Consider the following 230686-nt stretch of genomic DNA (forward strand, 5'->3'; position numbering starts at 1 on the left):
ACCTGATACGTGCAGGCTTTGGGACAAAGATACAAACGAAAAGCTTGATAAAGACGTGTTCAGACGAAACCTGGGCGGCTTAACGAATGCATACGAAGAAATTTTCAAAAGACTTGGAGGCCATAAACATGTATAAAGTGAAAATTTTTGTCAGCTTAAAAGAGAGCGTTCTTGATCCACAAGGAAGTGCCGTGCAGCACGCTTTGCACAGCATGTCTTATCAGGAAGTAAAGGATGTCCGTATCGGAAAATACATGGAGCTTGTCATTGAAAAATCAGATCGTGATTTAGACACAGTCGTCAAAGAAATGTGCGAAAAATTACTTGCCAACACGGTGATTGAAGATTACCGCTATGAGGTGGAGGAGGTTGTCGCACAGTGAAGTTTGCAGTGATCGTCTTGCCTGGCTCTAACTGTGATATCGACATGTACCATGCGATTCAAGATGAGTTAGGTGAACAAGTTGAATATGTATGGCACGACGAAACGAGTCTTGACGGATTTGACGGTGTACTCGTACCAGGCGGTTTCTCTTATGGGGATTACTTAAGATGTGGTGCGATCGCCCGCTTCTCAAACATCATGCCGGCGGTGAAAAAAGCAGCTGAGGAAGGAAAACCTGTTCTTGGTGTTTGTAACGGGTTCCAAATTCTTCAGGAGCTTGGCATTCTTCCGGGTGCGATGAGACGAAATAAAGATTTGAAGTTTATCTGTCGTCCAGTTGAACTCATTGTAGAAAACAACGAAACGCAATTTACAAGCGGTTATCAAAAAGGCGAATCCATTACGATTCCTGTAGCGCACGGTGAAGGCAACTTCTACTGTGATGAAGACACTTTAGCGAAGCTCATTGAACGCGGCCAAATCGCTTTCACTTACGGAGACGATATTAACGGCAGTGTGAATCGTATTGCAGGTGTAACGAATGAAGAGGGCAATGTACTCGGCATGATGCCGCACCCTGAGCGCGCGGTTGATTCATTACTAGGCAGCGCAGACGGACTTAAATTGTTTCAATCTATCGTGAAAAATTGGAGGGACACTCATGTCACTACTGCTTGAACCAAGTCACAAGCAAATTAAAGAAGAGAAATTGTATCAGCAAATGGGATTGAGTGATGAAGAATTCGCTTTAATCGAATCCATTATTGGCAGGCTGCCAAACTACACAGAAACGGGCATTTTTTCTGTCATGTGGTCAGAGCATTGCAGTTATAAAAACTCAAAGCCTGTTTTAAGCAAATTCCCGACAAAAGGAGAGCACGTCCTTCAAGGTCCTGGGGAAGGCGCTGGAATCGTTGATATTGGAGACAACCAAGCGGTTGTATTTAAAATCGAATCACATAACCATCCATCTGCGATTGAACCGTATCAAGGAGCGGCGACAGGTGTCGGCGGAATTATCCGTGATGTATTCTCCATGGGTGCGCGTCCAATTGCTGTATTAAACTCTCTTCGTTTTGGTGAACTGACTTCACCGCGCGTGAAGTACTTGTTTGAAGAAGTAGTGGCAGGGATCGCAGGCTATGGAAACTGTATCGGAATTCCAACAGTCGGCGGAGAGGTTCATTTCGATCAAAGCTATGAAGGCAACCCGCTCGTAAATGCAATGTGTGTTGGATTAATCAACCATGAAGACATCAAAAAAGGGCAGGCCAAAGGTGTCGGCAACACGGTCATGTACGTTGGTGCTAAAACGGGACGTGACGGAATTCACGGTGCAACATTTGCATCTGAGGAATTTTCTGATGAATCAGAAGAAAAACGCTCAGCAGTTCAAGTCGGTGATCCGTTCATGGAAAAACTGCTGCTTGAAGCGTGCCTTGAAGTCATCAAAAACGATGCACTCGTTGGAATTCAGGATATGGGAGCGGCTGGCTTGACAAGCTCAAGTGCGGAAATGGCGAGTAAAGCAGGTTCTGGTATCGAGATGAATCTAGATCTTATCCCTCAGCGTGAAACAGGCATGTCAGCATACGAAATGATGCTGTCTGAATCTCAAGAGAGAATGCTTCTGGTCATTGAAAAAGGCCGTGAACAAGAAATCATTGATATTTTTGAAAAATACGATCTTGAAGCGGTATCAGTCGGTCATGTGACAGACGATAAAATGCTTCGTTTACTTCATCAAGATGAAGTGGTATGTGAGCTTCCTGTTGACGCGCTTGCAGAAGAAGCGCCGGTTTATCACAAACCGTCAAGTGAGCCTGCATACTATCGTGAGTTTTTAGAAACAAAAGTTGAAGCACCTGCTATCACAGATGCAGCCGACACGTTAAAGCAGCTCCTTCAGCAGCCGACAATTGCAAGTAAAGAATGGGTTTATGACCAATATGACTACATGGTTCGGACAAATACAGTCGTTGCACCAGGCTCTGATGCGGGCGTTTTAAGAATCCGTGGAACGAAAAAAGCCCTTGCGATGACAACTGATTGTAACGCACGTTATCTCTACCTTGATCCAGAGGTCGGCGGGAAAATCGCAGTCGCAGAAGCAGCACGTAACATTGTGTGCTCAGGCGCTCGTCCGCTTGCAGTAACAGATAACTTGAACTTCGGTAACCCAGAAAAACCAGAAATTTTCTGGCAAATTGAAAAATCTGCTGACGGTATTAGCGAAGCATGCCGCAAGCTAAGCACACCGGTTATCGGTGGTAACGTCTCTTTATATAACGAATCAAATGGAACAGCGATTTATCCAACACCAGTTATTGGGATGGTTGGTTTGGTGGAAGATACAGCTCATATTACGACGCAGTCGTTCCAGCAGGCTGGCGATGTGATTTTCGTCATTGGTGAGACGAAGGAAGAATTCGCAGGCAGTGAGCTTCAAAAGATGACAGAAGGCCGTATTTACGGAAAAGCACCAGAAATTGATTTGGATGTAGAGCTCACGCGTCAGGAAGCCCTTCTTGCTGCGATTCAAAACGGACTTGTTCAATCAGCTCACGATGTGTCTGAAGGCGGTCTTGGTGTAGCACTTGCTGAAAGTACATTTGGAACAGACGGTCTTGGCGCTCATATCCAAATTGATTTAAACAGTGAAGCTTCATTATTCAGTGAAACACAGTCACGTTTTGTCGTCACAGTGAAACCAGAGGACCGCGAAGCATTTGCTGCGGCTGTCAAAGATGCGAAAGAAGTTGGAACGGTCACAAATGATGGGGTATTCACTGTCAAAAATCAAGAAGGACAACAATGGATTCATGCAGCGGTCAACGAGCTTGAACGCGCATGGAAAGGAGCGATCCCATGCTTGCTGAAATCAGAGGCTTAAACGAAGAGTGTGGCGTCTTTGGGGTTTGGGGACACGAAGAAGCCCCGCAAATCACATATTACGGATTGCATAGTCTTCAGCACCGAGGACAAGAGGGTGCGGGAATCATTGCAACAGATGGTGAAAACCTGACGGCACATAAAGGCCTTGGACTGATTACGGAAGTCTTTCAAAACGGTGAGCTAAAGGATTTGAAAGGAAAAGGTGCGATCGGACACGTTCGGTATGCGACAGCAGGCGGAGGCGGCTTTGAAAATGTGCAGCCCCTCTTCTTCCGCTCGCAAAACAACGGCAGTCTTGCCCTTGCTCATAATGGGAACTTAGTGAATGCAACGCAATTAAAGCAGCAGCTAGAGAACCAGGGGAGTATATTCCAAACATCTTCTGACACTGAAGTGCTTGCTCATTTAATTAAGCGCAGCGGCTATGTTGAATTGAAAGAGCAGATCAAAAATGCCCTGTCCATGCTTAAAGGCGCATATGCTTTCTTAATTATGACGGAAACAGAAATGATTGTGGCTCTTGATCCGAACGGCTTACGTCCGCTTTCACTTGGTATGCTTGGGGACGCGTATGTTGTTGCTTCTGAAACATGTGCATTTGATGTTGTCGGTGCCACGTATTTACGAGATGTTGAGCCTGGAGAAATGCTGATCATTAATGATGAAGGCCTCAAATCTGAACGCTTCTCCATGAACATTAACCGCAGCATGTGCAGCATGGAATACATTTATTTCTCAAGACCTGACAGCAATATCAATGGCATCAACGTGCATAGTGCGAGAAAGAACCTTGGCAAAAAGCTTGCCGAGGAAGCGCATGTCGAAGCAGATGTTGTGACAGGTGTACCAGATTCGAGTATTTCTGCAGCAATTGGATATGCCGAAGCAACAGGTATTCCATATGAGCTCGGTTTAATTAAAAACCGTTATGTCGGACGGACCTTTATTCAGCCGTCTCAAGCATTGCGTGAGCAGGGCGTGCGCATGAAGCTGTCTGCTGTGCGCGGGGTCGTCGAAGGAAAACGTGTCGTGATGGTGGATGATTCCATCGTCCGCGGAACTACGAGCCGCCGCATTGTGACGATGCTAAGAGAAGCGGGTGCGACGGAAGTCCACGTCCGCATTAGTTCACCGCCCATCGCACATCCATGTTTTTATGGAATTGATACGTCCACACATGAAGAGCTGATTGCTTCTTCTCATTCAGTGGAAGAAATTAGACAGGAAATCGGTGCAGACTCCATTGCATTTTTATCCGTAGACGGTTTAATGGACGGGATTGGCAGGAAGTATGATGATCCGCAGCGCGGTCAATGTTTAGCATGCTTTACTGGGAAATATCCGACTGAAATTTATGAAGATACTGTTCTTCCGCATGTGAAGGAAACAGCACTGACGAAATAATCGAATAAAGGAGCAGCAGTCAAGATGATTTGATATGCTGCTCTTTCATTCTGCTGAAAATAAATGGAAGAGAAGCAGCTAAAAGGAGTGAATGGGATGTCAGAAGCATATAAAAACGCCGGTGTCGACATCGAAGCAGGATACGAAGCCGTCAAACGAATGAAAACACACGTGGAACGTACAAAAAGAGCAGGTGTCATGGGTGCTCTAGGCGGATTTGGCGGTATGTTTGATTTATCTGAGCTGCCATACAAAAAGCCCGTTCTTGTCTCAGGAACAGATGGTGTCGGAACAAAATTAAAGCTTGCCTTTTTAATGGATCAACACGATACGATCGGTGTTGATGCCGTGGCAATGTGTGTGAACGATGTGCTGGCACAAGGGGCAGAGCCGCTCTTTTTCTTAGATTACTTAGCAGTTGGTAAAGCAGATCCGATAAAAATTGAATCAATCGTCAAAGGTGTGGCTGACGGCTGTGAGCAGTCTGGTTCAGCGCTTGTCGGCGGAGAAACTGCAGAAATGCCAGGTCTTTACACAGAAGATGAATATGATATTGCTGGTTTTTCAGTAGGCGTCGTTGAAAAGGATGAAATCGTGACAGGAGAGAGCATCAAAGAGGGGCACTTGCTTATTGGACTCAGCTCAAGCGGAATTCATAGCAATGGGTACTCTCTCGTTCGTAAAGTATTGCTGGAAGACGCTGGTCTGGATCTGCATCAAACGTATGAACCTTTTACAAGACCGCTTGGAGAAGAGCTTCTTGAACCGACCAAAATTTATGTGAAGCCTGTTCTCAAACAAGTGAAAGCCGGCAAGATTGACGGCATGGCACATGTGACAGGCGGCGGCTTTATTGAAAATTTACCGCGTATGCTGCCTGAAGGGCTTGGCGTTGAGATTGATAACGGCTCATGGCCAGTACCGCCAATTTTCTCCTTTATTCAAGAAAAAGGACAGTTAAAGGCAGAAGAAATGTTCAACGTGTTTAATATGGGCATTGGTTTTGTCTTAGCGGTAAAAGAAGATGACCTTGTCGAAGTGATCAGAGGACTTGAAGAAGACGGAGAGAAAGCATTTCTCATCGGCCGTGTTCAAAAAGGAGAAGGTGTCACATTCGGCGGTGGAAGCCTCTCATGAAGAAGTTTGCGATCTTCGCCTCTGGAAGCGGGACGAATTTTCAAGCCATTATAGATACATTAAAAAAAGAACAGTGGCAGGCAAAGGCCGCCATTGTGATTTGTGATAAACCGGGTGCAAAGGTGCTGGAGCGTGCCGAGAAAGAGGGCATTCCCTCCTTTGCCTTTACCCCTAAGGCTTTTCCGAATAAAGCCGCTTTTGAACAAACGATCATTGAACAGCTTAGGCTGCATGAAGTGGAATGGATTTTCCTTGCTGGGTATATGAGACTGATTGGTCCGACATTACTTGAAGCATTCAGAGGGAAAATTGTCAATATTCACCCGTCCTTGCTGCCAGCCTTCCCAGGGCTGGATGCCATTGGACAAGCCTATCAAGCAGGCGTCAAAGTGGCAGGCATCACCGTCCATTTCGTCGACGAAGGTATGGATACCGGCCCGATTATTGACCAAGCCGCGATTTATATCGAACAAGGGGAAGAGCTTGAATCGATTGAAAAAAGAATGCATGAACTAGAACACACACTATATCCAAAAGTGATCAAATCACTTTTAGAATTATCTTAATGAGGTGACGAAGGCATGACGATCAAACGCGCATTAATCAGTGTTTCCGATAAAACGAATCTTGTACCTTTTGTGAAAGAATTAACAGAACTTGGCGTTGAAGTGATTTCAACTGGAGGTACACATAAGCTTCTTCAAGAGAACGGCATTGATGTCATTGGAATTTCAGAAGTCACTGGATTCCCTGAAATCATGGACGGACGACTCAAAACACTTCACCCGAACATTCATGGCGGACTTTTAGCAGTGAGAGAAAACGATGAGCATATGGCACAGATTGAGAAGCATGGCATTCAGCCGATTGATCTTGTTGTCGTGAATCTCTATCCTTTCAAAGAGACGATCTCAAAAGACGATGTGACGTATGAAGAAGCGATTGAAAACATTGATATTGGCGGACCGGGAATGCTTCGTGCGGCATCAAAAAACCACCAAGACGTCACAGTGATTGTCGATCCTCGTGACTATGATACAGTCATCCAGCAAATCAAAGAAGGCGGCGTGTCACTCGAGAAAAAACGTGAGCTCGCTGCAAAGGTATTCCGTCATACGGCTGCATACGATGCTCTGATTGCGGATTACTTAACAAACTTTGTGGGCGAAACAGAGCCAGAACAGTTCACTGTCACGTTTGAGAAAAAACAATCCCTTCGTTATGGAGAAAACCCGCACCAAGCGGCGACTTTCTATGAAAATGCTCTTCCAGCCAAAGGTTCTTTGGCTACTGCAAAGCAATTACATGGAAAAGAACTTTCCTACAACAATATCAAAGATGCAGATGCCGCTCTTCAAATTGTACGTGAATTCACGGAGCCAGCAGCTGTCGCTGTGAAGCATATGAACCCATGCGGCGTTGGTACAGGAGAAACGATTGCAGAAGCATTTGACCGAGCATTTAAAGCAGATGAGACGTCTATTTTTGGCGGCATTGTGGCACTTAACCGTGAAGTAGACAAACAAACGGCTGAGGTGCTGCATACGATTTTCTTAGAAATTGTCATCGCCCCATCGTTCAGCCAAGAAGCACTTGACGTGTTAACAGCGAAAAAGAATCTTCGTCTATTAACATTAGATGTAGAAGCGGATCTTGGGAAAAAAGAAAAACAGCTGACAAGTGTCCATGGCGGACTGCTTGTTCAGGATATTGACACGTACGGCTTAGAGGAAGCAACGATTTCTATTCCAACGAAAAGAGAACCAACAGAAGACGAATGGAAAGACTTAAAGCTTGCTTGGAAAGTAGTCAAGCATGTGAAATCAAATGCCATTGTCCTTGCGAAAGATCAAATGACAGCAGGAATCGGTGCTGGTCAAATGAACCGCGTGGGCTCAGCTAACATTGCAATTGAGCAAGCTGGTGAAAAGGCAAAAGGAAGCGCACTAGGCTCTGATGCGTTCTTCCCAATGGGCGATACAGTGGAAGCTGCTGCAAAGGCAGGCGTCACAGCGATCATTCAGCCAGGCGGATCTATTCGTGATGAAGAATCGATTCAAAAAGCAGATGAATACGGCATCGCCATGGTCTTCACTGGCGTTAGACATTTCAAACATTAAGGGGATGACAGTGTGAACGTATTAATTATCGGCAGAGGCGGAAGAGAGCATACCATCGCATGGAAAGTGAATCAAAGTGAACTTGTCAGCCAAGTATTTGTCGCACCCGGCAATGATGGAATGACAGATGCTACGAAGCTTGTACCAATCGACGAAGGCGATCATGAGTCATTAATTCGTTTTGCAAAAGAAAACGAAATCGGCTTAACCATTGTCGGTCCAGAGGTCCCTTTAATCGCAGGTGTCGTTGATGCATTTGAAGAAGCAGGTCTAAAAGTATTTGGACCGAATGCAAAAGCTGCGGTCATTGAAGGCTCAAAGGAATTTGCAAAAGACTTAATGAAGAACTACGATATCCCAACAGCCGCTTACGCTGCCTTTACATCGTTTGAAGAAGCAAAAGCATATGTGGAAGAAAAGGGTGCGCCGATTGTCATTAAAGCAGACGGGCTTGCCGCAGGAAAAGGCGTGACAGTGGCCATGACGCTTGAAGAGGCGGTCGATTGTCTGCATGATTTCTTAGAGGATGAAAAGTTTGGCGATGCAAGTGCATCTGTTGTCATCGAAGAATTTTTAACAGGCGAGGAATTTTCACTCATGGCCTTTGTCAACGGAGAAAAGGTGTATCCGATGGTGATTGCGCAGGATCACAAACGGGCCTTTGAAGATGACAAAGGGCCGAACACCGGCGGGATGGGCGCTTATTCACCAGTTCCGCAAATTTCAGATGAAGTCGTTCAGAAAGCTGTGGAAGATGTCGTCAAACCGGCAGCTCACGCGATGGTGCAGGAAGGGCGTCCATTTACAGGCATTTTATATGCAGGCTTAATGCTGACACCAGAAGGCTCAAAGGTGATTGAATTCAATGCACGCTTTGGCGACCCTGAGACGCAGGTGGTTCTCCCTCGTCTTGAATCAGATCTAGTCCAAGTATTCCTCGATATTCTTGATGGAAAAGATGTGGACTTACAGTGGAAAGACACTGCGGCTGTCAGTGTGGTTCTTGCATCAGAAGGATACCCAGAAGACTATGCAAAAGGCACACCGATCGGTGCCTTGCAAACGACTGTGTCTGATGTTGTGACCTTCCACGCAGGAACAAAAAAAGAAAACGATCAATTCGTCACAAATGGCGGCCGTGTAGCAAATGTAACCGCATTTGACGACACATTTGAAGCGGCAAGATCAAGAGTGTATGAAGCGGTTGAAGAAATCATACAGCCAGGTCTATTTTATCGCCGTGACATCGGTGCCCGTGCGCTGAAAGCTGCGGGGAAAAACGTTTAATCAAAACACCTTTCTATCTGACGAGATGGAAAGGTGTTTTTTGTTCATGAGAAGGGATGCCGGCGGAATATGAAGAAGTAGTATGGGATGACGAGTTTATGAGGAGGCAGCATGGTCATTCAAGGAATCATTCTATTTGCAATCGTGTTACTTATTTTATTTGTACTGTTCTCAAATCTCATCATGTATGAAGCGAGAAAGCAAAACAAAGCCAAAAAAGGCTCAGCCATTCGGTATATGATCATGTCGATTTTTTCTGGTATCGTCATTGTTTCATTTTCCATTTGGATTTTTTTATTAGCTGATTATAAGAGAGGATGAGTATATGGTGCAATTGAAGGAACTTGCGAACGAGCGTTTTTCTGCCTCGATCTGTATTGATTCATTTAATGAGCGAATCCGTTTGGATGACTACAGCGGCAGGGTGCGGGATGTGATTCAGTCGGTTCTTCAGGAAGCTGCAGACTCCAAGGCTTCTAAGGTCATTGTGAAAGTCAGGCGTGAGCATATGCCTCTTTTTTTAGAAAAAGGCTTTCGGCTTGAAGGCGTGTTTTCTCATTATTTTCTTGGAAGTGATGCGTACGGCATGTCGCTCTTTCTGACGGAGGATCGGATGAACAGCCCGTATTGGCTGAAGGAAGATGAAATTGTTGCGTCTATTCAGGAAAAGCCTCTCAAAAAAGACCAAGGCACGTGGCAGGATGAGTATGTGATGAGGAAAGCGGATACGCAGGATATTCACAAGCTGGCAAAGCTCTATGATACCGTTTTTGAAACGTATCCTACGCCAATGAATGAGCCAGATTACATCCAAAAGGTGATGAAGGAAGGGACCGTCTTTTATGCCGTTGAACATGACGGTCACATTGTGAGTGCAGCATCCGCTGAAATCAATGAGCCGTATGGTCATGCGGAATTAACAGATTGTGCGACCCTTCCATCATACAGAAAACTAGGATTCATGCATCATTTGATTCTAGCACTCGAAAAAGAACTTCAATCCATGCACATCTATGTCTTTTATTCTCTCGCACGTGCACTGTCCTATGGAATGAACCAAGTGTTTTATCAGCTCGGCTATACGTATACCGGGCGTTTCCAAAACAACTGCTATATTTTTGACAAAATTGAAGATATGAATCTATGGGTGAAAACGCCAAATGAATCATGAAATGGTTCTCATCTGATCAAGCAGACCAGATAGGCGGTACGCCATGATACTGAGCTGCAGCTTCATCCGATCATCTGTGGATTTGAGGCTGCAGCCTGTTCTCGTTTCAATTTGTTTCAGCCGGTAGCTTAATGTATGCCTGTGAATAAACAATTCTCCCGCAGATTTTTGAATATTTTCATTGTGTGCCAAATACACTTCGAGTGTATGGATCAGGTCAGCCCCCTGTTTTTTCGTATAAAGCAAGGGACTCAACAGCTCCACGTAAAAGTCATGCAAATTCATACCCGCTTCATTCATTTCAAGCAGCATCCCGTATAAGCCGAGCTTTTGATAATGAATGATGCATTCTTCTGTCTTTAAAAGCGGAAGAAGCCTTGCTGCATACTGCGCTTCCTTCGCGCTTTTTGAAAAGAGACCGATCTGGTCATAGGCTCTCCCAATGCCAATCACAATCGGATGGACGGGAAAAAAATAAGACCAAGTGCTCCGGCACTCTTCTGCTGCACGATACCACTCTGCTTCTTGAAACGCTTTTTTTTCTGCTGGTGTAAGAACAAAAATAGAATCGAGCCTTGTCTTTAGTAAAAAAGGAATATGTCTGCGTTCAAATATCGACGTGAGTAATTGAGATAGACGCTGCATCATTTGGTGATCGAGCTGTGTGTGCTGATGCTGAAATTGAAAGTAGATGACCACCTGCTCATCGCTCATATCGTATTGCAGCTTTGTTGCCTGTTCGACCACATAGCTTTCTTCTGTGTATTGCTGCTGCAAAATATCATCTAACAAATGACCTTGCATTTGGTTTTCTGTATCTTGAATGGCTTTTTGCTTCAGCCATTCAATCGCATACACCGCCCCGGCATGCTCGATGGCAATCGCATCGAGATGATGCCATGCTTCCTTTTTCTTCAAAGACACAATAAACCCGAAAATATCACCCATCGCAATCACCGGACATGCAGCAAGGACAAACGCACCGAACGTGTCATAAACGAGCCTTCCTTTCTCCTCAGCCTGCTTGAGAAGAGGTGTCGTTTCGATTGGTTCATGATCTGTCAAAAAGCCAACAGCAGGAGAGTACGTCACTTCATCTTTTATGAGATGAGCTGCGGTTTGATGTAAAAAAACATCTAGCACAACGATGTTCGCCGAAGTGAGGTGTGCCAGCTCATCTGTAATTTGTGTGACATTTTTATTGCTGACATTTAAATGGGTTAGTCTTTGGTGAATGGCTGAAGAATATTTAAGCTGATGGAGCTGGCTGCTGACGATTTGCTCTAGGACGGCTTTTGTGATGTCTGAGAAGTTGACATGTGAAGGAATCTCGATGAGTGGAATGCCGCTGTTTTTGGCAGCTTCGATCAGTGATGCCGGAATTTCCGTTAAGTATACGCCTTTATAAATCGCAATGGCCGATAGACGTTGAGATTGAATCAGCTCCTCAAGCCGGGTGCGCCTTTCCTGGTTGTCTGCAAGCCCAAAGCCGGTTGTGACGAGCAGTTCCCCTTCTGAAAGCCTTGAAGTATCTTCGATAATTTCCACGATGGTCACCCACTGAATGAGGCGGTCCAGTCCATTTTCCCCAGCAAGCAGCTTTGTTTCCTTCATGATATCGAGCGAGAGTGCATCTTTGACGAGAATCGCCATAGACTCATGACCTCCTTTTGAACACTCTTATACACGATGTATAAAAAATGCGTGTGAAATTCGGGCATGTGGCGAATGGAGGATGACTGCCCTCTTGATTAAGCTAATCTTATAACAAGTATACAAAATTTTCTTGCGATTCATGAAAAAAGAAAGATGCAGCTGCTGACGAGAGAGGGAGGAATGACAAAGTGGAGACCCGGGATTACTTAATCAAACCGATGTTGAATCAGCATTATCCTGTGGCTGTGAAAGGAGAGGGGATTTATTTATATGATCGGGACGGGAAAAAATATTTAGACGGCTCATCGGGTGCTGTCACGGCAAGTATTGGACATGGCATACGAGACATCATTGATGCCATGACAGAGCAAGCGGAAAAGGTGAGCTTTACGTACAGATCACAATTCACAAATGAACCAGCAGAAGAACTTGCCTATGAATTGAGTACGCTCTGCCCAGGGAACCTGAACTGGTCTTTTTTTGTCGGAAGCGGATCAGAGGCAACAGAGACCGCCATGAAAATTGCCATTCAGCATTGGCAGGAGCAGGGGAAGGCTGAGAAGAATCACATCATCTCAAGATGGATGAGTTATCACGGCATCACACTCGGTGCGCTGTCGATGTCAGGACATATTGCAAGGAGAGAGCGCTTTGAACCACTGCTCGAAAAACACCCGGTGCTGTCTCCGCCATACAGCTACCGTTCGTGGCTGCCAAAGGAAGAAAGCAAGCAGGTCGAATGGTATGTACAGGAATTTAAAACTGTCATTCAGCGTATAGGAAAAGAGAGGATTGCGGCTTTTATTGCAGAGCCGATTGTTGGAGCAGCGGGTGCGGCGCTTGTTCCGCCAGACGGATATTTTGCGGCGATGAAGCGAGTTTGTGAGGAAAACGATATTTTAATGATTGCAGATGAAGTCATGACAGGCTTTGGACGAACTGGGAAAATGTTTGCCATGGAACATTGGGGCGTCGTACCAGATATTATGGTACTCGGAAAAGGCATGAGCGCCGGCTATTCACCGATTGCTGCAGCTGTCTCAGCGGATCATGTGATTGCACCGATTCTCAGTGGTTCGGGCTCTGTGATGGCAGGCCACACTTATAGCGGCAATCCGCTTTCAGCAGCCGTCTCACTGGCTGTCATTCGATATATGAAAAAACATCAGCTTTCAGAACGGGCTGATCTGTCTGGCCGATATTTAATGAATGCTTTAAAGGATTTGCAAACAAAACATTCCATCATAGGAGATGTGAGAGGAAAGGGGATGCTCATTGGCATTGAATTTGTCGCAGACCGATTATCGAAAACACCATTTCCTGCCCATGCTCAAATGACACATTTAGTTGTGGAGGCGGCAAAGCAAAATGGTTTGCTTGTTTACCCAGCAAGCGCTGGAGAGGATGGTGTGGGAGGTGCAGCGGTTATGATCGCACCGCCACTTTCCATTACGCAGCAGGAGATGGATGAACTGATTCATTTATTCGGGCAGACAATGACGCAGGTCGAACAAGAAGTCATCAATCGAGGGTTTTTCCCATCTGCCATGTAGGGAGGAAAGATGATGAACAAAACAGCGAACTTTGATCAAGTCATCACGCATTTTAGAGACGGAATGACCATTATGTTTGGCGGGTTTGGCGGTGTAGGCTCCCCGCCATCATTGATCGATGCCATTCTAGAAGCCAATATTAAAGACCTGACATTGATCGGGAACGATGCAGGCTTCCCGCAAATCGGTGTTGGCAGGCTGATCACAGAAGGAAGAGTGAAGAAAATCATTGCCTCTCATATTGGCTCAAATCCAATTGCCGGGCAGAAAATGCAGGCAGGGACACTAGACGTTCTTTTTTACCCGCAAGGCATCCTAGCGGAAAAGATCAGGGCAGGCGGGATGGGTTTAGCGGGCATTGTGACAGATGTCGGCATGGATAGTCTCAATCTTGATGAGAAACAATTGGTTCAGCTGGATGGAAAGAAGTATATCCTTGAGCCTGCACTGACTGCGGATATCGCGATTGTGAATGCCCTCAAAGCAGATGAAGCAGGCAACCTGATTTTTGATAAAAGTGCACGGAATACAAACCCGATTGTGGCGATGGCAGGAGACTGGACCATTGCGGAAGTAGAAGAGGTTGTGCCTGTGGGCGGGCTTCATCCAGAGGAAATCGTCACACCAGGCGTATTTGTGAACCAGATCGTGCAATCAAAAGGAGTGAACTGGACATGGGCATGGGAGACATCGATTTAAGACACCGCATAGCCAAACGCGCGGCACAGGAAATTGAAGATGGCATGATTGTGAATCTTGGGATCGGCATCCCGACCCTTGCAGCTGAGTACATCCCAGCACATTACGAGGTGTGGCTGCATGCAGAAAACGGCATTATGGGAGCAGGCGCTTCACCAGCACGAGGGGAAGAAGACCCGAATTTGTGCAATGCCGGGGGTTTTCCCATTACGTTAACAAAAGGCGGATCATATATGGACAGCACAACCGCTTTTGGCATCATTCGCAAAGGGATGCTGGATATGACCATTTTAGGTGCACTTGAAGTCAGCAGTCATGGGGATCTTGCCAATTGGATTGTGCCAGGGAAACGTGTGCCGGGTATGGGTGGAGCCATTGAACTTGCGCAAAAAGCGAAAAAGGTGGTGGTCGTGATGAGCCACCTTGATAAACATGGACAATCTAAGATAAAAGCGGCCTGCACGCTGCCTTTAACTGCTAAGTCTTGTGTGGATCTGATTATTACGGATATGGCAGTCATTGAGGTCAAATCACAGCTGCTCATTTTGCGTGAAGTCATGCCGCCGTATCAGCCGGAAGATGTCATGAGGGCGACAGAGGCGCCGCTCATTTTAGCGCCTGATGTCAAATCTGTTGTGTAGAAAGGATGACTGACTTGCAGCCAACCACACGTATCAGAAACTGGATGAAAGAGCATAAGGAGGAAGCCGTGACGCTTCTTCAGCAAATGGTGCAATGTGACAGCACACAAGGAAATGAGCAAGAAGTACAGCAAATCGTAGCAAATAAACTTTCTGCCATCGGCTTTAATGTTGATGTATGGGACATTGACGGAGATGACTTGCTGAACCATCCGTATTTTTATTCCCCGAGGCGTTCCTTTAAAGGAAGCCCTAATGTCGTCGGACGATTGAAAGGTAAAGGCGGAGGTAAATCTATTTTATTAAATGGGCATGTGGATGTTGTCCCGGCAGGTGATCACAAACAATGGACATATCCGCCCTACAGCGGGCATATCATAAACGGGAGACTTTATGGACGCGGGGCAACAGATATGAAAGGTGGAAACGTTTCTTTACTCTTTGCACTTGAAGCACTGCATGCGCTTCAGATTCCGCTGAAGGGAGATGTCGTGTTTCATAGTGTTGTCGAAGAAGAGAGCGGCGGCGCAGGCACCCTTGCAGCCATACTGAGAGGATATACAGCAGATGCAGCCATCATTCCAGAGCCAAGTCATATGAAAATCTTTCCGATTCAGCAAGGATCTAAATGGTTCAGACTGCATATTAAAGGAAGGGCTGCTCATGGCGGAACAAGATATCACGGCGTTTCGGCTATTGAAAAGAGCACGATAGTCCTTTCACATATAGCGGAACTTGAAGAAGAAAGAAATCAGCGAATCACTGAGCCGCTGTTTCAGCATATCCCAATCCCGATCCCAATCAATATCGGGAAAATTCAAGGCGGTGATTGGCCATCCTCCGTAGCAGACCTTGTCACAATGGAAGGCAGGCTCGGGGTGATGCCGGGTGAAACGGTAGAACAGGCAGAGAAGGAATTAGAAAATTGGATGGCAGGACTCGGAGAAAAAGATGAATGGTTTCAAGAGCATCCTGTTGAGGTCGAATGGTTTGGTGCAAGATGGCTTCCGGGTTCAATCGATACGGATCATCCGCTTTTAGATTTATTGAAGGAACAATATGAAGCGGTCATGAAGCAGCCGCCGAAGATCGAAGCCGCCCCTTGGGGAACGGATGGCGGATTACTGTCACAGGCGGCTGGTATTCCGATCATCGTGTTTGGACCTGGAACAACGGAGCTTGCCCATTTTCCGAATGAATCTATCGACATTGAGCATGTGATAGAAGCAGCAGAAATTATTGCAGGGACAATAGTAGAATGGTGTGAAGCAGCGGAATGAGATGAAAATGATCACAAAAAAAGAAGGCTGCCTTACTCAGCCTTCTCTTTATGTGTGTCCTGCTGCTCACACATGTATGTCACTGGACAAAAACGAAGAATGCCAGATCCCAGTTTCATACCGCCAAACATGATGCCCAAAAGCAGCATTTTACTCCATGGTTTTCTAGCATATAAGGATCCAGCCGCAGTACATATTGTCATTCCGCAGGCAATTCTAATGAGCGCTTCCATTAAGCCGAGATTAGGTTTCATTGAAGGTGAATCTCCTTTTTTAAATTATTTTAAGTGTGATTTCAAGAAATTGTAACGTTTCATTAATGCGTAACGTAGTTCGTTATGTTACGATAGGGCTAATACAAATGAAGGAGAGTATGTGAATGTCCGAACGTACTTTTAATTGGAGAAACAATGACATCCGCACACAAATCGATGTAGTCGACTCAAAAATAGTTCCAACACTCCTTTTAACGAATGGACTCGTGCTTAACCCGTTTTTGAAGCAATGGGTGAAGGCAAATATTTGGATACATGATGATCGAATTGTTTATGTCGGAGCAGAGCTTCCTCAAAATAAATCAGCTAAACGTGTGATTGATTGTGAAGGGAAATACATTGTGCCTGGGTATATAGAGCCTCACGCGCACCCGTTCCATATTTATAATCCCCAATCACTTGCAGAATATGTGTCTCAATTTGGCACAACAACGATGGTCAGCGATAACTTATTTCTTCTTTTGCAAAGCAATGAAAAGAAAGCGCTTTCCACTCTATGTGAATTAAAAAAGCAGCCATTTCAGTATTTCTGGTGGTCCAGATACGATCTTCAAACGGAAGTCAGATATGAAGATGAGATGCTGCCAGTCAACTACCGGAAGGAATGGATTGATCATCCTGACGTCCTCCAAGGCGGCGAATTAACAAGCTGGCCAAGATTGATGGACGGTGATGATCTCATTTTATATTGCATGCAAGAAACGAAGAAGCAGAGAAAACGAATTGAAGGGCATTTCCCAGGAGCTTCTGAGAAAACGCTAACAAAAATGAAGCTGTTTGGCGCGGACAGTGATCATGAAGCGATGAATGCGGACGATGTGTTAAAACGCTTGTCCCTTGGCTATCATGTTTCATTGCGGCATTCTTCCATCCGCCCAGATTTAGTGAACATTTTAAGAGAACTGCATGAGCGTGATTTTAGACACTATGACCACTTTTTCTATACAACAGATGGTGCTGCTCCTCACTTTTATGAGGAAGGCATGATTAACCGTTTGATTTCGATTGCCCTTGAAGAAGGCGTGCCGATCATTGATGCGTATAATATGGCGACATTTAACATTGCAAAATACCATCAAATCGATGATTTATTAGGCGTTGTTGGCCCAGGCCGGCTGGCTTCTATAAATATTTTAGATGATCCAATGAACCCAAATCCTGAAACGGTGATATCTAAAGGGGTTATTCTCAAATTAGATGGCGAGAACCAGCATCAATTCCAAGAAACAAAATGGGAAAATGGCGGGCTTCTTCCATTAGATTTAAGCTATGACCTCACGATGAGTGATTTGCAATTCTCTATGCCGCTAGGTGTCAAGATGAGAAATGCCGTTATTATGGAGCCTTATACAGTGGAAATTGATAACTCAATCAACCAGCTGTCATGTGACCATGATCAAAGCTTCTTTAGCCTGATTGACCGAAAAGGCGAGTGGCGTGTGAATACGATGCTAAAAGGGTTCGCAAATAAAGTGCAGGGCTTTGTCAGCTCATTTTCGCTCACGGGTGACATTTTAGTGATCGGGAAAAATAAAGAAGATATGATGCTGGCACATAAGCGGATGAAAGAAATTGGCGGGGGAATCGTCCTCACAGAGAACGGGAAAATTTTGCACGAAATCCCGCTGCAATTATCAGGCTGTGCATCGGCTGAACCATTTGAGACTGTTCTTCAGCAGGAACAAACATTACGCGAGCTGCTCATTGAGCGCGGCTATCCATTTGACTGCCCAATTGATACACTTGTCTTTTTCCAAAGTACACATTTGCCGTATATTCGAGTGACACCAAGAGGAATATTTGATGTCATGAAAAAAACTGTACTCTTTCCGTCTATAATGCGTTAAAATATAACAGAGTGGAGCTGTATCATCTTTGCTGCATTTCTGACTGCTGTTATAGGGCAGAAGTGAGCCATGGTTCTCTTCACTGCCATGTAAGTGATCATGATCTTATGTGGAGCTGTTGACAAAGCAGAGGGCTTTGACATGACGAATGAAGTACTCTAATTGTAAAATGAATTTGCCGGTTACGCTGACCGGCCAACATATTTTGAATAACCCGAGCAAGGCGGGGCGCATATTTGTGGTCTCGCCGAGCTTTCTGCAAAGCCTGTATATGAGGGCAGAAGACCTAACCAAGCAGAAGTCATCTTTATACTGGAGCAAACAAGTTTGTCAGATTGTCATACAAGGAAAATGACAGAACTTGTCGAATTTGTTTACGATAAAGAAGCTTCGGCTTACGAAAGAACCTGACGGCATTTTCAGCGTAGAACCAAACCTGTCATGATCTGTTCAAAGCTCATTGCTGAGGTTTTAAAAAAATTAGTCAGGAAAGATACCGCTTTCTTAGAAGAAGATCGTGCGAAGCGGTGTGGCAATAGTAAAGGAGAAGATGTATTAAGATGCAAATTGATAAATTAAGGGGCAAAAGCTTAGATCAGTTATTCAACTCCATCTTATCCCTTAAAGACCTGGAAGAATGTTATCGATTCTTTGATGATTTATGTACCATCAATGAAATCCAATCTTTATCACAGCGTCTTGAAGTAGCGCGTATGCTTCGCGAGGGAAACACGTATCATAAAATTGAGACGGAAACAGGTGCAAGCACTGCAACTATCTCACGTGTTAAACGCTGCTTGAACTACGGAAACGATGCCTATACGATGGCTCTTGACCGCGTAGCAGAACAGCAGGAAAATAACGAAACAAAATAAAGCAGCTTTCACTGTAAACAATCCTTTTTACGAAAAATGGACTTGTTTGCAGTTTTTTTATGAAAAGGCGGGCAGGGGCTGATAAAGTGCCTCTGTTTTTTACTTTAGCTCGCCCATAAACCATCTTTCTCCCTCATAGGAGATGCCATCTTCGCTTGAGATGATTTCCTTAAACTCTACTGCTTGCTAACTTTATACGAAAATGTCAATAAAAAAAGGTGCGTTTCCGCACCTTTTCGAGCTAGACAGATGGCTGTGTGCCTGAGAACATCGGCACTTCGCTTGTCTGGCCATTCTCTTGTCTAAAAATAATATGTTTTTCATTAAAATGAATAGGCGATTCTATTCCCGCAGCTGCGGATAAGTTAAACAAACCTTCTCTAAGAGACAGGATATAATTGCACACTCGGTATTTTTTTTCTTCAATTGATAAACCCTTTTGCAGCTTTGGATCAGTCGTGGCGACCCCGACTGGGCATTTATTCGTGTGGCAGACTTGGGCGCGAATGCATCCGACTGAAAACATGAGACCTCTGGCAATATTCACAAAGTCAGCTCCCATTGAAAGGGCAATCGCAATTTTATCAGGCGAGAGAAGCTTGCCAGAAGCAAAGAGCTTCACTTGATCTCTGACCCCGTATTCTTTCAATATTTGATGAACCATTGGGAGTGCCGTGAAAATCGGAAGCCCTGCGGAATCTGCCAATTCATGAAAGGACGCCCCTGTACCGCCTTCTCCGCCATCCACTGTAATGAAATCAGGGTGTTTTCCGCTTTTTTTCATATAGCTGGCAAGCTCTTCAATATTTTCTTTATGTCCGACAACAAGTTTGATTCCAACTGGCTTTCCGCCTATGCTCCGAAGTTGTTCAATGAAATCAAACATGTCAGGAATGGAGTGGAACATCTCAAAGCGGTTTGGGCTGTCAATGGATTGGTGAGGCGGTAATTTACGGATATTCGCTATTTCTTCCGTTACCTTTTCGCCGTCAATATGACCGCCGCGTGTTTTTGCTCCTTGTGCCAGCTTGAGTTCAAAGGCTTTGACTTCCTCGTGTTCGCTTTTTTTCTTGAATTCTTCAAAGGAAAATGCGCCATCCTCTGTTCTGACGCCAAATAAACCGGGCCCAATCTGGCAAATGATATCTGCGCCGCCTTTGAGGTGATAAGGAGAAAGCCCGCCTTCACCTGTGTTCATCCACGTCCCGCCGGCCATTTTTAATCCTGAGGATAGAGCTGTAATCGCCCTGTCGCCTAAGGAGCCGTAGCTCATGGCAGATTGACCGATCAGTCCTTTCACATGGAAAGGCTTTTGACATGTGTGTTCGCCAATGACTTGTACATCCTCTTGATGGAGAAAGAAAGGATTTGCTTCGACTTCTTTGAAATGTTCACTTCTTCGCAGTAAATTGTCTTGATCAATCTGATACACTTTTGTTTTGATTTTTTCAGATTGATCGATTCGTAGTTCATCTCGCTGCTTTGGAAACAGAACGTTTCGAATGTAATAGCCTGGCTTGTCAAAATCACGTTTTGATCCAAAGCCCATCGTCCGGCTTTTGTACTTCCCTGACATGACTGCCTGCTCGTATTCTCTTCTTGAGAAGGGCAGCTCCTCTCGGTCATTCAGAAACAGATATTGGCGAAGCTCAGGTCCTATTTTTTCAAAAATAAACCGCAGCTTTCCAATGACCGGATAATTTCGCAGAACTGAATGTTCCTCTTGTTTTTCATCCCTCATCCAAATCCAGATCAATAGAATGATTGGGATGATCAAACAAATGACTAGCAATGCGCCGATGACAATTAAAGTTGTTGTCATGAAGATCCCCTCTTTTCTCTTTCATTGCTGTTGTTATTCCACTTTTTAATGAAAGAGAAACCACACCAGCATATTGTGACGTTTAGAAATGAAAAGGCGGGGTAACTTACAAATAAGATCATAAGGGGAGGGAACATACATGAATAAGCGTCCAAATGCGTATGTACTTGCAGGATTAGGGGTTGGAGGAGCTGTGTTATTAGCGGTAAAAAATAAACAGCATCTGAAAAAATGGGCAAGCATGTTCCGGTCAGATGAAAAGATTCCTGAAAAAGCCGGCCACCCAGATCCATTAGATATCCAAGACAACAAGATGGTCGACGAAGGGGCCATGACATCCGTTCATTATTTTAATGAAGTGAGACAATAGTTTGAAAAAACCGTTTTGAAAGATCAAAACGGTTTTTTTCTTGTGATGTTATAGCGAAGAGGATCGACAATAGTAAAACCGATCAGCCCATTGTGATCAGGTGTTGAGAATTGGAATTCAACGCCTGACAGTTGATAGGTTGAGAGAATTTCCTGATCCGTCAAACGTAAAGAAAGCTCATCCTCATATACCGGTACGTTCCGCAGGACCTTGGATTCTTCTGCAAATAACTCCAAGCCAGCCACTCGGCCCTCTTTGTCGATATCTACATTGACACATTCATTGACATCTAATTCAATGGTTTCTTTGATTTTCATATGCTCCGCTTGCGGGGTGATATAGATGTATCCGATGTCTATATTTTGTTCATATGTGATCGTTCTTTTCAATGGGGTCACCTCTGTTCAATAGATGGTTTTTAAATCTATGGTAAAATATCCCTTTATTGTATAATGGCATGTGACAAAGTGCCAAAATATCAACCTCTTTCAGCTCCTCTTCTAGTGGATTTTTTATCTATTCTCCAGCAATTTTATGTAAAGTCACGATCACCCATTTTCAAAAGAATGAAACTTTTAGCTAAAGGAGGTTACCCATTTTTTGCAGACACTGATTTTGTTATAATATTTAAATGGAATGAAACGAATGGAGGAACGTTTTTCATGTATGATGTTACCGAGTGGAAGCATGTCTTTAAACTCGATCCAAATAAAGAAATTTCTGATGAACAGCTAGAAGCGATTTGCGAATCTGGGACGGATGCCATATTGATTGGCGGAAGTGATCATGTGACAGAGGACAACGTGCTTCAATTGATGTCAAAAGTCCGCCGGTTTCTAGTGCCATGTGTGCTCGAAATCTCCACACATGAGATGATTGTGCCTGGCTTTGATCTGTATTTCATCCCGACCGTTTTAAACAGCTCTCACCCTGACTGGATTGTTGGGCTCCATAAGGACGCGATGAAGGAATTCGGTGATTTGATGTCAATGGAAGAGATTGTGCCTGAAGGTTATGTCATCTTAAATGAAGAGTGTAAAGCGGCCAAGCTCACAGAGGCAAATACAGCGCTGGATATCGATGACGTCAGGGCATATGCGAGAGTGGCAGAGCATTTGATGAAGCTGCCCATTTTTTATCTGGAATACAGCGGAACGCTTGGAGACATAGAGCTTGTCAAAGAAACAAAAGCAGTGCTTGATGAAACAGTTCTTTTTTATGGCGGCGGCATCGAGAACGCTAAGCAGGCAAAAGACTTCTCCCAGCATGCAGACGTCGTGGTTGTAGGAAATGTCATTTATGACAATTTCAAAGAAGCATTAAAAACAGTGGATGCAGTCAAAAAGTCATCATAGTCAAATAAGACGAAACGGGTTAAAATAGAACATAAGTTCGAATTGGCGGTGAATGGAATGAATGAAATATCGAATCATCTATTAGAAGGGCTGAATGACGCACAGAAAGAAGCAGTCAAAGCAACAGACGGTCCTTTATTGTTGATGGCAGGAGCAGGAAGCGGGAAGACACGGGTGCTCACACATCGAATTGCCTACTTGATGGCAGAAAAGCATGTGGCTCCGTGGAACATTTTAGCGATTACATTTACAAATAAAGCAGCACGTGAAATGCGTGAACGTGTCCAAGCTATTTTAGGGCCTGGCGCTGATGACATCTGGATCTCTACGTTCCACAGCATGTGTGTCCGCATTTTAAGACGTGATATTGACCGCATTGGTGTAAATCGCAACTTCTCTATTTTAGACACATCTGACCAGCTTTCAGTCATCAAAAACATTTTAAAAGAACGGAATATCGATCCTAAAAAGTTCGACCCGCGCAGTATTTTAGGATCAATCAGCAGTGCAAAAAACGAACTCATTGACGCAGAGGAATACGCCAAAACAGCTGGTGATTTCTATGATCAAGTGGTCAGCGATGTCTATACAGATTATCAAAAGCGTTTACTCAAAAACCAATCACTCGACTTTGATGATTTAATTATGATGACAATTCGTCTGTTTGAGCGCATTCCTGAAGTGTTAGAGCACTATCAGCGGAAATTCCAATACATTCATGTCGATGAGTATCAGGATACGAACAGAGCACAGTACATGCTTGTGAAACTGCTCGCGCAGCGCTTTCAAAATATATGTGTTGTCGGTGACTCGGATCAGTCTATTTATCGCTGGCGCGGAGCGGATATTACAAACATTCTCTCCTTTGAAAAAGATTATCCATCCAGTGAAGTGATTCTGCTTGAGCAAAATTACAGATCGACGAAACGCATTTTGCATGCCGCAAATACGGTCATTCAAAACAATGCAAACCGGAAGCCGAAAAATCTTTGGACAGAAAATGATGAAGGAGCGAAGATTGCCTATTATCGTGCAGATAATGAATTTGGTGAGGGTCAATTTGTCGCAGGAAAGATTCGTCAGCTTCATCAGAGCGGAAAGCGCAAATTATCCGATTTTGCGATCCTTTACCGGACAAATGCCCAGTCTCGTGTCATAGAGGAAACGTTAATGAAAGCCAACATTCAATACAACATTGTCGGCGGCACGAAGTTCTATGACAGAAAAGAGATCAAGGACATTTTGGCATACTTACGCCTAGTGGCAAACCCAGATGACGATATTAGTTTTGCGCGAATTGTCAACGTACCAAAGCGCGGAATCGGTGCGACATCTGTTGATAAAATTGCAGCATATGCGGAGATGAATGACCTGTCTATGTTTGAAGCACTTGGTCAGGTGGATTTCATTGGACTGAGTGCAAGGGCAGCCAATGCGCTTGATGAGTTCAAACAGCTCATTGATCAAATGACGAACATGCAGGACTATTTATCTGTCACTGAATTAACAGAAGAAATTCTAGAGAAAACAGGCTATCGTGAAGCGCTGAAGCTCGAAAAAACGATTGAAGCACAAAGCCGCTTAGAAAATATTGACGAGTTTCTATCCGTCACTAAGAATTTTGAAGAACAAAATGAGGACAAGTCACTTGTGACCTTCCTAACAGATCTCGCCCTCGTCGCAGACATTGATAAACTGGATGAGAATGAAGAAGAAGATCAGGATGCCGTCATCTTAATGACACTTCACGCCGCAAAAGGTCTAGAATTCCCTGTTGTTTTCTTAATGGGAATGGAGGAAGGTGTCTTCCCGCACAGCCGTTCATTAATGGAAGATGCAGAGATGGAAGAAGAGCGCCGCCTCGCTTATGTTGGCATCACACGGGCTGAAGAAGAGCTTTATTTATCAAGTGCGAAAATGAGAACACTTTTCGGCCGGACAAACATGAACCTTGAATCTAGATTCATTCGAGAAATACCAGCCGATTTATTGGACAACCTAAATGAGAAAAAAGAAACAAAAACACCGTTTGGCCAAACAAGAGAAAGACCGCAAAGACGGGGACCTGTCTCACGTCCGCAAACACAAACGATTCAAAACACAGGCGGCGGCAGTATTGGCTGGGCTGTGGGCGATAAAGCGGCCCATAAAAAATGGGGCGTTGGTACGGTTGTCAGTGTGAAAGGCAGAGGAGACAGCACAGAGCTTGACATTGCGTTCCCAAGCCCTACAGGCATTAAGCGTCTTCTCGCAGCATTTGCACCAATCGAGAAGCAATAAACTGATAGGACAAAACGGATGAATTGAAAGGAAGAAGCAGATGGATAAAGAAGCAGCGAAACGCCGGATCGAGGAACTGCACCAGATTTTGAATCAATACAACTACGAATATCATACACTTGATCGTCCAAGTGTTCCTGACGCTGAATATGATGCGCGGATGCGTGAGCTGATCTCTCTGGAGGAAGAACACCCTGACTTAAAAGCAGCGGATTCTCCTTCACAAAGAGTAGGCGGCGCTGTTTTAGACGCCTTCCAAAAAGTGCGTCACGGCACACCAATGCTCAGCCTTGGGAATGCGTTTAATGAACAGGACCTTCTTGATTTTGACCGCCGGGTTCGTCAAGCAGTCGGTGACGATATCGCATACAATGTCGAGCTGAAAATTGATGGACTCGCTGTTTCTCTCCGTTATGAAAATGGCGTGTTTGTCCGAGGAGCGACACGCGGAGATGGAACAACGGGGGAGGATATTACTGAAAACCTCAAAACGATTCGTTCCATCCCGCTTAAAATCAAACGCCCTCTGTCGATTGAAGTGAGAGGCGAGGCATTTATGCCAAAACCTTCTTTTGAAGCATTAAATGAAAAAAGAATACAAAACGAAGAAGAGCCGTTTGCAAACCCGCGTAATGCGGCTGCAGGTTCACTTCGTCAGCTTGATACGAAAATTGCAGCGAAACGAAACCTTGATATATTCGTCTACAGTATAGCGGAGCTTGATGAAATTGGTGTTGAAACGCAAAGCGCAGGACTTGATCTTCTCGACGAACTTGGCTTTAAAACAAACAAAGAAAGACGGATGTGCCAAACGATCGAAGAAGTCATCGACCTTATTGAAACATTAAAAGTAAAGCGTGCCGATTTTTCATATGAAATCGATGGAATTGTCATTAAAGTCAATTCACTGGCTCAGCAGGAAGAACTCGGCTTTACAGCAAAAAGCCCGCGCTGGGCGGTTGCGTACAAGTTTCCGGCTGAAGAGGTCGTAACGAAGCTGCTTGATATTGAACTAAGCGTCGGGCGAACAGGCGTGATTACACCAACAGCGATTCTTGAGCCTGTCAAAGTAGCAGGGACGACAGTGCAGCGTGCATCTCTTCATAATGAAGATTTGATCAAAGAAAAGGATATTCGCTTGTTTGATCAAGTGATTGTGAAAAAAGCCGGCGATATTATTCCTGAAGTCGCAGGTGTCCTTGTCGATCAGCGTACAGGCGAAGAAAAACCGTTTCACATGCCAACTGAATGTCCAGAGTGTCATAGTGAGCTGGTGCGAATCGAAGGCGAAGTGGCCTTGCGATGCATCAATCCAGAATGTCCTGCCCAAATACGTGAGGGACTCATTCACTTCGTTTCCCGTAATGCAATGAATATTGATGGGCTTGGCGAGCGGGTCATTACACAGCTCTTCAAGGAACAGCTAGTCTCTCGTGTGTCCGACCTTTACCGATTAACGAAAGAAGAGCTGATTCAGCTTGAACGAATGGGCGAAAAATCCGTCGACAATTTACTGCGTTCAATTGAGCAGTCGAAAGAAAACTCTCTTGAGCGTTTACTATTTGGACTCGGCATTCGATTTATTGGTTCAAAGGCGGCAAAGACCTTGGCGATGCATTTCGAAAACATCGATCAATTAAAGCAAGCAACGAAAGAACAATTACTTGAAGTCGACGAAATTGGTGAAAAAATGGCTGATGCCGTCGTCACGTACTTTGAGAAAGAAGAAATACTCGATCTGCTGAACGAACTAAAAGAACTTGGAGTCAATATGACCTATACAGGGCCAAAGCCGGTAAAAGCAGAAGAAAGTGATTCCTACTTTGCAGGAAAAACCATTGTGCTGACAGGAAAGTTAGAAGAAATGGCGCGAAACGATGCAAAAGCAGCGATCGAAGCGTTAGGCGGCAAGCTGGCAGGTAGTGTGAGTAAAAAAACAGATCTAGTCATTGCCGGAGAAGCAGCGGGGAGTAAGCTGACAAAGGCAGAAGAACTCAATATTGAAATTTGGGACGAAGCTAAAATGCTCGAGGAGCTAAAGAAATAAGAGGAGTGTTTTCTATTGAAAAAGTTGTTATTGCTGCTGACAATGCTCACACTGGTATTGTCAGCGTGTGCACCTTTTGGGGGAAAGGAAGAGGAAGAGGTCACACAAAAAACGGATGAAACGAAGGAAACAAAGGAAACAGCCATCATCCCGATGTACAATATCTCAGACTCCTATTACAAAATGGTGCTGCCGTTTAAACAAGGAGCTGCGAGAGGTTTAACAGCTGAGCGTCTCAACACACGCTTGGACATTGATGAATTTGAAACAGGGCTCATGCGCCTCGCAACAGAGTCATTTAATACAAACGACTATCTTTTCCAAGAAGGACAGCATTTAGATGAGGACACCGTTCTCAGCTGGCTGGCACGCAAAAAAACAGGCAGTGATCTAAAAAAGGCAGAAAAAGAAGATAAAGACTTTAAGAATCTAGGCTTAAATCCTGCTCTTCCAAACTCAGGTTCAACAAAGTCTAAAAATGAAAATAGTCCCATCTACTTAGCTTCGATGCTAGAGCATAATTACTTAATTAGAAAAGACAAAAACAGCTTACAGCTTGGCGGAGTTGTCATTGGTCTTGCACTGAACTCTGTTTATTATTACCGTGAAAAGATCGGTGACCCGCAGCAAGAGGTGACCATCGATTCATCGAAAAATTCAAAGAAACTTTTGGCAGAGGGTGAAAAAATCGCTGAACAAGTGATCAAGCGCATTCGTCAAATGGACGGACTGCAAAAAGTGCCTGTCATGATTGCCCTTTATAAGCAAGCGCCAAAATCATCTATCGTTCCAGGTAACTTTATCGCCAAAACGGATGTAAAAGCAGGCTCCGCTGATATCGGAAAATGGGATACGATCGAAGAGGAGAATGTATTCTTCCCTTCAGATAATGCGAAAAGCAGCTACAAAGATGATTCAGAGCGATTTGACCGCTTCAAGACAAAGGTCGAAGACTACTTCCCGAATTACACTGGTGTTGTAGGAAAAGGCTTTTACAAAAACGGCAACCTGCAAAAAATGAAAATCGAAATTCCAATGCAGTTCTATGGAAAAACGGAAGTTGTAGCCTTCACACAATATTTAACCGGTGAAGTCATGGATTACTACAAGAGTACCAATATCGAAATCAACATTACATCTTCTGATCAACAAGAAGCCTTGATTACGAAAAATGCTGAAGACAAAGAACCGACTGTTCATATATATGACTAAATAAAAACCGCCTTTTGGCGGTTTTTTAAATTAGTAAAATTGTATCAAATTATGAAAATATTGTTATAAAAAGTAGAAGTGTAGAAAATAATGTATTATTATGGGTGGTAATGAAGAGAAAATGGAGATAAATATGAAAAACAAATCATTTTACTTTTTATTAGGGGGACAATCCCTAGCTAATTTCGGGGATTCACTATATGTCCTCGTTCTGACCATCCTGACATACCAATTAACAAATTCTACACTAATTGCTTCAATGGTGGCTGTCTCCCAGTTTGTTGGACAAGCACTTGGAGCGGTACTCATTCCTTTCTTTATGTATCAATTTAAGCTGAAAAGACTCATTATCTATTTGCAAATGTGTCAAATTGCTTTCTTCGGTTGCTTGATTTTCATTTATATTTTACAACTATCAACATTTACTATTCCTCTCTTTTTTATCATTGTATTTTTCCTTTCTTTGATAGATGGGGGAACCATTCCTGTTCGAAATTCGATGATCCCGCGTTTAGTAGAAAAGAACTTTTTACTAAAAGCCAATAGCTATATCTTAACTTCTGACCAAATTGTCCTTTTACTAGGATGGCTTTTAGGAGGGCTGTTTATTGGCATTCTTGGACCGCAGTTTCTCCTCATTACGACACTCGTTTTATATAGTTTGTCGCTCATATCTATGCTCTTTATCATTGATACTGGGGCTGCAGCTAAACAAGAGCAACAGTCTGAATCATTTGGTACACGAATCTTTTCAGGCTGGAAGATCATGTATGAAAAGCCAACCATTCGAACATTAACGATTTTAGAAATGCTGTCCATGAGCGGCAGAAGTATCTGGACTGGTGCTATTATTCTTGTGTATGTCACTGAAGTCTTACACCAGCCTGAAACATGGTGGGGCTTTATTAACGCAAGCTATTTTGGCGGAACCATTCTAGGCGGTCTGCTCGTGCTGCGGTTCGCAAAGCATGTGGAACAGCGTTTGTTTGATCACATTTTTTACAGCTCGGTGATCGTAGCTCTGCTAACCCTGTGCTTAGGATTGAATCATTCAGCATGGATGAGTTTATTGTTTGTCTTTTTATTAGGGCCGGCTTTTCAGCTTCGCAGTATTTCTATTCGTACCTATGTACAAGATACACTGAGTCAAATTGAATTGCCTAAAATACTATCAGCTCAACATACACTATCGACTTTTATATATGGAATGTCCATCCTCGTTATGAGCACCATGACCGATCTCTTTGGGGCAAGAGTCGTCTTTTTTATCAACGTTGTCCTGTTTACTGTGTCGGCTTTCCTAGCGTCTAGATTAAAAAATGAACAAATTTAGACAGTTTATCTCAATTATTTACAAAAATACCATTATGTGATTTAATAAGTTCGTAGAAATGTTAACTATATGAAAAGTAGAGGTGGCGTAATTGACTAGTAGTTTAGTATATTGGCCATTAACACATCCGCAGCGGCGCGTGATGAACATGGAAACATTTTATCCAGAAACACCAATTAATCATATTGGCGGTATTATTTTCGTCAATGGGCCGTTGCAGCTCGATAAACTGAAGCAGGCCATTGCAACATGTATTATGACGACAGAATCTCTTCGTCTCAAGCTAGTAGAGAAAGATGATGAGATGCTTCAATACGTTGATCCAAACGCCGATCATCATATTCCTGCCTATGAGTTTTCCACACATAAAGACATGCTGGAATGGGCTGAAAAAGCCTTCAAAACACCATTTCAATTACTAGAAACCTCTCTCGCCGAATTTGCTGTATTAAAAATCGGTGAACAACAATCCGGTTATTTCATCAAATGCCATCATACAGTAGCAGATGGATGGTCGATGAAAGTAATCATCGATAAAATTAGCCAGCTTTACACTGCTCTTACACAAAGCTCCTCTATCGAACAAGAAGCAGACAATTATTCTGTTTTTATTGATAAAGAATCAAAATATATGAACTCCCCAAGATTTAAAAAAGATCAGCAATTTTGGAAAGAAACATTATCTGATGTGTCTGATAGTTATTTGGTACAGGGAACTGACCAAATCAAAGGCCATCGGCAGAGCCATTACCTTGATCGACAACTCTCAGAACGAATCTATGAATTTATAGATACCCATCATTGTTCAATCAACTCTTTATTTACTTTAGGACTCTTCGTTTACTTGCATAAAAGATACCAGCAAAAAGATTTTATTATTGGGACGCCAGTTCTCAATCGTTCCGGGCAAAAGGAAAAAGCCACGTCCGGTATGACCGTTAGCACAATGCCATATCGAATGAAGATGAACCCTCATTTATCTCTATTAGAAAGTTTGTCAGACGTTCAAAAAAGCTATAAGACTTACTTCCTGCATCAACGTTATCCCTATGATGCACTTGTCAAGGATTTAGAGCTTGCAAAGGCAGGATATGATCAGCTTTTTCAAATCTATATCAACTCCTACAGCACAAATATGGTGCAGGAGATGGAAGGATACAAAGTGGAATACATGGAGCTTTACAATGGATTCCAGCCATATGGCTTGCAAGTAGCTGTGAAAGAATGGGATGAAAAAGGGCAAATCGAGCTGCAATATGACTACAAAATCTCAGATTACAGCAATGAAGACATCAACTTTCTGCATGAAAGGATGCTTCTCTTTGTCGAGAACATACTTACCCAGCCCAAGCAGCTCTTAAAAGACGTACTGCTTATGACAGAGGAAGAGGAACATCGAGAGCTATATCAATGGAATGACACAGGCGTGCTATTCCCACAAAAGCAAAAAATTCATGAATTAATCACAGACATGTCAAAGACTTCTCCTGATCGAATCGCGATTCAGGACGGCTCTCATATCATGACATACGGTGAACTTGAGAGAAAGACCAACCAAATGGCGCATTTCCTGCAAGCACATGTCTTACAGAGACATGACTTTGTTGCAATATGTATGAATCATTCACCAGAACTGATTGTACTATTGCTGGGGATTTTAAAGGCTGGAGGTGCATATGTACCGATTGATCCTGAATATCCGCAGGAACGCATTCAGTTTATTTTGGATGACAGTCAGGCAAAGCTGTTTTTTACAGATCATGCATCTGCGTACCATTTTAATGGTGATACGTACAATATCTACAACGTGTGGGATCAGTTGGATTCGTATGATGCGGAACATTCATTCATTGGAGATGATGAAGACGTCGCATACATGATTTATACGTCTGGTTCTACAGGACAGCCAAAGGGAGTGATGATTGAGCATCAAAGCTTAGTGAACTATATCATGTCTGCCAAAACAAACTATACAGATTCAGAAGATGACCATTTTGCTCTGTATTCGTCCATTGCATTTGATCTAACCATTACCTCCATTTATACGCCATTGGTTATTGGCAGTACAGTAGTCATCTATCGTCAAGAGGATCAGCCAGGCTTTTTATTAGAACATATTTTGTTTGACCAAAAAGCAAAGGTGATCAAGCTGACACCAGCTCATATGGCACTGTTAACAGATGCTGCACTGTCTCAGTCAGTGGTTAAACGGATGATTGTAGGAGGAGAACAATTATCGACTTCTTTGGCTAAAAGAATTACTGAGGCAAGTGATGGAAGGATATCCATCTTTAATGAATATGGACCAACTGAAGCAACCGTTGGCTGTATGATCCATCAGTTCCATCAAGATGATGGCGGGACATCGGTGTCAATTGGAGTGCCGATGCCGAATACAGAGATTTACCTTTTAGATGAAAATCAGCAAGTGGTGCTGCCAGGGACAATAGGAGAAATATATATTTCAGGCGCGGGTGTTGGAAGAGGATACTGGCAAAGACCTGATTTGCAGAAATCACGCTTTCTGCCCAATCCATTTGTAAGTCAACGCCGCATGTACCGAACCGGTGACATTGCGAAACGTGCAAGTGATGGAAAGATTGAATACATTGGCCGGATTGACCATCAAATCAAGCTTCGGGGCTACCGGATAGAGCTGGGTGAAATCGAACTTGCGCTTATGGCAATCGATGAAGTGGATAAAGCAGCTGTCATTGATCTAACTGATGAATCTGGAGAAAAACAACTGGCTGCTTATATTGAATTGAAAGATGAAGAGCTAACCTCCTTTTTACTAAGGAAGAAATTATCAGATCAGCTGCCAGCTTATATGGTACCTGCCTATTTTGTTGTATTAAAAGAACTCCCGCTCACCCAAAATGGAAAAATCAATCGGGCAGCACTGCCTGATCCATTGTTGTCTCAAGTGGAAACAGCCGTTGAATGGTCGAAGGAAACAGCGGACATTGAAGGGATCATAGTAGACACAGCAAAAGCCATCTTAGGGCATGAAAAGGTCGAACCGGCTGATCATTTTTATCAGCTTGGCGGCGATTCCATAAAGGCGATTCAATTTATTGCGAAGTTAAAAGACAAAGGACTCTATTTAAAAACCAAAGATCTATTTACTTATCCCATTTTTAGAGAAATGGCACAAGTCGTTCAGCAGGAACCAGTCTTACATATCTCACAAGAACAGGCTGTGGGCGATGTGAAATCGATCCCAATCATCGAATGGTTTTGGTCCCAGCGGTTAAAAGATAAACATTTCTGGCATCAATCTATCATTGTTCATTCAAAGAAAAAGATGGATGAAAGAATCGTGCAGAGTGCTTTAAAAGAGCTGGTCATTCATCACGACGGATTAAGGTTAAAAGTACATGAGGCGACAAACACACTCTATTATGATGAAAACATTCAGGATATCCCGCTGACGATACACGATTTTACGGCATTGTCAGAAGAGAAGGTGGAAGAAGCGCTGCAAGAAGTAGGATGTCAGATCAAGCAAAGGACTCATCTTTATCAAGGACCATTAATTCAGGCAGCGCTTTGTCAAACTGCTTCTCAATCACATCTCATTTTTGCCGCCCATCATCTTTTAGTTGATGGTATGTCTTGGCAAATTCTTGTGGAGGATTTGATTCAATTATTTCATGCAGAGAAGGGTTCAGCAGAAGTGCTTCCGCCAAAAACTCATTCATATCAAACATTTACAGAGCGGGTTAACGAGTATGCAGTATCAGAAGATGTAAAAGAGGCGTTCAACTATTGGAAAAATGCGGTGCAGGGTATTCAGCCTCTGTATCAAGTTTCATCTAATGAGGGATATGTCAAAGACGAAGTCAAATTAACGAAGGCTTTATCAGTGGAACTGACGGATCAATTGACCAATCAAGCGAATAAAGCGTACCAAACGCAGCCTCACGAACTGTTAATTTCAGCCTTAACGCAAGCCTGTTATCAGCAAACGAATCAAAAACGGATTTCTCTGGAATTAGAAGGTCATGGCAGAGATGCTGTGGAGGAAAATATTGATGTATCTAGAACGTGCGGCTGGTTCACCACCATGTATCCTGTGAATGTTCATGTTTCTGAATCTCTCTCAGATCACATACGGGCTGTCAAAGAAACGATACGTGAGGTGCCGAATAAAGGTGCAGAATATGGGCTGTTGTCACTCATCAATAGGCAGCTTCCTGATCATTCAGCGCCGCAATTACGGTTTAATTATTTAGGTGAAATCGATCAGGTGCTTAAACAATCATCTGATTATGAGATGTCTTACTTTACATCGGGGATAGATTCGTCATTGGATAACCCGTTAACAACCGTCATCGATATGGTCGCTACCATCAAGGGCGGTCAGCTGATTTTCCATCTTTCTTTCAGCGAAAAACAGCTGTGTGAAACAGATATGATGCAGCTATTGCAAGAGATAGAACAGCAAATTGAGCGTATGGTACAGCATTGCTTAGAACAAGAAGGGATCGAATTTACACCGTCTGATTTTGAAACAGTTGATATGTCTCTTGAAGAAATGGATTCATTATTTACATGAGGAAAAATCAGCATGTTATCTACATTTCATTTTTGTTAGCTGTCTTATGGATAAGCGGCTTTGCCGGGGGGGCACATGCAAAAGCAGTGATTTCATCTAAAGCCATTGATCAAGTGATAGAGGAACAGATGGAGCTTGGGCGCATTCCCGGCATGTCCGTTGTGGTTGTGAAAAAAGACGAAGTGGTGTACCAAAAAGGGTTTGGCTATGCGGATCGAAAGAAAATGAAGAAAGTGACAGCCAGTACTTTCTTTGAAATTGGTTCTACATCAAAGGCGTTTACCGCTCTTGCTATTGTGGAGTTAGAAAAGCAAGGGAAACTTCATTTGAAAGAACCGGTGAGCAGCTATATTCCAGGCTTTTTTCCAACATACCATGGAAAGCCTCAGCGTTTGACGGTGGAGCAATTAATGCATCACACAAGCGGCATCCCCTTTCAATCCATTGCGCTTATCCAGCCAGATCATGCAAAAGATGCGCTAAAGAAAACAGTCCATCAACTGAAATCAATTGAGCTCCATCACAAGCCTGGCAGCTCCTTTGAATATGCCACCATCAACTATGATGTTCTTGGTCTCATCATTGAAAATGTGACAGGAACGTCATATGAGGCATATATGAAAGGACTGTTTAAAACGCATCATCTTAACCAAACAGAAGCTGGGCTAAAACGCATGAAATCTGGTGTTGTTTCAGAAGGATTTAAACTGCATTTCCTTGCTCCACATGCTTATGAAGCACCAGAATATCGAGGCAACACCCCTGCAGGCTATATTGTGATGAATAATCAGGATGTGGGGACTTGGCTGCAATATCAATTGACCGATTCAACTTGGTCTCGTTTTGTAAAAAATCCTGATCAGTTAACTGTGAAAGTCCCAGAAGAAGGGGAGCATGTCTATTACAATGCCGGCTGGTATATAGAAAAAATGCATGGGCAGGTGGAATCATTATTTCATGCTGGATCTAATCCGAATTATTCGTCATTTTTTCTGATCCAGCCAAAAGAAGACGTTGCTATCGGAGTGTTAGCCAACATGAATAGCAGCTACACAGAGAAAACGGCACGTCTTATTGCCAAAACGATGACGGGTACAAATGAAGAAGCAGAGTCATCCATGGATCCATTTCAGCTCATTGATCAATTGAGTGTGGCAGCCACATGTCTTTTTATTTTGCTGCAAATAGTGTCAGTCGTTCGTTTTATCAAATGGAGGAAACGTGTAAGAAATGGCGTTCTGGTTCGCAGGCACATTTCACTTGGCGTATGGCTGAAAAGTATCGGCTGGGTACTGCTCCTAATTGGGATATTGCTTCTGCCAATGATTCTTTCACAACTAGCCTTTAAGGGACTGCCTTGGAAAATGACTTTTGTATGGGGACCTTTCTCTCTCATTGAATTAGCGATTTCTTATTATTTGTTTTTCATTTGGTTTTGTACGATTGGTTTCATCAAAGGATTTATGGTGACATCTACTGCTGGAAAGAGAGGACAAGAAGATGACCGTCAAACAGATTTCAGGCATTCATCCTTATAATGATTTGTTTTATCGCAGCTGTTTCTTCAATTGCTTTTTTCCAATTGTGATGCTGCATGGTCAAGAAGTCGCTCCATATTTATTAAATGATCAATTTGCATATCGACTTACAGAAGACGGTTTGCTGCAGATTGACTGGATGTCGGCACACGATCCAGAAAAGATTATGAATTTACAGGGCATTCAAGTTGAAAAAATGACGCATTGTACCCATCTCATTGAAAAGGTCAAACAAGATGTGAGGCGTGACCGCCCGGTGATTGTATGGGTAGACCCTTACGTTCAGCGAGGTAGAAAAGAGTATTTGACAACACATAGCCGTCATTCGATTTTAATCACGGGTTTTCATGAAAATCAGCAAACCTTTCAGGTATTAGAGAATCGTCATTTAGATAATTTGTCGTATGAGCATCAAGTGCTGTCATATGGAGATGTGCAGAAAGGGTATGATACCTTTCATGATCATTTTCAGCCGAATGATCAATTCCATTCCTATGCGGCCTTCCACTTTGATCCGGTCAAGGTCTCGACTGAATTATTTGATCAAAAAACGGCTTATTTCCTGAGAAATATGCATGGTCAGATTGACGCAATTGAAAAAGGAATTACAGCTCTTGAAACATTTTATGAACAGTTTCCTCAATGGGATGATATCGAGAAGCTCGTAGCATCTTTCAATCAGATCATCAATACGAAGAAAGTAGAGATGTATCGACTGAGACTCATAAAAGGCGATCTACCTGAGCTGTTTCAATGGATGGAAAGTATTTTAGCAGAATGGGAGAAAGCGAGGCATCAGGCAGCAAAACTCTTTTTTTCAGGGGAAATGTCTAGTCGGTACCAAGCCAACATGAAAATTTCCTTACAACAAATCATCCAAGATGAAAAAAAATGGCTGGAAATGTTGAAAATCAAATGCAAAAGGGAGTGTGGCGTGTCGTGAAGTTATTTTGCTTACCGTACGCAGGTGGAGCAAGTACCGTATTCAGTAAGTGGAAATCGTATATAGACCGGTCTATAGAAATTTATGCCCTTGAACTCCCTGGGCACGGGACAAGAATGACAGAGCCTGTGCTGACAAATTTACAGCAAGTCGCAGATGATCTTTATCTACAGGCGTCCTCTTCCTTAAAAGAAGGAGAACCCTATGCCATTTTCGGTCATAGCATGGGAGCTGTACTTGCATACGAATTACAAAAAAGAATGAAAACAAGATTAAACAAAGAGCCTGTCCATGTTTTTTATTCTGGACGCTTTCCACCACATATTCCAGAGAAGAAAGTCTATCATCAGCTGTCAGATGCCAAATTAAAAGAGGCGATCATTGCGATGGGGGGCGTTCCTGAGGAACTTGCCGATAACCATGCAGTGCTTGATTTCTTTCTGCCGATTTTAAGAGCAGATTTTCAGCTTTTGGAGACTTATCAGTGTGATGAAGTCGTTCCAGCTGCATGCCCAATTTCTATTTTTTATGGTACTCGTGATCTGCCTTCTGTGCTGTTTGATTTAGACGATTGGGATCAATATACAAGCAAAGATTGTGCGTTTTTTGAATTCGATGGAGATCACTTTTTTATTCATTCATTAACAAATGAAGTCGTAGAAAAAATCAATGTCATTTTAAAGCGAATTGGAGTGTTGGAGAAATGAACACGAAGCACGTAGGCGTGATTGGGGCAGGTGTGATGGGGGCTGATATGGCATTAGACCTTTCAGCAAATGGCTATCAAGTCACATTGGTTGATGTCACAGAAGAAAAACTAAACGAAGCACTAGAAAAGATCAAGAAAACCTATCAATTGGTGCAATTTGTGAGAAAAAAGAAAATCTCATTGTCCTTAGAAGACGTATTGTCTCAAATTCAGCTATCGACTTCATTTGAAGGCTTACATGACGCACATATCGTCATTGAAAATGTGACGGAAGATTGGGAGATAAAAAAACCCATTTATGAAGAGCTGCGAGATATTTGTTCGAAAGAAACCATCTATTTTGTAAACACGAGCTGTATTTCCATTACAAAGGTAGGATCCCTTATGCATCATCCTGAAAAAGTTATTGGTGCACATTTTATGAACCCTGTTCCTCTTAAAGCGTTAGTTGAGGTGATTAGAGGAAAAGCAACTTCTGATGAAACAGTTGAAACGGCAAAAGGTTTCTTGAAATCCTTTGATAAAACACCTGTTGTGGTGCATGATTTTCCAGGGTTTGTTTCCAACCGTGTGCTCATGCTGACAATCAATGAAGCGATTTGGGCGGTGCAAGATCAAGTCGCGACACCAGCTGATGTCGATAAAATTTTCCGCGGGGGCTTCGGCCATAAAATGGGGCCGCTTGCGACAGGAGACTTAATTGGGCTTGATACGATTTTGAATTCATTGCTTGTTTTATACGAGAGCTACAAAGATCCGAAGTTCCGCCCATGTCCTCTGCTTGTCAAAATGGTCGATGCTGGTGAGTATGGCAAAAAATCAGGTAAAGGCTTTTTCCAATATGACATGTGAGAGGAGAAAAACAAATGGCTAAACAAATCAAGTGTGTTGTCTGGGATTTAGATCATACATTATGGGATGGAATTTTACTTGAATCAGATGAAGTGACGTTAAAGCCATCGATGAAGGAAGTGCTAACAGAGCTAGATGAGCGCGGTATCCTTTTATCCATTGCAAGCCGGAATGATGAAGCTGCTGTGAGGGAAAAGCTCTCCGCCTTTGGGATCGAACATTTCTTTCTCTATCCAGAGATTCATTGGAATGCCAAATCTAGTTCATTAGAGAGAATCAGCGAGCGCTTAAATATTCATAAAGATACCATTCTCTTTATCGATGATCAGCCATTTGAACGAGAAGAAGTGAAGGCAGTTCATCCAGAGATTACTTGCTGGGATGCGGTCGATTATATGACATTGCTCACAGATGATCGACTGCGACCAGCTTTTATCACAGAGGATGCAAAACGGCGCAGAGAAATGTACATGGAAGCAGATCAAAGGCAGCAGGAAGAAGAGAAATATGAAGGGCCGCCTGAAAAATTTTTGGCCTCTTTAAATATGAAATTCGTTATATCAGAAGCAGGAGAACAAGATCTCCAGCGAGCCGAAGAACTTACCGTTCGAACCAATCAATTAAATGCAAGCGGGAAAACCTACGATTATGCAGAGCTTGATTATTTCCGTCAATCAGACAATCACTTGCTTCTCGTCTGTGAACTTGAAGATAAATTCGGTTCATATGGAAAAATAGGACTCTCTTTAATAGAAGAAACAGGTGATACATGGCATGTCAAACTACTGCTTATGTCTTGCCGTGTTATGTCACGTGGAGTCGGGACCATTTTACTGACAACGATTTTGCAAGAGGCGAAAAAGAGAGGAAAACGGCTTGTAGCTGATTTTAAACAAACCGATCGAAACCGCATGATGTATATCACTTATAAGTTTGCGAATTTCAAAGAAATCGAGAATGGGGAAGATGGCTATATTTTGTTCGAAAACGATTTAAGCATGATTCAGCCTTTCCCAGAATACGTAGATGTCAACATTGAGATAAAGCAGAAGGACCCTGCCAAATAAAAAAGCGAAAAGCGAGGAGATTGAATGATGAACCTACACGAACAAGTAAGAGCATATATCGAGCAAAACCTAGTGGTATTTGATGAGGAAATGGAGCTTGGAAATGATGATCATATTTTTGAACAAGGCTTTGTCAATTCACTATTTGCGATGAAACTAGTGAACTATATTGAACATGACTTTCACTTCCAATTAGACAATGAAGACCTCGACATTGCTAATTTTAGTACGGTCAACCGTATTGTCGCCTTAATTGAGAAAAAACAACAGGGGGCGGCTCTTCATGAAAACAGCTGAACAAACAATCGATGCTATTGAAGAAATACGACAATTTTGCAATGAACATATCCGTCCATTTGCCAATGAATTCGATGAGACAGAACATTTGCCGGAGTCGCTGATTCGAGATATGGCGAAAAGAGGCTATTTGGCGGCAGGTATCCCATCCGCCTATCAAGGATTGGGGCTTGATCCGATTGCATATGGACAGTTCACGGAACAAGTGGGGAAAGCTTGCTGTAACGTACGGACATTATTAACAGTGAATTCACTCGTAGGGGAAGCCATCCTTCGTTATGGAACAGAAGACCAAAAACAAGGCTGGCTCGTTGAATTAGCTAAAGGGGAAAAAATCGGTGCCTTTGCTTTGTCAGAGCCGAATATTGGCTCAGATGCCAATCATGTTGAAACTAGCTATCAAAAAAAAGGACAGTCCTATGTATTAAATGGGAAGAAAAAGTGGATTTCCTTCGGAGCGATTGCAGATTTCTTTATTGTGATTGCACGAGACGGCGAACAAGTCACGGCATTCCTTGTCGATCGAGATCAGACGGGTGTAGAGATTGAGAGAATTACTGGAATGATGGCAAATCGAGCGTCTTATTTAGCAGAAATCACTCTTGATCATGTGCAGGTACACGAAGACTGTGTCTTAGGGCCAGTTGGGGGCGGTTTTAACCACGTAGTGTCTCTAGCTTTAGACCATGGACGATACAGTGTTGCCTGGGCAGGGCTTGCCATTGCACAAGAAGCCGTTGATTCTCTCGTTACGTATTCACGTAAAAGAACTCAGTTTAATGAAAAACTGTACAAGCATCAAATGATCAAAGGAATGATCGGAGATGCAGTCACTCAGCTCCATGCAGCGAGAGCTTTATGCCTAAAGGCTGGAGAAATGCGAGAAGCGAATCATCCTGATGCGATCACAGAAACATCCATTGCAAAATATTTTACCTCCAAAATTGCTGTCGACATTACAAATACAAATGTCCAAATCCATGGTGGGAGTGGATTTAGCCGGGAAAACTCAGCTTCAAGATTATATCGTGAAGCGAAGGTACTTGAAATTATTGAAGGGACTTCGCAAATTCAGCAGCAGGTCATTGCTAACTATGGTTTACGCCATTATTTCGTGAAACATTCTTAGAGAGAAAGGAGATGATCCCATGGCATTACAGCCGAAAAAGCTGGATAAACAGAACATTGAAAATATGTTAGGTATCACTACGATCCAAGAAGGACTGCTTTTTCATCATTTAATGCAACCGGACGGAACGGCTTATTTTGAACAACTGCTGATCCAAATAGACGGGCCGGTTGATCGAGATCTCTTTGCACATTCATGGATGCATGTCACCAAACAGCATGAAATGCTTAGAACATTGTTTAGATGGCAGGAACTCGCAAGGCCAGTACAAATTGTGCTGAAGCAGCATCAGCCTGACATTCGATACCGTGATTTGACCCAAGCTGAGGAGCCTCTTCATTTGCTGAAAGAGGAAATAACAGCACAGGATCGAGAGGAACGATTTGATCTACAGGAAGTTCCATTTCGCTTGACATTATGTGAAGTAAATGAAGAAGTCAGCTGGGTTCTCATTAGCTTTCATCACATTTTATTGGACGGGTGGAGTCTTGGGATTGTATTAAGTGATTGGATGAGTGCATATGAGCGCTTATCAAATGAAGACCAACCTCTTCTTGAAAAAAGACCGTCCTATCAATCATTTGTTAAATGGCAGCAGCAAAATCTTCAACAGACAGAAGCGCAAGCTGTCTACTGGAAAAATGTTTTCGATGGCTGGAGTTATGCAGAACTGCTTCCAAAGTCAGGCGGCGCATATGAAGATTCAGGTGCTTTTCATCAATATGAACATCAAGTGGATGCTTCCATTGCGGAGAGGCTGAGCAAATTCACGAATCAACATGATGTGACATTGGCATCTGTCATGTATACGCTGTGGGGAGTTTTGCTATCTAAGTACGCCAACCAAGATGATATTGTCTTTGGAACAACAGTATCAGGAAGAAATGCGGATGTTCCTCAAATTGAAAAGATGACAGGTTTATTTATTAACACATTACCGCTGCGTGTCTCATTCGAACAGGATCGGCCGATTGTTGAACAGATGCAGGAAGTGAGCCGGGAAATCGCAGTGAGAAATGAATATGAACATACTCCGCTATCCGACTTAAAGAAATATGCAGGAATGACGGCAGAGCAATCATTATTTGATTCAATCGTCGTCATTGAAAACTATCCACTAGATCGAATGCTCACGAAAAGCGATCAGCCTGTGCGTATTCGCAGATTTGAGATGAAAGAACAGACGGAATTCGATCTCACGCTTAGTGTACAGGCGTTTGATGAACAGCTGCATTTTTCATTGGTGTATAACCCCGTCAGCTTTTCTGCTGAACAAATTGAAAAGTGGTGTCAGCATTTTCTTCATCTCCTGTCTGATGCTTGTGCTCACCCACAAAAATCTGCTGCTCAGTTACAGCTGCTATCAGAAGAAGAGATAGAAAAGCAGTTAACAGTTTTTCAGCAATATGGCGGGGCAACGTCTATCAATGAACCAACGGTGATTGACCTATTTGAAGAGCAAGTGGAGCGAACGCCAACGGCAGCCGCAGTTGAGTTTGGCGGTACGACGGTTACATATGAACAACTCAACAAGAGAGTGAATCAGCTCGCACGCTATTTACAAAATAAAGGGGTCAAACAGGAGCAGCGTGTCGGCATTTTAGCAGAGCATTCCATTGAAATGGTGATAGCATGCTTAGCTATTTTAAAAGCTGGCGGGGCTTACGTGCCAATTGATCCTGAATACCCGCAGGAACGAATAGAGTATTTACTAGAAGACAGCGGAGTAGAATGGCTCCTAACTCATCCGATTAAAGGACTCACCTATGCCTATAACGGAGAAAAAATTGATATCACACAGCCGGATCTATATACCGGATCATCAGATAACTTGGCAGAAGCCATCACCTCAGACCAAACAGCCTACTGCATTTATACATCAGGAACGACAGGAAGACCTAAAGGTGTACTCATTCATCATCTTGGTTTAGCCAACTATATTGATTGGGCGAAACAAGTATATGTTCGAGGAGAAACAAGGCATTTTGCTTTGTACACATCATTGTCATTTGACCTGACAGTTACTTCTATTTTCACACCGCTCATTTCAGGAAATACCATCATGATTTATCACCATGAAAACCGGCAGCTGCTTGTCGAAGATATCATAAAAGATAATCGCGTACATGTGATGAAACTGACACCATCTCATTTACAGTTTATTAAGCACCTGTCTTTCCCAGAAAGCCAAATGAAATGTTTTATTTTAGGCGGAGAACAGCTGGAAACATCTTTAGCGAAATCCATTCAGCAGTCATTCCCGCAGCCTATAGAAATTGTGAATGAATATGGACCAACTGAAACAGTGGTTGGCTGCATGATTCATCGATATGACCAGGACCTTGATCAAGACGTGTATGTACCGATTGGAAAACCTGCACAGCATACAGATATTCTTCTTTTTGACAGACATATGAATCTTATGCCGGAAGGAACCATCGGTGAATTATATATTGGGGGGAAAGGTGTTGCAAAAGGGTATTTGAATCGCCCAGAGCTGACCGAAGAGCGGTTTGTCGATCATCCTTTCCAGCCAGGTGAAAAAATTTATAAAACAGGTGATGCAGCCCGCATTCTGCCTAATGGGCTCATTCAGTTTTTAGGCCGAAATGATGATCAAGTGAAGCTGAGAGGCTATCGTATTGAAACAGGTGAGATTGAATTTTGGCTGAATGAACAGCCAGGGGTCAAAGCAGCAGCTGTTGCTGTAAAGCCAGATGTTTCTGGTACACCATGTTTAGCCGCATATGTTGTCACGACAGCCATACTCGATCAAGCTGCAATGAAACAAGCACTAGCCGATCAGCTGCCAGATTATATGATTCCAACTCACTTTGTTCAATTGGATGATATGCCGCTGACTGCCAACGGCAAATTAGATAAACGGGCTTTACCTGCTTTGAAACAGGGGCAACAAATGAAAAAGCAGGCGGGCTCTGACAATCTTTCTGATACTGAGAAAGTTATTCAAGACATCTGGAAAAAAGTCCTCGGCTTAGATGAGGTAAGTGTTCATGACAAATTCTTTGACATTGGCGGGCATTCTCTAAACCTGATTCATGTCAATCAACAGCTCGCTAAGCAATTGAATCAAAGCATTCCAATGGTCGAAATGTTCCGCCGTCCAACGATTAGAGAGCTAGCTGCATATTTAAGCGGTGCAACAGAGCAGAAGGGATCTGGCACACAGCCTGCGAACCAAAAGAAAAGAAAAGCCAACGAGCCGATTGCGATTATTGGAATGGCAGGTAAATTCCCTGGTGCAGAAAATGTTGAGACATTTTGGCGAAATTTGAAGAATGGAGAAGAATCGATTTCATTCTTTTCCGATGAAGAATTGCTAGAGGCTGGAATTGACCGCCAAACCTTTGAGCGTTCCGATTATGTAAGAGCAAAAGGTGTGATTGATGGACCTGATTTATTTGATGCATCCTTCTTCGGCTATTCACCAGGTCAGGCAGAAATGATGGATCCTCAAATACGGCTGCTGCATGAGTACGCCTATAAGGCGCTGGAAGATGCGGGGTATGTGCAGGAAGATTATCAAGGTAAGGTCGGTTTGTTTACTGGGTCCACATCCAACTTTCAATGGATTCAGCGTTTTGCATCTTCGCTTGATAGCAGCATGTCAGAGCTGTTTGAAGTGGGCTCGCTCAATGATACGTATACCGTGAGTACAAGAATTGCCCATAAATTGAATTTGAAAGGACCAGCGCTCACATTGCAAACCGCTTGTTCGACTTCTTTGGTCGCCTTGCATTTGGCCTGTCAATCCATTGCAAATGGTGATTCAGATGTAGCGCTTGCGGGAGGCGTGTCGATTTTACACCCAGTGAAATCAGGCTACATTTATCAGCAGAACATGGTGAAATCAAGCGATGGTCATTGTCGTGCCTTTGACGATCAAGCAGATGGAACTGTTGGCGGAGATGGTGTGGGTCTTGTTGCTTTAAAAGCACTTAGTGAAGCCATAGAAGATGGTGACCATATTTATGCTGTCATTAAGGGCTCTGCCATCAACAATGATGGTGATCAAAAGGTTGGCTTCAATGCTCCAAGTGTTGAAGGTCAGACAAGGGTCATCCAGGATGCCTTACATCAAGCAGATGTTTCACCAGATACGATTGAATATATAGAAACACACGGAACTGGAACGTCACTTGGAGATCCGATTGAAATAGAGGCGCTCACAAAAGCTTTCGACACAGAGAAAAAACAATTTTGCCGCATTGGGTCTGTGAAATCAAATATTGGTCATTTGGATGCAGCGGCAGGGGCAGCTGGCTTGATTAAAGCTGTGCTTTCTCTTCAGCATCACACATTTGTGCCTAGTCTTCACTTCAAAAAAGCCAATGAAAACATTGCATTTGAGCATAGTCCTTTCTTTGTAAACACTGAGCTGACCGACTGGAAGCAGCCAGTATCACATTTGCGGAGGGCTGGTGTGAGCTCATTTGGAATGGGCGGAACCAATGCGCATGTCATATTAGAAGAAGCGCCGCAAAGAGATCGTCAGCAAATGCCTCGTTCGGCTGAGCTGCTTGTCCTTTCAGCAAAGAGCAAAACGAGTTTGGAACGAATGAAAGACAACCTTGTGAATCAGTTGGAAAACACGCCTTCTCTCAATTTGGCAGACGCAGCTTATACCTTGCAAACAGGCAGGCAGTCCTTTGGATTCCGTCAAGCCTTTGTTGCGGCCAGCAGAGAAGATGCATTGCGTGTATTAACAGAAAAGCAAGGCAAGGGTATTGGGAAGCTCATGCATTCACATGTGGAGAAACAAAAGATTATTTTTATGTTTTCTGGACAAGGCAATCAATACCTCAATATGGGATTAGATTTGTACCGGGAGGAGCCTTACTTTAAGAAGCAAATGGATGCTTGTTTTCAAGCATATGAAGAAGCAACAGGGCAAAGTCTTGCCCGCATTCTTTATCCATTAGCGGCTGAAACAGAAAAGGCACGCGAAAAATTGGCAAGCACTCAATATGCACAGCCAGCCATTTTTGCCATTGAATATGCCCTTTCCATGCTCTTCATTGAATGGGGGATTCGTCCTGATGCAATGATCGGCTATAGCTTTGGCGAATTAACGGCAGCCGCTATATCAGGCCTTTTCAGCTTAAAGGAAGCGATGTCGATGGTCGCCTGCCGGGCGAATGCGATGCAGTCGTCGCCAGCTGGCATCATGATGAGTGTTCCATTACCTGAAGCAGAGTTAAAACCGATGCTTCCAAAAGATATTTCTCTCGCTGTTGTCAATGATTCCTCATGTATCGTGTCAGGTCTTGAAGCAGCGATAAGTGAATTTGAACAAGAGCTGAAGAATAACAGATTGATGTGTATGCGATTAGGTGGAACCATTGCTGCTCACTCACATGTCATGAAGGAAGCAGCGGAGCAATTTGGTGAAAAATTAAAGGATATTAAAGCCAAGCAGCTACGTATTCCATTCATTTCGAATTTGACAGGAGATTGGATGACAAGTGCGAGTGCTCAGGATATGTCCTATTGGAAAAGGCATATGACCGATACGGTTCGTTTTGCTGAAGGCATCACAAATATTTTACAGCAGGACAATATTCAATTAATTGAGATTGGACCAGGTCAAGATTTAAGCGTGATGGTCAACCGGTCACTGAACGGCATGAATCAGCATGTATGTCATGTGCTCAGACATGCAAAACAAGATGTGACGGATACTGAATTTTTACTTGGGCAGATTGGACGTCTCTGGACACACGGAATAACCATCGACTGGAACAGGTTCCATCTAAACCGTCAGCCGCAGAAAATGCCGCTGCCAACGTATGCGTTTGATCAAACCTCCTATTGGTATGATGCATCAGACCGTGTAAAACGCGATAAACCTAAGCAGTCTGGACGAAAGGAGCAAATGGATGAATGGTTCTATACCCCTTATTGGGAGGCGGACCTTTCCCCTTATGTGTCATCAGATGATTCCTCTTTTGGAGCCTTGCTTTTGTTTGCGGATTCATCTGCCTTCGGAGAGAAGGTTGCAGCCGAGCTTCTGACGAAACGGAACAAGTTCGTAGTGGTTCAGAAAGGAAATGAATTTACGAAGCATGATGAAAAAAGCTACACCATTCGGTCACATAAGCCATCTGATTATGAAAAGCTCATATCAAATCTGGCAGATGACCAAATCAACGTGTCAGAAGTTTGTCATCTATGGGGGCTTTCAGAACGACAGCCGTCTCAATCGGAAGAAGAATGGGTGAAACAAACGCAGCAAGATGCTTATTACTCCTTGCTTTATATCGGACAGGCTTTGAAAAAATCTGTTTTGGACCAAAAAGTATCCATTACAGTTCTTTCCTCATTGACGTATGCCGTTGGCGGTGAGTCTATCCTTTATCCTGAAAAAGCAATCCATCTTGGACCTGCCATGGTTATTTCACAAGAAACACCGAACTTGCGTTACCGCATTCTTGATGTCGATCGCCCGGTGGCAAATGGGGTGCAGGAAAAGAGGTTGCTGAAACAAATTAGCGATGAGTTAGATCGAACATCTGGACAGCTTCTCACGGTCTATCGAAGAAATAAGCGATATGTGAAAAAGTATGCCAAAGCTATAGTTCCCGAAACAGGACATACTCAGTTGGCTAAAAAAGATGGTGTATACATTTTAATTGGCGGTCTTGGGTTTATTGGATTGAATATTGCACAGTCTTTGACCGAGCAAACGAAGGGAACGTTGATCTTAACGAGCAGGTCTGGACTGCCTGATAGAAGCAAGTGGCAAGAGTGGCTTGCTACGCACGATGAACAGGATCCAACTAAGAAAAAAATACAAAAGGTAATGGCACTTGAAGAGGCTGGTGCAGAAGTTCTCATAAAGAAAGTAGATGTTCGCCACAGGGAAGATATCCAGCAATTGATCAACACGGTGGATGCGGCCTACGGACAGATTGACGGTGTGATCTATGCAGCTGGAGTGACGGGTGATCAATCCTTCAGAGTGATGGAGCAAACAGATGTCACATTCTCAGAATCCCACTTTGAAGCGAAGATGAATGGTGTACTTCATCTTGATGCCGCCTTAGGTGACCGATCACTTGATTTCTGTTTTGTACTGTCATCTTTGTCACCGATCTTAGGCGGACTCGGTTTCACAGCCTATACAGCTGTGAATCATTTCATCGATGCGTACGTGTATGAACGAAATCTTCGTTCAGAAATGCAGTGGTCTGTCATTAGCTTTGACGGCTGGGAATTTGAGCAGGGGAAGCAGCTTGATCTCCCTATCGGAGATGATGTCACCGAAACGTTAATTACAGAAAAAGAAGGAAGAAGGATCTTTGAACGATTGCTTTCACTGGATCAAGTGGAACAAATGGTTATTTCAACAACGTCTTTACATGATCGAATTCACCGATATGTAGACCGTTTATCCCGTGAGGAAGAGAGTGCCGGAGAGCATGCACAAGATGGAAACTTATATTCTCGGCCAGCGCTGTCAACGAATTATGTTGCACCTGAAACGGAGCTAGAGAAGGAATTAAGTCAGCATTGGCAAGCTTTCTTTAAAATTGATGAAATTGGCATAGATGATCATTTCTTTGAAATGGGTGGAGATTCTCTAAAGGCGATTACTTTCATTGGCATCATTCATCGCGCATTCAGTGTAGAGCTGACGCTTCCACAATTCTTCCAAATACCAACGATCCGATTAATGGCAGAATACATCGACCAAGCAGACACTGCTGCTTATCATGCGATTGAAAAAGCCGAAATGAAGGAGCATTATCCTCTGTCGTCTGCGCAAAAACGGTTGTATCTCATGCAGCAAATGGATGTAAGCAGCACAGGATACAACGAATTTAAAGCAGGACGAATTAAAGGAAGGCTCGATATCAACAGGTTGGAATGGGCATTTCAGCAGCTTATAAAGAGACACGAAAGTTTGCGGACAGCGTTTGTACTAGAGAATGGTGTCCCTTATCAAAAGATTGAAGAAGAGGTACCATTTGCAGTCACGTTGTTTGACCTCACAGAGGGATCGACACAAGGATCTGAGGAAGATCAAAAACAAGTGATTGAACAATTTTTGACTGCCTTTACGTTAAGTGAGGCTCCATTGATGAGAGTTGGTGTGATGAAGCTGGCAGAAGAGGAATTTGTGCTCATGCTGGACATGCATCACATTATCTCGGATGGTCTTTCTCAAGATATTTTGGTCAACGACTTTATGCAGTTATACGACGGCAGGACGCTTGAGCCTCTCGCTTTGCAATATAAAGATTTTTCAGAATGGCAAAATGACATACTTGCGTCTGAAGCATTGAAAGAATCGAGTGATTACTGGAAAAACCGGTTAGAAGGTGCCCCGCTGCTTGATCTGCCAACAGATTTCGATCGGCCAGAGGTGAGACAATTCCGCGGCGGACATTATACGTTCCGTATAGAAGAAGCGGAGCTGAACGCGTTTAAGCAGGTGATTTTAAAGGAAGACGCAACATTGTTTATGGGTCTGTTAAGTCTGTATCAGATTTTGCTTCATAAATTAAGCGGACAATCAGATATCACGGTTGGGGTTCCGGTAGCAGGTAGAAAACAAGAGGAGCTGCAGCAAGTCATTGGTATCTTTGTCAATATGCTGCCACTTCGTTTATATCCTAAAGCAGAGCTGACTTATCAGCAATTCCTTCAGGATGTAAAGGCGCATGTGATCGATGATTTCGGTCATCAAGAATATCAATATGAACAAATGGTGCAAGACCTCCAGCTGAGCCGGAGTGTCAGCCGGAATCTATTGTTTGATGCTGTGTTCGCCTTGCAAAATATGAATCAGCCAGAACTGAAAGTTGGCGGTTTAACCTTTAGTGATTATCCGTACGAGACAGGAACGTCGCGATTTGATTTACTCTGGATTGCGTATGAACAGGAAGACGGTCTTTCTTCAACGATTGAATATAATACTGAGCTTTTCACAGAGGAAACCATAGAGCGGATTGCAGGTTTGCTGAAAGACATCATGCGGGCTGTTTCAGTAGATGCGGTGAGAATAGAGGAAATTGAACTGACTTCTTCATTCAAGCAATTAGACGACGTATCTCTTTTCGAATTAGATGACTTAAAAATATAAGTAAAGAGGTGAATGGAAGAGTGATTGAACATGATGATTTTCAACTGAAAGCAGCGGCGAAGGAAAGGGTGAGGGAAAGAGCCTACTGGACATCTATTTTATCAGATGTTCAGCTGGATGGCCGCATTCCTCATACGGTTTCACAAGCCAAGCCTGCTGCTATGAACCGATCGCTTCATTCGTCCTTCCCGATGGCTGTAAACCATTCGTTAAAGCAATTATGTGGAGATTCTGATTTGCGCTTGTTTATCGTGCTGACCACAGCCGCTTTTGGCTTGCTTCAGCGTTATAGCGGAAAAACTGAGTTGATGGTGACTGTTCCTACAATGGAACAGTCCGCCAATCAATCCACCATTAATCATATGTTGCCGCTTAAGGCAGAGATTGATCCTCATATGAGCTTTAGCGCAGGGTTAGACGCAGTGAAACAATCGTTTCAGGAGGCAGTGCGTCATCAAAACTATCCTGTTCATATTTTAATGGATGAGCTTTGGCATTCAGTAGGAGATGACAAGAAGCGTGTCAATCTGGCATGTGCGTTTGAGACATTGCATGGGCATACGGACCGAGAACAGCTGCACGCGGATGTGCTCATTGTTTGGAAGAAAGAACAAGATCACCTTCATGCTGAAGTTCACTGGGATGCTTCCATTTATGACGATCAAATGATGGAGCAGTTCTCTAGACATTTCATGACACTCACGGAGCAATTTCTTATAACGCCTGAACAAGCGATGAGCACACACTCATTTTTATCTGATATCGAGAAAAGTCAGCTGTTTGATTCGTTTCAAGGTGAGTCGCTCGCTTATCCAGTGGATCGTGATATTGTGTCATTATTTCAACAGCAAGTCCAATTGCATTCAGCACGAACGGCCGTTGTGTTTGGCACCACCTCCTATACATATGAAGAGGTTGATGATTTATCGGATCGCATTGCGCTTAGACTGTCTCAAAGTCAGATGACACGTGAGACCCCAGTTGGTCTCAGAATGAATCGGTCTGCTGAACTGGTCATTGCCATTCTTGGCATTTTAAAGGCTGGCTATGCTTACTTACCGATTGATGTCCATCTGCCGATTGAAAGAATTCGGTATATGCTCAAAAACAGCGGCGCTACAGCCATAGTATCGGACGAAGACGGACACGAAGGTTTGGATGTCGAGGTTCATGTTATTCAAGACATGCTTCAAGAATCCCCCATTACAGAGAATCTCACTTGGTCTATTTCGCCTTCGGACATGGCGTATGTCTTGTATACATCGGGTACGACTGGGCATCCAAAAGGGGTCGTTATTGAACATCGTCATGTCATTAATTTGGTATACGGAATGAAAACACGCTTTTTTGATCTACTCCCTGATGATTTGCAAGTAGGGATGCTCGCTTCTCATATTTTTGATGCATCTGTTCAAACCTTGTTCCCGGCATTGCTGCTAGGGCATACGCTGCATATTGCCAAAGATGAAGTCCGTATGGATGGGCATGCGTTATGGTCATTTTATCGAGACAACCACATTCAACTGTCAGATGTGACCCCCTCTCATTTAAAGCTGATGAACAAGGCAGCAGCGCAATCGAAACAAGACTTGCCTGCTTTGAACATGCTGCTGGTGGGCGGAGAAGTGTTCACAAAAGAGCTGATGGATCAATTTTTACAGCATGTATCAGGTGAAAAACTCATGATGATTAATGCATATGGGCCTACTGAATGTACGGTTCAGTCGTCATCCTTTTTGATTCCTCATGACTGGGATGAGCAAGTCATCCCTATTGGGCAGCCGATGCCAAATGAGCATATTTTCATATGTGACAAGCAAGGTGAGCCGGTGCCGATTGGTGTTTTTGGCGAATTGTATATAGCAGGTGCTGGTGTAGGCCGTGGGTACATCAATCATCCTGATCTCAACAAGGAGAAGTTTATCAAAAACACAGAGCTGAGCAGCGGGATGTTATACGGTACGGGAGACCTTGCAAGATGGCGGTTTGATGGTTTATTAGAATTTGCTAAAAGAAACGACGGCCAAGTGAAAATCAGAGGATATCGAATTGAGCTCGAGGAAATCCGCAGAGCCCTTCTTGATGATCCAAACATACAAGGACTGGTCCAAGATGTCATTGTCATTCCTAAGGAAACGAAGGAACAGGACCAATATATTTGCGCATATATCATGGCAAAACAAGTGATAGATCAGCGCGCACTTCGACAATCTTTAAGTGAAAGATTACCAGGTTATATGGTGCCGAGGCATGTCATTCAAGTAGAGCAATTTCCTCTGAATCTATCAGGGAAATTGGATATTCAAGCACTGCCGAATCCAGAAGATCAGTTAGAAGGCAAATCAGAGCCGGTAACCATTCAGGTTCACAATGAAACAGAGCAGAAGCTTGTTCGTATTTTCGCGTCTATATTACAAGTCCCTGCTTCGCAGATTCGTATAGATGAACCGTTTTTTGATTTAGGCGGGAACTCTTTTAATATCGTTGAGCTGTCCAATAGAGTGAAAGAGGAATTTCAGCAGGAGCTGACTGTGATGGAGCTGTTCCAATATACAACGGTTTCACAAATAGCTGCTCAATTAAAACACAAAGCATCAGGGCAAGAGCAACAAACAGAGGATGATGGAGAAAATGAAGCGGATGACTTAGAAAGTGCCGCACAACTGTTAGGCGGGATGATAGATGAGTAAGTTCACAGGATTAGAGGTTGCAGTGGTTGGGATGGCATGCCGTTTTCCGGGAGCGAAAAATATTCATCACTTCTGGGACAACCTTGCAAATGGGAGAGAGTCCATTACGTTCTTTTCTAAAGAAGAGCTGCTTGAGGCAGGAGTTGAACAAGAAGCATTAGATCATAATCAATATGTTCGTGCCAAAGGAGCAGTCGATCAGCATGATCACTTTGATGCAGATTTCTTTGGTTATTCACAGCGTGAAGCAGAAGTAATGGACCCGCAAATCCGCATGTTTCATGAGGTCGCATGGGAATCCCTAGAAGATGCAGGCTATAACCCTGAAACGTATCAGGAGCCGATCGGTTTATTTGGAGCTGCTTCTGCTAATTTATACTGGCAAGCTGCTTCCATGCTGATGAGATCCAATCACTCATCAGAACAATTTGCGGCTGTTCAATTAACGGATAAAGATTTCATGAACACAAAGGTATCCTACAAATTGAATTTGAAGGGACCGAGCGTAGCTATTGATACAGCTTGTTCTTCCTCTTTGACTGCAATTCATATGGCGGCGCGTGCCCTGATTACTGGAGAATGTAAAATGGCACTCGCAGGCGGCGTCACCATTACGACCCCTCACAAAAAAGGATACATGTATCAAGAGGGCATGATCATGTCGCCGGATGGGCACTGCCGGGCTTTTGATGAACAGGCGGAAGGAACCGTTGGCGGTGAGGGCTGTGGAGTTGTTGTGCTCAAATCATTAAAGCAGGCACTAAAAGATAAGGACCATATCTATGGCGTGATTAAAGGGTCAGCCTATAACAATGACGGTGGGCGGAAGGTTGGCTACACAGCGCCAAGCATAGAAGGACAAAGCGAAGTGATTAAAAAGGCGCTCAACATCAGTCGTGTAGAAGCTGAGAGTATTTCTTATATTGAAGCACATGGCACAGGGACGACTCTTGGAGATCCGGTTGAAATTGAGTCGCTGAAGCAAGCCTTTCAAACAGATAAAAAACAGTTTTGTGCGATTGGGTCTGTGAAAACCAATATTGGTCATCTTGACTCAGCCGCAGGGATTGCAGGTTTTATCAAAACAACACTTAGTCTGTACCATCAGATGCTGCCGCCAAGCCTTCATTATAAAAAACCTAATCCGAAAATTGATTTTGAATCAAGCCCATTTTATGTGAATACAACACCTGTACCATGGAAGAAATCAGAGACCCCACTGCGTGCCGGTGTCAGCTCATTTGGAGTGGGCGGAACGAATGTACACTTGATCATGGAAGAGGCACCCGCCGCCGATAAGCCGTCAGCAGACAGAGGTCATGAACTAATGGTGATTTCGGCAAGATCGAAGCAAGCGGTACAAAAGTCTGCTGAACAAATCACATCTTATTTAACAGAACAAACGAGCGTCTCACTATCCGATGCAGCATTTACGCTGCAAGAGGGACGAAAACATTTTCCTTATCGCCAAGCTTTTCTTGCAGGTCCTGACCGCACATTCCAGTCAGCCGGCCAGCCGCAAAAGGCCTTTCAACAGCCTGCGGTCGTTTGGATGTTCTCTGGACAAGGTGCTCAGTATGTGAATATGGGCAAGGATTTATATGAGAAAGACCCTGTATTTAAACAAACGCTTCAGAAATGTTTTGCCATCATTTTATCCTTATCAGGTGTTGAGATCGAGAACGTGTTATATCCAACAACCGAAGAAGAGTTTATAGAAGCTGAACAACTCATGCAGCAAACGTCATATACACAAATCATCTTGTTTAGTTTTGAGTACGCGCTTGCGTCGAAGCTGATGGGACTAGGCATACGTCCGCATTATTTCATTGGTCATAGTATTGGAGAAATCACGGCTGCCTGTGTGGCTGGTATGATCCATCTTGAAGATGCAATCCGTATCGTTTTAAAAAGAGGCAGTTTGATGCAAAAAATGCCTCCAGGTGAAATGGCCGGTGTGTCACTCCCTGCCGAAGAGATTAAACATGATCTTCCAGAAGGTGTCGAGCTTTCTGCTGTGAATAGCTCACAATTATCCGTTGTTTCCGGTCCGTCAGATCGGTTACAGGTATATATCGAACAAGTTGAAAAAAGAGGAGCTTCTGTCCAAATATTGAAAACCTCTCACGCCTTTCATACGAGTATGATGGCCGAAGCGTCCGAACAGTTGAAGAACGTTCTCTCAGAGATCACCTATCAGCAGGGAGAGGTACCGATCCTTTCGAATGTGACAGGGAGCTGGTTAACGAATGAACAAGCCGCATCACCTGATTACTGGGCATCTCATATCAGGCAGCCTGTTTTATTTAGTCAAGGATTAGAGACATTACTTGGACTCGGAGAGATGGTTTTCATTGAAGTGGGGCCAGGTCATACGTTAACTCAATTCGTGAGACGCCATGATCACTATGATGTGAACAAAGCAGCAGCTGTTTCATTGGTGAGACATCCAAAAGAACAAGCAGCTGATGATGAATATATGGAAAAGGCCATAGGGAAACTGTGGAGTTACGGAGTGGAGCTAAACTGGAGCGCTGTCAGAAAAGTAAAGGCCCCATATCGAGTTTCACTGCCAACGTATCCATTTGAGCATCAAATATTCCCTTCACCGCAGTTTAAAGCAGATCAGTTGATGACTGCTTTAACGCCAGAAAAGATGGAGAAACGATCAGCTGATTTTCAAGACTGGTTTTACATTCCGGTATGGGAGCGCTCTTCACCTGTACTAAAGGAGCAACATCATCAAGGAAAACGCATCTTGGTATTTGAAAAAAATGGTCATATTGGCGCCTATTTGAAAGAACGGCATGCAGAAGTGATCAGCGTATGTCAAAGTGATCATACGATGAAAGAAAATGACCATTTGCTGAAGGCTGACGTTTATATGCTGTCACACTTAGAGTGGGTTATGGCTGAATTGCAGCAAGCTGGATTTATACCTGAAGAGATCATCTGGATGCATGATGAACTGACGAAAGATACCGATGATCAGCCAAACTACTTATCTGTGCTCGATCTCGTCAGACTAATCAGTCAGTATCATAACACAAGCATACGTCTTCACCTTGTGACAAGCCAAGCACATGATGTGATCGGCATGGAGAAGGTCAATCCACTTCAAGCAACATTTACAGGGCTAGCTTTGACCATTCCTCAAGAATATCAGCATATTGAGTGTCAGCATATTGATGTATGTGAGGATACAAAGGCGAATTGGCCGCTATTCCTTTCATACGAGATCGCAATGCACGATCAAGAAGCAGTCGTTGCGTATCGCGTGAACAGCAGATGGATTCGAAAAGCTTCGAGAACACCTTTAAGAAAAGAGGGATCGTCCAAGCAGCCTTTCAGGTCTAGTGGCGTTTATCTCATTACTGGCGGTATTGGCGGTATTGGCTTCACACTAGCTCAACATTTAGCAGAAACGTATCAAGTAAAACTTGTGATCATGAGCCGTTCGCAAATACGTGAACGCGCTGCCTGGCATGAGCTGCGTGATGCGAATGGGAAAGAAGCTGAGATCGTGAAAAAGCTGATGACTCTTGAAGAGTTAGGAGCTGATGTACAAGCTGTACAAGGTGATGTGTCAGATAAAGATGCTGTGCAGCAAGCGGTTCAGCTGGCTCATACGGCATTTGGTCATTTGCATGGTGTCATTCACGCGGCAGGAGAGGCAGATGGGAAAATCATTCAAGCAAGAACAGCAGACGATGAAATTCGTATGTGTCAGGCAAAAATCAATGGAACCTATGTGCTGAATGAAGCCCTCAAGGATGAAACGCTCGACTTCTTTTTACTTTGTTCCTCTCTTGTTTCCTTTCTTGGAGCGGCTGGACAAGTGGCTTATGCAGCTTCAAATGCTTTTCTGGACAGCTTTGCTCATGCCAAAAGGCAGGAAGGGAAGCCGGTTATCTCCTTAAATTGGGATCGGTGGGAGAAAGTCGGCATGGCACACGAGTCGGCATTAGCGGCCAAAGTCAATGACATGATGGCGCTCGAGGAACAGGATGGAATTTCACCAGAACAAGGAATAAGGGCCGTCCAGGAAGTGCTGTGTCTAGATTATCCGCAAATTCTTGTATCCGTTCAAGATATGGGCGAGAGAATGAAACAACGCTTAACCTCTCTGCAGCAAGAAGAAGAGCCGTCTCAAGAGATATCTCAGATCATAGATGATTGTCTAGAAGCATCCTTAAGTGATGTACTCAGCTCCTTTTTTCCTCATGAGCCGGATGTGAATGAGAATTTCTTTGAAATGGGTGCGACATCCCTTGATTTATTGCAGATGAGCGGTCAAATCAAATCAATTTATGGCATAGAGGTTCCGGTGGTCATGATGTACAGCCATCCGACCATCGCGGCATTGGCAGCAGAACTAAAGAAGATTCATGGAGTAAAGGAAGAAAAGCAAGCTGTTACTGAATCAACCAATCTTCGAAAACAGGCGATGGCAGAAGGGAAAAATCGACGTAAACAGAGATTAAAACGAAAATAGATGGGAGAAATGCAGCGTATGTCTGATCAAGAGCAATGGATCGAATCTGGATTTGAAATTGCAGTCGTAGGATTAGCAGGTACGTTTCCCGGAGCACCGAATGTCCAATCGTTTTGGGAAAATATATCGCAAGGGAAAGAATCCGTTACGTTTTTCACTGATGAAGAATTAAAGGCAGCGGGTGTAGATGAGACGCTGTTAAAACGGTCTGATTATGTGAAGGCGAAGCCATATTTAGAGAATGCATCTTCTTTTGATGCAGACTTTTTTGGCTACTCTCCGCGAGAGGCATCCATTATGGACCCGCAAATTCGATTGATGCACGAATGCACATGGCATGCGCTAGAGGACGCTGGCTATGAGCCTGAGCAATACGAAGGGTTAATTGGCCTTTATGCCGGGGCATCTAGCAATTTATCGTGGATGGGGCAGCATATGTCGTCTCTTGAAAAGAATGAAGATGTGTTTCAAATCATGCATCTCAATGACCCGTCCTTCGCTTCCCGGGTTGCCTATAAATTAAATCTAAAAGGACCAAGTGTATCAGTGCAAACGGCTTGCTCCACGTCGCTTGTTGCTATCCATATGGCCTGCCAAGGATTAATCGGCGGCGAATGTGACCTTGCACTAGCGGGGGGCGTCACACTCCATCAGCCACAGATCACAGGATATCAATACCAAGAAGGAATGATTTATTCCCCTGATGGACATTGCCGTCCGTTTGATGAAAAAGCAAAAGGGACCATTTTTGGTGAAGGTGCAGGCGTTGTTGCACTAAAACGGTTAAAAGATGCGATAGAAGACGGAGATTTTATTTATGCCGTTGTAAAAGGATCTGCAACGAACAATGATGGAAGCAACAAAGTCGGCTATACAGCCCCTAGTGTCAGTGGACAGGCAAGTGTCATTGAATCTGCTTTAGAAATGGCCGAAACAGAGCCAGAGACAATTTCATATATCGAAGCACATGGAACAGGTACGCCTGTTGGAGATCCGATTGAGATTGAGGCACTTACTCGTGCTTTTCAAACAGAGCAAAAAGGCTTTTGCCGACTTGGGTCAGTCAAAGCCAATATTGGGCATTTAGATGCCGCCAGCGGTGTAGCTGGTTTTATCAAAACAGTCATGATGCTGCATCATCGACAATTTGCTCCAATGCCGCACTTTGAGAAGCCGAATCACCGTATTCCATTTGATCAAACGCCATTTTATGTTGGAACAGATAAAGAGGAGTGGAAGACGTCTCATTTGCCAAGGAGAGCTGGAGTCAGTGCCTTTGGTATAGGGGGAGCAAATGCCCATGTCATCTTAGAAGAGGCAAAGCCGAGAGAAGCAAACAGCACGACCTTCTCCAAAGAATTAATCGTGCTGTCAGCCAGATCAACGCATGATTTGAAGAACATGACAAAAAACTTGAAGGAATATGTCTCCTCACATCATGAACTCTCACTTGGTCAAGCAGCTTATACCTTACAAAGGGGAAGAAAAGCCTTCAAATATCGAAAAACGCTTGTCTGTTCCACACGTGATGAATTATTAGAACAGCTGCATGTGCTAAACGAAGAGACGCCAGGCAGAGAAAGTCTTCTTTATAAGCGGATAAACATGAGGCTGACTGGTTTTCATGAAGCAGGATTACGTGATTACATCAAGCTGTATGAGAAAGATCTTTCATTTAAAACAGAAGTGGATCGTTTAATGAGCCTCGTCCAATCCGTGATACCTATTAAAAAAGACGATCTGTTCCATTTCAAACAAAACGGTCACGCAGAAGTGGCTATGCTGATCATGACATTGGCTTTTGCCAGCCAGCTAAGATCACTTAGAATTGAACCAGACGTATGGATTGGAGAGGGCAGCGGGGTGTGGACAGCTTTATGTGCAGCAGATGGGCTTGAGCTAACAGAGGCGGCATCTATTGTATACCGCCTTCATGACAACCAGATGATCAATCAAAAGCTGGCTGCATTGCCTCAGAAGACACTCCAACAGCCTGTTTACATTGCGCAGACAGGGGAGGAACTAACTGCTTTCGATCCATCGTCTGCAATGCGTTTCCTTGATATAGAACAGCCTGTAAAATCGCCTTTGTTCAAGCAAGAATCACCAGCCTTGATGATTGATCTTTCAAAGAAACAAGGAATTGTGGTTGAAAAGGGAGCAGAAAAAACAACCGAACCACTTGATGGAGACCTGATGCAAGTCGCAGGTGTTCTTTGGGAAATGGGGGTCGACTTAGCTTTTCCTTTAACAGAGGAGAAGAATAGGCAGCGCATTCCGCTTCCAGGCTATCCATTTCATAAAACAGATTTCTCTGTACAAACAAAAACGATGGCAGCTATTGAACCACAAAAGCCGAAGGCTGTGAAGCGTGACTTTCCTTCACTCGCCTCTTTACAAAAAGATATTCACACCATTGTTCAAACTCATTTTGGATTTGATCAAATGGATGATGACTCGCCATTTTTTGAATTTGGTGCGACATCACTTGATATATCTCAGCTTGCAGCAAAAATCTCTGAGCGATTGGATCAACAAATTGACACTGTTCAATTGTATCGATTTGCTACAGTTGCAAGTCTTTCTGAATACTTATTTAAAGAACAAACGGAACGTGAGCAAACACCAGCTTCTTTCCCAAAAAGAAATACATCACAGGAAAATTCAGATATTGCGATTGTCGGAATGGCAGGAAGATTCCCAGGGGCTTCATCGCTAGAAGACTTTTGGCAGCGTCTTGTGAATGGCGAAGAAATGATTCACTTTTTCACAGAAGAAGAACTCAAGAAAGCAGGGCTGGATGCGTCAGTCTATCAGCATCCGAATTTCATTGGAGCAAAAGGACGTTTACAAGAAATTGAAGGTTTTGATGCAGATTTCTTCAACTATTCTGCTAGAGAGGCAGAGCTAATGGATCCACAATTCAGGCTCTTGCATGAATGTGCTTGGGAAGCGCTGGAGGATGCTGGCTGTGACCCTGATAGAATGGCAGGGAAAATTGGAGTTTATACAGGAACAAGCCCAAATCATGAATGGCTGACACGCTTTGCACATCAAATGGAAGCAACCGAGCAATTCAGCGCAATGCTGTTAAATGATCGTGAGTTCTTTAGTACGCAACTTTCTTATAAATTGAATCTACACGGGCCTAGTGTGACGATGCAGACAGCTTGTTCGACCTCACTTGTCAACATTGGCATGGCCTGTCAAGCATTATTGAATCAAGAATGTGATGCAGCACTGGCTGGAGGTGTGACGGTTAGTTCTCCAGAAAATATCGGCTATATTTATCAAGATGGAATGATTCAATCAAAAGATGGCCATTGCCGTCCGTTCGACCAAGAGGCGAGCGGAACCATTTTCGGAGATGGAGCGGGGATCGTTCTGTTAAAACGTTATGAAGATGCGATAAGAGATGGCAACCCGATTCATGCGGTCATCAAAGGGGTTGGCGTAAACAATGATGGCAGCCGAAAAGCTGGTTTTACCGCTCCGAGTGTGGAAGGGCAGGCAGAGGTATTAAAAGAAACGTATGAAAAATCAGGTATAGATCCCGCGTCTATCGGTTATTTAGAAGCGCATGGTACGGGGACAAAAATGGGAGATCCAATTGAAGTATCCGCCCTTAGCCAAGTGTTCAAAGGAACAGAGCCGCTGACAATCCCAATCGGTTCAGTTAAAAGTAATGTCGGACATTTAAATAGTGCGGCAGGGATTGCAGGTCTGTTTAAAGCCATTTTGGCTATTCAGCACAAAACGATCCCGCCAACCATTCATTATGAATCACCCAATCAGGAGATTCCTTTTAAAGATACACCGTTTTATGTGAATCAAAAGGCGCTGTATTGGAAGGAATCAGATAAGCCGAGAAGAGCAGGGGTTAGTTCTTTCGGTATCGGCGGGACAAATGCCCATATGATCATAGAAGAAGGCATACGTGTGAAACAAAAGTCAGCTTCTAAGCAAAAGCAGCTGCTCGTTTTATCTGCAAAAACGGATACCGCTTTAGCGAAAATGACAGATCAATTAAAGCAGTATGTGATACAGCATCCTGAAGTTCCGCTTGAAGATATTGCTTATACATTGCGTTATGGCAGAAAGCAATTTCCATATCGAAAAGCGATCGTGCTTGCGTCTGCTGATGAATGGCTGCAGCAGAAACATCTTGAAACCAGTGTGTTCCGAAGCAAAAAATGGCGTAAAGCTACCTTTATGTTTTCAGGTCAAGGTGCTCAATATGCTGGCATGATGCGCGAATTATACGATGCAGAACCAGTGTTCAAATGGGAAGTGGATAGATGCTTCAAATATGTAATGGAGACGGAGCAAGTTGATTTAAAAGGCATTGTTTTTCCAGAGAATGAAACGAATGAAGACATCACAAAAACGTCAAATGCTCAGCCGCTTCTCTTTATATTTGAGTACGCATTAGCAAAATTACTTCAGCATAGCGGTGTTGAGCCAGAGTCAATGATTGGGCACAGTATCGGCGAATATGTTGCCGCTTGCTTGTCAGGGGTCTTTTCTCTGGAGTCAGCATTAACACTCGTCATGGCAAGAGGCAGATTGATGCAAGGAATGGAAAAAGGCGCCATGCTTAGTGTGCAACTACCCGAGGCGGAGCTGAATTCGATCATCGATGAATCGCTTTCGATTGCTGCAGTCAATGCAAAAGACCTTTGTGTCGTTTCTGGTAAAGAAGAGCATATCACCGCTTTTGAAAAGAAATTACAGGACAAAGGAATTGTGACAAGACAGCTCCATACTTCTCATGCTTTTCATTCCTATATGATGGAGCCGATGCTTGAGGCGTTTCAACAATTCGTAGAGAAAGTAGAACTGCATGAGCCGACGATCCCGTTCATATCAAATGTGACAGGCACTTGGGCGACAAATGAAGAGGTGATGACAGCATCTTATTGGACTAACCATCTGCGTGGAACCGTTCGTTTTCATGAAGGTTTATCACAGCTGTTAACCGATGAAGTACGAGCTCTCATTGAGGTCGGACCTGGAAACAGCTTGACGGCATTAGCGAAACGTCATGAAAACAAAGAGTCTCATCATGATGTCCTAAATATGGTGAGGCATGCAAGGGAACAAGCGGATGACCATGCGTATTTCTTAAAACGTATAGGAGAGCTATGGGCAGGCGGTTATGAGGTCAAAACGCAGCCGCGTCCAACTCAAGAGGAACGACAGCTTGTATCGCTTCCCACATATCCATTCGAACGAAAACGATATTGGATTGAAGCAGGAAAGCCCGCTTCTCCGCAGCTGTCCGTTCCTAAGGAAACGAAGAAAAAAGAGATGGAAGAATGGTTCTATCTGCCTTCATGGGAGCAGCAGCCGCTAAAACCAGTTTTCGAAAAAGAACCAGAAGAGCAAACGTGGCTCATTTTCAAGGAACAGGATGCCTTTCATGAACTGTTTGCACAATCATTCAAACAACAAGGAATCAAGGTCATTTTTGTCACAAAGGGTGAGGTCTATCAAGAGCTGGAGCAGGCGTTTACGATCAATCCGGCAGAAGGTAAGCACTACAGAAACATGCTAGATTCATTGTCTAATAAAGGTATCAATATCAATCGGATTCTGCATTTATGGGAATCTGCGAAAGAAGAGGACAGCTTGAATCGCCAAGCTGCCTTTCAGACGCACATTGAAAAGGGCTATTACAGCTTAATTTTCTTATCTCAAGCGATTGCTGCACAAAAAAATATTCGAGAATGCCGTTTGTTTACTGTCACTAGCGGAATTCAGCCAGTTACAGGGAATGAGATGATATGTGCAGAGAAAAGCGCAATGCTTGGGCCGGTTAAAGTCATTTCACAGGAATACCATCACATTAAATGCTGGAATATCGATGTGGAAGATGTGCCGGATGTTATGACTTGGAAGGAACAGGAGCTTGTCGATCTTATTGGGCAGGAAATTATGCAGCCTGGAAAAGACCAGCTTGTAGCGTATCGCAATCGTCAACGCTGGGTGCAGAGCTACAAACGTTTACCGCTGCAAAAAGAAGATGGACTTCCGAAACTGATCAGGTCAAATGGTGTGTATCTCATCACGGGTGGTTTAGGCGGCATTGGATTTGTTCTATCAAAGATGCTGGCGAAAGAAGGAAATGTTCATCTTTATTTAACAGGAAGAACGGCATTGCCGCCAAGAGATGAATGGGCGTCATATGTTCAACAAGAGAATGCCGATGAAGCGCAGCGTACGAGAATTAAGAAGGTACTCGAGCTTGAACGATTAGGTGCAACAGTAGAAGCGGTGCAGGCGAATGCAGGAGATCTTAAGCAGATGAAACATGTTTTTGAAATCATTCGCAAAAAGCATGGCGGCGTTGATGGTGTGTTCCATGCGGCAGGATTACCAGGAAGTACATCCTTCCGAGCTATTAAAGATATCCCATCTACACTGGCGCAGGGAGAGGATCAATTCCAATCAAAAGTGAAAGGGCTCGATGTGCTAGAGCAGCTGCTGGAGCAAGAACAAGCGGATTTTTGTCTCCTCTTTTCATCCATAAGTGCACTGCTCGGAGGCTTAGGATTCTCTGCTTACTCAGCAGCTAACTTATATATGGACGCATTTGCAGCTAGACTCAATCAAAATAGTCAAACCCCATGGATGTGTGTGAACTGGGATGCGTGGAATTTCTGGGGTGAGCTAGAATCCACAATTGGTGAATCGATTAATGAGCTTGCGATTTTACCAGAAGAGGGTGCTGAGCTGTTCCAATATGTTCTGTCTAACCGACAGAATCGTCACATGCTCGTGTCCACAGGAAATCTTGAAGAACGGATAGATCAATGGCTGTCATTAGAATCGAAGGCTGTAGCGAGTGCGGATTCATATGAAGTGTCTAAGCACGAAAGACCAGAGCTGGGCAATCCGTATGTGGCTCCTCGAAATGAAACTGAAAAAGTGATCTGTCAAGTGTGGCAGGATTTTATGGGCATGGAGCAAGTGGGCATTCACGACAACTTCTTTGATTTAGGTGCAAGCTCGCTGGATATTGTTCAAGTGACCAATCGGTTAAATCAAGCACTTCAAACAAATGAAGCAGTGGTGACCTTGTTTACGTACCCATCTGTCGCAGAGCTTGCAAAATATATTCAGCCTTCTGAGGAATCGAAGGAAGATACGATGGAAGAAGAACTAGCCGTCGTCACATCAGGTGATCGAAGAGCTCGTTTTAAACAGCAACGGAATAAAAGATTGAGAGGCGGAATCGAGAATGAATGATACAACGAATCACTATCATGGCGCAGAAATTGCTGTTATCGGTCTTGCAGGTCGTTTTCCAGGTGCCAAAAACGTAGATGAATACTGGGAGAATCTGAAAAAGGGAAAAGAAACAATCTCCTTTTTTACAGAGGAAGAATTACGAAGTGAAGGTACAGATGAAGCCTTATTGAAAAACCCTCGTTTTGTCAAAGCAAAAGGGATGCTTGACGATGTCGATTTATTTGATGCGGATTTCTTTGACTATACTCCAAAGGAAGCGGCTATGATGGATCCGCAGTTCAGACTGTTTCATGAATGTGTTTGGACGGCACTTGAAGATGCTGGGTATGATCCGTTTGAATATAAAGGGCAAATCGGTCTTTATACAGGTGCAGGAATCAATACAGAATGGGTCATGAGAGCACTTCAAGGGGCAGCTCAAGGTGAGGATTCAAAAACGCTGGAAGCTGCTGTTCTAAATATGCGTGACTATTTGGCGACGATGATTTCGTATAAATTAAATCTAAAAGGACCGAGTATGGTGGTGCAAACCGCCTGCTCGACCTCGATGGTGTCGATTCATTTAGCTGTTCAGGCTTTATTAAGCGGAGACTGTCATATGGCTGTTGCAGGCGGTGTGTCCATTCGCCTGCCGCAAAAATCGGGTTATCTATATCAAGAAGGAATGATCCATTCTTCCGACGGTCACTGCCGCGTTTTTGATAATAAAGCAGATGGAACCGTTTTTGGAGATGGTGCAGGAGCTGTTATTTTAAAAAATTTAGAGGATGCAATTGAAGACGGCGATCACATTTATGCTGTCATTAAAGGATCTTCTATTAATAATGATGGAAATAGAAAAGTAGGGTATACGGCACCGAGTACGAAAGGCCAAGTATCAGCTATTAAGACAGCACTTCGAATGGCCGAGGTTGAACCTGAATCCATTTCTTATATTGAAGCACATGGAACCGGAACAACACTAGGAGATCCGATTGAAATTGAAGCACTCAAGCAAGCGTTTGATACAGATAAAAAAGGCTTTTGCCGCATTGGTTCTGTCAAATCAAATGTTGGTCATTTGAATGATGCATCAGGTGTCGCTGGCTTTATTAAAACCGTATTAAGCTTAAAGCATCAAGTGATTCCGCCAACGATTCATTTTGAAACACCGAATGAAAAAATTGAATTTGCTGATTCTCCATTCGTTGTAAATACGGATTTGACACCATGGAGCGAGCAGGCATCTCCTCGCAGGGCAGGTGTAAGCTCATTTGGGATTGGTGGAACAAACGCTCATGTCATTTTAGAAGAAGCACCTGCTGCACGTGTCCCAGCAGATCGCACAGAAGATAGTGAACTTCTTTTATTATCTGCGAAAACACCGGCAGCCCTTGAAAAAATGACGGATCGCCTTGCTGACTATTTACTTCAGCATCAGCAGCATATTCGTTTAAGTGATGTCGCCTATACGCTGCAAACAGGGCGCCATCATTTCCCGCATAAACGTGTCATTCTTGGAAGTGATACAGCTGACATGTTACAGGCGCTGAATCAAAGGTCAAAAGAGGTGGTCAAGACGGCAAGCTCTCAAACATCGAGCCGGCCAATCGTCTTTCTTTTCCCAGGCCAAGGATCTCAGTATGTAGACATGGGGCGTCAGCTTTATGACAAGTATCCAGTTTTTAAGGAAGCGCTGGATCAATGCTTGAATCAATTCAAACAGCATGTCTCAGTTGACCCGTTCAGCATTTTATTCTCAACAGAAGCAAGTGATGATCCTCAATTGATTAACCAAACCGAATATACACAGCCGCTTCTGTTTAGTATGGAATACGCTTTGGCTAAATTGCTGATGCATTTTGGCATCAAACCGCAGGCGATGATCGGTCACAGTATTGGAGAATACACTGCTGCTGCCGTATCTGGTTTACTGTCTGTTGAAGATGCCGTAGATCTCGTCTGTTATCGCGGACAGCTGATTAGCCAGCTTCCAAAAGGCTCTATGCTGAGCGTACCTTTGAGTGAACAGAAAGTGCTGTCATATTTGACGGATGACCTTTCACTTGCGGCAGTAAATGGACCTGAGTTATGTGTGGTGTCTGGTGAGACGGCATCTATTGATGCACTCGCTGAGAAGCTGGAGGCAGCTGGACATGGGTGCAGAAAGCTTCACACCTCTCATGCCTTCCACTCAAAAATGATGGATGATATCCTGCCATCATTCAAAGAAAAGGTAGCTGAGTATCAATTGAATGCGCCATCTATCCCGTATATTTCTAACGTCACAGGTACGTGGATTGAACATGAAGCAGTGCAAGATCCAGCATACTGGGCTGATCACTTGCGGCAAGCAGTTCGTTTCCGTGATGGAGCAGAGACATTATTAACGGAGCTTGATCCCATTTTTATTGAAGTTGGACCGGGGAATACGTTAAGCGCCTTTATTCGTCAAGTCTCAAAGGATCACCATCAGCAGCCGATTCCATTGATGCGTCACCCGAAAGAAGAGGCAGCAGATGACCGCTACCTGCTGGGAAGATTGGGTGACATCTGGCTTCAAGGAGTGCCTGTGGACTGGACAAAATTACGAAAACAGAAATCGAATCAAAAAGTATCCCTGCCAACTTATCCGTTTGAACGACAAAGATATTGGATTGAAAAGGGAGATACAGCCGCGTTATCCTCGCCTTCAGGTGTGCAAATGGTTGTGCCGAAGGAAAACAAAGGGCAGGAAATAGAAGAAAGCAATCAATATCAATCCACTGAGGCGAATGGTATAGAAGCAACATTACAGCGGATGTGGAAAGATATTTTAGGTATTGAAAAGGTGGGAAGAGACGATCACTTCTTTGAGCTTGGAGGACATTCGTTAAATGCGACCGGTCTTATTTCTCAAATTCACAAAGAGTTTGGTGTAGAACTAACACTCACAGATATGTTCAACCATCCGACGATCGAGAAGCTCCAAGCATTCATTGAAAAGGCAGAGAAGCATCAATATTTCAAAATTGAACAGGTGGAACAGAAAGACACGTACCCATTATCCGCCGCTCAAAGACGAACATTCCTCATTCATCAGCGTATTGGTCAAGTGACTTCATATAACATGCCAATGGCTCTGAGATGTAAAGGTGAAATCGACGTCGAGCGCTTTGAACAGACCTTTAAGCAATTGATTGATCGTCATGAAACCTTGCGAACGACCTTTGAGTTAAAGGATGGAGAACCTGTTCAGCGGGTCCATGATGATTTTCAATTTGCTGTTGAAATGACTGAGGCTGATGAACAAGAATTAGAAGCACAAATCGATGAATTCATTCGTCCATTTGACTTAAAGGCTGCACCATTGATTCGTGTGCGTTTTGTGAAAATTGTAGAAGATGATCATCTTTTATTAGTTGATATGCATAATATTGTCGCTGATGGAGCGAGCATGAACATCTTTATTAAAGAATTTACTGAGCTCTATCGCGGGGAAACCTTGCCGGAACTTACTGTGCAATATAAAGATTATGCAGTGTGGCAAGACAAATATTTCCGCAGCGAGATGTTTCAAAAGCAGCAGGATTATTGGAAGGAGCAAATGGGCTCAAATGTTCCGACTTTGACAATGCCATATGATTTTGAACGAAAGGAACAATCCTTTTTGGGAAGAGCGATCAAATTTAATATTGAACCGCACATCGTTGAGAAAATTGAACAGCTCGCTGAACGATATCAGCTGACCAATAACGTCATCTTGTTCCAGCTTTATGGCCTGCTGCTCTCACGTTATGCCGATCAGCAAGAACTGATTGTCGGTTCTCTTGTGGCTGGAAGACGTCATGCAGATATTGAGCATACGATCGGGATGTTTACGAACTTCCTGCCAATCAAACTAGACATGGCACAAGAAGCATCCTTTATAGAACAATTGGTACAGACAAAACAAGTACTACTCGATGCGTACGACCATCAAGAATACCCGTTTGACCAAATGGTCGAGCATTTGAATCCAAAAACAAGGCCGCATCGCAATCCATTCTTTGATACGATGCTTATCTATCACAATGAATACGATCCGAATATTAAAATTGAAGCTGATGGACTGACCTTTGAAACGCATGAGTTTGCAAAGGGAATTTCCAAACTCGATATGAAAATGGATGTTGTCAGAGAGGTAACGGGTGAGTTAAAGTGCGTCCTTCAATACAACCTTGCTCTGTTTAAACATGAAACGATGCAAGCTTTCGTCAAGCACTTCCAACACTTGATCGAACAAGCTGTTCAAACACCAGATCAACTGCTCAAGGATTTCGCTGTGCTTTCACAGGAAGAAGAACAAGCAGCAAAAGAGAAAAGAGATCGTGCAGAGAAAAAAGAACCACTTGTGCTCACAATCAGCTCGACATTTACAGCAGATCCAGTTGCTCCTTACATTCAGTATTGGACCAAGCAGTTTGATGTGCAGTTCGATATTCAGTTTGCACCGTATGGGCAGATGTATCAGGAGCTGTTAAATGAGCGCAGCCTTATCTCACAGAAGAAAAACGGTGCAAATCTTCTCCTCATTCGTCTAGAGGATATCGCTGGTCCAGCCCATCTCTCACTGGATGAAAAGAAAAAACTGGCTTCAGAGCATGCAGAAGAACTTGTAAACGTTCTGAAATCAAAAACAAAACATAACCTATATTTTGTTGGTATTCTCCCGATAAGTGCGGCTCTTAGGGACACGTTGCAAGACGTGGAACAAGAGTGGATTGCTCAGTTATCTAAGATAGGCGGTGTTCAGTTGATCGACTGTCGTCACCTTGCTCAGCAATATCAGCTCGATGACATTTTTGATGAAAAAGGAGAGCAAGCCGCACATCTCCCATTCACTGAAGTCTTTTGCGGTGCCATCGGTACAAAAGTCGCGCGAGAGATTGTGGCATGGAAAGGTGCACCATTTAAGGTAGTGGCCATTGATTGTGATCATACGCTGTGGAGAGGTATTGTTTCAGAAGACGGTGTGGAAGGCATCGACATTACGCCAGAACATCAAATGCTTCAGCACTTCTTAAAGCAAAAACAACAAGAGGGAATGCTGCTTGTGCTAAGCAGCAGAAATAATGAAGAAGATGTGTGGCGTGTGTTTGAAAACCACCCAGATATGGTCTTACAAAAAGACGATATTGTCGACTGGCGGATCAATTGGGAAAGTAAACCGGGACATCTAAAAGAAATGGCAGATTCACTGAACCTTTCATTATCTCAGTTTATTTTCTTAGATGATGACCCAGCTCAGTGCTTGCGAATGAATGAAGAGCTGCCAGAAGTGATGACATTGCTCTTACCTGCCAATGAAAAAGCCATTCCATTATTTGTTGAGCATGCTTGGGCTTTTGACCGTTATGATGTTACGGATGAGGATAGAGGGCGAACCATGAGCTACAAGGCTGAAAAAGCTCGTCAAAAAGAGAAAGCAGAGTCGCCGTCAATGGAACAATTTTTACAAGATTTGAACTTGCACATGAGTATAACAGAGTGGGGAGAGCAGCACCTTGCGCGTGTGGCACAAATGAGCAGCCGTATTAACCAATTCCGCTTAAATGATCAGCACTTTGATGAACAGCAGCTGAGAGAGAGGATGGAAAATGCGCATGTTCAGGGCTGGCTCATTGAGGCAGCAGACCGCTTCAGTCATGAAGGGATTGTAGGAGCGATCTTGGCTCATCATGCAGACGACACCTTGAAAATTGATGCATGGATGCTAAGCTGCCGTGCTCTAGGGAAAGGGATTGAGCAAAAATGTCTGACATGGCTCGCCGAATACAGCCGTCAGCACCAGCTTTCTTCCATTGAATTTACGTTTGTATCGACCGGACGTAATGAACTATTCAAGTCATTTATGGAAGAGCACCAGATCCAGGAGATCGAGGGGCAGCAAACGTATCGTATACAAGTGGGGGAAATCGGTTCATTGAGTGATCACATTCAAATCGCCGGTCACCTGTCACCTCCTCAGCACTCGACTGAAGAAAAAGAGGGTCACAAGATGGAGGCAGCAAGTCATCTCGCTTCTAAAGGTTTTACATGGGAAACGGTTCAAACAGATCAAACGCTGCATAGCGGTTATGTAAAAGCCCTTGAGGTACATGATGAAGATAGTCTACGTTCATTATTAACGACAAAATTTACACAGGATCAAAGACTTTATGCACAGCCAACCAATGAACGTGAGGCATTACTTTTAGACATTTGGTGTGACATTCTTCATGTGGAAAAAGTAGGAATTGACAACGACTTTTTCGATTTAGGAGGAAATTCTTTACTTGCTGTCAAAATGGAAGTAGAGATTGAAAAGAAGGGTTGGTATGTTGATGATTTGAATTTTGCTGAAAAACACACCATTCGCGAATTAGCAAAATATATGAAGAGGGAGAATCAGCATGCATAAAGATGTAAAAGCCATATATGAAGAATCAAAAATTTTAGATGAGGCTACTCATTTATACGGGGTCAAGCGAAGTGATATCCACTTTATCGCAGATGCAGAAAACTATGTGTATGAACTAAAAAAAGATGGAGAGTCTTTCATTTTAAAAATTACTCATACCATCCGCAGATCACCTGATTATATTTTAGGTGAAATGGAATGGCTGCATCACTTAGCGAAGGGCGGACTTTCCGTTGCGAAACCAATTGCTTCATTAAATGGCCGTGATATCGAGCAAGTAGACGATGGGCAGGGCGGCGCATTTCTGCTTCGAGTCTATGAAAAAGCACCAGGTCGTAAAGTCGAAGAGGCGGACTGGAACGATGAATTATTTTATGCCCTTGGACAGTACACAGGTCGCATGCACAAACTGACAAAAAGCTATCATTTGTCAGACCCGCGTTACAAAAGACAAGAGTGGGATGAAGAGGAGCAGCTGAAACTGCGTAAATATGTACCGGCAGATCAGACCCTTGTTTTCGAACAAGCGGATCGGTTGATGGAAAAGCTGGCAAAGCTTCCGAAAAATCAAGATACGTACGGATTGGTTCATGCGGATCTTCATCACGGAAACTTCCACTGGGATCAAGGGAAAATTACGACCTTCGATTTCGATGATATTGGGTACAACTGGTTTATGAATGACATTAGTATTTTGCTATACAATGTCTTGTGGTACCCAGTAATTCCATACGAAGACAAAGCTGCTTTTGCAGGAAACTTTATGAAACAGTTCCTTAAAGGCTATCGTGAAGAGAATGAACTTGGAGATGAGTGGCTTGCCTATATTCCTGATTTCCTACGTTTACGTCACATGCTGATCTATGGCTTGCTGCATCAAGCATTTGATTTAGCTGACATCGGAGAAGAAGAAAAGGCGATGCTCGCCGGCTTCCGTTCCGACATTGAAGAAGCAGCACCTATAACGACGTTTGACTTTACAAAGCTAAGTCAATCTTAAAATAAACATCCCCGCCTATATGATGAGGCGGGGATTGTTTTTATGGACGATAGGTGGATGGTGATTCAATGATTTGGAACAGGTTCTTTCCTTGCTTTGTATTATCGATCCAGCCCTGGAAGGCTGTTTTTCCAGGTCCGTATGCATAGACAGGGACATCCTCACCTGTATGGGCAAAGGTTGTCCAGCCTGAGAAAGAACGCTGATCGAAAATATGTTGAATGCTGAGTTGGATCGTACTGGCCTTTCCTGACTGTGCTGCTTTTTCTACCTGTGAGATTTCACCTTCTGTGAGAGAAACTTCAATATAGGTCTGAAGGACATCACGTACAGATTGTCCGTCTGCGATTTTCTTAGCCATATAAACAGGTGTTTTCTTAGCAGCTAAGATGGGCACTGGGTCCCATTTGTAGCCAGTCTCACTTGTCATCCCATCTGTGCCAAACGAAAAACCGCCAGTCGCATGATCTGCCGTGATGACGACAAGTGTTTCTTGATCTTTTTTCGCGAACTGGAGAGCTGTTTGAACTGCTTTCTCAAAATCCTCCATCTCACTCATTGCGCCAACCACATCATTTTCATGTCCTGCAGAATCAATGGTACTGCCTTCAAGTAGCATGAAAAAACCATGCTGATTATCTTGATTCAATTGGGTGAGTGCTGCCTGCGTCATGTCTTTTAACTTAGGCACATGCTTCGGACGGTCGATGGCTCGATCCAGCTCGTCCTCCTGGAATAAGCCGAGCATTTTCGAAGATGATTGAGAGGTTAGATCATCTTTTGATCGCAGAATGGAATACCCGCTCTTCTTAAATTCTTGAACTAGATTACGGTCTTTTCGGTCAAAATATTGCATTCCGCCACCTAGAAGGATATCAACTTTGTGCTCTCCTCCTATTTTCTCATCAAAAAAGTGGTCTGCAATTTGTTCTTTATTTTTTCGGGAGACGTTATGTGTACCAAAAGCGGCAGGTGTTGCATCGGTGATGTCAGATGAGACAACAAAGGCTGTTTTCATTTTTGCTTCCTTTGCTGCTTCAACGACACTTCTAAGAGGTTGTTTTTCATGATTGACGGCAATGGCATCATTGTATGTTTTTTTTCCAGTCGCCATGGCTGTTGCTGCGGCAGCTGAGTCAGTAATATTATCTCGAGGATCATCTGGATGTGTGGTCTGCATCCCGACTAAATAAGGGTCCCAGACGGTTTTTCCTTTTACAGAACCATGCTTTTCCTGCTTGAATGTACGGTAGGCTTTGATCATGGGCATCCCCATTCCATCACCAACGATAAAAATAATATTTTTTGGTGTTTTCGTTTGTTTCTTGTCTGCTGCATTCGTTGATACGGGAGTGACATAATGTGAGGTGAAAAGGACAGCTAATAAGAGTACTGCTAGAATTCCGCTGAAAAAAAATATACGTTTTTTACGATCCATAGAACCCATGAAAAATCCCCTTTTATCATTTATTTCATAATTTGTATTTTATTTGAATCTTCAAAATGGTTCAACCCCTTTTCCCATAAAAAAGGTGATGAGCCTTTTGTCTCATCACCTTTTATACCGTATCACACTTCACGCCAACGACGCCTTCTAGATCTTTAATATCAAAGTACACATCGGTTGTATAGCGGTCTTTATGCACACGTACGCGTACTTCCATGATCGGATAGTCCTTTTCTTTTAAATCATCAATTCGTACAGAATGAATGCGGATATTGAGGGCTTTCATTTCTTTTAAAATATCGGTCATGCGGTTTCTGTCAGAAAGAGACATTCTGATGCGGATTTCTTTTTCCTGCAGGCGAATCGGTCCGATCCGCTGGAAGAGCCATGGCAGGAATTCGACACTAATGAGAATAAAGAAAAGACTGAGGAAGGCTTCTTTATAAAACCCTGCACCTGTTGCAACCCCAAGCCCTGCTGCTCCCCAGATCATCGCAGAAGTCGTGAGACCTGAGATGACATCATTGCTTTTTCGAAGAATCACACCTGCTCCAATAAAACCAACACCAGATATAATTTGCGCCGGTAACCTGAGTGGGTCCATTTGAAGCTTAGAGACTCGAGGGAAATTGTAGGCTGCATCAATGCTGATGATGGTTAAGACGCAGGAGCTGACAGCAATGACAATACACGTTTTTAAGCCGAGGGGCTTTTTCTTCAGCTCTCGTTCAAGCCCGATAATCAGACCGATTAAGGTGGCCACGGCTAATTTTAAGACTGTATCCCATTCAATTGTCCAAAACATGCATATCGCTCCTTTCACTTCATGTACGTTTCACAACATGTATATGATCTTCTCACAGCCCATATGGCTGCACAACTCTTATTTTATTCAGTTTCTGAAGAAAGAAAAGCTTTTTATTTTATTTAAAAAGAGAGTCATCCGCATAGGGCAGATGACTCTTCAATTCTTTATTTTGTTTCTTCTTCAAGATGATTTTCCATTTTGGTAAACAGCTTCTTAGAAGCTTTTGATGGTTTATTGGTCAAGAGGCTGACAATGATGGCAGTCAAACCACTCAAAATAAATCCTGGAACCATTTCGTACAAACCAGTTGTATTATTCAAGCCGGTTGAAATCCATGTTAATACTACAACTGCCCCTACAACCATTCCTGCAAGTGCACCGTGATGGTTCATTCGCTTCCAATATAGGCATAGAAGGATAACTGGACCAAATGAAGATCCAAACCCTGCCCAAGCATAACCAACAAGGTCAAGAATGGTATCACTTGGATTAAGTGAAAGACAAAGCGCGATAATGGCAACCACCAATACAGACATACGCCCAATCATCACTAGTTCTTTGTCTGACGCTTTTCTTCTAAAGAAGGTTCGATATAAATCCTCTGTCATTGCACTTGCAGTCACAAGCAGCTGTGAAGAGATCGAACTCATAATCGCAGCTAAAATAGCAGAGAGTAAAAATCCAGTAATATACGGATGGAATAACACCTTAGAAAACACAATAAAGATGGTTTCTGGGTCTGCTAAAGTGGTACTAGTCTCATGTACATAGGCTACACCGACTAATCCAACAGACAGTGAACCAATAACAGACACAATCATCCAGCTCATCCCGATGCGACGTGCTGGCTTTAAATCCTTTACAGTCGTAATGGCCATGAATCGAACAATGATGTGCGGCTGTCCAAAGTAACCAAGCCCCCATGCTAAGAAGGAAATAATGCCAATGACGCTCGTTCCTCTGAATATATCAAGCAATTTTGGATCAATTTGTTGGATATCTTGATACGTGGCAATTGGGCCACCTAATTGAGTAAAGGCAACGATCGGCACGAGCACTAATGCTAAAAACATAATGGCTCCTTGAACAAAATCAGTTAAGCTCACTGCCAAAAAGCCACCGAATAAAGTGTATAAGATCACGATACTAGAGGTTAAAATTAAACCAAAGATATAATTGGCACCAAACGCAGATTCGAATAAACGACCGCCAGAAACCATACCTGATGAGGTGTACAGTGTAAAGAAAATCATAATAATAACTGCTGAGACAGCTTTTAATAAAGTAGAAGAATCTTTAAATCGTTTGTCAAAAAAGTCTGGAATGGTGATCGCATCATCAGCAACCTCAGTATACGATCGTAAGCGGGGAGCTAAAAATAGATAATTCAAGTAAGCCCCACTAATCAAACCAACAGCAAGCCATCCTGACGAAAGCCCTGTTGTATACATCGCGCCTGGAAGTCCCATGAGCATCCAGCCGCTCATATCTGAAGCACCAGCAGATAGAGCTGTCACGTAAGGACCCAGCCCGCGTCCGCCCAGCATATAATCATTCAAGTCATTTGTTTTTCTAAATGCATACCAGCCAATCGCCAGCATTCCAATAAAATAAATAGCTAGAGAAATTCCAATCTCAATACTCATGTTTCCATATCACCTTTTTCGTATTAATTTGACATCACCTCATTCAAAATATACAAGAACATCCAATTCCTATGGTTGCTCACTGCTATGGTTACTTAACCTATCAGAGTATTCCCTGCTGATCAACCTTCTTAAACCTCATTCTTACGTAAAAAAATGCGTAAATGATTGATGAGAATCTATGTGTAAGCGCTACCAAAAACATTTAAAAGAAAAAATTTTCTGATAAATATTTAATCTCTGATACAAATTATTTTCATACTTTCTGGTTTGGGAAGAATGGCTACCTTCTCAAGCCTGCGTAAAGTTGCTTTAGAACAGTAAAATTTGATATGATAAAGTGTATATGACTTATGATCATGACCACGAGTACGCATCATTTTTGGAGGTGAACCTGCATGTCAAGAATTTCAATAGAAGAAGTCAAGCACGTTGCCCATTTAGCAAGGCTTGCGATTACAGAAGAAGAAGCTGAGATGTTTACAGAACAGCTTGATAGCATTATTTCATTTGCAGAGCAGTTAAACGAGGTAGATACGGAAAACGTTGAACCTACTACACACGTATTAAAAATGAAAAACGTCATGAGAGAAGATGTTCCGAATAAAGGTCTTTCCATTGAGGCAGTCGTCAAAAACGCGCCTGATCATAAAGACGGCTATATTCGTGTGCCATCAATTTTGGACTAAAGGAGGCCGAGACATGTCACTGTTTGATCACAAAATTTCTGAATTAAAAGAGCTTTTACATAAAAAGGAACTGTCTGTTTCTGATTTAGTGGACGAGTCTTATAAACGAATCAATGAAGTAGACGGAAAAGTACAAGCATTCCTTGCACTGGACGAAGAGAAAGCACGTGCGTATGCAAAGGAATTGGACGAGGCAGTAGGTGAAAAGGACGAGCTTGGCCTATTGTTCGGTATGCCGATCGGTGTGAAAGATAACATTGTTACAAAGGATTTGCGTACTACAGCTTCAAGTAAAATCCTGCAAAACTTTGATCCAATTTATGATGCAACCGTTGTGAACCGTCTAAGAGACGCTGAAGCAGTCACAATCGGTAAATTAAATATGGACGAATTCGCAATGGGATCTTCTACGGAGAACTCAGGATACAAAGCGACGAAAAACCCGTGGAATTTAAACACTGTTCCAGGCGGATCAAGCGGTGGATCAGCAGCTTCTGTTGCAGCAGGTGAAGTGCCGTTCTCACTTGGTTCAGATACAGGCGGTTCTATTCGTCAGCCGGCATCTTTCTGCGGGGTTGTCGGTCTTAAGCCGACATATGGCCGTGTATCCAGATACGGATTAATCGCATTTGCTTCATCATTAGACCAAATTGGTCCGATTACACGTAATGTAGAAGACAACGCATATGTTCTTCAAGCGATTGCAGGTGTCGATCAAATGGACGCAACAAGTGCAAATGTCGATGTCCCAGATTTTCTTTCTTCATTAACTGGCGACATCAAAGGCTTGAAAATTGCTGTGCCGAAAGAATACCTTGGCGAAGGCGTTGGCGAGGAAGCAAAAGAATCTGTTCTTCAAGCGTTAAAAGTATTAGAAGGACTTGGTGCTTCGTGGGAAGAAGTGTCTCTTCCGCATTCTAAATATGCGCTTGCGACTTACTACTTACTGTCTTCTTCAGAAGCATCTGCAAACCTTGCACGTTTTGACGGCATCCGCTATGGCTACCGTACAGATAATGCAGACAACCTGATTGATTTATACAAAAATACTCGTTCTGAAGGCTTTGGAGATGAAGTGAAGCGCCGCATCATGCTTGGTACATTCGCGCTAAGCTCAGGATATTACGATGCGTACTATAAAAAAGCACAAAAAGTCCGTACATTGATCAAAAAAGACTTTGAAGATGTTTTCGAAAAGTATGATGTCATTGTAGGACCAACAACACCAACTCCTGCATTTAACATTGGTGAAAAGACAAGCGACCCGCTAACCATGTATGCAAACGATATTTTAACGATCCCTGTTAACCTTGCAGGCGTTCCAGGAATCAGTGTGCCTTGTGGATTTGCAAATGGCCTTCCGTTAGGACTGCAAATCATCGGCAAGCACTTTGACGAAGGAACAGTGTACCGCGTGGCTCACGCTTTTGAGCAAGCAACAGATCATCATAAAGCAAAACCTGAACTGTAAGGGGTGAATCAGAATGAACTTTGAAACGGTAATTGGACTTGAAGTCCACGTAGAGCTAAAAACACAATCGAAAATTTTCTCAAGCTCGCCGACACCTTTTGGTGCAGCTGCCAACACGCAAACAAGTGTCATCGACCTTGGATATCCTGGCGTATTGCCTGTACTGAACAAAGAAGCGGTGAACTTTGCGATGAAAGCGGCCATGGCGCTGAACTGTGAAATCGCAACAGATACAAAATTTGACCGTAAAAACTACTTCTATCCTGATAACCCAAAGGCGTATCAAATTTCTCAATTTGATAAACCGATCGGTGAAAACGGCTGGATTGAAATTGAAGTAGAAGGCAAAACAAAACGAATCGGTATTACGCGTCTTCATTTGGAAGAGGATGCTGGGAAACTGACGCACACAGGCGACGGTTACTCACTCGTCGATTTCAACCGTCAAGGAACACCGCTAGTTGAAATCGTATCTGAGCCAGACATTCGCACGCCAGAAGAAGCGTATGCTTACTTAGAAAAATTAAAATCTATTATTCAATATACAGGCGTTTCTGACTGTAAGATGGAAGAAGGCTCACTTCGCTGTGATGCCAATATTTCTCTTCGCCCAATCGGCCGTGAAGAGTTTGGTACAAAGACAGAGCTCAAAAACTTGAACTCATTCGCTTTCGTACAAAAAGGCCTTGAATTCGAAGAGAAGCGTCAAGAGCAAGTATTGCTTTCTGGCGGCTTGATCGAACAGGAAACCCGCCGTTATGACGAAGCGTCTAAAAAGACGATCCTGATGCGTGTCAAAGAGGGATCTGATGATTACCGCTACTTCCCAGAACCAGATTTGGTGGAACTGTACATTGATGACGAGTGGAAAGAACGCGTAAGAGCATCGATTCCAGAGCTTCCAGACGAGCGCCGCAAACGCTATATCGATGAGCTTGGACTGCCTGCATACGATGCAATGGTACTCACGCTGACGAAAGAAATGTCTGATTTCTTTGAAGCGACCATTTCAGAAGGTGCAGAAGCGAAGCAAGCATCGAACTGGCTCATGGGTGAAGTGTCTGCTTACTTAAACTCTGCTCAAAAAGAGCTGAACGATACAAAGCTAACACCGCAAGGGCTTGCTGGCATGATCAAGCTCATTGAAAAAGGAACGATTTCCTCTAAGATTGCGAAAAAGGTATTCAAAGAGCTCATTGAAAATGGGGGAGATGCAGAAACAATCGTCAAAGAAAAAGGACTTGTTCAAATTTCTGACGAAGGTGCGCTGCTTAAACTCGTTACTGAAGCACTTGATAACAACCCGCAATCCATTGAAGACTTTAAAAATGGTAAAGACCGCGCGATTGGCTTCTTAGTCGGACAAATCATGAAAGCATCGAAGGGCCAAGCTAACCCGCCGATGGTGAACAAGATTCTCCTTGAAGAAATCAAAAAGCGCTAAATCGAAAAAAACCGCCTTATGTAATAGGCGGTTTTTTTTTGCTTGAAATGACAGGGTCTTATCATAGATTCAGACCACCGCCGTATATCAATTTAGAGAATCTTTTCTTATAATGAAGCATAAGCGAAAGTGCACATTCGAAGGGGAAAAGGTGAGCTAAATCGAAAACAGCACGTCATGTTACTGAAGAAACAGCTTCAATTGCTCAACTGCTCTAAGAACAGCAGGGTCCTCACACTTTTCTAAATTCGTCAGCATCCCTTTGATGACTGGCTTACGAGGTTCAGCTTTTGCCAGCTCTTCTTCAATCACTTCAATGGATACAACGGTATCATCTGAAAGCAGATGCTCAAGCTTTAACGAACGAAGCTCCTCTTGAAGGGAAGCAGCACTCGGCGCTTCATCATCCCAAATGGTTTGCTTCAAAATCGGCTTCGTCTGAGAACGAAGCAAGCCGTGGACCAGATCATCAAACCGTTCGAGTATAAAGGATGAGAGCTCATCAAATGATAATTGCATTTTATCCTGTAAAAGCAGAACCTGCACATATGATTGGATAATTCCTTGGATCATGACTGACAGGTCAGTTACATATGGTTCGATCTCCTGTCCATAAGTGGTCAAGATGGAAATTTGAATTTCATCGTTCATTTGCTTTTTCACAGTTTTTGAATACTTTTTAATCTGCTGGTTTTCCGGAATAATGTTCTCGCTGAGGATCAGAATGATAAAATCCTTGTTCTCAGCAAAATGCTGGAACTGTTCAGCGATTTGTTTCTGAAAGATCTCTCTTGGCGCGAGATGCTGATTCTCTTTTCGAATCATTTCGATAGTTTGCATCGAAGTGTCGATATAATATTCAAACGCTCGGTTGAAAAGCTGTTCTTTTGATTTGAAATGTAAATAAAATGCGCCTTTTGATATTCCGCATTCATCTGCAATTTCCTGAATGGTCGTAGAAGAAAAACCCTTTTTCGCAAACAATTGGATGCTTGCTTTAATGATTTTTTCTTTTTTTTCGTTCATGAAATAAGGCCCCTTCAGCTTTAGAATGTTACGTCAAACGCAAGTGAAATGGTTGACGGCATTGTATATCACCGTTTATTATGATATAGAATGACCAGTCAGTCAATACATAAAGGAAAATGGAGGATATAATGAATTCGATCATCAATTTTGTATTAAAGAATAAGTTCGCTGTATGGCTCATGACGATTATCGTAACAGTTGCTGGTCTATATGCCGGATTGAATATGAAACAAGAATCAATCCCGAATATCAACACGCCAGTCATTACGGTTTCTACAACGTACCCTGGCGCAACGCCGGACGAAGTATCAGATAAGGTGACAGATCCAATTGAAAAATCGATTCAAAACCTCAATGGGGTCAGCGTGGTCACTTCTAATTCATTTGAAAATGCATCATCCATTCAAATCGAGTACGATTACAACAAAGACATGGATGAAGCAAAAAAGGAAATTGAAGATGCGATTAGCAATATCGATTTCCCTGAAAATGCAGAAAAACCTAAAATCGCACGCTTTAGTATTAATGCGATTCCAATCCTAGCCCTAAGTGTCTCTGGTGATAAAGAATCATTACAAGACCTTACACAAAAAGTAGAAAATGATCTCGTTCCTTCACTTCAAGGATTAGACGGTGTCTCTTCTGTCGAAACTTCAGGACAGCAAATCAAAGAAGTAGAATTTTCGTTTAAACAAAAGAAATTGAAAGAATACGGTCTAGATGAAGATACTGTCCAAAACATGATCAAAGGCTCTGATGTGAATGTACCACTAGGTCTATACACATTTGGCAACAAACAAAAATCAGTTGTCGTGGACGGCAATATTTTAAGCGTCAAAGATTTGAAAAACATGCGCATTCCAGTTACACCAAGTGCAGGCGGCAGTGCGGGAAGCGCTGGAGCTGGAGCACCTTCTAACGGTTCAGAAAACCAAGGTGCGCAAGGTACGGAGCAGCAGGCTGGAAGTGCAAGTCAGCAGCAAGCAGGTGGAGGTGCAGCAAGCAGTCAATCTGTAGAGCTGCCGACGATCAAGCTATCTGAGATAGCAGATATTAAAGTCGTAAAAAATGCAGAATCGATCTCTAGAACGAATGGAAAAGACAGTATCGGTCTGCAAATTGTTAAAGGCTCTGATGCCAACACAGTGAGTGTAGCAGAAGAAGTGACAAAAGAGCTTGAGAAATTCAAAAAAGACAACAAAGGTATTAAAGTAAGCACCACATATGATCAAGCAGAGCCGATTAAAGAGTCTGTCAGCACAATGCTGAACAAGGCGATCATCGGAGCGATCTTTGCGATCATTATCATTCTATTGTTCCTGAGAGATATCAAATCAACATTAATCTCGGTCATTTCCATACCGTTGTCTCTGTTGATTGCTGTTTTACTATTAAATCAGCTGGATATCACGTTAAATATTATGACACTTGGTGCCATGACCGTTGCCATCGGGCGTGTTGTCGATGACTCGATAGTGGTCATAGAAAACATCTATCGACGAATGGCGTTAAAGGATGAACCGTTAAAAGGCAAGGCACTCGTCAGAGAAGCCACAAAAGAAATGTTTATCCCAATCATGTCTTCGACGATTGTGACAATTGCGGTATTCTTACCGTTAGCATTAGTAGGTGGAATGATTGGTGAACTATTCATCCCATTTGCCTTAACGATTGTGTTTGCGTTACTTGCTTCACTGCTTGTCGCTATTACAATTGTTCCAATGATGGCACACACTCTATTTAAAAAGAACTTGTACGGCACAGCGAAAAAGGTAAAAGAACATAAACCAAGCAAGCTTGCTGGCGGTTATAGACGTGTACTTAATTGGACACTCAACCATAAATGGATTACATCAGGGATTGCCATTCTTATGCTTGTCGGAAGCTTATTCTTAGCACCACTTGTCGGTGTCAGCTTCTTACCACAGGAAGCAGAGAAAACGGCCATGGTGACATATACACCTGAACCTGGACAAACGAGAGAGCAAGCAATTGATGAAACGAAAAAAGCTGAAGAATATTTGATGAAACGTGACCATGTCAATACAGTTCAGTATTCACTAGGCTCTTCAAATGCTATGACCGCAAGTGTTGGCGGTAACTCTAACGGTGCGTTATTCTTCGTACAATATGATGATGACACGCCAAACTTTGATAAAGAAAAAGACCGCGTGGTCAAAGCCCTTCAAGACAAAGCGTCTAAAGGGGAATGGAAATCACAAAACTTCTCATCTGCTGGTGCAAATAATACCGTGACATACTATGTGTACGGGGACAAAGCAAGTGATATTGAAGGCACAGTAAAAGATGTTGAGAACATCTTAAAAGATGAGAAAAACCTGAAAAATGTCAGCACAAGCTTATCTGAGAAATACGACGAATATACGTTTAATGCAGATCAAGGAAAACTGGCGAAACTAGGTCTAACTGCTTCACAAATCGCTCAAGCGATTGCACCTCAAAATAGTGAAACAACACTGACGAAAGTCACAGAGGACGGCAAAGAACTTGATGTGAAGCTTCAAACGGAAAAAGATGAATATAAGAGTAAAAAAGATTTAGAAAACAAAAAGATCACCACACCAACAGGGCAAGAAGTCCGAATTGGTGATGTCGTCAAAGTAAAAGATGGTACGACAGCAAATACGGTGACAAAACGTGATGGAAAGATCTACGCAGAAGTGTCTGGTGACATGACAACAGACGACGTCTCAAGTGTAACGCAGGATGTTCAGAAGAAAGTCGACAAGCTTGACCTAAAATCTGGCGTAACGATTGACACAGGCGGCGTAAGTGCGGATATCCAAGAATCCTTTACACAGCTTGGCCTTGCAATGCTAGCAGCGATTGCCATTGTGTATCTCGTTCTCGTCATCACATTTGGCGGAGGTCTTGCACCATTTGCGATTCTTTTCTCACTGCCATTTACGATTATTGGTGCGCTCGCTGGATTGTTTATAGCAAAAGAAACCATCAGCTTAAATGCCATGATTGGATTGCTCATGCTGATCGGTATCGTTGTAACTAATGCCATTGTCTTGATTGACCGAGTGATTCATAAAGAACAAGAAGGTCTCTCAACAAGAGAAGCGTTACTTGAAGCAGGTACAACAAGATTACGTCCAATCTTAATGACGGCACTTGCGACAATTGGTGCACTGCTGCCACTCGCATTAGGATTTGAAGGCGGAAGCCAAATCGTATCAAAAGGACTTGGTGTTACCGTCATTGGCGGTTTAACAAGTTCTACACTTCTCACATTGGTTATCGTTCCAATCGTGTATGAAATGTTAAGCAAGTTTAGACGTAAGAAAAAGTACGCAGAAGAAGAGTAAGAGGAAGCCCCGCTCATTGGCGGGGCCTTTTTTATTTTGAAATCTGACACACAGCTTTTCTCATAAGCTCTTCAAATGCGTGGAAAAAGGCATCACGATCGACATGGTCAATCACTTGAATTGATTTTCCATCTGGATGCTCTTCAGTGCGACCTTGTCTAGGCGTTTCGGTATAAACGATTGCGTTCACTTCTTTTGAGCGAGTAAATGAAGAGGAAGCAAGAGTGATCGTTGTCAGCACGTCCCATAAGTAGTAAGTCGAGTTCGTTTCATGATGAATGAGCGGCGGACAAAAGGCGTAGCACTGTCCGATAAAATCTATTCCAATATGCGAGCGAAGAGAAGCCCAGCGCTGACGTACATCAAGTGTAAGCGGGACTTGATTTGTACTTTCAAGCGCGACCATTTCAATAGGGAACGGTTCCTGAAAGACAGTGCTGACAGCATAAGGGTCCCAAAAGGCATTCCATTCTGCTGTCCCATCATGCTCGGGTTCTTCAACATTGCCTTTTTCAAGGAACGTGCCACCCATCCACACCAATTTCTCAATTTTATTAGAGATTGAAGGATCTTCTTCTAAAGCACGTGCAAGATCGGTGAGCGGACCAGTAAAGAGCAGGGTGACAGGTTCTTTTGCCTTCTTAACCGTTTCAATCAGGTGAAGGTGTGCTGGCAACTTGGACACTTTAGTATCAACAGTGCCTTTTTCGTTTAAAATTGGCAGAGCATCTACATAAAAAGCATGCATACGCCACTCCTTCGGAAACGGATTGACGCCTCTAGAAGTTGAAGCAGCAACTTCAATTTCATAAGGACTAAAGCGATCAATGATTTTTTGAGATGCACTGAGAGCTGGCTCTAAATAACAATCAGCAGGAATCACAGACATTCCGATGACTTTCACATGTTCCATTTGAAGGAGAAGAAATAAAGAGACGAGGTCATCAACACCGCCGTCATGATTAAAATAGACAGGCTTTTTCATCGCATATCATCCTTTACAGCGTTTTCTTTTATCTTATCAGAATGGTTTCTTGCTGAGGGAGATTGGCTAGGAGATTTCACATAATTAGGTGGTTGTTTTGTTGCCATTTTCAAATCTCATAGTATAATTAAAGGTTGTTAGTGGTGAAAATAGATTGCATAATGAATATAGGATGATGATGAATGAAACGTGCTCGAATTATATACAATCCGACATCTGGGCGTGAACTCTTCAAGAAGAATTTACCGCAGGTTTTGCAAAAATTTGAACAAGCTGGCTATGAAACTTCTTGTCATGCGACGACATGTGCAGGAGATGCCACGCAAGCAGCAGAAAAAGCCGCACAGAGAGATTTTGATTTAATTGTAGCAGCAGGTGGAGACGGCACGATCAATGAAGTCGTCAACGGACTAGCACCGCTTGAAAAAAGACCAAAACTAGGAATTATTCCAGTTGGAACAACAAATGACTTCGCAAGAGCACTTGGCATTCCACGAGAAGGTGTTTTGAAAGCGACAGATGCCATTATTGAGGGTGTAGCGAAGCCGCTTGATATCGGTAAAGTCAATGGCCATTATTTTATTAATATTGCTGGCGGCGGCCGGTTAACAGAGCTCACCTATGAGGTGCCTAGTAAACTGAAGACCATGCTTGGACAGCTTGCTTATTATTTAAAAGGCATGGAGATGCTTCCTTCTATCCGCCCGACAGAAGTCGAAATTGAATATGACGGCAAATTGTTTCATGGAGAAATCATGCTGTTCCTTGTTTCACTCACAAACTCAGTAGGCGGGTTTGAAAAACTAGCGCCAGATTCCATTTTAGATGATGGGATGTTTGACCTGATTATTCTAAAGAAGGTCAATCTAGCAGAAGCCATTCGAGTGGTCAGCCTTGCACTCAGAGGCGAGCATATTCATGATAACAATGTCATCTACGCAAAAGCGAATCGCGTGAAGGTAGATGTAAAAGATAAAATGCAATTAAATTTAGATGGTGAATACGGCGGCATGCTGCCAGGTGAATTTGAAAACCTGTATCGCCATATTGAATTTATTGTGCCAAAAGCAACAGCTGAAAAAATAGGGTGAAGATTGAACTTGGTTCCTTATGGCGGCCAAGTTTTTCTTTGCAAATGAGGTGATAAAGTTGGTGAAAATGAAACCGCCTGTTGAAAAGAATGAATACTACAATGTAACCTTCGAAGACTTAACGCATGAAGGTGCAGGTGTAGCAAAAATTGAAGGATTCCCTGTCTTTGTACCGAATGCACTTCCTGACGAACAAGGGAAAATCAAAGTCACACGAGTCAAAAAAGGATTTGCTTTTGGACGACTCATGGAGCTGACAAAGGAAAGTCAGCACAGGCAAGATGCGCCATGTCCCATTTACAAGCAGTGCGGAGGCTGTCAAATTCAGCATATGAGCTATGAAGGCCAGCTGCTATTTAAACAGAAACAAGTAAAGGACGTTTTAGAGCGGATCGGCAAGCTTGATATGAGCCGTGTAAAAGTTCATCCTGTACTCGGCATGGAAGACCCTTGGAATTACCGAAACAAAGCACAAGTGCCAGTTGGCGAACGCGAAGGCGGACTTGTTGCAGGTTTTTATCAGCAGCGTACCCATGAAATCATTGATATGGAAAAATGTTTGATTCAGCAGTCAGAAAACGACGAAGTGGTACAGGCAGTAAAAGACATATGCAATGCGTTTGGCATCAAAGCATATAACGAAGAGCGGCACAAAGGCTGGCTGCGTCATGTGATGGTTCGCTACGGTATTGCAACAGGTGAAATGATGGTTGTGTTTGTTACTAGAACGGCTGACTTTCCGCAAAAGCAGCAAGTGATTGAGCAGATTATAGCACGCTTCCCACATGTTCGGTCAATTGTGCAAAACGTGAATTCAAAGAAAACAAATGTCATTTTCGGAGACGAAACAACCGTTTTATGGGGCGAAGAATACATTTATGACACGATTGGCGACATCAAATTTGCCATTTCGGCCCGCTCGTTTTATCAAGTGAACCCAGCCCAAACAAAGGTACTTTACGACAAAGCGCTTGAATATGCAGAGCTGCAAGGCGAAGAAACCGTCATCGATGCCTATTGCGGAATCGGTACGATTTCCTTATTTCTCGCACAAAAAGCAGGCAGAGTATATGGCGTAGAAATTGTCCCAGAAGCGATTGAAGACGCAAAACGCAACGCTGCCTTAAACGGAATCAATAACGTCGAATTCGCAGTCGGTGAAGCAGAAGCGGTTATTCCGAATTGGTACAAAGAAGGCATCAAAGCAGACACCCTGGTCGTCGATCCGCCAAGAAAAGGCTGTGACGAAGCACTGCTTGACACCATCTTAAAGATGAAACCAAACCGAGTTGTTTATGTTTCCTGTAATCCCGGGACGCTAGCTCGTGATTTGCGTATTCTTGAAGATGGTGGGTTTGTGACAGAGGAAGTGCAGCCTGTAGATATGTTTCCGCATACGAATCATGTGGAGTGCTGTGCGTTGCTTGAACTAGCTGACTAATCCGTGAATTAAGCATGTTTTTCAACATATGCTTTATTCGGGTGTGTCTTTGGTAATCTAACTTAATGTTTGTTGAAACATAAAAAGCAGATGGTTTAGAGGTACACTATCGTACCTCTAAACCATCTGCTTTTACAATTATTTTACGAATAAACCTTGCTAAGATTTCTGGTGTTAGTTCTGTTAAAGGTTTTTGAGGATTCAATTTTTTTCGGATATAAACCTTTAAGTCATTTAAATCAACTGTCAAATTGTTATCAGATGAGCCAGCCGAAGAAGATTTATTTCGTCAATCAATAATCGAGATAGATATAAAAAAGTTGTATTTGACAATTGACATAGCTATGATGTTAGAAATCTTATGAAATTTTACTTACTAAGGACAAGTAACTTATTGACTTGCGGACGGGGCGGAACTATCAGTTAAATATTTTCGATGTGTAAAAATATTTCTTGCAAATTCGATCTGTTCTAGAAAAGGATTCCATTATAACGATGTAAGTAATGCACTAGGTCTTTTACAAGATGTACAAAAGGGTGTACATACCGCTCCTAATGGTGTAATAAAATAACAGTAGAGAGTCTTTAATAAAAGTGGAAATTATCCAGATATTGAACGAAGATTTTGAATTTATGAATGCAAAAGCTCTAGATATGCAGCGCAATTTAACGAATGTGTACGAATGCTTCAAGCAATTTTAGAAATTGATCAGAAAATGTTTAAGATTAATCATTTGATTACAGAGTTAGAATTAGAAGAGCGTACTGTATATAGTCAGTATCTCGATTAAAAGCATGAAATCAGTATGCTAAATAATTAATTTAGAAATGATTTAAATCAGGTGAAGTAGAATCGCTTATTAGCCGAAATGATTTCAGATAGAAAAAGTTTCTTTAAAAAGCAAAACGATAAATTTACTGCCGCTATAAGCGAGTTAATAGATAAAAATGTGGAAGAAAGATTAGCTAAATCAAAAGACAAAGCAATGGAGAAATCGTTGAATTGGTCGCACTAGAAATTTAGTTGGCAACTCTTAAAAAAGATATTGAAGAAAAGCGAAAGCGTAATGAATTAATAGAGCAAAGTGCAGTTGAAAGAACGTGTCTTGCTAGTAAGTAAAAAACCTTTTGTGCTTACGCAGTAGTTCAAAGGCATCCTTTTAGCGAAGGATGTCTTTTATTTGCTGGCATTATTGGGGAAGATTTTCGAATTAAGTTGTGTTAGAAAAAATAATTATAAGTTAAGCTGAATCAAATTGTGAACTAATTAGGAAAACAGGGTGTGATTTTTATCGATAATTTAAGATTTTGCTAATAGTTGGTTTTAATGCTGTATAATTGAATATAAGAACTTTTTTGATTATTTTACTATGATGGTGAGGTTATTTAAATGATTGAACTTGATTTTACCCATATTCGGTCTTTTGATGGTAGTAAGGACGGGGGCTTTGAAGAGTTAGTTTGTCAAATAGCCCATTTAAATAAACCAGAGCAGGGGAAGAATTTCATTCGAAAAGATGGGGCTGGTGGAGATGGCGGTGTTGAATGTTATTGGATTCTGGAAGATGGTTCAGAGCATGCTTGGCAAGCAAAATATTTTACTGAAAGGCTCGAAAGTAGCCAATGGAGTCAAATCGACGATTCAGTTAGAACGGCGATTGATAAACATCCTAGATTAACTAAATATTATGTAAGTGTGCCAAAAGATTTAAATGATAGTCGAAAAACTGGTCGTGGTGGTAAGCAAGTTGTATCTTCCTTAGACAAATGGAATCAACATGTTCAAATTTGGATGGAATTAGCTCAAAATAAGGGAATGAACGTAGAGTTTGAATATTGGGGGCGCCACGAATTAAGTATGATGCTGCAAAGGGACGAAAGTAATTATATTGGTAGAACATTATACTGGTTTAATGAGCCAGTATTGAGTATGGGGATTTTTACAGAATTAGCTAATAAATCTAAAATTTCTTTAGGTGAGCGATTTTCAGAGGAATATCATATTGATTTACCTATTCAGAAAAAAATAGAGGGATTAGGTATATCTACTGAATGGAAAGAAGCAATTAATAATCAAAAAAAGATTGTGTTCGATTTGATACATAGGATGGACCGGTTAGACCGTTTTGAAAATAATACTTTGAACAAAGGAGCAAACTGGACTGTTTTCAAAGAGAAGGTTGCTAAATTTAAAGAATTCTATTTAGAAATTTTAATTACTAAGTACGATGCTCTTAAAATTACAAATATCAGGGATGCATTTGAAGATCTAAGAGGCTTAACCGCTGATTTAAATAGTTTTATTTGGGATAATATAAATGATAATAACGAACCATGGAAAGAATTTAGATATCAGTTTAGAGAAATTATCGAAGTGCTAGATAATATTGAGACATTTATATTTAGCATTTCTGTGGAAGCGTATGAAACAAAAAGTGTAGTCATATTAGGAGAGGCTGGAATAGGGAAATCACATTTATTATGTGATATAGCACAAAAGCGTATAGCTGAGGATTTACCTACTGTCTTTCTATTAGGTCAAAGGTATTCTGGTGGCAACCCTCTCAATTTTATAGCTGAAGAGCTTGATCTGAGGGACATAAGTTTTAAACAATTATTAGGGGCTTTGGATGCGGCTGGAGAGGCAAAGAAAACTAGAACATTAATCATTATTGATGCATTAAATGAAGGCAATAGTCGTTTTGATTGGCAAGATCAGATAATGTCATTTATAGCTGAATTAAAAAATTATCCTCATATCGCATTACTTATAAGCTGTAGATCAACTTATAAGGATTTTATACTACCTGAGGAAATTAAAGGTAATATAGTGAGTGTTTATCATTCGGGTTTTAAAGGATTTGAACACCGAGCAGCTATGAAGTATTTGTCGAAACAAGGTATAGACAAGCCTTCTGCACCATTGTTATCACCGGAATTTGGTAATCCGTTGTTTTTAAAAACATGTTGTAAAGCAATAAAATCAAAGGGCTTGTCTTCTTTCCCTAAAGGTCTTGAAGGCCAAACTGAAATCTTTAATTTTTATTTAGAAAGTATTGAAAATGTTATTAAACGTAGAAAAAAATATATGGGGAATAGAAGTATTTCTAGTAGAATTTTATCTAAATTGATCGAATTAATATATCCAGATAATTTGTTTGGGATTGAAATTAATTTAGCAGCGGACGTTATTAGAGAAGTGGATCCTAAACCTAACTTTGATGAAGATTTAATCGATATACTCATTTCAGAAGGTTTACTAGCTTTAGATATGATAACTGATAGTAACGGAAATTCAATTGAAGTTGTTAGGTTTACGTATGAAAGATTTAGTGATTATTTCATTGCGGAAAACATTATTAATAATCTGAATGCAGAAAATCTTGAAGCAGAGTTTGGAATTCATGGGAAATTAGAAGAAATAATAATGAATCCGTATAAGTATTCAGGCATTATTGAAGCATTAGGCATAGTTTTTCCAGAAAAATTCAATCTAGAATTTGTTGACTTTGTTTCTGAAGATAGTACACATTATGATTCGATTTTTGATAAATCATTCACGGAAGTTCTTTTTTTACGTAGTAAAGAGTCCGTTAATGAAAGGACAATAGAATTGTTAAATAAAATTTCTAGTTACGGTTATTTTAATGATTCGCTAGATAAAATATTAGCTTTGTCTACAGAACCTAATCATCCATTAAATGCAGAATTTTTACATAAAAATTTAAAAAGAAGAAATATGGAGGTAAGAGACCATTTTTGGTCAACACATATAGCTGTAAGTGATTATGAGGAAGATGACGAACAGCCTGAATCTGTAACTCGAACTTTAATTGATTGGGCATTGTCTGCTGATTTAAGTGATGTAGAAGATGAGCGAATAAGATTATTGAGTTACACACTTTTATGGATGACAACGACTTCAAATATAAAAGTAAGGGATCAAGCTACTAAATCGTTAGTTCGAATTTTAAGTTATCATCCATATGTCATTAAAGAATTACTAACGGAATTTAATGATATAGATGATTTATATTTAAAAGAAAGATTGTATGCAGCTAGTTATGGTGTAGTTTGCAATATTAACGATCCAAATGAAATAAGAGAAATTGCAGAAAGGGTTTATGAGTTGCAATTTGCCCATAATAAGCCAGAACCACATCTTCTTTTAAGGGATTATGCTCGAGGTATAATGGAATACGCCTTGTATAAAAACTTAATAGCTGAAGAAATGAGTAATAATTTTAGACCTCCTTATATAAGCGAATGGCCAATAGAAAACCCTACAAAAACAGAAATAACAGATTTAGATGAAGATGAATATTCTTCGATTAAAAGCTCTCTTATGGGATTCACAGGGGATTTTGGTAACTATACTATGTCCTGTGTACATGACTGGTCAGCAACCGCCCTAACAGAAAGTCGTCCTAAAACAGCATATGAATTACACTTAGAATTTACTGAGAAAGTGCCAAGTGACCTGAGAGAAGAGTATATCAAAGAAATAAATCAAAGAATTGAGTTATACGGTCGACCAACAATGGCACCAATTATAGATGATATACTAGGGGATTTAGAGATTAATCTGGAAGAACATGATGTTGAGGAATTACTTGAAGAAAACGATGAAGAGCTTTGGAAAATTCCGATTTTTACTGAAAAAATAGACAGTCCCAATGATAATTGGAATTCTTTAAAGCAACGTATAAATACCTCTTTATCAGATGAGGACAAAGAATATTTTAGGTGGCTAACAGGATTAGGCGTTAATGATAGAGTAGCGATTTTTAGTAGGAAATGGGCGCAGAGATGGGTATGCAAAAAAGCATATAAACTTGGTTGGACTTCAAAAATGTTTGGTGATTTTGAAAGAATACACAGTAATACTTACGGTAGGGAAGGTTCAAAAATTGAACGAATTGGTAAGAAATATCAATGGATTGCATTTTATGAACTTTTAGCTAGAATGTCAGATAATTTATATTGGGGTAACAAATATGAAGATGAAACAAAATATGAAGGTCCATGGCAGCTTTGGAAACGCGACATTGATCCTACTATATGGTTGAGAGCTACAAATGATTCAAATTGGGAGGAGTTTGGAAAGGTTTGGTGGTCGTCATATACACCAATTTTTAGTGTCAATGAATCGGAGAATTGGGTGTTCGATGAAGATACACTTCCAGATTTCAATGATTTATTGATATTAACTGATAGTAAAGGTGAAAAGTGGCATAAATTGAGGGGCTTTAGAAAATGGACGAATAAAACGATTGATGGTAAATCTAAAGAAGAGTTGTGGTATAGAATTAATACATGCATCGTTTCAAAAACTGATGTAGATAATGTCCTTGAAACAATGAAGAACACAGCTTTATTTGACCCTTCTACTTTTGCGCCACGAGGTTCCTCACACCAAGGTTTTTTACGAGAATATCCATGGCATCCCTACTATAAGGATTTCGATATTTGGCGTAATGATGAAGATTCTCGAACTTTAAAAATTCAACATTTAGTGCCAGTTAACGAATATGAATGGGAAACAGGTGAAAGAGATAAATCCATTGACCAATATATTTCGCTCTATTTACCTAATCAACAATTAATTAAGGACTTAAATTTAAAGTGGACATTAGGGAATTTTAGTACATGGGAGAATTCCGATGGCGAAATAATCTTTATGGATCCAAGTGAATTAGAAAAGGGTCCATCGACAGCATTAATTAAGTCAGAGCAATTTGAGCAATGGTTAAGAGAAAACAATTTACAGGTGATTTGGTTTATTGGCGGAGAAAAGCAAATTTTTAATGATAAAGTATCGAAAAGATTAGAATTTAATTTCATATATTATGGTGAAAATGAGGAAATAAAAAAAGTACATTGGGGAAATAGGTTAGAATTCAATGAATAAACAATATTCATTGAAAGGAACATTTATTTACGAAATCGTAATAATAGCTCTTCAGTAGTGGATTTTAGAATATATTCATTTATTTTTAATTATTGTCTATTAATAGAAGTGGATTTGTGATTAGATAATAGCTAATTTAATATTGGAAGGATGATTGTAATGGCTAATAAGAGCAATGCAGCTAAAGAAGAAATTTTGATTGAAAGTTTCGATATTTTAAAAGAAAACCTTGATAAACATGATGGAAAGATGAAAGATATAATTGGGAAAATGGCAGCTATTAATATAGATTTAGCCGTTGAAATGTGGAAATATTTAATTGCTAATGGTAAATCAATAATCAAAGAGAATGGTTATCTCTTCACTGGTGGAGTTATTTACGAGATTAAAGAAAAAACAGGTATTGAAAAAATTGTTGGGATTTTAAAAGATAATGAAGACATTCTTGAGGCTTGCTATGGGATTTCGAGTGACATAGATCAATTTTTAATCAGTGATGCCTTAAACTTTGGTGAAGTAGAACTTGCTGATAAACTGTTCCGTTTAACTAAGGACAATAAATTTAAGGACGCTAGTTTTGCGGAGATATTAGAAGAAGTCTGTGAATATTTTGTGAATAATTTTGAAGATATCCAAACATTTGATGAAGACTGGGATGATAAAGAAGAACATGATCAAAAAGTCGCTATTGCAAGTGAAGGTAGCTCGATGTTATTAAAATGGGTAAAAACTATAACTAATAAAGAACAAAAAGCACGTTTGAATGTGACGCTGATTGATTATGTATAATAATTTGCAAAATGTTATTACTAAACTGAGTAATGAATTTTTGAATGAAGCAAAAAATTCTCCACAATTATTCACAGATATGGCTGCAATGGAAACATATATGGCTGAAAGTTATGGAGAACGATTGTTTATTGAAATGTTGCAAAATGCTGATGATGCAAAAGCAACATCTTTCTATGTAACAGAAGAGAACGGCCATGTATTTATAGCGAATAATGGAAAACCCTTTGATGAGATTGATGTTAAAAGTATTTGTAGATCTGGGGCTAGCGAAAAGAAACGAGGTGAAACAATAGGTTATAGAGGGGTTGGATTTAAAAGTACAACTCACCTGTCTAATACAATTTATATACATTCTAACGATAGTACATTTTCATTTTCTAAGTCACTTGCTACTGAAAAATTAAATGTTACAGATGAAAAAGGTGTACCAACAATCCGTATCCCTTTTCTTGTAGAAATAATTGATAGGGGTATAGAGGATACTTTAGCAAAATTGAAGAGCGATGGTTTTACAACGATATTTGTATTTTATAGAGCTAAATCTGAAATTTTACATCAAGAAATAAACTCTATTAAGGCTGATTATTTTCTATTTTTACGTAACATTAGAAACGTAAATATTAGTGTCGGAAACTCTAAAATAATAGGAGAAATCCAAAAAAATGAGGATAAAACCTTAGTTCAATTTGATGGTGAAAACTATTTATGGCGTATATTCGAAGGCGAAAAATCACAGATTGGATTTGCCTTAAATATGACAGAAGAAATAGTAGCTTGTCGCAAAGAACAAGCTGTATTTCATTGTTATTTACCTACATATGAACCTAGTCCTTATCTATTTAAAATTAATAGTGATTTTTCAACTGACCCAAGTAGAAAACATATTACACTAGACTCTCGCACGGTAAATGCTATAAAAGATAGTGCCTTCTTATTATTTAATACGTTGAAAAATGCGGTTAATCATCAAGATAAAAATATTATAGCTATCTTAGAAATTATTAAACAAAAAAATACATTTGCAAAAGTCCCACGCTACTTTGAAAAGGAGTTTACAGACTTAATAAATTCTAATTGGATTGAAACAAAGAATGGAAGATTAATCTCTCCACGTGAATATATTAAAAAGGCTACTTTTCTAGAAGAGTCTGAGTGGAACTGGATTCGTCAAAATTCCCCGCTAATAGAAACGTTACCTTTAGTTAAAGGAGAAGCTTTAAATGCCTTGGATAATTACTTGAAGGAGTTAGCTAAAGAAACATATTCAATTAGCGAATGGATAAAAATGTTAACTTATAAAACCTTTGTAAGTATTTTACCAGAAACACTTTTGGTTAAATTATATGCAAATATTTTAAAGCAGATTAGAAATAAAGTGCTTATTACAGGTGAGGGCTTTGATATAGATAACAGCTGGGTACGTAATGAAAATGATTTAGTTCAAATTGGAACGGCAAGTAAAGAAGTTTTAGCTGTATTTATCAGTAAATTAGATAAGTATTTAATATCAGGAGAACTTAAATGGCTTCAAGAAACTTTCAATATCTCCGAAGATGACTTGAAATCAATAAAATCTGAAGTGAGTTCAAATGTATTAACTACAGCTATGCATAATAGTTCCGAGAGGTTTAATTCATCACCAAATAAAGACTCTAAAAATAAAAATAAAGTTATTTCTAAATGGAGAGCAGCGGAAAAACAATGTGTAGAGTTTGAAGAAATGCTAGGGAATAAAGCTAAAGATGTTAGCAAGCAAAATTTTGGTTACGATGTCCTAAGCATTTCACCTAGTGGAATTGAAAGATACATTGAGGTGAAATCAGTAAAAAATCGTAATACAAAAATTTCTATCACTAATAATGAATATACTGCGGCACATATTCATGGTGATAATTATTATATATGTGTCGTTTATGAAGATGGTGACAAAATAGCATTTGAATATATTCAGAATCCATTGAATAACCTAGACTTAGAAAAAGTAGTAAGGCAATGGGAGTGGGTTGCTGAAGGGTATAATGGTGAAATATTTAAAGTTAGTTATGAGTAAAGATATTATTATATAAACATATGAAGAAGACGATAAATTAATTTATAATCGTCTGCTTTATTAATATTAATTATTGATGTTGGATTGAAAGGTAATTTGTTTACTAATAGCATTAGAAGAGAAATAGCAGGTTTTAGTGATACTGAATTATGGAGGCTAAAAGTTAGTAAGTATAACTTAGGTCAATATGAAAAATGTGCATTAACAATTGTGTGAAGAAATCGCTGAAGAAAATCCAAATTCAGGGTATTATTCGTTTGACACACTAAGAGACAAATTTTCAGAAGTCATTATCTAGTCGTTGTCATCGAGGATATGAAGAGATGATAGCTCGTATTATTAGATCAGCTTGAAGTTGTTTTTATACAATGTTTCTAAAACAGCGTAAATTAAAAGAGGATGAATCATTAAGAAAGAACGCGGTCGTATTAAGTTGGGGAATCTATGGGGCTTCTGTAGAATGGAGTAGCAGGAGCCATCAAGTATCGTTAGAGGCATTTATTCAATCAGTCGTCCCGTATCTACTTTCTGGTATCAATTACTAACATATCATAAGTGCATTGCATCATATCACCTTATATATGATTTGACATCCCAATGTCTTAACGCATTCTGGGGTGTTTTTTCATTATCGCTACTCAGAAAGCGCTAAAACCAATTTTCTCCGGCACGAATCTGTCTTTTCCTCTCACCAACAATCATGAAATTTGCAATTTTGCAATTTTGCCTCGTTCATATTAAAGTATATAATGATGAAAATTGACGATCACTTGATTAGCTAAACTTGCTTATCGTGTGTGAAGTCATGAGAGGAATTGGATGAAAGATGAGTAAAAATTTCTGGCGTGATTTACCGCGGCCATTTTTTATATTAGCACCAATGGAAGAAGTAACAGATGTTGTGTTTCGTCATGTTGTGAGTGAGGCGGCGAGACCTGATGTGTTTTTTACAGAGTTCACGAACAGTGAGAGTTATTGCCATCCTGATGGCATTCAAAGTGTGAAAGGGCGTTTAACGTTTACAGAGGATGAGCAGCCGATTGTTGCTCATATTTGGGGAGACAAGCCTGAGAACTTTAGACAAATGAGCATTGGAATGGCGGAAATGGGATTTCAGGGACTTGATATTAATATGGGCTGTCCTGTCCCAAATGTCACGCAAAACGGAAAGGGCAGCGGCTTGATTCTTCGTCCAGACGTTGCGGCAGAGCTGATTCAAGCGGCAAAAGCAGGGGGATTACCTGTTAGCGTGAAAACAAGACTTGGTTTTACTGAGGTCGATGAATGGCGCGGATGGCTTAGACACATTTTGGAGCAAGATATTGTGAATTTATCAATCCATCTTCGCACAAGAAAGGAAATGAGCCTGGTGGATGCGCATTGGGAGCTCATTCCTGAGATCAAAAAACTTCGTGATGAAGTAGCACCGGATACTCTTTTGACGATCAATGGTGATATTCCTGATCGTCAAACAGGCTTAAAGCTCGCTGAACAGTATGGAATAGACGGCGTGATGATTGGGCGCGGGATTTTCCATAACCCATTTGCTTTTGAAAAAGAGCCGAGGGAGCATACAAGTGATGAACTGCTTGGTCTTTTAAGGTTACATCTTGATCTCCATGATCAATACTCATCACTAGGTTTGCGTCCATTCAAGGCACTGCACCGTTTCTTTAAGATTTATGTAAAAGGATTCAGAGGAGCGAGTTTCTTAAGAAATCAATTAATGAACACATCATCAACAGATGAAGTGCGTGCCATGTTGGATGAATTTGAAGCGAGAAATCAAGAACAATCATGACCAACAAGAGGAGGAGGGGGAACCCTTCTCTTTTTTATTAAATAGGACTATTAAACTAGTTATCTTAAATGGTAAAATGAGATAGAAATAACAATTGGAGGTATTTTATTTGAAACCATTTTGGGATAAAGATAGAGAAAGCGAAGAAATATTTAAGAAAATCAATGAGAAAGGCATTGCAAAAGCGGAAAAGAAGCTAGGCGTTATCCTGCCTGATACATATAAGCAACTGATCCTCGAACAAAATGGCGGGTATACATTGCATAATGCTTTTCCAACGGATCAGCCGAATGGATGGGCAGAGGATCATGTGTCATTTGATCATTTAAGAGGAATTGCCAAAGATGAAGGCATTATGGATAGTGATTATTTAATAGAAGAATGGGAATTGCCTGAGGGACTTGTGCTCATTTGTGGGGATGGTCATACGTGGATTGCATTGGATTATAGAGAAACAAAGGAGCATCCGCCGGTTCATTACTTTGATCTAGAATATGAGACAGATTTTAAATTAGCTGATTCGTTTGATGAACTGCTTGCTGGGCATTATACCGCTGAATAGCATGAATAGGAAAAGACAGCCGCAAGTAGATATATTTCATTAAAACCGTTGTTATACAGTATTTTTTGAGAGAGACAAAAGAGTCTCTCTTTTTTTTGCGAAGCAACATTGAATCTCTCTCCAAAGCTGTATCTGTTATGTTTAAGTCTTATTATTCAATTGGTTCACTTTCCACTCACTAAATTTTCTGACGATAATATCTGCCACAATGTAAAATGGCAGAAAGCTGGAGTTGTCCACTTTGTTATATAAGAGAAACGGGGTGCTGCTTACATAGATGTTAAACATGGCATTTTGTGCAAGAAGGTTATTTCTTAATGTGGTCATGCTGATAAATTTGATATGTCTCGTTTTCACCAATTGAATGATTTCATCTAAATTCTTCGATTCACCCGATAAGGAAATGATAAATAAAAGGTCATCCTCACCAAATTCAATGATTCCATCTGTTAAGTCCCGCTTGCTTCGTAATACTTGAGATTTCTTATGCAGTGACCATAGCTGCCGCTGTACATCATTGGCTAAATCAAGCTGTGCAGTTCCTGTCCCATAAATATAAATATACGGTGCACGATCAATCAGTTGATTTAATTGATGAAAGTCCAGCTGCTCCATATATTTTCTTGTCTGGCGGATATCTTGATCAAGCAGCTGCATTAGATCCTGTGTGGTGTCTTCAGTGAAAGCATTTAATTTCACATAAGACTTTAAGTCACTGTAGCCGTCGAACCCTATTTTCTTAGCAAGCCGATGGATGGATGAGATGGAAGTATGAGCATAACGGGCAAGGTCCTGAATTTTCATTGTCTTCATTTCTTCAAGATGATCATGGATTGTTTTAATAATGTGCAGGTCATTCTTATTTAAATCTTCGAAGTATTTATTAACCAGCTTGTCCAGTATCATGCGATGTGCCCTCCAACATGAAAATATTTTCTTCCTGTGAAAATATAATCTAATGTTACAACTTGATTTCTAAATACGTCAATCCTATTGGTTTTTGTAAGCGCTGCCTTTACAGTGATGTTATGGATCAAGCAAAGGGGTTATGCTTATGAATGCAATCAAGCGGTTTGGCAGTGCTATGGTAGTTCCTGTACTTTTATTCGCGTTTTTTGGTATTGTTGTCGGCCTCGCGACTTTATGTAAGAATCCAGCGATTATGGGGGAAATGGCTGGAGAAGGTACGATGTGGTACAAGGTTTGGTCACTGATTGAAAGCGGGGGATGGACGATTTTCAATCATATGGAATTAGCCTTTGTGATTGGATTGCCCATCTCACTTGCAAAAAAAGCGCAAGCACGTGCGACGCTCGCAGCTTTTATGATTTATCTTGTATTTAACAATTATATTCATGCTATTTTGACACTTTGGCCGTCTACTTTTGGCGTTGATTTAACGCAAGGTGTCGAGAACGTAGCGGGTGTAAAAGAAATTGCGGGTATACCTACGCTGGATACAAGTATCATTGGTGCGGTGATGATATCTGGAATCGTCATTTGGATCCATAATCGTTTTTATGATCAAAAGCTGCCTGAAATGCTTGGGATTTTCCAGGGGCTTGTATTTGTTGTCATCATCGGATTCTTTGTGATGATTCCTATTGCTTTTATCGTTGCTTTTGTATGGCCCTATGTTCAGCAGGGGATTCAATCTCTCCAAGGGTTCATGGCACAGTCTGGTTATATTGGTGTCTGGCTGTTTCATTTCTTGGAAAGGGTGTTAATTCCAACAGGACTTCACCATTTTATTTATACACCTTTTGAGTTTGGTCCAGCGGCTGTAAATGGGGGGTTAAAACCATATTGGATTGCTCACTTAAATGAATTTGCGTCCTCCACTTCCGATTTGAAGGATCTTTATCCATACGGATTTTTATTGCATGGGAATATTAAGATGTTTGGCTGTTTAGGGATAGCTTTAGCCATGTATTTTTCTACACCGAAAGAAAACAGAAAAAAGGTTTTGGCATTGGTATTACCCGCCACATTAACAGCGGTATTTGCCGGAATTACAGAACCGCTTGAATTTACATTCCTATTCCTCGCACCTTATTTATTTGTGATACATGCACTTCTTGGTGCGACCATGGTGACAATCATGAATATGTTTGGTGTTGTCGGAATGATGGGTTCCGGGCTTATTGAAATAGCTGCATTGAACTGGATTCCGCTCTCTTCAAATCATGGAGGGACTTATCTGATCCAAGCGATGATTGGACTTCTTTTTACAGCAGTGTATTTTGTCATATTTAGATGGATGATTGTGAAATTCGATATTCCATTACCAGGACGAAAACATGAGGAGGAGACGAGGCTATATACAAAACAAGATTATGAGAATGCTCATAAAAAAGGTCATGACCAAAAAGAAGCGCCCGTTTATGCGTCTGAGTATGAAGAGAAAGCCGTGTATTTCTTAGAAGGCCTCGGCGGTAAAGAAAACATTAAAGATGTGACAAACTGTGCCACACGTCTACGTATTACAGTGATTGACCCTAGCTTGGTGAAAGATAGGGACTACTTTACAAAAAATAAACTGGCCCACGGCATGGCGAAGAGTGGTCAAAGCATTCAAATCATTGTTGGCTTAAGTGTACCGCAAGTAAGAGAGTCCTTTGAGACAAAACTATCATTAGATTGAAAAAAGGAGCTGGATATGATGAAAAAATTTAATATTACCATCGCTGGAGGCGGAAGTACATTTACACCGGGAATCATTTTGATGCTGTTAGACTATCTAGATGAGTTCCCAATTCATACAATTAAACTCTATGATAATGATAAAGCTAGACAAAAGACGATTGCAGATGCATGTGAGATTATGTTAAAAGAACGAGCACCAGAAGTGCGATTACTGGCAAGCACAGACCCAGAAGAAGCCTTTACTCAAGTCGACTTTGTGATGGCACATATTCGTGTCGGGAAATATGCAATGCGAGAATTAGATGAGAAAATTCCATTGAAGCATGGAGTCGTCGGACAGGAAACATGCGGACCAGGCGGAATAGCTTACGGAATGCGGTCCATTCCAGGTGTATTAGAACTTGTCGATTATATGGAAAAATACTCACCAGAAGCTTGGATGTTAAACTATTCTAACCCTGCAGCGATAGTAGCAGAGGCAACACGTAAGCTAAGACCGAATGCCAAAATTTTAAACATATGCGATATGCCAATTGGCATTGAAGAATTAATTGCAAAAAATTTAGGCTTATCTTCGCGGAAAGAACTAGAAGTCGATTACTATGGTTTGAATCATTTTGGCTGGTGGACAGATATTCGAGATAAAGCAGGAAATAGCTTAATGCCTGAGGTAATTAAGCATGTAAGCCAGCATGGTTATGCAACAGATGGAACATCTGAGTTAGAACAGCAGAAGAGCTGGAACAGCACATTAAAAAAGGCCAAAGATATTCAAGCGCTTGATCCAAAAACGGTACCGAATACGTATTTGAAATACTATCTATTTCCAGATGAAGAAGTGGCACATTCAAACATAGCGTTCACGCGTGCCAATGAAGTGATGGAGGGGCGGGAAGCTTTTGTTTTTAGTGAATGTCAGGCCATCATTGATAAAGGAACTGCAAAGGAAACAAAGCTGACGATTGATGAGCACGCTTCTTATATCGTTGATTTGGCAAGAGCCATTGCTTTTAATAAAAAGGAACGGATGCTGATGATTGTAGAGAACAATGGCGCCATTAGAAACTTTGATCCAACAGCCATGGTCGAAATTCCTTGTATCGTTGGCAGCAATGGTCCAGAAAAATTAGTAGTTGGAGAAATTCCTAGATTTCAAAAAAGTCTTATGGAGCAGCAAGTTGGCGTAGAAAAATTAGTAGTAGAAGCATTTGAGGAAGGGTCCTATCAAAAATTATGGCAGGCCATCACATTATCGAAAACGGTGCCGAGTGCTAAAGTAGCAAAAGATATTTTAGACGACTTAATTGTGGCAAATCAAGCATTTTGGCCAGAGTTAACTTAACACGAGAATAAGCAATATGGGCGTGACAGCGCTCATATTGCTTATTTGTTTTTTCAACCGATGTATTGTAAAAAGCCTCCTTACCAAAAGGGGGCCGCCATTCCTTACTCTGCGGTCTCCTCAATCTCACGGTTATCCTCTGTTTCACCAATATAAATAGGGCCGTTTGCGTGGTCGATTCGGATTGGCCATTCGTACGGAATTTGAAGACGTCTAGCAATGGCTCTCCAGAATTTTGTGGAATCCATTTCGAATTCTTGAAAGTCTTTTAATAAGTCTTTGTAAGACGAGCCATCAAATTGAATGAACATATCTTGAAGGCGCATGAACGCGACATGTCTCACTTCAAGTGCTGCTGCGGCATCCATTTCTTCTTCTGTTGCTTCTCCGATGATTGTACCTGCGGGCGGAAGCATGTCGTATACGTTAAATTCCTCTTCTTCTTCGTGTGCTGCATTGTGCGGTTGATCTGACATTTTTCTTCACTCCTTCTAGTTCTCAATCAAAACTTTCTTTCGTGCTTACTTCTATTATCGGAAGGAAATGTGAAATGTGGAATGAAAAGTGGAGCAGATTCACAACTCTTGCTTTTTTCTCTTGAATCATCTATGATCAATTACAGATATAAAAGGTCTATAATAGATAGAAAGGAGTTTCCTCATGAAATATTCTAAAGCAACCAACTATGCGTTGCATACGATGGTGTTTTTAACTCTTGCGCCAAAGGGTAAAGCGATTGGCGTTGAGCCTCTTGCTAAGATGCAAGACCTTTCACCAACCTATTTATCAAAAATTTTAACAAAGCTTGTGAAGGCGGGATTGATTGAATCAACACCTGGTGCAAAGGGAGGTTATACCCTTATCAAACGAAAGGAGGACATTTCGTTTTTAGATGTCATTCAGGCTGTAGAAGGACAAACGAATTTATTTCGCTGCTCCTTAGAGCATGACTCCTTTATGCCTCATGATGGCTGTTTGATTGAACAAGTTATGCAGGATGTTGAAACGAAAATGCAGGAGACATTAAGTCAAAAACGGTTAATTGATATTGCGAGCCAAATTGAACAGACAGAAAAAAATCCATTTTTCAACATGTGATTTTTTTGAACTAATTATAGATATTAAGAGTCTTTAAAGTCTTGAATAAAAAAGGAGAGATTGATATGTTTTTAGATTGTGCCATTATCGGAGGCGGGCCAGCCGGATTAAGTGCAGCACTTGTTGTAGGGAGAGGCAGAAAGCAAGTCATTGTATTTGATGATGAGCTGCCAAGAAATCGAGTGACGCAGGAATCACATGGATTTATTACAAACGATGGAATGACACCGATTGAGATCAGACGAGCGGGAGAGGCAGATCTTCAAAAATACCCTAATATCAAAATCAAACGAAGTCGAATTGTTGATATACAAAAGAAAGAGGAAAGATTTACGTTACTAACACACGAAGGGGATACATTCGAAGCGAAAAAAATCATTTTAGCAACAGGTCTTCAGGATATACTGCCAGAGATCGAAGGAATTCATGATGTGTACGGAAAAACGTTGTTTAGCTGTCCTTTCTGTGATGGATGGGAATTAAAGGACAAAGCACTTGCCCTCATTGCAGAGAATCAGCGAGCCTTGCATATGGCTAAGCTTCTTTCCAATTGGACAAAGGATTTGATCGTGTTTACGAATGGGCACGTGTTGGCTGAAGAGGACAAGGTACTTCTGACCGCACATTCTATTCAAATCATTGATGTGCCAATTGTGTCGATTGATCATGACAATGGGCAGCTGCGCTCTCTCCAGCTTGCAAATGGGGAGACAGTGAAAAGGGAAGGCGGTTTTGTCGCAAGTGAATTCAAGCAGTCAGCCCCATTTGCTGAAAAACTAGGCTGTAAAATGACGAAGAATGCTGGTATTGAAACAGATATTCTTGGACGTACAACCGTCAGTGGTGTCTTTGCATGTGGTGATAATCTAGGCGGTCGTGCTCAGTTAGTTCTCGCAGCAGCAGCTGGAAGCCAGACAGGAATGGGTGTCATTCATGAAATTGTGCAAGAAGAGTTTCAAGAAAAAACATCTCTATGAAAAGAGATGTTCAGCGATGAACGGTTTTCCGTTTTGCTAAGACGTGAGCTGTCCATTCAAAAAGTGCGTAGATGACAAAGAAGATCAGGATCCAGCTGCTGGCATCGACCCATACATTGGTGATCTGAATGACGTTCGCCTGATCAAGTCCAGCCTGTATCCACATGGTGATCAGTGCTGTAAGGAACACTTGTAAAAACCATTTTGATGTTTTCAATTGACCACACCTCCATCTCTTTCTATCATATAAGAAATGACAGTTTATTTCCAATTTGTTTTCCTATATGTTTCAACGGTAAAATGAAAAATAAAACGAGTGAAAGGAAAGCAAATGAGTGATCAAACCAATAGATTTTTAAAAAATCATTTTCCTCATCTTATCCTCACGCCGCCTCTTTTTTATGAGTGGCCTATTGGGCTTCGGTTTGAAGTGGCAGATTGGTCATTAGGAAAAGAATCGATTGTATTAGAAAAAGCGGGAGATCGTGTATAGAGATTGTGAAATATGTTTTTGATCCAGAAGACGACATACTGTTTGTAACGGATGTGTATACAGAACATGAACATGAATTAACGAAGCGAAAGCTCCTGATTTATCAAAAATATGTGCATCGGCAAGTAAGGAACAGATTGCGCCACGAGCTTTTGACTTATGTACGTCCAGAAGTAGAAGATTCACTGACATTAGAGAGATTTACACTCAAATGCCAGCTGCAAGACATTCGATTGCCTCCGCTTCTCCATGCGATGTGCCAGGAGGACTTCTATACGCCGAATCAAATCTTGAAGGGAAAACTAGGGTATGAAATTTACCTAATGAATCTCTCAAAAAAAATGATTTTTCACTTATATGATGATCGAGGCTGTGATCTCATTGCGGCAGATGCTGAGCGTCTACGCCCAGTCTATGAAGGCTTACAGCACTGGCTATTAGACTATGATCGTCCTAAGATGGACCGGCTGTTTGCAGCCAAATAAAAAAACCGCACTTTCGACAAGTGCGGTCAGCGTGTAGACAAACCCTCGCATTCGGTGTCAGTTCTGCGTGCCGGTGCTCACGAATGTCAAATTCGCTCCGCTCCGGTACTCGTCCTTCCTAGACTGCAAAGGTTTTCTATCACGCTGAAAAGAAGACAAAGGGCTAAAATCAAGATCTTTTTATGCTTCTACTTTATTGAAGAATTGTGGCAAATATTCTTTGTGAGCTTCTAGCATTTCATCTAGGATGCTTTTTGCAATGGCATCTGATGGGACAAGCGGGTTGATGGTCATTGCGACAAGAGCTGTGTTGTAATCGCCTGTCACGGCTGCTTCAGCAGCTACACGTTCAAAGGATTTAATTTGAGAAATAAGTCCTTTGACAGCGACCGGCATTTCACCAACAGCGATTGGTTTAGGACCGTCTTTTGTGATCACACAGTTGAGTTCAACCGCAGAATCATTTGGAATGTCACTAATAGCTCCGTTATTAATGGTGTTTACAGGCTGAATGTCATGCTTGTCGTTATAAATGGATGCAATCAAGTTACAAGCCGCATCACTGTAGTAGGCACCGCCTCGTTTTTCAAGCTGTGGCGGCTTGATGTCGAGATCAGGGTCTTTGTAAAGCTCGAACAAATCATTTTCTAATGCGCGAACGACTTCAGCACGAGTTCCCTCATTTGCTGCTGCTTTCTTTTCCTCAGCCAGCATATCACTTGTTTTGTAGTAGTAACGGTGATACGGACAAGGAATGACGCCAAGCCCTTTTAAGAAATCAGCATCCCACGGAATCGCTTGAATGTTGTTCATCGACATGCTGGAGTTTGGATCAGCCATGTCTTCAATGACTTGATCCATGATGCTTTTACCATCTAAGAATACATTGAGTCCAAAGACCATATGGTTTAATCCAGCAAAGCTGACTTCGACTCTGCTTGCGTCGACACCAAGCCCTTTGGCGATTCCCATGCGAATGCCGATCGGCACGTTACATAAACCAACGACTTTACGATGGTTTGAATAACGAAGAACGGCTTCAGTGACCATACCAGCTGGATTTGTGAAATTCACAAGCCATGCATTCGGGCAAAGCTCTTCAATATCTTTGACAATATCAAGAATGACAGGAATGGTGCGAAGTCCTTTGAATAGACCTCCTGGACCATTTGTTTCTTGGCCAATGACATCATATTTTAAAGGAATGCGTTCATCCTTCATACGTGCTTCAAGAAGTCCGACACGGAATTGTGTTGTGACAAAATCAGCATCTACAAGTGCTTTCCTGCGATCTAATGTTAAATGAACCTCGATTGGAAGCCCTGCTTTTTTGACCATGCGTTTTGCAAGATTTCCGACGATCTCAAGCTTTTCTTTTCCCGCTTCAATATCAACGAGCCACAGCTCGCTAATCGGAAATTCATCGTATCGTTTAATAAATCCTTCTACAAGCTCTGGTGTATAGCTTGATCCTCCGCCAATTGTGACAACCTTTAATCCTTTTGCCATGTTCTGCACCTCCGAATAATGTAACGCGCAATGTTATAATAGAGAAAAGTCTTTTTTCTTGTTTGTACATCTATAGCTTATCGTGAGAGCATCATGTGCGTAAATGACTTCAGCGTCTTTAGGCAAGGGTGCCCTATTTAGAGATTTGTTACATAAAAGAAACACATTGTGACATGTAGTTGGAGAAAGGGGAAGTCAGATGTTTTCAAGTGAGGTCATTTCCAGCTTTAATGAACTAGAAAGCGCTTTATACCGATATATCATGGAAAACAGTGAAAAGGTCGTGTACATGAGAATTCGAGATCTTGCAGATGCTGCACATATTTCCACCTCGTCTGTCCTTCGCTTTTGCCGAAAAGTAAATTGTGAAGGCTTTTCAGAGTTTAAAGTGAAGCTCAAAATGTATTTAGAATCAGAGCAGACACCTTCTTTAAAAAGCACACAGCACTTTCTATATGAATTTATTGAACGAACATTGAAGGGAGACTTTGAGGGGAAAATTAAGGAGGCCGCGAAGCTCATAGCTGAGGCAAAAAATGTGCTGTTTATCGGAACTGGAAGTTCTGGCATTTTGGCGCAGTATGGGGCGAGGTACTTTTCCAGTCTTGAGAAATTTTCATTTTACATCAACGATCCGTTTTTCCCGATGAATATGCAGTATTTAGACAATAGTGTCACCATTGTGCTGTCTGTATCAGGGGAGAACAGTATTACGATTGATCATATTTCGAAGTTAAAAAGAGAAGGCAGCAAGATCATTAGTATTACGAATAACCAGCACTGCACGATTTCGCGCATTTCAGATTTAAATATTGCCTACTACGTCACAGATGAGCGGGTCCACAGAGCGAATATCACCACACAGACGCCAGTTGTGTATATTTTAGAAGCAATGGCCCGTGACATGTTTGCGATGTTAAAAGAAAAGTAAAAGAGCCGCTGCATACATCAGCTGCTCTCTTTTTTCTGCTTCATAAAAGCAAGGATGGCAATGCCGGAACAGACGAGCACAAACAGACCGCCCAGCAAATACACAGACCTCGCCCCGTATGCATCTGCAATCAATCCAACAAAGAAAATAGATAAACCGACCGATACTGAAGAAAGGACGTAGTGAGCCGAATACACCTTTGATAAGTCATGTACTGGCGTTTCCGTTTGAAGAATGGTTTGCTGCGAAACATCTCGGATTTGGTAGGCAGGCCCCATCAAAATACAAAGCACCAAAGCAAGCCACGGCAGGCTGTTCAGTGAATAGACAATGGTCAGCACTGCATAAATGAATGAACCAGCTGCCATATAGAGGAGAAGCTGTTTTTGAATAAACTGACTCATCCATGCAGCTAAGAGCCCGCCTATGATGGCACCTGTATAATAAGCGGCATTGATAAATCCCCACCATTCCTCACCTTGCTTTAAATCATGGCTGACAAAGGCAAGCGTAATCGCCCCGATCCACACAGCACCCGCAATATTTTCACAAACATCCATAAAGGTCAGGGTGCGCACCGTTTTATTTCTCCAAATGATCGTCCAACCATCTTTGAAGCTGTTCATCTTATTTGTTTTTCGAACCGTCTCTTCTTGCTTGAGAAGAGGAAAGACAGGGATGAATAATAGATAAGACAACACAATCATGACACAGGTGATCCACATTAAATAAAATGGCCCGATCCATAGGACGAGCATTCCAGTGAACGAATAACCGGCGATTTGAACCATTTGATGAAAAATGGAGGCTGTACTGTTTGCTTTCACAAGCTGATTTGCTGGTACAAGCATCGGCATGATGGCCTGCATTAAAGGACTGATGAACCCGCCTGTGAGGGAAATCAAAATAAGCGCACTAAACAACCAGACCATATGCTGCTGAAAGAAGTGAAATTGGGCTGTAAACATGATGAGCATCCCAAGACGTAAAAGCGGGACCCATTTCAATAGGCGGCCAGCTTGAAAATAATCAGTTAAAACAGGAGAGAATAGCCCAGCCAATAGCTGGCATATCGTTCTGATCAGCGGAAAGACAGCCGCATAGGCAACAGATTGTGTATCTTGATAAATGACAAACGTGATCGTCATCACAAATAAAATATCACTCAGCATGAGAAGGCTTTTACTGCTTGTATAACACCAAAACTTGTTTCCCATATTAAACCGGCTCCTTTTCAAAAACAAGTTCAGTATAGCATGGTGATGGTGTGTCCAGAGGCTTTTCATTGAAAAATACATCTTAAGGATGAGAAGATTGTGATAAGCTAAATGAAGGACATTGTAAGGAAAGGGGTTCAATCGATTGAAAAAATTACCGGCACATGACTTTTTGGACAAACATGGTATCCCATATGAAATCAAAACATTTTCTGCCGAAACAGAAAAAGGAGCAGCAAATGTAGCGGCAGCTCTTGGTTTTCGTGAAAGACAAATGATTAAAACATTGATTTTTGAAACAGGAGAAGGGGAGCAGCTGCTTGTGATGGTTGGCGCTGACCAGCATATTAAGTCAGGGAAACTCAAGAAAGCGGCCGGCTCCCGTAATATTAAAATGGCTTCACCGGAGAAGGTTCTTGAAGTGACGGGCTATCGAATTGGTTCGATTCCACCGTTTTGCTGGCAGCCAGAAGGATTCCGCACCATTATTGAGGCTTCGTTATTAGAAGAGGAAATATTAGGTGTTGGGGCAGGCGAATGGGGAAATGAAATCCTCATCACCCCAGAACAATTGGTGAAAGCCTCAAAAGCTGTACCGTTTGACATCGTGCAGCCAGCTGAATAGAGAAAAAAAGTGCCTGTTTCAGAAGGGACTGACCCCCGTTTTTGAGACAGGGATCAAAACACCTTTATACAGCCAATTGCCGATAGTTGATCGGTGATTGGTTGTTTAGTTTTGTTTGAATACGAATGTTGTTATAATAATAAATGTTTTCTTTGACAGTGCGTTCTACGATGGTGGTCGTAGTTCGATCAATGCTGTTAAGATAGAACGTTTCAGACTTTAGCGAGGAATGAAACGATTCGATGGAGGCATTATCAGCGGGCGTCCCTTTACGGGACATGCTCATGGTAATGCCTTTTATATGAACAGCTTTCTGATACTCGTAAGATGTATACACAGAACCTTGGTCGCTATGTAACACACAGTTTTCAGGCAGTGCTGGGAGCTGATCAAGTGTGTTTAAAATAAAGTCTGTGTCCTGCTTATCACCAATCGTAAACGCAATCACTTCTCCATTATATAAATCCAATATACTGGAAAGGTACAATTGTTTCTGTCCATAAGGCAAATACGTGATGTCCGTTACTAGTTTTTCAAGAGGGCGATCAGACTGAAAGTTCCGATCCAGTATATTACCGGCCACGGCATAGGGCTGCCCATTCTTCTTACGCTTTTTCATTTTAACCCGGCACTGCCACTGGTTTTTCTGCATGATACGTTGAACAGTTTTATGATTAATACGCATTCTCACTTTTAGTAAGGCTGTGATTTTTCGGTATCCATATCGATACTTGTGCTCTCGGCACAACGTGCCGATTTGTTTCTCTAGTTGTCTTTTAGAATGATTCTGATTCAGATTCTTTTTCCATCTATAATACGAAGCGCGTGAGACGCCTAAATGGACACAGATGTCCTGTACTGTCATTGTTTTGCACAATTCTTCTACCAGTTTGATTGACGTTTCCTTATCAACTTCCTTTCCAATTCGTTGTACTTTTTTAAAACTTCATTCTGTTGACTCAGATAGCGATTTTCTGCCTGCAGTCTCTCTAATTCGGAAGAGTACTCGGGACCCTTTCTATGGGTATATTGTTTTCCAACAGGCTGTTCGAACCGGTGTGTATCCCCAGCCTTATGCCACCTCACCCATGTCTGAACCTGCGTTTTATTTTTGATATTCAATTCCCGCAAGATCTCTTTCATTGATACGCCTGCCAATCTCATTTCTACAGCCTTCTGTTTGACTTCAACCGGATAACTCACTCTTGTCCCCATAGAAAAAACACCTCCATGTTTTATTTCGGATCACAACGATCCGTTTTCAAACTTGAAGGTGTTTTTTATTTGTCTCATCTTATGGGGTCAGTCCCGAAGCAGGCACTTTTTTAATTGGCAGCAGGCGCAGTAAATGGACCGATACCTTTCATTTGCAGGAAGGCATCCACGGTTCTATTTTCTTCAAGATCATTCGCCCGTTTGCACACAACAACCGGTCTGACGATCTCAATGCCTTCAATGTACACGCGCCCAATTTCTTGCCGCTTGAGACTGCCATGAACCGCATCACGGGGAACAAGTGTGATGCCATATCCAGCTTTGATCATTTGAATCGCTTCATGAACACCGCTGAATTGTAAATCAACGGTCGGTTTTTTGATTCCTTTCGAGGTAAAAAGAGAAAAGAGCTTATCTCTTGTGGAACTGCCTTCTTCCCGCATCAAAAAAGGCTCCTGGCTCAGGCGCTCTAGCGGGACCGTTTTTCCGTTCAATGGATGGTCTGCCGGGACAATAAAATCATAGCTTAAATTCGTTAAATGAGAGGTGAGAATCTCTTCATGGTGCAAATCCTCGATCACAGCGATGGCCACATCTGATTCATATTGAAGCAGGCTTTCTAAAACTTGAGCGGAGTTTCCACTTTTTAATTCAATTTCCGTTTCGGATGAAGATGTTTTAAAAGCAGCGAGCCAATCTGGCAGTAAAAAGTTGAGTGGTACATAGGTAGAAGCGATGCGGAGCCGCCCCTTTTTTCCGTTTTGTAAAAGTGTAATCTGATATTCTACTTCTTTTTCGGCCTCGAACACTTGCCGGGCATAAGGGTATAGAATTTTCCCCATTTCCGTAAGTGTAATGCCTCTGCCATTTCGTTTAAAAAGACGGAAACCGATCTCACTTTCAATGCTTCTAAGCTGAGCCGTCACAGCTGGCTGTGTCAAAGATAGCACGTCTGCTGTTTGTGTAACGCTTTTTGTCTCTGCGACCTTTGCAAAAATCCGAAGGGCATGTAAATTCAACTTTGCACCACCTATCAATTATTTTGATGGTTTAATCAAAAACATTCATTAGATTTATTATAAGGCATCCCTTATTGTAAAGATAGCGAAGGGGGAAGGAAAAATGGATCATCGTCAAAAGCAAGTGGTGTCAATATCGCTTATCACAGCATTTGCACTGATTGGGGATTCAATGCTTTATATTGTTCTTCCGATCTATTGGAAAGAGGTTGGTTTATCATCTATTTGGGAGGTCGGGCTGCTGCTGTCCATTAACCGATTCATCCGCATCCCGCTAACACCTGTTGTTTGGTGGCTCTATCGGTTTGTTCCAATGAAGACTGGTGTATTGATCGCTATTTTGATTGCATCAGTGACCACAGTGCTATATGGTGTGAGCGGTTTTTGGCTCCTGCTGATTTGCCGCTGCGCTTGGGGGCTGGCATGGACGTTATTGCGTATGAGTGGAATGAGATTAATTGCTGAGATGGAGGAAAGCTCCCAAGGGCATTATACGGGCATTTATAATGGCCTTTACCGGCTTGGCAGTTTATTCGGCATGTTATGTGGCGGAATATTCGCCAGCCTGATCGGCTTCCAGTTCATGACGCTTGTTTTTGGTTTACTCTCATTACTAGGAATCATTTTTTATGTCTCTTTGGATGAGATTGAAAAGGGAGAAGAGGGGCAGGTGTATCAAGTCATCAAACAGAGGTGGCTTGCACGAGATGTTGTAAAAGTATTAATGACAGGTATGCTGATCGCACTTGTGATCCAAGGGTTATTCGCATCAACCCTCAGTCATGTCATTGAAGCAAGGATCGGTCATGGTGAATTTGCTCTGTTCGGCTTTGTTATCGGAGCTTCGGCTTTAAGTGGAATCATTCAAGCGCTCAGATGGGGGTGGGAACCATTTGTAGCACCGAAAACGGGCAGATGGTTTGATGGGCTTGTAATGAAGGAACGAACGCTTTGCTGGATGTTTCTTTCATTTGGAGGTCTCAGTTTTCTGGCGGTCATGCTGAAGGTAAGCGGCTGGTTTCTTGTGATGCTGCTTTTGATCCAGCTGCTCTCAACAATCTTAACGACATTAACGGATACGCTTGCTTTTCAAAAAGCGTCTGCTCAAACAGATAAAAACCGCTTCCTCGCAAGCTATTCCTTTGTTCAAGATATGGGAGCGGCTCTAGGACCCTTGTGCGGATATACGATGATTCAGTTTTTTGGATCAAGCAGCGTCTTTTGGCTGATGCTCATCATAAGCTTATTGCTTGTCAGCATGTGGGCAAGGGGCAGGGAGCTGAATGTTTCTTCTGATCCAGCGTAATAAATCAAGCGTTATACAAAAAAACTGCCTCATGCGCTGAATGCAAGAGGCAGTCGTGTGTTTTTATTCTAGATCTGAATCATAGGCTTTTTTCGTCAACTGGCTGACCACCTCTTTTAATCCATTTGGTTTATGGAATTCAACAGGTGTGCTTCCTTTTTCGAAGACGATTTGATCAGCTTCAACGAGCACGACATATCGATTGTTGAGCTTTGCAATATGGATTGATTGGCCAAAGTCTGCTAGAAGACCTTTGATTTCCGTTTCGCCTAGACGCATTTTCATTGTGATATCAGGAGTTTGTTCAACAATATGGGAGGCCGCTTGTGTGACCTGTTCTGTATCGAGTGTTTCTCTAATTTCTCGTTTTTCACTCGCTTCCCATATTTCAAGATCCTCTTCAAACTGCTTTAATTCTTCACTTTCATCCTGTAATGTTTCAAAAACCTGTTCCTGTACCATATTCATAACCTGTGATTTCATAATTTCAGGCATGGATTCACCGTATTCGACGAACTTCAAAAAGTCTTCAAAATAACGAGCGTGTGAAGATTGGTGAATTTTCACTTCAGCTTCCTCAGTCATTCCCTCTTCTGGCATAAACGGGTATTGAATCGATTTCATGTTTTTTGTCGTAATAGCCATTTCGACTTTTCTAATCAAGGTAGATGTATCAGCGATAGAAGCCACTTTTTGTTCGAAATCGCATTTCATAATAAAGACAAAGGAATCATCGAAATACTTTTTAGGAACAGCAGAAGCAACTAAAAAAACGCCGCCTCTGACAGCACTTGTATCTAAATATGTGCGAACAAACTGTTCACTGCATTCATTAAACAATTCTTTTGTATCTGCAAATCTCGTTTGATGAAATAGGTTGTAGTTTGGGTTTGAATCGAGCTCATGACCGGGTTCTACAATAAATCGGCCAATTTTGGTCGGTACTTGTTCAGATTTAGGGTGTCTGTCCACTTTTCGTTTGACGATTTTTTTCAGTTCACCGTCTAAAAAGTCCTTCAGCTCACTTTGTTCAAATTCTTCTTGATCTAGTGTTTGATAATGTTTAAATCGTTTATTTGCTTGTTCATCTTTGCCTTCGATTTCCACGACAAAGAATGATAGAAAACGTATCGTAAAATCCATTGATTGGTCACCACTTTTTCTTCTTCGGATATGTTGAGTATAGAAAAAGGAGTGAAAATCGTCAACGAATGGAGAAATATCGTGTCATTATTTCCCGAGAAATGTTTATTGAAAAACACTTGATAATAATTATCATTCTTGATAGAATGGTAAAAGAAAAGAAGGAACCTGCCAGTTCCTTCATCTCAGAGAAAAATAGATTATTTTGTTTCAAATGTTTCGCAATCAGTTTCAGTATTGCGAGTCACTTCAGTCATCGTGTTTTTACCAATTTTAATGGTAGAAGCGGTACAGCTGTTTTCAGCCCAAAAACGGCAAGAGTTCACTTCACAAAGAACGTTTTGTGCCAAGGGAATTCACCTCCGTGATTCATATTGAGAATGAAACAAGCTGCCACTTGAATTCATTCAATCTAGTAGTCTCTTTGTAGAAAGAGGCTGTTTGTGCTGGTTATGCACATGTTTATCATACCATCTACCCTGAAAATATACAATTTAAACTTTGGAAGAGCGAGAATATGAATCTCGCTCTTTTTTTATTTGTAAAAATAGTTAAATGCTGGGTGGCACACTCTCTCATTTCGACATATGAATAGAGTAGATTCAAAACCTGATGTCGGACAAAGTATGGGGGTACATGTACTGATTTTCCGCATAAAGATAGGGTTTTTAATCAAAAATCTTCATAGAGAGATGAGGGGAGAAGATGAAAGCAGTCATTCTCTGCGGAGGAAAGGGAACGAGAATGAGTGAGGTCACACAAGCGCTTCCTAAACCACTTGCTATGATCGGAGATCGGCCTATTCTATGGCATATTATGAAAATCTATCAGTATTATGGTGTAGACGAATTTATCCTATTGCTTGGATATAAAGGAGAGAAGATCAAAGAGTACTTTCTGAACTACGACTGGCAGCATCACAGCATTCAGCTCGATATGGCGACAGGAGAAATGAAGCTTTTAGGGAAAAAGGAGAACTGGAAAATCACCTTTTTAGATACAGGTGAAGATACGATGACAGGCGGACGTTTAAAGCAGGCACAGGATTACATTGGTGATGAGACCTTTATGATGACGTATGGTGATGGACTGGCCAATATCAATATGTTTCATTTGCTGAAACGTCATCAGGATCTTGGAGCAGCTGCGACTGTCACAGGCATTGAAAAGAAGTCCCAGTACGGGACACTGAAGGTGTATAACGGGATGGCACAATCCTTCTCTGAGAAGACAGACAGTATCGGGATGATCAATGGAGGATTTTTTGTGTTGTCTCCAAAGGTATTTGATTATTTGACAGATGATGATCAATGCGTGTTTGAAGCGGAGCCTCTTCAAAACCTGGCGGATGATGGAGAGCTTGCCGTTTATGAGCATCACGGATTTTGGACAGCAATTGATACGTATAAAAACCTGAAGGAAATCAACGACATGTGGACAGATGGAAAACAACCATGGAAGGTTTGGTGACAGCATGAGCGGATTTTGGAATGGAAAGAACGTATTTGTAACTGGATGTACAGGGCTGTTAGGGAGCTATCTCGTTAAGGAATTGATTGATCAAGGGGCAAACGTGACTGGACTTGTGCGTGATCAGGTGCCTCGATCGAATTTATATCAAGGCAGTCAATTTGAAAAAATGAATGTGGTGCAAGGTGCATTAGAGGATATGCAGACGATTGAACGTGCGTTAGGAGAATATGAAATTGACACCGTCTTCCATTTGGCCGCCCAAGCCATTGTTGGAGTCGCAAATAGACATCCTGTTTCTACATTTGAAGCGAATATTTTAGGGACATGGAATGTACTGGAGGCATGCAGAAGACAGCCGCTGATCAAACGAGTGATCGTGGCATCAAGTGACAAAGCCTACGGTGATCAAGAGCAGCTGCCATACGATGAAGACATGCCGTTAAACGGGAAACACCCGTATGATGTCTCGAAGAGCTGTGCAGATCTCATTTCTCATACGTACTACAACACATATGGTCTTCCAGTTTGTATTACACGCTGCGGTAATTTATATGGAGGCGGAGATTTGAATTTCAACAGAATCATTCCGCAAACCATTCAGCTTGTGTTAGAAGGAAAGGCGCCGGAAATTAGAAGTGACGGGACATTTATTCGTGATTATTTCTACATTGAAGATGCAGTGAAGGCTTATTTACTGCTAGCTGAGAAGATGGAGGAAAAAGGGCTGGCGGGAGAAGCCTTTAACTTTAGTAACGAGATTCAGCTGACAGTGCTAGAGCTTGTGGATAAGATTTTAAAGGCAATGGGAAGTGAACTGAAGCCTCGTATTCTCAACCAAGGAACACATGAAATTAAGCATCAATATTTGTCAGCAGAGAAAGCGAGAAAGCTGCTTGATTGGAAGCCTGATTACTCCATTGATGAAGGCTTAGAGAAGACGATTGAATGGTACCGCGAATTCTTTCAAAAATAGAGGTGTAAAAAGATGAACAGCATATATTGTACGGTTCTTTCAAGTGGAAGACTTTATCAAGCCATTGCGTTTTTCTTATCGTTGAAGCAAGTAGAAGATGATGCTGTCATCAAGACGTTATGCATGGATGATGCTGCATTTGATTTGCTTCATCAAATGAATTTTCCGCATGTGGATCTTGTTCATGTACGGGAGCTCGAAACACCAGAGCTGCTGGAGAAAAAAGAGGAACGGGATGCATCGGAATATTGCTGGACCTTAAAGCCGATTTGGATTGAGTGGTTATTTGAACAGGAGCAGGCAGAGAGCGTGACCTATCTTGATGCGGATTTGTTCTTTTATGAGAGCCCTCAGGTGATTTTTCAACATCAGCCGAATGCTTCTGTTTTAATTTCGAGAGGGGATATTGTCATTCCAAGCTTTGATGCAGAGGAAGTGAGGATGCTTCAGAAGCTTTTAGGACGCTATAACTCAGGCTTTCTGCATTTTAAAGGAGATGAAGCCGGACGAAAATGCCTCAGCTGGTGGAAAGAAGAATGCTTAAAAGAATGTAAAAATGCACCGGGAGAAGGCAAGTTTGGCGATCAAGGATATCTAGATCATATGCCGAGGCTGTTTGACAAAGTAGAAGATATTGAGACAAAAGGCGTGAATATTGGTCATTGGAACTATGGGCAGCATTCTTATCGGGAAGAGAATGGACGTATTCTTCTGGAGGATGGGCACCCGCTCATTTGCTATCATTACAGCGGCTTTCGGATTGTGAGCAAGGATGAGATGCAGCAAATTCATGAAAAAGGACGAAATGACCTGCCGTTTTTCCAAGAAGCCTATCGGCAAGTGCTTCGCCATGTGATTGAATCTGTGGAGCAGGTCGATCCGCTGTTTAACGGCTATGCCAAACGGGAGGAGGATGACGCATGAACGAAAAGCCAAAGGTAAGCGTCATTATTCCAAGCTATAATGCCAAAGAGCGTTTAGAAGGAAGCCTTTTTTCATTAACGCTTCAGGAAACAGATATTCCATTTGAGGTCATTGTTGCCGATAATGGCTCAACGGATGGCACGATGGAAATGCTCGAGAATATTGAGGTGAACTTCCCATTTAAAAAGGTGCGTATTCCTGTCAATCAAGGGATTGCAAAGGGGCGTAATCATGCCATTCGCGAGGCGGAGGGAGATCTGCTCATTTTTCATGACAGTGATATGCTGGCAGAACCGAGATTTATTCAAAAGCATGCAGAGGCTCATGCTGACAGGGAGGATCTTGTCATTTGCGGTGTGTGCTGGAAGCGGATTTATCGCTATTTTTACAAAGCTTTTGATAAGGATCATATGAAGCGGTTGAAAAAGCAAGGACTGTATAAACGGAAAATGGAGGACAAAACGCCTCTTTTATCATTGGAAGAAGTCGAAAATGGTGCATTTTTAGAGAAAAGCTTCGATTTGCAGTCTGAGTTTATTGATATTCTGAAAGACATTTTGGAAACGTACCACTATGATTTAGGTTCTTATGAGCTGCCATGGCGATTTTTTATTACAAATAACTCCTCTGTTAAACGTAAGCATGTCATGGCATTAGGGATGTTTGATGAAAATATCGTTCGGTACGGATTTGAGGATTATGATTTAGGGATTCGATTGAATCAGCTTGGTCTCTCCTTTGAATTGCGAGAGGATATCATGAGTGTGCATCAAGAGCATCCAAGTAATTTAACGTCATTTGATGACATCAAATACAACATTTTGTATATGTGTGAGAAGTATAACAATATTGATTCCATTGATGTCCACTTGGCTTTCTCTGGTCCGTTTTCTCACACTGTGACAAATGATATTGTGAAAGAAGTTCGGCAGCTGCGTGAGAATCCAGCATTTGATGACCTGTTATCCTATTTTTTAGAGCTGCTTCATTTGATCACAGAACGGAATGTAGGCATCAAGCGGGATAAAAAAGATATGTTGACAGCCAAGCATGTTCCTTTGAAAAAGCTGGCAGAAGCGGCGCAGCTTGCACGTGAGGAGTATGGCTGCATGGTGCTAGTAGAAGCCATTCAAGGGCTGACGAAAGAGCTGTTGCGCGTTGATTTGTTCCAAGTGGATGTGTTGTAAATGGCGTCTTATCACTTTACAACCATTGTGTCGAATACCCATGTTTTTAAGCTTTTGGCGCTGATTCATTCGCTTGAACAAAACGCGCATGCCTTCAAGCTGTCCGTTTTATGTGCAGACCCTTTGGCTTATAAGGTATTAAAGGAGTTCCCTCACCCGCATGTTCAATATGAACAGCTTGAGGACATTGAAGATGATACGCTGCGGAAGGCAAAAGAAGATCGAACGTTTCATGAGTATTGCTGGACATTAAAGCCTGCTTTTCTGCTCAACATTCTTGAGTCCTCAGATGCAGATTATCTGGCCCATCTGGATACGGATTTGTATTTTTATCATGATCCGGAGGCGATTTTTGCAGAAAATCCAAGCGCTCATTTATTTTTGACGGATCATATGAATTCCAAGCGGTTCTATCATTTTTATGAGCTGTCTGGCCGCTTTAATACAGGGTTTGTAGGCTGCCGTAACACAGATGTTGCCAAACAGGCAGTCACGCAATGGAAAGAAAACTGTCTGGCCCATTGTACAGTAGAAATGGATACAGAAAAAAAGACGTACGGAGATCAGCGGTATGTGGAAAGATGGGTTGATGATTTTGAAGGGGTTCATATCGTTGCATCTAAAGGAGCCAATGCGGCGATTTGGAACATTGAAAACTACAAGCTTTCAGTTGTAAAAGGAGATATGTATCTCGACGAATGTCCACTCTTGTTCTATCATTTTTCTGCCTTTACGATCATTGACGAGAATACCTTTAACCTTAATTGGTATTATTATATGAAAGAACAGAAGCTTGTGGATCATTTGTATATTCCGTATGCCGACTTGGTTCATCAAAAGATTAAGCAGGTACAAAAGGTATTTCCAGAATTTAAGCAAGGATTTATTGCGAAGAAGCATGTTCCTGACACGCATTTTTATGAGAGATGAAAAAACCGCTCATTATTGAGCGGTTTTCTTTTTATGATTCATTCCATTTGGAGATGGTTTGGTCGCTAGGAAGTAAGAAGGCTAGGATGCCTAATATCGGTAAAAAGGCAACACCGATCATGGTAGGTGTTAAGCCGAAGGCATCAATGAATGAGCCGAGGGCAACCGATCCGATTGCACCCATACCAAACGCCAGCCCAACAGTTAAACCAGACATTGTGCCAATTTTCCCGGGAAATAGTTCTTGGGCATAAACCACGGTGACAGAGAAGCTTGATGTCAAAATGAGCCCAATCAGCCCGAGTAAAACATAAGCAAAAACGGGTCCGGCAAATGGCAGCAGCAGGGCAAGTGGGAAGGATGCCAATAAGGAAACTAAAATGACGTTTTTCTTGCCAAAGCGGTCTGCAAGCGGCCCGCCTAAAAATGTCCCAATTGCACCTAGAATGAGAAATAAGAAAATATAAGTCTGTGATTCTTTAATCGTCAAACCATATTGTTCAATCGCATAAAACGCATAGAAATTCGAAATGGCATTTCCATACCAAGAGCGAGCAAAGATGAGAAAGACGATAATGCCAAGTGCAATGAGTGCTGATTTACGATGAATATCAGATCTGACAGCTTTTGCAGGAGCTTTTTTCGCTTCGGCCCGAATGGTTTGAAGCCTTCCTGCGTACCATCTTGAAATATAAAGAAGAAAACCGACCGCCATCATTCCAACAATCGTAAACCAAGCCACGCCTGTCTGACCGAGCGGGACGAGCATTAATGCAGCGATAAGCGGAGCAAAGGCTTGACCTGTATTCCCGCCTACTTGATAGATGGACTGTGCAAGTCCTCGTCTTGGACCAGCTGCCATGTTGGCAACACGGGAGCCCTCTGGATGGAAGATCGCAGAGCCAAGTCCGATAAAGACAACGCAAAGCAGAATGGTGGCAAACGACGGAGCAAACGCGAGTCCGAATATACCGACAGCACTTGAAAATAAAGCAATCGGAAGTGCATAAGGCATCGGCCGTTTATCTGTGTACCACCCAATAGCTGGCTGCATCACGGAGGAGACCATATTTAATGTAAAAGCAATCAGCCCTAATTGTGTAAAGGTCAGCCCCATTGAGCGTTCCAAAATAGGGAACATCGCAGGAATAACGGCTTGTAATGTGTCGTTCAGCATATGACAAATACCAATAATCAATAAGATGGGATAAACCGTTGAGCCGGTAACAGAATGTTGAGGTTTATCCTTTGTACGAGCAGCAATGGCCAATGAGACTTCCTCCCTTCATTTATCTGTTTTCTGATTTTTTCATTCTTCTCATTTTATTCATAAGGTGAACTATAAAACAATAGCAAATTGTCATGATTTAGAAAAAAAGAGACACAAGCATTTGATTGAGCTTGTGTCTCTAAAGAGTTATTTGTAAAAAGAAGCAATGACAGGCTTCATTTTTTGAACGACGAGTCCGCTGCCGCCGCGGTTTTTCACCCCTTCGATCATGCCGACGAGGACGTAATCTTCTTTTTTAGGATTAAACGCAAGTAAAAATCCATTTTCAGTGCCGTCTGTTGCACCTTGTTTGCTTTTTAATTCTGCCGTTCCCGTTTTAGCGGCAATATCCGCTCCTTCGATTTGTAAGGAGTGGGCTGTTCCGTTTGGACTGGTCACGACCTTAGTCAATGCGTCTTTCACTGTGTCTGCCGAGCCTTCTTTGATGATTTGTTTTGGTGATGCTGTTTTTTCATCTTGAATCACTCGAGGGTAGACAAGCTTGCCTCCTGTAGCAAATGGAGAATAGGCATGTACTTGTTCAATCGGTGACATGAGTAATTCGCCTTGGCCATACGCCGAGTCAGCCAGTAAGATATCCGATTGAATACCATCGTTCGATACTTGTGCAGGCTTCATTGTAAATGGCATGTGTAAGTCTTCGCCAAACCCAAATGCTTTCACTTTTTTCTCGTAGGTGTCTTTGCCGATTTCGAGTGCTTCCTGTCCAAAATAAATATTGTCTGAGTACACAAGGGCATCGACCATATTTACTTTTTCTTTATCGTGAACACGTGTGATGCGATAATTTCCCCAAGATTGATCCTTTTGCCATTTCAGTCCATGAATGGTACGGACTTTGTCGGGCTTTGTGACACCTGTTTCCAGCCCAATGGCGGCTGTAATGGTTTTGAATGTGGATCCTGGTGCATATCGGCTCGCATATCGAGCTTGGAATGGAAGGTCTGGATTTTCACTGTATGCCTGATATTGCTTAGGTGTAATCCCGTTTGTCATGAGATTGACATCGTAGGAAGGGGTGCTGACAAGTGCTAATAGATCACCTGTTGATGGATTCATGATTGTGACGGCCCCTTTTTCACCTTTCAACTGATCATAGGATTTTTTCTGTAAAGAAGCATCAATCGTCAGCTTCACTGTTTTTCCATCTTTTCGATCTGATTTTTGTAATGTTTCTTCAATGCCTGTTTCATCATGGACGATGAGAATGCTTCCGCCATCTTGTCCCCGTAAGTTTTTGTCAAATGTGAATTCAAGGCCGGTTTTGCCGATGATTTGATCCGCCTTTAATGCTGGATTTCTTTTGATATCATCCGCATTTGCTTTTCCGACATATCCGGTGAGATGAGCGGCGGCTTTGTTATATGGATAGTAGCGCATTTCCTTCGTTTGATAGGTAACGCCATTTACGTCCTTTGGAATTGGCTTTTGTTTTAACATCGATTTGAGCGGGACAAACGTGTCGTCTGTGACCCATGCTTGTTTCAGCTGATTGTTGATGAGTTCTTCCTCTATATCAAAAGCTTTGCTGATCTTTTTGATATTGCGTTCTTTTTCTTCTCCTGTTCCGAGCTTACCTGGGATGACGCCAAGTGCGTTTCCACCAGTTGTTTCTGCGAGCGTACGTCCTTTTCGGTCGACAATGTTTCCGCGGACAGCTGGGTCAGATTTGACCTTGATGGTATCTCCTTTTTCCATTTGCGGGAAGATGAGATTTGGTTTCCAGTCCACTTTCCACTTGTCATCTTCTTCGGTGAGAATGCCCTTGTAAGACAGCTTATGCAGCTTGCCAAGAGACGTTTTCATCGTTACATCATAGGAGAATTGATACCCATCTCCTTTGTCCTGTTTTTCAACGTTGAGCTTTGATATGTTCAGATCATAAGCACCAATGCCGTTGAAAATATTGTCGTATTTTTCGGCTAGTTGTTTCTTTGAAAAGTCATTGGCTTTCAAAGATGCACTTGTCACCTCATCTGCCAGCTTCGTAAAGTCTTTCTTCTCCATATGTTTCGTAAAGCTTTGAGCGGCTTTTAAAGCCTCTTTTTCTTTTGAGAAAAGAGTATCTTTTAAGAAAAAGAAAGCAGCAGCGACTACGATGATGCTAAGGAGAGGGATGATGACTTTTTTCTGTTTCCAAAATGATTTTTTTTGACCCGTATACAATGAAAACACCTCAATTTTTTGATTAGATCCTCTATATTTTACAGTGATTGGTCGTGATTTGTATAGTTTCTCCTATGAAAATAGACCAAGGCATCATGTCATTGTTTGGGTAATGGGAGTAAAATAACAGCTATTCATCATGAAAGATATCTTCATTTTTTCTTATGATTTAAAGGATTTCTTAAAAGATCATCGAATGTTAGAAAAAATATGACAAGCGCTTTCAATAGGGGGGGAATTGTTATCGTTTATAAAAAGGTGAATTTGATTGGACTTGTTCTTGGACCGACACTCTTTTTGCTCGTTCTTTTTCTCATACCTGAAGATGAATTGACCTATGCTGCGAGGGTAGTCTTGGGCATTACAGCTTGGACAGCTACATGGTGGGTGACTGAAGCACTGCCCATTCCTGCTACATCTTTATTGCCCATCATCTTGCTGCCGACACTTGGCGGGCTTTCTATGGAACAGGCATCAAGGTCTTATGGAGATCCGATCGTCTTTATGTACATGGGAGGATTTATGATCGCAATTGCCATTGAAAAATGGAAATTACATAGAAGAATGGCTTTACACATTTTAAGGGTGATTGGCACAAGAAGTGACCGCATTGTCTTAGGTGTCATGATTGCGACTGCATTTTTATCTATGTGGATTTCGAATGCAGCGACAGCACTCATGATGCTGCCAGTGGCCCTTGCAGTGATTAAAGAGGTCAAGACAAATGAAATCTTATCTGGTCCATCTCTTGATCGATTTAGTAAAAGCATTTTATTGTCGGTAGCGTATTCTGCGTCAATTGGAGGTTTGGCGACACTTGTCGGGTCTGTGCCGAATGCGGTGTTTGCTGCGATGTCAAAAAAACTGCTAGATCGAGAGATTATGTTTTTCGAATGGTTTTTGTTTGGTTTTCCTGTTGCGATGATTTTGCTTATTCTCTTATTTTTGTATTTGACGAGGGTACAGTTCAAGGTAGAACACAAAGGTGAAATGAGTGCAGCGTTCATTCAAAAGGGATTAGAGGATTTAGGAAAAATGAAAAGAGAGGAAAAATGGGTATTTGTTGTTTTTCTCATGACGGCGTTCTTATGGATTTTTAAGCTCTTTTTTTTTGGAGGGGTGACCGTATCTGATACGTCTATCGCCATTTTCGGTGCCATGCTGTTATTTCTCATCCCAGCAACAAATGGAGAGAGAATATTAGAATGGCAGGATATGAAAGAACTGCCGTGGGGGCTTTTGCTTTTGTTTGGAGGAGGGCTTTCGCTCGCTACGGGATTTGCAGAAACCAATCTAACAGGATGGATCGGAGAAAATTTACAGCATTTAAACGGGCTTTCGTATATCATGCTGTTGATTATTTTAACGGGAGCGATTCTGTTTATGACTGAAATTATGTCTAATACGGCTGTCGCCAATATGATTATTCCGATAACGGTAGGGCTTGGTCTTGCGATTGGAATCGAGCCATATGGGTTAATGGCCGCGGCTGCTTTGGCTTCCTCCTGTGCGTTTATGCTGCCGATTTCCACACCGCCAAACGCCGCTGTCTTTAGTGCGGACGTGCTGAAAATATCTGATATGGTCAGGGCGGGTTTTTGGTTAAATATCATCAGTATTGTGGTGATTGTTCTTGCGGTCTATTTCTGGCTGCCGGTCGTGCTGAAAAGCTGAGCGCTTTAAGAAGATGAAGGCTTTGATCGAATCGAGACAACCGGTGTTTTTGTTTCTTTTGGCTTCGGTGTTTGTGCGGATTTTTTGATGCATGTGTCCTTTGGCGTGTAATAGGTTGCCCCAATATTGAGCCTGCCTTGAAGCTGGTCAATAGAAAGCTCCCCAAATTCTAAATGATAATCAATTTTGTCCACGCGCAGGGATTCAATATGGATGTGTGTATCCTCTGAGACAGGAGCAGCTGGTGCAGACATTTTTTGCTCAAGAGCGGCGAGCCTTTTTTCTAGCTCAATGACAGATGGGGATGGATTGGATTCAGTTTTTTTTAAGAGTGATTGAATGAAATGTTTCAAGTAGACCACAACCTTTTCTTCCGCCTTACTCTAGTCTATGGAAAAGCTATCTGATATATACTTATAGAGATGACAAGAAAGGGGAGACGCACATGCTGCCTACTCAGATTCACATTGCTCATATGAAAACGAATTCGATTGGCACAGGATCATCTATGACGTTTGGCTCGACGTTTGTTCGCAATCATTGCAGTACGATCAAACGAAACAATGGCTTTGGGGAACAGAATGCTGATGGCGTGATCACGATCCTGCCAATTGAAACAATTGATGATCGTGATCAAATAGACGCAGTGAGTATCAATATTCGTCATCTATGATGATAGCCGTTGCTTTTCCTTCATCTTTTTGCAGGCGGATGTAAAGTACACCGTCTTTAAAGGCAGCATTCATTTGACCAAGAATCATTTCTGGAAGGCGGATTTTCTTTTCAAACGGCCCATACTTCCCTTGCTTTTGGCGAAAGTCCTGCTCGTTAAAAAAGGAAAAACGCTGTCCTTTCACAACCAAATATTCACCATATGATAACACCTGAACATCTTCCTTTCGGTAGCCAGGCAAGTAAATTAAGTATTGAATTTCTGCATGGGTTTCCACCATGTCGATTGGAGGAAACGACGCATCTGATCCCCGCTGATCCTGCTGTGTGAATGTAAATGGAGATGGACCGTTTGCCATAAAGGGGGATCTTTGCTCATCATCGAAGATCATTTTCCAAAAATCATCTCCATGCATTTGCTGGGCAATATCCATCCACTGCTTCATTTTTTCGAAGTCCATGTGAAGACCTCCCGTTAACATACTTGATGGGTGCTTGCATATACCTATAAAAAGGAGGTTTATCTGTGGTTCAACCAACTCCGTATATCAATATTAATATTTTCATGTTAAAAATTAATTCCTTTGAAAATGCGTCGGCGGTGAATGTCGGACAAAATTTGTTAGCAGAGTGGCAAAACTCAGATAAAAAAAATCAGGGTTACGGACAGAATTTTGGAGATGCCAGCGGTTTTGTCGGTACAAAAAGCCATGTAGATGATCGAGATCAAGTGGACTCACCTGCCTCTTTTTCGCCAGCAGCTAAACCCATTCAAAGGAAGTGATGTGTGATGTTATTTTCACCCTCAGTTGTCAATGTCGGTGCTTTTAAAATCAATACAATGGATCGGGGTGCATCACTGACGCTAGGACCTTATCAGCAGATTGATTATTTTCTCTCGATGAAATTGAATCAAGGTTTTGGTGAGGACAATGGAGATTGTTCACCGCTTGTCATTCCGATTTCAAACGTGTTAGATCCAGATATGGTGGACTCAAATTCAGTCAAAAACAGCGTGATTTAAGCAAAAAAAAAAGAGACCGGGAACCCCGTGTCTCTTTTCTAATGTGTTTCATTAAGATGGCTTTTTCGTCTTGCATAGGTGAAATAGACAACAACACCGATGACGATCCAGATGAGGAAGGCTCTCCATGTTTCCCATTTCAGTGTGAAAGCCAAGATCATACAAATGACCGCACTAATTATAGGAAGGACAGGGACAAAGGGTACTTTAAAAGCTGTATTCATATTCGGATGTTTTTTCCGGAGTACGATCACAGCGATAGAGATCACCGTAAAGGCCGCAAGTGTACCGATGCTGACTAAATTAGCAAGTGTTGATAAGTTGACGAATCCAACGATACATGACGCAACAGCGCCTGTCAGCCAAGTGTTGGCAACCGGTGTCTTAGATTTTGGATGAACGTTTGAAAAGATTTTCGGCATAAGTCCATCTCGGCTCATGGCAAAGGTTAAACGAACCTGAGCGTAGACAAGTGCAATTAACACTGTCGTAATCCCGATAATAGCACCTGCGGATATAATGCCAGCGACACTATTCAGGCCAACCACTTGAAGAGCAAAAGCGACAGGATCACTGACATTCAGCTTCGTATAGTGAACCATGCCTGTTAAGACAAATGAAACCCCGATGTATAAAATCGTACAAACACCGAGCGCACCGATGATTCCGATTGGCATCGCCTTTTGCGGGTTTTTAACTTCTTCAGATGCATTAGCGATTGCATCAAATCCAAGGTAAGCAAAAAAGACAGTTGCCGCTCCAGCAATCACGCCATGGAAGCCCATTGGCATAAACGGTGTCCAGTTTTCAGGTTTGACGTAAGCAAAGCCTGAGATGATAAAGAGAAGGACGATGGCAATTTTGATCAGCACAATAATGTTATTCAGCTTTGTACTTTCTTTGACGCCTCTTGAGACGATAAAGGTGATGAGCAAAATAATGAGTGCGCCTGGAAGGTTAAAGACGGCCCCGTCAGCGGCTCCAGGTGCAGCTGATAAAGCCTTCGGTATGTGCAGGCCAAATCCGCTGAGCAGTGATTGAAAATAGGACGACCATCCACTTGCTACAGCAGAGAGCGCAATAACATATTCCAGCATGAGATCCCAGCCCATTAAGAAGGCGAGAAATTCCCCAAGTGTTGCGTAGGAATACGTATAGACGCTTCCTGACACAGGAATGGATGAGGAGAATTCAGCGTAGCAAAAAGCAGCAAGGGCGCATGCGATCGCAGCCAAAATAAAAGATATAATAATCGCAGGTCCCGCATCATTTGCCGCAGCAACCCCCGTAATGACAAAGATTCCAGTCCCGACCACACAGCCAATGCCAAGCAAGATTAAATCAAACGTATTCAACGAACGGCTGAGCCGCTTTGTTTGACTTTCAAGCATGAGCTGGTCGAGAGATTTTTTTCGAAATAAAGAACTCATGTTGACCTCCTAATGGATAAATCTTTTCGTAAGACGAATGTTAGTATATGCGCAAATGACAATTTAGTCAATTGGTTGAAAAACGCTTTAAATCACTAAAGTATTAAACGTCAAAACCGAATAAGTATATAAAAAGAGACATCCGCCGTGAAATCGAAGGCGGATGTGGTGACAGACGATCTATGTCTGTTCAGCAAATATTTTTTCATTGTACAGGACACTTGGATGAGTTGGATGATGGGCGGAGGAGGCATGGTGATGTATTTTGGCTTTTTCCAGGTCGCCGAGCTGATAATAACAGTAGCAAAGCTGAAGGTGAGGATACCACGTTTTATATTGTGTAAGTGTGAAGGCTGTTTCGTTTTCAGGAGCCTTCAGCGCCTGCTCATACCAAAAGATGGCCGCCTGATGTTTATTTTGTATTTTTAGATGATCCCCGATCCGGCAGCAAAACTCTGGCCGGGGCTGATCATATAAGAAGGATCGTAATAATGAGGATAAGGCCGATTCCTCGAAACCTACCGCATAATAGCAGTCCGCTAAATATTGGCATGTGCGAATTTCGTCCTCAATCCAGCACTGTTTTGTGTTTAAAAATTCATGATAAAAACGAATCGCCCTGACATGCTGCCCGTTGTCTCTTAATTCATTGGCAAAATAAAAGAGATCACGGGGTGTCATATCCTCTCCTTTTGCCAGCATGTCTTCATAAATTCGCAAGTTGCGCCCAGGCTCACCAGCAGTTGTTTTCTTGCGCTTTTGATGTGTGACAGCGATATCGGCTGAGAAAATGTTTCCATACACTTGAAGAAACTCATGAACGGCCCCGTACCACTGAAAGTTCAACGAACGCTTCACAAGGCGATTTCTTCTATATTTGAAATTGACTTGACCGTTTTCATCGAATCCCACATGATAAAACATTGAGACAGCATCCACCGAAGGATCAAGTGTTTTCTTAAGCTGAAGCAATTTTTGGCGGTCTTCTTCAAGCAGAACATCGTCAGCATCGAGCCATAAAACATACTCTTTCGTTGCATGTGAGAAAGCAAAGTTGCGTGCTTTTGCAAAATGCTGCACCCATTCAAAATCCAGTACCTTTGCTGAAAAAGAATGAGCGATCTCCTTCGTTTGATCTGTTGATCCCGTATCAACGATAATCATCTCATCGACAATGTCTTGAACAGAAGAAAGACAGTCTGCCAGCACTTCCTCTTCATTTTTCACAATCATACATAAGCTAATGGTTATCATCTTTAGATCACCTCTTCATAGTGTATCGAGCATCAAAAGGAAACATTCTTTTCAGCAGCGGGTTTTTTAAAACTAGTTTTCTGCTACTGGCTGATTTAAAATAAAGGAAGAATCTATGTAAGGGCTGATAAAATGAGTTTATTGAATGTTGAAGGATTATATAAAACCTATGGCGAGAAAACGCTGTTTGATCATATTTCGTTTCATATAGAACCGAAGGAGCGCATCGGATTGATTGGACCAAATGGTACAGGGAAGTCAACGCTTCTAAAAGTCATCGCGGGACTTGAATCGTTTGAAGAAGGTGACATCACGAAAGCAGGGACACTTGATATCGAATTTCTTGAGCAAGATCCTGAAATGAGCGGAACTGAAACGATTCTTGACTACATTTTTTCTGGAACGGCACCAATGATTCAAACGATGAAGGCCTATGAACAGGCACTCGCTGATTTAGAGCATGACCCGCAAAATGAGGCAAAACAAGAGGCGCTGATGCGCATGCAAAACCGAATGGATCAGGAAGACGCTTGGGATGCGAACCTTTCAGCAAAAACGATTTTGACAAAACTTGGTGTGAAAGATGTGAGCCGCTCTGTCCATGCATTATCAGGCGGACAGAAAAAACGTGTCGCCATTGCTAAAAATTTAATTCAGCCTGCAGGTTTGCTGATTTTAGATGAGCCAACCAACCATCTTGATAATGCCACCATTGAATGGCTTGAAGGATATTTAAGCCAATATAGCGGTGCTGTCATTCTCGTGACGCACGATCGTTATTTCTTAAACCGGGTAGCCAATCGGATTTATGAGTTAAATCAAGGACAGCTTTATACGTATAAAGGAAATTATGAAGTCTTTTTAGAAAAAAGAGCGGAGAGGGAAGCAGAGGCTCAGGTGAAAGAAACGAAGCGTCAAAACTTGCTTAGACGAGAGCTTGCATGGCTGAGACGAGGAGCAAAAGCAAGAACGACAAAGCAGAAAGCACGAATCGGCAGAGTCGAAGAGCTGAAGGATCAAAAAGGACCTGATGCGAAGGGAGAGCTTGATTTTGCCATCGGCTCGCACCGCCTAGGAAAACAAGTGATAGAGGCAGAAGACTTATCGATTTCATTTGCTGGCCAGACCCTTGTGGAGCGGTTTACAGATTTAGTCGTGCCGGGTGATCGTATCGGGTTCATCGGACCGAATGGAGTCGGCAAAACCACTCTGCTGAACTGTTTAGCGGGTAAAATCGAACCGACCTCAGGACAATTGACCATTGGACAAACCGTTCGTATTGGCTATTACACGCAGGATCACAAGGAAATGAATGATGAGCTGACCATCATTGAGTATATCAAGGAAACAGCGGAGATCGTCAAGACGTCTGATGGCGCCATTGTCACAGCAGAGCAGATGCTGGAGCGCTTCCTTTTCCCAAGATCGATGCAGCGGACGTTTATCCGTAAGCTGTCAGGGGGAGAACGCCGCAGATTGTATTTATTGAAGGTCTTAATGGAAGAGCCGAATGTTCTCTTTTTAGATGAGCCGACGAACGACCTTGATACAGAGACCCTCAGTATTTTAGAGGATTATTTAGAGCAGTTCCCTGGCGTCGTCATCACCGTGTCTCATGATCGTTATTTCTTAGACCGAGTGGTTCACCGCCTGCTTGTCTTTGAAGGAAATGGCCGCATTTCACACTTCCAAGGTGCTTACAGCGATTATATGGAACAGGAAAAAGAGCAGAAGCGGACAGAGACAAAGCCTGCTGAAAAACAAGTAGAAGCTGCGCCGAAAAAGAGAAAAAAACTTTCTTATAAAGACCAGCTTGAATGGGACGGGATTGAAGACCGGATACAGGCATTAGAAGAAAAACATCAGCAGCTCGAAGCCGGCATTGCGGAAGCAGGCAGTGATTTTGGGAAAATTCAAGAGCTGATGGACGAACAAAAAGCCGTTGCGGAAGAACTAGAACAAGCAATGGACCGCTGGACAGAACTGTCGCTTATGATTGAGGAATTAAATGAATAAAGAAAAAAACCTGTAGAGCGATCTACAGGTTTTTTTCATAGGAGCATTTGGCATACGCATCATGCTGGTGAATGGATTCCTCATTACGGCACTCGATTTGAAAGCTTTTAATCCATGGCTGCTCATATAGTTCGATGGCAATTAATCTTGTGATATCTTCTACAAAGCGCGGATTTTCATAAGCCTTTTCCGTCACTTTCTTTTCATCAGGTCTTTTGAGCACGGGATAAAGCGGTGCGCTCGCATTGGACTCAATGATATGTAAAAGAGCGGCCTTGATGTCGTCAGGATGCGATGCTTGTTCAAACAACCCTACTTGAATGGAAACAGATCCGCGCTGATTATGTGCACCATATTCACTGATTTCCTTGGAACAGGGACACAATGTCGTGACCTGTGCATCACAGCCGACGTGACAGGTCCATCCGTCCTTTTCATGAAAATGGACGTCATATTTGATAGTCGCATGCATCAAGCCTGACTGACCGGTGACTGGACTCTGTTTTTCCATGTACCATGGAAAGGCAACTTGAACGGAAGCAGAGGGCTGATTCATTTCCCGGGCGAGCGCTGCTGTCAATTCTTTTAGGCTATTCACATCAAGCGGCTTGCTGCTCTCATAAAACGAGTGCAACTGTTCAGTGAGCCGGCTCATATGAATGCCTTTTTGATGAGCTGGCAGGGATGTACTCAGTGAAAATTCAGCAGTGGTTGTCTGGCGCTGTGGTGCTGTTTTAGATACGATATGCACCGGATAGGACATGCGGCAGATCCCGACTTGTTCAAGATGAAAATAAAAGTCCTGCTCTGTTTTTTGAATGTCCGTCATGTCCTCTTTTTGCCAAGGCTTTGTGCCAGGACTTGGCGGTACAGATCCGAATAGCTGGTGCCGTTCTTCTTTAGATAGAAATGAGCGCATATAGTACCTCCTTTAAATCGTAATAATTACTATTTATTTTGCGATAAAACAGGAAGGAAATCAAGGGTTAAAAATTTGACGTTTACGTTAAGGTTATAAAGGTGTATAATAAAACATGAATTGATGAGCAGGAGGCACTGGTGATGGAATGGATGAAAATTGATCAAGTGGCGAAAAGAAGCGGACTGACAAAACGGACGATTCGTTTCTATGAAGAGATTGGTTTATTATCAGCACCAAAGCGGACAGAGGGCGGAGTCAGACTTTATTCAGAGGACGACATGGAAGAGCTAGAGAAAGTCATGCAGGCAAAAGAGGTACTCGGCTTTTCTTTACAGGAGCTTCAATCGTTTATGGAAATCGGAAAGCAGCTAGAGCTGAATAAAGAAGGCTACTTGCTGTCGCTTGATCCGAAGGAACGATTAGAGAAGCTGTTAGATATTGAGGCGCAGCTGACTGTGCAGCATCAATTGATTTCAAAAAAGCTTGAAACCATTCAATCCTTTAAAAAGGATCTTGAAGCGATGAAAGAAAGAGCGGCTCATGCAATTGAGCAATTACAAAAATAAACACCTCTGCGTGTTTATTTTATTTTGTCAACATTTGAAGGAAAGGTTCTGATGGAATGAAGGAAGAAGAAGTGTTGAAACAGCGTACAAGTCTGCTTAGGCAGCCAAAAGCCGTTTGGGCTGTTGCCTTTGCGTGTGTGATTTCGTTTATGGGAATAGGACTCGTGGATCCGATTCTGCCAGCCATTGCATCGCAATTACATGCATCTCCAAGCCAGGTGTCTCTTTTATTTACAAGCTACTTACTTGTGACCGGCTTTGTGATGTTTTTCACCGGCTTTATTTCTAGCCGGATTGGTGCGAAATGGACATTATTAGTAGGACTCATTTTTATTATTGTTTTTTCTGCTTTAGGAGGTACTTCTTCAACGATTAATGAATTGATTGGCTTTAGAGGCGGATGGGGCATTGGGAATGCTTTATTTATTTCAACTGCACTCTCTGTCATTGTCGGTGTATCTGTTGGAGGAAGTGCGAAGGCCATAATTTTATACGAGGCAGCATTAGGTCTTGGGATATCGGTTGGACCGCTGCTTGGCGGTGAGCTTGGAACAATTTCTTGGCGCGGGCCTTTCTTTGGCGTTGCCGTGTTAATGCTCATTGCTCTTTTAGCGATTACCTTTATGCTTCCACCTATGCAAAAGCCGCAGAAAAAAGTGAAATTTTTCGAGGCTGTCGGGGCGTTAAAATATAAAGGACTTTTAACGATGGCATCTGCCGCTTTCTTATACAATTTCGGTTTCTTTGTGCTTTTAGCGTATTCACCATTTGTGCTCCATCTTGATGAGCATGGACTTGGTTATGTCTTTTTTGGTTGGGGGCTATTTTTAGCTGTGACCTCCGTCTTCTCAGCGCCGGTCATTCATCGCAAACTTGGGACATTGACCTCACTTGTGGTTCTGTTTGCTTCGTTTGCTGTAATCTTATTCGGCATTGGGGTATGGACGGCTCATGTTGTGGTCGTGATATGCGGAATTGTCATTGCTGGGGGAATTCTCGGTATGATCAATACAGTGCTCACAACAGCTGTGATGGGGTCAGCACCGGTTGAACGTTCAATTGCTTCATCCTCTTACAGTGCTGTACGGTTTATTGGGGGCGCGATCGCTCCTTGGATTGCCGGAGTTCTCGCTGAATCGTATACAGCAAGTACACCTTATTATGTCGGGGCTGCTGTTGTTCTTCTAGGCATGATTATTCTGCTCCTTGGACGTAAGCATTTGGTGAATATCAAAGCAGGTCATTAATTAGAAAAAGGCCTTATATCTGCAAAAGATATAAGGCTTTTTTGTCGTTATAATACTTTTGTCGTCCAAGATTCGCAATTCCAAGTTTCGGTTGCCACATCTTGATAAAATTCAGGTTCGTGAGAAATCAATAAGACGCTGCCTTTATATTCTTTTAACGCGCGTTTTAGTTCTTCTTTTGCATCGACATCTAAATGGTTTGTCGGCTCATCGAGAACAAGTAAGTTGGTTTCTTCGTTGATCAGCTTGCAAAGACGGACCTTTGCTTTTTCTCCTCCGCTTAATACAGACACACGGCTTTCAATATGTTTTGTCGTTAATCCGCATTTTGCAAGAGCGGCTCTGACTTCATATTGCGTGTAAGAAGGGAAGGTGCTCCATACTTCTTCAATACAAGTATTGCTGTTTTGCTCTTTTACTTCTTGCTCAAAGTAGCCAATATGCAAGAATTCTCCACGTTCCACCTCACCAGAAATAGGTGTGATTTCCCCAAGAAGACTTCGGAGTAGCGTCGTTTTTCCGATACCGTTAGCACCGTACAGCGCAATTTTTTGCCCGCGTTCCATTTTCAAATTCAATGGGCGAGAGAGCGGTTCATCATAACCGATGACCAAATCTTTCGTTTCAAAAATCAGTTTCCCAGACGTACGTGCCGGTTTAAAGTGGAATTCTGGTTTTGGTTTTTCTGCTGCCAGTTCAATCATATCCATCTTATCCAGTTTCTTTTGACGGGACATCGCCATATTTCTTGTGCTGACACGTGCTTTGTTTCTTGCGACAAAATCCTTTAGTTCAGCCACTTCCTGCTGCTGTCTTTTATAGGCTGCTTCAAGCTGCTGCTTCTTAACTTCGTACACTTGTTTAAATTGATCATAATCACCAACATAGCGCGTGAGCTCTTGATTTTCAACATGATAAATCAAGTTGATGACACTGTTTAAAAACGGAATATCATGTGAAATGAGGATAAACGCATTTTCATATTCCTGTAAATAACGCTTCAGCCATTCAATATGCTGCTCATCCAAATAGTTGGTCGGCTCATCGAGAAGGAGAATTTCTGGCTTCTCTAACAGCAATTTCGCTAGCAGGACCTTCGTACGCTGACCGCCGCTGAGCTCCGTCACATCACGGTCCAATCCAAGATCCGTTAACCCAAGACCTCTTGCAATCTCCTCGACCTTGGAATCAATGATATAGAAATCATTGTTTGTCAGTGCATCCTGAATGACGCCAACTTCCTCTAACAGCTTTTCCAGCTCATCAGGATCGGCTTCACCCATTTTGCCATAAATGTCATTCATCGCGGCTTCCATTGAAAATAAATAATGGAATGCATCCTGAAGGACTTCACGGATCGTTCTTCCCTTTTCTAGCACGGTATGCTGATCAAGATAGCCGACACGGACATTTTTCGCCCATTCGACTTTTCCTGCATCTGGCTCCAGCTTGCCAGTAATAATATTCATAAACGTTGACTTTCCTTCACCGTTGGCGCCGATTAAGCCGACATGCTCGCCTTTTAATAAACGGAAGGACACTTCGTGGAAAATGGCTCTGTCGCCAAAGCCATGACTTAAATCTTTAACAGATAATATCATTTTTTACACCTCAAATAGATTCAAAACGGCTAGTGCCTCTCATGATTATATCGAACTGTCCGGCTCGATAAAAGCATCAAAAGAAAAATTGCGTTTCAAAGCTGATTTTGAGATACTAAAGGATAGATTGAATGAGGATAAAGGAGATCGACATGACGGAAAATTGGGCATTTTTGAAAGAAGCAAAGCCATTTATTCAGGAAAACTTTCAAGCGGCTGGCTTCGAAAAACCAACAGCTATACAAGAAAAAACAGCAGAGTGGATTACGGAGAAGCGTGATGTGATCGCAGAATCGCCAACTGGGACGGGGAAGACACTTGCGTATGTACTGCCGCTTTTAAATAAAATTGATGTCAATATCAAGCATCCCCAAGTCTTAATCTTGGCACCTTCAAGAGAGCTTGTGATGCAAATCTTTGATGTCGTGCAAGAGTTCAAGCAAGGATCAGACATCAAAGCGGTTTCCTTGATTGGTGGAGCGAACATCAAGAAGCAGCAAGAAAAACTAAAGAAACATCCGAACATCGTTGTGGCGACACCGGGCCGAGTACAAGAATTAATCAAAATCAAGAAACTGAAAATGCATGAAGTCAAAACGATTGTATTAGACGAAGCAGATCAGCTTCTTGTGCCAGAGCATATGAAAACGATCCAAGGGATCATTAAGTCCACATTAAAAGAAAGACAAATCCTTTGTTTTTCTGCAACGTTGAAAGATGAAACCGTTCAGCTGATCAAAGAAATGACATCTGAACCAGAAGTATTGAAAATTGCTAGAAGCGAGGAAGAAGCGCAGAAAGTGGGTCACTATTATCTGTTATGTGATCAGCGTGACAAAGTGAAACTGCTGCAAAAGCTATCACGGCTTGAGGACATGCAGGCGCTCGTTTTTGTGCGTGACATTACGAACTTAAGCATTTATGCAGAGAAATTAGCGTACCATCATGTCGACCTTGGTGTCCTTCATAGTGAAGCAAAAAAAGCTGAACGTGCTGTGATTTTAAAATCATTTGAACAGCGTGAATTCCCGCTCCTCCTTGCAACAGATATTGCAGCAAGAGGAATTGATATTGATGATCTCCCATATGTGATTCATGCAGATATGCCAAATGAAGAGGGCTACATCCACCGTTCAGGCAGAACCGGACGCGCAGGAAAAGAAGGCGCAGTCATCAGTCTTGTCACACCTCAAGAGCAATCAATGCTGAAAAAAATGGCGAAAAAGCTGAATCTTTCGCTTGAAGAAATTGTGTATAAGCAAGGCCAGCTGCACCTTGCGCCCAAGCAGGCATAAGAAAAGGACCCTCCATTATTGGCAGGGTCCTTTTTTGTTATGAAATTTTGACAAGCTGTTTTCCGACATTTTCCCCTTTGAATAGTCCAAGGAATGCGTCAGGAATGTTGTCAAAGCCTTCTATGATTGTTTCTTTATATGTGAGTTTGTCTTCTTTTACCCATTGTGCGAGATCCTTCGCTGCCTCTCCAAAACGATCTGAATAGTTGGCAACGATGAAGCCTTGCATCAATGCGCTTGTTTTGATGAGTTTTGTTTGCACACGCGGCCCGATGTCCTCGCTTGTGCTAATATTATAAGAAGAAATGGCGCCGCACACTGGAATGCGTGCAAAACGGTTTAAATGATTCATCACCGCATCTGAAATCTCGCCGCCAACATTGTCAAAGTACACATCAACGCCGTTAGGGCAGGCTTTTTCAATGGCATCATTTAAATCATTTGTTGTTTTATAATTAATCGTTTCATCAAAGCCCAATTCTTTTAAATAAGCGAGTTTATCATCAGATCCGGCAATTCCAACGACGTGTGCGCCTTTGATCTTAGCGATTTGTCCTACAACAGAACCAACAGCTCCTGCGGCTCCAGAGATGACAACTGTCTCGCCTTCTTTTGGCTGGCCAATCGCAAGCAGGCCGAAGTAAGCGGTTTGCCCTGGCATGCCCAAAATGCCTAAATAATAGGACAATGGCGCAATGGACGGATCAATTTTAGTCAGAGATTCAGCTTTGGCAGTGGAATATTCTTGCCAACCAAGGAATCCAAGGACAAAATCACCCTTTTCAAATTGAGGCGATTTCGACTCAACGACTTCTCCGACGACACCGCCCTGAATCACTTCATTTAGCTTGAACGGAGGTGTATAGGATTTTGTATCCTGCATTCGTCCTCTCATATAAGGATCTACAGAAACATATTTCGTTTGAATCAAGACCTCTCCCTCTTGCGGCACAGGTATATCTACTGTTTCAAAATGAAAAACATCTTTTGTAGGTAATCCTTTTGGACGTTTGGCTAATTGAATTTGCTTTTGTTGACTCATGTCAAATCCTCCCTTTCACTTACAGCCTAGATTTACATTAACATGATGCTTCTTTTCGTTCAAAACATACGGTCTTTTCAAAACACACACAAAAAAGCAGCCGCCATCTTATCGAAGGGACTACTTTTTCTGAAAAGATACAGAGAGGAGCGGCGGGAGACAGCCAAACAGCTGATACACATCCGCATCACGTTCTTTTAACAAATATTCGTTTGCATTTTGCATGGAGGCTCTCATCATATCGCGCGTCACAAAAGGAAAAAGGATATTCAAATATGAGGACAACATATCTTGTGGATCTTGTTCAATTGACTCGATATCTCCAATGTTAATAATGATGGAAAAGAGATAATCAATGGAGATGCGAAAGTGCTGTTCGGCAAACAATGTAAGCGGCTTTGTATTTGCTTCTTCAGGATTCCACTTTTGAAAAAGCTGTTTCACCAAATCACTGACAACCCAAGCATTAAACTGCTGCTCCGCTGAAAAGTAATACATCAGCTCTCCCTCATTTCTAGCCTCCAGTATAAGAATTGTACAACAAATCAACAGGATTGAACATAATAATTCAGAAAATTTAGTCATTTTTACAGGCTTTTTGTCAAAAATAAGTCGATAGACATGGTACGTCGATCAAGTAAATTGGATGTGCTCGTGGAAGGTTTAATGTCAAAAGTGACGGGTAAAAGATTCGTAAGACGTTAAAGGAGGAATATAAAATGAAACCTGTTGTAAGAGAGTATTCAAATGATGAAACACTTCAAAAAGATGTAGAGCAATTAAAGGCACTCGGTGTTGCAAGAGAGGACATTTATGTTCTGTCCCATGACGATGATCGAACAGAGCGTATTGCAAATAATGCAGATGCCAATACGATTGGCTCAAGAGAAGTTGGACTCAAACATGCGGTTGGGAACATCTTTAGTAAAAAGGGCGATGAGCTTCGCAATAAAATTCATGAAATTGGTTTCTCAAAAGAAGAAGCTGAGACATTTGAAGAACATTTAGACGAAGGGAAAGTCCTTCTCTTTGTCACAGATCATGAAAAAGTGAAAAACTGGGCGTAATCGCCAATCGAAAAAGCCTCTTACTTTTGTAAGGGGCTTTTTTTCATGCTTCTATGTCTAAAAGAGAGACATATATCTTTTTTACGATAATAAGTAAATACATAAGTATGGAATAAATAGTAAACTCTCTAATTGAAAATGCCGTTATACCAATGAAAATCATGAAGAATCAGAAAAAATAGTCGAAATATCACAAAAAATCATTCGGGAAATAATTATTGTATCTTTCTATTTTGATTTAAAATTAAATAAAAAACTTGTGTAATTTAGTAGATAAATTTCTTAGTTCTATTGGTTTAAGTTGTATTTTTGTGTAGAAATAAGTGTTTTAAGGTCAAAAAACCACGAAAAATACCTGTATTTTCAATTAGAAAATTCATTTTAATGTTTAGGAAATAATTTGTTGACAAAATAAACTAAAAACAATATATTTGGCTTAATCCAGTCATTATGGAATTAGTTGTTAAATTTCCGGCGGGTTTATTCGAAGCATAATCTAGTGAAAGGGGGTGGCAAGAACCAAAGCGTAAGCGCCTCTTAGATATAAAAATGTCTACTAGAACTGAACAAATCGTCGTTTACTTGAAGAAAAAATGATCGCCATTCTAAACAGTAGATTGATCTTTCTACTAAAAACACAGTGTAAGAGATTGTTCAAAAGACGTTAAGTCCTTATAAAAAAGGGAAAGCGGTTTCAATAAGAAATGTGAGTTGATCGAACGGTGAAGGAGGTGAACTCATATGAAAAAAAGAGAGAACAAGCTGAGGCGATGCGGCCTTCGAACGGCTGCATATGAGGATGAATGCTGAAAAAGAAGAGTGAACATGTGGGGTGCTTCTCTCCTTTTTCAGAAAAACAGATTTTCCTAAAAAATCCATCTTTCATTTTAACATAAGGTTTTTGGCTTGAAAACCACCTTTGCCCGAAAAGAAGATTGTGAATTGAAGGAGGTTTCATGATGAAAAAGGCTTTGTACCATGAAGACAGTGGATTGTATTTAGAAAAGATGCGCATGGCATTCCAAGAGCATTATGAGCAAAGAACAGATATGTGGTCTACTGATCCATCCTTAACAGACGCAGCAGTGATGTCATTAAAGGCATGGCGTTCAAGGGAAAAGAATGCACTTGCTTCTGTGCTGGATATCGGGTGCGGCAACGGCCGTGCACTAGAACATTTAAGCGGGCTTTCCGCATATGTCGGTATCGACCTGTATGAGCATGAGGAGTGGGAAGGGTTACAGAAAAGAGAAACAGTTCCTGTCCATTTTGTTCATCAAGATTTTATGTCATGGTCCATGGATCAGGGACGCGGGATGCAGTTTGATTTAATTTTAGATCATGGCTGCTTTCATCATCAACATCCTGATGATCATGAACGTTATTTAAAACAGGTCTCTTCTTTACTTCATGAAGGCGGTGTCTTTTCACTTGTTGTCTGGGGAGAACAGTGGAAAACAGGATTAATCGGAGAAGATGGCCGTTTCCATTTTTCATTTTCAGATTCTCAGCTTGGCGAAAAAATTTGTACATCAGGTCTTGAGCTTGTATCCATATCACCGTTACAAGCGAAGGCTGGAATAAGCCAGCATCATGTCATTGCCGTCAAAATCTAGTACAAAGGTGAGTGATTCAAAGCTAGCAGAGGAGTTCATGGGAAGAAAGAGCGTCTGCCAATCAAGGGCGTTTGCTGCTCTGACAGAAAATAAAGCATATGAACCAAAATTTCTGCTCCTTTGTACTGGAAAAGGAAAGGTCTAAAACGATGAGAGACATCGCACATCCATTTCCTTCTGCGTGAGCACACAAGCTGAGGAGTGCGTACACATATTCATCACTCCATCACTGCGCTGTGGGATTCGATTTGGGTGCAGTGATGAATAGGGGGGAGACTAATGAACAAGTTTGTAGATGAATTACAATCAATGATTCATCATTTTACCTTTCAAGATAAACACTATTTGCTCGTGGGGCCTGTGAATCTGCCAATTTCCATTCAACATGAAGAAGTGCCATTTAAGTGGTATGCCTTCGCACCTGTTGAACGGGATACAAAACCAACGATCGAATCTATTGTCCAAATGAGTACCGCGCAGCAAACCTTTTCCTCTTGTCTCTTATTTGGCGACTTTGAAAATGAACGGCCGCCGCTTGTGCGAATCCATAGTGTCTGCCAAACAGGGGATGTGTTTGGGTCACTGAAATGTGATTGTGGTCCACAGCTTGCATTATCGCTGAAGAAAATCACTGATTACGGAAAAGGTATGCTTGTGTATATGGCCAATCAAGAAGGTCGGTCTATTGGGCTGATGGCAAAAGCGTTGACGTATAAATTACAGGAGATGCAACTGGATACTTTTGAAGCCAACCGCCTGATCGGCTGCGGGGATGATGATCGGCATTACGAGGAAGCAGCAGCTGTTTTGCACTATTTAAACAAAGGGAAACCATTGCATTTACTAACGAACAATCCAGATAAAGTCGATTCTATTGCAGCTTATGGTCTTCCTGTTTTGCGGTTTGATCATACGGTCGAAGCCTCTCTCTACAATGAAGCCTATTTAAAGGCAAAAGCAGCCTCAGGGCATATGGTCGATGAGAAGAAATTAATTAATCAATAGACGAGTTTATTGAAAGAAGGCGGGAGAAAAGCGTGAAACCTGATATCAATTGGATTCAAATCCCAAGCGGCTATGCAACGATTGGAAGTAATGAAGAAGATATGAAAAAGGCAGCAGAATTCTGGAAGGACAAGCTGCTCAATCCAACCTACGGCCGTGAGAAAAAATTTCAAAAGTGGCTGTACAAAGAATTTCCATCCTATCAGCCGTATATCAACGAATTTTTTATCTCAGATACGGTCGTCAGCAATGAACTGTATCAAAGCTATTGCGATGAAACAGGCCAGACATACCCGGAGAGTTTAACGAACGAAGAGCTTGGCGGGGGAAAAGATCATCCAGCTTGGGGCATGGACATTGAGGATGCCTTCTCGTTCTGTCAGTGGCTGAGCGGGAAACTTGGGATTGATGTTTCGATTCCTACTGAAGAAGAATGGGAGTATGCTGCCCGGGGAAACACGAGAAATCAATACCCGTGGGGAGATGAGTTTGATCCTTCTTACTGCAATACGCACGAATCAAATATTGAAAAAACGACGCCTGTCCGTCATTACGAAAAGGGCCGATCCTTATTTGGTCTTTATGATATGGGAGGCAACGTCGAGGAATGGGTCAACACCAAATATCACGTATATGAAGGCGGCATCGAGGTCGTCGATGATTTAACGGAAACACTCGGAAGTGATTACTATATTTTAAAAGGCGGCTCTTTCGCAAGAGGCGGAGATTTATGCAGAGTCGCAAGAAGACACGGGAAGCACCCAGATCCCGTTTTTCGATTTACTGGTTTTCGTTTAGTGACTCGTCAAAAACAACATATAAAGGTGGGAGTGTAAAACTATGCATAGAGGACCAATTACATCTGTTTTATCAACTCAGCACGACCAAATTGTTTACACTGGCGGCTATGACCGCTGTATTTATCAGTGGAACCGGGAAACAGGAGAAGGAACGTTTATTGGCAGTCACGAGCATATCATTAACTCCATATCTCTTTCTGAAAACGGAAAGTATTTAGCAAGTGCATCGTCAGACTATACGATTCAATTGTATGATACAGGCACAAATACTCGAATCCGCACGTTGTTTGGTCATGCAGATGATGTAGAAGCCGTCGCTTTTGCGAAGCAGGATACTTTACTTGTATCTGTGTCCAGAGATAGAAGATGCTTAGTCTGGGATATCGAAACGGGCGCTATTTTAAGAGAATTCCATGGCCATAGCAAAGATGTATTAGCTGTATGGATACATGGTGATAAAGCTTATACAACAGGTGATGATGGATATGTCCTTGTATGGCTGTATGAAACCGGAGAAATTGTAGGGGAAATCGGCCCGTTTGATTACGAGCTCGATACAATCAGCGGCAGCAATCAAAAAGAAGTTTTCGCACTTGGCAGAGATGATGGCACCGTTATTATTTACGATGCAGCGACTTTACAGGAGAAGAAAATCATCAAAGCCCATTTACAGGGCGTCAAGCGCGTGAATTTTTCTCCAAGCGGCAATTACTTGCTGACAGCAGGCTACGACCATTTAATTAAGCTGTGGAATTATGAAACAGGTGATTTAGTCGATACACTGCTGCCTCATAAATATCAGTGGGAGCGCTCGCTTGTCTGGACAGAGGATGAGAAGTCAATACTAGGAGCCAGCTTTGGAAAAACATATTGTGAATGGTCGATCGAAAAGGGCAAAGTCATATCAGATGAGATCGAAATGGCGACACCATCTATCAATGATATTGCGCTGACTGATGCAGGTGATATTATTACCGCATCAGATGATGGAAAATTCAGAAAAAATGGGATTGAAATTGCCAAATCGACGGGCGTTTTAACAAATGGAGTAGCTGTTGCACGGGATGGAAGCTATTATGCGTGGGGAGACCATGCAAGTCAAGTGCATATTGTTCATGAGTCATTACAGCAAATGGTTTCGTTTGACCTTAACACAGGTCCGGTCAACAGCGTGTATTTTCACGAGGAGGATCGTCAATTTTATATTGGAACTTATGGCGGTTATGTCCATGTCATTTCGACAGAACACTTAAAGGAAATCGGCCGTTCCAAAGCACACGATTGTGCAGTTAAAGCATTAAAGGTAGAAGGAGATCTTATCATCACAGCAGCAGTTGAAGGAACCATCTGTCTTTTAGATAAAAAGAGTTTGTCCTTAAAAGCGGAATACATTGGTGCGACAGAGCTGTTAAATGATGTCTTTATTGATAGTAAACGAGACCGTATCGCCATTGTCAGCCGCGACAAGAATGTGAGATTGTTTGATTTGCATACAGGAAGAATTTTAGACCAGCATAACGAACACCAGTATTCGATTAAATCGGTCACAGTCACAGACTCAGGCTATATTGTAAGCGGTGATTATTGGGGCTATATCGTTGTGTGGAATCCAGAGCTGGATGTCAACACCGGCCCAATTAGAATTGCCCAAAATGGGATTAGTGCCATCAGACAATTAGGCAATGATGTATATGCAAGCTCATATGACGGCGGGATTTATCACGTTCGAGAAGATGGGACGCATACCGAAGTATTACGCTTATTTGAACAATTTCCGAAAGAAGTAATCTCTCATTAAGAAAAAGAATGTAAGCGGGGGATTCTCATGATAAGTGTTTGCAAGGAACATATGAAAAAAGGTCTGTCTGTACTCAATTGTCCGCATGTGCTCCTCATTAATAAATATGAATGTCGCAAATGCTGTTTTTGTAAACAACGAGCATCTTATAAACTTTTTTATTCCTTGCCTTACTATGATCGATCTGAAAAGAAACGGATGGAAAAAATATAGCACATGAGAATAGAACTCCTTCATTCCCTGAAGGAGTTCTTTCCCTTGAAAGAGAGGAAAGGAGACTTACATGAAAGACGATGTTTTTTATATGAAGCTAGCGATTGCCAACGCAAAGGCCATGAAAGGACAAACCTCGCCAAATCCGCTTGTCGGGGCAGTGGTAGTCAAAAAAGGAGAGATCGTTGGAATTGGTGCTCACATGAAGGCGGGCGAGCCGCATGCTGAAATTCATGCGCTGCAAATGGCAGGAGATAAGGCGAAGGGGGCTCATATGTATGTGACGCTCGAACCTTGTTCGCATCATGGAAAAACAGGTCCTTGCTCAGAAGCCATTATAAAGAGCGGGGTGAAACGTGTGGTCATTGCCACTGGGGACCCAAATCCACTTGTAGCAGGTAAAGGGGTCACGATGTTGAAACAAGCAGGGATAGAAGTAGAAGAAGGGATATGTAAGCGGGAAGCGGACAGCTTAAATCTTCCTTTTTTTCATTCGATACAATCAGACCTCCCGTATGTCATATTAAAAACAGCCATTTCATTAGATGGGAAAATTGCAACAGCTCATCAAGAAAGCAAATGGATTACAGGGACAGAAGCGAGGAATGAAGTGCAGCAATTACGTCAAGAAGCAGATGCTGTCATAACCGGCGTCGAAACCATTATTCAAGATGATGCAGGTCTTATTGTAAAAGATTCATTCGTGACACAGCCCATTCGTGTCATTTTAGATTCCACCTTAAGGATTCCTCTTCATGCGAAATGTTTAAATGATCATATGGCAGAAACCATCATTTGTACCTCAAACAAATATGATCAAAAAAAATACCATCAACTGGTGCAAAAAGGACATCAAGTGTTTGTCACAAGCGGAGAAAATCGGACAGATCTTCATGCGGTGTTACGTATGCTGAAAAGGCGCTCTGTGATGTCGGTGCTTGTAGAGGCGGGAGGCAGTGTGAGCGCATCCTTTTTAGAAGCGTCCCTTGTGAACGAAGTCATTATTTATATGGCACCATTATTAATTGGGGGGAAAGATGCACCTACTTTCTTTGAAGGAGAAGGTACGAAAACATTAAAAGAAGCCATCCGGCCGGTAGATATGGATTATAGTATGGTAGGGAAAGATTTAAAAATGACGATGAGACTTTAATGAAAGAAGGACCTTGTGCATAAAGTGCAAGGTCTTTTGATTATTTTAAAAAAATAAAAGTGTACATACACCTTTCCCAGTCATGATGAATACGATGGATGGGGGTGATTCCATGAAAAGATGTAGGCAATGTGGTAAGACATATCCAACTCATTCGACAGACCACTACCAAAAAGGAAGCTGGTATGATGCGTATAAGGATGATGGCTGGGAATGTGATAGTTGTAAAAAAGGGATATCAGAAAAGCCAAGGAAACCAGTGAAAAATCCTTGCTGCGGAAAAGATCCTTGTGTTTGTGTGATTCAAGGTCCGCCAGGCGGGAGAGGAAGAAGAGGCCCAGCAGGTCCAGCGGGTGCAGTGGGTCCAGCGGGTCCGGCAGGCCCAGCAGGTCCAGCAGGTCCAATCGGTCCAACAGGCGTAGGTTTAACAGGCATCTTGGCATTTGATCCAGCAGTAGCACCAACCTATCCAGTAGGGCAAGTGGTAACATACGATGGCAGTACGTATGTGGTCAATTCAGCACCACCATTAGGTACGCCGGATACGTCGGCAGATTATACATTATTAGCTGCAGCGGGGGAAACAGGTACAGGGCCAACAGGTGTCACAGGAGATCCAGGTCCAACGGGAGCCACAGGAGCCACCGGTGTGGGTTTAACTGGGGTTGTACCGTATGATGCTGCAGCAGCACCAGGATATCCATTGGGGCAAGTGGTGACATATGAAGGTGGAACGTATCTTGTCAATACTGCATCACCAACAGGTACACCAGATACATCACCAGATTATACGCTCTTAGCCGCTGTAGGCGCGACTGGCGTTACAGGCGCTACCGGTACAGGTGCAACAGGAGCAACGGGAGCCACCGGCGTCACGGGTGCCACAGGAGAAATTGGTCCAACCGGAGCCACCGGCGTCACGGGAGCAACAGGAGAAATTGGCCCAACCGGAGCCACTGGTGTTACGGGAGCGACGGGAGAAATTGGCCCAACCGGAACTACTGGCACAGGAGTCACAGGAGCAACGGGTACCACCGGTGCAACAGGAGCAACCGGTGTCACAGGTGCAACTGGTGATACGGGAGCAACAGGAACAACCGGTGCCACAGGGATTACAGGAGCGACGGGAGTAGGTCTAGCCGGCGTCACAGCGTTTGATCCAGCGGCAGCGCCGACATATCCAGTAGGTCAAGTGGTGACATATGAAGGAGGAACTTACCTCGTCAATACGGCGCCGCCAACAGGTACACCTGATACGTCACCAGATTATACGTTATTGGCCGCTGCAGGAGCGACTGGCGTTACGGGTGCAACCGGTACAGGAGTCACGGGTTCCACCGGCGCAACAGGAGTGACAGGACCAACCGGGGAAGTTGGTCCAACCGGAGCCACTGGAGTTACGGGAGCGACAGGGGAAATTGGCCCAACCGGAGCTACTGGCACAGGAGCAACAGGAGAAACTGGTGCAACCGGCGTCACAGGACCAACTGGGATAACTGGTGATACAGGGGCAACAGGAGTGACCGGAGCGACAGGTGTCGGTTTATCTGGAGTTGCAGCGTTTGATCCAGCAGTAGCGCCAACGTATCCAGTAGGTCAAGTAGTGACATATGAAGGTGGAACATATCTGGTCAATACAGCGCCGCCAACAGGCACACCGGATACTTCTCCAGACTATACGTTATTAGCAGCCGCAGGCGCGACAGGTGTCACGGGAGCGACCGGAGCAACGGGCGTCACGGGAGCCACCGGGGTAACAGGAGATACGGGTGCAACTGGTGTAACGGGTGTAACCGGCGTCACAGGAGTAACCGGTGTAGGATTAACTGGTATTCTGACATTTGACCCAGCAACAGCGCCAACCTATCCAGTAGGTCAAGTGGTAACATATGAGGGTGGAACCTATGTTGTGAATACAGCACCACCAACAGGTACACCGGATACTTCTTCAGACTATACGTTATTAGCAGCCGCAGGCGCGACAGGTGTCACGGGAGCGACAGGAGTAACCGGAGCCACCGGAGCCACCGGAGCCACGGGAGTCACGGGTACAGGAGCAACCGGTGCAACTGGAGATACAGGAGCAACCGGCGTCACAGGAGCCACCGGGGTAACAGGAGATACGGGTGCAACTGGAGTAACCGGAGCAACTGGGGTAACGGGTGATACAGGTGCGACTGGAGTAACCGGAGCTACAGGTCTCACCGGAGCAACTGGAGTCACCGGAGCCACGGGAGAAACCGGAGTAACCGGAGCGACAGGAGTGACCGGAGCCACGGGAGTGACCGGAGCAACTGGATTAACAGGAGTCACCGGAGCGACAGGAGTAACAGGAGCCACGGGAGTGACCGGTGCAACTGGATTAACAGGGGTCACCGGAGCGACAGGAGTAACAGGAGCCACGGGAGTGACCGGCACAACTGGATTAACAGGAGTCACCGGAGCGACCGGTGTCACAGGAGCCACAGGTCTAACCGGAGCGACGGGGGTAACCGGTGCAACAGGCGCCACCGGTCCAACAGGAGTGACAGGATCGAGTGCGATCATTCCGTTTGCTTCAGGTACACCTGCTGTCCTGACAACAATTGCAGGCGGTCTCGTTGGAACATCCAGCTTGATCGGATTTGGTAACTCAGCGACAGGTGTCAGTATTTTAGGCGGAGTGATTGATTTAACCGGCGCTGCAGGCACTTTACTCAACATGGCGTTCTCAGTTCCTAGAGCCGGAACAATCACATCATTTGCCGGCTATTTCAGTACGACAGCTGCTCTTTCGTTGCTTGGCACAAGTATTACGGTCACAGCTAGTTTGTTTGCTTCACCAACACCAAATAACAGTTTCACTCAAGTAGCGAGTGTCACTTTAGCACCAGCTTTAACCGGTGTTTTAACGCTGGGTGCAATTGCAAATGGTATTGCGACTGGTCTAAATGTACCAGTCACACCTGAAACACGATTGCTTGTTGTATTCTCCGCATCAGCTACAGGTCTATCCTTAGTGAATACCGTAGCAGGCTATGCGAGTGCGGGTTTATCGATCACGTAATAGGCATACAGGGACGACTCGATTTTGAGTCGTCTTTTTTGTTTGAAAGAATTTTCTCTTAACTTAGTAAGAAAAAATGATATCATTTTCTTAGAGTCTATTCGGTGAATCTACTGAATTAGGGGTTGTAGCGGTGAGAATGGGCAAAAGGAAAGTCACTTTACAAACGAAAATTTTGGGGTTAATTATCGGGCTTTTGCTTGTTGTCATTGCATTATTAACCATTTGTTTTGGTTTTTTGCAGACATCAGAAAGGCAGGCACAAGCTGAACAGCTGGCGGTGCAGACCGCTAGAACGATATCATATATGCCGCCCATTAAAGCATCGGTGGCTCTATCAGCGTCCCAAAATGAAGAACAGGCAGTGCTTGAGCAAATGAAGGAGCAAGTAAGAGCTCATGCCATCTTCATTACCAATCGAAAAGGAAAGGTCCTTGTTCATACGAATCATGAGGACGTAGGAAAAACCATCAGTGTATCGGAAGGAAGAAGTACTCTCTTATTTGGAGGAACCTCCATATCAACTGATGATTCTAATGGTGAAACCGTTGTCAGAGGCAGTGCACCCATTATGAAAGAAACAGAGGGGCATGAAGAAATTATCGGCACAGTCACCGTCGAATTTTTAAAAAAGGAAATTGATCAAGCGACAGCTCATCAGCTATTGAAGCTTAGCTATATTGCGCTTCTTGTGCTTTTGCCGGGCATATTCGGTGCAATTTTTTTAACGAAGAGTATTCGCAAAGATACATTAGGGCTTGAGCCGCATGAAATTGCTTCGTTGTATCGAGAAAGAGAGGCGATGCTGCTCGCTATAAAAGAAGGGATTATTGCGTTTGACCAGAAAGGCGCGATTACGATGATGAATACATCAGCTGAGCACATGCTGCGCGTCTCATCAAAGCTGCCTCTTCATATTGATCAAGTCTTGCCAAATGCCAAACTTCTTCTCTATTTAAAGGCAGAGACGATTGAACCTAACATCGAAACCGTCGTCAATGATAAAACCTATGTCTTAAATGTGAAAAAAGTAATGCAGGATCATCGAGTATTCGGAGGGATTGTGAGCTTCAGAGAGAAAACAGAGCTGACGAAACTGCTGGATACATTAACAGAGGTCAGCCAATATTCAGAAGACCTAAGGGCCCAAACGCACGAATTCTCAAATAAGCTGTACGCCATTTTAGGCCTGCTTGAGCTGAAGCAAGTCGATGAAGCCATCGACTTAATTAAAGAAGAATATCATCTGCAAAACCGTCAGCACGATTTACTCATGAAGCAGATTCGGTCTCCTAAAATACAAGCCATCTTACTTGGCAAGTTAGGGAAAGCATCTGAGAAGAAAGTCCATTTCCACATTGATGAAAATAGCTCACTTGAGCCGCTCCCAGCTCATTTAAGTTTATCTCACTTTATCACCATCATTGGCAATCTCGTAGACAATGCTTTTGAAGCTGTATTAAATAAGGAGAAGCGTGAGGTTGACCTGTTCATCACAGATATTGGGTTTGATATTATCATAGAAGTGTCAGATTCAGGTGATGGGGTGAATGAAGAAGAACTGTCACAGATTTTCACAAGAGGCCATTCGTCAAAGGGAGAAGGACGAGGCTACGGGCTTGCGAATGTGAAAGAAGTATTGGACGAGCTTGGGGGCTGGATTGAAGTTGCGAACCAAAAAGAAGGCGGTGCCATCTTCACTGTATACATACCGAAAGGCACAAAGGGGGAATAGATGGTGATTAAGGTACTCATTGCGGAGGATGATTTTCGAATCGCTGCCATTCATGAATCTTATATACAAAAGATAGAAGGATTTAAGGTCGCTGGAAAGGCAAAGAGTGCAAAGGATATGTGGGAGGCGCTCCAGAGGGAACAAGTGGATCTCATCTTGCTTGATGTCTATATGCCTGATGAGCTCGGCACAAACTTGCTGCCGCTTTTAAGAGAACGCTATCCTGAAGTAGATGTGATCATTATCACGGCTGCAACGGAAACGACGCTTTTAAGAGATGCGCTTCATTACGGAGTGGTTCATTATTTAATCAAACCGGTGACCTCACAAAAGTTTGCACAAGTTTTAACCGAATATAAAGAGAAGAAAGACATCATCAATTCAAAGGATGAAGTCAATCAAACGATGATCGATCTGTTTTTTGGACAGATGCAGGAAGAGCCAAAACAAAGGGATGACAAAGATCTTCCCACTGGCATCAATTCACTGACCTTGGACAAAGTGAAAACATTGATGGCATCAGAGAATTGCGGAATTACAGCAGAAGAACTTGGGGAAAAGATGGGCGCATCACGTACAACTGCGAGACGATACGTAGAGTATCTTGTGACAACAGGGGAATGCCGGGCAGAGCTTGCATACGGAATCATTGGCAGACCTGAACGTAAATATTACCCTGCCAAACAAGCGGAGTCTTAAAAGATGAAAAAAGGAATACTTTTTGTGATCGTGCTCTGCCTATGTATGACACTCACCTTTAATGAAAAAAAAGCTGGAGACTCTTTCCTTCAGCAAAACTCCTTATATATTGTGGTGTCGGGTGTACCAGAGGGGGGATTTGACCAAACGGCCCAGGTGATGAAATCAGTGCTTGAACAAGAGAAGCTGGTGAACCGGCCTGTGAACATTCTTTATCAAAGAGGCGGAACGGTGGATAAAGGATGGACATACATGATGGAGCGGGAAGCCAACTATATCAGTTTAAATTCAAGCTTATTGTTAAGCCGTAATTTACTTGGCAGCAGTAACGTGACGATGAATGATGTGACACCGCTGGCAATCCTTGCAGAAGAGTGGCAGGTCGTCGCAGTCCCGATGGATTCTCCTTTTGCAAATGGGAAGGAGCTGTTACACGCCCTCAAGAAAAAACCAGATTCCTTAAAAATTGGGTTTGCGCCTGACTTTGGAAATGATGATCAAATCTCATTCGCCCGGGCAGCAGAAATGGCAGGGATTGATCCATATCGCATTCAATTTTTGAAATTTGACAGTGCAGATGATTTATTTCAGGCGCTCATCAACCATGAAGTGGATGCAGCAACGACTACCATTACAGAGGTTCGTCATGATTATGAAAAAAAGAGGCTGAAGCTCGTTGCGACGACAACCAGCCAGCGCTTAGATGGATTTGAAGATGTGCCGACATGGAAAGAGCAGGGCATTCCGCTCATCTTTTCCCATTGGCGAGGTGTGATGGGCCCTAAACAAATGAGTCAGCATGACATTCGTGAATGGGATCAGCTTCTTCAAAAAATGACGGAAACGAAGTCCTGGAAAAAGCGATTAAAGCAAAAGGGCTGGACAAGTCGTTATATGAACAGCAAAGAGGCAAAGATCTTTATGGAAAATCAATTAAGGCAATATGAGCAATTGATACAAGGAGAACAAGCGGTCGAGTGAGACCGCTTCCAGCGTGTAGACAAACCCTTGCATTCGCCCGCATTCCTGCGTGCCGGTGCTCACGAATCTCATATTCGCTTCGCTCCAGTACTCGTCTTTCCTAGACTTCAAAGGTTTTCTATCACGCTGAAAAGAAGACAAAGGGCTAAAATAAACCCTTTGTTTTTTTCATAGAATCAAAAAGCCCAATGTTTGAACAAAATGAACAAAAAGCATTTATCGACCGAAAAAGAATTAAAATTCATAATATTTACTTCAATTCTCACCTCAGATATGATGACAAAAAGGGTTGGAAATGGGATACCAACACATTAATGAAAGCGTATACAACATAAGGGGTGAACAATATGTTAGCAATCTTAGGATTTCTTATGATGATTGTATTTATGGTTTTGATTATGACGAAACGTATGTCTGTTTTAACGGCATTGGTGTTAACACCGATTGCATTTGCTCTTATTGCAGGTTTTCATTTTACTGAAATTTCAGACATGATTGTCAAAGGCGTGCAGCAAGTCGCACCAACAGCGGTCATGATCATGTTTGCGATTTTGTACTTTGGCATTATGATTGATGCGGGTTTATTTGATCCAATGGTGGCGAAAATTTTAAAAATCGTTAAAGGCGATCCATTAAAAATCGTGGTCGGAACAGCTGTCCTGACGATGCTTGTTGCACTTGATGGTGATGGAACAACAACGTATATGATTACAACAACAGCGATGCTTCCACTATTTACGCTGCTTGGCATCCGTCCAATTATTTTAGCGGGTATTGCCGGGGTTGGCATGGGAATTATGAATACAATTCCATGGGGAGGCGCTACACCTAGAGCGGCGAGTGCACTTGGCGTTGACCCTTCACTTTTATTTGGACCGATGATTCCAGTCATTGGTGCAGGGGTTCTCAGTATGATTATTGTTGCTTATTTTCTTGGAAAAGCCGAAAGAAAACGCCTTGGTGTGATTGAACTTGACCAGCCGATTCATGCAAATGAAATGGCAGCGGCACTGCAAGATGACATTAAACGGCCAAAGCTTTGGTGGTTTAACCTGGCGCTGACTTTGTTATTGGTGCTGCTGCTTGTATCAGGTAAAGTCAGCTTAACTGTTCTATTTGTTCTTGCTTTCTGTGTGGCAATTATCGTGAACTATCCGAACTTAGATCAGCAGCGTGAGCGAATTGCCGCTCACTCAACAAACGTTTTAGCCATTGCTTCGATGATTTTTGCGGCAGGTGTTTTTACAGGTATTCTAACTGGAACGAAAATGGTCGATGAAATGGCGATTTCGATTGTATCTGCAATTCCAGAGCAGCTTGGCGGCTTTATTCCAGTCATTGTCGCATTAACAAGCGGGATCTTTACTTTCTTTATGCCGAATGATGCATACTTTTATGGCGTACTGCCGATCCTATCAGAAACAGCGGCAGCATACGGTGTCGATAAAATTGAGATTGCCAGAGCCTCTATTATTGGTCAGCCGATTCATATGTTAAGTCCACTTGTTCCATCGACTCATTTACTTGTTGGACTTGTTGGCGTATCACTGGATCAGCATCAGAAATTTGGGATGAAATGGGCTGTGCTGGCAGTCGTCGCTATGACCGTCATGGCGGTTCTCATTGGGGCCATTTCCATCTGGTAAATAAAAAAGTGTCTGCTGCGGGCAGGCACTTTTTTTAGGTCATATTGCCGGGCAGGCTCCATTCATTTGCCCTAGACAAAGATATGCCTGTTCCTCCAAAAGATTTATTTTTGAAAAATACTGACACTTTTTCTGTTTTTTTCTTTATAATGCAAATCAACGAAGGGAGAGGATAGCATGTCCAAACGAAAAGGCACGATTCTTTTTGCTGCTGCATGCCTCTTGGCAGGCAGTTTGTCGATGGTGAGCCCAGCTTCAGCTCATGCAGAAACCCCTTATTATGGAAAGAGTTATGAACAGCCGGCTTCAGTGAAAAAGCTATACCCTAAGCCTGGCGAGACGTTTGAAACCCCTGCCTTTCAGAAAAAAGGAGAAGCATTTACGACACAAGAAGAGCTTCAAGCTTTCTTAAAAGACATTGTCCGCAAAAGCCCATATGCCACTCAGAAACAGATTGGAACATCCATTGAAGGCAGGTCCATTCCGGCCCTGTACTTTACAAAGGATCGCTCCATTACTCCACTTTCAAAAAAGCCAACCATCTGGCTCCAAGCACAAATACACGGAAATGAACCAGCCTCCGGTGAATCTGCTCTCGTCATTGCAAAACGATTAGCAGGTGAAGAAGGAGAGCGTATACTCAATCATGTCAATATCATCATTGTTCCAAGAATCAATCCTGATGGTTCTTATGCGTTTGACCGCAGACTGGCAAACGGATTAGACGGAAACCGTGATCATATGACATTAGAATCTCCAGAACTGGCAGCCCTGCATCAAGAATTTAATCGGTATGCGCCAGAGGTAGTTATTGATGCCCATGAATACGATGTGGGTCAAAAGCAGTTTGAAAATATCGGTTCATCAGGCGCTCTCAAATATCATGATTTGCTTATTCTTTCAGGGAAGAATTTAAACATTCCTGAAAGCATCCGGCTGACATCAAATGAGTTATACGTTAACGGAGTTCGTGAAACGCTGACGAATAAAGGATTTTCTAACGATTTGTATTATACAAACACAAGAGGAAAGGATGGAAAGATCGACATCTATGAAGGTGGAACGGATGCGCGAATTGGCCGTAATGCCCTTGCACTTTCGCCAGCCCTGTCATTTCTTGTAGAAAGCAGAGGGATTGGGATTGGAAGAGAGGATTTTGCCCGCCGCGTCGCTGCGCAAGTAGCCACCCATGAAAAAATCATTGAGACCACGGTGAAACATGCCAAACAGGTGAAGCGGCAAATGGTGACGGAGCGGCTGAAGCTGGTCAAAAAAGGACTGCAGCCAAATGATGATGATCAAGTGGTCATTCAAGATGATTTCCAAGCACCTGTCAATAACTCGCTGGAAATGGTTGATATAGAGAAGGGACAAACGACTCAAGTTCCTGTACGCTTTCACAGTGCGAGCGATGCTGTTCCTGTCTTAACAAGAGAACGGCCGACAGCTTATCTCATTCTTCCGGGGCATGAAGGAGTAGAAAAGAAACTCAGAACATTAGGATTAAAAAATGTCACATTGCCGGCTGGCATGAAAGTGCCGGTACAAGCCTATCAGGTGACAAAGCGAGAGGAAAAGAGCAAAACAGATATTCAGCTTGAAACAAAACTCGTTGACAAGAAACGTCAGCTGCCAAAAGGAACAAAGGTATATGTCACAGCACAGCCGCAAACCAATTTGCTTTCACTTGCCCTTGAACCAGAATCAAAGGACAGCTATATGTCATCAGGGTTTATTGCTTCAAAAACAGGTGATGAACTGCCAGTCTATCGTTTCGTACTTCCTCAAAAGACGTTAGGTATTCAATAAAAAAGGACTAAAATGATTTTAGTCCTTTGTCTTCTTTTCAGCGTGATAGAAAACCTTTGCAGCCCTAGGAAGGACGAGTACCGGAGCGGAGCGAATTGTACATTCGTGAGCACCGGCACGCAGGACTGACAAAGAATGCGAGGGTTTGTCTACACGCTGAAAGCGGCACTAGGCGTGCCGCTTTTTTATTTTCGTCCAGCTCTTATTTCATCTGTCATGCCTTCATATGGTGCTTCTGCGATAATGGTTTCGTCATTCACACCTGCATGATGGATATACGTAATGTCCGCAAATTCTGGGACAACATATTTCGGATAGGTTTCGTATTTTTCACGAGATTCTTTCATGAGATCGATGTAGTCATTTTGAAAGCAGACGGTGATGTCTGGACGTTCATGCACCCATTTAGGGAAGAAGATGACGCCATGCATGCGTTTTTCTTCAGGCATAAAGTTCAGAGAGACGTCTGTCCCAGTTGGTTCTGTCCAAGAGACTTTGTATACGCCTTTTGTCAGCTTCACAATATTTACTTCTTGATCACGGACCCAGCGTCCTCCAACCATTCCGCTATGAATGCGGTAATCAATGGTGTGATCGTTTTTAATGTAAATCTCATATTCCCAGCCATTTTCATACGTATAAATCATATGAAGTCCAACGAATTGATCCATGTTTATTCCTTCTTTCATTAGAATGATGTTTTTTCAAACATGTTGTGATTTACATGTTTATTTTAAAGTCTATGGTATACTATTGTCAAAGAATAAGCGTTGGAGGCCCATCATGAGAGTACTAAAATATGCCATTCTTGGCTTGCTGGATCAGCGTGAGCTGACGGGATATGATATCACGAAACATTTTAAGGATTCCCTTGGACAGTTTTGGAGTGCGAAGCACAGTCAGATTTACCCTGAACTGAAGCGTCTTACAGAGGAAGGGTTTATTGAATTTGACATTCACATACAAGGAAAAAAGCTGGAGAAGAAGGTCTATCAAATCACAGGGGCAGGAAAAGAAGAATTGCGTCAGTGGTTAAGAACAAAAGATCCGATTCCGGAAACAACAAAGGATGAATTCATGCTCAAAACATTTTTCATCTCCTCCATGGACAAAGAAGAAGCGGCTGACCTGTTTGCCTATCAACTTTTAGAGCGCACCAAGAAAGTAGATGTGCTGGAACAAAAGCTGCACGCTTTGACAGAGGAAGACCCTTCTGCTGAATCACTGCATTCAGCGCAATTTGGGCATTACTTAGTGCTGACAAGGGCAATCGAAAGGGAAAAAGGCTATGTACGCTGGCTCCAAAAGACCCTTAAACGTATTGATTCATCTATGATCTAAGGACAATGGTCGGATGATTTGATAAAAAATGGTTTGAAACGAGTGAATTTATCAATAGAAACCGATACAATGGATATATTCGTATTAAAGTGAGGCGAGTATGTTTGAGTAATCAAGAAGCGTTGTGGAATGAAGCAGAAGCTTTTATTTCTGTATGCTATGAAGAATTAAACAAGTCAAATGAAGAGAAAGCAGCACGTCTGCATGAAATAAAAAGAGAAATTGAGTCTGAAGGAATTTATACGCATACACTAGAGGAATTAGCTCACGGGGCGAAAATGGCATGGCGCAACAGTAACCGCTGCATTGGCCGTTTGTTTTGGTCGACCCTGCAAGTGCATGACTGCCGGCATGTAAAGACAGAGGATGAAGTGAAGGAGGCGCTCTTTCATCATATTGAGTATGCGACAAATGGCGGGAAAATCAAACCGTCCATTACGATCTTTCCCCCAGAGAAAAACAGACAGAAGGAAGTCGTCATTTATAATCATCAGCTCGTTCGTTATGCAGGCTATGAAACTGAATATGGCATCATCGGCGACGAGGCATCTCTTGAATTAACAAAATTATGTGAAGCACATGGCTGGAAAGGGGAGGGCACACATTTTGATATTCTGCCTCTCATGTTTCAGCTAAAGGATCAGCCGCCTGTTCTGTATGAGCTTCCGAAAGAAATCGTCCAAGAGGTAGAGATCACCCATCCTGAATATAATGGATTTCGTGATTTGGGACTAAAATGGTATGCGGTCCCGATTATCGCTGATATGAAATTAGAGATTGGTGGTATTCATTACAATGCTGCACCGTTTAATGGCTGGTATATGGGCACAGAAATTGGCGCACGCAACCTAGCGGATGAAAACCGCTACAATATGCTGAAAAAAGTCGCTTCTCTTTTAGGACTGGACACAACCAAGAATGCGTCCCTTTGGAAGGATAAAGCCATTGTCGAATTGAACGTGGCGGTTCTCCATTCTTATCGCGAAGCAGGGGTAACCATTGTCGATCACCATACAGCAGCACATCAATTCAAGCAGTTTGAAAAGCAGGAAGAAAAGGCTGACCGCAAGCTGACCGGGGACTGGACATGGCTGATTCCGCCAGTATCACCAGCTGCTACCCACATATTCCACAAGCATTACGACAATACCATTGTGAAACCAAACTATTTTTATCAGGACAAGCCCTATCACAGGACAGAAAAAGCCTAGCGAGAGTTATATGTAATTCCATAAAAAGATGTCTTTTATCATAATACATGTGTCCTCTAATATGATGTTGAACATTTAAATTGATTAAAACAAAAGGGATAGATATCTATCCCTTTTTATTTATGATGACCACAAAAGATCTCTTCCTTACTACAACAATGGGCGAAAGTTTGCGCTCTCGCATTCCACTTCTGGATGACTTTCTCACCCTGGGGCTGTTTATCCTTTTGCATTCCCTGCCAAGTTTGATCCCATGAGGACCATTCCTTGATATTAACAGTTGTTATAACATTCAACTCCAATTTTTATTTTTTGTTTGAATTGCTTGTACTCGGTTCATCCAATTGCTCAGAATATCTGAGTCGCAGACTTATAAATACTAAGACCAATGCAATGACCATTAGGAAAACCCCCAGCAATCGGAATCCTGTAAAGGTGAACGCACCTCCCATAATGATACCTGTCAACAGTGAAGATAAAATTGTTCCCAAGTATCTTGATGTATTAAATAGGCCAGATGCTACACCAGCAATTTCTTTTGGAGAGCTTTTAAACAAAGCTGCCTGCATACCAACAGCGTTTAGCCCGTTGCTAAAACCGAACGCGGCTAACGCCAGGCACACACTGATGACTGGTGAACTTTGCGTCCATGTCACGATCCACACTGCCCCTACTACCATCAGTAATGAGGATACAATCAATGCAGGTCTGGGTCCTGATTTACCGACCCATTTCCCTGCTATTGGCGAAGCTGCAATCGAGCTCAAGCCCAAGGTTAACATAAGAATCCCTGTCTGGAATTCACTGACATGACGTACCATTTGCAGGTATGATGGAATCCCAAAAAAGAGTGAATAATAAAGGAAGTTAACTAGCAAGTATTGTATATTGACCCAAGTCATCCCTGGATATTTGGCGAAGGTGCGTAAAGGAATAAATGGCGACACTGTTTTTAGCTCATGTCGTACGAATATTCCCACCGCAACGAGCCCGATTAGCACAACAACGATATTCCACATAGAGAAATGCCCAGATGATTTCGCTGCCAGCAAGCCAACTAGAAGGGCAATCAGACCCACCGCAAAGAGCAGAATTCCTGGCACATCAATCACACCCAGTAATTTTCGAAACGACATGTCACGTGAAACCGTTGCTGCTGGTCCATCATTGGGAATCATTTTCCAAGCTAATATAAAGCTCGCTACTACAAACGGGGTATTAACGATGAAGATCGCTGGCCAGTCCCACCATTGAATAAGTACTCCCCCGGCAAAAGGTCCTATAGCTGCCGCACCGGATAGGAAAATTGATAAACCTGCTAAAGCATCTGATTGCTTTTCTGTAATATGAATGCGAATTATAGCTGTTCCAACTGCAATCAGCATACTAGTTCCGATGGATTGTACGATTCTGAACACAATAAGCCATCCGAAATTTGGAGAAAATGGAGCCAGAATAGAAGAAACTAAGGATACAACAAGACCAGCCAGAAATATCTTCCTCCTGCCGAATAAATCACTAGCCTTCCCCATGACAGGTTGGGCGATAGCACTAGCGATATAAAATGAAAACACAATCCAGGAAACAGCAGTAAAATCAATGCTATACACATGTTGCAACCTAGCAATAGCAACAGAAATCATTGATGAATTTAAAGGGTTTAATAATATACCTAGTCCAACGGATATCATTAACCATCTGCTACGAGAATTCATTTTTTCTCCCCCTTTAAATTTGTTATATTGATATCTTACTTGGCATTTTACATTCATTCCAACGCATTTAAAGTTATGATATCATTGACCAAAAGGAATGATTGGAGAGAAAATGAAATGGAACTCCTTCAACTACAATATTTTCTAGAGGTAGCTCGATTAGAGCATGTAACTGAAGCTGCACGAAGCCTCCACGTTACGCAATCGTCGCTAAGCAAAACGATTCAGCGTCTGGAAGAAGATTTAGGGGTGCCTTTATTTGATCGCACAGGCAGGAAACTGCGTTTAAATGAATTTGGCAAGAAATTCATTCGTCGCGCGGAAAGGGCTTTGTTTGAGTTGGAACAGGGAAAACAGGAGATTAGCGATTTGTCTAGAGGAGAATCTGGCACACTAAAGCTTGCGGTAACCACAGCAAGCACTTTGCCTCAGATGATGCGAGAGTTTCGTAAAAAACGTCCTAATATCCAATTTCATGTGCAAATGCTGACCACACTGGAAATGGTCACGCTTTTACATCGAGGCGAAGTCGATTTTTGCTTGTCGTCCTCTCCTTTTCAAGGGGAAGACATCGAATGTCAAGTTGTCTTTGTTGATCCCATTCTTGTAGCAGTTCCTAATGGGCATCGACTGGCAGACCGAACTAGCGTATGTTTAACAGAACTTAAGGATGAATGCTTTGTCGGTATGAAAAGAGGATACGGCACTCGTGATTTAGTAGACTCTGTATGCAAATCGGCTGGAATTGACCTTAAATATGTGTATGAGGGCGATGAACCTACACGTTTGATCAGTCTTGTAGAAGCTGAAATTGGACTTGCCTTCATACCAAGCACAGCAAAAATATCATGGGGAAAGATTAAATATTTGCAAGTTGAGAATCATGAACTTGTACGTGATATCGCTTTATTATGGCATACAAGTCGATACATGACGCAAGCTTCATTGGAATTCCGTAAAGTAGTTCTAGACTATTTTGAGGCAATATCGAACCAGTCCAATTAATCTTATGCATGACTCGTACCGATTCGATGTTTTACGAGATCTAAGTCCCAACCAGCCTCAAACATATTTCTACAAGTAGATGGTGATGAACAGTTTACTTGACGGAATCAATGTCCCACGCCTCCGTACGTTCTAGCCTGGCTACTGATAGATTAAATCTAAATAAAAAAAGTTCAACCAGAAAGTTCTGGCTGAACTATATCATACGAAAGCTCCGCCTAACTATCATGAATAGAAATAATGTTTACAAAAAGCTAGGTTTTTTATGACCTTATTCGAAAATCCTGATAATGAGCAAGCTCGGTGAGCGGCTCCATTTGCATGTCGGTGACTTTTGAAAAAGGACTTCCTTTCCGGACAGTCTCTAAGAAATCAATCACTTTCTGCTGCTCACCCTCTACCTTTAACTCGACATGACCTTCATCTGTGTTGCGTACCCAGCCTTTCATTCCACGATTGACGGCTTCTCCCTGAACAAAATAACGAAAGCCGACTCCTTGCACACGTCCTTTTACAATGGCGTGATAATGAATCATGGTCATCTCTCCTTTTTTCACATCGTACCATAGCCTGCATCTGATCTTCACGCCTCGACTATGATTTGATTGTCAAACGATGTAAAATAAAGGTCAGTAGACAACCAAAGGAGATGGCCATCGTGGGACATAAGAGATACGACATAGAAGGAATCCAAGTGGGACAACCTATCATTACATATGCGAATGGAAAAGAAATCAAAACAGCCATCAACAAAAGGCGCATTCATGAGCCTGTGTATTTAAGTCAGGTCAATTTTGAAGGAGATGGTCAGGGGGATTTGGTTCATCATGGGGGTTATGATAAAGCCGTCTGCGTCTTTCCGTATGATCATTATGCTCACTTTGAACAATTTTTAGGGGTTCCATTACAGGAAGCTGCCTTTGGCGAGAATATAACAGTACGCCAGCTAGTCGAAACGAATGTGCATATTGGCGATGTGTTTCAGCTTGGAGATGCATTTGTTGAGGTGAGCCAGCCAAGACAGCCTTGTGTGAAATTGTCTCTTAAGCATGGCAACATGAAGCTTGTAAAGGAAGTACAAAAAACAGGGTATACAGGCTTTTATTTACGTGTACTGAAAGAAGGCATGGTGCCGCCTGATGCATCGCTAGTACTAGTAGAAAAAGCGACCCATCACATTACGGTCCATGAGGTCAACGAAGTCAAATATCGTCAAACAAGTCCAGAGAGACTGAAAGCCGTTCTTGAAGTAGATGCTTTAGCAGATGTGGTGAGGAAGTCTTTAGAAAAACGAATTCAGCACATTTAAAAAAAGCCGTACATTATCTTAAGATGTACGGCTTTTCAGCGTTTATGAGCTGCGTTTCTTTTGCTCAAGAAGATTTGCAAGGAAATATGTTTTTAAGCTTTGAAGCTTTCTTCCTTCATGCTTAGTCACACCAAGCTTCTTTAATTCTTCGACATACCAGCCTTTGCTACCATAATGCATGATAGAAAACTCCTTTCAATTGAAACTGCCTGCATTGTAACATCTCAAAAAAGGACGTGAAAAGCGTGCAGGTGTCAAGAAGTGAAAACTGATTCTATCTGCCTATGATCCATGTATATGCTGGAAATATTGATTTATGAATTTGGCGGGTTGAGGGTAACGAGGATCATGCCGACCGTCATAATCATGATGACAACACCAAGATAGGTCATCATGGATTGTTTTTTCTTAATCCCTACAACCGTTAAGATAATACTTTCGATGAAAAAGATAACACCTATGATGATGAACCACATATCAAATAAGACCCCTTTCGCATATCTTTGCCTATTTTACCACAGGCATTTTTGTTTAGTCGTGACAGATTCGTGAAACGGGCATGAAAAAATCCCCTCTCAGTGAAGGAGGGGATACAGCGTGTAGACAAACCCTCGCATTCGTTGTCAGGTCTGCGCTCCGGTGCTCACGAATGTCAAATTCGCTCTGCTCCGCTGCTCGTCCTTCCTAGACTGCAAAGGTTTTCTATCACGCTGAAAAGAAGACAAAGGGCTAAAATCAACATCATTTTAGCCCTTTGTCAACAATCTGAATCCCCTCCAGTGAAGGAGGGGATAGCTGGCTTACAGCTTTGTTAAAATAATCGGTTCGTCTTTAGTGATCACAATCGTATGTTCAATCTGTGCGACTAGACTTTTATCTGGTGTTTTAAATGTCCAGCCATCATCAGCCTGATAAATCGATTCAGCATTTGTTGAAATGAAAGGTTCAAAGGCAATGACTGTGCCATTTTTAAACAAAGCATTATCGAATGGATCATAGTAGTTCAAGATATGGTTGGGTGCTTCATGCAGATTCTTCCCAATGCCGTGTCCTGTTAGGTTTTTAATGACGGTAAATCCTTGTTCTTTCGCTGTATTGTAGACCGCACGGCCAATTTGGTTTTGTCTTTTACCGGCTTTTGCATGCTTTAATCCTTCAAGGAACGCATCTTCCGCACACTTACATAATGCTTCAAGACGAGCATCACCTGTACCTAAAACAAATGAAATGCCTGTATCTGAATAATAGCCGTCCAGTTCTGCTGAGATATCAATGTTCACGAGGTCGCCCTCTTGTAAAATGGTTTTTTCACTTGGGATACCGTGTGCAACTTCATCGTTCACGCTGATACAAGTGGTACCAGGGAAGTCATATTCCTTTTCAGGTGCTGAATTGGCCCCGTGTTCTTCTAATATTTTTTTCCCAATCAAATCTAATTCTTTTGTAGACATGCCTGGTTTCGCTTGGCTTTTCATTTCTTCTCTTGCCAAAGCGACAATTCGGCCGACTTTTTTTAAGGCTTCTAACTCATGATCATGTTTGACAATCACTGTTCATTCCCGCTTTCTATATCTTCATTCTATTCAATAGCTTACCACATTTTACGCAAAAAGAGTAAAGAGCGGAATTCAAATGAATGTGGACAAATTGGTATAGATAACTAGACGTGCATATGATATATTTTTTATGAACATCATGAATGCTTTGGTCATGATGATGACAAAGGGGGGAAATCAGATGGTGTTTCAGTTTTTTCAAAAGCTAGGAAAATCATTTATGCTTCCAATCGCTGTACTTCCAGCAGCAGGGATTATTTTGGCCATTGGGCGGGAGGATGTATTCAATATCCCGTTTATTCATGCGGCAGGGAATGCAATTTTTGCGAACTTGGCTTTAATTTTTGCAATGGGTGTAGCGATTGGTATTTCAAAGGATGGGAACGGGGCAGCGGCATTATCAGGAGCGATCTCTTATTTTATTTTGTCAGCCGGTACAACGTCGATTAACTCAACCAACAATATGGGTGTATTGGGCGGTATTTTATGCGGGCTTTTGGCAGGTTATGTTTACAATAAATTTAAGGATACGAAACTGCCGGAATACTTAGGTTTCTTTAGCGGAAGGCGGCTTGTGCCTATAATGACCGCACTTTTCACCATTCTATTAGCAGCCGTTTTCGGATATGTATGGCCGCCGATTCAAAGTGTAATCAATGATTTAGGAGAATGGATTTTAAGCCTTGGTGCAACAGGTGCAGGGCTGTTTGGTTTCTTTAACCGATTGCTCATTCCATTAGGACTTCACCATGTCTTGAATAACTTATTTTGGTTTCAATTCGGTGAATTCAGCGGGGCAACAGGGGATTTAGCGCGATTCTTTAAAGGAGATCCAAGTGCAGGTGTCTTTATGACTGGATTCTTCCCAGTGATGATGTTTGGTCTGCCAGCGGCATGTCTAGCCATGGTTGTAACTGCAAAACCTGAGAAACGAAAAGCAACAGCTGGTCTGATGATTGGGATGGCACTTACATCATTTATAACAGGGATCACTGAACCAATTGAATTTTCTTTTATGTTTTTATCACCACTTTTATATGGTGTCCATGCTATTTTGACGGGGCTTTCGCTTTTTATTGTGAACACTCTTGGGATTCATAGCGGCTTTGCCTTTTCAGCAGGTGCGATTGATTACGTCTTAAGCTTCGGTATTGCGCAAAAACCGATCTTGCTTCTTGTAGTAGGAATCATTTATGGCGTCGTGTACTTTGTCGTTTTCTATTTCCTCATTAAACTATTAAAGCTGAAAACACCAGGCAGGGAAGATGATGACATGGAAGATATCGCAACGGATGATGCGGTGACGGCAGGTGGGGCGAGTATGCTCGTAGAGGGGCTTGGCGGCAAAGACAATATCACCAACATTGATCATTGTGCCACACGTCTTCGCTTAACAGTAGAGGATACTAATTTATTAAATGAAGGTACATTAAAAAAAGCAGGTGCCAAAGGGGTGCTGACTTCTGGAAAAACATCCGTACAAATTATTATTGGAACGAATGTAGAATTTGTCGCAGATGATCTCCGTAAGGAAGTCGATCGAGATTAAAAAAAACGTTCAGCCAGGTCAAATGGGCTGAACGTTTTTTTGTTTACGCTGTTCGATCACTAACACAATACTGATCACAACGAGTAAGAACCATGAGCTAATTTTCCCTAGATGAACAATGGACCAAGCATGCTGCTGATTTGGATATTGCCATGCGCCTAAAAAGGTGGTGACATTTTCGGCAATCCAAATAAAAAAGCCAATCAGGAGAAATGAAACAATAAGCGGCATTCGAAAGGAAGATGGACCAACCTGAAACGAAACCGATGTTTTCCGAAACACAACAACAAGCAGACATGTCAGCCACCATCTGACATCATAAAGCCAGTGATGCGTAAAGAAATTGAGATAAATGCACAAACTGATGCCAATTGAAAGAAATGGATGAGGCCAGTCGGCCACTTTTACATGAAGTCGTGAAAATGCCTGATAAATATAACTAGCCACACTCGCATACATAAAGCCGCTATAAAGTGGAACCCCAAATATTTTTGTATAAGCTTCTTCTGGGTAGGACCAAGAGCCCATATGTACTTTATACACTTCTAAACAGATTCCTATGAGATGAAATAGACAAATGACCTTTAGCTCCGCCCAAGTCTCCAGCCGCAGCGTCAGCATCAGGATCTGAGCCGCGAGGCAAAGCAGTAGAATGAAATCATACCGGTGAAGAAAAGGAATAGACACCGTCTTTGATAGGGCAAGCGCCGCAAAGATCATGACGGGGAATAGACATGAGATGGCCTGTAAATAAGCAAAATGAAATAGTGTTTTCATACAAAATTAAACCCCTTTTTACGGTCTGAAATGACTTAGACGGTTTCAGTAAGGGAAAAGTTTACCTCTATGAAGCAGAAAGAACAAGATAAGATGAATTCTGGTGGTGACCTGTTCAGTTTTGACTCAGCTCAAAGAACACCCTCTTAATAGAGGGTGTTTTTATAAATTTTAATCAAAAATAGCTCATAAACCCTTATTTTACGATAAATTAGAAGAATCCATTTTGAAAAAAGTTTGATCAAAATGGATTCTTCCCGAGCATATTTAAGTTTTGGTTTTATAAAAAAGTTTGATCATTTTCTACCTTTGATCTTAAATAATAGCGCCCTTTAATGGAATAACTAAAATATGGGCTTAGTCCTAAAATTACTCATAGCTTGTTGAACTATCGGTACTCGTTTGTTTAATAAGGAATTTAATTAAATTTATAGTAATCAACCATCATGGCGACTTTAAAAGTATAATGAATCTCATTTTTCTTTAAAAAACCCTAAATAATTCCTAACTGTGATGCTTTTGCTTTCTGTTTTATTCGGGAACAGTCTTTCTTCTTACGAAACGTCTTTCTACCAAATATACGACGAACATAGACAACAAGCCGACACCGATCGGTATGCTGAACGCTTCGTACGAAAATGGTGCTCCTTTAAGCTTAAGCTGGCTTGTGGCGCGGTACTCGAGCCGCTTGGCGGCGAATTTCGCCGTCAAGATATCTTCTTGCTTCGCCAAATCTTCAAACGCAGGTTCCATCGCGAACCGCTCTGGCGAATCACTGTGCAGGAAAAGCTGCTCAGCCTTTCCACCGTTCACGTTCCAGTTTCGGATATCATCTGCAGCGCGCGTCTTCACGTCCGGCCCCACAAAAATCATTTTGTCGAGTTTTGGAGCATCCTCTATTTGATATCGGGCGATCAGTTTCAGACCGTGTCGAGTAACAACCGGCTCGCGTTTGTTGGATATCGTCAATGTTGTTGTCGTCCCGGAAGCCCCGTACGTGTCAAAAGCCGAGGATAACATCAGCTCGTCGGCACCGTCATACAGCAGGACCCCGTTCTTTTTCTTGCTCCATTGAAACGCATTGTTCAAAATATAGACGATATCGCTCAATCCAGCTGTGAAAGGCTCCATTTGCGGATGCTGAACAAAATCGTAGGAAGGGTAATTCATGTCCTTCGCCACTTTCTCCGCTACAGGATCCCCCATTTGCTGAGATATAACATACAGCGTGGCATCAATCCCCGAAGTCAGGCCGGCCGAGGAGACTATGTTACCGTCATGCACGTAACGCTGATCCCTTTTCCAAGTAATCTCGGTATATTTCTTTTCCAATCTGCCGATATCTCCCCAATGTGTTGCTGCAGATTTCCTGTTCAGCAGGCCGGTATCCGCCAAATTTTCCGCCCCATTGCAGATGGATAACAATGTCGTTTCCTTGCCGGAGTGCTTCCTTATCCAATCGCGGACGGGCTTGTATTTCGCTTCATCCAAAATCGGCATGAAAGGGATCACGATTATATCCGGACTTTTGCCTGTCAATTTGTCCAACTCGTCGAAAGAGTAATGCGGTACGATATCAAGCCCGCCCGTCAACGATTTTATGTTTTTGTTGGGAGCTGCCGCAAACACATTGTACGAACCCGTCATGGAGAACATTTCGTATGGTACGAGAAAATCAAATACCTCGGTTACTTCATTCGCCAAAATAACGACCACTGTTGGCTTTTTCGAATCATACGCAGGGGTTTGGATGCTTTGTAGTGAAGCAGGAACTGGCTTATCATAAACCGACATAGCCTCCTGCATCGTGCTCATGAAACCGATCGCTCCGGTTCCTCCAACAACCAGAACGAAAACGCATACATACACGATGAAACGCCATACTTTATTCAATTGCCTTCTCTCCCTTAATGTTCTCTCGTTAATTGTGAGCGTTACTTACTTCGATAATAAAGAAAGAAGGAAATTGAATAAACCCGCCCGAGGCTTATATTTTCTCTGACTAAGGTCTTAGTAAAGGACCTTTTTCTCGAACAGCAGACGAAAGCTTCTTTTAAAATATTAACTGACCCCACTTTTCTGAATATGACTCGACCGCCTATTTCCACAGCGCCGAAGAAGCATGGTCTGTACATGGTAGAACGCTTTTGCCGCTGAATCTCCTCCTTAATAAGAAAGTTGTTTGAGATTAGGAAAAATTAGATATTCATGAACAATTTGTGAATATATATGTGAAAAAGATCACAAATTAGATATAGCATAGTATAATAAGATCATAAAGAAAATGTGAAATATTTCACATAATTTAAAAGGAGGCATCATCATGTTTACAAAATTCTTACAAACGAATGTATGGGCAGCTGTTATCCTTTTGGCAGCAAGACTTTATATCGGATGGACTTGGCTGACATCTGGTATTGGAAAACTAACAGGTGGATTTGATGCATCAGGCTATTTGCAATTTGCGATATCTGAACCTGTCGTCAAAGATGGTCATCTAGTGTATCCGTTCTATGTATGGTTTTTAGAAAATGTCGCTTTGCCAAATGCCGGACTATTCAGTGCCATGGTCATGTGGGGAGAAATCTTAGTAGGCCTAGGATTAATTGTTGGATTGTTTACAACAACGGCAGCCTTTTTTGGAAGCGTGATGAATGTCTCTTTCCTACTAGCTGGAACTGTCTCTGTGAACCCGCTGCTTCTTCTGATCGCAGTCTTCATCATGGCAGCGAAAGGAAACGCCGGAAAACTTGGTCTTGATTATGTAGCAGGTCCAGTCCTCAAACGAAAATTGAAAAGAAAGCCGCAATTAGAAGTGGCATCATAATAAAAGAAAAGCATCCTGAGTAAACGCTCAGGATGCTTTTTTATTTAAGAATTGGCTTTTATCAAGTTGATATGCAGCACGGTGAGTTCATGCTGGCTGATATCAGGATCATGTCCAACGATAAATTCAAGCTCATAATCACCGGTTCGATACACATATTTTTTCTCTTTTGTCTGCGGAATGGTGCTCACTGAATCCGCTGGTCCAAGCTGTTTCTTTAGTAACGAAGGGGTCATACCGCCGATATTTGTTTCTTTTTCTACATTTGTACCGAAATAACGGATTTCATCAATTTTGCCTTTTGCATCATAGTGAAAAGCAAATCCGGGATTCCCCATTTCCGCATGATACAAATCAAAGCTGCTTTGACCTGTTTCTGGATATGGATTTCCGAGCTGATGATGAACGTCTTTTTTGGTTTGAACGCCTATTTTCAATCCTTTAGCATAGTAGGGCATTTGTCCTTTATGTGCCAGCTCATAAATGCTGGTAAGCGCGGCATTTGGACCTTGAGGAACGGATTGTTCTGCTGCCGGTTTGGTCATGGCGTGTGCTGAGACAGCAGGGCTGAAACCGAAAAGGGCAGACGAAGCAAGTGAGGCAGTCACGACAAAAGCTGCTGATTTCTTCATGATATATCCCTCCTTCTTCTCCTATACCCGGAGTAATCATGATCAAACGTAAAAAGAACCAGCTGATCAAGGATCGGCTGGTTCTTAGCATGAGAACGTTATTTTGAAGAAGAGCTGGATTCATCTTTGGCGGAAGAGGAATCCTTTTCATCCTGTACTTTCTTTGTATAGTCATAATCATTGCGGTCAATCGGTGTAAAGCCTTTAGGCTTGTAGAAACGGAGTAAATCTTCGGTGACAATCTTATCAGATGTCTCCAGCATCTTTTTCACCGTTTCATTTTCTTGGGATGCCTTGTCAGTTGGCTCGATTTTCTCGCCTGTTTTGTTGCTGTAATAGTTATTGCCTACTTTCGTGTAGTCCTTAGACACGAAGTCACCATTTCTAAATGGCACAAGCTCTTTAAAGTTCTTCGATAGGATATCAGAACCAGACATTAAATAGTTCTTCGTATCATCGCCAAGCAGGTGCAGAAGGGTTGGTGCGACATCGACTTCACCAGAGTATTTATGAATCTGTCCGCCTTTTACGCCAGGAACATGGATAAAGAGCGGCACACGCATGAGCTGCGCATTTTCATAATCTCCAATTTTTTGTCCTGTCACTTTTTCCATCGCTTCATTATGGTTTTCAGAAATACCGTAATGATCTCCGTACATAATGACGACTGTGTTGTCATAAAGACCTGACTTTTTTAGATCATTGAAGAACTGTTCAATCGCTTCATCTAAATAATGAGCCGATTGGAAGTAGTTATCGACGACAGAGTCACCGAAATCACCAGGTTCGAAATCAGTATCACCTTCGTCCATTCCAAATGGGAAATGATTCGATAAGGTAATGAACTTCGAATAAAACGGCTGCTTCAAGTTTTCAAGCATTGGCATCGATTCTTTGAAGAACGGTTTGTCTTTCAGTCCATAGTTCTTCGTATCCTGCTCGTTCATATCGTAGTACTCAGAATCGTAAAATCTGTCATACCCAAACGACTTAAACATTTCATTACGGTTCCAGAAGGTTTTCGTATTGCCATGGAATTCTGCTGACGTGTACTGATCCTTCTTCAGAATGCCAGGAAGTGCTTGATACGTGTTTTGCGCTTTGTTAATAAAAACAGAGCCCTGTGATAATGGGAATAGCCCAGTATCCATCATAAATTCAGCATCAGACGTTTTTCCCTGTCCTGTTTGATGGAAGAAGTTATCAAAGTAAAACGTTTTGTTGTCGTGTGCCAATGAATTAAGGAATGGCGTTACTTCTTTTCCATTCACCTTATAATCAATGACAAAGTTTTGCAGAGATTCAAGAGAAATTGTAATGACGTTCATGCCTTTCGCTTTCCCGTAATAAGCAGGGTTAGGATCAGCACTGTTCGCTTTTAAATAGTTCTCTACATCTGTCACGTCATTTGAATTTGCCAGAGCACGCTGGCTGTTTGATTTCACATTTTGAATGGCATCAAACACAGTAAAGTTATAAGCACCTAAATATTTAACTAAATAATTGCGGTCGAACGATCTTGATAAAAGCTCTGGACGATCGATCTCTGCAGCAACTAAGTTTAAAACAAAGATCACAACAGAGGACACAAGGACGAGTCTAAACGATTTTGACTTTTGAACAGGTACAGTGGCTGTACTTGTTTGCTGCTGCCTTTTCATGCGGACTGCAAGTACAATCAAAATGATTGTATCAATAAAGTAAAACACATCAGTCCAACGCATGAGTGAAAATGCACTATCACCTAATTGTCCGCCATTCGTTCCTGCCTGCATCACTGTAGGCAGCGTGATAAAGTCATTGAAGAATCGATAGTACACGATGTTTGCGTATAGTAAAAAAGACATGAAAAAGTGAATCACAATGATAGCGGCAGGCTGCCATTTTTTCTTGAACAATAAAGCAAAGCCAAGAAAGAACAAGCTGGAGCTAATAGGATTCACGAAAAGCAAAATATGCTGAAGCACATTTGATATACCAAGTTTAAATTCGATTAAATACGCTGAATACGTTTTGAGCCATAGTAAGATGGCTGCAATCAGAAAGAAGCCGAGACCTCTTTTTTGAATAAATGTTTTCATATAAACACTCCTTTTCTCCGTTAAACGGAAGAGGCGGAACGAAAGAAAACGAACCATTAGAATATACCACGAAATGCACAAATAGAAAAGTCATATCCAGTGAAGAGCCTTTGCAAGTCTGTCCGAGCAATAAAAGGAGAGAAAATGAAAATATTCGCCCATCGAAAAACTTTTTATGAAAATCGACCTATCATTTACAGAAAATTCAGCAATTTTCCAGTTGCTATATCAATAAAACAGGTAAAAAGATACAAGTCTAAAGAATTAATTTAATTTCTACAATGGTCATTTAGAGAGTATTTCCATTGTTTATTAATGTTTATGCAGGTTAAACAAAAAAAATGAGCCATGTAATGGAATAAGACGATGGATAAAAATTCCTCCTATACGATATATCAATATATTTTTGTGTTTCGTGAACATAATGGTTTTTATGTGTTTTTTAAGGGTTTCATTTATTTTAATAAGTGAACAAATTATCTAAATATACTTAAGTGAACATATCGAGACTATAAACTTCTGAATTGGGGTCGATATAGACAGTGACAGGAAATCTTCCATTGAAAGGATTGATAGTATATGACTGTACGAGCAGAGAACCTCGTTCAGAACTGGTTTCCGAGTGAGGACGGAAATGCAGGAGAGCGTAAAGAACTCATCAAATTGATGGAGCAGATCATTTCAGGGGTCGATGACCTGAAAGATCCCAACCGTGCACACCTTAAAGGTGAAAAGAATCGTGGGGAGGACTTTTACAAAAAGCTCACCGAAACAAGTCAAATTCCGATGAACGGCCAGCAAGCGGAACTTGTGAATGAAGAATTACTGAAGCTTTTACATAACCATCCATACCACACCAAGTATTTCTTCACGAACATTTTGCCAATGGCAAGTACACCAGGAATTTTAGGCATGCTGACAGCTATGCTGGTAAACGGAAACAACCTTTGGGATGTTTATGGACCAGCAGGTGCGGAAGCTGAGGTCAGAGTGGTTTCAATGATGTCTAAGCTCATCGGATATGATCCAAATATGAGCGGGGGATACACAACATGGGGAGGTCAAGGAGCGATTTTTTCAGGACTTCGTTTAGCGATCGCAAAAGCTGCGCCGGAGTCACTGCGAAAAGGAGTTCCACAAAATCTTTATGCGTTTTGTTCTGATGCTGCACATTACAGCTTATTTAAGTCAATGGAAGCAACAGGACTAGGCACAAACAACTTAATCAGAATTAAGACGAATAAAGATCATTCAATGGATATGGAAGATTTGCGTTGTCAAATGGAACGTGTTGCACAGGGTGGCGGAATTCCCGTTTATATTGTGGCAACAACCGGAACAACAGATGCCATTGCAATTGATGATGTCAAAGGGGTACGTGAAACAGCAGAAGCGATTGCTGAAAAGTATGATCTGAAGGTGCCGCATATTCATGCAGATTCGGCGCTGGGTGGATTCTTTGCTTTCTTTAATGAGTATGATGTATCAGAAAACCCGCTGCAATTCTCAGTCGGTGTTCTTCGTATGCTAAAAGAAATCAAAGCGAAATTCCAGCATCTTTCTCTTGCAGACTCGATGTGCTTTGATTTTCAAAAGCTCGGCCAAACACCTTACACATCCAGTTTATTCTTAGTGAAAAACGCTGCTGACTTAAAGCGTTTGGACCTGGAGGAACAAGAGACACCATATGTTGGCCATAGAGGCTACGGTGAATACCATACGGGTTATACACTTGAGTGTTCAAGAATGGGAAGCTCAATCAGCATGCTGAGTGTGCTCTTAACGTTTGGGGTTGAAGGCTATCAGCGCTTGCTCGGTCAATTCTTAGAAGTGAACCTTGCCTTCAGAGAAGCACTTAGTCGAGAAATTCTGCAAGCAGAAGTCGTGAATGATGACAACGTCGGAATGGCTACATTATTTAGAATTTACCTAGACGGCTCACCGCGTTTTCAAGAAGAGATTTCTGGCGAAGCGACTTCAATGGAAATTGAGCGAAACAATGAATTGAACAAAATGCTGTTTGAAAAACTTGGAGAGAAAAGAGATGAGATGTTCTTTGGCGATACAACGAAGTTTTTACTTGTCAACTCAAAAGAAGGTCAAGAATTCTATCTAAGTGTTAGTAAGTTTTTTGTCATCTCACCTTATACGTTACCAGAGCATATCCCTCATATCGTATCTTATTTAAAAGATGTGATTGCATCTGTTTGTGGTCAATTTGAAAATGTACATGCTTAAATCAAATCTGAGAGTGGAGATGTAGGAAAAAATGGCGAAACAAAGGAAATTTGGAGGATACACGATATCCTCTAAAATCATGTCAGTCGTTACCGTAACATTACTCGCAACCGTAGCATTATTCGTTCTAACCTTTTATCTAGTGAGCCAGGATTTATCATCCCAGTTATTAAAGCAATTTGATTATCGATTAACAACAGATATTGATACCGCCAAAAAAGAAATCGATAACATCGATGGAAACGTACTCAGCATTAGCGGGAAGGATGATCCTATTTATGCTGAGATCAAAACGAAATTCGCAGAGCTTCAAAAAGATCATACGCTTGAGAACTTATACGTGTTATCTAATAAAGGCGGCAAAGAAAGAATTATTATACTAACCGGTGAAGAAAATGACTTTGATCAAGATTATGCTTTTTCAGAAGAGATGAAACAAGCGCTCTCTGAAGATAAAATGGTCAAAAGTGATATTTACAAAGATTCATTTGGTACACATAAATCAGTCTTTTTGCCAATTAAGGATTCAGGCGGTGAGCTGACAGGGATTTTAGGCATTGATTTAGATGCGTCTGTCGTGCCTCAAACAACGCAGAAGTTGATGATCTATATCACAGTGGCATCTGCCATTGTGCTTATCGGTGGATTACTCTTCTCATACTTCATGGGAAGAAGAATTGCAAAACCAGCACGTTCCTTGATGGAATCAGCGAATCGAATTGCTGACGGTGATTTAACTGGTATGGTAGAGGTTGAAAGTAAAGATGAGATCGGCCAGCTTGCCGCATCCTTCCAAAAGATGCAGGGACGGATTAAAGAGCTCATTTCGAAAATCTCAAACTCATCTAGTGAAGTGTCGAAAATGTCTTCACAGCTTCGTACGGTGACGACCGAATCAAGTCAAAGTGCGCAGCAAGTATCAGAAGCTATGACGAATATGAGTGAAGGAATCAATGATTCTGTCGCAAATATCACGGATTGTACGACATCCGTTGCAGAGATCGATACTCAAATCGAAGGCGTCACAAAAGAAGTCGACGAAATGAAATCTGTATCATCTGACGTACAAGCGCAATCAGAATCTGGTCAAAAATTAGTGAACCATGTGCTTGATCATCTGAATATGCTACATGACAAGATGACCAACTCAAAGCAGGCAGCAGAAGAATTACAATCTCATTCAACGGAGATTGAAAGTGTCATCTCAATTATTACGGACATTTCAGCCCAAACGAATCTGCTTGCACTGAATGCTTCAATTGAAGCGGCACGTGTTGGAGAAGAAGGAAAAGGTTTTGCTGTTGTGGCAGATGAGGTGCGCAAGTTAGCTGAGCAATCAGCGGATGCGGCTAAAACCGTTTCAGACCTTGTCATCGGCACACAGGAAAACAGTCAGCGCGTTCTTGAAAGTGTAGAGGAAAGTAGTAAAGCAGTGGAAGAAGGACGTGAGCAAATGGAAGGCACGTCACAAAATTTCGCTTTGATTTACGACGGTGTATCTCAGTTTTCAAGAAGAACGAACAATTTGCTTGCTTCTATTAAGCAAGTTGAGCAAGCATATCAAACGATTTCTACATCGATTGAGCAAATTTCTGTTGTATCAGAAGAACATGCAGCCAGCTCTCAAGAAGTGGCGGCAGCAACAGAACAGCAAAGTGCTGGTATGCAGCAAATTTCAAGTGCGATTGAACAGCTCTCTGACATGTCAGAGGACTTAGCACAAATGGTCTCAACCTTCAAAGTCGACAATAAATAACGAGAAAGGGCTAAAATATTTTAGCCCTTTTTCTCTTTTCAGCGAAGAAGGGACGAGCACCTGAGCGCAGGATAGACATCGAATGCGAGGGGGTGTCTAGATGCTGAAGCTGGCTCTTGTGAGAGAGCCAGCTTTTTTGCTATGCTTAATCAAATACTTGCGGCGAAAGGAGAAACGCTATGGATTTTGCGCAGAGATTATCAGAAGAACGGATCAAAAAAGCGATGGATAACGGGGCTTTTGAAGGATTATCTGGCTTTGGGAAACCTCTGCCAAAAGATGATGCTGCTCATGTACCAGAAGAACTTAGAATGGGCTACCGCATCATGAAAAATGCCGGATTTGCTGGGGAAGAAACAGCGCTGAAAAAAGAACTCATGACTGTCAAAGAATTACTTCAATCAAGTATAGATGGAGAGGAAAGAAAGAAACTGTCTCTTATCTGTGAAGAAAAACAAAAACGTCTGGATGAACTTACATCTAAGCGCCAAACTTTTGCACGCCCAGCCTCCTCCTTTTACAAAAATAAGGTCTACGAGAAATTAACAGAGCATAAAAAAAGAGGATGACACGCTGCCTCTCCCTGAGCACATTGAGGGAGCTTTTTTTATGTAAGCGCTACATTTTGTTGTTGACTACATGTTTATACAAATATAAAATATAAAGTAACATGTATATACAAGTTTTTTGGTTCTTTTTTCTTATATAAAAAAACGATCTCGGAGGGGATAGTATGGCTGATTATCAGGCAGCAGCAGATCAGATTGTGAAAGCCATCGGCGGCAAAGAAAATATTGATCAAGCGACACATTGTGTAACAAGGCTGCGCTTTGTGCTGAAAGATGAAGACAAGGTGGATGAGAAAGCACTTGAACAAATTGATGAAGTGAAGGGATCTTTCTCAGCGAACGGTCAATACCAAGTGGTTATCGGCCAAGGGGTCGTCAATCGAGTATATGCCGAAATGGTCAAAAGGACGGGGATTGGGGAAGCCACAAAAGAAGACGTCAAGCGTGCCTCTGATCAAAAATTAAATCCATTGCAGCGTGCTGTGAAAACGCTTGCGGATATCTTTATACCAATTCTTCCTGCCATCGTCACAGCCGGTTTATTAATGGGGATTAATAATATTTTAACAGCTCCTGATATTTTCTTCGATCAAAAATCGATTGTGGATGTGTATCCGGCATGGGCTGATTTAGCGAATATGATCAACTTAATTGCAGGCACTGCCTTCACCTTCCTGCCAGCATTAATTGGCTGGTCAGCTGTGAAACGGTTTGGGGGGAATCCGCTTTTAGGGATGGTCCTTGGTCTGATGCTTGTACACCCGGACTTGTTAAACGCATGGGGCTATGGAGCGGCTGAGAAGACCGGTGACATTCCTGTTTGGAACTTGTTTGGACTTGAAGTGCAGAAGGTAGGCTATCAAGGACAGGTTCTTCCGATACTCGTCGCCTCCTATTTACTTGCAAAGCTCGAATTATTTATCACAAAACGGACACCTGAAAGTATTCAGCTGTTAGTTGTTGCACCGATTACGTTATTAGTCATTGGATTTTTATCATTTATCGTCATTGGACCTGTTACCTTTGCAATCGGTAATGTTTTAACATCTGGACTTGTAGCCGTATTCCAGCAATTCGCAGCACTTGGCGGTCTATTATACGGCGGACTGTATGCAGCATTAGTCATTACAGGAATGCACCATACGTTCCTTGCTGTGGATATTCAATTGATTAACTCAAAGCTGCACGGCACGTTCCTATGGCCAATGCTTGCACTGTCCAATATCGCACAAGGATCAGCTGCACTGGCAATGATGTTTGTCTTAAAAGATGAAAAACAAAAAGGACTTTCGCTGACATCAAGTATTTCTGCTTATTTAGGAATTACCGAACCGGCGATGTTTGGGGTCAACCTGCGTTATCGATTCCCATTTATTTTTGCACTGATCAGCTCAGGATTAGCCGGTATGTTTATCGCCTCTCAAGGGGTGCTGGCAAGCTCAGTTGGTGTTGGAGGCATTCCAGGAATCTTCTCCATTATCCCGAAATATTGGGGGGCATTTGCAATTGGAATGGTGATTGTACTCATCCTCCCATTCATCGGTACTCTTTTATATGCAAAACTAAAAAAGAAGAAGGATTTTTCAGAAGAACTTAACTAGTGGTGGTGAAGGAAATTGAATCAGCAATCAAATGAACCATGGTGGAAAAAAGCGGTGGTCTATCAAATTTATCCGAAGAGCTTTTTAGATACAACGGGCTCTGGTACAGGGGATATCAATGGCGTGACGAAAAAGCTTGATTACATTAAAGAGCTTGGGGCGGATTGTATTTGGCTCACGCCAATGTATGAGTCCCCGCAGCATGACAACGGCTATGATATCAGCGATTATACAAAAATCCATGACATGTACGGCACAATGACAGATTTTGAACGCATGCTGAAGGAAGCGCATGAGAGAGGCATACGAGTCATCATGGATCTAGCCGTTAACCATACATCCATTTTTCATGAGTGGTTTCAAGCCTCACGTGAGTCAAAGGATAATCCTTACCGAGATTATTATATTTGGAAGGAGCCAAAAGCGGATGGATCTCCGCCGAATGATTGGCAGTCGAAATTTGGCGGTCCAGCCTGGGAACTAGACGAAGTAACAGGAGATTATTATCTTCATTTATATGATGTCACTCAGGCGGATCTCAATTGGGAGAAGGATGAAGTGCGCAGGAAAGTATATGACATCATGCACTTTTGGTTTGAAAAAGGAATTGATGGGTTCAGGCTGGATGTCATCAACAACATCTCAAAGGATCAGCGTTTCTTAGATGATGCCGGACAATCTGTGCAAGGCGACGGCCGCATGTACTATACAGACGGGCCAAGAATTCATGAATTTCTGCATGAAATGAACCAGGAGGTTTTTTCGAAATACGATAGCATGACAGTTGGAGAAATGTCTTCAACGAATATCGCAGACTGCATTCGGTATACAAGACCTGATCGGCAGGAGCTGGATATGACGTTCAATTTCCATCATTTAAAGGTGGACTATCCAAACGGCGAAAAGTGGGCGATCGCACCATTTGATTTTCAAGAATTAAAGTCGATTCTGTCTGAATGGCAGACAAAAATGCATGAGGGCGGCGGCTGGAATGCGCTGTTCTGGTGCAATCATGATCAGCCGCGTATCGTCTCAAGGTATGGTGATGATGACACGTATCATCAGCAGTCAGCGAAGATGCTGGCGACCACGATTCATCTGATGCAGGGAACTCCGTATATTTATCAAGGTGAGGAAATTGGCATGAAGAATCCTCGATTTGAGGACATTTCGTCTTACCGTGATATCGAATCACTCAATATGTACGAAGTGATGCTAGAAAAGGGAAAATCAAAGGAAGAAGTACTTGCCATTTTACAGGTCAAGTCAAGAGATAATGCGAGAACACCAATGCAGTGGACCTCAGAGAAGAATGCAGGTTTCTCAACAGGAACGCCTTGGATTGAACCAGCCCATAACGACATTTCGGTCGAAGCTTCATTAAAGGACCGGACGTCTATTTTCTATCATTACCAAGCCCTTTGCAGACTGCGTAAAGAACTTGATGTGATCACATATGGTAGCTTCTCCTTACTTTTAGCAGAAGATCCAAAGATTTTTGCTTATGTTAGAGAAAGCAAGGATGAGAAGCTCCTCGTGATCAATCACTTTTATCCAGGGGAGGCGGACTTTACGCTTCCTGATGAGCTTGTGCAGGCTGTAGATGAGATGGAGGGGCAAGTCCTGTTATCCAATTATGAGGATGTGCCGGCACATATCAAGGGATTTACGTTGCGCCCATATGAGTCAATCGTTTATCATTTAACCAAACGCTAGAAAATGGGGCGGAGGGAAAATGAAAGAGAATAAGTTTCGAGTGATTTATGATCAGCTCGCAAGACGAATTGAGCAAGGTGAATGGCAGGATAAAGGCATCCTCCCATCAGAACATGAACTTTCTATCATGTACGACACGTCCCGGGAGACGGTGAGAAAGGCATTAAATATTCTTGTACAAAATGGCTATATTCAAAAAATCCGCGGAAAAGGCTCTGTATTGCTGAATCGGGAGAAAATGCAATTCCCTGTATCAGGTCTTGTCAGCTTTAAAGAGCTTTCCCAAACGCTTGGCCGAAAGACAGTCACAACGGTTCATGAATTTGGCTTAATTAAACCGGATCAGTATATTCAGTCTCAGCTGAAAATTGATGAACAGACAGACGTCTGGAAAGTCATTCGATCTCGCAATATTAGCGGGGAAGAAGTGATTTTAGACAAGGACTACTTTTTGCAAAAGCATGTTGAAGTCTTGACTAAAGACATATGCGAAGGATCAATCTACGAGTATATTGAGGGAGAACTCGGTGTATCGATCAGCTATGCTCAAAAGGAATTTGGGGTAGAGCCATGTACAGAAGAGGATGCGAAGTACCTTGATTTGAAGGGATTTGACCATGTTGTCGTGGTAAAGAATTATGTGTTCTTAGAGGATACGAGTCTATTTCAATACACAGAAAGCCGTCACCGATTAGACCGCTTCAGATTCGTCGATTTTGCTAGAAGAGAAAAAACGGACAGAGCATAGGCTCTGTCCGTTTCAATTTTTGGAGAAGCGGGGATATACAACGACAAGATCATGATTGATAGGAGGAAAAATGATTAGACTGAATCGACCACTAAAATTACGGGATTTAGAAATTTTTAGCGTGATGAAAGATCATCGAATATTATGTTACGTGATCATTGAAGATACTCGAAAACCGTTTACGGAAGAAGATCGAAAACTAGAGCCATTATGTTATATGGATGAAGAAGATATACAAGCGATTTTGAATGTGTTTCATATTTCAATTATTAATGATGAAAAGTTAAGTGAAGAGGATTTAACTCTTGTAGAGGATTATTTTGCTGATTTTGTGAATAATACGAACTTAACGAATTTTATTATAAGAGATTATGTTCAAGAGGATTTATATGCCATCGATGATGAAGATGATATCACGTTCTTCAATAGAATGCTGCGTCATATAGGATCAGATAATGTGAAAGAATTTGATAAGCGCAATTGGATTTATTTATCCCAAGATTGAGATGAAAAGAAGACAAAGGGCTAAAATCAAGATCATTTTAGCCCTTTGTCAACAATATGAGGACAGAGCATACGCTCTGTCCTTTTTTAGGATGATACATTTTTTCTTGTACGCTTGCGCTGGTAGTAATATAGGATACCGCCTAAGGCAAGCATAAGTACACCAATCAATACAGCTGTATACATCATCGTTGCTGTATTAGGCAGTGTTCCGCCTGGGAGTCCGGTTCCATCTTGGTTTGGATCTGTACCTGTACCTCCGCCTGGCGCTGATGTACCGCCGTCTCCGCCAGTTTGATCTGGCGTTGTTCCAGCTGCCCCGCTTTGGTTGAGTACGGTATATTCGCTGAAGTGTTCAGTTTGACCTGATACGACCCCATTTTCGAACGATCCGTTACTTGTTTTGGCATAATGGTTTTTCTTGCGGTCTACATAATATACACCAGGTTTCTTCGCCTTTTGAGGCTCATCTAATGTAAAGGATAGTGTGACAGGATCTTTAAAGGTAGAAACCTTTTTCTGATCTTGTTTGATTTGGAAATCGTACGTATCCGTTAGTGCATTTTTCACCTTATTCGTCTTTTTCATCCATATATCTGCGCTATTTTCGGACAAATTAGAGAGCGGTAATACGAGTCCCACTTTGTCATGATAGATAGTGACGTTTGGATCTTGCTCTCTTTTCCTCAGCTCGGCTACCTGCGCTTTTGATAGAGACAATTGAACGTTTTTCGCTTCGCTTGCTTTGTCTAAATAGAGCAATGCTTTGTTTGTATGCTGCACATACGTTTGGAATTTCTCATCATCTTGAATGTCATAGGCGCCTTTTCCTTTCGCCCGCGGAAGGAACACTTCTTTCACTCGATGATCGATGACAGGAGAAATATGCCCGCCGTCTGCCTGTTCAATTTGCTCTTTGAAGATTTCATAGTCAACATAGCCTAAGTCTTCGCCGTGAGAGGCTTCTGTAAAGACGCTGTAGCCATCTCCGCCTGTGCCGACAAATGCGTTTGTCGCCACGCGGTATGTTTTCTGATCATCAATGTCTGTTAGTTTGCCGTTTTGGTCTTTCAGTTTGACATCAATGAGTCTGCTGCCAGCTGGTTTACTCAGCGTAAACGTATATTCAATGCCGGCTACATGAGGGAATGCGCCGCCGCCTTCCTCAATCCCTGAAAGCCCTTGTTCGAGTGCTTTCTTAATTTGGTTGCCTTTTAAATCTGCGACATAGAGTGTGTTTCCGAATGGCATGACCGTTAAAATATCACCTAGAGTGATATCTCCTTTTTCAATGCTGCCTCGAATACCGCCGCCGTTTGTGATGGCAAGGTCAGCACCAGCAGATTCTTGTGCTTTTTTCAGCATACCGTCAGCAATAAAGTTCCCAAGGTTCGTTTCCTTCGCACGGACATGCTCGCGTTGTCCATCTAAGAGGACATCGGTAGACCCGACTTTTTCCGTTTTTAAATCTTGAATATCTGCCTTGTACTGATCGAGGATTGCTTTTGCATCGGCATCTTCTTTGACAGAGTCATCGATGGTGATGAGGTCAAAAGAAGATTCCTTTGGCTGCACGACTCCTTTTTGATTAAAGGCCACGTCTACTTTTCCTAAGAATTGTCCGTAGTCTTTTACCTGTGCGACAATCGTTGGTTCTTTCTTATTGACGACCTTTAATTTTTCAACAAGGGTGTGCGTGTGACCGCCAATGATTAAATCAATCCCGTCTACTTTTTGAGCAAGCTCAAGGTCACGGTTATAGCCAATGTGTGTTAAAGCAATGATTTTGTTGATTTTTTCTTTTGTTTGAATCGTGTTGACTGTTTCTTTTGCTTTCTTGTATGCATCCTTGAATTGAATGTTAGGACCGCTGCTGGATGTAATGGCCGTGTCTTCAGTCGTTAAGCCGAATACAGCCACCTTCTCACTGTTTACATCAAGCAGGATGTATGGGTAAATCCCAGCTTCTTTTTTCTCACCAGCTTTAAATGTGGCTGGCTTTTTCACTAAGCCGCTCAATTGTTTCTCCTTAGAGATATCAACGTTTGATGACACAATCGGGAATGCAGGCTTTTCAAATTGATGACGGTTTTTCGCATCTACATCTGATGCATCACCTGTCAGGAATTGACGAAGAACAGAAGGCCCTTTGTCAAATTCATGATTACCAAACGTCATGGCATCATATTTCATTAAGTTCATCAGTTTTAGGTCGGCAAGTCCTTGCCATTTTGTGAAATATAGGTCACCAGAGAAGACATCTCCAGCATCTAATAAAATGTTGTTTTTGCTTTCGGCTCGAACTTCTTTAATCTTTGTTGCACGTCTTGCCGCATCATCAAGGTGTGCGTGTGTATCGTTTGTATGCATCACCGTTAAATTCCAGTTATCTGATGCAGGCGGTTCTGTTGTGCCATCCTCTTTAAAGGCTAGCTTGTACACGCCAAGACCATCTGTGCTGGCGTTACGAACAAAGTCTACGCTGCTTGATTTTTCGGCAAACGCCTTAGCTAAAAGAGAAGATTCGAATGTGACTGTTGCGCCCTTGACTGGTGCAATGGACCAGTTTTGATCCGCACTTGGATTGATGGTTTTTTGTTCGATAATATAATCCATCAGCACTTGGCGGTTCTCATCAGCTGAGGCAAGCACCACTTTATCTTGCGTCAGATGCGGGAAGCCCCCGCCGCCAGAAGCTCGATAGTTGTTCGTTACGACTAAAAATTCTTGATTGTCAGAGACTGGTTTCCCGTTGTAGGACAGGTTTTTGATGCGGTTTGCATTCGCATTAACAAGAGTGCCTGTTGTGCTGTATTTAGCAGGCTGCGTCACATCGACTTGATAGGTGACACCATCGATCACATCAAAGTTATACGAGCGGTATTCTTCGTTTAAAATAGGCTGTTCATTTGAATCGTTTGGTTTGATTTGATTAAACTGTCCGGCAGACATCTCGAGCCAGTCTTTTACTTCACTGCCTTTCAGTTTGACAATCTGCACGGTGTTGTCGTAAAGGTAGAGATCGCCGATATTTTTAATCGCTAAATCTCCTTTTGCGATATTAGTATAATAATTCACACCGTTTCGGCCGCCGGCTTTAAACGGAGCGCCTGCAGATAAAATCGGTAAGTTTTTGTATGACGTATCCTTCATTTTTTCTTGTGCATACCATTTTTGTGCATCTGTCACAATTTGAATAGAAGGGTCATCCATCACTTGAGCAAAAAAGCTGTTAATGTCTGCTTCTGTTTTACCGACAGGTTTTCTCACATAATCAAGTGTGTTTTGATGCGTCGTTTGAATGGCATCTTTCACAGTGCTGTTTTGAGAGGTGACTCCTGCAACTGATTCAATTTTTCCTGTTCCGTCTGTGACCTTCCATTTGCTGCCGTCAGGCTCTAATGTTAAATCAATAACTCCGAGGTAGCTTCCCCAGTTTTTTGACATGACGACTGGAATGCCGTTGATGGTTCCTTTTGAGACATCGAATTTGTCGACGCCGCTATATTCAGCGCTTGGGAATGTGCCGTGCTGGTGGCCGGACACGATCGCATCGATGCCTTTCGTTTTTGTGGCAAGGTCAAAGATCATATTTTCTGATCCTTTAGGCGAAGCGGTTTTTTCAATTCCTGTATGGGCAAGAGCGACGATGATATCTGCGCCTTTTTCCTTCATTTCAGGAATGGTTTCATTGGCAGATTCGACGATATCCTGCACTTGAACTTGTCCATCTAAATGCTTCTTATCCCACGTCATAATTTGTGGTGGAACGAATCCTATGTAACCGACTTTCACAGTTTGGGAAGCTCCGTTTGCATCTTTAAATGTTTTTTCTTGGATCACATAAGGCGTAAAACGATGTTCTCCATTTAACTTTTTGACGTTCGCATTGACAATCGGGAAATTAGCCCCGGCAATAGTACCGTCAAGAAATGATAATCCGTAGTTAAATTCATGATTGCCAAGTGTGCCTGCATCGTACTTTAGTTTGTTGAGTGTATGAATAATGGGGTGAACCTTTGTTTGATTGATGATACTGTCTTTTTCATTTTTGTAAACGTATTCTCCAAGAGGGGTTCCTTGAATCAGATCTCCGTTATCAACAAGGAGTGTATTTGGATTTTGTGAACGGTGCTTTTCAATCAGCTCGGCTGTTTTTGCCAAACCAAATTCATTTGTTTCTTTGTCGCTGTAATAATCGTAATTCATCATGTTCGCATGAACATCCGTTGTGGCTAAGATGCTGACTTTTACGGCATCGCCGTTTTCTATTGCTGCATGAGTAGGTACTGCTGGGAGAATGAGACTAATCATCATAATGGAAGTGAGCAGAATAGACAGGTTTTTCCTTCGTTTAGACCTATGTGCTTGCTTCTTCACCTGATCTCCGCCTTTCTAATTTTTTTGACCACAATACCTATTGTAGAAATGTTTCGTTAACTTTTGTAGTTATTTTTTGCAGATTATTGTAAAGATAACATAAATCATACGAATTACCTTGTTGAGGAAATATAAATAAGTCTAAATGCTTATTTTTATCATAAGGGGTTATCTGATCGGGATAGGATGTTTGATTTCAATCTCCCCGGGTATAGTGTGTAGTGTAAACGATAATCAAGCAGGAGGGTTTCTACATGGGTAAGAAAATTGCAGTTGTATTAACAGATTACTTTGAGGATGTTGAATTCACCGAGCCTGCAAAAGCCTTTAAAGATGCAGGCCATGAGATCACAGTAATTGAAAACGAAAAAGGAAAAACAGTGAAAGGGAAGCAAGGAGAAGCAGAAGTGAGAGTGGATGCGTCCATTGATAACGTGAAGCCTGAAGACTTCGATGCACTGCTGATTCCTGGCGGGTTCTCACCAGACATTCTGCGTGCAGATGATCGCTATGTCCAGTTCACAAGAGCATTTATGGACGAGAAAAAACCAGTATTTGCGATCTGTCACGGGCCGCAATTGCTCATTACAGCAAAGACGCTGGAAGGCAGAGGCGCGACTGGATATACATCCATTCAAGTAGATATGGAAAACGCAGGCGCAAAATTCAAAGATGAAGAAGTTGTTGTTTGTCAGGATCAGCTTGTGACAAGCCGTACACCTGATGACATTCCAGCATTTAACCGTGAATCATTAAAACTGCTCGCAAAATAAGCAGTTTTGACAGGATAAACAAAGCCAGCACCTTGCGGGGTGCTGGCTTTTTCTGCGCATGAATGGAAGAAAGCGGCGTAAACCGCAATCTTAGTTTCCTTTGCACGATTATTTTCTTAAGTTTTTTAGCTCGCTTGCGATGGCTTGCATTTCACTTGGGCTGAATGAAGATTTTTTCATCACCATTTGGTGTAGAAATTCAATATCTTCGTACTTGTCTGGACTGAAGTCCTCGGCTTTGATGACTCCAATGTTCAGCATATTTAACTTTTGCGAAATGTCTTCAATCAGCTGATTGACTTCAGCCGCTTTTTGCTCTGACAAGGGCGGCACGTCCTTTCCTGCATATGTGTTGAATAATATGTCTATTTTAACAGAAAAGCAAAAGAATAAAAGGGCTATTAAGACGACACCGAGATGTTTTTCTCCTTTTTCTCCTGTTTAATTTTTTCAATGATTCGTTTTGATTCAAATACGACAACTCCTGACAAACCGATGAGGCCGATTAAGTTAGGAACAGCCATCAGTCCGTTTAGCATATCCGCTACGCCCCAGACGAAATCATTCTTAAACACGGCACCGAAAAAGACAGCAATAACAAACACAACTCGATAATACATCACATATGAATCTTTCGCCAAATATGTAAAGCATTTTTCGCCATAATAGGACCAGCCAATGATGGTTGAATAGGCAAACAAGAGCAGTCCGATTGCCACAATGGTTGAGCCAGCTGGACCGAGGAAGTGAGCAAAGGATAACGAAGTCAGCGCATCACTTTTCACTGTTAAATACATATCTGCCATGACAATGGTAATGCCAGTGATAGAACAAACAATGATGGTATCAATAAACACTTGTGTCATAGAGACGAGTGCCTGGCGTGCAGGCATATCCGTTTTCGCAGCTGCAGCAGCAATTGGTGCTGACCCAAGACCTGCTTCATTGGAAAAAACTCCTCGTGCGACACCCCAGCGAATGACAGTCCCAATTGCACCCCCTGCTACGGCTTGACCAGTAAAGGCATCTGAGAAAATAAGACTGACTGCGCCTGGAACAAGATCAGCATTCATAACAAGAATGATTAGACCGCAAATGACGTAAAATAAAGCCATGACAGGTACAAAGATAGATGTGACCCGGCCAATGCTTTTGATTCCGCCTAAAATCACAAGTGCTGTAAAAGCCGTAATGATGATACCTGTTACCCATGTTGGAATTTGAAAAGTAGAATTCATGACGCCTGAGATAGAATTAGACTGGACCAGGTTGCCGATCCCAAAGGCAGCACTGGCGCCGAAAACAGCAAATAGCACCCCTAGCCATTTCTGTTTTAATCCATGCTCTAAATAATACATAGGTCCGCCAGACATTTCGCCTTTTTCATTTTTGACTCTGTATTTTACAGCAAGAACAGCTTCTGCAAACTTGGTGGCCATCCCGAAAAATGCAGCAAACCACATCCAGAAAACTGCACCAGGACCACCGGCTATAACAGCGGAGGCCACACCGACGATATTCCCTGTACCGACAGTTGCAGCAAGAGCCGTCATTAACGCTTGGAAATGTGAAATATCTCCTTCTGACATTTTGTCTTGTTTTGAAAAAGCGAGCTTTAAAGAATAAGGAAGTAATCTAATTTGAATGAAGAGAATGCGAAAGGTGAGGTATATTCCAGTACCAACAATTAAAATCAACAGGGGAGGTCCCCACAAAAAATTGTTCATCGTCGTGACAAACTGCTCAATTATTCCCATCTAATATCCCCCTTTGTTTGTGTAATTCTCCTAAAGTTTCTCCTGTTTTTGTGTATTTTGTCAATGGCGATGAGAGCTTTTCTTGCAAAGTTTTCAAAAGAAAAAGGGCTTGATATGATAGAGAAAAGGTTTTCGAAAGCAGTTCTTAGGGAAAAGATAGGAGGAGAATGAAGGATGATTCATGTATTATTCGTATGTCTTGGCAATATTTGCAGGTCACCGATGGCAGAGGCCATGTTTAGAAAACGAGTAGAAGATGAGGGGCTAAGCGAGCACTTTGTCATTGATTCAGCAGGCATTGGCGGCTGGCATCAAGGCAGTCCTCCGCATGAAGGAACACGAAAGCTGCTTGATGAAAAAGGGATCAGCTATGAAGGGATGTCCGCAAGACAAATCATAGATGAGGACATCACAGCATACGACTATATCATTGCGATGGATGCTGAAAATGTAGGGGCACTTCGCAGTATAGCCGGCTATGGGAAACATCACTTTATTGGCCGTCTTCTTGACTTTGTTGAAGACGACGATCGAGATGATGTGCCAGACCCTTATTACACTGGAAACTTTGAGGAAGTACATGATTTAATTGAAACAGGAATTGATCGTTTTTTGACGTATGTAAAAAAAGAGAAACACCTTTAACTGAAAGGAGATCAGACGAGATGGAAGAAAAAAATCAAATCATGCTTCGAGGAGCTGTGATAGGAGCAGCTTGCGGCGCACTGCTGACATTATTTCATCGGCCAACGAGAATCGCGCTCAAAGACAAATGGGATGACTGTCAGGAAAAGCTGGCGGAATACCGTCAGGAGCCAGCCAGAATTTCTGCTTGTATGAAAGAAAAAATGGAAGAAACGAAGCAGCTGATGCGAACAGTCTCAGATGATTTGTCATTTTTAAATGAACAAGTCAATCAGTTAAAGGAAACAACCCCAAAAGTATTAGAGATTATTGAAGAAACAAAGGATCACTTTCGATCGAAATAGAAAGATTGATCATTGGAGATGAGGCGTATGGGTTTTATTAAAGCGTTAATTGAACGCTTTTTGCTGCATGAAGGACCGGCAAAATCTGCTGAGCTTGCTTACTTCTTTTTGCTTTCATTATTTCCGTTTCTCATCTTCGTGCTGACACTCGTTGGATATTTGCCACTGACGTCGAAGGATGTCCTAAGCGTCATCTCTGGTTATGCGCCAGAAGGAGCGCTTTCGATGATTGAATCCATTGCCGAAGAGACACTGAACAGCCGTAACGGCGGATTGCTGTCATTCGGGATTATTGCCGCCCTTTGGTCTGCATCTAACGGGATTAATGCCGTCGTCAGAGCATTTAACCATGCTTACGAAGTTGAGGAAAATCGTTCCTTCATTCTCGTACGTTTAACATCAATCATCTTAACCATAGCAATGGTTCTCACGATTATTTTTGCCTTAATGCTGCCTGTCTTTGGAAAAGAACTTGGCTTATTTCTCGCTGAATTAGTCGGGCAGTCAGACGCCTTTCTCACCATTTGGACGGCCATGAGGTGGATCATTAGCCCGCTGATTTTATTGATTGTGTTTACAGCCTTGTACTATTTCGCCCCAAACATTAGACTGAAATTGAAATTTGTTCTGCCAGGCGCCATTTTTGCCTCAATTGGATGGATTTTGGTGAGCATGCTGTTCTCATTTTACGTAGGCGAGTTTGCGAATTACAGTGCGATGTACGGAAGTATTGGAGGAATCATTATTTTAATGATCTGGTTCTATTTAACCGGCATTATGATTATCCTTGGCGGCGAGCTCAATGCGCTTTTACATAAGCGTAAAATCGTACCAGGCAAGGTGTGAAGAAATCCGGGCATCCTAAAGAAGAACGAACATGTTCAATCTTGATGGATGGGGGAATCACATATGTCCAAACAATCGAAAAAAGGCGGAAGCAACACGAAACAAAACAAAGGCCATCAGCCAAAGCACAAAACAAGCGGCAGTGCAAACGGGCAAAATGGTTATCATTAAATGAAAAAACTCCTCTGCATAGGTGCAGGGGAGTTTTTATTTCGACAATCGTATATATCGTTTAAGGATAAAAGCTGTATCTGATTTTGACTGGTAGTGAGGATCATGCTGAAACCCTGCGTTTATCGCTACACGTTCACTTCTGACATGGCCAGCAGGACAAAAAATTTCAAATCCATCGACTTTAGGAGCAAAGGTTTCTGTCATAGATTTGACGATGGTTGTCACAATGCCCTGTCCTTGCGCGTCTTCATCAATCCAATAACCGATATTGCCTAATTGTTGATTAATTGTCAGACGGAACACACCGATTATTTGCTCGTTCAGCTGAATGCCAGCTTCCAACCCTTTTTGTTCATTGTAGGTGGTTTGAGTTGATTGAATAAACGTTTTGACAGCTTCTACGCTTTGGCAGTGATGAACCCAAGGGAGCCATTCTCCTAAATGGGCCTTATTCTTTTGAATAAGGCTAAATAGTGTGTCCGCGTCATCTAATTGTAGAGATGCCAAAGTCAATTCATTTGTGATGTGATATGTAAACAACGATAGATCCTCCATTTTAGTGACTTTCCAGCACTGCCTGCGTTCTTCCAAATCGAACGCAGCAAAACACAAATAATATGACGATGCTGACAAGGTAAAGTAAATTCATTCCTTCAAACGTTTGCACAAAGAATCCTCCGAGTACCGGCCCGAGAATACTGCCTGCACTAAACGCCATTCCGCACATCAAATTCCCGGCGGGAAGCAGATGCTTTGGCAATAAGTCGGTCATATAACTGATGCCAAGTGAGAAGGTAGAGCCTACAGCCATTCCGGCAATAAAGAAACAGATGGCTACAGCCAAAACGGATTGAATGAAAATTCCTGCCAAAAGGAAAAAGAATGATCCAGCGAGTGTCACACATAAAATGATGCGGCGCCTGCCAAACCGGTCACTGAGCATCCCAAGAGGAAGCTGAAAGACAATGCTCCCAATGGCAAACGCAGGTAAAATAAATGCAACCGCATCTACTGTCACACCGCTTCTTAGCGCATATACAGGGAAGTTACTATTGAGCGTCGTTTCTAAAAAGCCATAGCAAAATGGCATCATAAAGGCGACCCAGCCAAATTGAAAGGCCTTTTTAAAGCGCTTTAAACTGTTTGTCTGCTCTGACGTTTGCACTTCGCCTGTATCTGGATATGTATTTTTTAAAACAAACACAAGCAGCCAAATACATAAACTAACGGCACCAGAAACAATAAAAGGCAAGGCTGGATTGATCTCAATGAGCGGCGTTAAAAAAGGGCCGGCGGCAAAACCGAGTCCAAATGATAATCCATACAATGAAATATTTCGTCCGCGATTTCTTGATGATGAAGCATAGGTCACCCACGTCTGTGTAGAGAAATGCAGCATATGGTCACCAATCCCGATCATGAGCCGGAGGAAGAACCAGACGACATAAGATTCAAAAAACACAAAGCTAAATAAGCTTAAAAAGACAGCAGCGCCTCCAATGACGATTAATGGCTTAAATCCAAACCGGCGAAGCGGTGCTTCCATAAAAGGAGACGCAAGCAGTACACCGAGATATAAGCCTGTGGCATGCAGGCCGTTTAACGTAGGAGAAGTACCGGCATGTTCAAAGATAATGGAAATGACAGGAAGTAATGCCCCCTGTGAAAAACCAGATACGGATACAAGTAAAATTAAAATCATAAAGTGAATTCTCGACATAAGATGCTCCTTACAAGTTCATGCTTTCATCGTACAATGGAACCATAGGGGTTTCAATAGAAAGGTGGAAAAGGAATGACGCTGACATACAAAAAGGATCATTGGATCGCACATATTGAGGACAGGCAGCTGCCTATTTCAGGAACAGAAGAACTGGGGTTCCGTCCATCTCAATTGTTCACCTCAGCCATTGCAGGCTGCTTTGGAGAAATGCTTATTCATGTATGCCGTAAAAAGCGAATATCCTATGAAGGGCTGACGATCACACCTGAAACGACAAGGGCAGGGGCTGTAAACAAAATTTCCTGCATTCATTTACATATCTTATTTGAAGCCATCAATACATCTGATGAACAAATCGATAAAGTGATCACCCTTGCATTGAAGCATTGCTCAATGGTGCAGTCTGTGAAAGGGAGTATTGATATCACTTTCTCACACGCGCGAATCTAAAATGTATACGATGCCGGTACTCACGAAAGAATAACAGTCAGACATATGTAAAGGAGAATGGCTGTATGAATCGTTTGTTTCTTGTAATTGTCGCAATCGGTGTTCCGCTATCGGTGATTGGCAGTTTTCTTCATTTCCCGCAGGTCATCATGTTTGCCGTTTATTGTATCGCCATTATTGGTCTTGCTAGTTTTATGGGAAGAGCCACAGAAAGTCTTGCCATCATTGCGGGGCCTAGAATTGGCGGACTTTTAAACGCCACATTCGGAAATGCAGTGGAATTAATCATATCGTTTTTTGCCTTAAAGCAAGGACTGACGGCCATCGTACTTGCTTCATTAACTGGATCAGTCATCGGAAATTTACTGCTTGTGGCGGGGCTGTCTTTTTTTGTTGGCGGATTAAAATATAAGCGCCAAGTGTTCAATGTCCATGATGCAAGGCACAATTCAGGCTTGCTCATGTTTGCCATCATTGTAGCGTTTGTCGTTCCAGAAGTGTTTTCGGTGGAGATGGCAGAGAATAAACAGTTTGTTTTAAGCATTGGGATCAGCATTGTGATGATTTTGCTTTATGTTGCGGCGCTTTATTTCAAACTAGTCAGCCACCGCGGTGTTTATGTTGCCAAGCAGGAGAGTGGGCAAGGTGAAGCGGAGACGGAAGAAGAAACACCTGAATGGTCTGGGAAGTTTGCCACCGTGATTTTGCTGCTTTCGACGATCGCAGTTGCGTACATTTCAGAGCGCCTTGTTCATACATTTGATACGGTAGGAGAACAGTTTGGCTGGAGTGAGCTGTTTATCGGTGTCATTATTGTGGCTATCGTCGGCAACGCCGCAGAACATGCCTCAGCTGTTATCATGGCGTATAAAAACAAAATGGATGTAGCAGTGGAAATTGCCTTTGGCTCTACGCTTCAGGTTGCCATGATGGTCGCACCAATCCTTGTCATCAGCTCGCTATTTTTTGATAAGCAGATGCCGCTCATTTTCTCCTTGCCAGAGCTCATTGCGATGGCGTCCTCTGTGCTGCTCACGGTGATTTTATCAAATGATGGGGATACAAACTGGTTTGAAGGCGCCACATTACTCGCTGCCTATTTTATTATGGCGATTGGATTTTTCCTTTTATAATCTTTTGTGGATAAGGGACGTCTTTGCGGAAAATACTATGGAAAAATGAATGAGAAAGAGTGATGATATGAAAAAGATGCTCCGCATCATGTTTGTTGTTCTCTTATCCTTAAGTTTTCTATACAGCTTTCCAGCGGAGGCGGCAAAGCCATTTAAAGTGCCATCCTCTGTCGCCAGTATCTCGAAGGAGAATACGTATCCGAACGCGTCACAGGATCAGCCGCTGCTCCAGCCGAGCGAGCTGACTGCTGAATTGTTCAAAACAACAAGTGTACCGATTGAGAATACTCATTTGATTAAAATGCTGAATGAATCCAGCATTTCAGGAACGCCATTAGCTGTTGGATACCGTGCGACCATTTTCCTTGGGAGATGGGCGCTGAGCTACGATTCAAATGAAACGGTCGCCAACTGGGAATACAAAAAAGTGAATACGAACCACATTGATAACAGAGGCGGCAACAAAACAGCCATTGGCAAATACGTTCAAAAGCAGCAAGTAAAAGTAAGCGGCGGCCTCACCGCAAAAGTGCCGAACCCAGAAGATGTGAAAACATTGATGATGCAAAAAGCGATTCAAAAAACAAAGCTGCCCCTCGCTTTTGATACTGTGATTGGTGCAGGAACAAAACGAGATCAGTCATACCACGTCTCACCGAAAAAAGCTGCAGCGCTACATGCCTATGCACCAGCGATTAACGAAAAAGGAAAGGTCACATACGGAGAAGTGTACCTTGTGCTAAAAGGAAATAAACGAAAACTCGTCGTGAAAAACGTAACCTCACAAGGAATCGGCGCTTGGATTCCTGTTCAGGATCACCTGACGTTTGGGTTTCAAGGGATGAATTAAAACAGTCATCTCCTCTTATCAATAGAGGAGATGACTGTTTTTTTCTATGAGGTTTTCTCTTTTTTTCTTTTTAGTTCATTTTTGTAAAAGTCAAAGGTGTTATATAAATACCATATGATAAAAAGAAAGAAGATAACTTTAGTCAATATCGGTAAGTTGTTGAAAATAAGACATAGGCCAAGATAAGGGACGATCATAAATCCGTAATAAGAAAACCACCATGTTTTAAAAATGAAACTCATCTCCTTGAAAATTGTAGATATTAACACCTTATACATATATTACATTTTTTAAGAAAAATAAAAAAGCCATAGTAGAAGTTGAATGAACTCAACGACTACTATGGCTTAAGTTTTTTATTCCCCTAAATCCACATTATGATAAACCTGCTGCACGTCTTCAAGCTCTTCTAATACATCGATCAGCTTTTCAAATTGTGCTTTCGATTCATCGTCTAATGTCACTTCGTTTTGCGGGAGCATTGTGATTTCAGCGACAGTGAATTCTTCTACGCCGGCTTGTTTGAATGCTTCTTGTACTTGATGGAATTGATCTGGTTCAGCGTACACAATCACCGTTTCATCTTCTTCCATGATGTCACGTACATCAACGTCTGCTTCCATTAAAAGCTCAAGCGTTTCTTCTTCACTTTTCCCTTCGACACCGATGACAGCTGTTTCGTCAAACATGTAAGCAACAGAGCCGCTTACGCCCATGTTTCCGCCGTTTTTCCCAAATGCTGCTCGAACATCTGAAGCTGTACGGTTCACGTTATTGGTGAGGGCATCAACGATTACCATTGATCCGTTTGGACCAAATCCTTCGTAGCGCAGCTCATCGAAGTTCTCTTCCGCACCGCCTTTGGCTTTTTCAATGGCACGGTCCACAATATGTTTTGGGACACTATATGTTTTTGCACGTTCTAGGACAAAACGAAGTGCTTGGTTTGATTCTGGGTTTGGCTCACCTTGTTTGGCAGCCACATAGATTTCACGCCCGAATTTTGCGTAAATACGACTTGTACTGGCATCCTTTGATGCTTTCTTTTCTTTAATGTTGTTCCACTTACGACCCATCTTATTCACTCTCTTTCACTTAGAAAATACACAGTATGAGGGTCCCCATGCTGCATGAAATCATTCTGCTATCTATTATACATGAATCAGTCAAGAGGATAGAAGTAAGAGGGCTGGAATGAAAAGAATTGTTAGCGAATGTTCTAGTTCAAGTGTTCCATGTTTCTCGCAAGCCCGAGTCAGCCCGGCTACTTGTATATAAAAAAATAACCCCATCATAAATGAGGTTATTTTGCAGGCTGGGGATAAGCGAGATCCTCAAGCAATTTGACATCATGCTGATGAAGTTGTTTGATCATTTCTTTTCGCACAGCGAGGGCGGCTTCGAAGTATTTTTCGTCTTCGACCATTCCCTTTACTGTGATTTCAATCCCGCGATTCAGCTTATTTAAGCCCATAATTCCATGAACCTGAAAGGGTTCAATGGCGTTTTGGAATTCATCTTTTTTAAGAAAATCATGATGCATTTGATTTAAATTGTCACATGCTGATTCAAGTGCTTGAAAGGCGATATCAGGGTTTTGATTCGCGCTAATTAACACAGATTCCGTAATCCGCATGTAGTGCATGTTATAGTTTTGGATTTGCCGGATATCTCCGTTAGAAATGGTTAACAGCTTGCCGCTCCATTCTCTAATTTGCAGAGAGCGGAGACCAATCTCTTCAATGGTTCCATTAAAGAGGTTATTCACCGTCACATAATCCCCTTTATGAATCTGACGTTCATAGATAAGAAAAACGCCTGCTAAAATATCACGAATCAGTGTCTGTGCGCCAAAACCGATGACGATCCCAGCAACACCAGCACCCGCAAGAATTTTCCCGAAGTCATGAAAGAAAAGAGAAATGACATAGAGCACAAAGCAAATCGACGCGGTGTACTGCGTGACCGATTTCACCAAGCTCTCGATCGTTTTCTTCTTCTTGTCCTCTATAAACTCAGTTCGTTTAAAGAAAATTTGAAGGGCTTTGTTAATCATAAAGACGGCAAGCCAAAGAACGAGTCCAACAAGGAGAATTTCAATATATTTATTTTTGACCACTGTCAGAAATGTATCGTCCATCTATCGGTTACCCCCTGGCTGTTCGAGAAGTAAAATCAACATCTTGATAATAGCTGTTTTTCACTAGAACATTCGGACCGAGGCATTGCACGCTCGGGCAATGACAATTCAGTTCTTTTGCTAATTTTGTGTCCATCCAGCGTGTATAGGCTGATTGCAATGTATCAGTTGCAATGTTTCCAAGCGGCGGAGTATCGCCAAAGTCTGTCACAATAATATTCCCATCAAAAATATTCACATTCAACCGTGAGCGCCCATCAGGGTCATTTCGTACCGTGACATTTTTCTCCTGGCGCAATCGGTTGAGGAGACGCTGGTCTTCTTCATCTGTACTGCATGAATAAAATGGCAGGGTGCCAAACAGCATCCAGGTGTTTTGATCACGAATATCAAGCAGCTGATGAATCGCATCCCGCATTTGCGGAAGTGTCAATGATTCAAGGGCGCTGGCGAAATCACTTGGGTACATCGGGTGAACTTCGTGGCGCTGGCATTTCATTTCCTCGACGATTTGCCGGTGGATGTGTTCGATATATGGAAGCGTGCGCTTATTCAGCATGGTTTCAGCGGATACGGTTACGCCCGCTTTGACAAGTGCCTGACTATTTTCAATCATGCGGTTAAATAATTTCTCGCGCTGCTCAAAGGTTGGTTTTCGATCCATCATGGCAAAGCCGACCGTTGCAAACTCTTCGACAGTGCCCCAGTTATGTGAAATGTGAAGGACATCTAAGTATGGAATAATTTCTTCATATCGCGCCAAATCAAGGGTTAAATTTGAATTGATTTGTGTACGGACGCCGCGTTCATGGGCATACTTTAATAAAGGGACGACATATTCCCGTACAGATTTAAGAGAAAGCATGGGCTCTCCGCCTGTAATACTAAGTGAGCGCAAAAGCGGAACTTCATCTAAACGGCGAAGTAACAAATCAATCGGCAGCGCATTCGGATCCTTAGGCTGTAAGGTATAGCCGACCGCACAATGCTCGCATCTCATGTTACACAGCGTTGTTGTCGTAAATTCAATATTTGTCAGCTTCATTTCTCCGTAATCCTGCACATCGAGATAGGCTTCCCAGGGGTCGTATGCAGGTGTAATCGGACGAAGTGCTGTTTTTTGGTTCATGGTATCTATCTCCTTTTCATTCGGGCAAACGTAGACCCGCCAACAGTTAATTTTAAGCCTCATCACGGTTATACGCAAGGGGGACACAATTGATTTGCAAGGGAAAAAAAGATAAGCTATAAACAAATGCTAAAGGGAGTGTATCGATGGGTAAGGCAGCAGACAGCAAAGAGCAGCAGGTTGATTATTTAAAGAACCGATTAGATATGTTTATGAATGTGATTGATTCATTAGATCCCGAATCAACAGACGTTGAGGATATAGACAGACTGATCCAGATGATTGACGATCTGGAAGCGAAATATGAACGGTTTAAAAACGATTGGAAGGAAGAATAGCTCGCGTGATGCGGGCTTTTTTCTTTAAATTGGCAGGTGAATCGGTGTATGAGTCTCGGTCTTATTCTGCACAATAGAAGAAAAACCGGGAAGTGACGTAAATGAAAAAATACATGCTGATCTGTTTATGTGCGCTTTTTGTTTCCATGCCTCTCTCAGAAGCGGAAGCCGTGTCTAATAAGCCCATCCACTGGGGATTTGCGAAAAGTAAAGAGCACAGGCCGCCGGATGCGGGCAAAGAATTGACGGCACTGTTAAAAAAGTATGATGCGTTCTATTTAGGCAACACGAAAAAGAAAGAGATTTATTTTACCTTCGACAATGGCTATGAAAATGGGTACACGCCCAAGATCTTAGACGTGCTGAAAAAACATCAAGTACCAGGCACCTTTTTTGTGACAGGTCACTTTGTAAAGGACCAGCCCGGGCTTGTCAAACGTATGGCAGAAGAAGGTCATATCATTGGCAACCATTCCTATCATCATCCAGATTTAACAACAAAGAGCACGAAAGAAATCAAAGAAGAACTGGACCGTGTCAATGAAGCTGTGTACAAAATCACAGGAAAACAAGATAACCTCTATCTTCGTCCGCCGCGCGGTGTGTTCAGTGAACGGGTATTAAAAGAAACAAAACAGCTCGGCTACCAAACCGTTTTCTGGTCAGTGGCATTTGTGGACTGGCATATCCATCATCAAAAAGGAAAACAGTATGCTTACGATCAAATGATGAAGCAGGCGCACCCAGGTGCCATTTACTTACTTCATACCGTCTCAAGAGACAATGCCGAAGCGCTGGATGATGCCATCACCGCTCTGAAAAAACAAGGATATTCCTTTAAAAGCCTAGACGATCTCATGCTTGAAAAAGTATGGCATCTGCCACAGCTATAGAAAGAAGCCTGCAGAAGACCTGCAGGCTTTTTGATTATCCCTCTCTGATTTTACGCTGAAACAAAAGAGGATACTATTTAAAAATCCTAAACCACCCTTTATGTTTAAACCACAAAAGCATCCCCGAGACGAGGAGACCCATGAATATCAGCACGCCAAAATAGCCGTATTTCCAGTGTAATTCAGGCATGTTGTCAAAGTTCATTCCGTACACCCCAACAATAAAGGTCAGTGGAATAAAAATGGTCGACACAATGGTCAATGTCATCATGATCGCATTCATCCGGTTGGAATTCAGCGTCTGATAGCTGTCTCGTAAATCGGCTGTCATATCACGGTTTGACTCAACAATTTCGGTTAGTTTTAATAGATGATCATAAATATCATTAAAATACGCTTGGCGGTTTGTATCGCTTTTCATCATATTTGTGTTCACAATACGATATAAAAGGTCCCTCATCGGGATAATCGTTCTTCGCAGTTTAAGTAAATCTGAGCGAATCCCGAATACTTCGTTCATCAACGTGCCATACGTTTTATGCCCTTCTTCATCCTCAATTTCATTCAGCCTGTCTTCAATTTGATAAATAATAGGGAAATAATCATCAACAAGCTGATCAATCAGCATGTAGGCTATATGCTCAGGTCCGCTGTTTCTCGCTTTATCAGACCCTTTGAGCTTTCGAATCACACGTTCAACGTACGGTGCTTCCTTCAAATGAAAGGTCACGATATAGTTTTCACCAACAAACAGATCGACTTCCTCAGAACGAAGCGTTTTTTGATTAAGGGCATGCAGCACGAAAAACAAATACCCTTCATAAAAATCAAGCTTGGGCCGCTGTAAATAATGAAAACAATCTTCAATCGCGAGTGGATGGAAATGAAAATATTCCTTTAAAAGCGCTGCTTCCTTTTCCGTTGGCGCATGAAAATCAATCCAATACCAGGCGATATCGGGGCTTGAAAGCTGCTGCAATGTTGCATGTTCAATCAAGTCGCCGTTTTTTGTCACTGCAAGTTTTCTCAGCATGTGCACCCCTCCAGACTTGCATTATATCATGAAGCAGCACCGGTGAACTTATACGTTTTCTTCATAAAAAAAAGCCGATCTCATTTTTGAGATCGGTTCAATGTGCGTGTATGATTGATGGATAAAACCGAGAATTAAGGACGACGGAAGTTGACGAAACCACCATTACGGTCGAACCAGCCTCTAAATGCCCAGTTGATGTAGCCGCCGTCACCTTTGTTTGTGAAAGATCCATTTTCGAATACCCAGACTCCGTACGTAATACTTCCGTATTTCACAGTAGCAAACGTTTTGACGCCGTTGAAACGAGTCTCATAACCTTGGCTTAAGTTAAATACCATGACATTGTATTTTGCGCCAGCAGCATAGAAAGCAGACTCCATTAATCCTTTGACAAAGCCTTCACGGTTTGTGTTAGCATTTGCAGCATTGATTAATGCATTTGCAATACCAAGTACATCAAAGTTAATATTAACGTTTCCTGCAGTTGTAGATGCTTTACCTTCAGCAGCTTTGTTTAAGACAGTTTGCTGAAGTGTAGTAGAAACAGGTGCTGAAGTTTTTGGCTCAGCAGCGTCAGCGAATACTGGCAGTGTCGAAGAAACAGCAGTGGCAAGGGCAACAGAAAGAATTGTTTTTTTCATTGGTCGGATCTCCTTTGTTTTTAAATTTTGGGTCTTCTTTTTTGTAAAATGTGAAACTAAGTGAAGCCGGTCATCAATGAGGTAAATATGTTCCTGCAAGATAAAACAAATGATTGCCTAATCCGCTAATTTCTTTGTTCACCTCCTTGATATGTCATAATTATACAAATTTTTTTGGAATGGAAGATATCACCCAGAGGTTCTATTTCTAATTTAAGGAAAATGAGCCTAAAATGTTGTAGGAGGCTGTCGAATTTTAGCTGAATTCGACTAAAAACTTTCGTCTATCCAAAAGGAGAATGACCACAAATAAGGAAGATATAACTGATAAATTCTTGTACTCTTTATGTTTAAAAGTATTCAATCTAGAGAATCATTCATGCAAAATGAAACAATCACATCTGCGTATGTTTGCAGAAAGGAAGAGGACATGTATGTGGGAAAAACAGCTGGTGGTAGAGCCGCCGTATCATTTCGATCAAGTGCTTAGACGCTTATCAAGTGATCCATTAAAAGCAGTCGATTCGAATCAAAGAGAAATCAAAGTGCCGATCAGATTAAAGCAAAAACCTTATGTGGTCATCGTTCAAGCTACTGGAACAAAAGATGCGCCTACGTTCCGGGTGCGGGCAAACGGTCCCGAGGAACCCCTTCTTTCTGAGGTGAAACGGATATTTGGCATGGAGCATCAATTACACATAATTCAAGACCATTTTTCTCAAACCAATCTAGCGCCCATTTTTGAGCAGCATATCGGAACGCCGCTCATGCTTGATTTCCATTTATATCATTGTTTAATGAAATGTATCATTCATCAGCAGCTTAATCTTTCGTTTGCTTACGAGCTCACGAAACGATTTGTCCATACGTACGGAGAGCAAATAGAAGGTGTATGGTTTGATCCTTTACCAGAAACCATTGCCTCTCTTGAAACAGATGATTTGAGAAAGCTTCAATTTAGTCAGCGAAAAGCAGAATATGTCATCGATGTATCGAAACGAATTGTGAGCGGCTCACTTTGTTTAGAGGAATTACACGATTTATCTGATTTGGAGGTGGAAGAGCGATTGCTTCCGATTAGAGGGATCGGACCTTGGACGGTTCAAAATGTGCTCATGAATGGGCTTGGAAGACCAAATCTTTTTCCGATGGCAGATATCGGCATTCAAAATGCAATCAAACGGCACTTCGACCTGCCTGAAAAACCGACAAAAGAAGAGATGTCAGCGCTAAGCAAGGAATGGACCCCATATTTAAGCTACGCTTCTTTATATTTATGGAGAAGCATTGAGACAGATAAATAACGGAAAGGAATTTTCTCTCTTTGTCTAAGACGTGATATACTAATGAGATGGAATAAAATGAAGACAACCTATTAAGGGTTCAAATAGAACGGAGAGAATAAAGTGAAAGAAAAACAGCAAGGTGCCCTTTTGCAAAAGGGACAGCAGTTCCCGCTTACCATTAAACGCCTTGGCATTAATGGTGAAGGGGTCGGTTATTTTAAAAAGCAAGTGGTCTTTGTCCCAGGTGCACTTCCAGGTGAGGAAGTGGTCGTTGAAGCAACGAATGTCCAAGCAAAATATGCAGAAGGTACAGTGAGGAAAGTGCGAAAGCGCTCCGAGCATCGAGTCAAACCGCCATGCCCAGTATACGAACAGTGCGGCGGCTGTCAGCTTCAGCATTTGGCGTATGAGCAGCAGCTAAATGAAAAGCGTGATATTGTCATTCAATCAATGGAGCGCCATACAAAGCTATCGGTTGAAAAGCTTGATATTCGGCCAACGATCGGTATGGAAGATCCGTGGCATTACCGAAACAAAAGTCAGTTCCAAGTAGGTCGTTCTCACAGCGGAGACATCATTGCAGGACTTTACGGATTGAATTCTCATAAGCTTGTTCCGATCAAGGAATGTATCGTGCAGCATCCAAAAACGAACAAAACAACGGGCGTTGTCCGCAAAATTTTAGAGAAATTCGGCGTATCTGTCTACAATGAACGGACAAGAAAAGGCGACGTACGCTCGATTGTCGTGCGTGTCGGCTTTGAAACAGGTGAAGTACAAGTCGTTCTTGTCACATCAAAACCTGAATTTCCAAAGAAAAAAGAAATCGCAGAAGCCATTCAAAAACGACTGCCTGAAGTGACGTCTATCATGCACAATATCAATGGTGAAAAAACATCAGTCATCTTCGGCCATAAAACATCTCACCTAGCCGGCAATATGGTCATCCAAGAATTTTTAGGAGACGTCTCCTTTGAACTAAGTGCACGTGCTTTCTTCCAATTGAATCCAAAGCAGACGCTAAAGCTTTACGATGAAGCGAAAAAAGCGGCCAAACTGACAGGAAAAGAAAAGGTTGTCGATGCGTATTGCGGTGTTGGGACCATTGGGATGTGGCTTTCAGATGGCGCCAAAGAAGTACGAGGAATGGATGTCATCAAAGAATCGATTGATGATGCCAAGAAAAATGCCAAAAAACACGGCATGAAAAACGCGACCTATGTAACAGGAACAGCTGAACATTGGCTGCCAAAATGGGTCAAAGAAGGCTTCCGTCCTGACGTCATCGTCGTCGACCCGCCAAGAACAGGCTGCGAGCGCACCTTCTTAGACACCGTCAAACAAGTCAAACCAAAACGCTTTGTCTACGTCTCTTGCAACCCATCCACACTAGCAAAAGACCTTCAATACATGTCAAAAGACTACAAGATCGAATACATGCAGCCAGTTGATATGTTTCCGCATACGGCTCATGTTGAGTGTGTGGTGTCTTTATCTCTTAAGTAAAAAGGAAATGACAGCTATGATGGACCGAAACCAGCAATAGAAAAGGCAGGATCTAAATGATAAAAACCCTTCCAACAGGAGGGGTTTTACTTTAACTAACAATCTATTTTTCCTATTCGGATTCTTATTGTACTTAGTCCTCTATAATGAGACACCCATCATGTAATCTCGATTCTCAAAACAACTCATGTCTCACTCAATTATCAGCTGGATGAATATAAAATCAAGGTCTTCGGCAAGGTGCTCATTAAATATAATTTTAAGTATTTTTAATGGGAGTGATTCAATATGAGACTGAAAGAACATGAAATATAACAACTTTATACATTCGTAAGAGGCCCGCCAAATACTTAATCATTAAACTCAAAATGATAATTGGAGGGATTATGATGAATGACAAACAGTTTTCATCATTTTTAAAACAAGCAGATGAACCTTTTGTTGGGTGGGATTTCTCATTCATATCTGAAACTGGAAGAATGAAAAGTGAGTTGCTTTCATGGTCATATGGTAGTATAGCTACTTCTCTTGTTCAAAGTGCAAAATCGATGCTGGATATGGGAACAGGTGGTGGAGAGTTCTTATCAAAATTAAGACCTTTTCCAACATCAGTTTATGCTACAGAAGGTTATTTGCCTAATGTACCTATCGCAAAAGAACGATTAACCCCTTTAGGAGTTAAGGTTGTTCAAATTTCTAATGATGAAAATCTTCCGTTTGAGACTGGAAAATTTGATCTTATCATCAATCAACATGAGTCATTTTCATCTAAAGAGGTGAGAAGAATTATCTCGAAAGAAGGTATTTTTCTAACTCAACAAGTCGGTGGACTCGATTGCATAGAGATTAATGAAAATCTAAGGGTACCAATAAATGAGGAATTTATTGATTGGAACTTAAAGCTAGCTTTAAAAGAGATACAGGAGAATCATTTTAAGGTGTTGAAAAGTGCTGAAGAGTTTCCCATTCTAAGATTTTATGATATTGGAACATTGGTGTATTATCTGAAAGCAATTCCTTGGCAAGTGCCAGGTTTTGAAATAAGTAATTTCAAGGATGAATTATACACCATTCATAAAACCATTGAACAAAAGGGTTATTTTGACGCAAAACAACACCGATTTATTATTTTAGCTAAAGCAGTTTAGTTGGAAATGGAGTCTTCGATATTTATGAAGGCTCCAGCTTAATTCTGAACTAATGCACTTCTGTATGCACGATACATGAGCTGAAAAATAATAAAACGTACGATTCATCATATGTTTCCTTATAATATTGTTAGGCTTGAAAACATTCTAAAAAAATAGAGGAGGATAACGATGAGTCAATTCGAGATTCTAACAAAATACATACCGATGCTTCAGGAGGATCGTATAGGAGAATGGGTGATCGACCAAGAAAATGATGGAACAGCTGAACGCCCAATCCAGATGCCTTTTGTGCATTATTCTGAAACGGTCCAACGCTTTATCGAAGATGTCTATATCTTTGCGGAACAACATAAAGAGCTGGAGCTTATCCGCTACAGAGAAATCCTCAAAGAAAATGGCATTGAAGGTGGATTGAACGATATCGAGAATGTGGACCTCTCAAATTTAAATGCGCAATGTATACTTGCCCTTATCATGGGAGTGGTGAGTGCTGAGCGGTTTTGCGATGGTGCCATATTGGGTTCTTTTAAAAGTGGAGCCATCTTAAAATGGCTTGAAAGATTGAAAAACCTAGATGTATGACATCTAGGTTTTTTTATTTCTGAAACGAGATTATGAGTATGTGAATTGCTCCACTTCTTGACGAAATTGATCAAGCAGCAGCTGCTTGGTGTTTTCCAGAGAGAGATGGGGTTCCTTATGAGTTAAGATTCCTATTGGGATAAAAGGGTCTTCCATTTCTATTGGAACTTTAACAAATTCGTCTGATAATGGGGTAGAAGAAAGCACCACCCCGACGGAAGGAAACGCCTTTAGAAATGATGGAATCGCTGAAATCTGGCTGATGGTGTAAGTGAACGGCTCGACATTTATTCTTGAGAGTTCCTTTTGTAATTTCATGTGATATAAACAACTTTCCCCGCCAATAATCAAAGGCTGTTCATAAAGATCCTTGATCAATGAAATCGGTCCGACTTGATCTGCCTGCTGTTTTGCGATAATAAAAGACATTTCCTCCTTGTACAACTCCTCAAACGGAAGTGTATTCATCACAGGTTCCCCTGCAACGGCAAAATCAATCTCACCCTTGAGCAGAAGCTTGTGAAGAAAGTCTGTATTACCAATGATAAAGTGGCATGTGATATTCGGTTTTTGCCTCCTGAATGTTTGAAGGACGGAAGGAAGAATAGTGGCAGCAATTGGTTCTATGACGCCTATATTCAAGGTTCCGATTTCTTCTTTTTGGAGTTTTTGTGATTGCTCTAATACAAAATGCCAATGGAGTATCAGCTGATCAATCTCTTTGGCAAACAATTGTCCTGAAGGGGTTAATTCAGCCTCCCATCCTCTTACAAACAATTGAAATCCTAACTCCTTCTCTAATCGTTTGATCTGATTCGTTATGGTTGACTGTGCATAATTCAATTTTTGAGCGGCTTTTGAGAATGTCCCTTCCTGAATGATGGCTTGAAATGCTTTTAACTCTTTTAAGTCCATTTCTAATAATCTCCATTCATTTTATGAATACAATTTTATATATTATTCAATTATATAAAACAAGTATTGGGATGTAAAATGAATGTAAACAGAAAAAAGGAGATGACATTCATGCCATTTGTAAAAGTCAGCTATATGGAAAATGCGTACGATACAGAAAGCTTAGCTTCTGTTAGCCAAACGATCATGAAGGCGCTGATGAAAGAATTTCAAGTTCCTAAAAAAGACTACTTTCAGGTATTCAGTTCACATAAGAAAGAAGAATTTTTTTATAATCCCCATTATCTTCTTCGTCATGAAAGAGATCATCGTCTTTTATATATCCAAATTACATGTGGTCCAGGAAGAACCGACGGGCAGAAGCAGTCTTTATATAAGGAAATAGCTGACCAGTTGTATTGCCAGCTTCATATCTCGAAAGAAAATGTATTCATTATGCTGTATGAGACAGGGTTGGAGAATTGGTCCTTTGGAGAAGGACTTGCGCAGATGATCAAGTAACAGAACGAATGAAAGGGGAAATAGCTATGCATCAACCAATCAAGCCAACTGTAAAATTCACTCTCGGAGATTTTGCCCCAGCATTTGTTGAGTATTCAGAAAAAGTTCTCTTTGGAGATTTGTGGAGGAGAGAGGAACTCTCTCTTAGAGATCGTAGTCTGATTACATTATCAGCCTTAGTAAGTACGGGCAGCCTGAATCAGCTGGAATACCATTTACATCTTGCCAAAGAAAATGGTGTCACGAAGAACGAATTGATTGAAGTCATCACTCATCTTAGTTTTTATATCGGATGGCCTAAAGCAGCTTCAGCACTAGAAGCGGCTAAACATATTTTGGAGGACGAATAAAGTTCATCAAACAACGTGCCCTATTTGAAATAGGGCTTTTTATATGCAATAAATTGAATTTTAAAATCTCCTGTTGACTTTCCCCTTTACTGAAAGGTTTATACTTTGATCAGATTAACAAATCGGAGGAGATGCAGGATGTTTAAAATCGGTGATTTTTCTATGTTAAGTAAAGTCCCTGTCAAAACCTTAAGGTATTATGACCAGATTGATTTATTAAAGCCTAAGCAGATCGATCAAGATTCCGGATACCGGTATTATTCAGCTGAGCAGCTGCTTGAGGTCAATCGGATTTTTCTGTACAAGGAATTAGGTTTTACGTTAAAGCAAATGGGTCAGCTTCTTCGTGAAGATATTTCTGTCGAGCAGATTCAGGGCATGTTTCTCTTGAAAGAGAGTGAAATTCAGCAATTGATCGAGAGAGAACAACAGAAATTAGCGCGTATTAAGGAGCGGATGCACCTCATCAAACGAGAGGGGTGTGTTGAAAAAGCGCAGGAGGTCATCATCAAATCGGTTGAAAGTAAACGCATCATGTCTTTTCAATCCAACGGAACTGTTGACGAAATCCCAACATTCTTTCAAACGTTTCATCATTTGTTACATAAACATCCGCAAGAATTGAACTCTGAGCCGCAAATCGTGTTGTGGAGGGAATCACCTGCTCAAGAAAGTGAGTTCGAATTTGAGGTTGGTTATTCCGCGAAAGCGTTAAGGGGCTCTCTTCCTCAGGGAATTACGATGCGCACGTTACCAGCTGAAGAAACCTTGGCGACGCTCTTATTTCATTCAGATTCTCCATTTGCACAATCTGCTTGTGTTGATCTGGCGACATGGATTGAACATAACGGATACCGCGTGAAAGAAGATCAGCCGGGCCGAGAGATTTATTACCCGTTGGCTGAAAATGAAGAAGGCAGACTCATTGAAATTCAAATTCCTATAAAAAATGAAGTCAAATCGTAAACATTGTCCAAAGGAGAAAAGCCACGATGAAAAATAAAGCCGTTGTCTATTTACTTGCTTTAGCAGCCTTTTTAATTGGAACGATCGAATATATCATTACAGGCATTATCCAGATGGTCGCAGATGATTTACAGGTCACGACATCTGCTACTGGATTATTGGTCACGTCATTAGCGCTCTCAGCAGCAATCGGCGCGCCGATTGTCATTGCACTGACCATCAATATCGACCGTAGAAAAATATTATCATGGATGCTGATCATTTTTGCTTTAAGTAATATCATCACAAGTGTCAGCCATTCGTTTGAAATGGTGCTGATGACTAGGGTTTTACAAGGAATTAGTGGGGGAACGGCCATTGTGGTGGCAATGGCAGTGGCCACTCGTCTTGTCGAACGAGAAAAAAGAGGAACAGCGATTGGCATCATTTTAATGGGATTAAGCAGTTCCTTAGTTTTAGGTGTGCCAATCGGGACATTTCTAAGCAGCATGATTGGATGGAAAGCATTATTTGCAGCCATTGGATTGATCACGCTCATTCCGATGATAGTTGTGTATAGGCGCATCCCTTCTATAAAAGAACAAGAACCGGTGACGCTAGGTATGCAATTATCGATATTAAAAGATAAGAGAATTTTGCTTGCAGTGGCAGTGACACTCTTTTATGTAGGCGGATATTCCACTTTATTTACCTATTTAACGCCCTTCCTGCAAGAATCAGCAAACCTTAGCATCACAGAAATCAGTGGTATTTTATTACTAGCGGGAATATGCAGCTTTTTGGGCTCCAGTCTTGGAGGGGTTGCAGCAGATAAAAAAGGCCCAACATTCACGATTTTCTCCGGAATTATTCTACAAATCATCATGCTGATGCTGCTGGCATTTGTGACAGGGAATCTCGTGGTCATGGTGGCGGTGATCATGATATGGATGATTGCTACATGGAGCACATCGCCAGCTCAGCAGCTGTATCTCGTCACACTTGTACCCAAATCTCCTGATATCGCATTAAGTGTCAATACATCGTTTATTCAATTCGGTTTTGCTTTAGGCTCGGGGTTAGGAGGGCTTGTATTGAGCAGGACATCTATACTGCACCTGAGCTGGATCAGCGCTGGAACGGTTCTTCTTGCTTTACTCATGACCATCTTGATGGTGGCGTTTGACCGAATCTCTCAGCAGAAGAGTTTGAAGGTGATGGAGCAAGGAAGGTAACATATTCAGTTTTGTATTGTGGGAACTACTTCTTTCGGGTAGTTCCTTGGCCCAGTTTCGTAGGGTTTTTTTATAAAAATTCTTATCTCTTTAGTTCTGCTTTATTACTTCTGTAAATACCTGATCTCCTTGTCATACTTTTGAATGAAATTGACTCAATAGAATTGACGCAAGAACCATGAATAGGTGAAGATGAAATAAACTGTAAGATAAAGGGAGACGAATAATGATACATATCATATTTGGGGCGGCAGCTGCCGGTAGTTTAAAACAAGCAGTACGTGAAATGAAGCAAGATCAAATAGATGATATCATCGCTTTTGATGATATTTATTCGATTGGACCACTTCTACATTTACACGAAGATGAAGGACAAGCGAACCGTATAGAGTGGCTGCGTAACGTGATGTCAAATGAATATGGCTATTTTGACGACATGGTCAACGATCAGCACAGAATGCTTCAGCAAATAAAAGAAATAAAAGCTGGCAGTCGTATACTTCTCTGGACAGGAAGTAATGCCCATGAGCAAATTGGCTTGCGATATGCCGTCTATTTATTAAAAGAGAAAAGCATAGAATTGTCAGTAATCAATACAACGACAGCATTTGATCAGCTGTTCAATACTAATACAAGAAGAATGGATATTCGACATTCCGGGGAAATCACATCTGAAAAATTGAAGGTTTTGTACAGAAGTAAAGAGCATATTCACCCAGTGTCAACAGAAGAAAGAGAAAGATTACAAAATGATTGGCTTTCATTTGCTAAAGAAAATCATACGCTGCGGATATGGCAAAAAGGACAAACGATCAGCGTACCAGAAGATGAATTTGATGCTTATTTAGTGAAAATGGCTAAGCGGCTTCATCAGTCCGCGCCAGAAGAGGAGTACATCGTAACTCCACGCTTAATAGGAGAAGTCATTGGTCATTTAGATCAGTATATCGGCGATGATTTTATTGAATATCGACTGAAGACATTAATTGATCAAGGGATTTTTGACATGAAAGGAAAACGAACTTCCATGCGTTATTACTCGTTTAAACTGACAGAGTTCGGTCAGCACTTCAAAAAATGGGTGTGCTGTCGAGAGTTTAAGGATCATCCCTTTGTGAAAATTGAAGGAGATTACGGTGAACCTTTTCAGTGTGGGTATTGCGAATGTCATTTAGAAAGAGATGATGTACCAATGAGTGATACTCTTTTCTCAAAGATATGGAATTGGAACATACAGTATGGCCGCTGGTTTGACGAAGAAACCGATGATTTGCTGCCAAATGGCGTAGACATGGAAAGGAAGTTCAATCAAGAAGGAGAGCGTATCACTGAAGAAGTGAAACGAGCCTTATCTCCTGCGTTTCAAATTGAATACAGCCCAAGTGAATACGCGCAATATTACATTTAAAGAATGAATTTTCTTATCACTGTACAAAATAATCCTTTACACAATCCATCATCATCATGTAAGATATGGAGAAATTAAAAGCGAAGAAAAGGACATGAGCAATTTTTTACTGGTTACCAGAGAGGGAAGTGACGCTGAAATCTTCCTAACACAGAAAAGTTGTCTTACCACCTTTGAGCTGTATTGGGGAAATCACAGTATCCAATATCGTTTACGCCACGTTACGGCACCAGAGCCATAAAGCGAATACGCATTATGGGAATTTGGGTGGAACCACGGATATCACATTCGTCCCTTTATGAGGGATGGGTGTTTTTTTTTGTACACTCATATAGGATCATTGCTTTGAAAAGGACATGAGCAGCTTTTACGGTTACCAGAGAGGGAAGTCACGCTGAAATCTTCCTAACGCAGAAAAGCGGTCTTACCACCTTTGAGCTGTATTGGGGAAAATTGCAGTATCCAATACCGTCAATGCCACGTTACGGCACCAGAGCCATAAAGCGAATACGCATTATGGGAATTTGGGTGGAACCACGGATTACACATTCGTCCCTTTACGCGGGATGGATGTGTTTTTTTATTTCAAAAAATAGGAAAGGTGTGTCGGTTATGAGAGAAAACATGGTGAAGATTCAATTTCCGGATGGAAAGATAAAGGAGTTTCCCGCAGGTACGACTGTCGCAGATGTTGCCTCCCATATTAGTCCGAGCTTAAGAAAAAAAGCAGTGGCAGGTAAGGTCAATGATCAAATGGTTGATTTAAGTGAGCAGCTATACAGCGATGTTCGGCTGTCTATTGTCACACTAGATTCAAAAGAAGGGCTTGAAGTGATGCGCCATACATCTGCCCACGTATTAGCCCAGGCTGTGAAAAGGTTATATAACAATGTCACACTGGGGATCGGACCGGTCATTGAAAACCGATTTTACTATGATATGAAGCTCAATCAATCATTAAGCGTAGAGGATTTAGCAGAAATTGAAAAAGAGATGAAAAACATCATAAATGAGAATCATCCTATCCAAAGAAAGGAAGTCTCTTACAAAGAAGCTGAAGCGCTGTTTGCACATGATCCATATAAGCTGGATATTTTAAAAGATTTACCCTCTCAAGAAGCCATCACAGTTTATCAGCAAGGAGAATTTGTAGATTTATGCCGCGGGCCGCATGTACCTTCTACAGGGTACGTAAAGTCATTTAAACTAACACGTGTTGCAGGGGCTTATTGGCGGGGAGACAGTCATCAGGATGTCTTGCAGCGAGTGTATGGTGTGGCGTTTCAACACCCAAAGCATCTCGCTGAGTATCTTCATTTCATGGAAGAAGCAAATAAACGTGATCACCGGAAATTAGGGAAACAGCTATCCCTCTTTATGTTTTCAGAAGAAGCGCCAGGTATGCCGTTTTATTTACCAAAAGGACAGATTGTCAGAAATGAATTAATGGCCTTTTCAAGAGAAGTGCGAGGCAAAGCGCAATATGAAGAAGTGAGTACACCGTTTATGATGAACCAAGAGCTTTGGGAAAAGTCAGGGCACTGGGATCATTATCATGAAAATATGTATTTCTCAGAAGTAGACCATACAAGCTTTGCTTTAAAACCGATGAACTGTCCAGGGCATATGCTTATGTTCAAAAACAGCTTATATTCATACAGAGACCTCCCGATCAGAATGGCTGAGTTTGGTCAGGTGCATCGTCATGAATTTAGCGGAGCGTTAAACGGATTGTTCAGGGTCAGAACATTTTGCCAAGATGATGCCCATATTTTTTTAAGAGAAGATCAAATCGAAGCTGAAATCAAACGAATTTTCCAATTAGTTGATCATGTGTATCGGACATTTGGATTTGAGTATTCAGTCGAGCTATCCACTCGTCCAGAAAAAGCCTTAGGGGATGACGCCATTTGGGATATATCCGAAACAGCACTAAAAAATGTGCTTGATCGTCTAAAGGTCGACTACCAGCTGAATGAAGGAGATGGCGCATTTTATGGTCCAAAGATCGATTTTCATATTAAAGATGCCTTGCAGCGGAGCCATCAGTGCGCCACAATTCAGCTGGATTTCCAAATGCCAGAGAAATTTGGTTTAACATATATCAACGAAAAAAATGAAAAGGTTCGGCCAGTTGTGATTCACAGTGCCATTTTTGGTTCTCTAGATCGTTTCCTAGGTATTCTCATCGAGCATTTTGCAGGCGCTTTCCCATTATGGCTAGCACCGGTACAAGTGCAAATCATCCCTGTCTCAACTGTTCACCTTGATCACTGCTTAGAGGTGCAGCAGCAATTAAGAAGTATAGGAATAAGAGCCACAATCGATGAGCGGAATGAAAAACTTGGCTATAAAATGAGAGAAGCACAAATGCAAAAAATCCCTTATATCGCGGTCATCGGCGATAAAGAAATGGAAGACAACACACTAAATATTAGACAGCACGGAGAAAAGACGTCAAAAAAGCTGTCTATTGAGGACTTTAAACACATGGCTGCTAAGCAAATCAAAGACAGATCGGCTGCTCAGATATGATGTGATGATTTTATGAAGAAGGATCAGACGTTCATTGAATGATGGGCGTCTTTTCATTTGCGAAAAAAGCCGAATTGACAGTAGAAAGGGAAAATATTGAAACATTTTTTCGTTAAAACCGTAATAGAGATAGAGCGCTCAACAGGAACCTTTAAAACGGAGAGGAGTATTGCATGGAACAAGCTGCCCTGAAAAAGATGAGATCGAAACAAGTAGTTACCTCTAATTTACTATTCGGCATGGTGATCTTGATTTTTTTTATTTTGATTCAAAATGTTGAAATTCAATTTACATATTTCTTTCTTTGTTTAGGAATCTTCATGCTCCTTCAAGGTATTTACGGCTTGATTAAAAAAGGATCAACAAAGTCTATCATTCCCATATTTGAGCAGGTAGCCATTTATGAAAAAGAGAAATTGGGAAAAGAGTGGGAGAAAGAACAAAGAGTGGAGAATATTTGGAAATTGATATTGAGCGGGCTAATGTTCTTCCAATCATTTAGTTTTCAAACGATGCAAGATCCATTTTTTCATATAGAACCTAATTTTCTCATTTTCTTATTTGTTATGGCTCTAGCCATTATCAATATAAGCATGCTTTTTCGCTTTAGAAAAATTGACCGGTCGACTGAAGGCGAATTAACAGGCTATACAAAAGAGTCAAATATAATGGCAATAGCTTTAGGGTTCTTAACTGTAATCATCATTTTCATCTTTATCGTCATTTTTCTTCTTCCATAAAACAGAATTTTGAGGTGAAACAAATGAATGCAAACATTCAACAACTGATCGATCAGACAAAGGCGAAATTTGGTTTAGATCTTTACTATTTAAAAAGACACAGTTTTCATCGCTACGTCAATATGTTCAATGAAACGGTTTATACATTGAATATGGAATGGTTCCCCTCTCATGAAGCTGAACCCGAGGACGATGATCTAAACCCGGACGGCACAGCTGTGATTGACGTGAACTTAAATACAGGCCAGATTGAAACGGTCATTTTTGTCATGGACAAAACCTTCGCGAAGAATGGTGTCACATTTAAGAGGCCTTATCCAGCTCATGTCATTCAATGGATCGAACAAGAAACAGGGTTGGTCTATGGTGAGCATTTTCATATGCATCAAAAGGAGAAAGGGGAACTTTTTTTCGAAGAAGCAATAGATGGTGTGAAAGTGACGCCTTCAGGCAGAATCGAAGTGAAATGGGATGAACATGGGCAGCTCATTCACTATATACATCGAGGGCCATTTATGGCAAAAGAACGACTAAGAACTGAAGAATATGTGCTTTCCATTGATAGGATCGAGAATTTAGCTCAGCAGCAAGTGCAGCGGTTTGATTGGCCATCCTTCGAGCAGAATCGAATCCGCCCTATATATGCGTTAGAAGAAATTTATATCAAGAACGATGGAACAGGAACGATACCGTTTGAAATTGGGCGTGAAGAAACGCATTGTATCCACATGAATCAGGTCATGGAGTGGAATGAACCGTCAAACAAAGCTTTTGAAAAAAAGGAAATCGATATAAACGAGGACATTACTGCTGAACAAGCCTTCTCACTGGAGCCTTCGCCGGATACATTCCCGATCTCAAAAGAAGAGCAGGCTGATTGTATCAAAGCGGTTCGAACCTTTTTGGCGCAAAAATATTCAAAGGATACAGGGAAGTGGGTGCTAAAAACACTCCACCGCGATCATGGCTACATCGAAGCGATATTAAAAACGAATGAGCAAGAAGGCTGTGGTTTTATGGATAAGATCAAGGTCTTCATTGATGCCAGCACTTTTGAAGCCATTAATTACATAGATAAAAAAGAGATGTTTCAAGTATGCGGGATACTCAATCCATCTCAATCAGCTAGTGAAATCACCATGTCTCAGAAAGAAGCCTTTGAAACATTGAAAGAACGCCTCGAACTTACACCCATCTACGTCTATGACGATGTGCAAAAACAATATGTTTTATGCGGCAAGCTTGACTGTCATGATGGCGTTGATGCAGTGAGCGGCGAAGTATTCTCTTTGACAGACCTTTCATAACTTCTAAAAGAACAGTGAGCAGCTGTTCTTTTTTGTTCCATTTTCCTCTTTTTAGAATAAAAATGGAATTTTGTAGAAGGAAGTTGTCGATTCATCACGAAAGAAACAGATAAGAATATGATCATAGGTCCATCGGTTGGAATTCGTATTTCATATAGTATACGTCATACATATTGAAAACCCATTGCAGTAAAGTTGATCTACAAATCTTTTAGAAGAAAAATGAAATCATGTCTCTAGTAGTAGCGAAAATAGGCGGACTAAGATCATAGGATGAGTTGAACATGTTTGTTTTAGGTAAGCTTAAAGCTATAAATAGAAGAAAGTGAGGATATCTAACTTGAGTACATTGGAAGTGTTTCGTCAGTTTTTGGTTGACCATTATCCTGCGTTACAAGATGAGCTTTGGCTAAAAGATGTTGATACCCTTCGAATCTCTCCTATTCTTCATCCTTTTCTGAAAAGCAAGCTGCCAGAAGGAATCGAAAAATTCACTTGTGTCCTATTCACGCAGCAGACAGATCAAACCGCTGCACCGCTCAAAGTCTACCTTTTATTAGATGAATATGAGCAATCGCTTTACGCCATTGATTTGATGAATGAACAAATAGCGCTTCATTAATACAGAAGCAAAAAAGCTGCTTGAGAGAGCTCCTCAGCAGCTTTTCTTGTGAATATTAGTTTGTCATATCAACCAATCTTGAGTGCAAGTTGTCCACTTCTTTCTTTGTTGGAAAAGAGCTGATCAGCAGCGTAGACCGTCCTAATTGATTAGGAAGCTCAGTATCGGTCACAACCATATCAATCCCAAGTTGATCCATTGTCAGTTCATTTAATGTATTTTCTGGACTTGTGAAAATATGAATGAGAGGAGGCAATCTTAATTTAATTAAATCCGCAATAAACAAACTATGATTATAACCTAATGTTGAAATGACAAAAATGTTCAACACGTTTCTCCGATCCATTTCCAAATGAACAAGCCCCCTCCAGTTAGAAGTAATGATACGAATCAATTCTCGTTCATTTTTCACAAAAGAAGCAAGTATATCGTCTGTTTTTAACTCTTGGATGATATGAGTAATCCTCGAATAGAAGTAAGGAAGCTGTTTTTTTACCTCTGATAAATACCTCGATTTCTTTTTGAAAAGGAATCCATCTCTTACGGTAATTTCCCTAGAATACACATAATATTGGAGCAGAATCAGTGTCATCGCCTTGCGATTAGCCACCTCTTGATGAAAAATCAACTCCAATTGATTGATAAAGGAATGAATGGCTTCGAAGAGGTGTGGTGTATGCGATTGAAAGAACGTCAATTTTTCTTCGACAGTTTCAATTGATTTATAATGGCCAATAGCTGGTTCAATCAATAGTAAAAAGACAAATTCGTGACGATCCAAAGTAACACCAAAAGTGTCCTTTGTCATTTGGCAAACGTGTTCTTCTAAGTTTTTGATTTGTTTATAGATACCTTTAGCTGTAGATGTTTGTTTTTCCTGATCCATTGAGTACCTATAATTGCGTCGTATGGTAAAATTTTTCCTCACTCGGTGTATGGAAACGGCGAGCCATAGGCAAAATTTATCTATAGCCACATCAGGAAGATTGACTTCGAGCACCTGAAATAGCTTTTGTAAAAAATCAACTGCATCTTGCTTTTGAATATCTTCGAATGGCCAAAGCCTGCTTCCATACACTTCAAACAAAAATTCCACAAAAAATTGACGAATCTCCTTCTCATTTCCATGGAACTGCATACTATCTGGTCGTAACTCAATGTCATACGAGATAAGAAGCGAATTGATTTTATGAATGGTGTTATACAATGTGGATCTACTGATATTCAGCGTGTCCATCCATTCATAGAAAGACCTGTTTTGTTCAAAGAAAACGCCGTCAATCAATCGAATTTCAATCGTATCTTTTAGAATTTCTTTGATATAGTAGTCGACTCGTATCGTCTGTGTATAACAAATGGATATGCCTTGTCTTGGCTTTATGTGGATTAACGGCTCTCCGTTCTCTGTTTGGAACGACTTCATTTGTTCTAAATCGCTTTGAATCGCACGAACCGAGCCGATATTTTCATTCGATATCTCTTGAAGGCTCCACCACTTATCTTTTGATACAAGCAGTTTTAAAATTTTTATCCATCTCTTTGATTTATTATCAATGAGCTCCATTAAACAACTAACTCCTTTCCTTGGCTTGCCTCTATATGATGAAGTTCACTTAAAGAACATTTGATTTTCTAAATAGGCATAAAATGATTTTAATGTTTAGGCTAAATCGTTTTGTCTTCACTTTTCATGATAAAAGAGAAAAAAATTAGACGAAAACAAATGTTATTCCCTGATTCTCCATATATTTCTTTTAAAAGGTGATAAGTAAGCCATGAATCCTATAAAAATGGATCATTTTAGATATTTAAGTTTATTTTTTTGCTGATGAAACGGTAAATGTAAGAATAAAACGCAGCAGCTTTTTGATTACCATATGAAAGGGAGTAGAAAGGAAGGCGATTTATATAATGCTGAACTGACGCACCTTACATACGATATGATACATGCTTGTTTCATATGAACGAACCATATGTGAATACATGCTTATATATGCATGTACACATCATTTATTGTTCATTCCAGTATAAATATAAAAATTCACATTTAATCTTTTCACGATCCTCTCACTATTCCCCATTTCTATAGACCCCAATCCAGTTACTCAATCCACTACTCATGATGACCTTTCAAGCTCATGATTGATCAACTCATTTTATTCATAGGGTCTTAAGGTGCCATTTTTAGAAAATATTGATCAGAAGCGGAGTGATTGATCTGACAGTATACTAATGATTTTTTTATCGTTGTTGAAAATTAATTTTAGAAAAGGGTGGATGTATTGAAAAGAATATTGTCGCTGGCACTCATTACAGTGCTAGTCATACAGTCTAGTATATTAGGAGTCTTGCCTTTAGCAGGGGCACAAGCAAAAGAAATTCAAGAAAACATTTATGGGGATATTGAATTTGCTGATAGCGAAGGCAATAAGTTATCAAGCATGGAAGATCAGCAAGTAAGAAAGGCCACTGTGCATTGGTCTATAAAAGGAATTGATCTAAAAAAACAATATCCGTATGTTCTCACTCTTCCTTCAGCCATCCAGGTAGAGAAGGAGCAGAAGGAACCCATTACTGTGGGTGACATACCTGTTGGCGAGTATACCGTTTCAAAACAAAATGAAGTGACGGTGAAATTTAAAGAAGATGTTGAGATCGATCCAAATTTAGAAGGATCAATTGACATCGATGTCACCAGTATAACTCAGCAAGAAGAGAAAACAAAGCAAAATGAGGGTGAAGAAAGCCTTCCAAAAGATGACTCAATCTCATCTGAGAAAGATAAAGCTTCTAACAATCAAGAAGCCGCTCAAACGAAACAAAACGATGAAGATGAATTACTAAAAAACAAAGTGAGCGTGTCTAAGCGTGCAGGGCTGCAAAGTGTTTCAAAACAAATGCAGATACAAGAAAATCTCCTCACTGATGCGAAATTAATATTTGAAGATCAGGAAGGAAATTCAGTTGAAAAGCCTGATATTAACTCGCTGATTTCCATTAACTATGAGTGGGCCATTCCGAACGGTCATAGCTATAATGGCGGGGATGAATTCCATTTCAAGGTTCCAGAGGAATTAGTGATTTATGAAAAAATCGATCGTCTTGAGATGAAATTTAATCAGGCAACCATTGGTTATTTTTCTGTAGATGAAAGCGGAAATGCCTCCATCGAGTTCACTGATTTTATTAAACAATATTCAAATATTCATGGAACACTTCAAGTGTGGACGCAATTAGATAAAAAAACTGTCATTACTGAAGAAAAAGAAGTGGTCATTACCCCGATTGAAGGAAAGGATAAAATATCAATCCCGATTCAATACATTCCAAATGGCCCAAACGTCTCTAAAAAGGGAGAACCAAATCGTTCTTACAATGCTGAAACCATTCAATGGACAGTAGATTTTAATATGGATTTAGAAGATGTGAAACAAGCGAAACTGTTAGATCCGATTCAAGAAGGTCAGGCATTGAAAAAAGATTCAATCAAGCTTTATCGTATTGATACAAAGCTAAATGGGGAAACATCGATTGGTCAGCTGCTTGACGAAAACCACTACACAATCGGCCAAACAGCAGATGGTCAAGATTTCACGATTGAATTTAAAGATGACGTGCATCTAGCTTACCGTTTAATGTATGAAACGGATATTACAAATCAGGATCAATCTGCATTTCGTAATAAAGCATCCCTTGTTTCTGGTGATAAAGTGATCAGTTCAGCAGAAGGAACAGTGAATGTGACAAGAGGCAGTCCTTTAAATAAAAAAGCCGCGCAATACGACCCAGTCACACAAACAATTACATGGGAAATTCGTTATAACTATAACGAAAAAAAAATTGCTGAAAAGGACGCTTTGTTAGAAGACTTCTTTAACGGCACACAGGCGCTGATATCTGATTCCATTCAAGTCAAAGAAGTCACAATTGATCAAAATGGCAACGAAGCTGGAACAAAAGCGTTTGAAAATTACGTGGTTCAACCTCAAAAAAAGGATGAACAAAACGGGTTTACCTTGCAATTCAATCAAGATATTCAATCAGCTTATCTCATCACCTATCAAACAAAAGCAACCGAGCGGATTTTTGAAGCTGAAGAGATTATCAATACGGTAACAGCTGGCAAAGAGAGCAAACAAGGGAAGCAAAGAATTGACCAGCAAATCCTAACGAAAAATCATGGAACACCGAATTACAAGACCAAGACCATTCCATGGCGTATCACCTTCAACAAAGATCAACAAACGATGAACAATGTGATATTAAAAGATACGTTTACAAACGAAGGATTGACGCTGCAAAAAGATAGTTTAAAAGTGACGACAGGTAATACAGTGCTTGAAGAAGGCACAGATTATCAAATCGTTGAACATGCAAATGGATTTGATATTCAATTTACGAAAGAAATAAAGACAGAACATACCGTCACATATACAACGTCTTTTGATTATGAAAAAAGAGCAGATAAAGATCAAAAGAACTTGCGTAATCATGTAAAGCTCGAATGGGTAAATGAAGATGGCAAGGATTTGACGAAAGAAAATCAATCTGTCTTCACGCCTGACACATACACGCAGTCAAATGGTTTCAAAAACGGAACTTATAATGCAAAGAAAAAAGAAATCACATGGAATATCGGTGTGAACTATAACTTGAAACATTTAGAAGAGGCGAAAATCGAGGATTTCATTCAAGGAAATCAGCGTTTGCTTAAAGATTCAATCACCGTCTACTCGCTTGATTTACAAGGCGGGGAAAATGGTGCGGAAGAAAAAGAGGTATTAGCGAAAGAACATTATGACATCAAATTCCTTGAAAATGAAAAGGGAGAAACAGGCTTCGAAGTGACTTTCAAAAAAGCCATTGATTCCCCATACAAAATCACGTATCAAACAAGTGTTGAAGGAATGGATTTAGTACAGAAAACCTACGATAATAAAGCGACCCTTTATGATGGACAGACAAAAGAATCAGATGTGAATGCTGTGGTGTCCATTCCAAATGGGGGGAAATACACGAGCAAATCAGGAAATCAGCAAGGAAAAGTCATTGATTGGAAACTGAATATCAACTTTGGTCAATCAACAGTTCAAGATGCGACGATTATAGACCATCCAAGCAGTAACCAAGCCATAATAGAAAACTCATTTCATCTCTATTCGACGACAGTAGATGAAAAGGGGCAAGTGACAAAAGGAGAAGAGCTGGAAAAAGGGAAGGATTATGAACTAGACCTTGAATTCGACCCAGATTCTTTTCAAATTAAATTTAAAGAAGAAATAACAAGACCATATATTTTAGAATACCAATCTCTCATTTTAGATAAAGTGGGAAGTACACTTCAAAACGAAGTAACGTTTAGAGGTGAAAATGTAAAAGAGATCAAAAAGGAATCTGAAGCTTCAATTGTGGTGAAACGCACCGCTGGCATGGGAGATGGCACAGGATCGATTGGTGCTTTAACCGTTAAAAAGGTAGATGCGAGTACTGGAAAAGCGCTAAAAGGAGCAAGTTTTTCTCTGACAGATGCTGCGAGTGGTATCGTCATTGGTACAAAGACAACAGATGAAGAAGGAGCTCTTCGATTTGATCGTCTTCTGTATGGTGATTATATCGTGACAGAAGAGAAAGCACCTGATGGTTATATTAAAACGAAGGAACCGATCCATGTCACGCTTGATCAGCCTTACGAATCAGGAGATCAAGCGAAAACAGGAAATAGCATGACGGTGCAGAACCAAGAAATCCGCCAGCATGTCAAGTTAACGAAAAAAGACAAAGAGACGGGTGCAGCATTAGAGAATGCAGAATTTGAACTGAAAAATGAATCTGGAGAGACCGTCCAAACCGATTTGAAAACAGACGAAAAAGGAGAAATCCTTTTCAAACATCTTGAGCCAGGTTCCTATTATTTTGTTGAGACAAACGCACCGAAAGGTTATCAATTAAATCAGCAAAAATGGCCGTTCACCATTAAAGAAAATCAAACAGAAACAACGACTGTCACCGCAGTAAATGACATCATCAAAGGCTCTGCAGAATTGAGCAAAATAGGTGAAGGCGGAGAGAGACTAGAAGGTGCACAGTTCAAGCTCTTAGATCAAGACGGGCATGAGTTAAAAGATTCGCTTGTCACAGGAGAAAATGGCAAGATCACGATAAACGAACTAAGGCCAGGTACGTATCAGCTCATTGAAACAAAAGCACCAGATGGTTATGTATTAGATGAAACGCCAATCAAATTTGAAGTACCACTTGATCCAAAGGAACCAGTCGTCATTTCACAAAAGAACCTATATGAAACAAGTGCATTAGAAGTGATGAAAGAAGGGGAAGATGGCAAGAAGCTTCAAGGTGTTCGATTTGAAGTCAGGAATCAAAATGACGAAGTTGTGCGTAAAGATTTGACAACAGATGAAGATGGGAAGCTTTTGGTCGATAATCTCAAACCGGGCAAATATCAGCTCGTGGAGACAGAGAGTGTTGATGGTTACCAAAAGAATAATAAACCATATCCTTTTACCATCGAAGTCGCACAAAAAACACCAGCAGAGATCAAAGTGATCAATGATCTTAAAACTGGAGATGTCCAGCTCACGAAGCTCGGTGAAAAGGATGATGTGCTTGAAGGAGCAGAATTTAAGCTTGTAGATGCAAATGGAAAAGAGATAAAAACAGGTCTTGTCACTGATCAGAACGGGAAAATCATCGTCAACGATCTGAAGCCTGGAACGTATCAGTTTGTTGAAACGAAGGCGCCATTCGGTCACGAACTTGACGAAACACCTGTCACTTTTGCTATTCCATTTAACCCTGAGAAGCTGGTCAGTGTGACAAAAGAAAATAACCGCACTACAGGCGGAGTGCTGTTACACAAAAAAGGCGAAGATGGGAAATCATTAGAAGGGGTTGTCTTTGATCTATCTGATGATAAAGGAAAGATAGTGGCAGGAGGAGAAGGAATCACAACCAATCAGGATGGAAAGATCACCTTCACAGGTTTAAAACCTGGAACCTATCAATTTGTTGAAAGAAAGAGTCTTGAAGGCTATGAATTGAGTACGAAACCACTTGTCTTTGAAGTTGAATTAGGTCAAAAAGAGTTGATTCAAGTGAAGGCAATCAATCAGCTCAAGAAAGGTTCTGTAGAACTCACAAAAATAGGGGAAGAAAAAGAAAGATTGAAAGGAGCAGAATTTACCCTTTTTAATGACGATGGAAAAGAATTGATGTCAGGTTTAACAACCAACGAGAAAGGCATCATCACTGTCAACGATTTGAAACCAGGCGCTTACCAATTGGTTGAAACGAAGGCTCCTTTTGGACATAAACTAGATGCAGAACCAGTAGAATTTAAAATTGATTTCAACCCAAAACAACTGGTGAAAGTGACAAAAGAAAATATTCGGACGACAAGTGCTGTGCAGCTTCAGAAAAAAGGAGAAGATGGTCAGTTACTCAATGGAGTGACCTTCGATCTGCTTGATGAGCACGATCAACGTATAAAGAAAGACTTAAAGACAGACAAAAACGGTCAACTGACAGTCGGTCAACTGAAGCCAGGAACCTATCGATTTGTCGAAACAGCAAGCATTGCCGGCTATGAATTGGATCAGACACCTGTCTCATTTACGATTCGTTTAGGTCAAGACAAACCAGCCAAAGTAGAAATGATTAACAAGCTAACGCCGGGAGCAGTGGAACTGACCAAAGTGGATGATGAAGGACACACGCTGGAAAATGCAGAATTTGCTCTTCTGAGTAAAGAAGGAAAAACGTTGAAGAAATCACTTGTAACAGACCAAAAAGGAAAGCTTCACATCAATGATTTAAAACCGGGACAATATCAATTCGTTGAAACGAAAGCACCTCATGGCTATCAATTGGATGATAAGCCGATCCTGTTCACAATTGAGAAAAATCAGCAGAAGCCGCTTCAATTAACAGCGAAGAATCACTTGATCTTAGGAAGTCTGCATATCATAAAGGTAGACCAGCAGACAGATAGAACCTTAAAAGGGGCATCCTTTGACATTCGTACAAAAGCCGGGAAAACCATAAAATCTGTGACAACAGGAAAAGACGGAGAAGCCATTGTCAAAGGGCTTAAACCTGGAGAGTATCTACTCACAGAGACGAAAGCACCGGATGGTTATGTAGCTTTAAAGAAACCGCTCGCTTTTACAATTCAAATGGGCGAAGTGGAGATCAAGACAATGATTGTGAAAAATGCACCAGTGAAGAATGAAGAGGACCACACGAATCCGCCAGCCTCAGATAAAGGGGATCAGCATCCGCCTCATGACTCAAACGGTGAGCTGCCAAAGACTGGTGAAGAATGGCTGCGTTATTTGATGTATGCAGGGATTTTACTAGTAGCTTCTGGAACTGTTCTTCTTGTTGTCAGAAGAAGAACCATTCAGTAAAAGGAAGGAACGAGTGTATTGATGAAAAAAAGAACCTTATTAGGCAGCTTTTTGGTGGTCACGGGGCTGATGCTCATCTCCGTTCCTTTTCTATATGAGTGGCGAACTTCACAAGAGACAGCAGCAATGGAACAGGCATTAAAGATGATTAAAGAAAATGAAAGTGATGCCCTTTCTTCTATACCACATTTAACTGTGTCAGAAGAAGACCTGCGAGATGTGATGGAGCTAGAGATCCCGTCAATTGATTTAAACGAAAAAGTACTTCCTGTTACAACAAAAGAAAATTTAGGTATAGCACTGACTCAAATTAAATCTCATCAAATGCCAGGTGAAGGGAATTTCACGATTGCAGGGCATAGAGGGTATAGAGGTGACCGGCTTTTCCGGCAGCTGCCAGAGGTACCTAAAGGAGAAAAAGTTGTCTTACATCATCAAGCTGAAACATACGAATATAAAATTGTCAGCTCAGCTACGATTGAACCGACGGATGTGGATGTACTAAAGGATCGCGGGAAAAATGAACTGACATTGATCACTTGTACACTTGATGGTCAGAAACGATTTGTCTTAAAAGGAATACGAATCAACGCTTCAAAGGGTGAGCAGCCATCGGATGTATAACACCAACATAATAAATGATGGATGCAATAGAAAAGCAGCGCTCACGACCGATATGTTACACCAATTGTTATCAGAGCATTATCCAACTTTAAAAAACGAACGTTGGGAAGTTGATGTAGATACAATTCGGGCTTCGCCTATTCTTCACCCTTTATTAAAAAGAAAGCTGCCAATTGGTATTGAAAAATTCACCTGTGTTTTGTTCACGCAGCAGACAGCAGCTTTTGGAGAGCCTTTGATTGTGTACTTTTTATTGGATGAGAAGGGCGAATCGATTTACGCAATGGATCTCTTGCTCGAGCAGCAAGACACCCATTAAACGAGAAATAAATTAGCGGGTTCGATTTTAAGGTGGAAAAATAAAATCAGTTATATCATGAGGACTCTAATTCGTATATGAATTAGAGTTCTTTTATTTGTATATATATAGACGTTTTACTAACTTTATTATCTACTAAGAAGTCCGCTGCCCAGCAGATAGTCTCCAATGTTTAGATGATAAAGATTTTATAAAATGGATCGAAAACAGAGGTCATAATCAAGATTGGCGACCAAAGAAGATCATCTAGTTTTTATCCTTTCCCTGTTTCTTCAAAAGGAATATCAGAAAGTGCTAAAGATAATCATGTGTTGACTGCAAAATACTGATAAAATTTATTTAGATTATTCCTTAATTATAGGTGTGGAGGTAAAAGCATGCGAAAAGAAGACCCCCAATATATTTTTCATCATGATAAACGACCAGAAGTTGTTCATGATTTAGCCGATGTAGATAATAATTCCACTGAGTTGTTAATCACAGGAAAAACAAAAAATATTGAAAGGTTGAAATCTTTTTCTAACCTGACGAAATTGTGGATTTACAAAGTGAACCAAAAGGAATTCAATACGATCTTAAGCTTAGTTAATCCCAAAATGCTCTTTGTGCATGAACTGAGAGTAGAAGATTTATCAATCATCAGTTCTCTTAAAGATGTTGAGGTATTGGCACTTGAATGGAATACAAAGGCACAAAGTTTATGGGATATATCAAAAAACACGTTTTTAAAATCTTTATCCATAACAGATTTTTCAAAGTTGAATGACATAGCCCCTTTGCAAAAAAACACTGGTTTAGAATTTCTACAATTGTCAGGCGGGATTTGGAATACATTAAATATAAATACTCTTCAACCTTTAAGATACCTCAAGAATTTAACATATCTGTGCTTATCAAATATAAAAGTGAAGGACGAGTCTTTAGAGCCGATATCGGAATTAGAGGGACTCAAGGAACTTGAAATTTCGAACCAATTCCCGACAGAAGAATATGCCAGGTTATCCGTCACCCTCCCAAATACGAAGTGTGATCGTTTTGCGCCATACATCTATTTATCAAGTCCTATTGTAGATAAAGATGTGATGGTGATTGGAAAGCGAAAACCGAAATTAAATTCAAAAGTTGATGGGGAAAAGTTGCAAAAATACGAAAAACAATTTAAAGCGTACCAAGAAAAATTTATAAATTAACTTAAAAAGCAATGGAAAATCAATTCCATTGCTTTTTGTATGGCTAATACCATCATAAACTTTTTCTTTCTTGTGATTCAATTACGCAAACAACTTCAGCCCAACCACACCAATCACAATCAGCAGCAAGCTGAGTATACGAATCATGTTTTTCGGCTCTTTAAATAAAATCATATTAAACAAGACAGAGCCCGCCGTTCCAAGACCAATCCAGACCGTATAGGCAACGGATACTTGAACGGAAGAGAACGAGGCGTATAAAAACAAAAAGGATAAGGCAAACCCGCCGACAAATAAAATGCCTGTCGTGATTTGCTTTTTCTTACTAAACATATTGAGGCCAATGGTTCCGCCGATTTCGCAGGCAGAGGCCAACAGTACAAAAAACCAGCCCATTTATACCGCTTCTCCTTTCTGCTCATGGGCATCTCCATCAGACACTTTCAGTCCAATAATCCCGAGAATTAAAATGCCCATAAATAAGAGCTTTTCTAATGAAAACGAACCGCCGAACAGCGCATAATCCATCAAAGATGTCCCTATCGTTCCAACTCCGGCAAACACGGCGTACACGGTCCCTGTCGGCAGCTTCTCGCAGGCTTTCATTAAAAAGTAAAAATCAACTGGGATCAGGCAGATAATGATCGCCCATTCCCACAGAGCATCTGCTCTATTTAAACCAAACACCCAAAGTAATTCGAATAAACAAGTGAGTGCAACATACATCCAGCTTTTTTTCATCGTATTTCCTCCTAAAACTTAAAAATGACGATTCGTCATTTTGAAACCAAAAAAGAGCGTACAGCAAGTGCTGTACTCAGATTGTCGACAAAGGGCTAAAATGAACTTGATTTTAGCCCTTTGTCTTCTTTTCAGCGTGATAGAAAACCTTTGCAGTCTAGAAAGGGCGAGTACCGGAGCGGAGCGAATTGGACATTCGTGAGCACCGGAGCGCAGACCTGACACCGAATGCGAGGGTTTGTCTACACGCTGCGTACAGCGAGTGCTGTACTAAGTTAAGGTGTCTCTATGCCAAGTGCGTAAAGAAGAAATTGCTTCACCTCTCGCTTTTGAATCAGAACCTCTTCTGTATCTGTTTCCGTAAACAAGTACATTTGCTCAGCAGACGATTCGAGTAAACCGATAATAAATTTGGCTGCATATTGACAGTTCAAATTCGCACGGACCCTTTTGTCCTGCTTTGCTTTTTCTAGAAAAGCAGCGACCCATTTGTAAATCGGCTCATAAATATCTTCCCATTCCTTTAAATGCTCGGTGGCGGCTAAGCCTGAGTAGGTCAGGGCAAGGACATCACGGTATTGTCTTGTAAAAGCAAAAATGAATTCAACAAGTGCATCTGCTTGATCGAGGACATCTGCATGCTGAGTGAATTCCTTTTCGATTGCAGGCACCATCTGTGCGATGAGATGTTCTGCGATTGCAGGCATGACGGATAGCTTTGAAGGAAAATATAAATAAAACGTTCCTTGCGCTACTCCTGCTGCTTTCACAATATCAGAAATGGTCGTCTTTTCGATGCCTTTTTCTTTAAACGCATCAATCGCAGCAAGCATAATCTTTTCTCGTTTCGACATATCATCACCGACCTTAAATGACTGAATGTCATTCAGTTTAGCGAGAAAATGACGATTTGTCAATATGGTTTTCTCTTCATTGAATGTGAGAATAAGTGATGAATAGATGCGGGCAAGCCTGAATAAGCTGTAAATATGGTCAAGCATCATCATGTGAGAAAGGGGAAGCTCTCTGTATGACTTCCAGTGCTATGTTTTCCATTGCTTATTTTCTCCTGCTCGTCCCGCTCTATTTACATATGAGATATAGACAGGCAAAAAAGCACAATCGTTTTATCTATTTGCGAACAGAATTGGTCCTTGCCTGTCTGTTTATTTATACGAATGTTTTACTATATTTGACGGTCTTTCCAAATCGTTTTTCCGCCCCAAGAGATCAGGTGAGTGTCAACCTCATGCCGTTGCAGTCCATTTATCAAAATCTTCACGCCTACCATCACGGCTATCCAAATCTTGTCTTTTTAAACTTAGCAGGCAACATATTGTTATTTGTACCACTCGGTTTTTTTCTATATCAAGCCTTTCGGACTATGCGCTGGCAAAAGGCGGTTCTTGGGGGCTTTCTCCTGTCAACCATGATCGAATTGCTCCAATGGATGTTCTCTCAATCTGGTATCATTACAAGAAGCAGTGATATTGATGATATTCTCTTAAATACACTTGGCACAGCGCTAGGCTGTATCGTGTATCAGATTTATCGAAAAAGGAAGGAGAAAATCGAGTGAAGCGAGTTTGTATCATTCCATGTGGCGCGAAGAAAATTTGGGATGTCGATCCAGAAGCAGGGAGCCAGCCAGCGAACCATGTATATTTAAGTCCCCTGCATCAGCGTACGAAAAGCTATGCTCAAACGTTCTTTTCAGACTGGATGATCTTATCAGCAAAGCACGGGTTCTTAAAGGCAGATGATATCATACATGAAAATTATGATGTGGCTTTTGGTACACCGCATGCTAAGCAGATCACACGAGAAGAACTGAGCCAGCAATTTCATCAAAAAAATCTTTTCGCATATGATGAACTGGTGGTACTAGGTGGAAAGAAATATCGAAAAGTGATCGACCCTTTATTACAGCCTCATCAAAAAGCAAATTATCCGCTGGCTCCATATAAAGGAATTGGCTACATGCTTCAGGCGTTACATCAAGCAGTGGAATCAAAAATAGAACTTCCGCCGCATATTTAACACATTCACATCTACCGGTAAGCAGGGTTTTGATCAATAAAAAGAGAATAATTGAAATAGCGATGCTGATTGTTTCATATCTTTTCAGCAACCACTAGCATACCCGTATCGCTCGGGTAAATTGTCTCAATGAAAAAGGGAGGCGTATGAACATGACAACCATCTATTTAGCTGGTGATTCGACGGTTTCATCTTATCCAGATCGTCCTGTTCAAGGAGGATGGGGAGAGTTTTTACACCGCTATACAGCGCAAGGGGTGAACGTCGAGAATCGTGCCATTGGTGGAAGAAGCTCAAAAACATTCATTGAAGAAGGACGCCTTGATGACATATTGGCTGACATTCAGCCAGGAGACTGGCTTTTCACGCAAATGGGGCACAATGATGCTTCCAAGGAAAAGCCTGAGCGGCATACAGATCCTTTCACGACGTATAAAAGCTACCTGTCTCAATATATTCATGGAGCAAGAGCAAAAGGGGCAACACCACTTTTATTAACGCCAGTCGGCCGTTTTCATGAAAAAGACGGAGAATTTATCAATGATTTTCCTGATTACTGTGCCGCTATGAAAGAATTAGCTGATGAAGAAGAAGTTCTTCTCGTCGATTTAAATACCGCAAGTCTTCAGTTTTATCAAATTTCCGGCATAGAGAAAACGACCTCTTACTTTATGCTGTCAACAGGAATTGAGGATCGCACGCATTTTACAAAAGAAGGCGCAGATGCGATTGCAAGACTTGTTTCTCTTGAATTAAAAGACCTTGGTTTAACCATTGTGTGATGGATGACAGGACGAGTGAGCGCTCGTCCTGTTCTTTTTTTGCAGAAAGCTATTGATTCCCTTCACTAGAGTAGACTACAATAGGTACATATGATAATGAGAATCAATATCACTGAAAAATAGATCATTCGATGGAAAACTGGAGGGACTCAAATGACAGATCAGCTTGAATTGTTTGACGTCACCATTATTGGCGGCGGTCCAGCAGGCATGTACACCGCCTTTTATAGTGGGATGCGGGACTTAAAGACGAAGGTACTTGAGTACAACGAAAGCCTTGGCGGAAAAATCCTACTGTATCCAGAAAAGGTCATTTGGGATGTCGGCGGTTTGCCGCCAACAAGAGGAGAACAGCTGATACAGCAGCTGGAAACACAGGCGAAAACATTTGAACCAGAGATTGTACTGAATCAAAAAATCACGTCATTTGAGCGAGATGAACATAATCACATCATACTGACGGCTGAAAATGGTGATCGTCATTTGACAAAGACCCTCATATTAGCGATGGGTCACGGCATTCCAGTTCAGCGGAAACTTGAAATCGAGGATGCAGACCGCTATGAAGTGACAAACCTTTATTACACTGTCCAGGAGCTCAAGACATTTGCAGGGAAGCGGGTTGTGATTTCTGGAGGCGGCGACTCAGCGGTTGACTGGGCCAATGCCCTTGCATCGATTGCTGAAAGTGTCACCGTCGTGCATCGCCGTGACATGTTTGGCGGACATGAGAAAAACGTCGCCAACATGAAGGCAACTTGCAAACGAATTTTAACCCCGCATGAACTAACAGAGCTGCATGGTCAAGGTGACAAAATTGATGCTGTCACCATTCAAAACATAGAGACAGGTGAAAAAGAACGAATAGAAACAGATGCTGTGATTGTCAATCACGGGATGAAAGGCGATTTAAGCGTGCTATCAGAATGGGGCCTCAAGCAGGGTGAATGGGGACTGATCGAGGTTAATGAAAAAATGGAAACCAATTTACCGGGCGTCTATGCGGTAGGCGACTTGTGTACACATAAAAGCAAGGTTCGCTTAATTGCCGGCACGTTTGTTGATGGAGTCAATGCACTGAATAGCGCAAAGCTGTACATCGAACCAGAAGCTGAAAAAGTGGCATACGTTTCCTCTCATAACGAACGCTTTAAAGAGAAAAACAAAGAATTACAAACAGCTGGAGCTCGTTGAAGCATTCAAATAACATAGCAAAGTGCTGCCCGTATGTGGCAGCACTTTTTATATGGGTCCATTAATTGCGAGGCGCAAATAACATCACACTGACTCCAGCCAAACAGATCAAAGCACCCATCCAGTCATATAGATCAGGTGTTTTTCGATCGACCCACCAGCCCCAAAACACAGCAAGAATGACAAAAACACCGCCATAGGCAGCATAAACCCGTCCGAAAGTCGGGAACTGCTGAAAGGTTGGAATGATGCCATATACAACCAAGATGAGGCTGCCGGCGATCCCGAAGCTGACAGGTTTTGCTTCACGCAGCCAAAGCCATACCAAATAGCCGCCGCCAATTTCTGCTAAACCTGCTAATAAAAAAAGAACAATCGTCACCATCATATACGGACACTCCAATTTCTCCAATTTACACCCTATTATGACATGAGGAAAGAATGCGTTC

General features: G+C 41.9%; 177 protein-coding genes, 1 pseudogene and 1 other annotated feature (1 of these 179 running past the window's edge). Of the genes and pseudogenes, 124 read left to right on the forward strand and 54 right to left on the reverse strand.

Going from position 1 to position 230686, the window contains the following annotated elements:
* From purC to ablB, 11 genes are all read left to right on the forward strand, one after another.
* A protein-coding gene (purC, locus tag MHB67_RS03135; protein WP_073204110.1) for a phosphoribosylaminoimidazolesuccinocarboxamide synthase crosses the window boundary here: on the forward strand, nucleotides 1-136 show its final stretch. It extends 587 nt beyond the left edge of the window; only the last 136 of its 723 coding nucleotides appear in the window; its start codon lies off the left edge, out of view; the stop codon is at nucleotides 134-136.
* Complete coding sequence (purS, locus tag MHB67_RS03140) at nucleotides 129-383, forward strand: phosphoribosylformylglycinamidine synthase subunit PurS (protein ID WP_003214349.1); 255 nt, start codon at nucleotides 129-131, stop codon at nucleotides 381-383. Before purC ends, purS begins: the two co-directional genes overlap by 8 nt.
* Nucleotides 380-1063, forward strand: a complete 684-nt coding sequence (purQ, locus tag MHB67_RS03145) for a phosphoribosylformylglycinamidine synthase subunit PurQ (protein ID WP_024424510.1) — start codon at nucleotides 380-382, stop codon at nucleotides 1061-1063. Before purS ends, purQ begins: the two co-directional genes overlap by 4 nt.
* Entirely contained in the window at nucleotides 1047-3278 is a 2232-nt protein-coding gene (gene purL / locus MHB67_RS03150) for a phosphoribosylformylglycinamidine synthase subunit PurL (protein ID WP_257802963.1), read from the forward strand. The genes purQ and purL overlap by 17 nt, the downstream gene beginning before the upstream one ends.
* Entirely contained in the window at nucleotides 3254-4684 is a 1431-nt protein-coding gene (gene purF, locus MHB67_RS03155) for an amidophosphoribosyltransferase (RefSeq protein ID WP_024424615.1), read from the forward strand. Before purL ends, purF begins: the two co-directional genes overlap by 25 nt.
* Nucleotides 4685-4780: 96 nt before the next feature.
* Nucleotides 4781-5821: a phosphoribosylformylglycinamidine cyclo-ligase gene (purM, locus tag MHB67_RS03160; RefSeq protein ID WP_024424511.1), complete on the forward strand. Its 1041-nt coding sequence runs from the start codon at nucleotides 4781-4783 to the stop codon at nucleotides 5819-5821.
* Complete coding sequence (gene purN, locus MHB67_RS03165; protein WP_342492776.1) at nucleotides 5818-6387, forward strand: phosphoribosylglycinamide formyltransferase; 570 nt, start codon at nucleotides 5818-5820, stop codon at nucleotides 6385-6387. Before purM ends, purN begins: the two co-directional genes overlap by 4 nt.
* Nucleotides 6388-6402: 15 nt before the next feature.
* On the forward strand, nucleotides 6403-7941 hold the full coding sequence (gene purH / locus MHB67_RS03170) for a bifunctional phosphoribosylaminoimidazolecarboxamide formyltransferase/IMP cyclohydrolase (protein WP_025092624.1): 1539 nt from the start codon (nucleotides 6403-6405) through the stop codon (nucleotides 7939-7941).
* A gap of 12 nt (nucleotides 7942-7953) precedes the next feature.
* The gene (gene purD / locus MHB67_RS03175) at nucleotides 7954-9228 is read left to right on the forward strand and encodes a phosphoribosylamine--glycine ligase (protein WP_342492777.1); all 1275 of its coding nucleotides are present in this window, start codon (nucleotides 7954-7956) and stop codon (nucleotides 9226-9228) included.
* A 111-nt stretch (nucleotides 9229-9339) separates the two neighbouring features.
* Nucleotides 9340-9549 carry a hypothetical protein gene (locus MHB67_RS03180; protein WP_133744815.1) on the forward strand — a complete coding sequence of 70 codons (210 nt, stop codon included), beginning with the start codon at nucleotides 9340-9342 and terminating at the stop codon, nucleotides 9547-9549.
* A gap of 4 nt (nucleotides 9550-9553) precedes the next feature.
* Nucleotides 9554-10399: a putative beta-lysine N-acetyltransferase gene (ablB, locus tag MHB67_RS03185; RefSeq protein ID WP_342492778.1), complete on the forward strand. Its 846-nt coding sequence runs from the start codon at nucleotides 9554-9556 to the stop codon at nucleotides 10397-10399.
* Here ablB and MHB67_RS03190 read toward each other — a convergent pair.
* Entirely contained in the window at nucleotides 10394-12052 is a 1659-nt protein-coding gene (locus tag MHB67_RS03190; protein WP_342492779.1) for a PucR family transcriptional regulator ligand-binding domain-containing protein, read from the reverse strand. The two genes, ablB and MHB67_RS03190, sit on opposite strands and share 6 nt — an antisense overlap.
* 191 nt (nucleotides 12053-12243) lie before the next feature.
* On the opposite strand from MHB67_RS03190, the gene MHB67_RS03195 reads away from it, so the two are divergent.
* Genes MHB67_RS03195 through MHB67_RS03210 form a run of 4 tightly spaced genes read left to right on the forward strand, consistent with a single transcriptional unit; the run spans nucleotide 12244 to nucleotide 16228 of the window.
* Nucleotides 12244-13608, forward strand: a complete 1365-nt coding sequence (locus tag MHB67_RS03195; protein WP_342492780.1) for an aspartate aminotransferase family protein — start codon at nucleotides 12244-12246, stop codon at nucleotides 13606-13608.
* A gap of 12 nt (nucleotides 13609-13620) precedes the next feature.
* Nucleotides 13621-14307, forward strand: coding sequence for a CoA transferase subunit A (locus tag MHB67_RS03200; RefSeq protein ID WP_342492781.1), 687 nt, complete (start codon nucleotides 13621-13623; stop codon nucleotides 14305-14307).
* Nucleotides 14283-14948 (forward strand): 3-oxoacid CoA-transferase subunit B, encoded by a 666-nt coding sequence (locus MHB67_RS03205; protein ID WP_133744818.1) that lies wholly within the window; start codon nucleotides 14283-14285, stop codon nucleotides 14946-14948. The genes MHB67_RS03200 and MHB67_RS03205 overlap by 25 nt, the downstream gene beginning before the upstream one ends.
* Before the next feature lie 14 nt (nucleotides 14949-14962).
* The gene (locus MHB67_RS03210; protein ID WP_342492782.1) at nucleotides 14963-16228 is read left to right on the forward strand and encodes a peptidase; all 1266 of its coding nucleotides are present in this window, start codon (nucleotides 14963-14965) and stop codon (nucleotides 16226-16228) included.
* Between the two features lie 32 nt (nucleotides 16229-16260).
* Here the strand turns inward: MHB67_RS03210 and MHB67_RS03215 are convergent, their stop codons facing one another.
* Complete coding sequence (locus MHB67_RS03215) at nucleotides 16261-16482, reverse strand: DUF2892 domain-containing protein (protein WP_197172077.1); 222 nt, start codon at nucleotides 16480-16482, stop codon at nucleotides 16261-16263.
* A gap of 125 nt (nucleotides 16483-16607) precedes the next feature.
* On the opposite strand from MHB67_RS03215, the gene MHB67_RS03220 reads away from it, so the two are divergent.
* Together MHB67_RS03220 and MHB67_RS03225 are read left to right on the forward strand one after the other, a co-directional pair.
* Nucleotides 16608-18350: an adenine deaminase C-terminal domain-containing protein gene (locus tag MHB67_RS03220; protein ID WP_025092632.1), complete on the forward strand. Its 1743-nt coding sequence runs from the start codon at nucleotides 16608-16610 to the stop codon at nucleotides 18348-18350.
* 560 nt (nucleotides 18351-18910) lie between these two features.
* The gene (locus MHB67_RS03225) at nucleotides 18911-19225 is read left to right on the forward strand and encodes a YerC/YecD family TrpR-related protein (RefSeq protein WP_024424524.1); all 315 of its coding nucleotides are present in this window, start codon (nucleotides 18911-18913) and stop codon (nucleotides 19223-19225) included.
* Nucleotides 19226-19466: 241 nt separating this feature from the next.
* Here MHB67_RS03225 and MHB67_RS03230 read toward each other — a convergent pair whose 3' ends face one another.
* On the reverse strand, nucleotides 19467-21047 hold the full coding sequence (locus MHB67_RS03230; protein ID WP_151040302.1) for an FMN-binding glutamate synthase family protein: 1581 nt from the start codon (nucleotides 21045-21047) through the stop codon (nucleotides 19467-19469).
* A gap of 139 nt (nucleotides 21048-21186) precedes the next feature.
* Between MHB67_RS03230 and MHB67_RS03235 the strand changes: the two genes are divergently transcribed.
* A complete protein-coding gene (locus MHB67_RS03235) occupies nucleotides 21187-21417 on the forward strand; it encodes a hypothetical protein (protein WP_003214314.1) in 231 nt (76 codons plus the stop codon).
* Between the two features lie 23 nt (nucleotides 21418-21440).
* Here MHB67_RS03235 and MHB67_RS03240 read toward each other — a convergent pair whose 3' ends face one another.
* The gene (locus MHB67_RS03240; protein ID WP_024424526.1) at nucleotides 21441-21806 is read right to left on the reverse strand and encodes a DUF2283 domain-containing protein; all 366 of its coding nucleotides are present in this window, start codon (nucleotides 21804-21806) and stop codon (nucleotides 21441-21443) included.
* A 273-nt stretch (nucleotides 21807-22079) separates the two neighbouring features.
* Between MHB67_RS03240 and MHB67_RS03245 the strand changes: the two genes are divergently transcribed.
* The 19 genes from MHB67_RS03245 (at nucleotide 22080) to MHB67_RS03335 (ending at nucleotide 71688) form a co-directional block, all read left to right on the forward strand.
* Nucleotides 22080-22772: a heptaprenylglyceryl phosphate synthase gene (locus MHB67_RS03245; protein ID WP_151040298.1), complete on the forward strand. Its 693-nt coding sequence runs from the start codon at nucleotides 22080-22082 to the stop codon at nucleotides 22770-22772.
* A gap of 57 nt (nucleotides 22773-22829) precedes the next feature.
* A complete protein-coding gene (gene pcrA, locus MHB67_RS03250) occupies nucleotides 22830-25052 on the forward strand; it encodes a DNA helicase PcrA (protein WP_342492783.1) in 2223 nt (740 codons plus the stop codon).
* A 40-nt stretch (nucleotides 25053-25092) separates the two neighbouring features.
* The gene (gene ligA / locus MHB67_RS03255) at nucleotides 25093-27099 is read left to right on the forward strand and encodes an NAD-dependent DNA ligase LigA (protein WP_149125921.1); all 2007 of its coding nucleotides are present in this window, start codon (nucleotides 25093-25095) and stop codon (nucleotides 27097-27099) included.
* Nucleotides 27100-27141: 42 nt separating this feature from the next.
* Nucleotides 27142-28311: a CamS family sex pheromone protein gene (locus tag MHB67_RS03260; protein ID WP_234107902.1), complete on the forward strand. Its 1170-nt coding sequence runs from the start codon at nucleotides 27142-27144 to the stop codon at nucleotides 28309-28311.
* A 133-nt stretch (nucleotides 28312-28444) separates the two neighbouring features.
* The gene (locus MHB67_RS03265) at nucleotides 28445-29644 is read left to right on the forward strand and encodes an MFS transporter (RefSeq protein WP_024424533.1); all 1200 of its coding nucleotides are present in this window, start codon (nucleotides 28445-28447) and stop codon (nucleotides 29642-29644) included.
* Between the two features lie 91 nt (nucleotides 29645-29735).
* On the forward strand, nucleotides 29736-34205 hold the full coding sequence (locus tag MHB67_RS03270; RefSeq protein ID WP_122631731.1) for a non-ribosomal peptide synthetase: 4470 nt from the start codon (nucleotides 29736-29738) through the stop codon (nucleotides 34203-34205).
* Nucleotides 34202-35743, forward strand: a complete 1542-nt coding sequence (locus MHB67_RS03275; RefSeq protein WP_122631732.1) for a serine hydrolase domain-containing protein — start codon at nucleotides 34202-34204, stop codon at nucleotides 35741-35743. Before MHB67_RS03270 ends, MHB67_RS03275 begins: the two co-directional genes overlap by 4 nt.
* Nucleotides 35706-36686 (forward strand): C39 family peptidase, encoded by a 981-nt coding sequence (locus MHB67_RS03280; RefSeq protein ID WP_122631733.1) that lies wholly within the window; start codon nucleotides 35706-35708, stop codon nucleotides 36684-36686. Before MHB67_RS03275 ends, MHB67_RS03280 begins: the two co-directional genes overlap by 38 nt.
* Nucleotides 36683-37393 carry an alpha/beta fold hydrolase gene (locus tag MHB67_RS03285; RefSeq protein ID WP_122631777.1) on the forward strand — a complete coding sequence of 237 codons (711 nt, stop codon included), beginning with the start codon at nucleotides 36683-36685 and terminating at the stop codon, nucleotides 37391-37393. The genes MHB67_RS03280 and MHB67_RS03285 overlap by 4 nt, the downstream gene beginning before the upstream one ends.
* Complete coding sequence (locus MHB67_RS03290) at nucleotides 37390-38247, forward strand: 3-hydroxyacyl-CoA dehydrogenase family protein (RefSeq protein ID WP_103132281.1); 858 nt, start codon at nucleotides 37390-37392, stop codon at nucleotides 38245-38247. The genes MHB67_RS03285 and MHB67_RS03290 overlap by 4 nt, the downstream gene beginning before the upstream one ends.
* Nucleotides 38248-38261: 14 nt before the next feature.
* A complete protein-coding gene (locus tag MHB67_RS03295; protein WP_025092642.1) occupies nucleotides 38262-39314 on the forward strand; it encodes an HAD-IIIC family phosphatase in 1053 nt (350 codons plus the stop codon).
* A gap of 27 nt (nucleotides 39315-39341) precedes the next feature.
* On the forward strand, nucleotides 39342-39611 hold the full coding sequence (locus tag MHB67_RS03300; protein ID WP_024424539.1) for a phosphopantetheine-binding protein: 270 nt from the start codon (nucleotides 39342-39344) through the stop codon (nucleotides 39609-39611).
* Nucleotides 39598-40740: an acyl-CoA dehydrogenase family protein gene (locus tag MHB67_RS03305; protein WP_034623054.1), complete on the forward strand. Its 1143-nt coding sequence runs from the start codon at nucleotides 39598-39600 to the stop codon at nucleotides 40738-40740. Before MHB67_RS03300 ends, MHB67_RS03305 begins: the two co-directional genes overlap by 14 nt.
* Before the next feature lie 19 nt (nucleotides 40741-40759).
* Nucleotides 40760-49849 carry an amino acid adenylation domain-containing protein gene (locus MHB67_RS03310; protein ID WP_342492784.1) on the forward strand — a complete coding sequence of 3030 codons (9090 nt, stop codon included), beginning with the start codon at nucleotides 40760-40762 and terminating at the stop codon, nucleotides 49847-49849.
* 20 nt (nucleotides 49850-49869) lie between these two features.
* A complete protein-coding gene (locus MHB67_RS03315) occupies nucleotides 49870-52539 on the forward strand; it encodes a non-ribosomal peptide synthetase (protein ID WP_133744830.1) in 2670 nt (889 codons plus the stop codon).
* Nucleotides 52532-57034 carry a type I polyketide synthase gene (locus MHB67_RS03320; protein ID WP_342492785.1) on the forward strand — a complete coding sequence of 1501 codons (4503 nt, stop codon included), beginning with the start codon at nucleotides 52532-52534 and terminating at the stop codon, nucleotides 57032-57034. The genes MHB67_RS03315 and MHB67_RS03320 overlap by 8 nt, the downstream gene beginning before the upstream one ends.
* An 18-nt stretch (nucleotides 57035-57052) precedes the next feature.
* Nucleotides 57053-64285: an SDR family NAD(P)-dependent oxidoreductase gene (locus MHB67_RS03325; protein ID WP_342492786.1), complete on the forward strand. Its 7233-nt coding sequence runs from the start codon at nucleotides 57053-57055 to the stop codon at nucleotides 64283-64285.
* Nucleotides 64278-70688, forward strand: coding sequence for an HAD-IIIC family phosphatase (locus tag MHB67_RS03330; protein WP_342492787.1), 6411 nt, complete (start codon nucleotides 64278-64280; stop codon nucleotides 70686-70688). The genes MHB67_RS03325 and MHB67_RS03330 overlap by 8 nt, the downstream gene beginning before the upstream one ends.
* A complete protein-coding gene (locus tag MHB67_RS03335; protein ID WP_025092649.1) occupies nucleotides 70681-71688 on the forward strand; it encodes a phosphotransferase enzyme family protein in 1008 nt (335 codons plus the stop codon). The genes MHB67_RS03330 and MHB67_RS03335 overlap by 8 nt, the downstream gene beginning before the upstream one ends.
* Before the next feature lie 40 nt (nucleotides 71689-71728).
* Here MHB67_RS03335 and MHB67_RS03340 read toward each other — a convergent pair whose 3' ends face one another.
* The 3 genes from MHB67_RS03340 to putP all read right to left on the reverse strand — a co-directional run bounded on the left by MHB67_RS03340 (nucleotide 71729) and on the right by putP (nucleotide 75589).
* The gene (locus tag MHB67_RS03340) at nucleotides 71729-73135 is read right to left on the reverse strand and encodes an alkaline phosphatase (protein ID WP_025092650.1); all 1407 of its coding nucleotides are present in this window, start codon (nucleotides 73133-73135) and stop codon (nucleotides 71729-71731) included.
* Nucleotides 73136-73247: 112 nt separating this feature from the next.
* Nucleotides 73248-73946, reverse strand: coding sequence for an MgtC/SapB family protein (locus tag MHB67_RS03345; RefSeq protein ID WP_171464090.1), 699 nt, complete (start codon nucleotides 73944-73946; stop codon nucleotides 73248-73250).
* Between the two features lie 161 nt (nucleotides 73947-74107).
* A complete protein-coding gene (gene putP / locus MHB67_RS03350; protein ID WP_103132287.1) occupies nucleotides 74108-75589 on the reverse strand; it encodes a sodium/proline symporter PutP in 1482 nt (493 codons plus the stop codon).
* A gap of 398 nt (nucleotides 75590-75987) precedes the next feature.
* Here putP and gatC point away from each other — a divergent pair, with 398 nt between their 5' ends.
* Genes gatC through gatB form a run of 3 tightly spaced genes read left to right on the forward strand, consistent with a single transcriptional unit; the run spans nucleotide 75988 to nucleotide 79193 of the window.
* Nucleotides 75988-76278 carry an Asp-tRNA(Asn)/Glu-tRNA(Gln) amidotransferase subunit GatC gene (gene gatC / locus MHB67_RS03355; RefSeq protein ID WP_024424549.1) on the forward strand — a complete coding sequence of 97 codons (291 nt, stop codon included), beginning with the start codon at nucleotides 75988-75990 and terminating at the stop codon, nucleotides 76276-76278.
* A 13-nt stretch (nucleotides 76279-76291) separates the two neighbouring features.
* Complete coding sequence (gene gatA, locus MHB67_RS03360; RefSeq protein WP_024424550.1) at nucleotides 76292-77749, forward strand: Asp-tRNA(Asn)/Glu-tRNA(Gln) amidotransferase subunit GatA; 1458 nt, start codon at nucleotides 76292-76294, stop codon at nucleotides 77747-77749.
* Between the two features lie 13 nt (nucleotides 77750-77762).
* Nucleotides 77763-79193 carry an Asp-tRNA(Asn)/Glu-tRNA(Gln) amidotransferase subunit GatB gene (gene gatB / locus MHB67_RS03365; RefSeq protein WP_024426678.1) on the forward strand — a complete coding sequence of 477 codons (1431 nt, stop codon included), beginning with the start codon at nucleotides 77763-77765 and terminating at the stop codon, nucleotides 79191-79193.
* A 180-nt stretch (nucleotides 79194-79373) separates the two neighbouring features.
* Here the strand turns inward: gatB and MHB67_RS03370 are convergent, their stop codons facing one another.
* Nucleotides 79374-80219 (reverse strand): TetR/AcrR family transcriptional regulator, encoded by an 846-nt coding sequence (locus MHB67_RS03370; RefSeq protein ID WP_311165085.1) that lies wholly within the window; start codon nucleotides 80217-80219, stop codon nucleotides 79374-79376.
* A 131-nt stretch (nucleotides 80220-80350) separates the two neighbouring features.
* Here MHB67_RS03370 and MHB67_RS03375 point away from each other — a divergent pair, with 131 nt between their 5' ends.
* Nucleotides 80351-83557 (forward strand): efflux RND transporter permease subunit, encoded by a 3207-nt coding sequence (locus MHB67_RS03375; protein ID WP_133744835.1) that lies wholly within the window; start codon nucleotides 80351-80353, stop codon nucleotides 83555-83557.
* A 31-nt stretch (nucleotides 83558-83588) separates the two neighbouring features.
* Here the strand turns inward: MHB67_RS03375 and MHB67_RS03380 are convergent, their stop codons facing one another.
* Nucleotides 83589-84542, reverse strand: a complete 954-nt coding sequence (locus tag MHB67_RS03380; protein ID WP_034623068.1) for a nucleoside hydrolase — start codon at nucleotides 84540-84542, stop codon at nucleotides 83589-83591.
* Between the two features lie 182 nt (nucleotides 84543-84724).
* Here MHB67_RS03380 and MHB67_RS03385 point away from each other — a divergent pair, with 182 nt between their 5' ends.
* The 7 genes and pseudogenes from MHB67_RS03385 to MHB67_RS03415 form a co-directional block, all read left to right on the forward strand.
* Complete coding sequence (locus MHB67_RS03385) at nucleotides 84725-85633, forward strand: diacylglycerol kinase (RefSeq protein ID WP_024424554.1); 909 nt, start codon at nucleotides 84725-84727, stop codon at nucleotides 85631-85633.
* A 61-nt stretch (nucleotides 85634-85694) separates the two neighbouring features.
* Complete coding sequence (gene rlmD / locus MHB67_RS03390; protein WP_103132290.1) at nucleotides 85695-87074, forward strand: 23S rRNA (uracil(1939)-C(5))-methyltransferase RlmD; 1380 nt, start codon at nucleotides 85695-85697, stop codon at nucleotides 87072-87074.
* A 1390-nt stretch (nucleotides 87075-88464) separates the two neighbouring features.
* Nucleotides 88465-92985: an NACHT domain-containing protein gene (locus MHB67_RS03395; protein WP_103132291.1), complete on the forward strand. Its 4521-nt coding sequence runs from the start codon at nucleotides 88465-88467 to the stop codon at nucleotides 92983-92985.
* A 159-nt stretch (nucleotides 92986-93144) separates the two neighbouring features.
* Nucleotides 93145-93774 (forward strand): hypothetical protein, encoded by a 630-nt coding sequence (locus MHB67_RS03400; protein WP_103132292.1) that lies wholly within the window; start codon nucleotides 93145-93147, stop codon nucleotides 93772-93774.
* A 40-nt stretch (nucleotides 93775-93814) separates the two neighbouring features.
* A complete protein-coding gene (locus MHB67_RS03405) occupies nucleotides 93815-95827 on the forward strand; it encodes a DUF3883 domain-containing protein (RefSeq protein ID WP_180992593.1) in 2013 nt (670 codons plus the stop codon).
* Nucleotides 95828-96653: 826 nt separating this feature from the next.
* Complete coding sequence (locus MHB67_RS03410; protein WP_103132294.1) at nucleotides 96654-97628, forward strand: tRNA-dihydrouridine synthase; 975 nt, start codon at nucleotides 96654-96656, stop codon at nucleotides 97626-97628.
* 109 nt (nucleotides 97629-97737) lie between these two features.
* Nucleotides 97738-98187: pseudogene (locus MHB67_RS03415) on the forward strand (SMI1/KNR4 family protein); the annotation flags it as partial.
* A 144-nt stretch (nucleotides 98188-98331) separates the two neighbouring features.
* Here MHB67_RS03415 and MHB67_RS03420 read toward each other — a convergent pair.
* Nucleotides 98332-99096 (reverse strand): MurR/RpiR family transcriptional regulator, encoded by a 765-nt coding sequence (locus MHB67_RS03420; RefSeq protein WP_103132295.1) that lies wholly within the window; start codon nucleotides 99094-99096, stop codon nucleotides 98332-98334.
* 148 nt (nucleotides 99097-99244) lie between these two features.
* Between MHB67_RS03420 and MHB67_RS03425 the strand changes: the two genes are divergently transcribed.
* Nucleotides 99245-100834 carry an alpha-glucoside-specific PTS transporter subunit IIBC gene (locus MHB67_RS03425; RefSeq protein WP_103132296.1) on the forward strand — a complete coding sequence of 530 codons (1590 nt, stop codon included), beginning with the start codon at nucleotides 99245-99247 and terminating at the stop codon, nucleotides 100832-100834.
* Nucleotides 100835-100852: 18 nt separating this feature from the next.
* Nucleotides 100853-102178 (forward strand): 6-phospho-alpha-glucosidase, encoded by a 1326-nt coding sequence (locus MHB67_RS03430; protein ID WP_103132297.1) that lies wholly within the window; start codon nucleotides 100853-100855, stop codon nucleotides 102176-102178.
* Nucleotides 102179-102282: 104 nt separating this feature from the next.
* Here the strand turns inward: MHB67_RS03430 and MHB67_RS03435 are convergent, their stop codons facing one another.
* A complete protein-coding gene (locus MHB67_RS03435; protein WP_103132298.1) occupies nucleotides 102283-102654 on the reverse strand; it encodes a hypothetical protein in 372 nt (123 codons plus the stop codon).
* A 184-nt stretch (nucleotides 102655-102838) separates the two neighbouring features.
* On the opposite strand from MHB67_RS03435, the gene MHB67_RS03440 reads away from it, so the two are divergent.
* Nucleotides 102839-103276, forward strand: a complete 438-nt coding sequence (locus tag MHB67_RS03440) for an Rrf2 family transcriptional regulator (protein WP_103132299.1) — start codon at nucleotides 102839-102841, stop codon at nucleotides 103274-103276.
* 65 nt (nucleotides 103277-103341) lie between these two features.
* The gene (locus MHB67_RS03445; protein ID WP_342492788.1) at nucleotides 103342-104253 is read left to right on the forward strand and encodes an NAD(P)/FAD-dependent oxidoreductase; all 912 of its coding nucleotides are present in this window, start codon (nucleotides 103342-103344) and stop codon (nucleotides 104251-104253) included.
* Nucleotides 104254-104263: 10 nt separating this feature from the next.
* Here MHB67_RS03445 and MHB67_RS03450 read toward each other — a convergent pair whose 3' ends face one another.
* Entirely contained in the window at nucleotides 104264-104470 is a 207-nt protein-coding gene (locus MHB67_RS03450; protein ID WP_103132301.1) for a hypothetical protein, read from the reverse strand.
* A gap of 221 nt (nucleotides 104471-104691) precedes the next feature.
* Between MHB67_RS03450 and MHB67_RS03455 the strand changes: the two genes are divergently transcribed.
* Entirely contained in the window at nucleotides 104692-105231 is a 540-nt protein-coding gene (locus tag MHB67_RS03455) for a DUF3885 domain-containing protein (RefSeq protein ID WP_342492789.1), read from the forward strand.
* 180 nt (nucleotides 105232-105411) lie between these two features.
* Here MHB67_RS03455 and MHB67_RS03460 read toward each other — a convergent pair whose 3' ends face one another.
* Nucleotides 105412-106740 (reverse strand): 6-phospho-beta-glucosidase, encoded by a 1329-nt coding sequence (locus MHB67_RS03460; protein WP_024424565.1) that lies wholly within the window; start codon nucleotides 106738-106740, stop codon nucleotides 105412-105414.
* A 199-nt stretch (nucleotides 106741-106939) separates the two neighbouring features.
* On the opposite strand from MHB67_RS03460, the gene MHB67_RS03465 reads away from it, so the two are divergent.
* Nucleotides 106940-107671, forward strand: a complete 732-nt coding sequence (locus MHB67_RS03465; protein WP_024424566.1) for a MurR/RpiR family transcriptional regulator — start codon at nucleotides 106940-106942, stop codon at nucleotides 107669-107671.
* 17 nt (nucleotides 107672-107688) lie between these two features.
* On the opposite strand, the gene MHB67_RS03470 is transcribed toward MHB67_RS03465, so the two are convergent.
* Entirely contained in the window at nucleotides 107689-108888 is a 1200-nt protein-coding gene (locus MHB67_RS03470; RefSeq protein ID WP_342492790.1) for an MFS transporter, read from the reverse strand.
* A gap of 145 nt (nucleotides 108889-109033) precedes the next feature.
* Between MHB67_RS03470 and MHB67_RS03475 the strand changes: the two genes are divergently transcribed.
* The gene (locus MHB67_RS03475) at nucleotides 109034-109513 is read left to right on the forward strand and encodes a YbaK/EbsC family protein (protein ID WP_024424568.1); all 480 of its coding nucleotides are present in this window, start codon (nucleotides 109034-109036) and stop codon (nucleotides 109511-109513) included.
* A gap of 64 nt (nucleotides 109514-109577) precedes the next feature.
* On the opposite strand, the gene MHB67_RS03480 is transcribed toward MHB67_RS03475, so the two are convergent.
* Both MHB67_RS03480 and MHB67_RS03485 read right to left on the reverse strand, forming a co-directional pair.
* Nucleotides 109578-110728, reverse strand: a protein-coding gene (locus tag MHB67_RS03480) for an IS3 family transposase (protein WP_342492791.1) whose coding sequence is annotated in 2 segments (ribosomal slippage) — nucleotides 109578-110455 and nucleotides 110455-110728 — 1152 coding nt in all. Because the reading frame shifts where the segments join, the coding sequence is not laid out codon by codon here.
* Between the two features lie 110 nt (nucleotides 110729-110838).
* Nucleotides 110839-111747 carry a LysR family transcriptional regulator gene (locus MHB67_RS03485; RefSeq protein WP_342492792.1) on the reverse strand — a complete coding sequence of 303 codons (909 nt, stop codon included), beginning with the start codon at nucleotides 111745-111747 and terminating at the stop codon, nucleotides 110839-110841.
* A gap of 103 nt (nucleotides 111748-111850) precedes the next feature.
* Here MHB67_RS03485 and MHB67_RS03490 point away from each other — a divergent pair, with 103 nt between their 5' ends.
* Complete coding sequence (locus MHB67_RS03490) at nucleotides 111851-113053, forward strand: MFS transporter (RefSeq protein ID WP_044334999.1); 1203 nt, start codon at nucleotides 111851-111853, stop codon at nucleotides 113051-113053.
* 63 nt (nucleotides 113054-113116) lie between these two features.
* Here MHB67_RS03490 and MHB67_RS03495 read toward each other — a convergent pair whose 3' ends face one another.
* Both MHB67_RS03495 and MHB67_RS03500 read right to left on the reverse strand, forming a co-directional pair.
* The gene (locus tag MHB67_RS03495) at nucleotides 113117-114196 is read right to left on the reverse strand and encodes a DUF3900 domain-containing protein (protein ID WP_073204207.1); all 1080 of its coding nucleotides are present in this window, start codon (nucleotides 114194-114196) and stop codon (nucleotides 113117-113119) included.
* Between the two features lie 200 nt (nucleotides 114197-114396).
* Entirely contained in the window at nucleotides 114397-114546 is a 150-nt protein-coding gene (locus MHB67_RS03500) for a DUF1540 domain-containing protein (protein WP_072367870.1), read from the reverse strand.
* A gap of 355 nt (nucleotides 114547-114901) precedes the next feature.
* Between MHB67_RS03500 and rfbF the strand changes: the two genes are divergently transcribed.
* Genes rfbF through MHB67_RS03525 form a run of 5 tightly spaced genes read left to right on the forward strand, consistent with a single transcriptional unit; the run spans nucleotide 114902 to nucleotide 119683 of the window.
* Nucleotides 114902-115666, forward strand: coding sequence for a glucose-1-phosphate cytidylyltransferase (gene rfbF / locus MHB67_RS03505; protein WP_073204214.1), 765 nt, complete (start codon nucleotides 114902-114904; stop codon nucleotides 115664-115666).
* A gap of 4 nt (nucleotides 115667-115670) precedes the next feature.
* Complete coding sequence (locus MHB67_RS03510) at nucleotides 115671-116642, forward strand: GDP-mannose 4,6-dehydratase (RefSeq protein WP_025092661.1); 972 nt, start codon at nucleotides 115671-115673, stop codon at nucleotides 116640-116642.
* Between the two features lie 12 nt (nucleotides 116643-116654).
* A complete protein-coding gene (locus MHB67_RS03515) occupies nucleotides 116655-117566 on the forward strand; it encodes a putative nucleotide-diphospho-sugar transferase (protein WP_103132305.1) in 912 nt (303 codons plus the stop codon).
* Nucleotides 117563-118753, forward strand: coding sequence for a glycosyltransferase family 2 protein (locus MHB67_RS03520; RefSeq protein WP_024424576.1), 1191 nt, complete (start codon nucleotides 117563-117565; stop codon nucleotides 118751-118753). Before MHB67_RS03515 ends, MHB67_RS03520 begins: the two co-directional genes overlap by 4 nt.
* A complete protein-coding gene (locus MHB67_RS03525; protein WP_024424577.1) occupies nucleotides 118754-119683 on the forward strand; it encodes a putative nucleotide-diphospho-sugar transferase in 930 nt (309 codons plus the stop codon). It abuts the gene before it with no gap.
* A gap of 31 nt (nucleotides 119684-119714) precedes the next feature.
* Here MHB67_RS03525 and MHB67_RS03530 read toward each other — a convergent pair whose 3' ends face one another.
* The gene (locus MHB67_RS03530) at nucleotides 119715-120953 is read right to left on the reverse strand and encodes an MFS transporter (protein ID WP_095407927.1); all 1239 of its coding nucleotides are present in this window, start codon (nucleotides 120951-120953) and stop codon (nucleotides 119715-119717) included.
* A gap of 147 nt (nucleotides 120954-121100) precedes the next feature.
* Entirely contained in the window at nucleotides 121101-123140 is a 2040-nt protein-coding gene (locus MHB67_RS03535) for a penicillin-binding transpeptidase domain-containing protein (RefSeq protein WP_342492793.1), read from the reverse strand.
* Between the two features lie 210 nt (nucleotides 123141-123350).
* Here MHB67_RS03535 and MHB67_RS03540 point away from each other — a divergent pair, with 210 nt between their 5' ends.
* A complete protein-coding gene (locus MHB67_RS03540) occupies nucleotides 123351-124814 on the forward strand; it encodes a DASS family sodium-coupled anion symporter (protein WP_342492794.1) in 1464 nt (487 codons plus the stop codon).
* Nucleotides 124815-124819: 5 nt separating this feature from the next.
* Here MHB67_RS03540 and MHB67_RS03545 read toward each other — a convergent pair whose 3' ends face one another.
* Nucleotides 124820-125167 (reverse strand): hypothetical protein, encoded by a 348-nt coding sequence (locus MHB67_RS03545; protein ID WP_282569463.1) that lies wholly within the window; start codon nucleotides 125165-125167, stop codon nucleotides 124820-124822.
* Between the two features lie 92 nt (nucleotides 125168-125259).
* Here MHB67_RS03545 and MHB67_RS03550 point away from each other — a divergent pair, with 92 nt between their 5' ends.
* Complete coding sequence (locus MHB67_RS03550) at nucleotides 125260-125487, forward strand: hypothetical protein (RefSeq protein ID WP_039177063.1); 228 nt, start codon at nucleotides 125260-125262, stop codon at nucleotides 125485-125487.
* Here the strand turns inward: MHB67_RS03550 and MHB67_RS03555 are convergent.
* Nucleotides 125468-125947 (reverse strand): Hsp20/alpha crystallin family protein, encoded by a 480-nt coding sequence (locus tag MHB67_RS03555; RefSeq protein WP_024424582.1) that lies wholly within the window; start codon nucleotides 125945-125947, stop codon nucleotides 125468-125470. The two genes, MHB67_RS03550 and MHB67_RS03555, sit on opposite strands and share 20 nt — an antisense overlap.
* Nucleotides 125948-126012: 65 nt before the next feature.
* On the opposite strand from MHB67_RS03555, the gene MHB67_RS03560 reads away from it, so the two are divergent.
* Together MHB67_RS03560 and MHB67_RS03565 are read left to right on the forward strand one after the other, a co-directional pair.
* The gene (locus MHB67_RS03560; protein WP_003213975.1) at nucleotides 126013-126270 is read left to right on the forward strand and encodes a hypothetical protein; all 258 of its coding nucleotides are present in this window, start codon (nucleotides 126013-126015) and stop codon (nucleotides 126268-126270) included.
* A gap of 6 nt (nucleotides 126271-126276) precedes the next feature.
* Complete coding sequence (locus MHB67_RS03565; protein WP_103132309.1) at nucleotides 126277-126510, forward strand: hypothetical protein; 234 nt, start codon at nucleotides 126277-126279, stop codon at nucleotides 126508-126510.
* Between the two features lie 38 nt (nucleotides 126511-126548).
* Here the strand turns inward: MHB67_RS03565 and MHB67_RS03570 are convergent, their stop codons facing one another.
* Together MHB67_RS03570 and MHB67_RS03575 are read right to left on the reverse strand one after the other, a co-directional pair.
* Nucleotides 126549-127940: an amino acid permease gene (locus MHB67_RS03570; RefSeq protein WP_025092665.1), complete on the reverse strand. Its 1392-nt coding sequence runs from the start codon at nucleotides 127938-127940 to the stop codon at nucleotides 126549-126551.
* 180 nt (nucleotides 127941-128120) lie between these two features.
* Nucleotides 128121-129194 carry a glycosyltransferase family 2 protein gene (locus MHB67_RS03575; RefSeq protein WP_103132311.1) on the reverse strand — a complete coding sequence of 358 codons (1074 nt, stop codon included), beginning with the start codon at nucleotides 129192-129194 and terminating at the stop codon, nucleotides 128121-128123.
* A 132-nt stretch (nucleotides 129195-129326) separates the two neighbouring features.
* On the opposite strand from MHB67_RS03575, the gene MHB67_RS03580 reads away from it, so the two are divergent.
* Nucleotides 129327-131210, forward strand: coding sequence for an ABC-F family ATP-binding cassette domain-containing protein (locus MHB67_RS03580; protein ID WP_087978286.1), 1884 nt, complete (start codon nucleotides 129327-129329; stop codon nucleotides 131208-131210).
* A 22-nt stretch (nucleotides 131211-131232) separates the two neighbouring features.
* Here MHB67_RS03580 and folE2 read toward each other — a convergent pair whose 3' ends face one another.
* Nucleotides 131233-132129 carry a GTP cyclohydrolase FolE2 gene (gene folE2, locus MHB67_RS03585; RefSeq protein WP_044335031.1) on the reverse strand — a complete coding sequence of 299 codons (897 nt, stop codon included), beginning with the start codon at nucleotides 132127-132129 and terminating at the stop codon, nucleotides 131233-131235.
* A gap of 143 nt (nucleotides 132130-132272) precedes the next feature.
* Between folE2 and MHB67_RS03590 the strand changes: the two genes are divergently transcribed.
* On the forward strand, nucleotides 132273-132698 hold the full coding sequence (locus MHB67_RS03590) for a MerR family transcriptional regulator (RefSeq protein ID WP_024424586.1): 426 nt from the start codon (nucleotides 132273-132275) through the stop codon (nucleotides 132696-132698).
* Nucleotides 132699-132754: 56 nt separating this feature from the next.
* A complete protein-coding gene (locus MHB67_RS03595; protein WP_151863214.1) occupies nucleotides 132755-133945 on the forward strand; it encodes an MFS transporter in 1191 nt (396 codons plus the stop codon).
* Nucleotides 133946-133992: 47 nt separating this feature from the next.
* Here the strand turns inward: MHB67_RS03595 and MHB67_RS03600 are convergent, their stop codons facing one another.
* A complete protein-coding gene (locus MHB67_RS03600) occupies nucleotides 133993-135546 on the reverse strand; it encodes an ABC-F family ATP-binding cassette domain-containing protein (protein ID WP_024426645.1) in 1554 nt (517 codons plus the stop codon).
* 152 nt (nucleotides 135547-135698) lie between these two features.
* On the opposite strand from MHB67_RS03600, the gene MHB67_RS03605 reads away from it, so the two are divergent.
* A complete protein-coding gene (locus MHB67_RS03605) occupies nucleotides 135699-136841 on the forward strand; it encodes a DEAD/DEAH box helicase (RefSeq protein WP_133744855.1) in 1143 nt (380 codons plus the stop codon).
* A gap of 37 nt (nucleotides 136842-136878) precedes the next feature.
* On the opposite strand, the gene MHB67_RS03610 is transcribed toward MHB67_RS03605, so the two are convergent.
* Together MHB67_RS03610 and MHB67_RS03615 are read right to left on the reverse strand one after the other, a co-directional pair.
* Nucleotides 136879-137883 (reverse strand): NADP-dependent oxidoreductase, encoded by a 1005-nt coding sequence (locus MHB67_RS03610; RefSeq protein ID WP_171464045.1) that lies wholly within the window; start codon nucleotides 137881-137883, stop codon nucleotides 136879-136881.
* A 120-nt stretch (nucleotides 137884-138003) separates the two neighbouring features.
* Nucleotides 138004-138381 carry a YfmB family protein gene (locus MHB67_RS03615; protein ID WP_171464046.1) on the reverse strand — a complete coding sequence of 126 codons (378 nt, stop codon included), beginning with the start codon at nucleotides 138379-138381 and terminating at the stop codon, nucleotides 138004-138006.
* A 221-nt stretch (nucleotides 138382-138602) separates the two neighbouring features.
* Between MHB67_RS03615 and MHB67_RS03620 the strand changes: the two genes are divergently transcribed.
* The 12 genes from MHB67_RS03620 to MHB67_RS03675 all read left to right on the forward strand — a co-directional run bounded on the left by MHB67_RS03620 (nucleotide 138603) and on the right by MHB67_RS03675 (nucleotide 155451).
* A complete protein-coding gene (locus MHB67_RS03620; RefSeq protein WP_034282732.1) occupies nucleotides 138603-138950 on the forward strand; it encodes a general stress protein in 348 nt (115 codons plus the stop codon).
* A gap of 959 nt (nucleotides 138951-139909) precedes the next feature.
* Nucleotides 139910-140566 carry a methyltransferase domain-containing protein gene (locus MHB67_RS03625; protein WP_024424594.1) on the forward strand — a complete coding sequence of 219 codons (657 nt, stop codon included), beginning with the start codon at nucleotides 139910-139912 and terminating at the stop codon, nucleotides 140564-140566.
* Between the two features lie 279 nt (nucleotides 140567-140845).
* A complete protein-coding gene (locus MHB67_RS03630; RefSeq protein WP_024424596.1) occupies nucleotides 140846-141571 on the forward strand; it encodes a GTP cyclohydrolase II in 726 nt (241 codons plus the stop codon).
* A gap of 32 nt (nucleotides 141572-141603) precedes the next feature.
* The gene (locus tag MHB67_RS03635; protein WP_024424597.1) at nucleotides 141604-142407 is read left to right on the forward strand and encodes an SUMF1/EgtB/PvdO family nonheme iron enzyme; all 804 of its coding nucleotides are present in this window, start codon (nucleotides 141604-141606) and stop codon (nucleotides 142405-142407) included.
* A 4-nt stretch (nucleotides 142408-142411) separates the two neighbouring features.
* Nucleotides 142412-144169: a WD40 repeat domain-containing protein gene (locus tag MHB67_RS03640; protein WP_280149820.1), complete on the forward strand. Its 1758-nt coding sequence runs from the start codon at nucleotides 142412-142414 to the stop codon at nucleotides 144167-144169.
* A 283-nt stretch (nucleotides 144170-144452) separates the two neighbouring features.
* Nucleotides 144453-145535, forward strand: coding sequence for a bifunctional diaminohydroxyphosphoribosylaminopyrimidine deaminase/5-amino-6-(5-phosphoribosylamino)uracil reductase RibD (ribD, locus tag MHB67_RS03645; RefSeq protein WP_056767639.1), 1083 nt, complete (start codon nucleotides 144453-144455; stop codon nucleotides 145533-145535).
* A gap of 112 nt (nucleotides 145536-145647) precedes the next feature.
* Nucleotides 145648-148581, forward strand: a complete 2934-nt coding sequence (locus MHB67_RS03650) for an exosporium glycoprotein BclB-related protein (RefSeq protein ID WP_342492795.1) — start codon at nucleotides 145648-145650, stop codon at nucleotides 148579-148581.
* A 139-nt stretch (nucleotides 148582-148720) separates the two neighbouring features.
* On the forward strand, nucleotides 148721-150316 hold the full coding sequence (locus MHB67_RS03655) for a sensor histidine kinase (protein ID WP_044335448.1): 1596 nt from the start codon (nucleotides 148721-148723) through the stop codon (nucleotides 150314-150316).
* A 3-nt stretch (nucleotides 150317-150319) separates the two neighbouring features.
* Nucleotides 150320-151015, forward strand: a complete 696-nt coding sequence (locus MHB67_RS03660) for a response regulator (RefSeq protein WP_342492920.1) — start codon at nucleotides 150320-150322, stop codon at nucleotides 151013-151015.
* Between the two features lie 3 nt (nucleotides 151016-151018).
* Nucleotides 151019-151996 (forward strand): tripartite tricarboxylate transporter substrate-binding protein, encoded by a 978-nt coding sequence (locus MHB67_RS03665; RefSeq protein ID WP_024424603.1) that lies wholly within the window; start codon nucleotides 151019-151021, stop codon nucleotides 151994-151996.
* Between the two features lie 347 nt (nucleotides 151997-152343).
* A complete protein-coding gene (locus MHB67_RS03670) occupies nucleotides 152344-153642 on the forward strand; it encodes a citrate:proton symporter (RefSeq protein WP_034283666.1) in 1299 nt (432 codons plus the stop codon).
* A 177-nt stretch (nucleotides 153643-153819) separates the two neighbouring features.
* On the forward strand, nucleotides 153820-155451 hold the full coding sequence (locus MHB67_RS03675) for a M14 family metallocarboxypeptidase (protein ID WP_342492796.1): 1632 nt from the start codon (nucleotides 153820-153822) through the stop codon (nucleotides 155449-155451).
* Nucleotides 155452-155636: 185 nt separating this feature from the next.
* Here MHB67_RS03675 and MHB67_RS03680 read toward each other — a convergent pair whose 3' ends face one another.
* Nucleotides 155637-156122, reverse strand: a complete 486-nt coding sequence (locus MHB67_RS03680) for a phenolic acid decarboxylase (RefSeq protein ID WP_103132777.1) — start codon at nucleotides 156120-156122, stop codon at nucleotides 155637-155639.
* A 112-nt stretch (nucleotides 156123-156234) separates the two neighbouring features.
* On the opposite strand from MHB67_RS03680, the gene MHB67_RS03685 reads away from it, so the two are divergent.
* Both MHB67_RS03685 and MHB67_RS03690 read left to right on the forward strand, forming a co-directional pair.
* Nucleotides 156235-156792, forward strand: a complete 558-nt coding sequence (locus tag MHB67_RS03685) for a PadR family transcriptional regulator (protein ID WP_103132778.1) — start codon at nucleotides 156235-156237, stop codon at nucleotides 156790-156792.
* Between the two features lie 104 nt (nucleotides 156793-156896).
* Nucleotides 156897-158003, forward strand: a complete 1107-nt coding sequence (locus tag MHB67_RS03690) for a nitric oxide synthase oxygenase (protein ID WP_342492797.1) — start codon at nucleotides 156897-156899, stop codon at nucleotides 158001-158003.
* Nucleotides 158004-158308: 305 nt separating this feature from the next.
* On the opposite strand, the gene MHB67_RS03695 is transcribed toward MHB67_RS03690, so the two are convergent.
* Complete coding sequence (locus tag MHB67_RS03695) at nucleotides 158309-159718, reverse strand: MFS transporter (protein ID WP_342492798.1); 1410 nt, start codon at nucleotides 159716-159718, stop codon at nucleotides 158309-158311.
* 117 nt (nucleotides 159719-159835) lie between these two features.
* Here MHB67_RS03695 and MHB67_RS03700 point away from each other — a divergent pair, with 117 nt between their 5' ends.
* The gene (locus MHB67_RS03700; RefSeq protein ID WP_034623123.1) at nucleotides 159836-160723 is read left to right on the forward strand and encodes a LysR family transcriptional regulator; all 888 of its coding nucleotides are present in this window, start codon (nucleotides 159836-159838) and stop codon (nucleotides 160721-160723) included.
* Between the two features lie 263 nt (nucleotides 160724-160986).
* Here the strand turns inward: MHB67_RS03700 and MHB67_RS03705 are convergent, their stop codons facing one another.
* Nucleotides 160987-161259, reverse strand: coding sequence for an acylphosphatase (locus MHB67_RS03705; RefSeq protein ID WP_024426625.1), 273 nt, complete (start codon nucleotides 161257-161259; stop codon nucleotides 160987-160989).
* Between the two features lie 122 nt (nucleotides 161260-161381).
* Between MHB67_RS03705 and MHB67_RS03710 the strand changes: the two genes are divergently transcribed.
* The gene (locus MHB67_RS03710; RefSeq protein ID WP_172881442.1) at nucleotides 161382-162032 is read left to right on the forward strand and encodes an MOSC domain-containing protein; all 651 of its coding nucleotides are present in this window, start codon (nucleotides 161382-161384) and stop codon (nucleotides 162030-162032) included.
* A 42-nt stretch (nucleotides 162033-162074) separates the two neighbouring features.
* Here the strand turns inward: MHB67_RS03710 and MHB67_RS03715 are convergent, their stop codons facing one another.
* The 3 genes from MHB67_RS03715 to map all read right to left on the reverse strand — a co-directional run bounded on the left by MHB67_RS03715 (nucleotide 162075) and on the right by map (nucleotide 163582).
* A complete protein-coding gene (locus MHB67_RS03715) occupies nucleotides 162075-162212 on the reverse strand; it encodes a YflJ family protein (RefSeq protein ID WP_064497716.1) in 138 nt (45 codons plus the stop codon).
* 134 nt (nucleotides 162213-162346) lie between these two features.
* Entirely contained in the window at nucleotides 162347-162508 is a 162-nt protein-coding gene (locus tag MHB67_RS03720; RefSeq protein ID WP_087978305.1) for a hypothetical protein, read from the reverse strand.
* Nucleotides 162509-162832: 324 nt separating this feature from the next.
* Nucleotides 162833-163582, reverse strand: coding sequence for a type I methionyl aminopeptidase (gene map, locus MHB67_RS03725; RefSeq protein ID WP_024424611.1), 750 nt, complete (start codon nucleotides 163580-163582; stop codon nucleotides 162833-162835).
* A 187-nt stretch (nucleotides 163583-163769) separates the two neighbouring features.
* Here map and nagE point away from each other — a divergent pair, with 187 nt between their 5' ends.
* Nucleotides 163770-165137: an N-acetylglucosamine-specific PTS transporter subunit IIBC gene (nagE, locus tag MHB67_RS03730; protein WP_042968202.1), complete on the forward strand. Its 1368-nt coding sequence runs from the start codon at nucleotides 163770-163772 to the stop codon at nucleotides 165135-165137.
* Nucleotides 165138-165155: 18 nt separating this feature from the next.
* On the opposite strand, the gene MHB67_RS03735 is transcribed toward nagE, so the two are convergent.
* Together MHB67_RS03735 and MHB67_RS03740 are read right to left on the reverse strand one after the other, a co-directional pair.
* Nucleotides 165156-165914, reverse strand: a complete 759-nt coding sequence (locus tag MHB67_RS03735; protein WP_044335436.1) for a DUF817 domain-containing protein — start codon at nucleotides 165912-165914, stop codon at nucleotides 165156-165158.
* 531 nt (nucleotides 165915-166445) lie between these two features.
* Nucleotides 166446-167807: a DJ-1/PfpI family protein gene (locus MHB67_RS03740; RefSeq protein WP_073204267.1), complete on the reverse strand. Its 1362-nt coding sequence runs from the start codon at nucleotides 167805-167807 to the stop codon at nucleotides 166446-166448.
* A 430-nt stretch (nucleotides 167808-168237) separates the two neighbouring features.
* Between MHB67_RS03740 and MHB67_RS03745 the strand changes: the two genes are divergently transcribed.
* The gene (locus MHB67_RS03745) at nucleotides 168238-168741 is read left to right on the forward strand and encodes a DoxX family protein (protein ID WP_024426621.1); all 504 of its coding nucleotides are present in this window, start codon (nucleotides 168238-168240) and stop codon (nucleotides 168739-168741) included.
* A 44-nt stretch (nucleotides 168742-168785) separates the two neighbouring features.
* Here the strand turns inward: MHB67_RS03745 and MHB67_RS03750 are convergent, their stop codons facing one another.
* Both MHB67_RS03750 and MHB67_RS03755 read right to left on the reverse strand, forming a co-directional pair.
* Nucleotides 168786-169373, reverse strand: a complete 588-nt coding sequence (locus MHB67_RS03750) for a YjgB family protein (RefSeq protein ID WP_044334631.1) — start codon at nucleotides 169371-169373, stop codon at nucleotides 168786-168788.
* 98 nt (nucleotides 169374-169471) lie between these two features.
* A complete protein-coding gene (locus MHB67_RS03755; RefSeq protein ID WP_103132784.1) occupies nucleotides 169472-171454 on the reverse strand; it encodes an LTA synthase family protein in 1983 nt (660 codons plus the stop codon).
* Between the two features lie 579 nt (nucleotides 171455-172033).
* Between MHB67_RS03755 and MHB67_RS03760 the strand changes: the two genes are divergently transcribed.
* The 7 genes from MHB67_RS03760 (at nucleotide 172034) to MHB67_RS03790 (ending at nucleotide 180587) form a co-directional block, all read left to right on the forward strand.
* On the forward strand, nucleotides 172034-173692 hold the full coding sequence (locus tag MHB67_RS03760) for a pyridoxal-dependent decarboxylase (protein ID WP_342492799.1): 1659 nt from the start codon (nucleotides 172034-172036) through the stop codon (nucleotides 173690-173692).
* 31 nt (nucleotides 173693-173723) lie between these two features.
* Complete coding sequence (locus MHB67_RS03765; protein WP_198457200.1) at nucleotides 173724-175448, forward strand: methyl-accepting chemotaxis protein; 1725 nt, start codon at nucleotides 173724-173726, stop codon at nucleotides 175446-175448.
* 179 nt (nucleotides 175449-175627) lie between these two features.
* Nucleotides 175628-176017: a DUF1992 domain-containing protein gene (locus MHB67_RS03770; protein ID WP_024425281.1), complete on the forward strand. Its 390-nt coding sequence runs from the start codon at nucleotides 175628-175630 to the stop codon at nucleotides 176015-176017.
* Nucleotides 176018-176181: 164 nt separating this feature from the next.
* Nucleotides 176182-177618: a PTS system trehalose-specific EIIBC component gene (gene treP / locus MHB67_RS03775; RefSeq protein ID WP_151040236.1), complete on the forward strand. Its 1437-nt coding sequence runs from the start codon at nucleotides 176182-176184 to the stop codon at nucleotides 177616-177618.
* Nucleotides 177619-177633: 15 nt separating this feature from the next.
* Nucleotides 177634-179334 carry an alpha,alpha-phosphotrehalase gene (treC, locus tag MHB67_RS03780; RefSeq protein WP_103132788.1) on the forward strand — a complete coding sequence of 567 codons (1701 nt, stop codon included), beginning with the start codon at nucleotides 177634-177636 and terminating at the stop codon, nucleotides 179332-179334.
* A gap of 19 nt (nucleotides 179335-179353) precedes the next feature.
* Nucleotides 179354-180082 (forward strand): trehalose operon repressor, encoded by a 729-nt coding sequence (treR, locus tag MHB67_RS03785; RefSeq protein ID WP_103132789.1) that lies wholly within the window; start codon nucleotides 179354-179356, stop codon nucleotides 180080-180082.
* 70 nt (nucleotides 180083-180152) lie between these two features.
* The gene (locus MHB67_RS03790; RefSeq protein WP_024425277.1) at nucleotides 180153-180587 is read left to right on the forward strand and encodes a hypothetical protein; all 435 of its coding nucleotides are present in this window, start codon (nucleotides 180153-180155) and stop codon (nucleotides 180585-180587) included.
* Nucleotides 180588-180673: 86 nt separating this feature from the next.
* On the opposite strand, the gene MHB67_RS03795 is transcribed toward MHB67_RS03790, so the two are convergent.
* A complete protein-coding gene (locus MHB67_RS03795) occupies nucleotides 180674-184966 on the reverse strand; it encodes a multifunctional 2',3'-cyclic-nucleotide 2'-phosphodiesterase/3'-nucleotidase/5'-nucleotidase (protein WP_103132791.1) in 4293 nt (1430 codons plus the stop codon).
* A 254-nt stretch (nucleotides 184967-185220) separates the two neighbouring features.
* Between MHB67_RS03795 and MHB67_RS03800 the strand changes: the two genes are divergently transcribed.
* On the forward strand, nucleotides 185221-185739 hold the full coding sequence (locus MHB67_RS03800; RefSeq protein ID WP_024425275.1) for a type 1 glutamine amidotransferase domain-containing protein: 519 nt from the start codon (nucleotides 185221-185223) through the stop codon (nucleotides 185737-185739).
* 108 nt (nucleotides 185740-185847) lie between these two features.
* Here MHB67_RS03800 and MHB67_RS03805 read toward each other — a convergent pair whose 3' ends face one another.
* Together MHB67_RS03805 and MHB67_RS03810 are read right to left on the reverse strand one after the other, a co-directional pair.
* On the reverse strand, nucleotides 185848-186063 hold the full coding sequence (locus tag MHB67_RS03805; protein ID WP_003214000.1) for a DUF1128 domain-containing protein: 216 nt from the start codon (nucleotides 186061-186063) through the stop codon (nucleotides 185848-185850).
* Nucleotides 186064-186140: 77 nt separating this feature from the next.
* A complete protein-coding gene (locus MHB67_RS03810; protein ID WP_122631769.1) occupies nucleotides 186141-187496 on the reverse strand; it encodes a sodium:alanine symporter family protein in 1356 nt (451 codons plus the stop codon).
* A gap of 174 nt (nucleotides 187497-187670) precedes the next feature.
* Here MHB67_RS03810 and MHB67_RS03815 point away from each other — a divergent pair, with 174 nt between their 5' ends.
* The 3 genes from MHB67_RS03815 to MHB67_RS03825 are packed head-to-tail and all read left to right on the forward strand — an operon-like array spanning nucleotide 187671 to nucleotide 189331.
* Nucleotides 187671-188141: a low molecular weight protein-tyrosine-phosphatase gene (locus tag MHB67_RS03815; protein WP_024425850.1), complete on the forward strand. Its 471-nt coding sequence runs from the start codon at nucleotides 187671-187673 to the stop codon at nucleotides 188139-188141.
* Nucleotides 188142-188161: 20 nt separating this feature from the next.
* Nucleotides 188162-188485, forward strand: coding sequence for a YtxH domain-containing protein (locus tag MHB67_RS03820; protein WP_041106306.1), 324 nt, complete (start codon nucleotides 188162-188164; stop codon nucleotides 188483-188485).
* A 27-nt stretch (nucleotides 188486-188512) separates the two neighbouring features.
* Entirely contained in the window at nucleotides 188513-189331 is an 819-nt protein-coding gene (locus tag MHB67_RS03825; protein ID WP_024425272.1) for a YhjD/YihY/BrkB family envelope integrity protein, read from the forward strand.
* Nucleotides 189332-189538: 207 nt separating this feature from the next.
* Here MHB67_RS03825 and MHB67_RS03830 read toward each other — a convergent pair whose 3' ends face one another.
* Both MHB67_RS03830 and MHB67_RS03835 read right to left on the reverse strand, forming a co-directional pair.
* The gene (locus MHB67_RS03830; protein WP_342492800.1) at nucleotides 189539-190045 is read right to left on the reverse strand and encodes a GNAT family N-acetyltransferase; all 507 of its coding nucleotides are present in this window, start codon (nucleotides 190043-190045) and stop codon (nucleotides 189539-189541) included.
* Nucleotides 190046-190061: 16 nt separating this feature from the next.
* Nucleotides 190062-191225, reverse strand: coding sequence for an MFS transporter (locus MHB67_RS03835; RefSeq protein WP_024425270.1), 1164 nt, complete (start codon nucleotides 191223-191225; stop codon nucleotides 190062-190064).
* Nucleotides 191226-191300: 75 nt separating this feature from the next.
* Here MHB67_RS03835 and MHB67_RS03840 point away from each other — a divergent pair, with 75 nt between their 5' ends.
* From MHB67_RS03840 to MHB67_RS03850, 3 genes are all read left to right on the forward strand, one after another.
* Nucleotides 191301-191678 carry an OsmC family protein gene (locus tag MHB67_RS03840; RefSeq protein ID WP_197172191.1) on the forward strand — a complete coding sequence of 126 codons (378 nt, stop codon included), beginning with the start codon at nucleotides 191301-191303 and terminating at the stop codon, nucleotides 191676-191678.
* Nucleotides 191679-191743: 65 nt separating this feature from the next.
* Nucleotides 191744-192811, forward strand: coding sequence for a calcium/proton exchanger (gene cax, locus MHB67_RS03845; protein ID WP_034623163.1), 1068 nt, complete (start codon nucleotides 191744-191746; stop codon nucleotides 192809-192811).
* An 88-nt stretch (nucleotides 192812-192899) separates the two neighbouring features.
* Nucleotides 192900-193661 (forward strand): YfkD famly protein, encoded by a 762-nt coding sequence (locus MHB67_RS03850; protein ID WP_223250946.1) that lies wholly within the window; start codon nucleotides 192900-192902, stop codon nucleotides 193659-193661.
* A gap of 356 nt (nucleotides 193662-194017) precedes the next feature.
* On the opposite strand, the gene MHB67_RS03855 is transcribed toward MHB67_RS03850, so the two are convergent.
* The 3 genes from MHB67_RS03855 to yfkAB all read right to left on the reverse strand — a co-directional run bounded on the left by MHB67_RS03855 (nucleotide 194018) and on the right by yfkAB (nucleotide 196930).
* A complete protein-coding gene (locus MHB67_RS03855) occupies nucleotides 194018-194737 on the reverse strand; it encodes a YebC/PmpR family DNA-binding transcriptional regulator (protein ID WP_024425262.1) in 720 nt (239 codons plus the stop codon).
* Between the two features lie 227 nt (nucleotides 194738-194964).
* On the reverse strand, nucleotides 194965-195801 hold the full coding sequence (locus MHB67_RS03860; RefSeq protein ID WP_025093505.1) for a mechanosensitive ion channel domain-containing protein: 837 nt from the start codon (nucleotides 195799-195801) through the stop codon (nucleotides 194965-194967).
* Nucleotides 195802-195808: 7 nt separating this feature from the next.
* A complete protein-coding gene (gene yfkAB / locus MHB67_RS03865; RefSeq protein WP_041106321.1) occupies nucleotides 195809-196930 on the reverse strand; it encodes a radical SAM/CxCxxxxC motif protein YfkAB in 1122 nt (373 codons plus the stop codon).
* A 146-nt stretch (nucleotides 196931-197076) separates the two neighbouring features.
* Here yfkAB and MHB67_RS03870 point away from each other — a divergent pair, with 146 nt between their 5' ends.
* Both MHB67_RS03870 and pdaA read left to right on the forward strand, forming a co-directional pair.
* Nucleotides 197077-197268, forward strand: coding sequence for an SE1561 family protein (locus tag MHB67_RS03870; RefSeq protein WP_012009274.1), 192 nt, complete (start codon nucleotides 197077-197079; stop codon nucleotides 197266-197268).
* A gap of 101 nt (nucleotides 197269-197369) precedes the next feature.
* Nucleotides 197370-198161, forward strand: a complete 792-nt coding sequence (pdaA, locus tag MHB67_RS03875; protein WP_024425259.1) for a delta-lactam-biosynthetic de-N-acetylase — start codon at nucleotides 197370-197372, stop codon at nucleotides 198159-198161.
* A gap of 73 nt (nucleotides 198162-198234) precedes the next feature.
* On the opposite strand, the gene corA is transcribed toward pdaA, so the two are convergent.
* Both corA and MHB67_RS03885 read right to left on the reverse strand, forming a co-directional pair.
* Nucleotides 198235-199194 (reverse strand): magnesium/cobalt transporter CorA, encoded by a 960-nt coding sequence (corA, locus tag MHB67_RS03880; RefSeq protein ID WP_025093503.1) that lies wholly within the window; start codon nucleotides 199192-199194, stop codon nucleotides 198235-198237.
* 134 nt (nucleotides 199195-199328) lie between these two features.
* The gene (locus tag MHB67_RS03885; RefSeq protein WP_024425256.1) at nucleotides 199329-199838 is read right to left on the reverse strand and encodes a hypothetical protein; all 510 of its coding nucleotides are present in this window, start codon (nucleotides 199836-199838) and stop codon (nucleotides 199329-199331) included.
* Between the two features lie 434 nt (nucleotides 199839-200272).
* Here MHB67_RS03885 and MHB67_RS03890 point away from each other — a divergent pair, with 434 nt between their 5' ends.
* The 4 genes from MHB67_RS03890 (at nucleotide 200273) to MHB67_RS03905 (ending at nucleotide 204363) form a co-directional block, all read left to right on the forward strand.
* The gene (locus tag MHB67_RS03890; RefSeq protein ID WP_342492801.1) at nucleotides 200273-201142 is read left to right on the forward strand and encodes a DNA-3-methyladenine glycosylase; all 870 of its coding nucleotides are present in this window, start codon (nucleotides 200273-200275) and stop codon (nucleotides 201140-201142) included.
* Nucleotides 201143-201244: 102 nt separating this feature from the next.
* Nucleotides 201245-202630, forward strand: a complete 1386-nt coding sequence (gene rlmD, locus MHB67_RS03895) for a 23S rRNA (uracil(1939)-C(5))-methyltransferase RlmD (protein WP_073204320.1) — start codon at nucleotides 201245-201247, stop codon at nucleotides 202628-202630.
* A gap of 389 nt (nucleotides 202631-203019) precedes the next feature.
* Nucleotides 203020-203778 (forward strand): methyltransferase domain-containing protein, encoded by a 759-nt coding sequence (locus MHB67_RS03900; RefSeq protein ID WP_103132732.1) that lies wholly within the window; start codon nucleotides 203020-203022, stop codon nucleotides 203776-203778.
* Between the two features lie 171 nt (nucleotides 203779-203949).
* Nucleotides 203950-204363: a DUF6508 domain-containing protein gene (locus MHB67_RS03905; RefSeq protein WP_103132731.1), complete on the forward strand. Its 414-nt coding sequence runs from the start codon at nucleotides 203950-203952 to the stop codon at nucleotides 204361-204363.
* 30 nt (nucleotides 204364-204393) lie between these two features.
* Here the strand turns inward: MHB67_RS03905 and MHB67_RS03910 are convergent, their stop codons facing one another.
* Entirely contained in the window at nucleotides 204394-205278 is an 885-nt protein-coding gene (locus MHB67_RS03910) for a LysR family transcriptional regulator (RefSeq protein ID WP_103132730.1), read from the reverse strand.
* A gap of 111 nt (nucleotides 205279-205389) precedes the next feature.
* On the opposite strand from MHB67_RS03910, the gene MHB67_RS03915 reads away from it, so the two are divergent.
* From MHB67_RS03915 to MHB67_RS03955, 9 genes are all read left to right on the forward strand, one after another.
* The gene (locus tag MHB67_RS03915) at nucleotides 205390-205779 is read left to right on the forward strand and encodes a tautomerase family protein (RefSeq protein WP_073204333.1); all 390 of its coding nucleotides are present in this window, start codon (nucleotides 205390-205392) and stop codon (nucleotides 205777-205779) included.
* Between the two features lie 26 nt (nucleotides 205780-205805).
* Nucleotides 205806-206129 carry a carboxymuconolactone decarboxylase family protein gene (locus MHB67_RS03920; RefSeq protein WP_073204336.1) on the forward strand — a complete coding sequence of 108 codons (324 nt, stop codon included), beginning with the start codon at nucleotides 205806-205808 and terminating at the stop codon, nucleotides 206127-206129.
* A 138-nt stretch (nucleotides 206130-206267) separates the two neighbouring features.
* The gene (locus tag MHB67_RS03925; RefSeq protein WP_073204339.1) at nucleotides 206268-207095 is read left to right on the forward strand and encodes a MerR family transcriptional regulator; all 828 of its coding nucleotides are present in this window, start codon (nucleotides 206268-206270) and stop codon (nucleotides 207093-207095) included.
* Between the two features lie 26 nt (nucleotides 207096-207121).
* A complete protein-coding gene (locus MHB67_RS03930) occupies nucleotides 207122-208309 on the forward strand; it encodes an MFS transporter (RefSeq protein WP_103132729.1) in 1188 nt (395 codons plus the stop codon).
* Nucleotides 208310-208535: 226 nt separating this feature from the next.
* Nucleotides 208536-209717 (forward strand): DUF1835 domain-containing protein, encoded by a 1182-nt coding sequence (locus MHB67_RS03935; RefSeq protein WP_342492802.1) that lies wholly within the window; start codon nucleotides 208536-208538, stop codon nucleotides 209715-209717.
* Nucleotides 209718-209791: 74 nt separating this feature from the next.
* Nucleotides 209792-210016 (forward strand) — a binding site (T-box leader).
* 313 nt (nucleotides 210017-210329) lie between these two features.
* The gene (gene thrS / locus MHB67_RS03940; protein ID WP_103132727.1) at nucleotides 210330-212252 is read left to right on the forward strand and encodes a threonine--tRNA ligase; all 1923 of its coding nucleotides are present in this window, start codon (nucleotides 210330-210332) and stop codon (nucleotides 212250-212252) included.
* Nucleotides 212253-212425: 173 nt separating this feature from the next.
* Complete coding sequence (locus MHB67_RS03945; RefSeq protein WP_103132726.1) at nucleotides 212426-212992, forward strand: hypothetical protein; 567 nt, start codon at nucleotides 212426-212428, stop codon at nucleotides 212990-212992.
* A 23-nt stretch (nucleotides 212993-213015) separates the two neighbouring features.
* Nucleotides 213016-214299 (forward strand): hypothetical protein, encoded by a 1284-nt coding sequence (locus MHB67_RS03950; RefSeq protein WP_342492803.1) that lies wholly within the window; start codon nucleotides 213016-213018, stop codon nucleotides 214297-214299.
* Between the two features lie 340 nt (nucleotides 214300-214639).
* The gene (locus MHB67_RS03955; RefSeq protein WP_024425245.1) at nucleotides 214640-214921 is read left to right on the forward strand and encodes a hypothetical protein; all 282 of its coding nucleotides are present in this window, start codon (nucleotides 214640-214642) and stop codon (nucleotides 214919-214921) included.
* A 55-nt stretch (nucleotides 214922-214976) separates the two neighbouring features.
* Here MHB67_RS03955 and MHB67_RS03960 read toward each other — a convergent pair whose 3' ends face one another.
* Nucleotides 214977-216485, reverse strand: a complete 1509-nt coding sequence (locus MHB67_RS03960; RefSeq protein WP_056767742.1) for a helix-turn-helix domain-containing protein — start codon at nucleotides 216483-216485, stop codon at nucleotides 214977-214979.
* A gap of 709 nt (nucleotides 216486-217194) precedes the next feature.
* Here MHB67_RS03960 and MHB67_RS03965 point away from each other — a divergent pair.
* From MHB67_RS03965 to MHB67_RS03980, 4 genes are all read left to right on the forward strand, one after another.
* Complete coding sequence (locus tag MHB67_RS03965; RefSeq protein WP_342492804.1) at nucleotides 217195-223347, forward strand: SpaA isopeptide-forming pilin-related protein; 6153 nt, start codon at nucleotides 217195-217197, stop codon at nucleotides 223345-223347.
* 21 nt (nucleotides 223348-223368) lie between these two features.
* Nucleotides 223369-223971 carry a class D sortase gene (locus tag MHB67_RS03970; RefSeq protein ID WP_342492805.1) on the forward strand — a complete coding sequence of 201 codons (603 nt, stop codon included), beginning with the start codon at nucleotides 223369-223371 and terminating at the stop codon, nucleotides 223969-223971.
* Complete coding sequence (locus tag MHB67_RS03975; RefSeq protein ID WP_342492806.1) at nucleotides 223964-224290, forward strand: hypothetical protein; 327 nt, start codon at nucleotides 223964-223966, stop codon at nucleotides 224288-224290. The genes MHB67_RS03970 and MHB67_RS03975 overlap by 8 nt, the downstream gene beginning before the upstream one ends.
* 377 nt (nucleotides 224291-224667) lie before the next feature.
* A complete protein-coding gene (locus MHB67_RS03980; RefSeq protein WP_342492807.1) occupies nucleotides 224668-225480 on the forward strand; it encodes a leucine-rich repeat domain-containing protein in 813 nt (270 codons plus the stop codon).
* Between the two features lie 81 nt (nucleotides 225481-225561).
* On the opposite strand, the gene MHB67_RS03985 is transcribed toward MHB67_RS03980, so the two are convergent.
* The 3 genes from MHB67_RS03985 to MHB67_RS03995 all read right to left on the reverse strand — a co-directional run bounded on the left by MHB67_RS03985 (nucleotide 225562) and on the right by MHB67_RS03995 (nucleotide 227075).
* Nucleotides 225562-225876 carry a multidrug efflux SMR transporter gene (locus MHB67_RS03985; protein WP_003217878.1) on the reverse strand — a complete coding sequence of 105 codons (315 nt, stop codon included), beginning with the start codon at nucleotides 225874-225876 and terminating at the stop codon, nucleotides 225562-225564.
* Nucleotides 225877-226221 carry an SMR family transporter gene (locus tag MHB67_RS03990; RefSeq protein WP_024425239.1) on the reverse strand — a complete coding sequence of 115 codons (345 nt, stop codon included), beginning with the start codon at nucleotides 226219-226221 and terminating at the stop codon, nucleotides 225877-225879.
* 275 nt (nucleotides 226222-226496) lie between these two features.
* Nucleotides 226497-227075 (reverse strand): TetR family transcriptional regulator, encoded by a 579-nt coding sequence (locus tag MHB67_RS03995; RefSeq protein ID WP_025093485.1) that lies wholly within the window; start codon nucleotides 227073-227075, stop codon nucleotides 226497-226499.
* 176 nt (nucleotides 227076-227251) lie between these two features.
* Here MHB67_RS03995 and MHB67_RS04000 point away from each other — a divergent pair, with 176 nt between their 5' ends.
* The 4 genes from MHB67_RS04000 (at nucleotide 227252) to MHB67_RS04015 (ending at nucleotide 230237) form a co-directional block, all read left to right on the forward strand.
* Nucleotides 227252-227800, forward strand: a complete 549-nt coding sequence (locus MHB67_RS04000; RefSeq protein WP_342492808.1) for a VanZ family protein — start codon at nucleotides 227252-227254, stop codon at nucleotides 227798-227800.
* Entirely contained in the window at nucleotides 227797-228261 is a 465-nt protein-coding gene (locus MHB67_RS04005; protein ID WP_103132720.1) for a DUF6884 domain-containing protein, read from the forward strand. The genes MHB67_RS04000 and MHB67_RS04005 overlap by 4 nt, the downstream gene beginning before the upstream one ends.
* 152 nt (nucleotides 228262-228413) lie before the next feature.
* A complete protein-coding gene (locus MHB67_RS04010; RefSeq protein WP_025093483.1) occupies nucleotides 228414-229043 on the forward strand; it encodes a rhamnogalacturonan acetylesterase in 630 nt (209 codons plus the stop codon).
* 153 nt (nucleotides 229044-229196) lie between these two features.
* Nucleotides 229197-230237, forward strand: coding sequence for an NAD(P)/FAD-dependent oxidoreductase (locus MHB67_RS04015; protein ID WP_342492809.1), 1041 nt, complete (start codon nucleotides 229197-229199; stop codon nucleotides 230235-230237).
* Between the two features lie 61 nt (nucleotides 230238-230298).
* Here MHB67_RS04015 and MHB67_RS04020 read toward each other — a convergent pair whose 3' ends face one another.
* Nucleotides 230299-230625, reverse strand: a complete 327-nt coding sequence (locus MHB67_RS04020; RefSeq protein WP_103132717.1) for a YnfA family protein — start codon at nucleotides 230623-230625, stop codon at nucleotides 230299-230301.
* Nucleotides 230626-230686: the final 61 nt, after the last annotated feature.

It is taken from the genome of Bacillus sp. FSL H8-0516 (assembly GCF_038635285.1).
GTDB classification, from domain to species: Bacteria; Bacillota; Bacilli; order Bacillales; family Bacillaceae; genus Bacillus; species Bacillus safensis.

Excerpts from the sequence above, each read along its gene's own strand:
- treP (WP_151040236.1), top strand. The coding sequence starts at position 176,182 with ATGGCTGATTATCAGGCAGCAGCAGATCAGATTGTGAAAGCCATCGGC.
- MHB67_RS03670 (WP_034283666.1), top strand. The coding sequence starts at position 152,344 with ATGTTAGCAATCTTAGGATTTCTTATGATGATTGTATTTATGGTTTTG.
- MHB67_RS03905 (WP_103132731.1), top strand. The coding sequence starts at position 203,950 with ATGAGTCAATTCGAGATTCTAACAAAATACATACCGATGCTTCAGGAG.
- MHB67_RS03340 (WP_025092650.1), bottom strand. The coding sequence starts at position 73,135 with ATGGGTTCTATGGATCGTAAAAAACGTATATTTTTTTTCAGCGGAATT.
- MHB67_RS03760 (WP_342492799.1), top strand. The coding sequence starts at position 172,034 with ATGACTGTACGAGCAGAGAACCTCGTTCAGAACTGGTTTCCGAGTGAG.
- treR (WP_103132789.1), top strand. The coding sequence starts at position 179,354 with ATGAAAGAGAATAAGTTTCGAGTGATTTATGATCAGCTCGCAAGACGA.
- MHB67_RS03490 (WP_044334999.1), top strand. The coding sequence starts at position 111,851 with ATGGATCATCGTCAAAAGCAAGTGGTGTCAATATCGCTTATCACAGCA.
- nagE (WP_042968202.1), top strand. The coding sequence starts at position 163,770 with ATGGTGTTTCAGTTTTTTCAAAAGCTAGGAAAATCATTTATGCTTCCA.
- MHB67_RS03290 (WP_103132281.1), top strand. The coding sequence starts at position 37,390 with ATGAACACGAAGCACGTAGGCGTGATTGGGGCAGGTGTGATGGGGGCT.
- MHB67_RS04020 (WP_103132717.1), bottom strand. The coding sequence starts at position 230,625 with ATGATGGTGACGATTGTTCTTTTTTTATTAGCAGGTTTAGCAGAAATT.
- MHB67_RS03275 (WP_122631732.1), top strand. The coding sequence starts at position 34,202 with ATGAGGAAAAATCAGCATGTTATCTACATTTCATTTTTGTTAGCTGTC.
- MHB67_RS03800 (WP_024425275.1), top strand. The coding sequence starts at position 185,221 with ATGGGTAAGAAAATTGCAGTTGTATTAACAGATTACTTTGAGGATGTT.
- MHB67_RS03835 (WP_024425270.1), bottom strand. The coding sequence starts at position 191,225 with ATGTCGAGAATTCACTTTATGATTTTAATTTTACTTGTATCCGTATCT.
- MHB67_RS03190 (WP_342492779.1), bottom strand. The coding sequence starts at position 12,052 with ATGGCGATTCTCGTCAAAGATGCACTCTCGCTCGATATCATGAAGGAA.
- MHB67_RS03990 (WP_024425239.1), bottom strand. The coding sequence starts at position 226,221 with ATGAAAAAAAGCTGGATGTATGTTGCACTCACTTGTTTATTCGAATTA.
- MHB67_RS03235 (WP_003214314.1), top strand. The coding sequence starts at position 21,187 with ATGAATAAGCGTCCAAATGCGTATGTACTTGCAGGATTAGGGGTTGGA.
- purF (WP_024424615.1), top strand. The coding sequence starts at position 3,254 with ATGCTTGCTGAAATCAGAGGCTTAAACGAAGAGTGTGGCGTCTTTGGG.
- MHB67_RS03910 (WP_103132730.1), bottom strand. The coding sequence starts at position 205,278 with ATGGACTTAAAAGAGTTAAAAGCATTTCAAGCCATCATTCAGGAAGGG.
- MHB67_RS03395 (WP_103132291.1), top strand. The coding sequence starts at position 88,465 with ATGATTGAACTTGATTTTACCCATATTCGGTCTTTTGATGGTAGTAAG.
- MHB67_RS03695 (WP_342492798.1), bottom strand. The coding sequence starts at position 159,718 with ATGAATTCTCGTAGCAGATGGTTAATGATATCCGTTGGACTAGGTATA.
- MHB67_RS03810 (WP_122631769.1), bottom strand. The coding sequence starts at position 187,496 with ATGGGAATAATTGAGCAGTTTGTCACGACGATGAACAATTTTTTGTGG.
- MHB67_RS03380 (WP_034623068.1), bottom strand. The coding sequence starts at position 84,542 with ATGAAAAAGCCTGTCTATTTTAATCATGACGGCGGTGTTGATGACCTC.
- MHB67_RS03425 (WP_103132296.1), top strand. The coding sequence starts at position 99,245 with ATGAATGCAATCAAGCGGTTTGGCAGTGCTATGGTAGTTCCTGTACTT.
- MHB67_RS03260 (WP_234107902.1), top strand. The coding sequence starts at position 27,142 with ATGCTCACACTGGTATTGTCAGCGTGTGCACCTTTTGGGGGAAAGGAA.
- MHB67_RS03525 (WP_024424577.1), top strand. The coding sequence starts at position 118,754 with ATGGCGTCTTATCACTTTACAACCATTGTGTCGAATACCCATGTTTTT.
- MHB67_RS03770 (WP_024425281.1), top strand. The coding sequence starts at position 175,628 with ATGGATTTTGCGCAGAGATTATCAGAAGAACGGATCAAAAAAGCGATG.
- MHB67_RS03825 (WP_024425272.1), top strand. The coding sequence starts at position 188,513 with ATGGGTTTTATTAAAGCGTTAATTGAACGCTTTTTGCTGCATGAAGGA.
- MHB67_RS03460 (WP_024424565.1), bottom strand. The coding sequence starts at position 106,740 with ATGGCAAAAGGATTAAAGGTTGTCACAATTGGCGGAGGATCAAGCTAT.
- MHB67_RS03765 (WP_198457200.1), top strand. The coding sequence starts at position 173,724 with ATGGCGAAACAAAGGAAATTTGGAGGATACACGATATCCTCTAAAATC.
- MHB67_RS03300 (WP_024424539.1), top strand. The coding sequence starts at position 39,342 with ATGAACCTACACGAACAAGTAAGAGCATATATCGAGCAAAACCTAGTG.
- MHB67_RS03870 (WP_012009274.1), top strand. The coding sequence starts at position 197,077 with ATGGGTAAGGCAGCAGACAGCAAAGAGCAGCAGGTTGATTATTTAAAG.
- MHB67_RS03720 (WP_087978305.1), bottom strand. The coding sequence starts at position 162,508 with ATGTGGTTCATCATCATAGGTGTTATCTTTTTCATCGAAAGTATTATC.
- MHB67_RS03960 (WP_056767742.1), bottom strand. The coding sequence starts at position 216,485 with ATGGAGCTCATTGATAATAAATCAAAGAGATGGATAAAAATTTTAAAA.
- MHB67_RS03850 (WP_223250946.1), top strand. The coding sequence starts at position 192,900 with ATGTTTGTTGTTCTCTTATCCTTAAGTTTTCTATACAGCTTTCCAGCG.
- MHB67_RS04015 (WP_342492809.1), top strand. The coding sequence starts at position 229,197 with ATGACAGATCAGCTTGAATTGTTTGACGTCACCATTATTGGCGGCGGT.
- MHB67_RS03580 (WP_087978286.1), top strand. The coding sequence starts at position 129,327 with ATGAGTTTATTGAATGTTGAAGGATTATATAAAACCTATGGCGAGAAA.
- MHB67_RS03430 (WP_103132297.1), top strand. The coding sequence starts at position 100,853 with ATGAAAAAATTTAATATTACCATCGCTGGAGGCGGAAGTACATTTACA.
- MHB67_RS03330 (WP_342492787.1), top strand. The coding sequence starts at position 64,278 with ATGAATGATACAACGAATCACTATCATGGCGCAGAAATTGCTGTTATC.
- MHB67_RS03665 (WP_024424603.1), top strand. The coding sequence starts at position 151,019 with ATGAAAAAAGGAATACTTTTTGTGATCGTGCTCTGCCTATGTATGACA.
- MHB67_RS03600 (WP_024426645.1), bottom strand. The coding sequence starts at position 135,546 with ATGATATTATCTGTTAAAGATTTAAGTCATGGCTTTGGCGACAGAGCC.
- MHB67_RS03465 (WP_024424566.1), top strand. The coding sequence starts at position 106,940 with ATGTTTTCAAGTGAGGTCATTTCCAGCTTTAATGAACTAGAAAGCGCT.
- gatA (WP_024424550.1), top strand. The coding sequence starts at position 76,292 with ATGTCACTGTTTGATCACAAAATTTCTGAATTAAAAGAGCTTTTACAT.
- MHB67_RS03470 (WP_342492790.1), bottom strand. The coding sequence starts at position 108,888 with ATGGGAAACAAGTTTTGGTGTTATACAAGCAGTAAAAGCCTTCTCATG.
- MHB67_RS03540 (WP_342492794.1), top strand. The coding sequence starts at position 123,351 with ATGACAAGCGCTTTCAATAGGGGGGGAATTGTTATCGTTTATAAAAAG.
- MHB67_RS03625 (WP_024424594.1), top strand. The coding sequence starts at position 139,910 with ATGAAAAAGGCTTTGTACCATGAAGACAGTGGATTGTATTTAGAAAAG.
- MHB67_RS03900 (WP_103132732.1), top strand. The coding sequence starts at position 203,020 with ATGAATGACAAACAGTTTTCATCATTTTTAAAACAAGCAGATGAACCT.
- MHB67_RS03820 (WP_041106306.1), top strand. The coding sequence starts at position 188,162 with ATGGAAGAAAAAAATCAAATCATGCTTCGAGGAGCTGTGATAGGAGCA.
- MHB67_RS03715 (WP_064497716.1), bottom strand. The coding sequence starts at position 162,212 with ATGCATTATGGTAGCAAAGGCTGGTATGTCGAAGAATTAAAGAAGCTT.
- MHB67_RS03220 (WP_025092632.1), top strand. The coding sequence starts at position 16,608 with ATGTCCGAACGTACTTTTAATTGGAGAAACAATGACATCCGCACACAA.
- MHB67_RS03885 (WP_024425256.1), bottom strand. The coding sequence starts at position 199,838 with ATGAAAAAAACAATTCTTTCTGTTGCCCTTGCCACTGCTGTTTCTTCG.
- MHB67_RS03225 (WP_024424524.1), top strand. The coding sequence starts at position 18,911 with ATGCAAATTGATAAATTAAGGGGCAAAAGCTTAGATCAGTTATTCAAC.
- MHB67_RS03615 (WP_171464046.1), bottom strand. The coding sequence starts at position 138,381 with ATGTATTACTTTTCAGCGGAGCAGCAGTTTAATGCTTGGGTTGTCAGT.
- MHB67_RS03440 (WP_103132299.1), top strand. The coding sequence starts at position 102,839 with ATGAAATATTCTAAAGCAACCAACTATGCGTTGCATACGATGGTGTTT.
- ribD (WP_056767639.1), top strand. The coding sequence starts at position 144,453 with ATGAAAGACGATGTTTTTTATATGAAGCTAGCGATTGCCAACGCAAAG.
- MHB67_RS03610 (WP_171464045.1), bottom strand. The coding sequence starts at position 137,883 with ATGAGTCAACAAAAGCAAATTCAATTAGCCAAACGTCCAAAAGGATTA.
- MHB67_RS03680 (WP_103132777.1), bottom strand. The coding sequence starts at position 156,122 with ATGGATCAATTCGTTGGACTTCATATGATTTATACGTATGAAAATGGC.
- purL (WP_257802963.1), top strand. The coding sequence starts at position 1,047 with ATGTCACTACTGCTTGAACCAAGTCACAAGCAAATTAAAGAAGAGAAA.
- MHB67_RS04000 (WP_342492808.1), top strand. The coding sequence starts at position 227,252 with ATGACTTCCAGTGCTATGTTTTCCATTGCTTATTTTCTCCTGCTCGTC.
- putP (WP_103132287.1), bottom strand. The coding sequence starts at position 75,589 with ATGAGTATTGAGATTGGAATTTCTCTAGCTATTTATTTTATTGGAATG.
- MHB67_RS03200 (WP_342492781.1), top strand. The coding sequence starts at position 13,621 with ATGAACAAAACAGCGAACTTTGATCAAGTCATCACGCATTTTAGAGAC.
- MHB67_RS03495 (WP_073204207.1), bottom strand. The coding sequence starts at position 114,196 with ATGGATTTTACGATACGTTTTCTATCATTCTTTGTCGTGGAAATCGAA.
- MHB67_RS03890 (WP_342492801.1), top strand. The coding sequence starts at position 200,273 with ATGTGGGAAAAACAGCTGGTGGTAGAGCCGCCGTATCATTTCGATCAA.
- MHB67_RS03550 (WP_039177063.1), top strand. The coding sequence starts at position 125,260 with ATGCTGCCTACTCAGATTCACATTGCTCATATGAAAACGAATTCGATT.
- MHB67_RS03375 (WP_133744835.1), top strand. The coding sequence starts at position 80,351 with ATGAATTCGATCATCAATTTTGTATTAAAGAATAAGTTCGCTGTATGG.
- MHB67_RS03280 (WP_122631733.1), top strand. The coding sequence starts at position 35,706 with ATGACCGTCAAACAGATTTCAGGCATTCATCCTTATAATGATTTGTTT.
- MHB67_RS03180 (WP_133744815.1), top strand. The coding sequence starts at position 9,340 with ATGGTCATTCAAGGAATCATTCTATTTGCAATCGTGTTACTTATTTTA.
- MHB67_RS03385 (WP_024424554.1), top strand. The coding sequence starts at position 84,725 with ATGAAACGTGCTCGAATTATATACAATCCGACATCTGGGCGTGAACTC.
- MHB67_RS03700 (WP_034623123.1), top strand. The coding sequence starts at position 159,836 with ATGGAACTCCTTCAACTACAATATTTTCTAGAGGTAGCTCGATTAGAG.
- MHB67_RS03745 (WP_024426621.1), top strand. The coding sequence starts at position 168,238 with ATGTTTACAAAATTCTTACAAACGAATGTATGGGCAGCTGTTATCCTT.
- ablB (WP_342492778.1), top strand. The coding sequence starts at position 9,554 with ATGGTGCAATTGAAGGAACTTGCGAACGAGCGTTTTTCTGCCTCGATC.
- MHB67_RS03215 (WP_197172077.1), bottom strand. The coding sequence starts at position 16,482 with ATGAAACCTAATCTCGGCTTAATGGAAGCGCTCATTAGAATTGCCTGC.
- MHB67_RS03310 (WP_342492784.1), top strand. The coding sequence starts at position 40,760 with ATGGCATTACAGCCGAAAAAGCTGGATAAACAGAACATTGAAAATATG.
- MHB67_RS03750 (WP_044334631.1), bottom strand. The coding sequence starts at position 169,373 with ATGAAGAAATCAGCAGCTTTTGTCGTGACTGCCTCACTTGCTTCGTCT.
- MHB67_RS03705 (WP_024426625.1), bottom strand. The coding sequence starts at position 161,259 with ATGATTCATTATCACGCCATTGTAAAAGGACGTGTGCAAGGAGTCGGC.
- gatB (WP_024426678.1), top strand. The coding sequence starts at position 77,763 with ATGAACTTTGAAACGGTAATTGGACTTGAAGTCCACGTAGAGCTAAAA.
- MHB67_RS03860 (WP_025093505.1), bottom strand. The coding sequence starts at position 195,801 with ATGGACGATACATTTCTGACAGTGGTCAAAAATAAATATATTGAAATT.
- MHB67_RS03590 (WP_024424586.1), top strand. The coding sequence starts at position 132,273 with ATGGAATGGATGAAAATTGATCAAGTGGCGAAAAGAAGCGGACTGACA.
- MHB67_RS03685 (WP_103132778.1), top strand. The coding sequence starts at position 156,235 with ATGAGAGTACTAAAATATGCCATTCTTGGCTTGCTGGATCAGCGTGAG.
- MHB67_RS03935 (WP_342492802.1), top strand. The coding sequence starts at position 208,536 with ATGATACATATCATATTTGGGGCGGCAGCTGCCGGTAGTTTAAAACAA.
- MHB67_RS03620 (WP_034282732.1), top strand. The coding sequence starts at position 138,603 with ATGAAACCTGTTGTAAGAGAGTATTCAAATGATGAAACACTTCAAAAA.
- MHB67_RS03630 (WP_024424596.1), top strand. The coding sequence starts at position 140,846 with ATGAACAAGTTTGTAGATGAATTACAATCAATGATTCATCATTTTACC.
- MHB67_RS03435 (WP_103132298.1), bottom strand. The coding sequence starts at position 102,654 with ATGTCAGATCAACCGCACAATGCAGCACACGAAGAAGAAGAGGAATTT.
- folE2 (WP_044335031.1), bottom strand. The coding sequence starts at position 132,129 with ATGCGCTCATTTCTATCTAAAGAAGAACGGCACCAGCTATTCGGATCT.
- pdaA (WP_024425259.1), top strand. The coding sequence starts at position 197,370 with ATGAAAAAATACATGCTGATCTGTTTATGTGCGCTTTTTGTTTCCATG.
- MHB67_RS03555 (WP_024424582.1), bottom strand. The coding sequence starts at position 125,947 with ATGGACTTCGAAAAAATGAAGCAGTGGATGGATATTGCCCAGCAAATG.
- yfkAB (WP_041106321.1), bottom strand. The coding sequence starts at position 196,930 with ATGAACCAAAAAACAGCACTTCGTCCGATTACACCTGCATACGACCCC.
- MHB67_RS03915 (WP_073204333.1), top strand. The coding sequence starts at position 205,390 with ATGCCATTTGTAAAAGTCAGCTATATGGAAAATGCGTACGATACAGAA.
- MHB67_RS03515 (WP_103132305.1), top strand. The coding sequence starts at position 116,655 with ATGAACAGCATATATTGTACGGTTCTTTCAAGTGGAAGACTTTATCAA.
- MHB67_RS03410 (WP_103132294.1), top strand. The coding sequence starts at position 96,654 with ATGAGTAAAAATTTCTGGCGTGATTTACCGCGGCCATTTTTTATATTA.
- MHB67_RS03790 (WP_024425277.1), top strand. The coding sequence starts at position 180,153 with ATGATTAGACTGAATCGACCACTAAAATTACGGGATTTAGAAATTTTT.
- thrS (WP_103132727.1), top strand. The coding sequence starts at position 210,330 with ATGAGAGAAAACATGGTGAAGATTCAATTTCCGGATGGAAAGATAAAG.
- MHB67_RS03930 (WP_103132729.1), top strand. The coding sequence starts at position 207,122 with ATGAAAAATAAAGCCGTTGTCTATTTACTTGCTTTAGCAGCCTTTTTA.
- MHB67_RS03995 (WP_025093485.1), bottom strand. The coding sequence starts at position 227,075 with ATGTCGAAACGAGAAAAGATTATGCTTGCTGCGATTGATGCGTTTAAA.
- MHB67_RS03370 (WP_311165085.1), bottom strand. The coding sequence starts at position 80,219 with ATGAACGAAAAAAAAGAAAAAATCATTAAAGCAAGCATCCAATTGTTT.
- corA (WP_025093503.1), bottom strand. The coding sequence starts at position 199,194 with ATGCTGAGAAAACTTGCAGTGACAAAAAACGGCGACTTGATTGAACAT.
- MHB67_RS03510 (WP_025092661.1), top strand. The coding sequence starts at position 115,671 with ATGAGCGGATTTTGGAATGGAAAGAACGTATTTGTAACTGGATGTACA.
- MHB67_RS03245 (WP_151040298.1), top strand. The coding sequence starts at position 22,080 with ATGTATGATGTTACCGAGTGGAAGCATGTCTTTAAACTCGATCCAAAT.
- MHB67_RS03295 (WP_025092642.1), top strand. The coding sequence starts at position 38,262 with ATGGCTAAACAAATCAAGTGTGTTGTCTGGGATTTAGATCATACATTA.
- MHB67_RS03985 (WP_003217878.1), bottom strand. The coding sequence starts at position 225,876 with ATGGGCTGGTTTTTTGTACTGTTGGCCTCTGCCTGCGAAATCGGCGGA.
- purM (WP_024424511.1), top strand. The coding sequence starts at position 4,781 with ATGTCAGAAGCATATAAAAACGCCGGTGTCGACATCGAAGCAGGATAC.
- MHB67_RS03335 (WP_025092649.1), top strand. The coding sequence starts at position 70,681 with ATGCATAAAGATGTAAAAGCCATATATGAAGAATCAAAAATTTTAGAT.
- MHB67_RS03325 (WP_342492786.1), top strand. The coding sequence starts at position 57,053 with ATGTCTGATCAAGAGCAATGGATCGAATCTGGATTTGAAATTGCAGTC.
- cax (WP_034623163.1), top strand. The coding sequence starts at position 191,744 with ATGAATCGTTTGTTTCTTGTAATTGTCGCAATCGGTGTTCCGCTATCG.
- MHB67_RS03675 (WP_342492796.1), top strand. The coding sequence starts at position 153,820 with ATGTCCAAACGAAAAGGCACGATTCTTTTTGCTGCTGCATGCCTCTTG.
- MHB67_RS03945 (WP_103132726.1), top strand. The coding sequence starts at position 212,426 with ATGGAACAAGCTGCCCTGAAAAAGATGAGATCGAAACAAGTAGTTACC.
- MHB67_RS03265 (WP_024424533.1), top strand. The coding sequence starts at position 28,445 with ATGAAAAACAAATCATTTTACTTTTTATTAGGGGGACAATCCCTAGCT.
- MHB67_RS03840 (WP_197172191.1), top strand. The coding sequence starts at position 191,301 with ATGACGCTGACATACAAAAAGGATCATTGGATCGCACATATTGAGGAC.
- MHB67_RS03970 (WP_342492805.1), top strand. The coding sequence starts at position 223,369 with ATGAAAAAAAGAACCTTATTAGGCAGCTTTTTGGTGGTCACGGGGCTG.
- MHB67_RS03420 (WP_103132295.1), bottom strand. The coding sequence starts at position 99,096 with ATGATACTGGACAAGCTGGTTAATAAATACTTCGAAGATTTAAATAAG.
- MHB67_RS03815 (WP_024425850.1), top strand. The coding sequence starts at position 187,671 with ATGATTCATGTATTATTCGTATGTCTTGGCAATATTTGCAGGTCACCG.
- MHB67_RS03950 (WP_342492803.1), top strand. The coding sequence starts at position 213,016 with ATGAATGCAAACATTCAACAACTGATCGATCAGACAAAGGCGAAATTT.
- MHB67_RS03650 (WP_342492795.1), top strand. The coding sequence starts at position 145,648 with ATGAAAAGATGTAGGCAATGTGGTAAGACATATCCAACTCATTCGACA.
- MHB67_RS03735 (WP_044335436.1), bottom strand. The coding sequence starts at position 165,914 with ATGAAAACACTATTTCATTTTGCTTATTTACAGGCCATCTCATGTCTA.
- purH (WP_025092624.1), top strand. The coding sequence starts at position 6,403 with ATGACGATCAAACGCGCATTAATCAGTGTTTCCGATAAAACGAATCTT.
- MHB67_RS03565 (WP_103132309.1), top strand. The coding sequence starts at position 126,277 with ATGTTATTTTCACCCTCAGTTGTCAATGTCGGTGCTTTTAAAATCAAT.
- MHB67_RS03920 (WP_073204336.1), top strand. The coding sequence starts at position 205,806 with ATGCATCAACCAATCAAGCCAACTGTAAAATTCACTCTCGGAGATTTT.
- MHB67_RS03305 (WP_034623054.1), top strand. The coding sequence starts at position 39,598 with ATGAAAACAGCTGAACAAACAATCGATGCTATTGAAGAAATACGACAA.
- MHB67_RS04010 (WP_025093483.1), top strand. The coding sequence starts at position 228,414 with ATGACAACCATCTATTTAGCTGGTGATTCGACGGTTTCATCTTATCCA.
- purS (WP_003214349.1), top strand. The coding sequence starts at position 129 with ATGTATAAAGTGAAAATTTTTGTCAGCTTAAAAGAGAGCGTTCTTGAT.
- purN (WP_342492776.1), top strand. The coding sequence starts at position 5,818 with ATGAAGAAGTTTGCGATCTTCGCCTCTGGAAGCGGGACGAATTTTCAA.
- MHB67_RS03595 (WP_151863214.1), top strand. The coding sequence starts at position 132,755 with ATGAAGGAAGAAGAAGTGTTGAAACAGCGTACAAGTCTGCTTAGGCAG.
- pcrA (WP_342492783.1), top strand. The coding sequence starts at position 22,830 with ATGAATGAAATATCGAATCATCTATTAGAAGGGCTGAATGACGCACAG.
- MHB67_RS03445 (WP_342492788.1), top strand. The coding sequence starts at position 103,342 with ATGTTTTTAGATTGTGCCATTATCGGAGGCGGGCCAGCCGGATTAAGT.
- MHB67_RS03975 (WP_342492806.1), top strand. The coding sequence starts at position 223,964 with ATGTATAACACCAACATAATAAATGATGGATGCAATAGAAAAGCAGCG.
- gatC (WP_024424549.1), top strand. The coding sequence starts at position 75,988 with ATGTCAAGAATTTCAATAGAAGAAGTCAAGCACGTTGCCCATTTAGCA.
- MHB67_RS03575 (WP_103132311.1), bottom strand. The coding sequence starts at position 129,194 with ATGATAACCATTAGCTTATGTATGATTGTGAAAAATGAAGAGGAAGTG.
- MHB67_RS03520 (WP_024424576.1), top strand. The coding sequence starts at position 117,563 with ATGAACGAAAAGCCAAAGGTAAGCGTCATTATTCCAAGCTATAATGCC.
- MHB67_RS03980 (WP_342492807.1), top strand. The coding sequence starts at position 224,668 with ATGCGAAAAGAAGACCCCCAATATATTTTTCATCATGATAAACGACCA.
- MHB67_RS03640 (WP_280149820.1), top strand. The coding sequence starts at position 142,412 with ATGCATAGAGGACCAATTACATCTGTTTTATCAACTCAGCACGACCAA.
- MHB67_RS03570 (WP_025092665.1), bottom strand. The coding sequence starts at position 127,940 with ATGAGTTCTTTATTTCGAAAAAAATCTCTCGACCAGCTCATGCTTGAA.
- MHB67_RS03230 (WP_151040302.1), bottom strand. The coding sequence starts at position 21,047 with ATGACAACAACTTTAATTGTCATCGGCGCATTGCTAGTCATTTGTTTG.
- MHB67_RS03755 (WP_103132784.1), bottom strand. The coding sequence starts at position 171,454 with ATGAAAACATTTATTCAAAAAAGAGGTCTCGGCTTCTTTCTGATTGCA.
- rfbF (WP_073204214.1), top strand. The coding sequence starts at position 114,902 with ATGAAAGCAGTCATTCTCTGCGGAGGAAAGGGAACGAGAATGAGTGAG.
- MHB67_RS03655 (WP_044335448.1), top strand. The coding sequence starts at position 148,721 with ATGGGCAAAAGGAAAGTCACTTTACAAACGAAAATTTTGGGGTTAATT.
- ligA (WP_149125921.1), top strand. The coding sequence starts at position 25,093 with ATGGATAAAGAAGCAGCGAAACGCCGGATCGAGGAACTGCACCAGATT.
- MHB67_RS03855 (WP_024425262.1), bottom strand. The coding sequence starts at position 194,737 with ATGGGTCGTAAGTGGAACAACATTAAAGAAAAGAAAGCATCAAAGGAT.
- MHB67_RS03925 (WP_073204339.1), top strand. The coding sequence starts at position 206,268 with ATGTTTAAAATCGGTGATTTTTCTATGTTAAGTAAAGTCCCTGTCAAA.
- MHB67_RS03605 (WP_133744855.1), top strand. The coding sequence starts at position 135,699 with ATGACGGAAAATTGGGCATTTTTGAAAGAAGCAAAGCCATTTATTCAG.
- MHB67_RS03320 (WP_342492785.1), top strand. The coding sequence starts at position 52,532 with ATGAGTAAGTTCACAGGATTAGAGGTTGCAGTGGTTGGGATGGCATGC.
- MHB67_RS03205 (WP_133744818.1), top strand. The coding sequence starts at position 14,283 with ATGGGCATGGGAGACATCGATTTAAGACACCGCATAGCCAAACGCGCG.
- MHB67_RS03400 (WP_103132292.1), top strand. The coding sequence starts at position 93,145 with ATGGCTAATAAGAGCAATGCAGCTAAAGAAGAAATTTTGATTGAAAGT.